This is a genomic window from Actinoallomurus sp. CA-150999 (genome assembly GCF_050942425.1).
Taxonomy (GTDB): Bacteria; Actinomycetota; Actinomycetes; order Streptosporangiales; family Streptosporangiaceae; genus Actinoallomurus.
The window spans coordinates 6739849-6967641 of sequence record NZ_CP192063.1; the positions used below are offsets into that span (position 1 = coordinate 6739849).

The 227793-nt window shown below is 68.5% G+C and carries 210 protein-coding genes and 3 pseudogenes (2 of these 213 cut by a window edge); 93 read left to right on the plus strand and 120 right to left on the minus strand.

Annotation, left to right across the window (positions count from 1 at the left end; all coding sequences use genetic code 11):
- Positions 1-302, plus strand: the end of a protein-coding gene (locus tag ACQP2O_RS31210; RefSeq protein ID WP_433171251.1) for a helix-turn-helix domain-containing protein. The gene continues 1594 nt to the left of window position 1, outside the view; only the last 302 of its 1896 coding nucleotides appear in the window; the start codon falls outside the window, past its left edge; the stop codon is at positions 300-302.
- A gap of 48 nt (positions 303-350) precedes the next feature.
- Here the strand turns inward: ACQP2O_RS31210 and ACQP2O_RS31215 are convergent, their stop codons facing one another.
- From ACQP2O_RS31215 to ACQP2O_RS31305, 19 genes are all read right to left on the minus strand, one after another.
- Positions 351-1352 (minus strand): lysylphosphatidylglycerol synthase transmembrane domain-containing protein, encoded by a 1002-nt coding sequence (locus ACQP2O_RS31215; RefSeq protein WP_433171253.1) that lies wholly within the window; start codon positions 1350-1352, stop codon positions 351-353.
- A gap of 232 nt (positions 1353-1584) precedes the next feature.
- Positions 1585-2298 carry a hypothetical protein gene (locus tag ACQP2O_RS31220; RefSeq protein ID WP_433171255.1) on the minus strand — a complete coding sequence of 238 codons (714 nt, stop codon included), beginning with the start codon at positions 2296-2298 and terminating at the stop codon, positions 1585-1587.
- An 11-nt stretch (positions 2299-2309) separates the two neighbouring features.
- A complete protein-coding gene (locus ACQP2O_RS31225; protein ID WP_433171257.1) occupies positions 2310-3503 on the minus strand; it encodes an SGNH/GDSL hydrolase family protein in 1194 nt (397 codons plus the stop codon).
- A gap of 108 nt (positions 3504-3611) precedes the next feature.
- Complete coding sequence (locus tag ACQP2O_RS31230; RefSeq protein WP_433171259.1) at positions 3612-4235, minus strand: prepilin peptidase; 624 nt, start codon at positions 4233-4235, stop codon at positions 3612-3614.
- Between the two features lie 22 nt (positions 4236-4257).
- Positions 4258-5196 (minus strand): pilus assembly protein TadG-related protein, encoded by a 939-nt coding sequence (locus ACQP2O_RS31235; protein ID WP_433171261.1) that lies wholly within the window; start codon positions 5194-5196, stop codon positions 4258-4260.
- A 110-nt stretch (positions 5197-5306) separates the two neighbouring features.
- Positions 5307-5867 (minus strand): hypothetical protein, encoded by a 561-nt coding sequence (locus tag ACQP2O_RS31240; protein WP_433171263.1) that lies wholly within the window; start codon positions 5865-5867, stop codon positions 5307-5309.
- Between the two features lie 91 nt (positions 5868-5958).
- Complete coding sequence (locus ACQP2O_RS31245; RefSeq protein WP_433171266.1) at positions 5959-7368, minus strand: OmpA family protein; 1410 nt, start codon at positions 7366-7368, stop codon at positions 5959-5961.
- A gap of 252 nt (positions 7369-7620) precedes the next feature.
- The gene (locus ACQP2O_RS31250) at positions 7621-7848 is read right to left on the minus strand and encodes a hypothetical protein (protein WP_360884395.1); all 228 of its coding nucleotides are present in this window, start codon (positions 7846-7848) and stop codon (positions 7621-7623) included.
- A gap of 147 nt (positions 7849-7995) precedes the next feature.
- Positions 7996-8652 carry a response regulator gene (locus tag ACQP2O_RS31255; RefSeq protein ID WP_433171269.1) on the minus strand — a complete coding sequence of 219 codons (657 nt, stop codon included), beginning with the start codon at positions 8650-8652 and terminating at the stop codon, positions 7996-7998.
- Positions 8653-9834: a sensor histidine kinase gene (locus tag ACQP2O_RS31260; protein ID WP_433171271.1), complete on the minus strand. Its 1182-nt coding sequence runs from the start codon at positions 9832-9834 to the stop codon at positions 8653-8655.
- Positions 9818-10705, minus strand: coding sequence for a type II secretion system F family protein (locus ACQP2O_RS31265; RefSeq protein ID WP_433171273.1), 888 nt, complete (start codon positions 10703-10705; stop codon positions 9818-9820). Before ACQP2O_RS31265 ends, ACQP2O_RS31260 begins: the two co-directional genes overlap by 17 nt.
- A gap of 9 nt (positions 10706-10714) precedes the next feature.
- Positions 10715-11647: a type II secretion system F family protein gene (locus ACQP2O_RS31270; protein ID WP_433171275.1), complete on the minus strand. Its 933-nt coding sequence runs from the start codon at positions 11645-11647 to the stop codon at positions 10715-10717.
- On the minus strand, positions 11644-12972 hold the full coding sequence (locus ACQP2O_RS31275; RefSeq protein ID WP_433171277.1) for a CpaF family protein: 1329 nt from the start codon (positions 12970-12972) through the stop codon (positions 11644-11646). Before ACQP2O_RS31275 ends, ACQP2O_RS31270 begins: the two co-directional genes overlap by 4 nt.
- A 3-nt stretch (positions 12973-12975) precedes the next feature.
- Entirely contained in the window at positions 12976-13329 is a 354-nt protein-coding gene (locus ACQP2O_RS31280) for a TadE/TadG family type IV pilus assembly protein (protein WP_433171279.1), read from the minus strand.
- A complete protein-coding gene (locus ACQP2O_RS31285) occupies positions 13326-14879 on the minus strand; it encodes an AAA family ATPase (protein ID WP_433171281.1) in 1554 nt (517 codons plus the stop codon). Before ACQP2O_RS31285 ends, ACQP2O_RS31280 begins: the two co-directional genes overlap by 4 nt.
- 6 nt (positions 14880-14885) lie before the next feature.
- Positions 14886-15590 carry a Flp pilus assembly protein CpaB gene (cpaB, locus tag ACQP2O_RS31290; RefSeq protein ID WP_433171283.1) on the minus strand — a complete coding sequence of 235 codons (705 nt, stop codon included), beginning with the start codon at positions 15588-15590 and terminating at the stop codon, positions 14886-14888.
- Between the two features lie 40 nt (positions 15591-15630).
- Positions 15631-16572 carry a hypothetical protein gene (locus tag ACQP2O_RS31295; protein WP_433171285.1) on the minus strand — a complete coding sequence of 314 codons (942 nt, stop codon included), beginning with the start codon at positions 16570-16572 and terminating at the stop codon, positions 15631-15633.
- A gap of 162 nt (positions 16573-16734) precedes the next feature.
- Positions 16735-17610, minus strand: coding sequence for a hypothetical protein (locus tag ACQP2O_RS31300; RefSeq protein WP_433171288.1), 876 nt, complete (start codon positions 17608-17610; stop codon positions 16735-16737).
- 37 nt (positions 17611-17647) lie between these two features.
- A complete protein-coding gene (locus ACQP2O_RS31305; RefSeq protein ID WP_433171290.1) occupies positions 17648-18538 on the minus strand; it encodes an SGNH/GDSL hydrolase family protein in 891 nt (296 codons plus the stop codon).
- Positions 18539-18655: 117 nt separating this feature from the next.
- Between ACQP2O_RS31305 and ACQP2O_RS31310 the strand changes: the two genes are divergently transcribed.
- On the plus strand, positions 18656-19885 hold the full coding sequence (locus ACQP2O_RS31310) for a PucR family transcriptional regulator (protein ID WP_433171293.1): 1230 nt from the start codon (positions 18656-18658) through the stop codon (positions 19883-19885).
- Between the two features lie 1497 nt (positions 19886-21382).
- Here the strand turns inward: ACQP2O_RS31310 and ACQP2O_RS31315 are convergent.
- On the minus strand, positions 21383-22999 hold the full coding sequence (locus ACQP2O_RS31315; protein ID WP_433171296.1) for a hypothetical protein: 1617 nt from the start codon (positions 22997-22999) through the stop codon (positions 21383-21385).
- A gap of 276 nt (positions 23000-23275) precedes the next feature.
- Here ACQP2O_RS31315 and ACQP2O_RS31320 point away from each other — a divergent pair, with 276 nt between their 5' ends.
- Both ACQP2O_RS31320 and ACQP2O_RS31325 read left to right on the plus strand, forming a co-directional pair.
- On the plus strand, positions 23276-24022 hold the full coding sequence (locus tag ACQP2O_RS31320) for a DUF6585 family protein (protein ID WP_433171298.1): 747 nt from the start codon (positions 23276-23278) through the stop codon (positions 24020-24022).
- A 485-nt stretch (positions 24023-24507) separates the two neighbouring features.
- On the plus strand, positions 24508-27933 hold the full coding sequence (locus ACQP2O_RS31325; protein ID WP_433171300.1) for a GH92 family glycosyl hydrolase: 3426 nt from the start codon (positions 24508-24510) through the stop codon (positions 27931-27933).
- Between the two features lie 246 nt (positions 27934-28179).
- Here ACQP2O_RS31325 and ACQP2O_RS31330 read toward each other — a convergent pair whose 3' ends face one another.
- Positions 28180-28389 (minus strand): TOBE domain-containing protein, encoded by a 210-nt coding sequence (locus ACQP2O_RS31330; protein ID WP_433171302.1) that lies wholly within the window; start codon positions 28387-28389, stop codon positions 28180-28182.
- Between the two features lie 513 nt (positions 28390-28902).
- Between ACQP2O_RS31330 and ACQP2O_RS31335 the strand changes: the two genes are divergently transcribed.
- The 3 genes from ACQP2O_RS31335 to ACQP2O_RS31345 all read left to right on the plus strand — a co-directional run bounded on the left by ACQP2O_RS31335 (position 28903) and on the right by ACQP2O_RS31345 (position 33185).
- Positions 28903-29589 carry an NADPH-dependent F420 reductase gene (locus ACQP2O_RS31335; RefSeq protein WP_433171305.1) on the plus strand — a complete coding sequence of 229 codons (687 nt, stop codon included), beginning with the start codon at positions 28903-28905 and terminating at the stop codon, positions 29587-29589.
- 314 nt (positions 29590-29903) lie between these two features.
- Positions 29904-31676 carry a tannase/feruloyl esterase family alpha/beta hydrolase gene (locus ACQP2O_RS31340; protein ID WP_433171307.1) on the plus strand — a complete coding sequence of 591 codons (1773 nt, stop codon included), beginning with the start codon at positions 29904-29906 and terminating at the stop codon, positions 31674-31676.
- A 327-nt stretch (positions 31677-32003) separates the two neighbouring features.
- Positions 32004-33185: a hypothetical protein gene (locus ACQP2O_RS31345; RefSeq protein ID WP_433171309.1), complete on the plus strand. Its 1182-nt coding sequence runs from the start codon at positions 32004-32006 to the stop codon at positions 33183-33185.
- A gap of 426 nt (positions 33186-33611) precedes the next feature.
- Here ACQP2O_RS31345 and ACQP2O_RS31350 read toward each other — a convergent pair whose 3' ends face one another.
- Positions 33612-36692: a glycosyl hydrolase family 28-related protein gene (locus ACQP2O_RS31350; RefSeq protein WP_433171311.1), complete on the minus strand. Its 3081-nt coding sequence runs from the start codon at positions 36690-36692 to the stop codon at positions 33612-33614.
- A gap of 610 nt (positions 36693-37302) precedes the next feature.
- Between ACQP2O_RS31350 and ACQP2O_RS31355 the strand changes: the two genes are divergently transcribed.
- On the plus strand, positions 37303-38223 hold the full coding sequence (locus ACQP2O_RS31355) for a DUF1963 domain-containing protein (RefSeq protein WP_433171313.1): 921 nt from the start codon (positions 37303-37305) through the stop codon (positions 38221-38223).
- A gap of 243 nt (positions 38224-38466) precedes the next feature.
- On the opposite strand, the gene ACQP2O_RS31360 is transcribed toward ACQP2O_RS31355, so the two are convergent.
- The 6 genes from ACQP2O_RS31360 to ACQP2O_RS31385 all read right to left on the minus strand — a co-directional run bounded on the left by ACQP2O_RS31360 (position 38467) and on the right by ACQP2O_RS31385 (position 42941).
- Entirely contained in the window at positions 38467-38763 is a 297-nt protein-coding gene (locus tag ACQP2O_RS31360) for a tyrosine-type recombinase/integrase (RefSeq protein ID WP_433171314.1), read from the minus strand.
- A 596-nt stretch (positions 38764-39359) separates the two neighbouring features.
- Positions 39360-39932, minus strand: a complete 573-nt coding sequence (locus ACQP2O_RS31365; RefSeq protein WP_433171316.1) for a GNAT family N-acetyltransferase — start codon at positions 39930-39932, stop codon at positions 39360-39362.
- A 472-nt stretch (positions 39933-40404) separates the two neighbouring features.
- Positions 40405-40782 carry a S26 family signal peptidase gene (locus tag ACQP2O_RS31370; protein WP_433171318.1) on the minus strand — a complete coding sequence of 126 codons (378 nt, stop codon included), beginning with the start codon at positions 40780-40782 and terminating at the stop codon, positions 40405-40407.
- A gap of 318 nt (positions 40783-41100) precedes the next feature.
- Positions 41101-41607 (minus strand): hypothetical protein, encoded by a 507-nt coding sequence (locus ACQP2O_RS31375; protein WP_433171321.1) that lies wholly within the window; start codon positions 41605-41607, stop codon positions 41101-41103.
- Between the two features lie 165 nt (positions 41608-41772).
- Positions 41773-42114, minus strand: coding sequence for an alpha/beta fold hydrolase (locus ACQP2O_RS31380; RefSeq protein ID WP_433191552.1), 342 nt, complete (start codon positions 42112-42114; stop codon positions 41773-41775).
- Positions 42027-42941 carry an MFS transporter gene (locus ACQP2O_RS31385; RefSeq protein ID WP_433171323.1) on the minus strand — a complete coding sequence of 305 codons (915 nt, stop codon included), beginning with the start codon at positions 42939-42941 and terminating at the stop codon, positions 42027-42029. The genes ACQP2O_RS31380 and ACQP2O_RS31385 overlap by 88 nt, the downstream gene beginning before the upstream one ends.
- 314 nt (positions 42942-43255) lie before the next feature.
- On the opposite strand from ACQP2O_RS31385, the gene ACQP2O_RS31390 reads away from it, so the two are divergent.
- The 3 genes from ACQP2O_RS31390 to ACQP2O_RS31400 all read left to right on the plus strand — a co-directional run bounded on the left by ACQP2O_RS31390 (position 43256) and on the right by ACQP2O_RS31400 (position 47414).
- Positions 43256-46081, plus strand: a complete 2826-nt coding sequence (locus ACQP2O_RS31390; RefSeq protein ID WP_433171325.1) for an AfsR/SARP family transcriptional regulator — start codon at positions 43256-43258, stop codon at positions 46079-46081.
- A gap of 641 nt (positions 46082-46722) precedes the next feature.
- Positions 46723-46902, plus strand: a complete 180-nt coding sequence (locus tag ACQP2O_RS31395; protein WP_433171328.1) for a hypothetical protein — start codon at positions 46723-46725, stop codon at positions 46900-46902.
- A gap of 11 nt (positions 46903-46913) precedes the next feature.
- Positions 46914-47414, plus strand: a complete 501-nt coding sequence (locus ACQP2O_RS31400; RefSeq protein WP_433171330.1) for a S26 family signal peptidase — start codon at positions 46914-46916, stop codon at positions 47412-47414.
- A gap of 119 nt (positions 47415-47533) precedes the next feature.
- On the opposite strand, the gene ACQP2O_RS31405 is transcribed toward ACQP2O_RS31400, so the two are convergent.
- Positions 47534-48544, minus strand: coding sequence for an ArsR/SmtB family transcription factor (locus tag ACQP2O_RS31405; protein WP_433171332.1), 1011 nt, complete (start codon positions 48542-48544; stop codon positions 47534-47536).
- A 168-nt stretch (positions 48545-48712) separates the two neighbouring features.
- On the opposite strand from ACQP2O_RS31405, the gene ACQP2O_RS31410 reads away from it, so the two are divergent.
- From ACQP2O_RS31410 to ACQP2O_RS31425, 4 genes are read left to right on the plus strand one after another with little or no spacing between them, the layout of a single operon-like run.
- Complete coding sequence (locus tag ACQP2O_RS31410) at positions 48713-48883, plus strand: hypothetical protein (protein WP_433171334.1); 171 nt, start codon at positions 48713-48715, stop codon at positions 48881-48883.
- Between the two features lie 24 nt (positions 48884-48907).
- Positions 48908-49453, plus strand: coding sequence for a MauE/DoxX family redox-associated membrane protein (locus tag ACQP2O_RS31415; RefSeq protein WP_433171336.1), 546 nt, complete (start codon positions 48908-48910; stop codon positions 49451-49453).
- Positions 49454-49471: 18 nt separating this feature from the next.
- On the plus strand, positions 49472-50002 hold the full coding sequence (locus tag ACQP2O_RS31420) for a TlpA family protein disulfide reductase (protein WP_433171338.1): 531 nt from the start codon (positions 49472-49474) through the stop codon (positions 50000-50002).
- Positions 49999-51888, plus strand: coding sequence for an ABC transporter ATP-binding protein (locus ACQP2O_RS31425; protein ID WP_433171340.1), 1890 nt, complete (start codon positions 49999-50001; stop codon positions 51886-51888). The genes ACQP2O_RS31420 and ACQP2O_RS31425 overlap by 4 nt, the downstream gene beginning before the upstream one ends.
- Here ACQP2O_RS31425 and ACQP2O_RS31430 read toward each other — a convergent pair.
- The 6 genes from ACQP2O_RS31430 to ACQP2O_RS31455 form a co-directional block, all read right to left on the minus strand.
- Positions 51813-52484, minus strand: a complete 672-nt coding sequence (locus ACQP2O_RS31430; protein ID WP_433171342.1) for a S26 family signal peptidase — start codon at positions 52482-52484, stop codon at positions 51813-51815. The two genes, ACQP2O_RS31425 and ACQP2O_RS31430, sit on opposite strands and share 76 nt — an antisense overlap.
- Before the next feature lie 3 nt (positions 52485-52487).
- Positions 52488-52892 (minus strand): hypothetical protein, encoded by a 405-nt coding sequence (locus tag ACQP2O_RS31435; protein WP_433171344.1) that lies wholly within the window; start codon positions 52890-52892, stop codon positions 52488-52490.
- A 369-nt stretch (positions 52893-53261) separates the two neighbouring features.
- Positions 53262-54017, minus strand: coding sequence for a hypothetical protein (locus ACQP2O_RS31440; RefSeq protein WP_433171346.1), 756 nt, complete (start codon positions 54015-54017; stop codon positions 53262-53264).
- A 108-nt stretch (positions 54018-54125) separates the two neighbouring features.
- Positions 54126-55619 carry an ISKra4 family transposase gene (locus ACQP2O_RS31445; protein ID WP_433191215.1) on the minus strand — a complete coding sequence of 498 codons (1494 nt, stop codon included), beginning with the start codon at positions 55617-55619 and terminating at the stop codon, positions 54126-54128.
- A gap of 104 nt (positions 55620-55723) precedes the next feature.
- Positions 55724-56149: a hypothetical protein gene (locus ACQP2O_RS31450; RefSeq protein ID WP_433171347.1), complete on the minus strand. Its 426-nt coding sequence runs from the start codon at positions 56147-56149 to the stop codon at positions 55724-55726.
- Positions 56134-56265 (minus strand): hypothetical protein, encoded by a 132-nt coding sequence (locus ACQP2O_RS31455; RefSeq protein WP_433171349.1) that lies wholly within the window; start codon positions 56263-56265, stop codon positions 56134-56136. Before ACQP2O_RS31455 ends, ACQP2O_RS31450 begins: the two co-directional genes overlap by 16 nt.
- A gap of 181 nt (positions 56266-56446) precedes the next feature.
- Between ACQP2O_RS31455 and ACQP2O_RS31460 the strand changes: the two genes are divergently transcribed.
- Complete coding sequence (locus tag ACQP2O_RS31460; protein ID WP_433171351.1) at positions 56447-56836, plus strand: hypothetical protein; 390 nt, start codon at positions 56447-56449, stop codon at positions 56834-56836.
- 206 nt (positions 56837-57042) lie between these two features.
- On the opposite strand, the gene ACQP2O_RS31465 is transcribed toward ACQP2O_RS31460, so the two are convergent.
- The gene (locus ACQP2O_RS31465) at positions 57043-57558 is read right to left on the minus strand and encodes an integrase core domain-containing protein (protein WP_433171353.1); all 516 of its coding nucleotides are present in this window, start codon (positions 57556-57558) and stop codon (positions 57043-57045) included.
- A gap of 733 nt (positions 57559-58291) precedes the next feature.
- Between ACQP2O_RS31465 and ACQP2O_RS31470 the strand changes: the two genes are divergently transcribed.
- Positions 58292-58513 (plus strand): hypothetical protein, encoded by a 222-nt coding sequence (locus ACQP2O_RS31470; protein WP_433171355.1) that lies wholly within the window; start codon positions 58292-58294, stop codon positions 58511-58513.
- Between the two features lie 123 nt (positions 58514-58636).
- Here ACQP2O_RS31470 and ACQP2O_RS31475 read toward each other — a convergent pair whose 3' ends face one another.
- From ACQP2O_RS31475 to ACQP2O_RS31505, 7 genes are all read right to left on the minus strand, one after another.
- On the minus strand, positions 58637-59326 hold the full coding sequence (locus tag ACQP2O_RS31475; RefSeq protein ID WP_433171357.1) for a PCRF domain-containing protein: 690 nt from the start codon (positions 59324-59326) through the stop codon (positions 58637-58639).
- Between the two features lie 81 nt (positions 59327-59407).
- Positions 59408-59536 (minus strand): hypothetical protein, encoded by a 129-nt coding sequence (locus tag ACQP2O_RS31480; protein ID WP_433171359.1) that lies wholly within the window; start codon positions 59534-59536, stop codon positions 59408-59410.
- Between the two features lie 196 nt (positions 59537-59732).
- Positions 59733-60506 (minus strand): recombinase family protein, encoded by a 774-nt coding sequence (locus ACQP2O_RS31485; RefSeq protein WP_433191217.1) that lies wholly within the window; start codon positions 60504-60506, stop codon positions 59733-59735.
- A 1314-nt stretch (positions 60507-61820) separates the two neighbouring features.
- Positions 61821-65390: a WD40 repeat domain-containing serine/threonine protein kinase gene (locus ACQP2O_RS31490; RefSeq protein WP_433171361.1), complete on the minus strand. Its 3570-nt coding sequence runs from the start codon at positions 65388-65390 to the stop codon at positions 61821-61823.
- 16 nt (positions 65391-65406) lie between these two features.
- Positions 65407-65838 carry a hypothetical protein gene (locus ACQP2O_RS31495; RefSeq protein ID WP_433171363.1) on the minus strand — a complete coding sequence of 144 codons (432 nt, stop codon included), beginning with the start codon at positions 65836-65838 and terminating at the stop codon, positions 65407-65409.
- 3 nt (positions 65839-65841) lie between these two features.
- Positions 65842-66231, minus strand: coding sequence for a hypothetical protein (locus tag ACQP2O_RS31500; protein WP_433171365.1), 390 nt, complete (start codon positions 66229-66231; stop codon positions 65842-65844).
- Between the two features lie 197 nt (positions 66232-66428).
- Positions 66429-66965: a hypothetical protein gene (locus ACQP2O_RS31505; protein ID WP_433171366.1), complete on the minus strand. Its 537-nt coding sequence runs from the start codon at positions 66963-66965 to the stop codon at positions 66429-66431.
- A 278-nt stretch (positions 66966-67243) separates the two neighbouring features.
- Between ACQP2O_RS31505 and ACQP2O_RS31510 the strand changes: the two genes are divergently transcribed.
- The 3 genes from ACQP2O_RS31510 (at position 67244) to ACQP2O_RS31520 (ending at position 68559) form a co-directional block, all read left to right on the plus strand.
- Positions 67244-67627, plus strand: a complete 384-nt coding sequence (locus ACQP2O_RS31510) for a hypothetical protein (RefSeq protein WP_433171368.1) — start codon at positions 67244-67246, stop codon at positions 67625-67627.
- A 298-nt stretch (positions 67628-67925) separates the two neighbouring features.
- The gene (locus ACQP2O_RS31515; protein ID WP_433191554.1) at positions 67926-68417 is read left to right on the plus strand and encodes a hypothetical protein; all 492 of its coding nucleotides are present in this window, start codon (positions 67926-67928) and stop codon (positions 68415-68417) included.
- Positions 68332-68559 (plus strand): hypothetical protein, encoded by a 228-nt coding sequence (locus ACQP2O_RS31520; protein ID WP_433191219.1) that lies wholly within the window; start codon positions 68332-68334, stop codon positions 68557-68559. Before ACQP2O_RS31515 ends, ACQP2O_RS31520 begins: the two co-directional genes overlap by 86 nt.
- Positions 68560-68730: 171 nt before the next feature.
- Here the strand turns inward: ACQP2O_RS31520 and ACQP2O_RS31525 are convergent.
- Positions 68731-68910 (minus strand): annotated as a pseudogene (locus ACQP2O_RS31525) (snapalysin family zinc-dependent metalloprotease); the annotation flags it as partial.
- A gap of 444 nt (positions 68911-69354) precedes the next feature.
- On the opposite strand from ACQP2O_RS31525, the gene ACQP2O_RS31530 reads away from it, so the two are divergent.
- From ACQP2O_RS31530 to ACQP2O_RS31545, 4 genes are all read left to right on the plus strand, one after another.
- Entirely contained in the window at positions 69355-70314 is a 960-nt protein-coding gene (locus ACQP2O_RS31530) for a hypothetical protein (protein WP_433171370.1), read from the plus strand.
- Between the two features lie 263 nt (positions 70315-70577).
- Complete coding sequence (locus ACQP2O_RS31535) at positions 70578-71267, plus strand: SMI1/KNR4 family protein (RefSeq protein ID WP_433171372.1); 690 nt, start codon at positions 70578-70580, stop codon at positions 71265-71267.
- Positions 71268-71564: 297 nt separating this feature from the next.
- Positions 71565-72641, plus strand: a complete 1077-nt coding sequence (locus ACQP2O_RS31540) for an integrase core domain-containing protein (RefSeq protein WP_433171374.1) — start codon at positions 71565-71567, stop codon at positions 72639-72641.
- Between the two features lie 213 nt (positions 72642-72854).
- The gene (locus ACQP2O_RS31545; protein WP_433171376.1) at positions 72855-73913 is read left to right on the plus strand and encodes an RNA ligase (ATP); all 1059 of its coding nucleotides are present in this window, start codon (positions 72855-72857) and stop codon (positions 73911-73913) included.
- Positions 73914-74287: 374 nt separating this feature from the next.
- On the opposite strand, the gene ACQP2O_RS31550 is transcribed toward ACQP2O_RS31545, so the two are convergent.
- From ACQP2O_RS31550 to ACQP2O_RS31560, 3 genes are all read right to left on the minus strand, one after another.
- A complete protein-coding gene (locus ACQP2O_RS31550; protein WP_433171378.1) occupies positions 74288-74812 on the minus strand; it encodes an integrase core domain-containing protein in 525 nt (174 codons plus the stop codon).
- An 83-nt stretch (positions 74813-74895) separates the two neighbouring features.
- Positions 74896-75162 (minus strand): hypothetical protein, encoded by a 267-nt coding sequence (locus tag ACQP2O_RS31555; RefSeq protein WP_433171380.1) that lies wholly within the window; start codon positions 75160-75162, stop codon positions 74896-74898.
- A gap of 1022 nt (positions 75163-76184) precedes the next feature.
- Complete coding sequence (locus ACQP2O_RS31560) at positions 76185-77102, minus strand: hypothetical protein (protein ID WP_433171381.1); 918 nt, start codon at positions 77100-77102, stop codon at positions 76185-76187.
- A gap of 246 nt (positions 77103-77348) precedes the next feature.
- Here ACQP2O_RS31560 and ACQP2O_RS31565 point away from each other — a divergent pair.
- Positions 77349-77519, plus strand: a pseudogene (locus tag ACQP2O_RS31565) (transposase); the annotation flags it as partial.
- A 319-nt stretch (positions 77520-77838) separates the two neighbouring features.
- On the opposite strand, the gene ACQP2O_RS31570 reads toward ACQP2O_RS31565, so the two are convergent.
- From ACQP2O_RS31570 to ACQP2O_RS31585, 4 genes are read right to left on the minus strand one after another with little or no spacing between them, the layout of a single operon-like run.
- Positions 77839-78000: a hypothetical protein gene (locus ACQP2O_RS31570; RefSeq protein ID WP_433171382.1), complete on the minus strand. Its 162-nt coding sequence runs from the start codon at positions 77998-78000 to the stop codon at positions 77839-77841.
- A gap of 32 nt (positions 78001-78032) precedes the next feature.
- Positions 78033-78956, minus strand: a complete 924-nt coding sequence (locus ACQP2O_RS31575; RefSeq protein ID WP_433171384.1) for an ABC transporter ATP-binding protein — start codon at positions 78954-78956, stop codon at positions 78033-78035.
- The gene (locus ACQP2O_RS31580; protein ID WP_433171386.1) at positions 78953-79765 is read right to left on the minus strand and encodes a hypothetical protein; all 813 of its coding nucleotides are present in this window, start codon (positions 79763-79765) and stop codon (positions 78953-78955) included. The genes ACQP2O_RS31575 and ACQP2O_RS31580 overlap by 4 nt, the downstream gene beginning before the upstream one ends.
- On the minus strand, positions 79762-80466 hold the full coding sequence (locus ACQP2O_RS31585) for a hypothetical protein (RefSeq protein WP_433171388.1): 705 nt from the start codon (positions 80464-80466) through the stop codon (positions 79762-79764). Before ACQP2O_RS31585 ends, ACQP2O_RS31580 begins: the two co-directional genes overlap by 4 nt.
- A gap of 184 nt (positions 80467-80650) precedes the next feature.
- Between ACQP2O_RS31585 and ACQP2O_RS31590 the strand changes: the two genes are divergently transcribed.
- The 3 genes from ACQP2O_RS31590 to ACQP2O_RS31600 all read left to right on the plus strand — a co-directional run bounded on the left by ACQP2O_RS31590 (position 80651) and on the right by ACQP2O_RS31600 (position 83993).
- On the plus strand, positions 80651-81790 hold the full coding sequence (locus ACQP2O_RS31590; RefSeq protein WP_433191221.1) for a sensor histidine kinase: 1140 nt from the start codon (positions 80651-80653) through the stop codon (positions 81788-81790).
- Positions 81787-82464 carry a response regulator gene (locus ACQP2O_RS31595; RefSeq protein WP_433171390.1) on the plus strand — a complete coding sequence of 226 codons (678 nt, stop codon included), beginning with the start codon at positions 81787-81789 and terminating at the stop codon, positions 82462-82464. Before ACQP2O_RS31590 ends, ACQP2O_RS31595 begins: the two co-directional genes overlap by 4 nt.
- 716 nt (positions 82465-83180) lie before the next feature.
- Positions 83181-83993, plus strand: coding sequence for a tyrosine-type recombinase/integrase (locus ACQP2O_RS31600; protein ID WP_433191223.1), 813 nt, complete (start codon positions 83181-83183; stop codon positions 83991-83993).
- 524 nt (positions 83994-84517) lie between these two features.
- On the opposite strand, the gene ACQP2O_RS31605 is transcribed toward ACQP2O_RS31600, so the two are convergent.
- Complete coding sequence (locus tag ACQP2O_RS31605) at positions 84518-85015, minus strand: MarR family winged helix-turn-helix transcriptional regulator (protein ID WP_433171392.1); 498 nt, start codon at positions 85013-85015, stop codon at positions 84518-84520.
- A 228-nt stretch (positions 85016-85243) separates the two neighbouring features.
- Here ACQP2O_RS31605 and ACQP2O_RS31610 point away from each other — a divergent pair, with 228 nt between their 5' ends.
- Positions 85244-85747, plus strand: a complete 504-nt coding sequence (locus tag ACQP2O_RS31610; RefSeq protein WP_433171394.1) for a hypothetical protein — start codon at positions 85244-85246, stop codon at positions 85745-85747.
- 96 nt (positions 85748-85843) lie between these two features.
- Complete coding sequence (locus ACQP2O_RS31615; protein ID WP_433171396.1) at positions 85844-86305, plus strand: nitroreductase/quinone reductase family protein; 462 nt, start codon at positions 85844-85846, stop codon at positions 86303-86305.
- Between the two features lie 61 nt (positions 86306-86366).
- Here ACQP2O_RS31615 and ACQP2O_RS31620 read toward each other — a convergent pair whose 3' ends face one another.
- The 7 genes from ACQP2O_RS31620 to ACQP2O_RS31650 all read right to left on the minus strand — a co-directional run bounded on the left by ACQP2O_RS31620 (position 86367) and on the right by ACQP2O_RS31650 (position 93490).
- A complete protein-coding gene (locus ACQP2O_RS31620) occupies positions 86367-87341 on the minus strand; it encodes an amidohydrolase family protein (RefSeq protein WP_433171398.1) in 975 nt (324 codons plus the stop codon).
- Positions 87342-87359: 18 nt separating this feature from the next.
- Positions 87360-88175 (minus strand): 3-keto-5-aminohexanoate cleavage protein, encoded by an 816-nt coding sequence (locus ACQP2O_RS31625; protein WP_433171400.1) that lies wholly within the window; start codon positions 88173-88175, stop codon positions 87360-87362.
- A 28-nt stretch (positions 88176-88203) separates the two neighbouring features.
- Positions 88204-89034 (minus strand): cyclase family protein, encoded by an 831-nt coding sequence (locus tag ACQP2O_RS31630; RefSeq protein ID WP_433171403.1) that lies wholly within the window; start codon positions 89032-89034, stop codon positions 88204-88206.
- Entirely contained in the window at positions 89031-89972 is a 942-nt protein-coding gene (locus ACQP2O_RS31635; protein ID WP_433171405.1) for a 3-hydroxyacyl-CoA dehydrogenase family protein, read from the minus strand. The genes ACQP2O_RS31630 and ACQP2O_RS31635 overlap by 4 nt, the downstream gene beginning before the upstream one ends.
- A gap of 177 nt (positions 89973-90149) precedes the next feature.
- Positions 90150-91184 carry an amidohydrolase family protein gene (locus tag ACQP2O_RS31640; RefSeq protein WP_433171407.1) on the minus strand — a complete coding sequence of 345 codons (1035 nt, stop codon included), beginning with the start codon at positions 91182-91184 and terminating at the stop codon, positions 90150-90152.
- A 155-nt stretch (positions 91185-91339) separates the two neighbouring features.
- Positions 91340-92476: an FAD-dependent oxidoreductase gene (locus tag ACQP2O_RS31645; RefSeq protein ID WP_433171409.1), complete on the minus strand. Its 1137-nt coding sequence runs from the start codon at positions 92474-92476 to the stop codon at positions 91340-91342.
- A gap of 75 nt (positions 92477-92551) precedes the next feature.
- Positions 92552-93490 (minus strand): VOC family protein, encoded by a 939-nt coding sequence (locus ACQP2O_RS31650; protein WP_433171411.1) that lies wholly within the window; start codon positions 93488-93490, stop codon positions 92552-92554.
- Between the two features lie 158 nt (positions 93491-93648).
- Between ACQP2O_RS31650 and ACQP2O_RS31655 the strand changes: the two genes are divergently transcribed.
- From ACQP2O_RS31655 to ACQP2O_RS31675, 5 genes are all read left to right on the plus strand, one after another.
- Positions 93649-94365, plus strand: a complete 717-nt coding sequence (locus tag ACQP2O_RS31655) for a GntR family transcriptional regulator (RefSeq protein WP_433171413.1) — start codon at positions 93649-93651, stop codon at positions 94363-94365.
- Between the two features lie 631 nt (positions 94366-94996).
- Positions 94997-96109 (plus strand): sugar ABC transporter substrate-binding protein, encoded by a 1113-nt coding sequence (locus ACQP2O_RS31660; RefSeq protein WP_433171415.1) that lies wholly within the window; start codon positions 94997-94999, stop codon positions 96107-96109.
- 88 nt (positions 96110-96197) lie between these two features.
- Positions 96198-97694 (plus strand): sugar ABC transporter ATP-binding protein, encoded by a 1497-nt coding sequence (locus ACQP2O_RS31665; protein ID WP_433171417.1) that lies wholly within the window; start codon positions 96198-96200, stop codon positions 97692-97694.
- Between the two features lie 13 nt (positions 97695-97707).
- A complete protein-coding gene (locus ACQP2O_RS31670; protein WP_433171419.1) occupies positions 97708-98820 on the plus strand; it encodes an ABC transporter permease in 1113 nt (370 codons plus the stop codon).
- A 214-nt stretch (positions 98821-99034) separates the two neighbouring features.
- Positions 99035-99490 carry a nitroreductase/quinone reductase family protein gene (locus ACQP2O_RS31675; RefSeq protein ID WP_433171421.1) on the plus strand — a complete coding sequence of 152 codons (456 nt, stop codon included), beginning with the start codon at positions 99035-99037 and terminating at the stop codon, positions 99488-99490.
- A 71-nt stretch (positions 99491-99561) separates the two neighbouring features.
- On the opposite strand, the gene ACQP2O_RS31680 is transcribed toward ACQP2O_RS31675, so the two are convergent.
- Entirely contained in the window at positions 99562-99930 is a 369-nt protein-coding gene (locus ACQP2O_RS31680) for a PPOX class F420-dependent oxidoreductase (RefSeq protein ID WP_433171423.1), read from the minus strand.
- A 98-nt stretch (positions 99931-100028) separates the two neighbouring features.
- Positions 100029-101087, minus strand: a complete 1059-nt coding sequence (locus ACQP2O_RS31685; RefSeq protein ID WP_433171425.1) for an alkene reductase — start codon at positions 101085-101087, stop codon at positions 100029-100031.
- A gap of 243 nt (positions 101088-101330) precedes the next feature.
- On the opposite strand from ACQP2O_RS31685, the gene ACQP2O_RS31690 reads away from it, so the two are divergent.
- Together ACQP2O_RS31690 and ACQP2O_RS31695 are read left to right on the plus strand one after the other, a co-directional pair.
- Positions 101331-101852 carry a MarR family winged helix-turn-helix transcriptional regulator gene (locus ACQP2O_RS31690; RefSeq protein WP_433171427.1) on the plus strand — a complete coding sequence of 174 codons (522 nt, stop codon included), beginning with the start codon at positions 101331-101333 and terminating at the stop codon, positions 101850-101852.
- Positions 101853-101977: 125 nt separating this feature from the next.
- Complete coding sequence (locus ACQP2O_RS31695) at positions 101978-102853, plus strand: NmrA/HSCARG family protein (RefSeq protein ID WP_433171429.1); 876 nt, start codon at positions 101978-101980, stop codon at positions 102851-102853.
- A gap of 178 nt (positions 102854-103031) precedes the next feature.
- On the opposite strand, the gene ACQP2O_RS31700 is transcribed toward ACQP2O_RS31695, so the two are convergent.
- Both ACQP2O_RS31700 and ACQP2O_RS31705 read right to left on the minus strand, forming a co-directional pair.
- Positions 103032-103673 (minus strand): FMN reductase, encoded by a 642-nt coding sequence (locus ACQP2O_RS31700; RefSeq protein ID WP_433171431.1) that lies wholly within the window; start codon positions 103671-103673, stop codon positions 103032-103034.
- On the minus strand, positions 103670-104779 hold the full coding sequence (locus tag ACQP2O_RS31705; RefSeq protein WP_433171433.1) for a CE1758 family FMN-dependent luciferase-like monooxygenase: 1110 nt from the start codon (positions 104777-104779) through the stop codon (positions 103670-103672). The genes ACQP2O_RS31700 and ACQP2O_RS31705 overlap by 4 nt, the downstream gene beginning before the upstream one ends.
- A gap of 333 nt (positions 104780-105112) precedes the next feature.
- Here ACQP2O_RS31705 and ACQP2O_RS31710 point away from each other — a divergent pair, with 333 nt between their 5' ends.
- Positions 105113-105625: a MarR family winged helix-turn-helix transcriptional regulator gene (locus tag ACQP2O_RS31710; RefSeq protein ID WP_433171435.1), complete on the plus strand. Its 513-nt coding sequence runs from the start codon at positions 105113-105115 to the stop codon at positions 105623-105625.
- Between the two features lie 137 nt (positions 105626-105762).
- Here the strand turns inward: ACQP2O_RS31710 and ACQP2O_RS31715 are convergent, their stop codons facing one another.
- Complete coding sequence (locus ACQP2O_RS31715; RefSeq protein WP_433171437.1) at positions 105763-107187, minus strand: MFS transporter; 1425 nt, start codon at positions 107185-107187, stop codon at positions 105763-105765.
- 187 nt (positions 107188-107374) lie between these two features.
- Here ACQP2O_RS31715 and ACQP2O_RS31720 point away from each other — a divergent pair, with 187 nt between their 5' ends.
- The 4 genes from ACQP2O_RS31720 (at position 107375) to ACQP2O_RS31735 (ending at position 112566) form a co-directional block, all read left to right on the plus strand.
- Complete coding sequence (locus tag ACQP2O_RS31720; protein WP_433171439.1) at positions 107375-108259, plus strand: LysR family transcriptional regulator; 885 nt, start codon at positions 107375-107377, stop codon at positions 108257-108259.
- Positions 108260-108364: 105 nt separating this feature from the next.
- Positions 108365-108685, plus strand: coding sequence for a hypothetical protein (locus ACQP2O_RS31725; protein ID WP_433171441.1), 321 nt, complete (start codon positions 108365-108367; stop codon positions 108683-108685).
- A 30-nt stretch (positions 108686-108715) separates the two neighbouring features.
- A complete protein-coding gene (locus ACQP2O_RS31730; RefSeq protein ID WP_433171443.1) occupies positions 108716-110773 on the plus strand; it encodes a hydantoinase/oxoprolinase family protein in 2058 nt (685 codons plus the stop codon).
- On the plus strand, positions 110770-112566 hold the full coding sequence (locus ACQP2O_RS31735) for a hydantoinase B/oxoprolinase family protein (RefSeq protein ID WP_433171445.1): 1797 nt from the start codon (positions 110770-110772) through the stop codon (positions 112564-112566). The genes ACQP2O_RS31730 and ACQP2O_RS31735 overlap by 4 nt, the downstream gene beginning before the upstream one ends.
- A gap of 70 nt (positions 112567-112636) precedes the next feature.
- On the opposite strand, the gene ACQP2O_RS31740 is transcribed toward ACQP2O_RS31735, so the two are convergent.
- Positions 112637-113215, minus strand: coding sequence for a carboxymuconolactone decarboxylase family protein (locus tag ACQP2O_RS31740; RefSeq protein ID WP_433171447.1), 579 nt, complete (start codon positions 113213-113215; stop codon positions 112637-112639).
- Complete coding sequence (locus ACQP2O_RS31745; protein ID WP_433171449.1) at positions 113212-113910, minus strand: GntR family transcriptional regulator; 699 nt, start codon at positions 113908-113910, stop codon at positions 113212-113214. Before ACQP2O_RS31745 ends, ACQP2O_RS31740 begins: the two co-directional genes overlap by 4 nt.
- A gap of 171 nt (positions 113911-114081) precedes the next feature.
- On the opposite strand from ACQP2O_RS31745, the gene ACQP2O_RS31750 reads away from it, so the two are divergent.
- The 4 genes from ACQP2O_RS31750 to ACQP2O_RS31765 all read left to right on the plus strand — a co-directional run bounded on the left by ACQP2O_RS31750 (position 114082) and on the right by ACQP2O_RS31765 (position 119268).
- The gene (locus ACQP2O_RS31750) at positions 114082-115428 is read left to right on the plus strand and encodes an MFS transporter (RefSeq protein WP_433171451.1); all 1347 of its coding nucleotides are present in this window, start codon (positions 114082-114084) and stop codon (positions 115426-115428) included.
- Between the two features lie 125 nt (positions 115429-115553).
- Positions 115554-117086 carry an FAD-dependent oxidoreductase gene (locus tag ACQP2O_RS31755; protein WP_433171453.1) on the plus strand — a complete coding sequence of 511 codons (1533 nt, stop codon included), beginning with the start codon at positions 115554-115556 and terminating at the stop codon, positions 117084-117086.
- Positions 117083-118432, plus strand: coding sequence for an amidohydrolase family protein (locus tag ACQP2O_RS31760; RefSeq protein ID WP_433171455.1), 1350 nt, complete (start codon positions 117083-117085; stop codon positions 118430-118432). The genes ACQP2O_RS31755 and ACQP2O_RS31760 overlap by 4 nt, the downstream gene beginning before the upstream one ends.
- Positions 118429-119268, plus strand: coding sequence for an alpha/beta hydrolase (locus tag ACQP2O_RS31765; RefSeq protein WP_433171457.1), 840 nt, complete (start codon positions 118429-118431; stop codon positions 119266-119268). Before ACQP2O_RS31760 ends, ACQP2O_RS31765 begins: the two co-directional genes overlap by 4 nt.
- A gap of 56 nt (positions 119269-119324) precedes the next feature.
- Here the strand turns inward: ACQP2O_RS31765 and ACQP2O_RS31770 are convergent, their stop codons facing one another.
- From ACQP2O_RS31770 to ACQP2O_RS31785, 4 genes are all read right to left on the minus strand, one after another.
- On the minus strand, positions 119325-119987 hold the full coding sequence (locus ACQP2O_RS31770; protein ID WP_433171459.1) for a CoA transferase subunit B: 663 nt from the start codon (positions 119985-119987) through the stop codon (positions 119325-119327).
- Complete coding sequence (locus ACQP2O_RS31775; protein WP_433171461.1) at positions 119987-120742, minus strand: CoA transferase subunit A; 756 nt, start codon at positions 120740-120742, stop codon at positions 119987-119989. Before ACQP2O_RS31775 ends, ACQP2O_RS31770 begins: the two co-directional genes overlap by 1 nt.
- 136 nt (positions 120743-120878) lie before the next feature.
- Positions 120879-121805, minus strand: coding sequence for a VOC family protein (locus ACQP2O_RS31780; protein ID WP_433171463.1), 927 nt, complete (start codon positions 121803-121805; stop codon positions 120879-120881).
- 36 nt (positions 121806-121841) lie between these two features.
- Positions 121842-122684 (minus strand): fumarylacetoacetate hydrolase family protein, encoded by an 843-nt coding sequence (locus ACQP2O_RS31785; RefSeq protein ID WP_433171464.1) that lies wholly within the window; start codon positions 122682-122684, stop codon positions 121842-121844.
- A 309-nt stretch (positions 122685-122993) separates the two neighbouring features.
- Here ACQP2O_RS31785 and ACQP2O_RS31790 point away from each other — a divergent pair, with 309 nt between their 5' ends.
- On the plus strand, positions 122994-123719 hold the full coding sequence (locus ACQP2O_RS31790) for a FadR/GntR family transcriptional regulator (protein ID WP_433191225.1): 726 nt from the start codon (positions 122994-122996) through the stop codon (positions 123717-123719).
- A gap of 23 nt (positions 123720-123742) precedes the next feature.
- On the opposite strand, the gene ACQP2O_RS31795 is transcribed toward ACQP2O_RS31790, so the two are convergent.
- The 3 genes from ACQP2O_RS31795 to ACQP2O_RS31805 form a co-directional block, all read right to left on the minus strand.
- Positions 123743-124231: a MarR family winged helix-turn-helix transcriptional regulator gene (locus tag ACQP2O_RS31795; RefSeq protein ID WP_433171465.1), complete on the minus strand. Its 489-nt coding sequence runs from the start codon at positions 124229-124231 to the stop codon at positions 123743-123745.
- A 205-nt stretch (positions 124232-124436) separates the two neighbouring features.
- Positions 124437-125387 carry a VOC family protein gene (locus tag ACQP2O_RS31800; RefSeq protein ID WP_433171467.1) on the minus strand — a complete coding sequence of 317 codons (951 nt, stop codon included), beginning with the start codon at positions 125385-125387 and terminating at the stop codon, positions 124437-124439.
- Positions 125388-125419: 32 nt separating this feature from the next.
- The gene (locus ACQP2O_RS31805; protein WP_433171469.1) at positions 125420-126100 is read right to left on the minus strand and encodes a class II aldolase/adducin family protein; all 681 of its coding nucleotides are present in this window, start codon (positions 126098-126100) and stop codon (positions 125420-125422) included.
- Positions 126101-126521: 421 nt separating this feature from the next.
- Between ACQP2O_RS31805 and ACQP2O_RS31810 the strand changes: the two genes are divergently transcribed.
- The 7 genes from ACQP2O_RS31810 to ACQP2O_RS31840 all read left to right on the plus strand — a co-directional run bounded on the left by ACQP2O_RS31810 (position 126522) and on the right by ACQP2O_RS31840 (position 130653).
- Positions 126522-127262 (plus strand): SDR family NAD(P)-dependent oxidoreductase, encoded by a 741-nt coding sequence (locus ACQP2O_RS31810; protein ID WP_433171471.1) that lies wholly within the window; start codon positions 126522-126524, stop codon positions 127260-127262.
- A gap of 75 nt (positions 127263-127337) precedes the next feature.
- Positions 127338-127805: an SRPBCC family protein gene (locus ACQP2O_RS31815; RefSeq protein ID WP_433171473.1), complete on the plus strand. Its 468-nt coding sequence runs from the start codon at positions 127338-127340 to the stop codon at positions 127803-127805.
- The gene (locus ACQP2O_RS31820) at positions 127802-128191 is read left to right on the plus strand and encodes a nuclear transport factor 2 family protein (RefSeq protein ID WP_433171474.1); all 390 of its coding nucleotides are present in this window, start codon (positions 127802-127804) and stop codon (positions 128189-128191) included. The genes ACQP2O_RS31815 and ACQP2O_RS31820 overlap by 4 nt, the downstream gene beginning before the upstream one ends.
- Positions 128192-128341: 150 nt before the next feature.
- Positions 128342-128731, plus strand: coding sequence for a nuclear transport factor 2 family protein (locus ACQP2O_RS31825; RefSeq protein WP_433171475.1), 390 nt, complete (start codon positions 128342-128344; stop codon positions 128729-128731).
- A 46-nt stretch (positions 128732-128777) separates the two neighbouring features.
- Complete coding sequence (locus ACQP2O_RS31830; protein ID WP_433171477.1) at positions 128778-129221, plus strand: nuclear transport factor 2 family protein; 444 nt, start codon at positions 128778-128780, stop codon at positions 129219-129221.
- A 49-nt stretch (positions 129222-129270) separates the two neighbouring features.
- Positions 129271-129843, plus strand: a complete 573-nt coding sequence (locus ACQP2O_RS31835; RefSeq protein ID WP_433171479.1) for an SRPBCC domain-containing protein — start codon at positions 129271-129273, stop codon at positions 129841-129843.
- A gap of 57 nt (positions 129844-129900) precedes the next feature.
- Complete coding sequence (locus ACQP2O_RS31840; protein WP_433171481.1) at positions 129901-130653, plus strand: SDR family NAD(P)-dependent oxidoreductase; 753 nt, start codon at positions 129901-129903, stop codon at positions 130651-130653.
- A 154-nt stretch (positions 130654-130807) separates the two neighbouring features.
- Here the strand turns inward: ACQP2O_RS31840 and ACQP2O_RS31845 are convergent, their stop codons facing one another.
- The 7 genes from ACQP2O_RS31845 to ACQP2O_RS31875 all read right to left on the minus strand — a co-directional run bounded on the left by ACQP2O_RS31845 (position 130808) and on the right by ACQP2O_RS31875 (position 136869).
- Positions 130808-131593 (minus strand): SDR family NAD(P)-dependent oxidoreductase, encoded by a 786-nt coding sequence (locus ACQP2O_RS31845; RefSeq protein ID WP_433171483.1) that lies wholly within the window; start codon positions 131591-131593, stop codon positions 130808-130810.
- Between the two features lie 104 nt (positions 131594-131697).
- Positions 131698-133137 (minus strand): aldehyde dehydrogenase, encoded by a 1440-nt coding sequence (locus ACQP2O_RS31850; RefSeq protein WP_433171485.1) that lies wholly within the window; start codon positions 133135-133137, stop codon positions 131698-131700.
- Positions 133137-133346, minus strand: coding sequence for a tautomerase family protein (locus ACQP2O_RS31855; RefSeq protein WP_433171487.1), 210 nt, complete (start codon positions 133344-133346; stop codon positions 133137-133139). The genes ACQP2O_RS31850 and ACQP2O_RS31855 overlap by 1 nt, the downstream gene beginning before the upstream one ends.
- A 1-nt stretch (position 133347) precedes the next feature.
- On the minus strand, positions 133348-134127 hold the full coding sequence (locus ACQP2O_RS31860; RefSeq protein WP_433171488.1) for a 2-keto-4-pentenoate hydratase: 780 nt from the start codon (positions 134125-134127) through the stop codon (positions 133348-133350).
- Positions 134124-135176 (minus strand): 4-hydroxy-2-oxovalerate aldolase, encoded by a 1053-nt coding sequence (gene dmpG, locus ACQP2O_RS31865; RefSeq protein ID WP_433171490.1) that lies wholly within the window; start codon positions 135174-135176, stop codon positions 134124-134126. The genes ACQP2O_RS31860 and dmpG overlap by 4 nt, the downstream gene beginning before the upstream one ends.
- A complete protein-coding gene (locus ACQP2O_RS31870; RefSeq protein WP_433171491.1) occupies positions 135173-136078 on the minus strand; it encodes an acetaldehyde dehydrogenase (acetylating) in 906 nt (301 codons plus the stop codon). The genes dmpG and ACQP2O_RS31870 overlap by 4 nt, the downstream gene beginning before the upstream one ends.
- A complete protein-coding gene (locus tag ACQP2O_RS31875; protein ID WP_433171493.1) occupies positions 136078-136869 on the minus strand; it encodes a 2-keto-4-pentenoate hydratase in 792 nt (263 codons plus the stop codon). The genes ACQP2O_RS31870 and ACQP2O_RS31875 overlap by 1 nt, the downstream gene beginning before the upstream one ends.
- Positions 136870-137144: 275 nt before the next feature.
- Here ACQP2O_RS31875 and ACQP2O_RS31880 point away from each other — a divergent pair, with 275 nt between their 5' ends.
- Genes ACQP2O_RS31880 through ACQP2O_RS31890 form a run of 3 tightly spaced genes read left to right on the plus strand, consistent with a single transcriptional unit; the run spans position 137145 to position 140175 of the window.
- Positions 137145-138095, plus strand: coding sequence for a fumarylacetoacetate hydrolase family protein (locus ACQP2O_RS31880; RefSeq protein WP_433171495.1), 951 nt, complete (start codon positions 137145-137147; stop codon positions 138093-138095).
- Positions 138092-139282, plus strand: coding sequence for a hypothetical protein (locus ACQP2O_RS31885; protein ID WP_433171497.1), 1191 nt, complete (start codon positions 138092-138094; stop codon positions 139280-139282). The genes ACQP2O_RS31880 and ACQP2O_RS31885 overlap by 4 nt, the downstream gene beginning before the upstream one ends.
- The gene (locus ACQP2O_RS31890) at positions 139279-140175 is read left to right on the plus strand and encodes a VOC family protein (protein ID WP_433171499.1); all 897 of its coding nucleotides are present in this window, start codon (positions 139279-139281) and stop codon (positions 140173-140175) included. The genes ACQP2O_RS31885 and ACQP2O_RS31890 overlap by 4 nt, the downstream gene beginning before the upstream one ends.
- Here ACQP2O_RS31890 and ACQP2O_RS31895 read toward each other — a convergent pair.
- The 6 genes from ACQP2O_RS31895 to ACQP2O_RS31920 all read right to left on the minus strand — a co-directional run bounded on the left by ACQP2O_RS31895 (position 140142) and on the right by ACQP2O_RS31920 (position 145472).
- Positions 140142-140948, minus strand: a complete 807-nt coding sequence (locus ACQP2O_RS31895) for a GntR family transcriptional regulator (protein ID WP_433171501.1) — start codon at positions 140946-140948, stop codon at positions 140142-140144. The two genes, ACQP2O_RS31890 and ACQP2O_RS31895, sit on opposite strands and share 34 nt — an antisense overlap.
- Positions 140949-141138: 190 nt before the next feature.
- Positions 141139-141576, minus strand: a complete 438-nt coding sequence (locus ACQP2O_RS31900; RefSeq protein ID WP_433171503.1) for a PPOX class F420-dependent oxidoreductase — start codon at positions 141574-141576, stop codon at positions 141139-141141.
- 113 nt (positions 141577-141689) lie between these two features.
- On the minus strand, positions 141690-142109 hold the full coding sequence (locus tag ACQP2O_RS31905; protein WP_433171505.1) for a MarR family winged helix-turn-helix transcriptional regulator: 420 nt from the start codon (positions 142107-142109) through the stop codon (positions 141690-141692).
- A 254-nt stretch (positions 142110-142363) separates the two neighbouring features.
- A complete protein-coding gene (locus ACQP2O_RS31910) occupies positions 142364-143251 on the minus strand; it encodes a carbohydrate ABC transporter permease (RefSeq protein WP_433171507.1) in 888 nt (295 codons plus the stop codon).
- The gene (locus ACQP2O_RS31915; protein ID WP_433171509.1) at positions 143251-144153 is read right to left on the minus strand and encodes a carbohydrate ABC transporter permease; all 903 of its coding nucleotides are present in this window, start codon (positions 144151-144153) and stop codon (positions 143251-143253) included. The genes ACQP2O_RS31910 and ACQP2O_RS31915 overlap by 1 nt, the downstream gene beginning before the upstream one ends.
- Positions 144153-145472: an extracellular solute-binding protein gene (locus ACQP2O_RS31920; RefSeq protein WP_433171511.1), complete on the minus strand. Its 1320-nt coding sequence runs from the start codon at positions 145470-145472 to the stop codon at positions 144153-144155. Before ACQP2O_RS31920 ends, ACQP2O_RS31915 begins: the two co-directional genes overlap by 1 nt.
- A gap of 180 nt (positions 145473-145652) precedes the next feature.
- On the opposite strand from ACQP2O_RS31920, the gene ACQP2O_RS31925 reads away from it, so the two are divergent.
- Both ACQP2O_RS31925 and ACQP2O_RS31930 read left to right on the plus strand, forming a co-directional pair.
- The gene (locus tag ACQP2O_RS31925) at positions 145653-146690 is read left to right on the plus strand and encodes a LacI family DNA-binding transcriptional regulator (protein WP_433171513.1); all 1038 of its coding nucleotides are present in this window, start codon (positions 145653-145655) and stop codon (positions 146688-146690) included.
- 41 nt (positions 146691-146731) lie between these two features.
- A complete protein-coding gene (locus tag ACQP2O_RS31930; protein ID WP_433171515.1) occupies positions 146732-149071 on the plus strand; it encodes a glycoside hydrolase family 3 N-terminal domain-containing protein in 2340 nt (779 codons plus the stop codon).
- Here the strand turns inward: ACQP2O_RS31930 and ACQP2O_RS31935 are convergent.
- The 7 genes from ACQP2O_RS31935 to ACQP2O_RS31965 all read right to left on the minus strand — a co-directional run bounded on the left by ACQP2O_RS31935 (position 149068) and on the right by ACQP2O_RS31965 (position 157021).
- Entirely contained in the window at positions 149068-149475 is a 408-nt protein-coding gene (locus ACQP2O_RS31935) for a nuclear transport factor 2 family protein (protein ID WP_433171517.1), read from the minus strand. The genes ACQP2O_RS31930 and ACQP2O_RS31935 overlap by 4 nt on opposite strands.
- Before the next feature lie 48 nt (positions 149476-149523).
- On the minus strand, positions 149524-150228 hold the full coding sequence (locus tag ACQP2O_RS31940; RefSeq protein WP_433171519.1) for an ABC transporter ATP-binding protein: 705 nt from the start codon (positions 150226-150228) through the stop codon (positions 149524-149526).
- Positions 150212-152035 carry a branched-chain amino acid ABC transporter ATP-binding protein/permease gene (locus tag ACQP2O_RS31945; protein WP_433171521.1) on the minus strand — a complete coding sequence of 608 codons (1824 nt, stop codon included), beginning with the start codon at positions 152033-152035 and terminating at the stop codon, positions 150212-150214. Before ACQP2O_RS31945 ends, ACQP2O_RS31940 begins: the two co-directional genes overlap by 17 nt.
- Positions 152032-152901, minus strand: a complete 870-nt coding sequence (locus ACQP2O_RS31950; protein WP_433171525.1) for a branched-chain amino acid ABC transporter permease — start codon at positions 152899-152901, stop codon at positions 152032-152034. Before ACQP2O_RS31950 ends, ACQP2O_RS31945 begins: the two co-directional genes overlap by 4 nt.
- Before the next feature lie 42 nt (positions 152902-152943).
- Complete coding sequence (locus ACQP2O_RS31955; RefSeq protein ID WP_433171527.1) at positions 152944-154179, minus strand: ABC transporter substrate-binding protein; 1236 nt, start codon at positions 154177-154179, stop codon at positions 152944-152946.
- A gap of 21 nt (positions 154180-154200) precedes the next feature.
- Entirely contained in the window at positions 154201-155643 is a 1443-nt protein-coding gene (locus ACQP2O_RS31960) for an aminobutyraldehyde dehydrogenase (protein WP_433171529.1), read from the minus strand.
- Positions 155644-155860: 217 nt separating this feature from the next.
- Positions 155861-157021, minus strand: coding sequence for a PucR family transcriptional regulator (locus ACQP2O_RS31965; RefSeq protein WP_433171531.1), 1161 nt, complete (start codon positions 157019-157021; stop codon positions 155861-155863).
- Between the two features lie 211 nt (positions 157022-157232).
- Here ACQP2O_RS31965 and ureA point away from each other — a divergent pair, with 211 nt between their 5' ends.
- On the plus strand, positions 157233-157844 hold the full coding sequence (ureA, locus tag ACQP2O_RS31970; protein WP_433171533.1) for an urease subunit gamma: 612 nt from the start codon (positions 157233-157235) through the stop codon (positions 157842-157844).
- Complete coding sequence (locus tag ACQP2O_RS31975; RefSeq protein WP_433171535.1) at positions 157841-159520, plus strand: urease subunit alpha; 1680 nt, start codon at positions 157841-157843, stop codon at positions 159518-159520. Before ureA ends, ACQP2O_RS31975 begins: the two co-directional genes overlap by 4 nt.
- A gap of 510 nt (positions 159521-160030) precedes the next feature.
- On the opposite strand, the gene ACQP2O_RS31980 is transcribed toward ACQP2O_RS31975, so the two are convergent.
- On the minus strand, positions 160031-161485 hold the full coding sequence (locus ACQP2O_RS31980) for an MFS transporter (RefSeq protein ID WP_433171537.1): 1455 nt from the start codon (positions 161483-161485) through the stop codon (positions 160031-160033).
- A 123-nt stretch (positions 161486-161608) separates the two neighbouring features.
- Here ACQP2O_RS31980 and ACQP2O_RS31985 point away from each other — a divergent pair, with 123 nt between their 5' ends.
- The gene (locus tag ACQP2O_RS31985; protein ID WP_433171539.1) at positions 161609-162241 is read left to right on the plus strand and encodes a TetR/AcrR family transcriptional regulator; all 633 of its coding nucleotides are present in this window, start codon (positions 161609-161611) and stop codon (positions 162239-162241) included.
- Between the two features lie 30 nt (positions 162242-162271).
- On the opposite strand, the gene ACQP2O_RS31990 is transcribed toward ACQP2O_RS31985, so the two are convergent.
- Complete coding sequence (locus tag ACQP2O_RS31990) at positions 162272-163030, minus strand: DUF2637 domain-containing protein (protein ID WP_433171541.1); 759 nt, start codon at positions 163028-163030, stop codon at positions 162272-162274.
- A 551-nt stretch (positions 163031-163581) separates the two neighbouring features.
- Complete coding sequence (locus ACQP2O_RS31995; protein WP_433171543.1) at positions 163582-163932, minus strand: hypothetical protein; 351 nt, start codon at positions 163930-163932, stop codon at positions 163582-163584.
- 103 nt (positions 163933-164035) lie between these two features.
- On the opposite strand from ACQP2O_RS31995, the gene ACQP2O_RS32000 reads away from it, so the two are divergent.
- A complete protein-coding gene (locus ACQP2O_RS32000) occupies positions 164036-164611 on the plus strand; it encodes a TetR family transcriptional regulator (protein ID WP_433171545.1) in 576 nt (191 codons plus the stop codon).
- Position 164612: 1 nt separating this feature from the next.
- Here the strand turns inward: ACQP2O_RS32000 and ACQP2O_RS32005 are convergent, their stop codons facing one another.
- The gene (locus tag ACQP2O_RS32005) at positions 164613-165398 is read right to left on the minus strand and encodes an enoyl-CoA hydratase/isomerase family protein (protein ID WP_433171547.1); all 786 of its coding nucleotides are present in this window, start codon (positions 165396-165398) and stop codon (positions 164613-164615) included.
- Between the two features lie 106 nt (positions 165399-165504).
- On the minus strand, positions 165505-166233 hold the full coding sequence (locus tag ACQP2O_RS32010; protein WP_433171549.1) for a gamma-glutamyl-gamma-aminobutyrate hydrolase family protein: 729 nt from the start codon (positions 166231-166233) through the stop codon (positions 165505-165507).
- Positions 166234-166651: 418 nt separating this feature from the next.
- On the opposite strand from ACQP2O_RS32010, the gene ACQP2O_RS32015 reads away from it, so the two are divergent.
- Positions 166652-167803, plus strand: coding sequence for a globin domain-containing protein (locus tag ACQP2O_RS32015; protein ID WP_433171551.1), 1152 nt, complete (start codon positions 166652-166654; stop codon positions 167801-167803).
- A 226-nt stretch (positions 167804-168029) separates the two neighbouring features.
- On the opposite strand, the gene ACQP2O_RS32020 is transcribed toward ACQP2O_RS32015, so the two are convergent.
- The gene (locus ACQP2O_RS32020) at positions 168030-168833 is read right to left on the minus strand and encodes a helix-turn-helix domain-containing protein (RefSeq protein WP_433171553.1); all 804 of its coding nucleotides are present in this window, start codon (positions 168831-168833) and stop codon (positions 168030-168032) included.
- Between the two features lie 189 nt (positions 168834-169022).
- Here ACQP2O_RS32020 and ACQP2O_RS32025 point away from each other — a divergent pair, with 189 nt between their 5' ends.
- The 4 genes from ACQP2O_RS32025 (at position 169023) to ACQP2O_RS32040 (ending at position 172869) form a co-directional block, all read left to right on the plus strand.
- Positions 169023-170210, plus strand: a complete 1188-nt coding sequence (locus ACQP2O_RS32025; protein ID WP_433171555.1) for an ROK family transcriptional regulator — start codon at positions 169023-169025, stop codon at positions 170208-170210.
- Positions 170211-170425: 215 nt separating this feature from the next.
- Positions 170426-171754: a glucosylglycerate hydrolase gene (gene ggh / locus ACQP2O_RS32030; protein ID WP_433171557.1), complete on the plus strand. Its 1329-nt coding sequence runs from the start codon at positions 170426-170428 to the stop codon at positions 171752-171754.
- A 56-nt stretch (positions 171755-171810) separates the two neighbouring features.
- Positions 171811-172206, plus strand: coding sequence for a PaaI family thioesterase (locus ACQP2O_RS32035; protein ID WP_433171559.1), 396 nt, complete (start codon positions 171811-171813; stop codon positions 172204-172206).
- Positions 172207-172350: 144 nt separating this feature from the next.
- Positions 172351-172869, plus strand: a complete 519-nt coding sequence (locus ACQP2O_RS32040; RefSeq protein ID WP_433171561.1) for a hypothetical protein — start codon at positions 172351-172353, stop codon at positions 172867-172869.
- Here ACQP2O_RS32040 and ACQP2O_RS32045 read toward each other — a convergent pair.
- Positions 172852-174135 (minus strand): RNA-guided endonuclease InsQ/TnpB family protein, encoded by a 1284-nt coding sequence (locus tag ACQP2O_RS32045; RefSeq protein WP_433171563.1) that lies wholly within the window; start codon positions 174133-174135, stop codon positions 172852-172854. The two genes, ACQP2O_RS32040 and ACQP2O_RS32045, sit on opposite strands and share 18 nt — an antisense overlap.
- Positions 174136-174202: 67 nt before the next feature.
- On the opposite strand from ACQP2O_RS32045, the pseudogene tnpA reads away from it, so the two are divergent.
- Positions 174203-174421, plus strand: a pseudogene (tnpA, locus tag ACQP2O_RS32050) (IS200/IS605 family transposase); the annotation flags it as partial.
- A gap of 184 nt (positions 174422-174605) precedes the next feature.
- Entirely contained in the window at positions 174606-176633 is a 2028-nt protein-coding gene (locus ACQP2O_RS32055; RefSeq protein ID WP_433171565.1) for a molybdopterin-containing oxidoreductase family protein, read from the plus strand.
- Positions 176634-176690: 57 nt separating this feature from the next.
- Here ACQP2O_RS32055 and ACQP2O_RS32060 read toward each other — a convergent pair whose 3' ends face one another.
- Complete coding sequence (locus ACQP2O_RS32060) at positions 176691-177059, minus strand: winged helix-turn-helix transcriptional regulator (RefSeq protein WP_433171567.1); 369 nt, start codon at positions 177057-177059, stop codon at positions 176691-176693.
- Between the two features lie 76 nt (positions 177060-177135).
- Between ACQP2O_RS32060 and ACQP2O_RS32065 the strand changes: the two genes are divergently transcribed.
- Positions 177136-177705, plus strand: a complete 570-nt coding sequence (locus ACQP2O_RS32065; protein WP_433171569.1) for a carboxymuconolactone decarboxylase family protein — start codon at positions 177136-177138, stop codon at positions 177703-177705.
- Here ACQP2O_RS32065 and ACQP2O_RS32070 read toward each other — a convergent pair.
- Positions 177702-178499: an alpha/beta fold hydrolase gene (locus ACQP2O_RS32070; RefSeq protein ID WP_433171571.1), complete on the minus strand. Its 798-nt coding sequence runs from the start codon at positions 178497-178499 to the stop codon at positions 177702-177704. The two genes, ACQP2O_RS32065 and ACQP2O_RS32070, sit on opposite strands and share 4 nt — an antisense overlap.
- A 161-nt stretch (positions 178500-178660) precedes the next feature.
- Here ACQP2O_RS32070 and ACQP2O_RS32075 point away from each other — a divergent pair, with 161 nt between their 5' ends.
- Positions 178661-179242 carry a TetR/AcrR family transcriptional regulator gene (locus ACQP2O_RS32075; protein ID WP_433171572.1) on the plus strand — a complete coding sequence of 194 codons (582 nt, stop codon included), beginning with the start codon at positions 178661-178663 and terminating at the stop codon, positions 179240-179242.
- Here ACQP2O_RS32075 and ACQP2O_RS32080 read toward each other — a convergent pair.
- The 3 genes from ACQP2O_RS32080 to ACQP2O_RS32090 form a co-directional block, all read right to left on the minus strand.
- The gene (locus ACQP2O_RS32080) at positions 179239-180363 is read right to left on the minus strand and encodes an amidohydrolase family protein (RefSeq protein WP_433171574.1); all 1125 of its coding nucleotides are present in this window, start codon (positions 180361-180363) and stop codon (positions 179239-179241) included. The genes ACQP2O_RS32075 and ACQP2O_RS32080 overlap by 4 nt on opposite strands.
- On the minus strand, positions 180360-181613 hold the full coding sequence (locus ACQP2O_RS32085; RefSeq protein ID WP_433171576.1) for an RNA-guided endonuclease InsQ/TnpB family protein: 1254 nt from the start codon (positions 181611-181613) through the stop codon (positions 180360-180362). The genes ACQP2O_RS32080 and ACQP2O_RS32085 overlap by 4 nt, the downstream gene beginning before the upstream one ends.
- A 490-nt stretch (positions 181614-182103) precedes the next feature.
- Positions 182104-184182, minus strand: a complete 2079-nt coding sequence (locus tag ACQP2O_RS32090; protein WP_433191227.1) for an anthranilate synthase component I — start codon at positions 184180-184182, stop codon at positions 182104-182106.
- Between the two features lie 416 nt (positions 184183-184598).
- On the opposite strand from ACQP2O_RS32090, the gene ACQP2O_RS32095 reads away from it, so the two are divergent.
- Together ACQP2O_RS32095 and mctP are read left to right on the plus strand one after the other, a co-directional pair.
- Positions 184599-184832 carry a DUF3311 domain-containing protein gene (locus ACQP2O_RS32095; RefSeq protein ID WP_360895742.1) on the plus strand — a complete coding sequence of 78 codons (234 nt, stop codon included), beginning with the start codon at positions 184599-184601 and terminating at the stop codon, positions 184830-184832.
- Between the two features lie 4 nt (positions 184833-184836).
- Positions 184837-186456 (plus strand): monocarboxylate uptake permease MctP, encoded by a 1620-nt coding sequence (gene mctP / locus ACQP2O_RS32100; protein ID WP_433171579.1) that lies wholly within the window; start codon positions 184837-184839, stop codon positions 186454-186456.
- 110 nt (positions 186457-186566) lie between these two features.
- Here mctP and map read toward each other — a convergent pair whose 3' ends face one another.
- On the minus strand, positions 186567-187334 hold the full coding sequence (map, locus tag ACQP2O_RS32105; protein WP_433171581.1) for a type I methionyl aminopeptidase: 768 nt from the start codon (positions 187332-187334) through the stop codon (positions 186567-186569).
- A 51-nt stretch (positions 187335-187385) separates the two neighbouring features.
- Between map and ACQP2O_RS32110 the strand changes: the two genes are divergently transcribed.
- Both ACQP2O_RS32110 and ACQP2O_RS32115 read left to right on the plus strand, forming a co-directional pair.
- Positions 187386-187703: a helix-turn-helix domain-containing protein gene (locus ACQP2O_RS32110; protein WP_433171583.1), complete on the plus strand. Its 318-nt coding sequence runs from the start codon at positions 187386-187388 to the stop codon at positions 187701-187703.
- 209 nt (positions 187704-187912) lie between these two features.
- Positions 187913-190918 (plus strand): NACHT domain-containing protein, encoded by a 3006-nt coding sequence (locus ACQP2O_RS32115; protein ID WP_433171584.1) that lies wholly within the window; start codon positions 187913-187915, stop codon positions 190916-190918.
- A gap of 15 nt (positions 190919-190933) precedes the next feature.
- On the opposite strand, the gene ACQP2O_RS32120 is transcribed toward ACQP2O_RS32115, so the two are convergent.
- Positions 190934-191668, minus strand: a complete 735-nt coding sequence (locus tag ACQP2O_RS32120; protein WP_433171586.1) for a TetR family transcriptional regulator — start codon at positions 191666-191668, stop codon at positions 190934-190936.
- A 248-nt stretch (positions 191669-191916) separates the two neighbouring features.
- Between ACQP2O_RS32120 and ACQP2O_RS32125 the strand changes: the two genes are divergently transcribed.
- The 5 genes from ACQP2O_RS32125 to ACQP2O_RS32145 all read left to right on the plus strand — a co-directional run bounded on the left by ACQP2O_RS32125 (position 191917) and on the right by ACQP2O_RS32145 (position 198378).
- Positions 191917-194730: a family 20 glycosylhydrolase gene (locus tag ACQP2O_RS32125; protein WP_433171588.1), complete on the plus strand. Its 2814-nt coding sequence runs from the start codon at positions 191917-191919 to the stop codon at positions 194728-194730.
- A 214-nt stretch (positions 194731-194944) separates the two neighbouring features.
- Positions 194945-195931 (plus strand): alpha/beta hydrolase, encoded by a 987-nt coding sequence (locus ACQP2O_RS32130; RefSeq protein ID WP_433171590.1) that lies wholly within the window; start codon positions 194945-194947, stop codon positions 195929-195931.
- Between the two features lie 154 nt (positions 195932-196085).
- Complete coding sequence (locus ACQP2O_RS32135; RefSeq protein ID WP_433171592.1) at positions 196086-196904, plus strand: SGNH/GDSL hydrolase family protein; 819 nt, start codon at positions 196086-196088, stop codon at positions 196902-196904.
- Positions 196905-197109: 205 nt separating this feature from the next.
- Positions 197110-197910 carry a DUF4253 domain-containing protein gene (locus ACQP2O_RS32140; RefSeq protein ID WP_433171594.1) on the plus strand — a complete coding sequence of 267 codons (801 nt, stop codon included), beginning with the start codon at positions 197110-197112 and terminating at the stop codon, positions 197908-197910.
- A 69-nt stretch (positions 197911-197979) separates the two neighbouring features.
- On the plus strand, positions 197980-198378 hold the full coding sequence (locus ACQP2O_RS32145; RefSeq protein ID WP_433171596.1) for a PPOX class F420-dependent oxidoreductase: 399 nt from the start codon (positions 197980-197982) through the stop codon (positions 198376-198378).
- An 87-nt stretch (positions 198379-198465) separates the two neighbouring features.
- On the opposite strand, the gene ACQP2O_RS32150 is transcribed toward ACQP2O_RS32145, so the two are convergent.
- Positions 198466-199419, minus strand: a complete 954-nt coding sequence (locus tag ACQP2O_RS32150; RefSeq protein WP_433171598.1) for a ricin-type beta-trefoil lectin domain protein — start codon at positions 199417-199419, stop codon at positions 198466-198468.
- Between the two features lie 332 nt (positions 199420-199751).
- On the opposite strand from ACQP2O_RS32150, the gene ACQP2O_RS32155 reads away from it, so the two are divergent.
- Positions 199752-202235 (plus strand): discoidin domain-containing protein, encoded by a 2484-nt coding sequence (locus tag ACQP2O_RS32155; protein ID WP_433171600.1) that lies wholly within the window; start codon positions 199752-199754, stop codon positions 202233-202235.
- Between the two features lie 60 nt (positions 202236-202295).
- Here the strand turns inward: ACQP2O_RS32155 and ACQP2O_RS32160 are convergent, their stop codons facing one another.
- On the minus strand, positions 202296-202568 hold the full coding sequence (locus ACQP2O_RS32160) for a winged helix-turn-helix domain-containing protein (protein WP_433171602.1): 273 nt from the start codon (positions 202566-202568) through the stop codon (positions 202296-202298).
- Between the two features lie 230 nt (positions 202569-202798).
- Between ACQP2O_RS32160 and ACQP2O_RS32165 the strand changes: the two genes are divergently transcribed.
- Both ACQP2O_RS32165 and ACQP2O_RS32170 read left to right on the plus strand, forming a co-directional pair.
- The gene (locus ACQP2O_RS32165) at positions 202799-202987 is read left to right on the plus strand and encodes a hypothetical protein (RefSeq protein ID WP_433171604.1); all 189 of its coding nucleotides are present in this window, start codon (positions 202799-202801) and stop codon (positions 202985-202987) included.
- A 120-nt stretch (positions 202988-203107) separates the two neighbouring features.
- A complete protein-coding gene (locus tag ACQP2O_RS32170; protein ID WP_433171606.1) occupies positions 203108-205270 on the plus strand; it encodes a tetratricopeptide repeat protein in 2163 nt (720 codons plus the stop codon).
- Positions 205271-205720: 450 nt separating this feature from the next.
- Here the strand turns inward: ACQP2O_RS32170 and ACQP2O_RS32175 are convergent, their stop codons facing one another.
- Entirely contained in the window at positions 205721-206929 is a 1209-nt protein-coding gene (locus ACQP2O_RS32175) for a hypothetical protein (protein ID WP_433171608.1), read from the minus strand.
- A gap of 503 nt (positions 206930-207432) precedes the next feature.
- On the opposite strand from ACQP2O_RS32175, the gene ACQP2O_RS32180 reads away from it, so the two are divergent.
- Positions 207433-210522 (plus strand): tetratricopeptide repeat protein, encoded by a 3090-nt coding sequence (locus tag ACQP2O_RS32180; RefSeq protein ID WP_433171610.1) that lies wholly within the window; start codon positions 207433-207435, stop codon positions 210520-210522.
- A gap of 169 nt (positions 210523-210691) precedes the next feature.
- Positions 210692-212020 carry an alginate lyase family protein gene (locus ACQP2O_RS32185; protein ID WP_433171612.1) on the plus strand — a complete coding sequence of 443 codons (1329 nt, stop codon included), beginning with the start codon at positions 210692-210694 and terminating at the stop codon, positions 212018-212020.
- Positions 212021-212093: 73 nt separating this feature from the next.
- Here the strand turns inward: ACQP2O_RS32185 and ACQP2O_RS32190 are convergent, their stop codons facing one another.
- Entirely contained in the window at positions 212094-212714 is a 621-nt protein-coding gene (locus tag ACQP2O_RS32190) for a hypothetical protein (protein ID WP_433171613.1), read from the minus strand.
- A complete protein-coding gene (locus ACQP2O_RS32195; protein ID WP_433171615.1) occupies positions 212711-212986 on the minus strand; it encodes a hypothetical protein in 276 nt (91 codons plus the stop codon). The genes ACQP2O_RS32190 and ACQP2O_RS32195 overlap by 4 nt, the downstream gene beginning before the upstream one ends.
- Before the next feature lie 151 nt (positions 212987-213137).
- Here ACQP2O_RS32195 and nhaA point away from each other — a divergent pair, with 151 nt between their 5' ends.
- The 4 genes from nhaA (at position 213138) to ACQP2O_RS32215 (ending at position 217811) form a co-directional block, all read left to right on the plus strand.
- Entirely contained in the window at positions 213138-215024 is a 1887-nt protein-coding gene (gene nhaA / locus ACQP2O_RS32200) for a Na+/H+ antiporter NhaA (protein WP_433171617.1), read from the plus strand.
- 95 nt (positions 215025-215119) lie between these two features.
- Positions 215120-215386 carry a hypothetical protein gene (locus ACQP2O_RS32205; RefSeq protein WP_433171619.1) on the plus strand — a complete coding sequence of 89 codons (267 nt, stop codon included), beginning with the start codon at positions 215120-215122 and terminating at the stop codon, positions 215384-215386.
- Between the two features lie 153 nt (positions 215387-215539).
- A complete protein-coding gene (locus tag ACQP2O_RS32210) occupies positions 215540-216175 on the plus strand; it encodes a TetR family transcriptional regulator (protein WP_433171621.1) in 636 nt (211 codons plus the stop codon).
- A 169-nt stretch (positions 216176-216344) separates the two neighbouring features.
- Positions 216345-217811, plus strand: a complete 1467-nt coding sequence (locus ACQP2O_RS32215) for an AMP-binding protein (protein ID WP_433171623.1) — start codon at positions 216345-216347, stop codon at positions 217809-217811.
- A gap of 20 nt (positions 217812-217831) precedes the next feature.
- Here ACQP2O_RS32215 and ACQP2O_RS32220 read toward each other — a convergent pair whose 3' ends face one another.
- The 8 genes from ACQP2O_RS32220 to ACQP2O_RS32255 form a co-directional block, all read right to left on the minus strand.
- Positions 217832-218707 (minus strand): ABC transporter permease, encoded by an 876-nt coding sequence (locus ACQP2O_RS32220; RefSeq protein ID WP_433171625.1) that lies wholly within the window; start codon positions 218705-218707, stop codon positions 217832-217834.
- Entirely contained in the window at positions 218707-219636 is a 930-nt protein-coding gene (locus tag ACQP2O_RS32225) for an ABC transporter ATP-binding protein (protein ID WP_433171627.1), read from the minus strand. Before ACQP2O_RS32225 ends, ACQP2O_RS32220 begins: the two co-directional genes overlap by 1 nt.
- A 10-nt stretch (positions 219637-219646) precedes the next feature.
- Entirely contained in the window at positions 219647-220129 is a 483-nt protein-coding gene (locus ACQP2O_RS32230) for a Clp protease N-terminal domain-containing protein (RefSeq protein WP_433171629.1), read from the minus strand.
- Positions 220129-220362 carry an RNA polymerase subunit sigma-70 gene (locus ACQP2O_RS32235; RefSeq protein ID WP_360895818.1) on the minus strand — a complete coding sequence of 78 codons (234 nt, stop codon included), beginning with the start codon at positions 220360-220362 and terminating at the stop codon, positions 220129-220131. Before ACQP2O_RS32235 ends, ACQP2O_RS32230 begins: the two co-directional genes overlap by 1 nt.
- A gap of 347 nt (positions 220363-220709) precedes the next feature.
- Complete coding sequence (locus tag ACQP2O_RS32240) at positions 220710-223778, minus strand: hypothetical protein (protein WP_433171631.1); 3069 nt, start codon at positions 223776-223778, stop codon at positions 220710-220712.
- Positions 223775-224416 carry a hypothetical protein gene (locus tag ACQP2O_RS32245; protein WP_433171633.1) on the minus strand — a complete coding sequence of 214 codons (642 nt, stop codon included), beginning with the start codon at positions 224414-224416 and terminating at the stop codon, positions 223775-223777. The genes ACQP2O_RS32240 and ACQP2O_RS32245 overlap by 4 nt, the downstream gene beginning before the upstream one ends.
- Positions 224409-225050: a hypothetical protein gene (locus ACQP2O_RS32250; protein ID WP_433171635.1), complete on the minus strand. Its 642-nt coding sequence runs from the start codon at positions 225048-225050 to the stop codon at positions 224409-224411. The genes ACQP2O_RS32245 and ACQP2O_RS32250 overlap by 8 nt, the downstream gene beginning before the upstream one ends.
- Positions 225043-226305, minus strand: a complete 1263-nt coding sequence (locus tag ACQP2O_RS32255; protein WP_433171637.1) for a hypothetical protein — start codon at positions 226303-226305, stop codon at positions 225043-225045. Before ACQP2O_RS32255 ends, ACQP2O_RS32250 begins: the two co-directional genes overlap by 8 nt.
- A gap of 223 nt (positions 226306-226528) precedes the next feature.
- Between ACQP2O_RS32255 and ACQP2O_RS32260 the strand changes: the two genes are divergently transcribed.
- The 3 genes in view from ACQP2O_RS32260 to ACQP2O_RS32270 are tightly spaced (at most 36 nt apart) and all read left to right on the plus strand, a layout consistent with a single transcriptional unit that may run on beyond the window.
- Complete coding sequence (locus ACQP2O_RS32260) at positions 226529-227311, plus strand: AfsR/SARP family transcriptional regulator (RefSeq protein ID WP_433171639.1); 783 nt, start codon at positions 226529-226531, stop codon at positions 227309-227311.
- Between the two features lie 26 nt (positions 227312-227337).
- Positions 227338-227721: a DurN family substrate-assisted peptide maturase gene (locus tag ACQP2O_RS32265; RefSeq protein WP_433171641.1), complete on the plus strand. Its 384-nt coding sequence runs from the start codon at positions 227338-227340 to the stop codon at positions 227719-227721.
- A 36-nt stretch (positions 227722-227757) separates the two neighbouring features.
- Positions 227758-227793 carry the start of a cinnamycin family lantibiotic gene (locus tag ACQP2O_RS32270; RefSeq protein WP_433171643.1) on the plus strand. 201 nt of this gene lie beyond the right edge of the window, so the window shows 36 of its 237 coding nt (coding positions 1-36); its start codon is at positions 227758-227760; its stop codon lies beyond the right edge, outside the window.

Below are 227793 nucleotides of genomic sequence, written 5' to 3' on the forward strand. Positions count from 1 at the left end.
TCGGCGACGGCCGGGACGTGGAGAGCTTCCTGGCCACCGCGCTCGGCCCGGTGATCGACTACGACGAACGGCGGGGAACCAAACTGGTGCGGACGTTGGAGGCCTACTTCGAGGCCGGCGGCAGCCTGTCCAGGGCCGCAGAGCGGCTGCACATCCACGTCAACACCGTTACGCAGCGGCTCGACCGCGTCGGCAAGCTGCTGGGCGAGCGCTGGCAGTCGCCCGAGCACGCCCTGGAGATCCAGCTCGCCCTGCGCCTGTATCGACTCAGCGTCCCCGGCGGCCCGGCCGGCGACCGCTGAGCGCGGGGATCTGATCGCCGGAAGCACCCGGGACCTTGTTCCCCGATATCAGATGATCTGGCGGCGCAGCAGCAGGGCGAACATGCCGGCGGCGGGAAGCAGCGGCAGCCACACGGTGATCACCCGGTAGCCGAGCACCGCTCCAACGGCCACGGTGGATGATGCGCCTGTGGCGGCCAGCCCCGCGACCAGCGCCACGTCCAGCCCGCCGATCCCACCGGGCGAGGGGATGAGAGCCGCCACGGACGACACGCCCAGGTAGATCACCAAGACGCTGCCGAGCGCGATGGGCACTCGCAGGCTCCGGAGTGTCGAGAACAGCACGAGCGTGTGGAAGAACGGCAGGGTCAGCGAGCCCAGCCACAGCGCCGCAGCACGACCCGGGTGCCGGAGAACCGCCTTCAGCTCCTCCATCTCACGCACCATCTGCCGGGCGGCCGACGCCGCCCGCGCGGTGAGCCGGCCGAGCCACCGTCTCGGCCGCTTCAGCGTCAGCGCGAACGCGGCCGCCGCCGCGACCGTGCCGATCGCCAGCGCCGCGCCCGGCCCGGGATGTGTCAGCGGCCCGGTGGGCAGCGGCACGCGGACGCCCAGCCGGCCCACCGTGGACGGGGCGATCAGGACAACGCCCGCCAACAGGGTGAGGTGCGTGATGCCGGTCGCCAGGGAGTTCAACCCGACGGCGCCCACGGCCGAGCCACGGCTGATGCCGTGCCGCTGCATGAATCGCACGTTGACCGCGATGCCGCCCGAGCCTGCGGGCAGCAGATGGTTCACGAAGGACGCGGCGACCTGCACCGCGAACACCCGCGCCACCGGGAGGCGTACCGGCATCGACCCGAGCAGCGACGCCGTGCACGCCGCCCACAGCGCCACGGTGCCGAGCACGGCGAGCAGCAGCCACTCCCCGTCGGCACCGGCCAGACTGTCGCCGCCCGCGTCGACGGCCGAGCGGTGCATGACTCCCAGCACGACGACGGCGCCGGCGACACCGGCACCCAGCAGCACCTTGGTAAGCGACGAGCCCGATCGCCGGGAGTGTTCGGTCACGCCAGCCCCATTCCCTACCGCCGTTCAGCTCCGGAAGTGCCACCGACTACTACTGAAATAGTAGCCCGACCCAGCCGAATCCCCGAGATCGACTCGGTCGCCGCCAGCCTCAACGCCACCGCCGAACGCCTCGGCGCCCTGCTCGCCCGCGAACGCGCCTTCTCCGCCGACGCCTCCCACCAGCTGCCCGATCACGGTCAGCGCATTCGGCACCCACACCAAGCTGGTGCGGTCAACCCAGTTTCTGGCGGGCCTTGTTGTAGGCGGCGGTGGCGAAGGCATCCATCTGGGCCTTGGTCACCTCCCCCTGCATGAAGACCACGCCGACGTAGCCGTTGCCGACGAACGTCACGACCCATGTACGCCGGCTGTTCGGCGACGACGGTGTGAGTACGGCACCGCGGGAACCGTTGCCGAGCAACGGCGGCGGCTTCTCCTCGAAGGTCAGGGTGTTCCCCTGATGACTCACCCGGACCGTGCGGCAGCCGGGCTGCGGGCCGGTGCCCAGCGCCGCCTGCCGGGACTGACCGGCCGACGAGACCAGTTCCTCCCACGCCTGTACGCCGCCGGGCGAGGTGTCCCCTGGCTTGCGGAATGCCACTACGGACGCGGCCGCCGTGCCGAACTGTTTCCCGTCGGGGCCGGCCCAGAGCGCGCAGTTCATGGGCTTGACGGTCGCGCCCGGTGGCGTCTGCTGTACGCCGGCGGCCATGGTGGCAGCCGGAAGCGATGAGTACGGCCCGCTCTTCGGTGCCATGATCGGGATCAGCTGCTGAAAGCTCGGCAGCAGCGCGTCTTCGAACGGGTCCCGTGCCACGGCCGGCTGTGCCGTCCGTGCCGTCCGGCGCGAAGGCCGATCTTCTTTCACCGCCGGAGAGCCCGCACAGCCCCCGACGGCCGCGACGATCAGCGTCGTAGCCGACCACCGCAGCAGTGCCCTACCCATTGTCTCTCCGATCACGGGTCATAGAGGGTCCGGTTCGGGCCATTCTCGAGTTGTCTTCGTACGGCCCGTTCAAAGGATTTCTGGCCATCGGCCGTCGGGTGAAACGTCCCCGTATCCGCGGAAGGAAGTAGCTTACCCGCCTTGCAGTTCTCGTTCGAGGTCGACAGGCCAAGGCCGATGCACATGCCGATCCCGTTCACCCACGGATCCTGGGAGGTGATCTCGTGTCCCTTCAGCCCATCCGAGTTGTCGACATACTCAACACTGCCCATTTTCTGCTGGCCGTTCCCATAGAACTTCTGGTCTGCGGCGTTGACCGCTTGAATGATCCGGCGGTTCAGCTCATCGGCCATCCGGTTCAGGAACGCCTGATCACCTTTAGTGATGGTGGCGTAGCCCTTTTCCGGTGGAATGGGGAACAGGTGCGGGTATCCCACGACAAGGATCCGGGCGTTCGGTGCTCTTTGGTGGATGGCCTCGAGGAACTGCTCATACTTTGAGGGGTCGCCACCGAACAGGGCGTTGACATCATTTTCGATCTGCGCCCGCTGTGCCTGGCATCGGTCGGGCTGGGGGGCGCTTCCCGGCCAGAGGTCACCGGGAGAGAAGTGAGCGTCGAGGACGCAGTTCTTCATCACGTCCGCGAAGTGAACGTCGTTGCCTCCGACACTCAGCGTCACCAGCGTCGTACGTGGGTTGAGCGCACCGATTTGCGACCCTTCTCCGTGCCACCCGTTGAGGATGCCATCGGTCGTGGCGCCGCTGCACGCGACGAAATTCGAGCCGTCACGGAACGTGAAGTCGTGCTGAAGGCCCTGCGAATACGCTCCGGCCGCTCGGTGACAGCCGGTGTTCCCGCTGGTTCCCAGGTACTGCTCGGCGGCGCCTTCCCCGGAGGAGTAGGAGTCGCCCAGCGCGACGTATCCGCCCTTGGTGGCGGCGGTCACCGGGTCCGAAGGGTGGATCGGGTTGTTCGCCGTGGGACAGAATGCCTGGCAATGATTCGAACCGTGGCCGGACGCAACGCGCGGCTGCTTGCCGCAGTCTCCGGATGAGAATATCTTGCAGATCGCCGACTTGCCGCCCGATTCCGCCCTGCCGGGAAGGCCGGCCGCGAACACGCCTGCCACCACGACCGCGAGAACCAGCAGAAGCGCGGCGTACTCGAGTGTCGCTATCCCTTTTTCGCTGTCCCGTAGTCGCACAACACCTCCCCATCACATTGATGGGGACACGATAAGAAATCGCGCCCGCCGACGCCTGGGCCCACTGACCCAAATTTGGGCCTAAACTCGTGGGCCGCCCTGCGACATTCAGCCGGCGAGAATGCCGACAAGAGCTCCGGCGAGCATGAACGGGCCGAACGGGATCTCGGACTTTCGCGATGCGCGACGAGTGATCAGTGCACCAGCGGCGTACAGGCCGCCGAGGCCGAATCCGGCGAGTGTGCCGAGCCACCATGCCTGCGCCCCGAGCCAGCCGAGATAGAGGCCGAGCAATCCGGACAACTTGACGTCGCCCCAGCCGATCGCGCCAGGCGCGAAGAAGTGCTGCAGGGCATAGAGCGCCCACAACGCGGCCAGCCCGGTGAGGGCGTGCGCGAGCCGCATCGGATGGCCGCCGAGGAGCGCCGCGCCGCTCAGCAGTGCGAGGCCGACGAGGTACGACGGGAGGGTGAACGGGTCCGGTAGACGTTTCACCGCGACGTCGATGAAGGCGAGCAGCGCGCCCACGACCGCCAGGTAGAGATAGGCGGGCAGGTCGGCTCGCCCGGAGAACCGCCAGGCGAGCGCGCCGAACGCGACGGCCGTGGTCACCGCGATGCCGGGCCGGGTCGCGCGGATCGGCCGCTCGAAGTAGCTCGACGCCAGTGGTGCGCAGAGCCAGCCGGCGACCGCGCCGCCGACGGTGCACAGTGGTACCAGCCAGCTGAGCAAGGGCTCGCCTTCCCCGGTCAGATCAGTACCAATGCGGCCAGTGACTGAGCCAGAAGGCGTAGGCGGCGCATGGGTTTCCGTAGACGCTGGAAATGTAATCGAAGCCCCAGCGGATCTGGGTGACCGGGTTGGTCAGATAGTCGCCGCCGTACTTGGCCATCTTCACCGCCGGCAGCGCCTGCGGGATTCCGTACGCGCCGCTGGTGGGATTGAGCGCGAGATGGTTCCAGCCGCTCTCGCCCGTCCAGAGCTTGTCGAGGCAGACCCAGTTCGCGCCGGTCCAGCCGTACATGTCGGCGAGTTGCCGCCCGGTCTCACGATCGCGCGTCGTGTAGTCCGGATCGAACGCGGTCGGGTCCTCCTCGTCCACCAGACGCACGGCGAACATCCGTCGGGCAGCGTCAAAGCCCCGCGTCTGGAGACCGTTACAGAAGATCCCGATGGTCGGCGGGATGAAGCCCTTTCCGTGCTTCTTGCCGTCGTGGAAGCCCCGTGGCCCGCACGCGGGGAATGCGACGCGGGCGATCGCCGTCGCCATCCCGTGCAGACCCCGTTCGCCGTGTTCGCAGGTGAAATGCATCGGCGCCTGATCAGTGCCCGGCTTGGGCTGGCACGCCCGCGTGTGCAGCGTGACCTTCACGGTGAGGCCGAAGTATCCGGACGCGTGCACCTCGTCGACGACCGCGCCATTCCTGGCGGCGTAGTCACGTGCGGCCCCCGCCGAACTGCCGAGGTAGATCTCCCCGTCCGGGATGAGCCCCCGGGCGATGTCGGTGGCGCCTCTGTCGCGGATCTCCGCCGCGGCGGCCAGCGCGGAGGCGTCCGCCGCCGTCTGGGCCCTGGTCCGCAGGCCGTTGGCACGGGCGATTTTGCTGAGGAGCAATGTGGCCGCGACCAGCACCAATGCCATTGTGACCACGAGAATCGTCGTGGCCGCGCCTTTGTCCGCGCGTCGCCTCATGTAAAACCCTCGCCTTGCCGAGTACGGGCTTCCTCGGATCAAGAACCTAGAGGTCGGGGTGACCGGTGAACAGGGCCCGCGGGCCCAAAAGCGAGTGGGCCCGCAGCGCCTTAATCGAGTGCCAGCGAACGGCCGATCGAAGTGACGATCGAGAAGTCATAATGCTCGGTGAGAAATCCGATCCGCACATCGACTACGGTGCCGTTCTTCAACTGCGCGAACCAGTCCACGGTGTGCAGCCGCTGCGACGATGTGCCGATACAGCCGTTGCACTCCTTGCGCACCCGATAGCCGGTGCTGCCGTCCACGTCGATGCGTTCCTGCCCGATCAGCTGGAAGCCGCGCTGGGTCCGGCTGATCCGCAGGAAGTCCGACACCACATCGTCGAGCAGTTGCGCGCGGCCCCAGTACGTCAGGATGTCGAACGATCCGGCCGCCGTCGACACCTCGAACAATGATCCGGGAACGGCTCGCCGGTCCGAAGCCGACCGTGCCCACGCTTTCGGATATCCGACTGAGAATCCCTCTCCGCGGTACCGCCTCAACGACGCGTCGAGCTTCGGGTCGTCCTTCAGGCCGAGACACCCGGATGTCGTGAGGATGGCCGGCACGAACGTGACGGCCGCCAGGAACCGGCGGCCATTTCCACGTCCCCCTCTTCGCCTGCGCATGAGACAAAGGATCGCGTCAGGAACGAAATTCTCGCCAGGGCCCGGGGACCCTTTGTCGCTGGGCCCCCGGGCGAAACTCGGACGAGTCCGATCACCTGACCGGCACGCTGCCCACATCGATCTTCTCGGCGAACCAGCTGATCTGCACGTCCATCGTGCTCAGGGCCGCCGGCGGCTTGTAGACGCCGGAGTAGGTGACGCTGCCGTTCGGGTGGAGGACCTGCGTGGCATAGACGGCCTCGCTCGTCGAGCTGCACACGCACACGCCCTGACCGTCGCGCGACGGCCAGTAGCGCATCTGCCCGGCCCTGTCGACGAGACTGGCCCCGGACGTCGTGGTGGCACCCGGGTACTCCAGTGAGAGCCACTTGTCGAACGACCCGCCGATCATCTGATCCTGGGCGCCGACATCGGTGACCGTCCAGACGAGTGTCACGAGGCCGCTCGGCTCGCGATGCAGACTGTTGACGTCGAACCGGAGGTTGTCGGCCCCTTCGATGGTGGTGTTCCCATCCGCGTGGAAGTTCGGGCGCGCGGTGGCGAGCACGGGGAGCCTCCCCTCGCCGCTCCACCGGAACGCCGGACCCGCGGACGCCGCGGTGGTCTGCGGCTCCGGGGGCTTGGCGAACGCCACGGTCACCCGGCGGTTCCGCTTCCGTCCCGATTCGTCGTCGTTCTTGGCCACCGGGTTCTGTGATCCGTGGCCGGCCGGCCGGAAGGTGATGCCCTGCCTGGTCACCAGGCTCTTCAGCGCGTCCTGCACGGCCTGGGCCCGCTGTTCGGACAGCGGCTGGTTCACGGCGTCGGTACCGGTGTTGTCGGTGTAGCCGTCGATCTTGACGGTGTCGCCCCTGGACCTGTCGATCTGCTGGGCCACTCCCTGCAGTACGCCTCTGGCCTTCGACGTCAGAACGGCTTTGTCGTAGGCGAACAGCACATCGGCGGAGAGCCGCATCGTCCGATCGTTGTCGTCGTCATCGACGTCCTGTACGGCCGATTCGCTGCTGTTCACCAGTGAGCGGACGTTCGGCTGCCCCAATGAGACCTTCGCCGGATCCACGCTCTGCCCGGGAGCCGGGGGTGCCTGCCCCACACCGATCGGCACGTCGGCGAACTGCACAGTGTCGGGGACCGACAACGTCACCCGGGTCGTTCGAGGATCCGCGTAGACGGCGTACAACTCCTGCGGCTTGCCCGGGGCCACCTCCACATTGGTGACATCACTGCAGAGGCAGGAGCCGGTGCTGGTCGTCATGGGGTAATAGACCTTGTCGCCGACACCGTCCACGAGGGCGATGCCGTTCGCGAGTTCCGAGCCCGGCGAGTTGGGCGCCATGTCCTTCAGCGCCGTGAGCAGCCGGAGTCTCCGCTGGCCGTCATTGACGATGCGCAGGCGGACCGTGACGGTGTTCCGCGCGGTCCGGCCGACGGCGAGCAGGTCGACGTGAGCCGGGCCGTCCTCGTGCTCCATCGGCTCGGACGCGATCGGCTTCTCGCTCACAGGCCCGCCACCGGCCGGTTTTCGACCGTCCGGCTTCTCGCCGTCGCCGCTGCACCCGGGAACCGTCAGCATCAGCGCCGATGCAGCGGCGGTGAAACGCATGAACGCCGCTCTGCCGGAAAGCCTGTCCGCCTTGAACGCACGCATTTCTTCTGAAGCCCGCATTATTTCCTCTCTGGTCACCGGGAACAGCAATGCGGCGGAGGAGACCACCGGGAGTGGTCTCCTCCGCCGCACGAGGAAGGGGTTCTGTCATCCGCCGGCCGAGCTGAACACCTTGTTGACGGCCGAGACCGCCTTGGACTTGATGGTCTGGTCGATACCAGACCCGTGAACAGCGGCGACAATGAGCGCGACGATGAACAGGAGGGCAATGTACTCGACGATGCTGGCGCCACGATCATCGCCGACATAACGCTTCTTAATACGCTTTGCATTGTCCTCGACGAGAGTCGAAAGAATTACGAAGAACGGAATCATCTGGTCCTCCCGGGTGCGTTCCCGATTCGTCTTTGACAGCAAAGACGTTACGGACCCGCAAGCAAGGTTCCCAGGGCCTTCCGGCCCGGTTTCCGTTAGGGCGGGGGCCCATTTTCTCCTGGGTCCCGAGTCCCACGACCCGGCCGGTCACGACCAGCCCTTCCGGGCCGTTCCCGATCCCAGCCACAGGGCGATCGCCGCCGCCCTCGTGGTCACCCCGAGCTTGGCGTAGATGTGATTGACGTGATTCTTGATCGTCTTGTCCGCGAGGAACAGCCGGGCCGCGATGGCGCCATTGGGATAGCCCTGGGCGACGAGTTCCATGACCTCCATCTCGCGAGCGGACAGACCGAAGCGGCTGCGCGGAGACTCCGGTGGCGCTTTCGCCTGGTTCTGCACCGCGCCGACGAGGACCGCGGCAGCTACCGGAGAAAGCGGATTGGCACCGCTCACCGTCTCGCGTACGGCATCGAGGAGTTCCGCAGGCGTGAAGGTGCCGTGCACGAGATAACCGGCCGCGCCGTTGCCGATGGCCGCACGGATGATCTCCGGCGTGGCGGTGTACGTCAGCATGAGCACCCGCGTCGTCGCCGCGAGCCGCTGCGCCGCCGTCACGCCGTCGATCAGCGGCATCCGCACGTCGAGCAGCACCAGGTCGGGACGGTGTCGCTCGGCGAGGACGATGGCCTTCTCCCCGTCAGCCGCCTCGCCAAGCACCTCCACACCGCCCGCCTCCAGCAACGAGACCAGGCCGGACCGGACGACGACGTTGTCGTCCGCGACGATTACTCTGGGAGATCCCACTCAGATCACCTCCGCGACGCGCAGACCACCAGGCGATGCTCCGGCCACCGGGAACGTCACGGTGACCGTGGTGCCCGCCTTCGGCTCGGACCTCAGCGAGACGGCGCCACCGGCCCGTTCGGCACGTTCCCGCAGACCGAGCAGCCCGTAGTGCCCGTCTCTCGCCAGATCCTCGAGACTCCTCAACTCGAAGCCCTCTCCGTCGTCCCGGATCGTCAGGACCACGCCGCCGCGCTCCGCGGCGAGCCGTACGTCGACCGAGGTCGCGGCCGCGTGCCGTACGACGTTCGTGAGCGCCTCCGAGCAGATGGCCACCGCCTCATAGCGGGCACGCAGCGGCAGGTCGGCCCCGGAGTCGATGTCGCATCGGACGCTGATCCCATGGGCGTCACGCCAGCTCTCCGCGATCGCGCGTACGGCCATCGGCAACGGCATGGTGATCCTCTCGTCCCGTAGCCCGTTGATGAGATTGCGCGCCTCACGGGAGGCGACCTCGACATCGGCGGCGATGCGGACCGACTCCTTGACCGCCCGGTCGGGATCCTGGTGTGCCCACATCGGCAGCGCCGCCGTGGCCATCGCGATGCCGCGCAGTGTCTTGGCGAGTGAGTCGTGCATCTCACGCGCCAGCCACGTCCGTTCCTCGGCGGCGGCCGCCGTGGACTCGGCCTCGGCCTGGTCGTCGATGAGCTTGCGGAGCGCCACTCCCGCGAAGCCGATCAGTGGGTAGTACAACGGCTGACCCGCGAGGGCCTGGAACGTCTGGTCGGCGGCCGGCACGTGACCGCCGGCCAGGGTCAGGTAGTACCAGAACACCTGGATCGCGGAGATGGCCAGCATGCCCGGCCAGCGGAAGAGCAGCCCGGCGACCCCGGCGGTGATCACGGTCGAGAGGAAGAACGGTCCCGTGGGCCCGCCGAGCCTGAGCGCGGTGAACGACGCGGCCACGTCCGCCGCCACCAGCAGCGGGTGCAGCAGCAGACGCGGCACGATCAACTGCCAGTGGCGGGCGGCGATCCAGGAAAGCGCCGCGAAGGAGAGCAGCAGCACCACGGCCGTCGGTGGGTGCGCCGGCAGGATCAGGACCAGCGTGACCATTGCCGTGAGGGTTCGCAGCTGCATGAGCAACCGGAACGCCGCCCCGACCCGGGCCGGCACCATCGGATCAGCGAAGGAGGCCACCGAGATCAGCTCCTGAGGAGTAGAATATCCCGCCCACGACGATCGCCATGATCGCCGGGAGAGTCAGGGCCGCCGAGACGGCCGTGATCCGTGGGGTGATGCGCTGTGCCTTGCGTTTGGCCCACTGCGCCGACTCCCGGCGCATGTCCGTGCTGAGCTCCATGAGCGCCGTGGCCAGCGGAGCGCCGAGCTCCTCCGCCTGCAGGATGGCCGTGACGAACTGACCGAGCATCTCCGCCCGGTTGCGCCGGCGCAGGTCCTCGAACGCCTCGCGGCGCGGGGTGCCCAGCTCCATCTGCTGCAGCGAGATGGTGAACTCCTCGGCCAGCGCGCCGGGCATGCTCTCGGCGACCCGGCTCAGCGCGTGCCGGAAACCCAGCCCGGCCGTGACCGTGACCGCGAGCACATCGAGGAAGTCGGGCAGCATGCGCTCGATCTCGTCCTGACGCTGCCGCGTACGCACGGCGAGCAGCAGTTCGTTCTGCCCGACCCCGAACATGAGCAGGATGCCGAAGAACGTCTGTCCCTGCAGCACGAACAGGATCCCCGGCAGCACGAAGAGGATGATGAGCCCGGCGGTCTGGCGGGCGTACGACTCGACGGTCATGTCGCCGGGCCGGCCGGCCGCGTCGATCCGGCGCCGGATCTGCCGGCGCCTCGGTCCGAGGAACTCCAGCATGGGACGCGTGAACGGGCGCCCCAGCACGTCGGCGAGCTGGTTCAGGATCGTTCCGTCGCTCCGCGCCTTCTGTTTCTCCGGCGGCGTGAGGATGTCGTGCGCCACTCGCTCACCGGACCTCATGAGCGCGAATCCCCAGACTCCGAGCACGAAGCAGAGCGCCGCGGCCGCGGCCATCAACAGGATCTCCATCAGGCGACCTCAGACGTCGATTCGGGTGATGCGCCGGATGATGATCAGGCTGAGGATGAAGACCGCGGAGCTCACGCCGAGAATGACCTGACCGGGGAGGTGCTCGCTCATCGTGCGCAGCACCCCCGGCGAGACCAGGTTGACGACGAAGAGGATGCCGACGCCCATCGCCGCGATCGCCCAGTTGGTCACGACCGCTTCGCCCATGATCGTCTTGACCTCGCGCCGGATCTCCTTCCGGTCCTCGAGCGTGCCGGCGATACTGCGCAGCGCCGTGACGAGCGAGCCTCCGGACCGGGAAGCGACGATCAGCGTACTGACGAGAACGGCGAGCTCCCGTGACGGCAGCCGCTCGCCGAGCTCGTGCAGCGCCTGGTCGGTGTGCTGTCCCAGCCGCAGCGCGTCGGCGGTCCGGCGCAACTCCAGGCTGGCGGGGTCCTCGAGCTCCTCGGCGGCCATCTCGATCGCGGTACGCATCACCAGCCCCGCCGCGGACGCGTTCGACAGCACCCGGGCCAGTTCCGGCAACTGGGCGATGAACTCCTCACGCCGCCGGGCCTCCTGGCGGCGGAGGAAGGCGAAGAAGAGAAAGACCACTCCCACGCCGGCAGCGACGCCGAACACCGGCGCCAGGTAACTGCCGATGAGGTAAAGCGCGGCGACGAAACCGATCACCATCAGCACCAGGAAGGTGGAGACGCGCATCCGCACATTGGCCGCACTGAGGCGTTTGGCGACGAGACGGCCGAGCTCGGTACGGCGCAACCGGGAGTCGAGCCGGCCGAGGACGCTGTTCGCGCGTCGTTGCGCGTCGTCCAGCGCGGTCCGGCCCCGCAGCCTGCGGAGCTGCTCCCAGCCGAGGACCAGGTCGTACACCGCCAACGTCAGCACGGCGAGGGTCACGCCCATGACGGTGAGGATCGCCGGGTACGGGAGCGTCATGAGACCTCCCTCAACTGAGAGTCGTCGTCACTCACGCCGAACACGGCGGGCACGGTCTCCCCGGCGGTGAAGAGGCGCCTGGCCAGACTCGTCGGGAGGGGATGGTGGCGGTATTCGCCGCGCAGCACCCGGTCCGGGCCGACCGGCTCGGGCTCGAACCGCATCACGGTCTGCAGCCGGAACCTCTCCCGGCGGTTGGAACCGACCACCGCGATCTCCACGATCCGCCGAGAGCCGTCGGCCCCGCGGCCGAGGTGGACCATGACGTCGATCGCGCTGTTGATCTGGTCCCGTACGGTCTCGAAGGGCAGCTTGACGTCGCTCATGCTGGCCATGGTCTGCAACCGGTAGATCGCGTCATCGGCCGAGTTCGAGTGCACGGTCACCATCGAGCCCTCGTGACCGGTGTTCATGGCCTGCAGCATGTCGAGCGTCTCCGCCCCACGGACCTCTCCGACGATGATGCGGTCGGGCCGCATCCGCAGCGAATTCCGGACCAGGTCGCGGATCGTCACCTGACCTTCGCCCTCGATGTTCGGCGGACGGGTCTCCAGCCGGATGATGTGCTCCTGATCGAGCTGGAGCTCGGCGGAGTCCTCGATCGTGACGATGCGCTCCTCATTGGGCACGAACGCCGACAGCGCGTTGAGCATCGTGGTCTTGCCGGTGCCGGTCCCCCCGGAGATGACCACGTTCAACCGCGCCCGAATGAACGAGGCGAGGAGCACGGCGCTGTGCTCGTCCAGGCCGCCCGTCCGCACCAGCTCGTCGATGGAGTACGCCCGGGGGAACCGCCGGATGGTCAACACCGGGCCGACCAATGAGAGCGGCGGAATGATGACGTTGACCCGCTCACCGGTCGGCAGGCGCGCGTCCACCATCGGGCTGGACTCGTCGACCCGGCGGTTCACCTGGGCGACGATGCGGTCGATGGTCTGGTAGAGCTGGTCCTCGCTGGCGAACGTCGTCTCGATCCGCTGCAGTCGGCCGGACCGCTCGATGTAGACGTCGTTCGGCCCGTTGACCATGATCTCCGTGACGCTCTGGTCGGCCAGCAGGGGTTCGAGCACGCCGAGCCCGAGGGCCTCGTCCACGATCCGACGGATCAGCGCACCGCGCTCGCCGGGTGAGAGGACGGGTCCCTCGCGGCTGATGATGTGGCCGGCGACCTTCTCAAGCCGCGCCCGCCGCTGGGCGAGGTCCAGTTTCGTCAGCTCGTCGAGGTTGATCTCTTCGAGCAGCCTTCTCCGCCATAGGGACACTCCGGCAGCGCTGGTCCTGCCGGTGACGGTACGGCTGTCGTCAATGCGGTCTTTTAGTGCCATCGCTCACCCAACCGGCATCTGGACCGTACGGTCGATCGTGAAGTCGAGGTGCGCGCCGGGGAACAGCACCGGGACCTCCGCGCGGACGTGGCAGTAGAGGCCGTTGCCCCGCCAGCCGCCGTCCGCCTGAATTCGATCGAGCCAACTCGGCGCCGCGTTCATCGCCGAGTCCGCGCATGTGCCGGCGTTCTGCTCCTGGCTCGCCAGCCGGGCACCGGTGCGGGCGGCGTTCTCCACGCGCTCGACCGTCGTCTCCGCCAGCAGCGCCTCGAAGGCGACCAGGATGATGACCAGGCCGATCGGCAGGATCGCCACGAACTCGGTGATGGCGGCGCCGCCGTCTCCGGTTCCTCTCACGGCATGTCCTCCCCGCCCTCATAAACGATCTTCGATCTGGTGCTGATCCCCCAAGGGCTGTGCATGCCCGGCAGTACCGCCGGGGTGTCGACGGTGACCTTCACGTAGCCGTCGGTCACGCTCAGATGGAAGTGGTCCTTGTCGCCCCACTGGTCGGACACTCGGGCGACCGCCCTGCGCTCCACCTCCGCCCGCGCCTGCGGCGTGTCGTACCCGAGTACGGCCACGGCGCGCGCCCCCTCGCCGGCGGCGTGACTGGAGTACATCGAGGTGAGACCCACCAGGATGGCCTGCCAGACCAGCAGCAGGAGCAGTCCGAGGAACGGGATGAGCACGACGAACTCGGTGATCGCCACGCCGCGATCGCCGCGCCCGCGCCGCCCGCCGCCACCGTCGCCGCTGACGATGCCGATCTCACGCACCACACCGGAGATCGCCTTGCGGTAGTCGCCGCTCTCGACGGACTTCGGTGTTCCAGTGTTGGCCGCCTCTTCCACGGAACGGAAGCAGGCCGGGACCGTCGTCTTCAGCATCGGCAGGCCGAGGATCTTGCGTGCGAAGTCCGGCTGAACCTCGTTCTTCCGGTCGGCGCGGACCAGCACGACCGACAGGTCGTCTCCCTTGCGGACCTGCAGGCGTTCCCACATCTTGCTGAGGCGTTGCACCGCCCGCAGGCACGGCAGGTCGGGCGTCGCGGTCACCAGCACGGTGTCGGCGAGTTCGATCGCGACGGCGCCGGCCTCGGTCATGTAGGCCCCACAGTCGACGATCACCACGTCGTACCGGCCGCGCAGGCCGCTCAGGATCTGGCGGGCGGCGCGGGCGGGGACGTCTTCGGCCTGTTCGCCCTCGGCCGGGGCCATGAGCACGTGCGGTCCGTCGCGGTGCACGTAGAGCGCCTCTCCCAGGATCACGCCGTCGAGTTCGGAGGCCGTGGCGACCAGGTCGACGATGCTGCGTCGATGGGTGATGTCCAGGTAGCTGGGGACGTCGCCCTTCTGCAGATCCATGTCGACGATGCAGACCTGCTTTTTGTCCGCGACCGCCGCGAGCGCCGCCTGTACCGCGAGCGTGGTGGTGCCGGTGCCTCCCTTGGCTCCGCACAAGGCCACGATCGTGCCCATTCGCGTGGGCATCACGCCGGTGCTGGCCGGGTCGAAATGCCGCCGCATCGTACGGGACCACTCCGCCGCCGAACCGATACGGCTCTGGAGCTCGGCCTGGGTGGGCTCTCCGGAGACCACGCCTCGCGCCCCGGCCTCCATGGCCGAGCGGTAGATCTCCGCCGAGGCGTCCTCGGCGATGACGATCATGGCCAGATGGGGATGCCGCATCGCGAGTTCGCGGATGAGGTCCATCGCGGACAGGCCATCGATGTCCTGGTGCACCAGGACGACGTCGAGCAGGTGATCCTGGCTCGCGGCGGTCACCACGTCGGCCGAGGAGGTCTCGACCCCGACGATCTCGACGTCGGTCAGTTCGTCCACCTGTGTGCGCAGTGAGGCGGCCAGGCCACCGCCACTTACGCCCATGAGAACGCGTACGCTCATCCGGCATCACCTCGCCACCGGCGCGGCGCACACCGGAGCCATTTTCGGGACGGCCTCGTCGCCCCGTCCGCCGATGAGAGCCAGCCGGACCTTGGCCGCGAAGCTCTCCGCGTAGGTGAGATTGAGGCTCTCCCGGACGCTCAGCGCGAACGTGATCGGCACCACCTGGGTGACGTCATTGGGGTTCTGACCGGCCTGCTTGCGCAACTGTCCAACATTGATCACGCGCGCCTTGCTGATGACGCGCATCGAACACGACTTCTGGGTCGTGCCGTTCTGCTGCTGGAAGGACGCGTAGATGTCGACGAGCATGCCCGGCTGCACCTTGCCGGCCACGCCGGTCTCGGCGTCGATCATGATTGCGATCTCACGCTGTCCGGGCTGCAGTGTCGGGGCGTTGACGAACATGCCCTTCTCCAGGAGGGCGCCCTCCGGCACGTCCGTTGCCGCGACCTTCCCGGTCAGGTCCTGAAGATCGGTGAGGAGCGCCTCTCGAGGCATCCCCTGTGCGGTCACCCGCACCCGCTTCACCGCGCTTTCGTCGACCTGGCTGTACGCGGTCACGGGCCTGGTGAGCTGGAGAACCGAGATCTTGTCACGGACCTCGGCCCGCACCGATCCCACGTACCCGATAACACTGGTAAAGACAACAATCGCGCCGATCATTGCCAGAATTAGCAACACTGCTCCACGCCGCTGGCGGGGGTTCATGCGGCATCCTTTCGAGGGCTCGGCACCGAGCGCCCAGGGATCAGGTTTCTACGGACTCTGCCGCGTGGACTTCGCCTTTCCGCCCGACCGGGCCCTGGTCGTCGGGGGCGGACGCGGCCTGCGCGGACACCGCCTCGGGCGTGCTCTCCTGGAACATCCCGCAGATGGCGCAGACCTCCAGCGATGTCGGCTGCCGGCACCACCGGCACATCCAGTACGGCGTGGACCGTAGAATTCGAGAGAGGGTCTTTGGATGCTCGCTGAACGCGACGAACTCAACGTGTTTTCGGGTACCCCAGAAGGTCGTTCCAAGGGGTTGGGCGGCAACCGTTTTGACCACCTGGGGTCGCAGGCTCTCCGTCAGATCCTTTTCGAAGTCGGCGAAATCCGAACCGTGCGGAGCGATGAGCAGGTGCACCGGATCGGTGGGGCGAAAGTCGCCCGAGTCGAGCCGCCTTCGCTTGGAGATCCGATCGATTCGGGCGCGTGGTGCGGCCCACGCGAGAAATCCTGATCCTGGATGATAGGAGGCCATATGGTGCGTCATTCTGGTCTCGATGTGCTCAAGCCTGGCCACGGTCCCCAGCCGGGCGCCGGACAGGATCTCGCGTTGCATGCGCCGGCCCAGGCCGGCGAGGTGACCGATCCGGAGCTGCGATGCCGAGCGGGTCAGCAGGTCCGCGACCAGTGAGCACGCCAGCGGCGGCAGGTCCAAGCCGACGCTCGCGACCTGGTCGCTGTCAAGCATTCCCCTGGCCAGCCTCATCAGCCGCTTCGCCGGCTCCGCCTGCCATTCGGGATAAACGACGAGGATGCCCTCCGACGCGGCGGCGAGGCTCCGGGCGATGAGATCAAGGAAGATCGGCGCCGCGTCCTCTGGTGAGGTCAGGTCCGGCCCTCTCAGGGCCTCGGTGTTCGCGAAATGGCCGCTCGCCGGGATATCCCCGAGGACGACAATGACCCTCGCCGATCTTCCAGCCACAGTACCCCTTCCTTCGCCCTATTCGCCGCGAACAGTCGACGGACGGCGTAGTAGAACTCCGGCATCCGACAGGTTTCCCATACGACCTTTTGTCTGCCCAGCTACCACCTTTTATCCGCCCGGCTCGGCCGGTCGGTGGCGTCGCCGTATGTCGTTGGCGGGTCAGCCGGTCTTCGCGTAATGCTGGAGGTACAGGAAGATCCGCTTCAGACCCGATCCGACATGGACGATGTGCAGCTGGCCGCCGGTCGGGCCGAGGTCCCAGGCGGCGATTCCCTCGACCTCGTCACCAGCCTCGGTGTCCTGGTGGAACTCGTAGGCGACCTGGCCGGACGCCGGGTCGATCGTGTAGACGGACTTGTCGGTGTCGACCGAGGCGTAGAGCTTGCCCTCCCACGCGGCCGCGCCCTGGATTCTGCTCAGCGGCTGCGACAGGGGCACGGTGTTCACCACCGGAAGCGTGGCGCCGGCCGGAAGGGTCAGCAGGTCGTTCAGGCGGTAGACGACCAGTTTGTTCGTCCCCTGCGCGGCGTCCTGGGTCCAGGGGGCGGTGTAGACGAGGCCCGCGGTCGCGTCGACCGCGACCCACGGCACCCCACCCGGCATCTGCTCGAGCGGGAGCTGCACGTATCGCCCGGTGTAGGACAGGTCGCTCGCGTTGTAGAGCGCCAGCAGCGGATGCTGGTAGCCATTGCCGCCGTCCTCGATCGGCGCGATCACGTATCCGCCGTAGTACTCCACGTCACCGATGTGGTCGGATTGGTACGTCCCGCTCAGGGACGATGGGATCGGGAACCTCGTCGAGGCGACCTCGCTGTCGTTGGAAATGGTCGCCTTCACCATCCCGCCGGGGCCCGCGTAGTAGAAGTACGTGCCGTCCGTCGCCACGCCCTGACCGCGCTCGAGGGCGTTCATCCCGGTCCACCGGTAGTACTGCGCGGTCCGGGTCCACGTCGCGGCCGACGCGGGCGTCGCCGTCACGCCCGCCGCCAGCCCGACCGCGACCAGGCACCCACCGAGCCTGCTGCACAGCTTCATCTCCGCCTACCTCCTTTTTCCGACCCCACGGCCGGCGTCAGCTCCCGGCGATCTGGTTGCCGATGATGTCGGCGTAGGCGGCCTCGCCCTGAGTGTTGGGATGCAGCGGCGCGGCCGGGTGGGAAGAGACGATGCCTTCGACCCAGCGTGCGGAGACGGACCGGCAAGCGTCGTGGCCGACGCTGGGACCCGCGACGTCGACGTATTCGGCGCCGTGGGCGGCCGCCTGGGTGGAGATCACCTGGTTGAGCTGGTCGACCTTGCTCTGCAGGTAGTCCGCGTCCGGTGCCAGCCACGGCTGGGTCGGCCAGCAGCCGCCGGGCTTGATGTACAGGCCGTATCCGGTCACGAGCACGCGGGCATGGGGCGAGCGGGCCCGGATGCCGTCCACCGCCGCGGCGATCTTGGGTGCGAAGGCCTCGATCCGCTGGCCGATCTGGTCCACACCGCCGGCGGTGTACTTGTCCTTGCACGGAGTCGCGAACGGGTTGAGTTTGACGCAGTCCTGGGCGACGCCGACCAGGCCGACATCGTTGCCGCCCATGGTGAGGGTGACCAGAGTAGTGCCGGAGGTCAGCGCGTCGAACTGGGCGGGGACGGTCCCGGCGGCCACTCCTCCGATGGACAGGTCCATGGGGTTGGTCAGGTGCTCGGTGGCCGCGCCGCTACAGGTCACGTCCTTGAACTGGGTAGCGGCGAGCCGAGTGGCCAGGAGGTGGGCGTAGTTGCGGGTGGAGCGCCCACACGCGATCGGTCCGGTGACGTCCGGGACGAGCGGGCCGGAGGCCATCGAGTCTCCGAGCGCGACGTAATCGGGGCCGGAGGCCGACGCCGGTGCGGCGGTGAGGAATCCGGTGCCCGCCAGGCCTGCCGCGACGAGCGCGGCCACACCCGAACGGAGCCAGACGGAGCGGTGTTCGACTCTCATGGGGACTCCTGGAACTGGAGAGGGGGTTGATGCGGGGCATTCCAGTCGTGACACAGGATGCAAAGTCGGACATCATTGGTTCACTGTCATGGCAGTTAGAGTTCGGCGGCGAGGTTTGTGACCGGGAACAAGAAGCGGGAAGAACAGCACTTGGTCGTTGCCGAACGGCCGGCCGCCGCTCGGCTGCGCGCCGCGGCGCCGGAACTATCGCGTCGCGTGGTCGAGAGAATGCTGGCGGAGATCCCGGCCTACTCCGAATTGCCGCAAGAGGAGATCGCCGGAGATATCGCCGGCATCGTCCAGTACTGCCTGCGAATGGCCGCCGATGTCGTCGAGCGCCGCCGACCGATCGAGGCCGAGGCGTTCGGGCCGCTGCGTGATTCGGCAGCGCAACGCGCCGATGAGGGGGTGCCGCTGGAGGCGATCGTATCGGCCTATCAGTTGGGAATGGCGATGTGCTGGGAGCGGCTGTCGGCCGATGCCGGCCCGGACGACCTCGCGGCACTGCAAGAGGCCATCGGGCACATCTTCGAGGTGCAGCGGCAGATGGTGGTGGCCGCGACCAGCGCCTATATGGAAGCCCGCAAGCTCCTAGACGGCCAGGACCAGGAAGACCGGCACGCCGCGATGGTGGCGTTGCTGGCCGGTGAACCTGCCGATCCGACCAGGCCGGGGTCGGCGCCGCTGTACGTCGCGTTGACCGTGGTGCTCGCGCGGCACCCCGACGAGTCCGGAACGGGGACGAAGGCGAGGATCGCGGCCCGCCGCAAGATCCGGCGGGCGCGATCCGTGCTGGACCGCTTCGGTACGGGCCCGGCGCTGGCAAAACTGGACGGTTCGAACGGCACGGTGCTTCTGCCGGTGGAAACCCGGCCGGACTGGAGGGACCTGTGCCGGCTCATCCAGCGGACGGCGAAGTCGGCCGACGTCGCAATCACGGCGGCGGCCGAGGTGGCCGAACCATCCGCGATCCCCGCTGTGGTCAGACAGAACACGGAGATCACCGAGCTGGTGCTACGGACCGGACGCCCCGCGGGCCTGTACCGGCTCCAGGACGTGCTACTCGACTATCAGCTCAGCCGGCCGAGCGCCGCGCTTCCCGGTCTCGCGGACGTCCTCTCGCCGCTTGACCACAAGCCCGAGCTGCTGCGCACGCTGGAGACCTATCTGGGGCACGGACTCGACCGGCGTGCCACCGCAGCCGCGCTGCACGTCCATCCCAATACCGTCGACTATCGAGTGCGGCGCATCGACGAGCTGACCGGGCTGTCTCCGGCCAGGCATATGGACGTTCCGCATCTATCCGCGGCTCTGATCGCCCGCGCACTACAACGCCCAGGTGAATAGCCCTCGGTGGACTATGTACCGCGCCGGACGGTGCGCAATTGCGATCGTTATGGTGCGCTGTATTCGGCGAGAATCGTGGACAGATTCCTGTGGGTGCCAGAAACTCGGCCGTAGGTTCTGAGCTGGGATGACGTGTCCACCAGACACGGTCACAGTGGGCCGTTCACCATCAGGTGTACGGCTCTTCTGTGTCGCAGCGAGGAACAAATGCCACCTGCGCAACGTCCTCGCCGAGTACGAGGCCACACGGACGCGCGGCGAAGCGACGGGCGATCCGGTGGTACTTCGGCCTGCGCGAACAGGTCCTGACGGTCCATGCGGGCAGGCTCTGGGAACACGCGGAGCCGATGCGAGACGCGACATGTCAAAAGGACATGACCGTTTGTATGATGATCGGGTCAGCCCACCTGAGTTGACCGGTGGCCGCGACGTGCTGATGGCTCTGGGAGGAGAGGGTGTGATGGATACGGTTCCCAAGCGCCGGCCTGATCCAGGGTCGACGACCACGCCGACCGAGTTCCTCCAAGCGCTCCAGGAACTTCGCGCCTGGGCCGGTCAGCCGTCCCTACGAACCCTGACCGCACTCGCCGGCACGGTCACGGCCCCCGGCCGGCCACCCACAGACGTGCTACCCGTGAGCACACTGTCGGACAACCTTGCGGGCAAGCGCCTGCCCAACCTCCCCCGCCTCTCGTTCGTCGTCGCTTTCGTCGCCGCATGCCTAAAGGCACGCGGCGACCACGACGAACAGGAGACCGCGGCAGAGACAGACCGATGGGGGCGGGCATGGCAGGCGATGTCGACAGCTGGACAACCGCCCGACCGGCCCACCCAGGCCGACTCGCGGCCCGCACCCGCACCGCCCGTTGCGGATCTGTCCCCCACCCTCGCCCGGCCCGACCCCTTCCAACGCCGAAGGCGCAGGGCCGCACGGCAGTCCCTTCCTGCCCTCACCATCCAGGCCATCACCGGGTTCCTCGGCGTCGCGATCGGCGCGCTCATCGTCTGGCTGGCCATGCCGGCCAACAGGCCGCAACCGAACGCGCCCCATGCCGCCATGCCCGGCATGGATAGCTCCGCTCCGCCAAGTTCCAGCCGGCCCCCGACCACGCTCCCCACCCGGCACACACCGAGATCACCAGCAGCCCCACAGACCAGGAGCACGCCAACACTCGGGCCCCGAGCCCGACCCGCAACGCAGCGCCTACCTGAGCCGACCCGGCCCGCTCCAACCCCGCGTGCCCGCACCCGGTCCGCCCCGCTCCAACCCAGCCGGCAACCGAACCCCTACCAATTCGACCCGCGAAAGTATCAGCCCACGTTCGACCCGCGAAAGTACCAACCCACGTTCTCTCCATGGCCGATGCCGACCTGGTAACCCGAGCCGCGATGATCCCGCGCCGGGGTGACCGGATCTGGTGCCTTCTCGGCCTTGCCGACCTCGGCCCCTCTGCCTCCAACCCTCGCAAGGGTTGGAGGCACTCTCTTCAGCAGGGGTCAGTCCAGGCCCGGCGACGCGGTTGGGCCAGGAGAGCTGGGAGCACTCGGGTCCGGGCCAGGGTCGGGGATGCGGTTGGCCCAGCCTCCAGGGGGACCGGGCTGGCCTCCTCCGCCCCCATCTCCGGAGCCGCCATCGGTGGCGCTGCCGTCACCGCCGCTGCCGGAGGATCCTCCGTCGCCTCCAGCGGATCCGATGCCGCCGCCTGTCCCCGGGGAACCGGGGTGGCTGCCCTCGCCGAGCCGGTTACCGCTCTGGTTGCCTGCGCTGTCGCCGCAGCCGCCGGCGGAAGCGGCCCCGGCCGAGCAACTGGGGGCGGGGCGGTACGGCTCGGGTGTGGGGCGTTGCTGAACAGGTCCCGGCGCGGGTGCAGGGTTCTTGGCCGGTGGGCTTGCTGCGGCGAGCCCAGGTAGCACCAATCCCGGGAACAACTCCGGCACCTCGGGTTCTGGTACGCCGTTCGGTCCGACCGGCGGGACGATCCCCGGGTACGGGCTGCCGCCACCGCAGCCGTGGGGGCCGCCGGCCATGCAGTCGTTCGGCACAAGAGGCGACGGTTTCTCCTGCTTCGGCGGATCCACGACGACGGGAGGTTCAGGCGCCGGCTCGAGTTGCTTGAACCCCCAGTCCCCCGGCATCCACCCCGGAGGCGTCCCCGGGTAGGCCGGATCCCCCGGGTAGGCCGGTCTGGTCGGGACCGGCGCGGCCGGGACGCTCGGGTCGGCCGGCGCCACGGGAGCAAGGCCAGGCGATGGATCCGCGAGTACGGGGGCTGCCGGCTGCGGGGCCACGCCCGGCACCAACGGCACCGGGGCCGGGACGGGTTTGGACGGATCGGCGAGTGATGGGCCGACCGGGTGGCTGCCTTCTCCAAGCCGGTTGCTGGACGCCGGGACGCCCGGCGTCTCCGGCTGGACGGCCCGGCCGGCCTGGGGGGACACGAACGCGTTCGACTGACCGGCGTTGCCCGGCTGGTTCCGAGTGCCGGGCTTGGGCTCGGGCTCGATGCCGGCCAGCCGGCCTTCTTCCCTGGCCCTTGCTCTGGCCGCCCGGTCAGCTGCCTTGGCCGCCTCCACCTTCTTGTCTGCCTTCGCCAGGTTCTTGTCTGCTTTGTCCCGCAGCTTCTGCGTCTTCCGAGACCCGATGCGCTTGTTCCGAGCTCTGGCGTAGATCGCGTCGCGATTGGCCTTCCTGACTTTCGCCCGGGCCGCCTCCACCGCCTCCTTGGTGTCCGCGGCCGTTGGGGCCGAATGGTCGCCCTGCTTCTTGATCAGCCACATCACCGACTTCCTGGTGTGGTGGGTCCAGAAATTGGGATAACGTGGGTCAAGAGGCGGAGGGTCGCCCGGGGCACCGGCCTCAGGCAATTTCCACGACCCGATCGTGTACTCGGCCTTGGCTCGATTCCACGCCTTTGACCACCAGCCGCCGCCAGGCGGCTGGTGGCTCTGCGGGGGATTCCCGCTCGGATTCCCGTTCGGAGGTCCGCCTGCCGGCGCGGCGTACGCGGCACCTGCGGTCAGCGCGTCGATGGCCACGACACCGAGCACGCCGAAGAACAACACCCCCACCAGCGTGAGACCCACGCGGCCGAACCGGATCACGAATCTGCCCATGACCCACCACCACAACCGTCCGGGACGGTGTCCGGCAACCCTTTCTGGGTGTCCGGACGCCCCCGGACCGAATACCGCCTGGCGGTGGCCGGCCGACCGCCAGGCGTGCGAGGCCGGCCAGTCCGGTGCCGGACGCGTCATGCGACATCACGCTGACCAGAGGAGCCCCTGTGGTACCAGTCGGGCGTCTTCGGCGACGCGTGTCGTGTCTCAATCACCTCGCCTATCGCACGAAACGGAGATCGTCCCCGGCCGCAAGCCTTAGAATCGCTTTCCGTGAAAATCGTTTCAGTAACCGACATATCCCCCGAGGCGCGTGAGGCTGCCGAGCGCAACGAACTCGGTAAGCTCGAGCAGGCGTTCGCCGAGATACCGATCAAAATCAAATGGTCCACCCTGATCAAAGGGGGCGGGGCGCAGGACGTCGGGAACCGGCTGTGCGTGTTCAGTGGCGGGCTGATCCGCCACGATGCCGGGGAAAGCACGGCACCGCAGGTCTTCCGATGGGACCAGATCGAGACCACCTACCAGTTCCGGGAGATCGGATACCACAGGGGCAGGTACGAGCGGGACTACAGGTACACGGGGACCAGATACCAGTACCGGTTCATCAGGGCCGACGGAGCCGAGCTGCTTATGGGAGAAGGACTCTTTTACGACCGGGCGAAGTACCGTCACGTGGAGCAGACAGCAAAGTTGTTCAACTCCCATGACGAGCAGCCGTACGCGGACGCCGGGCAGGCCGCGTGCGAACGAGTCGCGGAGGCCAAGCTTCCCGCGGCGCTGCGCGCGCTCGAGGCGGGGACGCCCATGTCATTCGGCAAGGCCTCGATCTCGCTTGTCGGCGTGAACACCGGGAATGGGATGGTGCCGTGGCAGGACCTGGATGAGATGCAGGTACGGGAGGGGCGTTTGGTGATCAAGAAGAAGGGCAAATCGCTATTCGACGAGTCGGCGGCTGCCATCCCGAACTACCTGCTGTTCGTCACCCTCGCCGAGATGATGAGCCGGATGAACGCCTGAGGGCGCACATCGCCGACGGGCCCCATTGTTTGGTCGTATGTCGCGGCACGGCCCGACAGCACCCGCTTTTAATCCATAGGTCCGGGTTCGAGCCTCGGGCGCCCTGCCACTCCTGACCCGCCGTTTCGCCGGCCCGGGCGGAGCCTCGATCGTCGTGATGCCGCCACGGTGGGGCCGGGTTCGGGTGCGCGTTTCACCGGCGGTTCGGGGCTGGTGTCGTGGGCCCGCTGATTCGACTCAGGTGGTCTGATGGGGATGCGCCCTGCCCGACCGGGCGGGTTCTGTGGCCTGCCGTTATGCCTCATATATCCCACCTTCCGCCCTAGTGAGGCGGTTCAAGGGGCGCGATCTGGGATCGACGCAAGTCTTGTAAGACGGCGGCTTGAGGCGTACAACCCTCCTGGACAGACAACGTTGTCATAAGGGAGAGGTACCCCCCTATGCCCTCTCGTCATGACCCTTCGCGAAGCCGGTTGCGTGCCCTCGTGGCCGTCGTCGCCACCGCGGGGACGCTCGCGGCCGGTAGCGGCGCGGCGGCCGGGGCCCTGCCCCTCTCCCCACCGGACGGCTCAGCCGGAGACGCGCTCGTGAGCAAACCCGCGTCGCTGGTCGATCCCCTGATCGGTACGGGATCCGGCGGTGCCACGGTCGGACAGGTGGACACCTATCCGGGAGCGACCGCGCCGTTCGGCATGGTCTCCTTCAGCCCTGACACCCCCTCGCGGCCCGACGGCGGTGGCTACAACTACGACGACTCCGCCACCACCGGCTTCAGCCTCACCCACATGTCCGGCCCGGGCTGCGGCGCGTTCGGTGACTTCCCGATCCTGCCGACCGTGGGCGCACTGGACGACAACCCGGCGAACTCGACCGCGGCGTTCCAGCACAGTGACGAGCACGCCGAGCCGGGCTCGTACGCCGTCGGACTCAACCCGGGTAAGCCCACAGCGGTGCGGGCCGAACTGGCCGCCACGACCCGTACCGGCATCGGGCGGTTCACCTATCCCAGCAGCACCGCGGCGAACATGCTGTTCAAGATGGGTGCCGCGCAATCCGGCAACCAGTCGGCGAGCGTTCAGGTGGTGGGCGACGACGAGGTGACCGGCACGGAGACAGCCGGGCAGTTCTGCGGTTCGCCGGGCACATATCCCGTGCACTTCGTCGCCAAATTCTCCCGCCCGTTCTCCTCGTACGGCACGTGGCACACCGCGCCCACCGGAGCGAACGTCTTCACCCAGCCCACCGGCGACCTGTCGTGGAGCTACCACGAGGTGGCGAGCGGCGGAACCGCAGCGAGCATCACCCCCGCGAAGACGCCCGACGGGAGCAGCGCGGTCGCCTGGAAGCAGAGCAACGCCCTGGCCAACACCTGGATCGAGACCACGCCCCCGGCTCTGGCCCAGGGCGACACCTACCAGGCCAGCGTCACCCTGCAGGGCAGTGGCGACGTCTACCTCAACTTCTACAACGGCCGCCAGGACGTCGGCGGAAAGGCCGTCAACCTCACCTCCACCCCGGTCACCCTGACCGTGGACGCCGCGATCCCGACCGGTTCCATCGGCAGGCCGCAGTTCCAGGTGCGCACCGCGGGCGCCGGCCCGGTCGACCTGCTGGCCTCGGCGGCGTCGATCCGCCAGGAGACCATCGTGAAGGCACCCGGCAGCGCGAAGATGAGCGCGCACGGCACCGGTCTCCCGCGAGTGCCCGCCGGGCGCGACGGCAGGCCGGCCGGGCCCGGCAACAGGACCCCGGTCGCCCCACGCGGAGTCGAGGCGAAGGGCGCGCAGTCGCGCACCCAGGTGGCGGGCACCGAGGGGCTGCAGTCGGGTGCCTGGGTCAGCTTCGACACCACGACGCGCCGGCAGGTGACGATGAAGGTCGCGCTCTCGTACGTGAGCGAGCGCGACGCCGCCGCGAACCTGGCCACCGAGAATCCCGGCTGGAGCGTTCCCGCGGTCGCCAAGCGGACCTTTGCGGAGTGGAACGGCCTGCTCTCCCGCATCCGCATCGGCGGCGGCACCGCCGCCCAGCGCAAGGAGTTCTACACCGCGCTCTACCACACGCTGCTCGAGCCGAGCGTCTTCTCCGACGCCAACGGGGACTACCTCGGCTTCGACGACAAGGTCCACCGGACCGCCCGCAGCACGGCGCAGTACGCGAACTTCTCCGGTTGGGACATCTACCGCTCCGAGATCCCCCTGCTCGCCGTCATCGCTCCCGAGCAGACGAGCCAGATGATGACCTCACTACTCAATGACCAGGCGCAGGGCGGCTGGCTGCCCAAGTGGGGATTCGCGAACGACTACACCGACGTCATGAACGGTGACGCCGCCGACGCGATGCTGGCCGAGGCGTACGCGATGGGCGCCCGGGACTTCGATGCCAAGGCCGCGCTGGCCGCCATGGTCAAGGGCGCCACGAAGGTGCCGTCCTCACCCGCCAAGATGGGCCAGGGCTGGTACGTCGAGCGGCCCCAGCTCTCCTCCTACGAGTCACTCGGATACGTCCCGAACACGACGAAGAGCTCTCTGTCCCCCGAGAACAACGGGGCCTCGGAGACCATCGAATACGCCACCGCCGACTTCGGCATCGCGCAGCTCGCCAAGGCGCTCGGGGAGAACTCGACGTACAGGACGTTCCTGCAGCGGTCGCAGAACTGGACCAACATCTTCAACACCGCCACCGGCTACATCCAGCCGCGTGACGGCGACGGGCAGTTCCCGAAGTTCGACCCGACCACGGACGGGATGGGCGGTTTCGGGCAGTCCGGTTTCCAGGAGGGCAACGCCGCCCAGTACACTTGGGCGATTCCCCAGGACATCCACGGCCTGACCGCCGCGATGGGCGGCAACGCGGCCGCAATCCAGCGCCTGGACACCTATTTCCAGCAGCTCAACGCCGGTCCCAACCTGCCGTACGAATGGGCCGGCAACGAGCCCGCCTTTCTCACTCCATGGGTGTACGGCTACGTCGGCGCGCCGTACAAGAGTGAGGAGATCGTGCACCGCCTGCTCACCTCGGTCTACTCGGACAGCCCCGGTGGTGAGCCCGGCAACGACGACCTCGGCGCCATGAGCTCCTGGTACATCTGGTCCAGTCTCGGCATGTACCCGGCGACCCCGGGCACACCGGTGCTCGCGCTGGGCGCGCCGATCTTCTCCCGGGCCGAGTTCGACCTGCCCGGCGGCCACCGGCTGAAGCTGACCGCGCCGGGCGCCTCGACGACCACCTACGTGCACAACGTGTCCGTCAACGGTAAGCGCTGGGCGCCGGCCTGGCTGTCCGCGTCGCTGCTCACCGGGACCGACGCCCCATCGCACCGACCGGCCGCCACCGAACTCGCGTTCACCCTCACGCCCACCGCCGACACGTCGTGGGCGGCCACGGCCGCCGACGCACCGCCGTCCTATCCGGCCGGACCGCTGAAGTTCCCGCCGGGACGCAAGCCGATCATTCTCACCCCGACCGGGCCCAACCTGCTCGGCAGTGCGCCCACCGGGCAACTGGCCTGGCACGGACCGGTGCAGAACGGCGTGGGCTCGGTACCCGGAACCGTCGACGCCGCCACCACACCGGAGGGGAAGAGCGCGGTGCACTGGACCGAGACGAACGCGGCGCCCAACACCTGGATCTGGGTCGATCCGGAGTCCCAGCTGCCCGCGGGCCAGAGCTATCAGGCTTCGGTCACCCTGGAAGGCACCGGCACGGTCTACCTGGACTTCTGGAACGGCCAGCAGGACCTGACCAGCCAGACCGTCCAGCTGACCGGCACGCCGCAGACACTGACCCTCCAAGGCGCGGTCCCGGCGGCGGCGGACACCCACCTCCAGGTCCGTACGGCGGACACCGGCCCGGTCAGCCTCTACGCGAGCGACGCGTCCGTCCAGCTCCTGACGCAGAAGCAGAGCTGACCACCCGCTGAGAGCGTGCCCGCTGCCTCTCCGCGCGGCGGCGGGGCACTGGTTCGGGGGTCAAGTCCCTGCCGGCGCACCTGTCCTGACCTGGGCGTTCTCGGTTCTACCGGGAGCGCCCACTTCACCTAGCCTGAGCTGCGGTTACGCGGCGAGCAGTATTCGCTGATCACCCCCGCAACAATGGGGCCTTCGCCGGATGGTCCGCGAGTCGGTGAGCTCGGCTGCGCGCCGGATGGTCGCGGCCTATCCGTCCACGGCGACGACCACGTCGGAGGCCTTGATCACCGCGGTGACCTCGCTGCCCTCGGCGAGTCCAAGCTCGCGGGCGGCCTCCACCGTGATCGAGGCGACCAGCCGTACCCCCCTTGCGTCCAGTTCCACGTTCGCGATGGCCTCCCCCGTGGTGACGGCCGTGACCCTGGCCGGAATCTGGTTTCGTGCACTCAGCCGCATCGGTGCCCCCTTCCCCTCGATACCGCTCGCACAAGAGGCAAGCCCTGCAGGATGTGCCCACCGGCCGCCGCCCTCATACCCGGGGCGGGACACCCAGCAGGCCTGGGTGTCCCCACCGCAGTTGGCGATCACCTCGGTTCTCCAGTCCCACCAGCCCGGATCGCAGCCTCGCCGACCGCGGCCGCGTAGGCGGGCATGTCGTCACCGAACTTGGCGTCCGCTGTTCTGGGGGTCTCTGCCAGTACCCCTCACAGCGGGGACTCCCACGTTCACGCCATCTGCCGTTCCATGGTCAGTGGGACTGGCAGGAGCGAACGACGATCTCACCTCCGGTGTCCGATTTGGGGCGTGCCACGGCGCAGGGCCGACACCGTGCGCCGAGTGTGTGAAGTGCCCAAGCTCCCCGACCGATGAGAGCTCAGCAGGACCCGTGCGCACGGGCCCGCATGGCTCTTTCTTCCGCGCTCCGCCCCACGCCATTGGGCCGAAGGCACCGAATTTGAAGGAAGCATCATGAAGATCGCAGTTCTGGGAACCGGCATGGTCGGACGAGCCGTCGCGGACCGGCTGAGCACGCTCGGCCACGACGTGGCGATCGGCACCCGCGGCGTCGAGCAGACCCTCGCGCGCACCGAGCCCGACTGGCTGGGCAACGTGCCTTTCGCCCAGTGGCAGCAGACGCACCCGGCGATGCCGCTCGTTTCGTTCGCCGATGCCGGTGCGCACGGCGAGGTCGTCGTCAACGCCACCCAGGGCGCGGCTTCTCTGGCCGCCATCGAGGCGACCGGCGCCGCAAACCTCGCCGGGAAGGTGCTTTTGGACGCCGCGCTTCCCCTCGACATTTCGGAAGGGATGCCGCCGCTGCTGTCGGTGGTGAACACCGACAGCCTGGGCGAGCAGATCCAGCGGGCCTTTCCCGAGGCGCGTGTTGTCAAGTCGCTGAACACCATGCTCGCCGACGTCATGGTCGACCCGGGCCGCATCCCCGGTCATCACAACGTCTTCGTCGCGGGCGAGGACGCCGAGGCCAAGGAGACCGTCAAGAGCCTGCTGCGCGAGATCGGCTGGCCCGACGACGCGATCCTGGATCTTGGCGGCATCCGCGGCACCCGCGCGACGGAAATGTACTCGGCGCTGCTCTTCTCGGTCTCGGCCGCGCTGGGAACGTACGACTTCAACGTCGCGATCGTCCGCAAGTAGCAGCCCTCCACTCGGCGTCCCAGGCGGCGCCGACCGCGGGCCCCACACGCCACGACCGGCCCCTCCTGGCCATCCGGACGGGAGGGCCGGCGCCCCTGCGACCCCGCCGGCCGCTGCGGCAGCAACTCGCGCCGCGGCCCGTATCTCGAGCCGCCGTGCAGCGCCCGCGGACGCGGCCTCGTTCCGTGTTCGCGAGCAGTCGGTATTGACACGTGCTCGCGGCACATTTAGCTTCCGGGTGCTCCTGTCGTGAGGTCGCAGGCGTCGCCGAGATCCCGCGATCACGCGTACGCCGCGAAACGGGGAGGACACGCATGCGTGCTCGTGTACGGGGCCGGACGCCGGGACGCGCCGGCCGCACCGCCGGAGTCCGGGCGCTACCGGTCGTCCTCGCCGTCCTCGCCGTCCTCGTGATGGCCGGCGGTGGCCAGGCCGCGCCCCGTACGGCCGTGGCCGGAGTGCCCGCCGAGGCGCGTGGTTCATCCTCCGGCCCTCCCGTGGTGCTGCCGAGGAGCGACTGCGCGGCCCTCGCCGGGCAGGACCTGTCGGGGACGCCCGGCGCTCCGGCGGTCATCGGGTCCGCGACCGCGACGACCTCACCGGACGGCTGGGCGGCCTGCGAAGTCAAGGGAACCGCGGCGCCGCAGATCCAGTTCGACGTGCTCCTCCCCACCAAGACGTGGCGGCAGCGGTATCTGCAGACCGGGTGCGGGGCGTTCTGCGGGAGCGTCGACATCTACGCCGACGCGACGGACGGGTGCGTGCCGCTGACCCGCGGCGACTTCGTCGTAGCCACCGACAACGAGGGGCACGTCGGCGTCTCCGGCTTCGACGGCACGTTCGGCGCCGACCCGCAGCTCCGGGTCGACTTCGGCTACCGGTCCGACCACGTCGTCGCGCTCGTCGCCAAGCGGCTCATCGCGCTCTACTACGGACAAGGCCCGCGCTATTCCTACTTCGACGGCTGCTCGCAGGGCGGCCACGAGGGGATGACCGAGGCGCAGCGCTACCCGCGTGACTTCGACGGCATCGTCGCCGGCGCCCCGGCGTCGTTGCTCACGTCGCTCATCGTGTGGTCCGCGGGCTGGCACGCCACGGCCAACACCGACGCGCGGGGCCGGCCCATCCTGACCGCCGCCAAGCTTCCCTCGCTGCACGCCGCCGTCATGCGCGAGTGCGACGCACGGGACGGCCTGGCCGACGGCCAGATCGACGACCCGCGTGCCTGCGCGTTCGATCCGCGGAGCCTGCGCTGCGCGACGGGAACCGACAGCGCGGGCTGCCTCACCGACGCGCAGATCGGTGCCGTGCGCAAGTTGTACGACGGGCCACGCGACGAGCGGGGCCGGCGGATGTACCCGGGGGGTGAGCCCGTGGGCTCGGAAGCGAACTGGGCCCGCTGGGTCACCCCGACCGCCACCGGCGACCCGGCCGTGGCCGAGGGCAACGCGACGAACGCGCTGAAGTACCTCGCCTACCCGTCCGCCCGGCCGTCGGCGACACTGCACGACCTGCACTATGACTCGGCGACGTTCCGCGAGATCTACCAGCGGGCCGGCGTCTACGACGCGAGCGACCCCGACCTGACGGCCTTCCGCGCCGCGGGCGGGAAGCTCCTCCTCTGGCACGGCTGGGCAGACCAGGCGATCTCGCCGTACGGAACGATCGCCTACTACCACGCCCTCACCGAGCGCATGGGTGGGACGGACGCCACGCAGCGGTTCGCCCGCCTGTTCATGCTGCCGGGCGTCGCCCACTGCGGTGACGGTCAGGGACCGGACGCGATCGACGCGCTCACCCCCACCCTCGCCTGGGTCGAGAACGGCGTCGCACCCGACCGGCTCGTCGCCACAAAGCGCCAGGACGACACCGTCGTACGGACCCGGCCGGTCTACCCCTATCCGACCGTCGCACGCTACGACGGGAGCGGCAGCATCGACGACGCGGCGAACTTCGCTCCGACACCGCCACCCACGCGCTACGAGGACGACATCCCCTGGCTCGGGTCATTCCGCTCCGGCTACGAGCAGACCTGCGGCTGGCACGACGGCCGCTGGTCCTGCACCCCGGCGCGACGGCCGAGCTGAGCTTGGGCGGCTTGGCGTCCTCCCCCCGAACCGCGACCAGGGCCACTTGGTCCGCGTCACCGCCCCGCCGCGCTCCACCGTGCCGTACTACAGCAAAGCAGCGCCCCCACGACCGCGCCCAGGAGCGTCACCGACTTCCGGGCGAGATCGAAGGGATCGACCTGACGCTGAGGTTCCTCGCCACCAAGCGCGACCAGACGAATCGGTTGGCGAAGGTCACCTGGCGGGTCGACCTGGGCATCCCTACGCGGCGGGCGGCCGGAGACCTGAGAAGTTCATCCACGGCGGCCGCGGGCCCGGCGTCCTGACGGCCGGTTCGAGCTGGACATGAACAACCGGCTCGGTCTCACCCTGCCCGGGCCGCGTCGCGCGGACGACGGCGCCGACCACCTCACGCCGGACATCACCAAGATCAAGGCCACAGGCAACTACCACGACCAGTCGCGCGTGCGGAAGCTGAAGGTCCAGCCCCAGGTCACTACCGGGTCCTTCCAGGTCACCGACCCGGCCGGCCACAGAATCCCTTTCGCCCCCGGTGACTACCTGGTGCTGAAACTGGAGGACGTTCCGGTCGCCGCAGCCGCCGGGCTGGCCGTGCTGAGGGTGACAGAGGCCGCCAGCAGAACACAGAACGCGAGCCCGAGCACCGCCGTCGCGGCGGTGCCGCTGGTGAAGACCGCCAAGCAAGCCCCGGCGCCCAGTAACTTCCACCCCGACAAGGCCATGGTGGACGACGGAGACAAAATCGTCCTGCGCTGGGACGGACCCGGCGACCTGGACTACAAGATCAGGTCGTCGGACGGCAACCCGGCACCCGGCGTCACCACCAAGGGCGAGTGGAAACCCGACCCCGGAACCGGCCCGAAACGCGACACCACCTACACCCTCATCGCCACCGACCCCAACACCGGGCGGCAACACTTCCTCACCACCACCGTCCAACTGCGCAACCCCACCTTCGAGAGCGGCATCCACGCCTCCCGGGTCCAGGGGACGGCGAACACCGGGGGCCTCACCTTCACCACCGACGGGGTGCATGTCTCCGCCAACTCCGGCGCCTGGGGAGCGGTCCACGCCGACAAGGTGGAAGCCGGCCAGGTGACTGCCGCCAAGATCCACGGGGGGAGGCCGAACGCCGGAGCGCTGCTCTTCACCACCTCGGGGGTGGAGGTTGTCTCCAACGCCCCTGGCGGCCAGGGAATCCTTCTCGCCGACAGGGTGAACGCCGGACGGGTCCAGGGAAAAAGCACCAACGACGGATGGATCAGCTTTCCTGGAGCTGGCATACAGGTATCCAGTGGCACGTACCTCGACACCCCAAAAAACGGCTGTGTGTTCGCCGAGGTGGGTATATTTCAGAACCAATCCTTCTCTGGAGGAAAGGAGAATCGATGGATCGCCATGTCAGATGGCGCAGAGGTATGCGTGATACATATGCATGAGGACGGGACGAGGAGCTACGGGGACATGAAGGTGTCCAGTGTGAAGAACGATTTTGCCCGCTGGTAGTGGATGATCGGCAGCCTGCTGCTGCAGCGGGGCAGGGTGTCCCCGTTCCCTCCGGGGGGCACACCAGCGTGATCATCGCCTCGAACAGCACCGGCCGCACGTTCTAGATCCCGCGCGTACGCAACTCCAGGCCCTGGGACTACAGAGACCACGGAGGGCCAAGGAACTCTGCGGTTGTTGCGTACTCGACAGGGCCAACTCGACAAACGCCCGAGGCTCTCCCCCCGGGCGTTCTCATTGCGCGGGAGGCTCCAACGTACTGGCGGGGTAACAGCCAGCATGATTCCCCAACTGGTACGGATCGGCGAGGAATTCGGCATCGCCTGCTTCTCCAGCGGCGGGTTCGATGGCCTGGCAGGCAAGCGCGACGCGGCCGCATTGTGACACCGCACACGCCCTTCTGGGTCCGTACCGGCCGCCGACGCTCTAACCTGGCCGGATGACATTTTCGGCAAGCGCAGGGTAGGCCGACTCGCCCGACACCGTCACATTCGAAAGGTCCTGGAGGGGCGTCAGCTTGTTGCCCCAGACCCGGTCGTAGAACGCCGAGCCGTGAATGCTCACGTTGGCCGAGTCCTTCAGCTGGACCACGCTGGGGTTGTTCGCCCCACGCACCATGGTCACCCCGTCGAGATCGGCGTCCTTGACGTCGTCCAGCACGAACGCATACCGGTCGTCGTTGCTCTCGAAATTCGTGGTGACGTTCTTGAACGTCAGACCCTGGACATGCCTGGCCCAGAAGCCGTATGAAGGCTGCACCCCGAAGTCGGCGACGTTGTACTTGCCCACCCCGAGCTCCGGCGGGCTGATCTGCGAGTCCTCGTACGGGTTGCCGCCCTTGACCAGCAGGCCCACGTCCTCGAACGAGACGTTCTCGACGTAGCCGACCGAGCGGCCGTCCGGAAGCGTCGGCCCACCGTCCCCGACCTTGTACCCGGCGATGATCGGAGTCGCCTTGTCCTGGTTGGTATACGGGACCCAGCGCTTGGACGGGTCGCTGTACTGGCTGCCGCCGTAGACCTGCTCGATGTTCACGTCCTTGATGTGCACATTGCGGACATGGCCGATGTTGACGTTGGTGCTGAGCAGCTCATCTCGCTGAACGCCGTTCTCCATGAACTTCGTCCGCTGCGCCTGTCCACCGATCACCCGACCGCGGTTCGAGATCGAGACGAAGAACGGTGCCCGCGTCCGGCGCATCTGCGACTGGTGGTGGACCGGGCCGGTCCGCCCCGAGTTGAGGTTTACGTTCTCGACCGTCCCGCCGTCGTTCGTGGAGATCGAGAAGCCGGCCTTGTTGCCTGCCAGCACATAGATGTTGTCGACGTAGGCGTTCTTGATGTCGTCGGCGGTCTCGCTCCCGATCTGGAAGAGGTTGCAGTTCGTGTCGCCGATGATGTTGCGGACGTAGTAGTCCGTTGCCGGTCTGGTGAACCCGAGGGAGGAGTCGCTGCCCGGCTTCACGATGTCATCGGACGTCCCCTTGGCATAGATGTTCTTGACGTTGACGTAGCTGCTCTCCATGAAGTCGAAGACGTCCCGGGCCTGACCGCCCTTCCCCTTGTCGTAGTAGACGTCGTGGATGTTGCTGTGGTCCGTGCCGGTGGACAGCAGGACGAAGTGGCCTCCGTTGTCCACCTTCAGCATGTTGCTGATGTCGGTCTGCTTCGACGCCGTGGTGCCGTTCGCCGACAGGCTCTTGACGTAGTACGGCTCGTCAGTGGTGGGCGAGTCGCTCTCGTCGTACCAGAGGTCCAGACCGTTGTCGATGCCACCGAACTCGACGTTCGTGCTGAGCTTCAGCGTCAGCATCTTGTCGGCCCGAAGGTCCGGGGCGTTGTTCATGACGCCGTCGCTGGTCACGACGTTGCCGTCGCCGGTGATCCGGCCGTTCCCGATGATCTTGACGTTGTCGACCCGCTCCCCGAAGAACATGCTGTTGTGGAAGTAGGTGTGGCCGACGTCCTGCTTGGTCATGTAGTTCTCGGGATCGCGGTAGGGCCCGGTGTCGGTCGCCGAGGTGCCCGACCGGTATGCCTTGTCGGAGAAGTACGCCGTCTCGGGCGCGTCCGCCCCCTTGATCGCCGAGATCGCCGCGTCCTTGCCGACGTAGAGGTAGACGTTGCTGAGCAGGTGGACCGTCCGGACCTTGAAGGTGCCGCCCCGGAACAGCAGAGTCCCGCCGCCGATCTCGTTGAGGTGCGTGATGGCCCGGTTGATCGCATCCGTGTCGTCGGCGACCCCGTCGCCCTTCGCGCCCATCTGCTTCGCGTCGAGCATGCCCGTGTACATCGTGGCGACGTTCGACTGACCGTGGTTCGCGCCCCCCTTGATGTCCAGCCTGAACCGGTACTCAGTGTCCGGCGTGAGGCCGGGGACGACCGCCTCGGAGCTGTCGGTGTCGACGCGGACGCTGCTCGGCGTCCAGGTGGCGCCTCTGTCCATGGACTCCAGCAGCCGGACGGACACCGCGCGCTGCGGCCTCGTCCACCGCAGCCTCGCCGTGGTGTACGTGCCCGGCGTCTCGTGATAGGTCAGGCTCTTGTCCAGCACCCGGCGAAGGTCACTGACCGTCTTGACCGCCGTGAGCGTCGCGGAGGCGACCGGGCTGGTCAGCTCCTCGGGCTCGGAGGTCCGGTAGGACGCACCGAACGCGTAGCTGCCCTGGCTGACCGACACGTTCTTGAAGCGGAGCTGCAGGTCGACGCCGTTGGACGGCCTGAGGTCCAGCCCGCGGAAGGTGATGACCTGGCTCCCGTCGGGGAGGTTCTGGATGGCCGCGGCGCCCACCCGCGGGAACCGGTACCCCGCGCCCACCCGGCCGACCGACTGGGTCGCGAGCCCGGCCAGGGTGACCTCACCCCGGCCGATGACGTTGACCGTCGTGCTGTCCTTGGTCGCGTGGATCCCCGGGGGCACCGTGACCCGAACCACCGTGGCTGGGCTGCGCATACCGGACGTGAAGTCGACGACCACATCGGACGGCGTATGCGCCGTGATCGTGTCGTCCGGCAGGGCGAGGGTGCCGCGCACGGCGCCCTTGACGATTTTGATCGTGTACCGGTTCGACTTCTTGCCGGAGGTCACGACGAGCACGTCGCCCGCGACAATGGTGTCGGTCGTCTGCTTCGCGGCGCCCTGTGCGTCCTCGACCGTGTAGGTCTGCGGGGAGCCGTCCCGGGCTGTGACCTCATCCAGCAGCTCGGCCACGGTCTTGACCTCGAGGGTCGTGCGACCCTGCCCCTCAGGCGTGTCCACCGAGTAAAGGAAGGTGTCGCCGGAGGTCAGGGTGATCGTGCTGGGCGAGATCGCGAGGACGTGGATACCCCGTGGCGACGGGACGATCGCCACGGCGCCCGGGACACCGTCGAGGTTGGTCTGCGCGCCCCCTGCCGACGCAGTCGCCGGTCGCGGTGGGCCACTGCTGGCGACGGCCGGCGACGTGATGGTGAGGACGAGGGCCGTCAGAACGGCTCCCAGGAAGGTCGAGCGAGGGGCGTTCGTCATGTTGCGCGGCCTCTCCATTTGATCTCACCAGCGCTACGACCCCAGAGGCGCCGCACACCCGAGAATGTAGTTCCGGGTTCGGCCGGCAGACCACGTGTTGCCGCGAGTTGCCGTGAGTTGACGTGGGGGAAACCGGTTGAAACCTCGGCGATGCCGCCGGTTCTCGATGACGCTGCCCCGCCATCACGGGGCACCGCATGGCCGGTCTGCGGGGCTCCATCTCTTAATCCGCGGGCTCGGACCCGCAGGTACTGGTGGTGACCTCAACAAAACGCCAGGTCGCTGCGCCCTACACGGGTAAGGTGGCCCTCGCCTGGTCAGGCAACCGCGAAACGGCCATCAATCACGAGTTGGCCGTCGTAGACACGCAGGTCGTCCCCGTTCCCAGCTGCTCCGGGGATCCGTCATCGTCGCCCAAGCGAGTGGCGGCCTGGCGCCGATCGCTGGTGACCCACTGGCGGCTCACGGCGGCCGGGGAAGCACGCTTCGCGGCATGAGAGTGCGCCGGTCGAGTTCCATCCTTAATGGGGATCGGGGTGAAACGCGAGACGTTCCCGGCGGGGTGAGTTCCACGGCCCGCCATTTGCCGTGATCTGGCATCATGCCCGCCATGGACTATCACCGGCAATTCCATCGCGCGGCGATCGAACGGGGAATCCCGGAAGATGAGGTCAGCAAGTTCGCCGAGTTCCTGCGATTCGCGATCTGGACAAGTGGGCGCCCCAACGGCGTTCCGGTCGGGCGAAGCGGCGGGTTGCCCCGGCTGCCGGTGGGCATGGGGTGGCCGTCCTCCGAGTACGGGCCGCTGCCGTTCGTCGCCTCCTTCGACTGTGCGGCGCTTCCCAGAGTCGACGGCCTCGCCCTGCCGGCGGACGGCTCGCTGCTCTTCTTCTTGCACCACGAGTGGGCCGACGACACCTGTTCCATCGCCGACGAGCAGAAGTTCGCGCGGGTCGTGTATGTGCCGGCCGGCACCAACACCGCAACAGCGGAGGAGCCCGACCACGACGAGGAGATGTTCTGCAATATGACGCTCGACTTCGTCGGCCGGGAGTACGACCTCTTCGCCACGGTCAACGCGGAACTGCCCAGCTGGTTCGAGGACGACGATGAGGACACGGGTTCGCGGTCCGACAACCAGGAGCACCTGGCTCGCAACCTGCCACACATAAAGGAACTCTGCGCTCTGGCCGGAGAGCTCTGGCCGGAAAGCAACGGCGCCACCTTCCACCTCGGCGGGTACTCCATGGGCATCGGCGAGCTTTCCACCGACTACATGTACACCACCCCGGAGACCAGGATGGCGGAGGACATTCTTGAGGCACGCGAAAAAGCCGGCGAACTCATCATCCCGCCGGACGAGCGGGATCTGCGCCTGGAGGAGGAGGCTCTTCGGGTGATGCGCGAGTGGGTGCCACTTGCCCAGTTCGAGCCGGACGACGTCTACTGCGGGCGTTTCATGATCCGCCACGACGACCTCGCCGCCGGTCGATTCGACAAGGCACTCTCCTTCACCGCATTCACCGAATAGGCGGCGCGGCGTCGGCGTACGTCCCGCGACGCACACCGATCGCCGCACCATGGCGGAGTCCGGGCCGGTGCGACGCCAACATCACCGCGACGGCCTCCTCGGCGAGGCCCCGGGCCGAAATCACCGATCGACCAGACACCGTCGAGGCAGCGCAGATCATCGGGCTTCATGTCCCGGCGGGCGATATACCGAGGCCATCCGCTCATCGGCTAGACCAGAGCGTTTCAGCAGGGTGCCGCCCGCTCAGGTCCCGGATGTCACGACGGCGGCGAGGATGTAGTCGGGACGGCGGTCGAGGTTGTTGCGGGCCCGGGCATAACGCATGATCGTGCGCGGGTCGGCGTGCCGTGCGGCGATCTGCACATCGCGCAGGTCGACACCGGCGTCGAGCATGGTGGTGACGAAGGCGTGACGCAGCATGTGCGGGTGCATCCGCGGCAGTCGCACAACCGACAACGCCGCCAACCGCCGTAGTCGGCGGGTGGCGGCGTGCCGGTCCATTCGGACCTCGCGTGTGTTGAGCAGGATCGGCCGGCTCACCCGGTCGCTGATGGCGCGGGGTTGGCCGATCCGCGAGCCGCGGAGAGGAGCGCTTCGAACGGCAAGTGCGATAGCCCGAGCGTAGGCGATTCGGGCGGGACATTCGGGCGACGGACGTGGTCAGCGGGCGAGTGCTCCAGAACACCGTCGATGACGCAGGTCCGGTAGGAGCCGACCACCACCGACAGCCGACGTGACACCGTCGACGGCGGAACCGGCGCACCTCCTGGAGCCAGCGAACGTACAACTCGACCTGGTGACGCCGGGCAGTCAGCGGTTCCACGTCTCTCTCGGCGCACCAGGTCAGGTAGATGCGCAGATCGGATTCGGTGTGCAGACGTGTGATGCCCCTGTAACCGGGCGAGGTAGGCGGCTATTGCCACCCGCAACGGATCGACAGCGAACGCGGCAGACGGCGGCGGGATCGGCTCATTGAACGAGGTCATGGGCCTGACGCTGCGCCCACCCAGGACGCGGGACCAGACGCCAACCAGCCACGACTCGCTCAACGCGCGGTCTGAGAGTGTGCTGTGCGAGCCCATGAACGAGCCGCGATGAAGCCGGCGGCCGAGTGCTGTCTTGCGAGCGAGGAGGAGTCAGCGGGCGGGAACCGGCTCGGATGACGGCCGCCACTCTCGCCTGATCAGCCCGTAGACCCACGAGTCAGAGACCTCGCCGTTCACGATGCAATCTTCCCGCAACGTCCCTTCACGCACGAACCCCAGCTTCTCCAGTACGCGGGCAGATGCCACGTTGCGCGTATCGGTTTCAGCCTGGACGCGATTCAGGTCCAGCCTGTCGAATGCCCACCGCAGCAACACGCGCGCGGCCTCCGTCGCGTAGCCGTGGCCCCACGCGGCATCGTCGAAGCAGTAGCCCATCGACGCGCTGCGGTAGTCCGGATTCCACCCGTTCAGGCTGCACCAGCCGATGAACACCCCGTCGGAAGCACGCTCTACGGCCAGCCGTGCCCCGGTGCCCTCCTCTGCCATCTGCCGGCAAGCGTTGATGAACCGCTCGGAGCGCGCGCGGTCGCTCCACGGCGGCGCGTCCCAGTAGCGCAGCACGTAGGCGCTGCTGTGCAGCGCGAAGAGGTCGTCCGCATCCGCATCGTCGAAGGGACGCAGTCGAAGGCGAGCGGTGTGCAGCGTGGGGGTGGGCAGCGACATGAGCCTCATAATCCCTCCGTGATTGGTGGCCGATCAACCAGAATTTCGGTGCCAGGCCACTCGCAATGGGTTTCTCGGCGGGCGGGCAGAACGAAGTGCCCGCTCATCGGCAGAAGAGGACGTGCCGTCGCCCGCTTCTTCCGCGACCTAGAGTCATCACCCGACCATGAAGTGGCCATCGACCTTGCCCGTAGGCAGGTCTCCCGTCTCTTCCTGACTGGCGAACGCCCACTGCCATGTACGGCGCTGCGAACCCCGCTCCGCTGCCTCCCCTCGCCGGTGAGTCCTCTCGACTCGCGGCGCGCATGATCTCTCCTCCTCGGCCTACGGCTTCGGCCGCACCTACGGCCGGGCGTGCTGACGCTGCAGCGCTAGCCAGTAGCGTGACGCAGGTCCGGCTCGGGGCAGGGCCGTACCAGCCTGCTGATCTCACACCGGCTGGGTGCCGTACGAGACGCGGACGAGATCGTCGTCATCGCGGACGGCCAGATCGCCGAACGGGGTTCGCATGCCGAGCTGATCGGCCTGGACGGCGCGTACGCCCGGCTATTCGCCCTGCAGGCCCAAGGTTACGAGGCCGATCCGCTCGCCGCCGAGACGAGCCGGCAGACGACCACCCCAGCACCCGGCCGAAGCGGACATAACCCCAGACTCTGGAGTCCTCGCTGACCGGGCCATCCCCGAGCACGACCAGCCGCCCCTCCGGAACGACATCCCGGACGAGGCACCCACCCGCTCGGCCACCTACGCCCGGACGGGTTCGCCGGGTACCGCGGCCATGGCTTCTGCGATCTCCTCGACGGTGTGGGTGCCGTCGTCGCTCTCCCGACGCGGGTCTGGATGGGACCATCTGACATTAAGTCTGCGGACACCACTGTCAATTTCTGGCTCTGGCCCACGATTGTCAACGGTCCGCGCCACGAAGCGTCAGCCCCCAAACGTCGGTGACGATGACCCGTCAGGCCGTTCGCTTCCGCCACCGCAGGATCGTTGTCTTGCCGACACCGAGCAGCTCTGCCGCTACTCTGGACACCATGTGGCGCGTACCGTCTAACGCCTGTCGCAATCGCCAAGATGCGTAGCCTGCGGCACGCGCACGCCGGTCAAGGTCTTCGAGACGAGCAGCCTTCGAGCGTTGCACGCCTCTTACTGACAGCTCGTGTCGCTGTCAGGATGCGTAGAACAACTGGTAGGAGTTGTTGCTGTTGCAGCCGGTACTGGAGGGGTAGAGCAGGCCGCCTTGCCCGCTGTCGATGCAGGCGTGGTAGGCGAAGTTGAAGAACTGGTAGTTGCCCTGCCAGGTGGGACCGGTCATCGCGAACGCCTGAGTACTGTTGTTGCAGAGGCCGCCGGTGTAGACCATGGCGAGGGTGTGGGAGCTGATGGCGGTCAGGCAGTAACCGCCACCCCATGCGGCGTTGGTCATCGTCACGGTCGGGTAGGGGGCGCCGTTGATGTTCGACCCCACCTCGTGCCACTCCTGGTAGGGCGTGCGCGAACACGGCTCCATGAACACGCCGTTGCTCGTCGCCGAGATGCAGTCGCCCGAGTGCACCCCTTCACCTGACAGGTAGACCCAGCGGTTGACCGATGCCTGAGCCGAGCCCGCCATGCCGGTCACGGCAGTCGCGGCCAGCGCGGTCGTGGCGAACACCGATTTGAGCCTGATGCCCATGAGAAGCCCTCCGATGCTGTCATGGTGCCTGTCGGCGCTGGGGAATCGCGTCGACATGATCAGTCTCACAAGGCCCTGTGGCGTTTCGCTGGCGTGCCGCTGGCGTGCCGCTGGCGTCTGACGACACCTCGTCCCGGCTGGAGCAACTGGCGCGATCGGGGCGACTCAGCCGATGGCAGACCTCAGGTGGGTTAGCAGCGCCTCGCGGAACTCCGCGGGGTGGTCGAGGTGGGGGCCGTGACCGGAGCCGGGGATGGCCAGTTCGGTGTACTTGCCGCCCGCTTTCCGGTAGGCGTCGAGGACCGAGCGGGTCTGGCCGACCATCGGCTGCGGCGGGCAGGCATCCGGGCCCGGCCAGCCGGGGACCGCGCCGATCGAGCCCAGATAGGCCAGATCGTAGAGCGAGGTGTCGGAGACGATCACGTCGTCGGCGCCCCGGATCCACAGCACGGGCGGCTTCGGGGAGATCCGCTCGAACCCTTCGATGCGGAAGTACGTCGGGGCCATGCAGTTGAGCACGCCTGTAGTGCTTCAAGATTCGTCGCGGTGGGCTGACCTGGCCGTTCACAAGATCGTCTATGCCGCCCTGTGATACTCGTTGAGCGGCGAATCCGGCCGCTGTAGACGCGGTGCCGAGGCTCATCAAGAATCCCGGTCGGCGGCTTGGCCATCGGGCGGCGAGGATGCTGCCGATCGAGGTCGCGGCGGCGAGCGTACCGGCGATCGTTCCCCAGCTGAGGGCGCCGTGCAGATGCTCTCGCGCGTACAGCGGGCCGATCAGCATGCCGGCGGCGAACGCGCCACCGGTCACACAATCGGCGAGCGTCGTGGTCCACAGCCAGGTCCTGCTGGTGATCGCACGGATGCCGTCGCTGAGCTCCGCGAGACGTACGCTGACGGATCTGCCCGGGGTTTTGCTTCCCGGATGTTCGTACGGTCGGGAGGCGTGTGAACAGGACGGCGGCGGCGATGTAGGTGAGGCAGTCCCACAAGATCCCCCAGCCCGCGCCGATGGTGACGATGAGCGCACCGCCAGCCACAGGCCCGAGGGTCGCGATCCCGTGCTTGGTGGCCTGGGTGAGCGCGTTCGCGCGGGCGAGTGCTGCCCCGGACAGCAGTTGGGCGAGCAGACGCCGCCCAACCGGCGTGAAAAGCGCTGCCCCTGCAGCGCCTCCTCCGGAGACCGCGGCCAGCGACCACACCTTCGCCACGCCGGACAGGATCAAGGTGGCCTCCGCCAGCTGGAAGGAGGGCCTCTTAACGCCGGACCTGCCGCTCGACCTGTGGGTTAACCCATCCCATGGCACCCGCCCGGCGACAGCATGATCAAACACCGGGAACCGCGCAGAAGGTGAGTACGTCTCATACCGGAGACGACGCCGACGCGGAGGGGGATGCGATGGGCTAGCCGATCCGGCTGTCCGCCCCCGGTCAGCGGGTGGCCCTCCCCCGAGCGATGATCTCGGCGAACACTCCCGGTCAGAACCTGTGGACCCTCAAGCCAGGTCACCGCGCCACGTCGACCGTCGTACGGTCCCTCGTCACGAAGGCGAAGGAAGTGGAACTCATGGCCCTGCCAGCTTGACGCAACGCGGTGTCGTCTCGGCGGCGTGGGTACGGGCGAGGACGAAACGGAGTGATGCGAAGGATGAAGTTCGGACTGTTGGGGACGCTGCTGGTCCACGATGGAACGGCAGAACTCACGATCGCCGCGGGGAAGCAGCGCAGTGTCCTCGCCGCGCTGCTGCTTCACCCCGGCGAGATTGTCTCCATGGAAACCCTCATTTCGGTCGTCTGGAACGAGCGTCCGCCGCCGGGGGCCCGTCGGACCATTCAGAGCTACGTGATGCGGCTCCGCCAAGCCCTTGGGGAGTACGTGGCCCCACGCGTCGAAAGCCGCCCCCCAGGTTATGTGATGCACGTCAACGACGGCGAGTTGGACCTCCGGCTCTTCCAGGACCGCAGAATCGCCGCGGAGGCCGCCGCCCGCGATGGCGACTGGCCCCAGGTCTCCGCCGAGCTGACCGCGGCCCTCGCCCACTGGCGCGGCAAGCCCCTGGCCGACATACCCTCCGCCGTCCTCCAGCGCGACCACGGTCCCCGGCTGGTCGAGTTGGAACTCGCCGCGACCGAGCTGTGGATCGAGGCTGAGCTGCGGATGGCCCGCGGCGCCCGCATCGTCGCCGAACTGCGCCGCCTGACCGGCGAACACCCCCTCCGCGAACACTTCCACGCCCAGCTCATGCTGGCCCTCTACCAGGCGGGCCGCCAGGGCGAGGCGCTCGAAGCCTTCTCCCTCGCCCGCCGCGCGCTCGTCGACGAACTGGGCATCGAACCAGGACCCGACCTCCAACACATCCACCACCAGATCCTTACCGCCTCCCCCGACCTGACCCCCGAGACCAACGGGGTCGCGGAACCTCCCGTCGACGTCAACCCCGTCGCCACGGCGACCGCGCGGCCGGGGCAAACGGAGGTCATCCCGTTCCAGCTCCCCGCCGACCTTCTCGACTTCACCGGGCGGACCGCCGAGGTCAAGGCCCTGCTCCGCCACCTCGTCAACAACCTGCGGACCGGGGTGCCGATCGGAGCCGTGTTAGGGCAGGCCGGAGTCGGGAAGACCTCGCTGGCCGTGCACGCTGCCCACCTGCTGCGCCACACGTTCCCCGACGGCATCCTCTACGTCGATCTCCACGGCTCGGGTACGGAGCCGCTGGACCCCAGGGATGTACTGGCCAGGTTCATGCAGGCGCTGGGCGTGCCGGGGAACGCGGTGCCCGACACCCTGGAGGACCGGGCGGGGCTGCTGCGCAGCGCGCTGGCCACCCGGCAGATGCTAATGGTGCTGGACAACGCAGCCGACAGCGCCCAGGTTCGGCCGCTGCTGCCCGCCAGCGCGGGCAATGGGGTTATCATCACCAGCCGCTCGCGGATCGCGAGCGTGCCGGGCGCCCGGATGGTGGAGCTGGGCGCGCTCCCGCCGGGTGAGGCGACCGAGCTGCTGGCACGGGCGGCGGGCGGCGGGCAGGTCGAGGCCGACCGTGCCTCGGCCCTGGAGGTCGTACGGGCCTGCGGCGCGCTGCCCCTCGCGGTACGGATCGCGGGCACCAGGCTCGCGGCACGCCCTTACTGGACTGTCGCGGATCTCGCCGACCGGCTCCGCGAACGCCACCACGTGCTGGACGAGCTCCGAGTGGACGATCTCGACATACGGGCGAGCTTCGCCGTCAGCTACGCCTGCCTCACCGGCGAACAGGCGAGGGCGTTCCGGCTGCTGGCCCTGCTGCCCGTCCCGGACCTCGGGCTCGACAGCGCCGCCGCGCTCCTCGGCCTGCCAGAGAACACGGCCGAACGGATCCTCGAAGAGCTGGTCGACGCCAGCCTGCTCCTGGCCCGCCCCTGCGACCGCTACGGCTACCACGACCTCGTACGGACCTTCGCCCTGGAGCAGAGCGCCAAGCTCGACCGCCCCGAACAGCAGGCCGCCGCGCTGCGGGCGCTGCTTGAGCACCTGCTGGAAGGGATGAACACCGGCCTCCCCGGGCCCCGGCGCGCCCAGTCCTTCCGCGGCAGGGCGGCGGCGAACTGGCTGAGGGCCGAGCACCGGGTCATGATCGAGGCGATCTGCCACGTCGCGACCAGGGCGGACCTGCCCGCCTCCTACGCGGCGCAGCTCTCGCTGCGGCTGCACCGGGTGCTGGTCGCCACAGGCCAGTGGGACGACCTGCAACGCTGCGGCGCGGCCACGATGACGGCCGGGCTCCGCGACGGCGACACCCTGGCCGAGGCCACGGCCACCCGGATACTGGGCTCGGTCGCGATGCACCAGGGCGATCTCGACTCGGCCGAGGCCAGGTTCGAGCGCGCGCTCAAGCTCTCCATGGACGACGGAGATCGCCCCGGCGAGGCGTTCTCCTGGCTCTTCCTCGGCAACGTCGCCGGCGCGCGCGCCAACCCCTGGCCGGCCATCAACCACCTCACCACCGCACTGGAGATCTTCGAGGAGCGCGGCATCGACCTCGGCGTGACGCTCAGCGGGTGCTACCTGGGCGAGCAGCTCGTCGTGGCCGGCGACCCCCGGGCCGCGCTCCGCCATCTGAACCGCGGCCTGGACCTGGCCAGGCAAACCTCAGACATCGATCTGGAGTCGATGGCGCTGCAGAAGCTGAGTTCGGCGCACAGCTCCCTAGGCGAGCACGAGACCGCCGTGAAACTGGCCGCCGAAGGCATGCGCCTGGCCCGCGAACACCGCAGCCGCCACAGCCAGGCCATCGCCCTCATCCACCTGGGCACCTGCCTCCTCACGGCCGCCCGCCCCGCCGAGGCCCTGGACCACCTCATGCAGGCCGCCCGCCTGTGCACCGACATGAACGACGTCCAGCGCGCCATGGAGGCGGGCCGCCGGGTCCGGGACGCCCACCGGGCCCTGACCATCCTGGATACCCCGCCCACGACCTCCGCCGGAACCGGCTGACCCCGGAAAGAGGCGAACGTGCACAGCGCCTCCGCGCGTACCTCACGGCCGTACCCGGGAACGACATAGGCCACCAGGCGCCTTGATCAGACCGTCGAGGCCGCGACATGATGGCCGAGCCGGGCCAGCTCGCCCTGGTGTGAGCCGTCACGTTAATCCCCAGGTCAAGCGTCAAGTTTTTCCCCAGGGCCATCTTTGGATCTTCGCGCTCCCGCCGATGGCGCAGACGTGATCCGCCCGCCGGTCGGCCGGATCGAACGCCGCCGGATCCTCGGGGGCTTGATTAGCGAATACGAGAGAGCAGGCTGACCAAGGACGCGCTCGGCTGCGAAGCCGCACGTCAATGGTCAGGGCCGGATTTTGACACCCTTCACGCATTAGGCGACACGATATTCGGCACCCATAGGCCGAGTTACGGGCACCCACAGGCTTGCGCGCACTCATCCCGCCATCCCGGCATGCCCAAACCCATCTGACAGGCGTAACGCTATAGATTCACTCAATCACACTACGATATTGCCAGCGTCAACTCACGAACCGTCAGAGCGGAGTTAGGCGCTGGTCCTAATATGTGGACCGGATGGGCGGTCGCTGCGATCGTTGATTTCGAGATCGCGCGGCCCCCATCGAAGGAGTCTCTCGTGGTTCGGTTCATCAACAGGGCGAGTGACGCCCTGCTCTCCAAACTGGTTCCCAACGCCGTGGCCAAGGCCGACGATCCCGGCTGCTGGACTGAGCTGGGTGGCGGGTGCTGGTTCCGGGAGTGTTGCGACCACGGTCTGGGCACGTACTGCTACCCCTGGTACAACCCCTGCGGATAGCACGCAGCTCGATGCCGTACGTCGTCGGGTTCGGGCTGGCCGTGGCGACCGTCACCGCTGTTCTCGTGACGGTACGGACACGACTGGCGGTCGTCCGGATATGGGGCGTCAGTATGACGCCGACGCTCCAGCCGGGCGACCGAGTGCTGCTGATCCGGAGGAACGGGAGCCGGGTTCGCACCGGACAGATAGTCGTCTTCCAAGGCATCATACGGGACACCTGGAGCCGCGACGGACTACCGAGCCCGGCCCGGGAACTGTGGACCGTCAAAAGAGTCGCCGCCGTCGCCGGCGAACCGGTCCCGGCCGCGATGGCCGAGTCCTCAGGAGCTGTCGTCCCACCCGGTCAGCTGGTGGTGCTGGGAGATGGCTTGCTGAGCCGGGATTCGCGCGACTGGGGTTATCTGCCGGCGGACCGCGTGCTCGGCATCGTGGTGAGGAAACTCAAACCAGGCGACGAGACCGTTCCGGCTGGTGGTGGAGCGCCGTTCACGATCTCCCGCAACGTGTAACGGCCTCCTGGACACTCACCGGCTGATGCCGCGACTTCCACGTCGGCAGCACTGGACTGGTGCGAACCCAGTGTCGCCCGCCGCAGGTCAAGGCCAGGTTCCGATCATGGATCCTGGCCTTATTTGTTACTAAAGCGCCTCGACACCGGGTTGGCCGCTAGCAGGCTATCGCCCAGGAGGGTCAGCTCATGGCGGACGAAATGGCCCTCCCTGCGGGTCGAGATCAGGCCCGCCCGGCGGAGTGTCGCGGCGTGGGCTGAGGCGGTCGGGGCGCTCACCGAGAGCCGGAGGGCGAGGTCGCTGGTGGAGCCTCCGGTCGCCAGGGCTCGTAGTGCCCTGGCCCGGCCGGCGCCGATCAGAGCCGTCAGCGAGTCGGAGACGGCGGAGCCGGTGTCGGGCGGCTGAACCCGTGCCGAGTAGATGAGGATCGGCTGACTGCGGTCCAGGACGGGATGGACGCTGTCGCGACCGAACGCACACGGCATCAGCACGAACCCGCGCCCGCGTGTGTCACCCCGGATCGGGTCGGTGGGTGGGGCGAACAGCAGCGCCTGGTCCTGCCAGGTCACCGACGGGTGCAGCGTGGCGAACACTCCTCCGGGACCGGCCGTCATCATTGTCTGGGTCCGGAACGCGAGATCGTCGCGCAGTTGCCGGCGGAGATCAGGCCAGTCACCGGCCAGGCATGCCGTGAAGAGCGCATGCGCCGAGTCGACCACCAGGCGCAGCGGCCGTGAGCCTCCATCGCGCAGGTCCTGGACGAGCCGCGGAACCCGTACCTGACGCGGATCGCGGTCGAAACGTTCGAGGTCTGCGGTGATCTGCTCCTTGCTGGTGTCCCGTAGCCGCTCCAACTCCTCCTCGATGGCCGGTTCCACCACCGCCAGCGCCTCGGCCGAGGCAGGCAGCAGGAACGGAGGGGTCCATGACGGATCGGCGTTGATCAGTTCGAGGAGCGGTTCGGCCCTCGCGGGAATGTTACGGCGGACCGAACGCCACCAGCGTTCCCGCAACTGTGACCGGTGACTGCAAGGACCGTTGTGGAGGCCGTGCACGAGGTGCCCCAGAGGAGAGGTCGCGAAGCGTGTACGGGCCAGATCCTCGGCGCCGTAATGGAGAACTCGCACCACTCAGCCACCCCCGTGCCACCGTCGGCGATCATCACAGATGATCACATGGGCCTCCGCACCTGACAAGAGCGCGATGACCAGGGTGTTTAGGTGCCACCCCAAATAGCTGGCCTCGATGGAGACCCGATGCGATCGTGATGAGCACCAGCCGAATCCTTGGAGGTCAACGTGTTCCGTGTCGTCAGCAGGCTGGGCGACCGTCTCGTCGACAGACTGCTGCCCACCGCGGACGCCGCCACGTACTGGACCGGCTGGTGCTGCAATTACAGGTTCTGCCGGACCTGCTCCTACCACGACCCCATCGGCCAGACCAACTGCGGCAGCTTCGACTACTGCTGACCGATTCAACGAGCAGGGGTCATCATGCAGTATGTGGCACTGACCTGCCGGTGTGCCCTCGGGGTCGTCTTCCTGGCGGCGATGGTGGGCAAGCTGCACAGCAGGGCCGCGTTCAACCGGTTCCGAGCTTCCGTCACCGCCCTCACCAACTCCCACCGCAGGGTGTCGGCGGCACTGAGCGGCGCGACGGTCCTGGTCGAGGCGGGTGTCGTCGTACTGCTGGTGATCCCGCGTACGGTGTCGGCCGGACTCATTCTGGCCGGCCTCGCGCTGCTGGGCTTCTGCGCGGCCATCGCCTCGGCGATGCGTTCCGGAGCGGCGCCACCCTGCAGGTGTTTCGGCGCCGCCGGTGCCCCACTGGGCGGGCGGCATCTTGTCCGCAATGCCGGGCTACTCGTCCTGGTGACGGCTGGGTTGACGGCCGGAGTCGGCGCGGCGCACCACACCCTGCACCCGGCAGGGGCCGCGCTCGGACTTGCGGCAGCGGCGGTACTCGCCCTCGCAGTCCTCTTCTTCGACGATCTCGTTGACCTTCTCACCGAGCCTCGCCTCCCGGCTGGCTCACGGTGACCACCTTGGGAGACCTTCATGCCTGTCCTGGTCGTAGCCGTTGTCTTCGTCGGAATCCTCTGTGGCATCGACCTGCTGCTGACGCTGGCCGTGATCCGCCGGCTGCGTGAGCACACGCTCCGGCTGGCGGACATGCCACCGACGAGGCCGGATCTGGTACGCCCCGGTACGCCGCTCGGTGACTTCAAGGTGACCGCCGAGGACGGCTCGACCGTCTCCCGCGAGGCCTTCACCAGCCCGACCGTGGTCGGAGTGTTCTCTACCGACTGTTCTTCCTGTCATGAACGGCTACCTGAGTTCACCGCCTTTGTGGAGACGGCGCGACCCCAGCAGGTGCTGGCACTCGTCACCGGGCAAGCCTCGGACGCGGCAGAGTTCACCGCCGCGATGGGAGCGGCCGTGACCGTCGTGGTCGAGCCGCTGGGCGGTCCTTTCGGCAGGGCCCTACAGGTCTCGCAGTTCCCGAGCTTCTACCTGATCGGTGACGACGCGGTCATCGTGGCCGCGGAGAGCACTCCCGGCCAGCTCCCGGTAACCGCGCGCGCATGAGGCGGTCTCTGTTCAGACGGGTATCGGCCGTCGCCGAGCTCGCTTGGCGGGCACATCCGAAGGCCACGGCGGGATCGGCGGCGGCTGCTCTCCTCACGGGTCTGGTACCGCTGGCCGCCACCTGGTCCACCAAGCTGGTCCTGGACGGCCTCGGGCACCGAGCCGGTCCCGCCGCTCTCCTGCCCGCCGCCCTCGCGCTCGCGCTGACCGGCCTGTTCGGCGCCGTCCTCCCACCGACCGTGCAGTACGCCCAGGAACAGCTGCAGCGGGCCGTCCGGCTGCTGGTCCAGGACAGGCTCTTCCGTGCGGTGAACGCCCATCCCGGGCTCAGCCGGTTCGAGAACCCGGTCTTCCACGATCGCGTACGGGTGGCCCAGCAGGCCGGGCAGGAAGCCCCGCAGCGGCTGGTCCGGGCCTCGCTGTCGGTGGTTCAGCAGGTCATCACACTGGCCGGGTTCGTCGCGATGCTCGCCGTGCTCTCCCCGCTGATGGTCGTCCTCGTCCTGCTGGCCGCGGTGCCATCGGTCCGGGTACAGCTCGACCTGAGCAGGCGCCGGGCCGACATGATGTGGAACGTCAGCGCCGCCACCAGGTGGCAGATCTTCTTCGCGGGCCTGCTCACCAGTCCGAACGCGGCCAAGGAAATCAGGCTGTTCGGCCTGGGCGACCACCTGCGGGCCAGGATGCTGCGTGAACAGCGGTCGGTGGACGCGGCCGGGCAGGCGCTGGCCCGCCGTACGCTGCGAAGTCAGGGACTCCTGTCGCTGCTGGGCGCGGTCGTCTCCGCGGGCGGCCTGGTCTGGGCCGTGACGAGCGCCGCGTCTGGACGGCTCAGCATCGGGGATGTGTCGGTGTTCATCGCCGGATTGATCGGCGTTCAGGGGGCGCTGGGCACGATCGTCGGGCAGGCCGCGGATGTGCACAACAGCCTGCTGATGTTCGGGCACTACCACGATGTCGCGGCCGACACCCCTGACCTCCCCACCAGCTCGGCACCGCATGCCATGCCGGCCCTGCGCCAGGGCATCGAGCTGCGCGACGTGTGGTTCAGGTACGACGAGAGCCAGCCCTGGGTACTGCGGGGCGTGAACCTGATCATCCCGCAAGGACGTTGCGTCGCTCTCGTAGGCGTCAACGGGGCAGGCAAGAGCACGCTGGTGAAGCTGCTGTGCCGGTTGTACGACCCAGGACGCGGATCGATCCACTGGGATGGCGTCGATCTGCGCGACCTGCGGCCTGCCGAACTACGCGACCGGATCGGGGCCGTGTTCCAGGACTACATGTCGTACGACCTGACGGCCGCCGAGAACATCGGGCTCGGCGACCTGGCAGCCACCACCGACGAGGAACGCCCCGCCGGGCGGGAGCTCATCGAGGCCGCCGCACGGCAGGCGGGTATCCATGAGAAGTTGGCCGGCCTGCCTCTCGGCTACGACACCTTGCTGAGCCGAATCTTCTTCGCCCGCCCCGCCGACGGCGACGACCCGCAGCCGGGACTCGTACTCTCCGGCGGCCAGTGGCAGCGGCTCGCGCTCGCCCGAGCCTTGATGCGCGCCGACCGGGACCTGCTCATCCTTGACGAACCGAGCTCGGGTCTGGACGCACAGGCCGAGTACGCCGTGCACCAGAGCCTGCGACAGCTCCGGCAGGGCCGTACCAGCCTGTTGATCTCACACCGGCTGGGTGCCGTACGAGACGCGGACGAGATCGTCGTCATCGCGGACGGCCAGATCGCCGAACGGGGTTCGCATGCCGAGCTGATCGGCCTGGACGGCGCGTACGCCCGGCTATTCGCCCTGCAGGCCCAAGGTTACGAGGCCGAGCCGCTCGCCGCCGAGGCGAGCCGGCAGACGACCGCCCCCAGCACCCGGCCGAAGCGGACATAACCCCAGACTCTGGAGTCCTCGCTGACCGGGCCGTCTCCGAGCACGACCAGCCGCCCCTCCGGAACGACATCCCGGACGAGGCACCCACCCGCTCGGCCCCCTGCGCCCGGACGGTCCAACCCAGGGTCTGTTTGAACAGCCGGAAGGTGTGTTCCAGGTCGAATCTTCGCAGGAAGGACTGCTAGCAGCGATCGATGTAGGTGGCGGTGGCACCGGTGACCGAGGACCACAGCCACACCGGCTTGGGGTCGCGGTCGCCGGGCAAGTGGTCGACTTGCAGCCGGATGAGGGTTGCCCTCGATGACGGGCAGGTCGGCCAAGACGAACACCAGCCGGGTGACGTCGTAGCCGGCGTTCATGACGATCAGGATGTCCGGGTCGCCCTCACGCCAGTGTCCGGCTGCGATCAGGCGGCCCACCGGGTTGCGGCGGCTGCCGTCGACGTTCGGGGGGAGTTCGAGTTGATAGGACCAGGTGCCGTGGTGCGGGCTCCACTGGCCGCTGGCACGGCGGAGCTTGGGGCATTTACGGCCCAGGAGGCGGCCGGTTTCACCATCCCGGCAGCCACAGATCTTGAACGTTTTCCCGCTGGCCATTGATCACTCACCTTCTGATTCGGTGCGGCGCACGCCGTATTGATAGCCGAGCAGGGCGAGTAGCTCTGGGGTGGGCACCAGGTACTTCTTGCCGACGCGGATGATCCGGCAGGGGAACTCACCGGCCTGGGCGAGTTCATAGGTTTTGGTGCGGCCCAGCCCCAGGGCTTTGCCCGCGGTGACCAGGTCGACCACCGTGGGCAGCCCGCCCAGCTCCGCCAGCGACATCCCTGCCCTCACCTCGACCGCCTCCGGATCTGGGAGTCGCCGGGTGCGGATACGCTCGCCGCCGGCGTGCCCCAGACGGCAGCGGAACCGTACGGGCCCGGTGTGCCGGGTGACCGCCCATGGCGTGGGCGGCGGTGTGGGGCGCGGGATATCGACGCTCGCCTCCACGGCCGGGGTCAAGCCGAATCCGCTGGTCAACGCAGCTCACCACGGCGGGTCGCCGCTGGGTGCTCGCGGGGTGCGGGTCGCCGATCCCGGAACCGGGTTCAGCACCGTCCCGGCACGGCTGCCGTCGCCGAGTGGAAGGCAGGGCAACCCATAGGCGATGACCGCCGGACGGTTGATCTATCCGCGCTCGAAACCGACGGGAGAAGGGCCGTGACGGGGCTGCGTGGTCCGACCACAGACGGATTTCGGTGTAGCTCTTCTGCAGTGACTGGTTGAGCTGGGCGTTTGCCGTTGTGACTGTTTGATCGCGAGAGAGGAACGCCAGCGCCACTGCGTTTATTGCGGTGTCAACACCCGGCTGCTCTCACCTCATCGAGCGGTTCACAGGCTCTGGGCCCAGCAGCGAAGCTCGGTGGCGGCCTCGTCGGGTGTGAGGGAGCCGCGTTCCAGGTGAACTTCCTGGAGGTGCCGAATCGCGGCCCCCACCAATGGGGAGGGCGGGATGCCGAGTACTTTCATTACCGCCGTGCCGTCGAGTATGACGGGGACATCGTCACGCCTGACGTACCTGTCGCGTTCGGCGGCGGCGCGTGCATCGGCCTCTTCCTTGGCACGGCGCGCCGCCTCCCAGGCGTCGTAGTCGGCGGCGTCCAGGGCGCGCAGGCCCGCCCAGCGCCATCCCTCCATGTCGCGCTCCTGACCGAGGCCGACCGTGTCGAAGAGGTCGAACGCACCCGTTGCGACCACTCCGAGGCGCGCGAGCACGGCGTTGATCGGCCAGTTCTCGCACGGTTTTGCAGTCGCAGGGATCCAGGCGTGCTCGGGACCCCAGGTCTGACGGCCGTTCTCCCACAGGGCAGCGGTCTGACTGCCATCACCACCCCAGAAGTCGGCCTCCACATAAGCGACACGGCCGCCGCGTGACCAGTCCTTCAGCCTCTCGGCGAACGCCGGGGACATGAGCCTGAACGGCCAGTCTCCTCGCCACCCGTCGGTCAGCTCGTTGAAGATCTCGTTGGTCACCGGCAGCAGCCCCAAGCGTTGCCGGAGCGGCACCACCACAGCCCGCGGCACATCATCCGCCAGGAACCGGAGATGGTCGAAGTCACCGACGACACCGCGCAGCACGTACGACATGCCCGCACCCTAGATCGGGGCGGCATAGAATCAGCAAATTTCATGGGTCGGACGTCGCGCTGTCGACCACCTTCAACGGGCGTGCAGCTTGCCTTGAGTGACTGCGTTTCAAGCTGTGAAGGTGTACTTGTCCTGGTGGCGGGCTTGGTGGAGACGGCGTTGTTCACGGTCAAGGTGGTAGGCCCAGTACGCGTCCAGGTCACCGTTGGAGATCACGGCACGTAGCTTCAAGATCGCTTCGGCTCCGGCCAGACCCCATCGGGCGCCGGTGATCTCCAGCCGGTCGCCGATCAGATGACGAGCAGTTCCCTCGACCACGCCGGTGGCGATCGGCCAGCCCTGTTCCAGCGCGTGGCGGTAATGGAGGAACTCGCGGTGGCGGGTCAGGTAGCCGATGGCGGCTTGGAGCCCTTCGCGCCGGTCGGCGGGCAAAGCGGCGGCCTGGGTCGTCATGTCGTCGATGACCTGGTCGGTGTTTCCGGCCAGCAGGCCCAGTGCCCAGGCGGCGACGCGTTGTTCGGCCGCGGGGTCGTCGGCGGTGTGCAGGTTGCGCGCTGCTCGCCAGCAGTATTCGAGCACGTGGATCAGGTCACAGACGATATGGATCGTGGCGCCGCGGCGGGTGGCCTCGGCCTGGAGCAGCCGGATTTGGTGCGGGTCGCCGTCGACCAGCACCACCCAGGGACGGGCATGGGCGGCGTCGCGGGCGCCGGCCTGGTCGAACGCGCATGCGATCACCTGCTGGGCGGGTTCGATGACCGAGCCGTAGATCCATTTGCCGGTCGCGGTCGGTCCGGCCCGCACCGGCCGGTGGCCGCTGCGTCCGGTCAGGCTGATCACATCGTGGCTGCGGCGAGGTGCGGGGACGGCGTCGTGGACCACTACCAGGGTGGCCATGCGTTTGCGGTAGGGCTTCTCCCCGCTGGCCAGGCGGGTGCGGAATCGGTGCCGGTGGCGTGCGGCGGCCTTGCGGGTGTCCGGGCGTAACGCTTCGGGCCGCATGACCACGCCCTTGCCGTCGACCGACAGCACCAGCAGTTCCTCGGCGGTGCGCGGTACCGGCGTGCGGGCCGTGTAGAAACCGTCGATATCGGTTGCTGAGCTGACCACCAGGTCCTCGATCTGTCGTTTACCGATCACGCTTCCGCAGCGGGCGGTGATCGCTGCATGGGCGGCGTCGAACGACCCGCGCACCGCCTCCATCACGGCCAGTTTCGCCAGCCCGTGCGAGTGCCGCCCCGCCGGCAGCGCGAGTCCCTCGTCAGCCGGATAGTGGTTATGACGCCCCGGGGCGCGGATCGCGCACCGCCTCACGGTCACCGTGCCCACCACCGTGGCCAGCAGCCGGTGATGCCCCTTCTCCAGCCGTCCGGCCGGACGGCCGGCGGCCAGCCGGGCCTCCTCACCCAGCGCCCGCAGATCCAGGTGATCCTGCAGCAGTTGGCGCATTATCTCGCGCCCGCGCTCCTGGCACAGTTCTTCCAGCTCGGCATGGGTGAGCTCGCCCGTTATCGGTGCAGCCAGGTCGGCGATCAGCCGGTCGAATAAATTCCTCGAGGTTGCAAACTCGTCATCGGTGACGGCGTCGGCATACGGTTCCACCGGCTCTTCCTGCTGGTCGGGATCGATTCGGGTTGCCACCTACGAACCTCCAGCAAGGACGAGCCGCCGCCAACCACCATCACGGTGACGAGCCGCTGCCGCCATTACCCGGTGACCTGTCGGCGAACCGGCTCTGCCAACGCGAACATCCCTGGCGCGTCCTCGGTCAACCAGCCACGTTCCACCAGCCGCTTGAGCTTGCTCCGCAACCCCTCGACCTTGGCCGCCGACTCACCCCGCCCCAACGCTGATGAGATCTTGCCCGCCCGCATCGCCCCACCGGCATCGGCCAGCACTTCCAGCACGTCCCGATACGCCCGCGGCAGCACCGCAAGGCCCAGGTCCGGCTCCCACGGCGGTACCGTCACCACACCCCGCCGCTCGACCTCCCCCTCCCGCTCGCCCTCCGGCTCGGCCTCCCGCGTCCCCGTCTCAACGCCCCCGCTCGCCGACACGGGTTCAGCAACCGGCGTGGCCGACTCGCCCAGAATCTCCTCCACCGTCTCCTGGGTGATCACCAGCCGGGACAACCGATCTTCCTCAGCCTCCAGACCGACTGCACCTCAGCCAACTCCTCGCGAAGCTCGGCGATCCGCCGCCGGGACTCGGCCTGCCGCCGCGCCAACTCCTCCTGCAACGACCCCATCGCCACCACCGTCTCGCACGCTTGCACCCACGGTAGAAGCCAGTCTCACGACCGGATAGCCCAACCCACATCTGCCCAGCTCACGGACTCACTCAGTTGGAGCTACACCCATCGGCGATTGCTACCGGGACCCTGGAACCAGAGCGCATGGACTCCGCGTCGCATCCGGCGAGGAGGTTCTATGCGACATTGGAAGGCATTCACCGCTGTCATCGTCTGGGCACTGGCGCTCTCCCTGCTCGGCGTCATGTTTGACAACCGGTTGACCTGGGGGAACTGGATGCCGTACGCGGCGCCTCAGCGGTTCGACTACTGCGGTGGCCACTTCACCCGCACGGCGGAGTCGATGACGGTGCTGACGAGGGTCGTATCCCGCGCACAGGCGCTCAGCGACGAAGGTTCCGTCTCCGGCGACCGGTTCCGGCCCATGCTCCACACGGGTTTCCGCGGCCGGTGGACGGTGTACGGCTCCGGAACCTGGGACTGCGCACAGGAACAGGGCGACGTCGCGCACAAGTTGTTTGTCAAGGTCGGCGGCGACCGGTACATCGAGTTCGGCGATGCCCACTGATCCATAAGCGTGCTCACCACTGACATCAATTGGCTCTGGCCCACTCTCGGTGAGCCAGTGACGGAGTGTGGTGTCGTGTCTGTCAGTAGTGGAGTACGCGGGCGCGTAGGAGGTCGAAGTTGGCGCGTGTGGGGTGCGGATAATCGGTTTCAGCTGTTGAACTGGAGTTTGGTTGTCCCTCTACGCAGCGGCTCTGTACTCGTTGATCAGTCCATCGACCGGGCGGCGGCGCTGGAGTCGGATGTGTTCTGGGCCGTCGGGAACCGACCGTGCCGACGATGGGTCCGGTGGCCGCAGGTGTCCCGTGCTCGGTGTGCCCGGTGGCCGTTGTAATGCTGCTGGTACGCCCTCAACACGCGGCGCCGATGTTGTTCGTTGTAGATCAGGATCCGGTCGATGCACTCTCGCCGGGCGGTGCCGACCCAGCGTTCGGCGATAGCGTTCGCCCGTGGTGCGCGGACCGGTGTCCGGATCACCCGGGCACCGAGCGAGGTGAACACCTCATCGAGCACAGCGGTGAACTCCGCGTCGCGATCTCGGATGAGGAACTTCACCTGTTCGGCCTGCTCGCCCAGGTCCATGACCAGGTTACGGGCCTGCTGGGCGACCCACGCCCCGGTCGGGTTCGCCGTGGCGCCGGCGATGTGCACGACCCGGGTGGCGTGCTCGATGAAGAACAGCACGTAGATCCGTTTGAAGAACACCGTGTCGACGTGGAACAAGTCGCAGGCGATGATCCCCGCGGCCTGGGCCTTCAGAAACTGTGCCCAGGTCGGGCCGTCGCGCCGTGGGGCCGGGGTCCCAGACCGGCGAGTTTGAGGATGGCGCGTACGGTGCTGGGCGGAACACGAATGCCGACTCCGGCGAGCTCACCGCTGATCCGCGCATAACCCGAGGACGGGTTCTCCCGAGCCGGCCGCAGAACCGCCTCTCGGACATCCTTCCGGGTTGGGGGACGGCCGGGGCACCTGTGCGGGTAAGGTCCACTTGCGGGTCACCAGACGCCGGTGCCAGCGCAGCAATGTCGATGGGGAGACGAAGAAGCTGCGCCACGTCGACCGGGCCAGGAAGCGCCACAGCGCGGCCAACAGGATCCGATCCCCGTGCCAACAGCCCGGCCGGGAACGCCACCAGCGTCTACCGCGCCGACTTCGCCAACCCCGCCACGCATTGGCCAGGTGATGCCTTCATCCCCGGGAAGGCCAACGTGTCTTACGGCTATCTGCAGGGGAAATACCGCATGCAGGCGGCCGACGGCGACGAGGACGCCATGGTCGCCCCCTTCGATGGAACCTATCCCGAACACCAGCTCGTCTCCGCGGACATGAACATCGTCTCTGGACCGCCCTCCGCGCACTCTGGGGCCAGGGCAGCTCCTCCGACTCCCTCGACTCCGACAACACGGGTTACGCGTTCCTGGTCGGGCTCAACGGCACGAACACCCTCATCGGGTGGATGGACACCGAAAAGCGGTTCACGGTACTCACCCAGATCAACGGCGCCCCCGGATACAAGCCGCATGGTACGAACCGGATTCAGGCGCTGTGCGACATGAACGGCTCCAGGATCACGCTCAAACTCTGGATCAACGGCTTCCTCGCCGCCACCGCCGCCGACTCCACCGCTCGCATTGATCCGTATGGACCGGATGGGGCCCCCGATCCGGACTCCTCGTGACCTACCCGAACGATGGGAGCCACGATGAGGCCACCGTCGACTTCGAGGACTTCGAGATCGGCCGCGTGCACGGATAGGCGCGGGGCGCGAGCCGCGAGAGGAGGAGGTGGGCTGTGGCCCACCTTAGATAATCTCGGGAGAGCGCGAGTTATAGTGCCTGACCGGCGGCGGTGCCTTCTCAGCGGAGGCTCGCCGGAGGTGAAGCAGGCGCGCGTGGAGCCAGGTCCAGGCACCTGCCCGGTTACGATGCGTCGCCCCTTGCCCGCTGCACCACACGTTGGTTTCTGTGCTCAGATGCCTGAGCCGCACGGCAAGGACATGATCTGGGCGCGGCCCGCCGCACGAGAAACACTCGCGGTGCTCGATGATTTCCACCTCGTCTTCGTCGACGTAGATCTCGTCGTAGGACACGGCAACGGCGAGCACCTCGACCCGTGCGTCCATAGCCGGGCGGTCGCCCTCACGGTCGAGACGGTGCAAAGCCCGCTCACCCTTCAGCCATCCGAACGCGTTGAGTCCGCCGATCCGCATTGTTACCGACAGATCGAAGTCCACGGATTCCGACATGGAGTAGATCTGCACTCGCCGCCCATGGCGCTCGGCCTGCTTCATGTACCTGAACAGCAGGTCCCTTCCCCAGCACATGCCCTCGTAGGCCTTGGCTTCGATGGTCAGGATGGCCTCTCGTTCATCGAACTCGCCGGGGATCTGGCGGCGGAGGCCGTCAAGCCGGGCGGTCAACGCCTCCAGGTTCGCCCGGAACTCGGCTACCAGGGCGTAGTCGGCCAGCTCTTGCAACTCGCAAAGGAACACCAGCTCAGCGCGCGCGTCATCGAGGTCCTCCAGCAGGCGCGTGATCTTCTGCAGACGCAGACCGGCGACCTCGGCGGCGCTTCAATGCGCCGGATCTGCCAAGATCCCTTCGAGCCGCCCGGCCTCAACGCGCAGTACCCCGATTTCGGTCTCGGCGATCTGGAACGCGCGACGGCACTTCTCCAAGGGCGTCTGTTCATTCTTACGCATGAGCATCTCCACAAGATCGTTGCCGCCAGTGTAGGCCCAGGACTCAGCCGCACGTCCCGCCTACTGGCTCGTTACCGCCTGCGGTAGCGCCATCCTCGTTCTCACCCTGCTCACCACCACCAGACCAGGTCACAGGTGAGAAGGGGGCCAGCCGGATCGTCCAGTGGACGCGGGGTCACAACCGCGAGGCTATTTCTTACACCGCGGGCGTGACCTGGTCGAATCCGGCAGGGTCTGGATTCCGACCGCCGACGCTGAGATCTTCCAGCAACCTGCTGGAAGATCTCAGCGGCCACGCCAAACGGCCCGGGTCCATGCGATGAGCCCCAAAGTAGCCGTGTGTAGTCGTGTGGCTTCTGTGGTCACGTTGAGTGCAGGGCTCTACTGCTGGGCGGCCTGGATGCGGGTGGCGTACACCCGGTAGGCCTTGCGTTCGGCCAGCCCGGCGTCTGGGGCGGGCGCTCTGTTGCAGCGCTGCGTGGTGGAGTTCGAGTGGGGCGGTGAGGCGGATGGTGTGGCCTTGGCCGCAGCGGATGGTCCGCCCGGTGGCGAGGGCCTGGCGGATGGTGTCGTCGCCGGCGGTGTGCAGGTGGTCGGCGAGCAGGCCGGGTAGATCGAGTTTCACCGAGGTCTGGGTCGCGGGGGCGGGCTGCTCGTCGGGAACGGGGGGTGCGTCGAGCTGGTCGGCGAGTTGGCGGGCGTGGGCGGCGTCCAGGATGCGGCGGATGGTCTTGGGGGCGACCCAGTACTCGCGGGCGAGCGCCTTGACGGCGGTGCCTTCCTGGTAGGCGGTGACGACGTCGGCGGCCTTGCCGGGGCCGAGGGCGGCGGGGCGGCCGAGGGTCTTGCCGGAGGCCTCGGCAGCGGCGATGCCTTCGTGGGTGTTCTCGCTGATCATGTCGCGCTGGAACTCCAGCACGGCTGCCAGGACCGAGACCATCATCTTGGTTCCGGGGTCGTCTGAGGCCAGGTCGGCCTGTTCGAGACGAGCCCGCTCGTCATCATCCTCGTCTGTGCTGGTGGGGAGCGATCAGGGCAACGGCCCCAGCTGTGATCGCCGCCATCGGTAGCGCTCACCGCGCGCGTCGGCGGTCTGCCCACGCCAGGAACCGCACCGCAAACCAACGACGGAGACGCTGCAGGTGAAGGCCATCGCCCCGAGGCCGTCGGCTCCACTGGCACCCCGCTCCAAGAGTGGGCAAATCCAAAAACCAGGCGGTCGTGGCGACCCGCGAGGAACGCGTCCCAACGCCTGCCACGCCCGGCCGGCGCCGCTCAGAGGTCGCCAGGGTTGTAGGCCAGACGCTCCAGGACAGGTGCCCACACTGGGGCTGGCAAGCCCGCCGCTGGGAGTGGGGTTTGCTCACTCGGCCGTGTGACTCCGGGCCATCCCTGGACGAGGGCGCCGTGCCGGGATGATCAGCGGCGCGCAGTCGATCTTAGGATACGCATACGATCAATCCACCCAGCGCAATATGTACGCGTGCTGCCCCGGTAGGCGGCCCACGAACCGATAAACGAACCTCCGGTCCTCGGCTTCGACCCGCAGGACGTCACCCACCCTCACGCTTCCGCTGGCCTTGCCACTCGGGCGGAATATGTAGTCACCTATCGTCCAGAGGTCCAAGACGATCACTGGGTCCGCGCGCTCAATCGTTGTCCATGTGTCCATATGGTCAGCGTCGGGCTCGTGAAGTCGCAAAATGAGCTCACCAGGGTCACGACCGTCGATGGCGCCCTTGAAATCACAGGCACTTCCAACGTGAACGAGATCCGCATCGCCTGGTCTGTCACTACTGGCGAAAGGACCAAAGCCCCGGACAATCAGCTGATGCTCAGACGGGTCCATGTCATTCCTCCTGGATTCTTGCTGGCGGACCCGAAGCGATCTACATTCGCCACCCGACCGTGCTTGGGACACCCAACCCGCCGTCGGCTGGCTCACCAACCAAGGTCCAACCAACGCCGCACTCGCAGCAGTGGATTCGGGTGCGGCGGGCTTAGCCTGATCCCTCGTATGGGCAATTCCCTGCCACGAAGCGGCGAGACGAACTTCGGCCCACCTGCGCACCGCACGGCTCCAGGCGCTCATCTGGTCCTCGCCGACCACAGATGAACCGGATTCCAATGGCCGCGCGCCATGCGTGCCACGCCGAAGGAGTCTCATGCCGAACCCCACCCGCGCTGGTGCCTTCAGCGGCGAGAGCGTGCGAGCATCTCGGAGAATGCGGATAACCCCTGGACTCCGCAGATGAGCGTTGACCGAATGATCGGTGGTCAGCGGTCAGTGCGCGGGCGTGGCCAAGTCCCAGTCGAGCTCCCAGACCCGTGCGCCGTCGGTAATGCTCCAGGACAGTATCCGCCGCGCGTCTGTGGCGAGGACGATGTCTTCGATCGGGTGCAGGTGCGAGCCTATCGTCCCAAGACACGCGCCAGTGGCGATGTTCCAGGCCCGGAGCTTGAAGTCGCGGCCCGCGGTCAGTGCGAAGTGCCCGTCGGCGGTGAACCTGATGTGGGACGGGATGTGCCCCGGCACTGGCTCGAACGTGCGCAACTGTTCGCCCGTGGCGACGTCCCATAGTTGGATGGCGCTTTCGATGTTGCCGGTGAGGAGCAGGGCGCCGTTCGGGCTGAGGGCCACGGCGGTCCAGTCCACGCGCGGACGCTTCATGTCGCGCAGCAGGTTGAAGAACATTCCTTCCTGTCCTGGCTGGGCAGGCTCGGGTGGCGGGCCGGGGGCGTCGAGTCTGAGCACGGTCTCGCCGGTGGCCAGGTCCATCACCTGCACGGTGTGCAGCAGGCCGTCGGCCGTGGCGCCCAAAGGCACGGGGCCGGCCCAGGCGGCGCTGTCGAGGTGGATGTCGCACTCGGCGAGAAGGGTGCCATCGCGCAGGTCCCAGTGCTCGGTGCGTCCGTCGTAGCCGCCGATCAGTGCGTGGTCCGCGTCGATGGCGAAGCGGACTGAGCGCAGGCCGCGCTGCCTCTCGAGGACAAACCTTCGGCATTCGCCGCTGTGTACCGACCACAGCAGGATCCTGTCTTGCTCGGTGGCGAGCAGTCGAGTGCCGTCGTGGCACAGGCTCAGTAGCACCGGGTGGTTCCCGTACGGCCGCACGCTGAAGCTGCGCAGCGTGCTGCCGTTCTCCACGTCCTGGACAAGGACTGTTCCGTCCTGGCGAGCCACAGCCGCGGTTCGACCGTCAGCCGAGAGGTCGGCCGCCTGGATCCGTCCCTGGGCGAGGTCGGTCCCAGGCCAACTGGCGCGCAGGCCGGTGCGGGCCGTGTGCCGGGTAAGTGTGCGCCAGGCGGCCAGCAGCCGCGGATCGCGTTCGTGGCCCTCGATCGCCCGGGCGCGGCGGAGCAGGTCGTGTGCCTGCGCGAACCGGCCGTCGCCCAGAGCCGACTCCACCTCGCCGAGCAACTCCTCTGCCCGCGTAGCGAGCTTCGTCAGTTCGGCGTGTGGGCGCGGCTGGCTCAGCCAGGGCTGCGCGCGGCGAGTGACGCTGTCCGCAGCCGGGTCGGATGCGGCCGGCAGAGTCCAGTGACGTGCTGCGCCGTCATGGCTGATGGTCAAGGCGTGCAGTGCGTCGTTCCCGGCGTCGTCGGGCAGGCACTCGCCATCACCGTTGCCACGTTCGCGCTCTCGGTCGAACCGCGTTGCTGCCACGAATCCCGCGTCGTCGAACCCGGAGAAGGTGCGCAGGCAGCGGCCGTCGCGCGCGTCCCAGTAGCGCAGGGTCCCATCAGACCCGGCGGACAGCACGTGCCGCCCGTAGTTGCTCACCGCCAAGGCCCACGCACCGCCGCGGTGTCCCTCGAGGAGGCGTCCGCGGCGCGTCACCAGCAAGTCCCAGAGGTGGACTCGCCCGTTCACGTAGCCGGAGGTGACGGCGAACTGCCCGTTCCGGCTGAGCTGGACCACACCGGGCCCCATCCCGCCGGGCGCGGGCGGACTCACCCAGGAGCGGTCGGTGCCCGGCATCCACACCCGCAGCACGCCCTCGACGGCGAAGACGACGCGGTCCCCGTCGGGAGTCATGTCGAGCGCCGCACCGTGGCCCGAACCGGCGTCGCACAGCTCGGAGTGGCCGTGGAGCTCATCCCAGAGTTCTGCCTTACCGTCCAGCGCCCAGACCACGAACCGCAGGTCGGAGCTGATCCGCACCGTGCCGTAGTACAGCGGCGGGACGAGCAGCGCGCCGGAGAAACCGCGTTCGCGATAAGTGAGCTCGCGCACCATGCGGCAGTTCCCAAGGTCCCACAGGCGAATAGTGTCCCCGCATACCGACGCCCCGTAGCGCCCGTCCGGGGTGATGTCCACAGCGTGCACCGGCAACCGGCTGTCCGCGTGGATCGCTGTGCGGCACTCGCCGGTCTCCAGGTCCCAGACGCGCAGCACCCCGTCCTCACCGCCGGTGATGGCCGACTGCACATCAGCGGCGATGCGCACCGGCGGCCCGACCGAACTCGCCGCCCGCCAGCCGATTCCCGGCTTCGCGACGCACCCGGTCTCAGCTCCGGTACCGGCCTGCGCGGCACGAAGCAGCGCCTGGATATCCTCGACAGGCCGCTCGATGGACGGTTCCTGTGCTTGAGTCTGCGCCTGTCCCTGGGCTGAGTCCGCGAGCAGGGCGCGGGCCGAGGTCGTGTCGCCGCGTTCCATCTGCACCTGTGCGAGCAGGTACCTGGCCTCCCATGTATCGGCGCCGCTGCGGATCGTCTCCAGCGAATCGAGAAGTTCCTCGTCGGTCACCTCACCGCGCCGCCACCGGCGCAGACCGGCGTTGTAGGCGACCGCCAGATTCCGGGGGTCGGCCGCGGCCGCCTGCGCGAAGGCGGCGTCAGCCTCCTGATCCCGGCCGAGATCGAGCAGCGAGAGAGCCCGGTTGTTGAGCCCGTCCGCGCGCAGGTCGACGGCCACCGGCTCGGGCCGCCGATACCGGCGCCCGGTCGCCGCCAGGTACGCCTGCGCGAGCTCGGACGCCACCGCGGCCATCGAGTCCGGCCGCGCCGCGGGATCGGCGTGAAGGCAGCGCGCGAGCAGGTCGGCGACGGCCGGAGGCAGCGGCGGAAGAGCGGGATCGATGACGGGCCACGATCGCAGCAGGCCAAGCGCCTCGCCCACGGCCGACCCGGTCTGCCAGAACACGGCGCCGGCGAACAGTTCCAGCACCAGGACCGCGAAGCTGTACACGTCGCCGCGCCGACCCACCGGCTGGCCGGCGGCCTGCTCCGGCGAGGCGTACGCGGGCGTCAGACCGCCCCCGCCGGGCCTGAGCAGACTGGTGCCCGGCGCGGCATCCAGCGGGGCCTGCCGTGTCAGGTCTTTGACCCGGGCCAGGCCGAAGTCGGTCAGTTTCGCCGTGCCGTCCGCGTCCATCAGCACGTTGGCCGGCTTCACGTCCCGGTGCACCACGCCCTGCTGGTGCGCGTGCTCCAGACCCCACGCCACCTGGATCGCCACGTCGAGCACCCGGCCAAGCGCCTCGGGCGGACCGCCGGCATAGAGTCGGCGGCCGGATCCGGCGACCCACTCGAGCAGGCTGCCGCCGGAAACGAATTCGGCGAACACCCGCGGGACGCCGTCCACGGTCCGCACATAGTGGCAGGTGCACACGTGCGGATGCAGGCCAAGCGAAACCCAGGTCTCGGCCTCGGTCACGAACTGCGCCCGCAGCCGCTCTGCCTGGAACAGAGCGGGATGTGGGCTCTTGACCGCGAGATCGGTGCGCCAGTCCAAGTGCCGGACGCGGTGCACCACCCCCATCCCACCGCGCCCGAGCTCTTCCATGAGCTCATAGCGCCCCTCCACAACAGCGCCGACGCGCCACTCGGCTCCAGTCGCCTCGCTCACAAACCCCTCCACTCCACTACCTGCCGCGCACAACCGCGATGCCGAGCGTGCGGTCGAGTGGTTCGCGGTGGCATCCTCCGATCCAGCGCTCCATGATCGCGTTCATGCGCTGCGCACGCACGGCGCTGCGCACGGACTCGATCCCCGCGTCCGTGAGCGCCGCCTCGAACGTGCGCGAGCCAGTTGCGGTCGGAGCCCATACCTTTAGCGTCCGGGGTGGGAAGCAGCGCGCATCCGTTGGAGGAGAACGTGGAAGACGAAGTAGCTGGGGCGGGAATTCCGTGAGCGGCATGGTGTGGGGTGATATCCACACCCCCGTCAGCGGCCCGGCCGGCGCCGTGGCGCGCAACTGTGCCAGCTCCTCATAGCTGTAACTGCCGCGATCGTCGAGCCCGCGGAAGAGGCCGCAGGTGACATCGGAGGTGCTGGAGAATCCGAGCCTCAACATAGGTCAAGCCTGCTTTCGCAGGTCCTCAAGCATGACCGTCGCGGCCCTTGCGGTGAGGTCGCGGTATGTCATGCCCCTGCCCTTGAACGCGCCCAGCACGTTGAATCGGATCTTCGCGACGACCTCGCCGGACGCGTTCTCGAGACGGAAATTGATGGTCCTGCCCTCCGAACGGTCGATCTCCACGACGTATTCGGCGCGACGCGCCCGGAGACCGGTCACCGCGCGAATCCACCGCGTGAGCGGCCCGCCGCTGGCCACCGTGTACCGGCCCTCCCAGAGCGTGCCCATGTGCGGCGAGTCGGGCCGCTCGAGAAGGTGGGCCGGTTCCGCCTCGTCCAGCCGCCGTAGCATTTCCAGGTGCTCCCGCGAGTAGTGGTTGTAACCGGGCATCAGCCTGACCTGCAGCGTTTCCTCATGGCTGTTCCCCTTACTCCGGTTCCGTCGGTGTTGGGAATCTACGCGTCACGGTAGGGAGCGGCACCGATACTCTCGGGCTGGTTCGGTGCCGGCGGCTTCCGGATATGTCTGGTCGACGAGTCACGCCGCAGAAGGCTGGACGAGTTGGTCACTACGACGCTGGCGGCACATCACATGTGAACGTCTGCGACGCACCATGCGCGGGCGCTGCGGGGGGCGAGTTCGACGGTCCAGGTGCTGGTCTGTCCATCGTTCTCCAAGGACAGTTTCGCCTGGGCCTTCGTGCCGTTGACCGTTGGCGTGCCTTCGACGTTGGCGAGGTAGTACTGGTGCAAGACCCGCTGTTCGAAGTCCGTCACGTACGGATCAGCGTCGGGACAGGTGACGGCGTGCAGGGTGACGGCGTCCCGGGATTGGATCCCGTCCACGAGCGTGGTCGCGGTCGAGATCGCGCTGTCCTTTCCCGGGCCCGGGTTGCGGACAAGCCAGCCGGGCCAGACCAGCGCGGTCACCAGCACGACGGCGAGGAGTATCAGGGCAGCGCCGGCACCGCCGATCAGCAGCAGCGGGACGGGCCGGGGCGGGGCGGGCGGTCGCGGGCCGGGCGGTCGCGAGCCGGGCAGGTAACCGGGGCCGCCCGGACCGGGTGGCCCACCCGGGCCCGGATGCCATCCCCCGCCGTCCGGCTGTTCCGGTCCCCGCGGCACCGCAGGAGGCGGGCCCGTCGGGCCGGGTTCAGGGTGTTGAGGCGGGTATGTCACCGTACCGTCCTCTTGGCTGGTGGTGGATGGCCAGTGGGCTGGCGGTAGGTGGCCACTGAAGATGGAGGGTGTTGCTGTGCGACGCCTCCGCCGGTTCTGTCGCCGACGCGATCACCTGGCCGTGACGCTATCATCAGGGGCCTGTTAAATAGACAGCTATGTCTCAACCTTCGGCTTTCCCCCCGCCGCCCCAAGCCGCGACATCGGGCGGATCGCCCGGCCCTGTGGTCGCGGCCTTCCTCATCGGCGGCGCGATCACCACCGTCATGGCGTTCGCGCTCGGACTCGTGGCCCACGATGCGTTGATCACGAGACTCGGCCAGATCCTGGTGCTGGACATCATCAGGCTGGTCTCCGCCCTCCTGCTCGGGGCGGCTATGGCCCTCCCGTTCCTGATCGCCAAGGCACGTGGCCCCCTCGCCCCCGGCGCCGCCGCCATCGGCGCACTGGCCGCGGAACGCGTCGGCGCCCTTGCGATGGGCCTGGTCAGAGGCACCAGCACGCACGACATCCAGGCCGGGTTCGGAGCCTCGGTCAGCGAAACAGCCCTCTACTCCGCCCTGGACTGGGTGGCGATCTGCTCGTGCCCGTGGTCGCAGGAGGACTGACCGCGATCTTCGCGCTGCGCACGCCGAAGCCATCTCTGGCTGGCCCCGCCCCAGCCGGGCCCTACGGTCCAGGGCAGCCTGCCCCGCCCCAGTACCGACAGCCGGCGACGCCGTTTACCAATCCACCGGCCAACCCGGCAGTCCCGCCCGCCGCACCGAACCCTGGTGCCCCACCGCAGTCACCCTGTGGGGTGCGGAAACTGGGTCAGTGTCGCCGACCTGCAGGTTGATGGCGCGAGCACGGTGAGGTAGCGGCCATCTTGGATGCTTGTGTTCTGGTCCTTCCGCTACCTCCTCCTTGGCCACGTCCTTCGGCTCCTGCGCCGTCGCCGGCATCCGGGCGCCGCCAAGTACCGTGCGCGACATCCTCAACCGCGCCGATCTGGACCCAGCACCCCGAAGGGCCAGACCGAGTTGGGGCCAGTTCCTGAAGGCGCAAGCCGAGGGGATCCTCGCCTGCGACCTGTTCCATGTCGACACGGTGTTTCTCAAGCGGGTCTATGTGCCGTTCTTCATCGAACACGCCACCCGGGCCGTCCATGTCATGGGCGTGACGACCAACCCGACGGGGCCCTGGGTCGCTCAGCAAGCCAGGAATCTGCTCATGGACCTGGGGGAGCGGGCCGAGCACATCGGATTCCTCATCCGGGATACCGGTGTGGGCACCGCAGGCGAACGCGATCGCCGAACGGTGGATCGGAACCGTGCGGCGCGAATGCACCGACCGGCTCCTCATCTACAAGGAGCGTCACCTATGTCGCGTACTCGCAGAGTACGAACGGCACTATAACCATCACCGTCCTCATCGGGCACGAGACCGGCGGCCACCACAACCGATCTCAGCGGAAGCTCCCGCCGATCTTGACAGGGCTCGGCTCAGACGCGTGGAGGTCCTTGACGGCTTGATCAACGAGTACAGCCCCGCAGCGTAGATGCCGGAAGAAAGCGCTGGTCAGCAGCCGTAATCGAGTATCCGTACCCCACAGGGTGGCGACACCCGAGGCTCGTCGGGTACGGCAGGGTACCGCGATGCCGCCGTCCAGCGTCGCCTGTGGGCGGTCTCGGAAGACCTGACCGGAGTGACGTTCCCGGTCTGATCGCGATCAGGGGGCGTCGACGACGGGGCCACCGGTGAGCCGGGTCGCCGCCGAGCTCGCGTAGTTGGCCTCGACGGCGGCACGCTCGGAGGCGTTGGGCGTGGCGTTCGTGCACGAGACGCCGCCGGTCGAGCCGGACATCAGCGACGAGCAGGGGCCGGGCTTGTTGTCCGGGAGGCCGAGGCTGCCATCCCGTCAGGCTGGGAATGCGGATGGCCCTCGGAAGGGCCGACAGAGGTCGGCCCTTCCGACGAAGATCACTTGTACTGATGTCCTGGCCGTGCTGGCCTTCGCGAGGTCGACGATGGGATCAGGGGTGCTGGAAGGTGACCTCGGGGTCGGCTGGTGCCGACTCGTTGAGCCATCCAATGGAACCTGCCACGCTCCTGCCAAGGGCCTCGACCCACTTCTCAGTATTAGGACCTGCTGTCATGTGTCCTGGGATGGTGACGGTCACGGGGTGTTCCTCGGGGCCGGGCGGGCCGCTACGATGACTCAAACAAACATAATTGTCTACCAATAGAGTAGAGGGCGCCTCGACAGGGAGACCCGAGCGGCGTGCGATGACCGGTTCCTTACCGCCTGCCGCAGCGGCCCGGCATCCGTGTGAGGCCGCCTACGATCGCTCGCGTGCGCACGCTCCGGCGGACCGCTCGCTTCTTGGCGCTCACGGCGTACGGCGTGAAGGCGGAGCGTCAGGTCGTCCTTTGGGAGCCGCTGGCAGTGGACCGCGGTGGGTTCGGAGAGGGGCTGATGGCCAATATGTCGGAACACGACGCGCCGTATCCGGGCGGGCCACCGCAAGACGCGCCGTCGCACGGCAAACCGTCGCAAGGCGAGCATCCTCCTAGCGAACCGCGGCCGCAACGCAGCCGATCACGGTCGGCTAGGCTGGTGTGGCTGACCGTGGGATCGGTCGCCGTTCTTCTGCTGGGCGGGGTTGGCATCGCATTCGCTGCCGGCGGGTTTGGCCACTCGGCGAGCAAGCACCGCTCCGCGGCATTTTCGCGAACCTTCACCTCCGCTCCGCCGGCATGCGACATGGTCAAACCGGTGACGATCAAGCTGTACACGTCATCGAGGAAGGTCACACAAGACACATCTGGGGGGCCAGGTTCATCGAGGGCGCTGAAGTACGCACTTTGCATATCGGGGTCCCGGCGCGAAGAAGAGCTGTCGAGGCCCGATCATATATACCGTAGCGCGCTCTGGAAGTCGCCCGACATAAAGCCTGGTATCGGTTACATGGTCGTAATGGACGCCGAGCTCACGGTGTCATCGGCCGTGAGGCAGACTTATGGCCCGAACCGCAACGGCATGATCTCGGTATACCGCCACGACTACAACGTGACGGACGCGCGTCAAGTCAGCGGGCTCGGCGACGCCGCGTACATAATCTACGGCACCAATCGCGCCTCCGACCCCATGGGCACCGGATACGCGGCGCTGATCACCTACTGGGGCAACGCCGAAATGAAGGTCATCTACCAGGGCTTTCATCAAAGTCCCGGCACCAATGTAGCCGCCCAACAGCCCGCCGAGGCCGCCGTACTCGCCATCGCCCGCGATATCTATGCCTCACTCGGCTGAGGCCCCGACCTCACCTGACCGCCCGTCGGGACGGTTCAGCACGGCTGGAGCTGGTCGACGGCGTGGTCCATCAATATGTCTTACGTTCTTGATCGGGAGAGAACTGGCCGCTTGCCCCCCGCAAGCAGCGGCGGCGGCTCCTCAGGCCGAGCCGCATCGGAATCTCACTGGTCCCGTGGAGAAGAGCCGCCATCGGTTCGGTTCTGGACAGACCACCGTCATGGCATGATCCCTTTGTTCCTGGTAAGTATCTGGGAGGAACGATGCGCTCGGTCGAGTTGTTCTCGACATACGTATCCTGGCTGGCCCGTGAGGTTCCCGACGCGTACGCCAATCTGGCACCAGGCGCCACGGATGCCGATCTCGAGGTAGTGGAAGCCCGTATCGGGCGCGGGCTCCCCGCAGAGGTGAGCGAGATACTGCGGATTCACAACGGGCAACGCACCACAATGACCACGCTGGACCAGACCTACGCAATGCCTTGCCTGCCGACCTTGTCGTTCCTGTCGACTTGGCACATCGTGGCCCTCTGGGAAGAGTGGGAAGACCTCCGCAGGTCACGGGAACAAGAGGGCGATTTGGCCGCCCTACAGGAGATCGGCTCGGTGTTCTCGGCGGCCGAGGGCGTGGTCAGGCCGTTGTACACCTCCCCTGGCTGGATTCCCCTCTGGTCCGATCCGGTGCGCGCCGACTACGTGGGCCTGGACTTCGATCCCGCTGAACGAGGCACCCAGGGACAGATCATCAACTTCGGCCGCGACGAGGAGAAGCACTTCCTGTGCGCCGACAGCTTCACTGGCCTACTGGAGATCCTGCTGGATGAGGTGGCGCACGTCCGAGCCTGGCGGTCATCCATGATCCGAACCCAAACCGGACCACGTCCCTGGTTCGGTGACCCCGACGAGCACTTCTTCAACGCCCTGTACGCACGATTCTCCCGCTCTCGTAATTAACTCTGAGGCGGTGTAATCAAGAACCGGGAGAACCTCGGGTACCGGTCATTGGTGACAGCCACCTCTGGGACCTTGTTACAGATCTCGTTAGGAAACGGGGCCGTCGCCCTGTGCGGTGCCATAACTCGCCCACGACGTCTGACCTGGTTCTACGCTCGGCGCTCGTATTTCTTACGCCTCCTGTATCTGCTGATGAGCGTTCGGGCTTGTGGGTGCCCAGAATTCGGCCACTGCCTGTGACCTGGGACTTCTCGTTTGGCATACAAGCGTCACCCGGGCGCGGCAGGATCCGTGTTCGTGGCCTTGCGACTCGTCTATCTGATCTTCATCAAGCTCTTCGGCACCATCGCTCTGCTCCTGCGCTCGGCTGTCTCCAAGGAGGCCGAGATTCTGGTGCTGCGGCACCAGTTGGCAGTGTTACGCCGTCAGGTCGCCCGGCCCAGACCATCGTGGGCCGATCGTGCGCTGATCTCCGCACTGACCCGGCTGCTTCCGAAACCACGCCGGATCGGGCTGATGATCACGCCCGGTACGCTGCTGCGCCGGCATGCCGATCTGGTCAAGCGCCGCTGGACCTACAAGTGCAAGAAACCGGGCCGCCCGCCGACGCATCCGACGATCCGCTCGCTGGTGTTGCGTCTGGCCGCGGAGAATCCGACATGGGGGTACCGCCGGATCGCCGGGGAGATCGCTGGGCTGGGCCGGAACGTCGGCGCTGCCACGGTCTGGAGGATCCTGCACAAGGCCGGCATCGACCCGGCGCCACGACGTTCCGGGCCGAGCCGGGGCCAGTTCCTGCGTGCCCAGGCGTCCGGGATCCTGGCTTGTGATTTCCTCCACACCGACACGATCACCTTGACGCGGCTCTACTGCTTCGCCGTCATCGAGCACGCCACACGCCGCGTCCATGTCCTGGGCGTCACTGCCAATCCGACCGCCGACCGGGTCACCCAGCAGGCCAAGAACCTGATCCCCGACCTGGGTGACCGGGCAGGTGGCTTCAAATTCTTGATTCGTGACCGCGACACGAAGTTCACCGCGATGTTCGATGAGGTCTTCCGCGCCGAAGGGATCGATGTAGTGCTCACCGCTCCGCAGGCTCCACGGATGAACGCGATCACCGAACGCTGGATCGGCAACGTACGCCGCGAACTCCTCGACCGGATCCTCATCATCAACGCCCACCACCTGCGCAAGATCCTCGCCGAATACGAGTCCCACTACAACAGCCACCGGCCACACCGGGCGCTGAACCAAACCAGCCCACTCCGACCACTCCCCAACCCCACCAAAGCCGACGCCGACGCCGATATGGAGATCATCCGGCGAGACAGACTCGGTGGCCTCCTCCACGAGTACACCCAGGTCGCATAGGGGAAACCGAATTACGGGCACCCACAGGCTGCGAAGCGGTCGATAAGCAGGAATTGGACCGGAATAGGCAGCCCGACGAGGTCGGGCCCGTCGGTTAATCAACGGCATCTGCGTTAGGCCATCGCGAGCATGACGGCAACGGGGTACTAAACGTGTTGCCATACGCCGAGCATGCTGGGACTCTAATCCGACGATCGCTGAAAAGGAGTCTCAATGGCGACGCTACAGGTAACCGCCGAACGGCTGACCGTCCACGCTCATCCCAATGCCGACGCGCTGGAGCTGGCACAGGTCGGGCTCTACCGCGCCGTCGTGGCCAAGGGACAGTTCCGGACCGGTGACTGGGCGCTGTACATCCCGGAAGGCTCCCTACTACCAACCGAACTGATCGCCGAACTCGGGCTGACCGGCCGACTCGCGGGTCCGGAGCGCAGCCGGGTAAAGGCCATCCGGCTGCGGGGCGAGCTGTCACAGGGCATCGTCTGCGTGCCGAAACGCCTTGCCGGGGTCGACCTTTCCACGGTCGACGGACATGACTTCGCGGCCGAGCTCGGGGTGACGAAGTGGGTGCCCGCGGTGCCGGTGCACATGTCCGGCGACATGGTGGCCGCTCCCGACCTACTCCCCTGGATCGAGATCGAGGACATCAAGCGGTACCCGCGCATCTTCGAACCAGGCGAGCAGGTGACCGCGACCGAGAAGGTGCACGGCACCGCCTGCCTGTTCACACTGATCGGTGGCGAGTCCTTCGTGTCGTCCAAGGGATTCGGGGCGAAGCGGCTCGGCATCGCCCATAACCCGCACAACCTCTACTGGCGCGCCATCGAGGCGTACGGCGTGCCGGCCGAAGCCACACGTATCGCCGAGCATTTCGGCGCGGACCGGGTCGGGATCTTCGGCGAGGTCTTCGGCCGGCGTGTACAGGACCTCACGTACGGTGCGGACGCCACGGCCGAGCGGCCTGGTTACGCAATCTTTGACGCGGCGATCGAAGTCGGTGGAACGCTGCGCTGGCTCAGCTCCGGCGAGCTACGCGACCTGGTCACCCTGCCGACGGTGCCGCTGCTGTACGAGGGCCCGTACGACGAAACCGCATTGTTGGAGCTGGCGAACGGCCGCGAGACGGTCTCCGGTAAGGAGCTGCACATCCGTGAGGGGCTCGTCGTACGGCCCGCCCGTGAGCGGTACAGCGCCGTCGTCGGAGGTCGGGCGATCGCCAAGTTCGTTTCCGGTGCCTACCTCACCCGAAAGAACGGCACCGAATACGAGTGAACCCGGGATCCTGGCGGACGGCTCCGAAACGATCTACTACTCGTTCTATCCGCCGGCTCATGGGCCGGAGTAACCCCGCGTTGGTGGCATAGATGATGGCTCAACGGTTTTCCCACACTCGATTCCAATATTTCTTGTAGAGCGTCGGGTCGCGGCCTGGAGGTGGGCGGCGGCTACGGTTCGGGCCGCTCGGTAAGCCGATTAAGGATGTCGGTGCCGTGCTCGGCGAGGTACTGCCGGGCGCTGTCTCGGACGCGCTGGGCCTCGGTGACGCCGGCCTTGTCGGTCAGGTTGTCCGCGTGACGGTGGACGTCGTCAATGCAGGCGGCGAGCGTGTGCCGCTCGAATATTGGGTCACGTGGCCTGAGCTGCGGCTATGCGGCGTGGTGGTATTCGCTGATCACGCCCGTCACGACAGATCTTCGCCGGATGGTCTGCAGGTCGGTGAGGCTGGCCGCGTCCCGGGTCGGCAGCGTTTCAAGGTCCGGTGGCCGTTGTTGCCGGGATTGGGGCGGTCGGGAAGCGTTGTAATGGATCAGGTACTCGCCGAGCACCAGGGCCAGGTGGCGTTCGCCGAGGATCAAGATCCGGTCCAGGAGCTCACGGTGGAGGGTTCCGATGACGCGTTCGCAGATGGCGTTCATCCGCGGCGTCTGCGGCAGGGTGGTAATGATCCGCAGTCCTTCGGCTTTGAACACCTCCCCGAACGCGGTGGCGATGATGGCATGCGCCTGGGCGGCCAGGAACTGCTGCCAGGTCGGCCCCGCCCGGCGAGGCGCGGGGTCGATGCCGTTGGTGTGCAGGATCTCCCATACCGTGGAGGCGGCGATCGCATATCCCAGGCGTGCCAACTCGCCCTGGATCCGCCTATGCCCCCAGGTCGGATTCTCCCGCGCCATCCGGAGGATCAGGGTCTTGATCGACGCCTTGGTGGCTGGTCGCCCTGGCCGGCGCCGGTCGGTGTAGGTCCACTTGCGGGCGATCAGGCGCGGTGCCAGCGCAAGATCGCGGCCGGGGTGACCGGGAAGATCTCGGCCCAGCGGCGGCGCTTCACCAGCCGTGACAGCGCCGCAAGCCAGAGCCGGTCGGTATGACCCCACCGCGGTCGGCCTCCGGCCTGACGGCGCAGTACCTGGTTCTCATGGCGAAGCACGAGCAGCTCGACGTCCTTAGACAGATCAGACCGGACCAGCGCCGCCAGCAGGCCGAACAGGCACCCGAACAAGCGGTAGACGACCGACAGCAGCACCTCGAGATGGTCCCAGCATCGGCGGTGATCCCGCCGCGAAACACCAGGTCACCTCACGAAACCGAGTTTTCGAGCGGGACAGGAACACTCCGCATCTGGTTCAGCGCTCGTCCACCTGATCGCGATCGGGATCAGGCCGACCTTCGTACGTCCTTGATCTCAGTCGAGCCGACGTCGAATGGCGGCGCTGTGCCTGCGGCGAGGTCGTTGACTGGGCCTGCCGGCGCCTCGAGCTCGGTGAGGGTCTCGGCCCACGCGGGCGCCGAGCGGGCCGACAGATGATTTTCAAGGACTATGCGCAATTCGTCGCGATGCAGTACTCGGAACTCAGGTCACGTGACCCGATATTCAAGCGGCACAGGCACTGGCATGGCGGTGGGCCGGCACGGCCAGCGACCGTCATTCGATAGATGGGTTCTTTATATGAGTCGGGTGAGGCATCGGCATAGACAGATTGCGTTTGACCTGCAGCGTTGCCGTACACAGGCTCTACTGGCCTGGGCGGCGGCCAAGCTGGCATATCAGCGGTAGACGCACGGGCATATCCCCAGGCCCATTGCAGGAAACCGATTAGATGAGCAGTCGGCTCCATAGTTGAGCACTACATGAGCAGTGGCCGGTATATCTGAGCAGCCGTGCGTCTGACCAGGGCCGCCATCAGCCAAGCGGATGGCGCCGTGTGCGTTTCGCTGCTGAAGCACCACACCACAGAGCGTCGTAGGACTGCTCAACTAGCCGAATCATCCCAGCTGGGGCTGCTCATCTACGATCTCTACAGCCATTATAGGGAACGGGATCCGCTATCCAAACGCTGTCTGGTTTGTCCAAGCGGTGTCCGCTGGCGGGATTTCTGTCCAGGCCACGCACCCCTCCAGGCGGATGTCGCGGGGGTGTGTTCGCCAAGGGTCTTGATCACGTCTTGGTGGCTGGTGACGCCGACCGGGAGATTCCGGTCGTACGCAGGCATTCGTCGGCTCCAGGCGTCCCGGCCCGAGACCGATGACAGCCGACGGATTCGCGGGTCAGCCCGAGGTTGTGAGTGCCTCCGGCTGCCGGTCCTGGGCCAGGGCATCCTCCGGCTCGCCGAACCACGCGACAGCGACAGCACCTGCCACGGCCAGCACGAAGCCGAAGACCGCCACCCAGGCGTAGCCCGGGCGTGAGGCGTCGCCGAGCCACATGACGCCGAGGATGCCGGGAATCACGGTTTCACCCACGACCAGGGCCGCCGTGGCACCGTTGACCGAGCCGATCTGCAGGGCGACGGTATGGAGATACATGCCACCGACGCCGCCGACCAGGATGGCGTACAGAGCCGGGTCGGTCAGCAGCGCGCCGGCATCGAGCGGGTCGGCGCCGTCCAGCACCCGCACCCCGATGCCGACCACGCCGAAGCCCAGGCCGGACAGCAGGCCTGCCAGGATCGCGGCGTTCGATCCCATCCAGCGCACTGCCAGGGTGCCGCCGCCGATCAGCAGCACGGAGGCCGCCAGCAGCCACCAGTGGGTGGATATCGGGGTGCGGCCACCACCCTCGGGGCCCGCGGCGCCGGCCAGCATCACCAGCGCCGAGCAGACCACGGCGATGGAGGCCCACTCCCGCCGGTTCAGCCTGACCCCCAGCAGCTTGATGCCCAGCACCGCGGTAATCACCAGGTTGGCGCTGATCACGGTCTGGGACAGGAACAGCGGCAGCAGCCTGGCGGCCAGCGCGCCGAGCCCGAAGCCGACGATGTCGAGCACGGTTCCGACCATGAACTCCCAGGTCACGGCAGCCTTCGCAGTGGAGGAGAGGCTGGGACCGCCACGCTGGGTGGTGAGAGTCGCAGACGTCGCGGCGGCCTCCCGGCGGCCGGACCTGCGGGATCCCATGGCTTGCAGTACCGACCCGACGCCATAACAAGCCGATGCGGAGACGGCGGTCACGAGACCGATGATCAATCGATTGCTCCGTTCGCGTACCGCCGATGCGGGGACTTCGACCACAGCCGGCGTGTCACCGCCAGGAGCAGCCGAGGCCACCTCTCTCGTAAAGCTGGACGCACGATATGGGGTAGGAAGTTCCGAAAACGGGAGGTTGGTCTTAAGAGGGCGATTCGTGAGTTGATGCCCGAACTGCGTAGTGTGATCGTGTGAATTTGTAGCGTTACGCCTGCTTGGTGGGTTTGGGTGTGCGGGGATGGCGGGGTGAGTGAGCGCAAGCCGTACCCGAGCGATTTATCCGACGAGCGGTGGGCCTTGATCGAGCCGGTGATCACGGCGTGGAAGGCCGCGCACCCCTCGGTCAGCGGCCACCAGGGCAGCTACGAGATGAGGGAGATCGTCAATGCGATCCTCTACCAGGGCCGGACCGGCGTGTCTGCCCGCTCCGCGGGTGCACCTCGTGCTCCCCGCCATCCCGCGACCGGGCAGGACCAGAGTTGGCCAGGGTCCGCCAGAACGGGCCCGACGGGGCTCCGGCGGGTCGGCTGCGCCAAGCCGAGTACCTCATGCAGGTCGAGGAGGATCCCGGCAGCTCTCGTCGCCATGCCCTCATCGCTGGGGAGGTCATCCGAGCCGCGTACCGGGCGTTGGCCGCCTGACGTGCTCCTGGGAGCGCCTCCCCAGCACGGAGCGAGTGATCGATGTCCACCCGAGCGCCACGGGTGGCGCCAATCGTCGTGTGCTCAGGCAGTGTTCAACGACGGTTGCGGCGGTTGCGCAGTAGGCGGACGAGGTAGATGGGAGCGCCGATGACGGCGCCAATGACGAGGGCCCAGAACACGAAGTAGACGGGGCCGGGGTGGAAGCCGGTGGTGTCGGCGGCGGCCAGGACGGCGGCGAGTGGCTGGTGGGGCATCTTCTGGTCCTTGGGTGTTGGCGGGGCTGGGGTCAGATGACGCGGCGGTTGGCGCCGGGGTGCTGGGCCCGCTCCGGGGTGGTGTCGTGCATCAGGGCGATGTAGCCGTCCTCGACGGTGGCGCTGACGGGCTCCGCGTCGGGGGCGGGGGCGGTGGAACTGATGACCCGGTAGGTGGTGCCGGCCATGCTGGGGGTGACGTTGACGGTGGGCAGGTCGGGCGGCACGGCGGTGGCCGGCTGGGTGACGTGCCACACCATGCCCTCGGCGCGGGTGGCGAGGTCGCCGATGGCGCCCTGGAAGGCGACGTTGCCGTGCTCGATCACCACGACGTTCGGGCAGGTCTGCACGATGTCGTCGACGATGTGGGTGGAGAGCAGCACCGTCCGGTCGCCGGCCAGCCTGGCGAGCAGGCTGCGGAACCGCAGCCGCTCCTCGGGGTCCAGTCCCACGGTGGGTTCGTCGACGATCAGCAGCCGGGGGTCGTTCAGGATGGCCTGGGCGATGCCCACGCGGCGCTTCATGCCGCCCGAGTAGCCCTTCACCTTCCGGTTGGCGACATCGCTGAGCGAGACCAGTTCGAGGACCTCCTTGACGCGGGCGCGGCGGGCGCGCCGGTCGGTGATGCCCTTGAGCAGCGCCATGTAGTCGAGGAACTGGCGGGCCGTCAAGTCCGGGTACAGGCCGAGCTCCTGGGGGAGGTAGCCGGTGGTGGCCTTGACCTCTCGGCGTTGGCTGCGCGACGTGAGCTCGGTGCCGTCCACCGCGACGGTGCCCGAGGTCGGCAGCAGCACCCCGGTCAGGACCCGCATGAAGGTGGTCTTGCCGGCCCCGTTGGGGCCGAGCAGACCGACCATGCCGACGGGCAGGCGCAGGCTGACGCCGTCGAGGGCGCGGACCTCGCCGCGCCGGAAGGTGACGGTCAGATCGGTGATGGTCACGTTGGGCGCGGTCATGACGGGCTCCTCTTGGTGAGCACGAGCTGGGTAATCACGAGGGCGGCGAGCGCCATGAGCAGCAGGAAGGCGATGCTGAGGACGGCCTCGCCGCCGGTCGGGGTGATTCCCCGCTGCCTGGCGATGAACAGGGTGCCGTGGAACCAGGCACCGGCCGGGTACTCGCCGATGGCTTCGAAGGGCGTGCCGGCGGGGGTGGGGATCTTGAAGCGCGGGCCGACCATGTTGCCCCAGATCCAGTAGCCGAACACACCGAGCCGGTACAGCACGGGCCCGGTCAGGTACGGGATGGTGACGGAGCAGGCCGAGATGAAGACCAGCCCGGGCAGCAGAATGGTGGCGAACGCCGCGAGGCCGACCGGGATCACCCCGGCCCCGCGCTGGGCGGTCAGGTAGCCGAGCAGGCCCACCCAGGCGACGGCGACCGGTGTGATGGTCGCCGCGCCGGCGCCGATGGCCTTGCCCCACAGGCGCGGGCCGATGCCGGTGGGCGTCGAGGTCAGGAGGTCGTTCAGCCCCAGCCGGGCCTCCCGCCGGGCTCGGTCGGCGAGGACGGCGCCGACGCCGATCGGGCACAGCATGATGAAGTTGCCCGCCCAGTCCGCGACCAGAAAGGAGTTGTCCGTACTGCTGGTGAAACCCGGCGGGAAGGGCGATGCGCAGCGCAGCGCGATCAGCCCGATCACGACCAGCCAGACCGCCGGGCGGCGCACCTGCATCAGGTACTCGTAGCGGGCGGCCGCGACGGTCTTCGCCCACCAGCCACGAGCTGCCGTCGGCGGGGCGGTTCGCTGAAGGACGGTGGTCATGCGGTATCGCTCCCCAAGAATCGTTCGGGACGCCCCAGTAGCAGGCCGGCCGCGACGATGGCGGCGACGCCGACGGCGGGCAGGGCGATTCGGTTGACGGTCCATTCGTGCGCCGGGACCTTGTCGGCGACGCCCATGAACATGTACTGCGCCTGCAGCACCGTGTTGTCCTGGATGGCGCGCGTCATCAGGTACTGGGCCAGCCAGATGCCCCCGATCAGGCCGCTTGCGGCGGCCGGGCTGCGCAGGCCGATCGCGATGAGCATCGCCAGTGCGACGAGCCAGAGCATCGGCGGGGCCCACACCAGGACGTAACCGCCCGTGCCCTGCCCCGCGGGCCATGCGTTCAAGGCGCGGAACACGACGGCGTCCAACAGCGTGACCAGGGCCGCTGGGACCACTACCAGGCCGGCACGCAGGAACAGCACCCGGCGGTAGACCGTGGTGGTCATGACCAGCTCGGCGCCGGGGTCACGCCCCACGATCGAGGAGGCCGCGACGGCGGTGCCGAGCGGGGCGAAGCCCGCCAGGACCGCGCCGGCGGCGAGGTTGAGGTGCTCCGCGCTGGCCCCGGTGGCATGCATGACGATCACCAGGATCGCGCCGCCCAGCGTTGCCGCCAGTGCCGTCACCGGCGCGGCGATGCCGATGACCCGCAGCTCCAATCGGAGGCGGGCACAGATGGACCGGTTCACGTCCACCTGCCAACTCGTACGGGCCCGGCGTCGCCGCAGGGCGTCTCAAGGTCTCGTTGCATGCCACCAAGCCTGCTCACGCCGACCGGCGCTGGTACCGGCCATAAGTACTGATCAGGCGGGAAGGACCGGTCCTTTTGGCCGGTACGGCGGCCGCGACCGGTTCCGTAGCCTGAGCACCGTGGCTGTCATGGAACGGTTGGCCGCACTAGCCGCCAGACGAACCAACGTCCTGCTCGGGCTCGCCTTCGCGGCGGTGCTGGGAGGGAAGGCCTACTTGCACGTCGCCCACGCGGGCGGCCGGGGCTGGTTGCTCGACGGCGCCATCGGCGCGGTGGTGTGCGTCGCGGCGCTGCTCCGGGAGCGCGACCGGCTGGTCGCCGTGGCGGTCGGCCTGTCCGTCGCGGCTGCCGCCGTCCTCTTCGCCGCCACGGGGTACCTGACGGGCCAGCCCGGTCTCGCCGCGTCGCTGGCGCTGACCGTGCTGGCCGGTTCCGCCGTCCGGGCACTGCCGCCCCGGCGAGCGGCCGCCGTCGCCGCGGCCGGGCTTGCGGTCACCGGACTCGGCTGGCTGGTGACCACTTCGCAGGCCGCCACCCACCACTTCCACATGGGCGTCCAGGGCTGGTTGGCCGGCCTCGGCGCGGGGCTCGTCCTGCGGCTGTTGGAGCATCGCCGCCGGGCCGCCGTCGAGGCCGTGCGGCGTGAGGAGCGACTGGCCCTGGCACGGGAGTTGCATGATGTCGTCGCCCACCACGTGTCCGGCATCGTGATGCACACCCATGCCGCCCAGATCATGCTCCGCAAGCAGCCGGACCAGCTCGGCGACGCCCTGGCGGACATCAAACGCTCGGGCACCGACGCCATGGACGCCATGCGACGGGTGGTCGCCCTGCTCCGCGACGAGGAGGACGGCGCCGCCGTCACCGCGGGACAGGAGCAACTCGTCGACCTGGTCCGCCGCTTCGAGGAGCACGGACCGGCCGTCGACCTCCGGCTGCCCACCGCGGCGCCGACCTGGCCACCCATCGTCACCACCACCGTGTACCGGGTCGTCCAGGAATCCCTGACCAACATCGCCCGCCATGCCCGCGGCACCCGCGTGGCCACCGTCACCATCTCCCAGGACAGCACGGACATCACCGTCGAGATCGGCAACGATGCTCCGCCGCACCCCGCGATCCGCGCCTCCACGCGCGGCGGCTATGGCCTGGTCGGCATGCGCGAACGCGTCGAGGCACTGGGCGGTACGCTCAGCGCCGGTCCGCAGCCCGGCGCCGGCTGGTCGGTACGGGCCACCCTGCCCCTGCAAGCCGGAGACCGCCCGTGAGCATCAGCGTGCTGGTCGCCGACGACCAGGCCATGATCCGCACCAGCCTGCGCCTCATCCTGGCGGACGAGCCCGACATCACCGTCGTCGCGGAAGCGCGCGACGGCGCCGAGGCCGTCGCCCTCGCCCGCGAACTGCGGCCCGACGTCTGCCTCATCGACATCCGGATGCCCCGCCTCGACGGCATCGACGTCACCCGCGCACTCGCCGGCCCGGGCGTCGCCGACCCGCTCCGGGTGGTCATCGTCACCACCTTCGGACTCGACGAGTACGTCTATGGCGCCCTCCAAGCCGGAGCCCTCGGCTTCGTCCTCAAAGACGGCGACCCTGCCCTCTTCACCGCCGCCGTGCGGGCCGCCAGCACCGGGGACGCGCTGATCTCCCCGTCGATCACCCGGCGCCTGCTCCGCGACCTCGCCCTCGTCAAACCCTCCCCGGCCCACCAGCCCGACCCCGCGCTCACCGACCGGGAGACCGACGTCGTCCGCGCCGTCGCCCGGGGCCGCACCAACCAGGAGATCGCGGCCGCCCTCTTCATCTCCGTCAGCACCGTGAAGGGCCACCTCGCCGCGATCCAGAACAAACTTGGAGCCCGCAACCGCAGCGAGATCACCGCCTGGGCCTGGGAATCCCGCCTCATGCCGGACAGCGCAGATCAACGGAACAGCCGGTAGCACCAGCGCCGGTGGACCCAGTTCAAAGGCGCGTCGGCAGGCCCGGTCAATCGAGCCGGCAGCCTCGGGCCGAACCGACTTCCAGTAACGGAGACTCAGGGGGCCTTGCGCGGCCAGGCCGTACGACCGGATCAGGCGGGGGACCGGAATGATTCCTGGAGCAGCCCCTGAGAACCGCCGGCTCCCCCGACCATCGACAAGCCCGGGAATGACCTGACAGTGCTCCCGGAATGCTCCCCATCCCTGCTCCCGTGCTCCCTCCGGGAGCGGGGAGCATCGGGAGCACCCATGGTCGCTGAACTGTCCTGAACCGACGTCAAGGAGTGTCATTGATACCCACTGACCTGCTGTTTCTCGAAAAGCCGCAGGTCAGCGATTGATCGGGACGACATTGACACGGTAGAGGTCACTGGTTCAATCCCAGTATCGCCCACCACGTGAAAGTGCAGGTCAGAAGCCCTGCTTCTCCTCCGGAGAGGCGGGGCTTCAGGCTTGTCTGGGCGATATTGGGGCGATGATCTTGTCGCCCTCGCTCGCCTCTGCCTGTCCCGCTCGGAAACTCAGCTTGCTCGCTTGAGCTGGGATTTCGCTGCGGGAGCGGTGTCCTGGCTGGGACCATCTCGGGGTGTTGTTGTCGCTGGTCTACCGGTTGGTCAGGTCCTTGCTCGGCCTGCTGGCGGTGCTGGTCTGATCTGTCCAAGGACGTCGAGTTGCTGGTGCTCCGTCACGAGAACCAGGTGCTGCGCCGTCAGGTGGGCGGCCGGCCGCGGTGGGACCCCGTCGACCGCCTCTGGCTCGCGGCGCTGTCGCGGCTGGTGAACCGCCGACGGTGGTCGCAGATCTTCCCGGTCATCCCAGCCACGATCCTGCGTTGGCACCGTCACCTGGTTTCCCGCAAATGGACCTGCACCAACCGGCGCCGGCCAGGGCGGCCCGGCACCGGTGTGTCGCTCAAGGGGCTGATCTGCCGGATGGCGCGGGAGAACCCGATCTGGGGGCACCGCAGAATCCAGGGAGAGCTGGCCCGTCTGGGGTATGCGATCGGCGCCTCCACGGTCGAGCGCGAAAGCGCGACCGGCGGCGTCGAAGTCGTCGTCGACCGCGGCAAGTCCGACGCCGGCTTCCGCGACTCCCCCCTCCCCGCCCCCGACGACGACCCACTGATCACCATGCTGACCCGACGCACCCACGGCCGCGACTCCAGCGAATGGCTCTTCCTAACCCAGAATGGCCACCGGATCTACTACGGCATCATCCAAGAAGGACTCGCACAAGCACGGCGCCTCGCACGAGAACAAGACGCCTACTACGTTCACATCACCCCGCACGCCCTCCGGCGCGGCTTCGCCCAAGCCGTCCAAGACCGCAGCGCGACCACCGACCAGCTCAAACTCCTCCTCGGCCACGTCCGCCTGACCGGCGCCACCGCACGCTACGCACAAGAACGGCTGACCCCACCACAAATCACCGAACTACAGCCCCTCATCGCGGGCCTGACCTATCGCCGGCGCGACATCACCGCTGCGTAAACGGAAAGGCGCGCTTGGGAGCCAATGGCCTGAGCGCGAGCCGTCGAAGCAGTCAAAGTGGGGACCCGTAGATGTCATCTCCCCGGTTCTATCTGGGGTGTGGCCGCAGGCAAGGACTGCCGTACCCGCGCCGGGGCCCATTGGCTCCCGCATGCTCATCGGATCCTGCTGGCCGCGGATGACTTCTGACCCAGCTTGCCTCGTGTTCGACACCGAATCTGATTCTCGAAGGCCGCGCTAACGGACGCCCTCGCGCGGTCCGGCGCGAGCTAGGCCTGAGATTGGGGCCGCGTCCGGCGGGTGGCTAGCCTGCGAGGGGGGTGTGGCCGCAGTCGATGCGGTCCTGTCGCCGCCAGGTGTAGATCGACTGATCGCTAATCCCCAGGTCCCGGGGCCACGTCGACGACCTTCCGGCCCGACTCGATCAGATCCAGCACCTTGCGTTGGTACTCCGGCGGGTAGCCCTGTCTCCCATGCCACTCCTTAAGGGTCAGCCGTCCCGCCCGATGCGGCATTGGAAGGTCTCAGTTGGTGGCGGCGGCGCGGGCGAGACTGTTCTCGATCTGCTGGAGGACTTTGATGGCTTGGGCCTGCTGGTCGGGGGTGAGGCCGGCGGCCGTGGCGGTTTCGAGTTCGGCCCAGATTTCTTCGATCTGGCGGCGGACGGCCTGGCTCGCGGGGGTGGCCTCGATGATGGTGGCGCGTTTGTCGGTGAGGCTGGGTCTGCGGCGGACGAACCCGGCGTGCTCCAGTCGCTGGATGGTGCGGGTCATGGTGGCGGCGTCGGAGCCGAGCATCCGGACGAGGTCGACCTGACGCTGCGGGCCGTGGTCCCACAGCTGCATCATCACCAGCTCTTGGGCGGGGTGCAGGCCGACGCGTCGCAGGAGCTGGGCGGCGAGCATGCGGTGCAGGCGGGCGACCCGGACGATCGCGTGGTTCATCGGCCCCGCCTGCACCGAAGGCGGCAGCGGCGCGTTCGCCACGTCCGCAGCGTCGTCGGAGTTCTTCGGCCGGGCCACCCGGTCACCTCGCAAGAGTGATAGCTGGTCGAGCAGGTACGAGTCTACCGCCTGCCGCTCCAGGCACCCGTGATCCGCATACCCAAGTGCTGAATCGCAGCATCGCCGCATACCCACAGCCGATGCACGAGCGGTCTAGGAATGAGCTACGGTATTTACCTGCTCGGACAGGTAATTCCCGCCCGGCCGATGGCCGCCTAGACCGCGGCTCCCTCAAGGAATGTGATCATGTCTTCGGCTTTCGAGTCTTACGAGCCGGGTGGTAGGCGCCTGGCCAACCGCATCGTGATGGCTCCGATGACCCGCAGCCGCGCCTACGACCCCGGCGCCTCCCCGACGGATCTGATGGCCACCTACTACGCCCAGCGGGCGTCCGCAGGGCTGATCATCACCGAGGGCATGCAGCCGTCGGTGGTCGGGCAGGGCTACCCCGACACCCCAGGCCTGCATTCGGCGCAGCAGGTCGCGGCATGGCGGAAGGTCACCGACGCGGTCCACGCTGCGGGCGGTGTGGCCTTCGCGCAACCGATGCACACCGACCGGGTCGGCCACCCCGACCTGCCCGCCCGCCTGGCCGCCGGCGGCCCCTACAACGCCCCCGACCACGCCACCTCCTTCGGCGACGACCAACCACGGCTACACCGACTACCCCACCCTCACTTGAGCCGACCCGTATCGAGGGTGTGGCGGTGCCAGCACCGCCACACCTCCGATACACAACCGGACAACTAACCCCCGCATCACGTCATCAGCCAAGCGCATTCGACTCTCGGCCTTTGATCGTTATCCTGATCACTGTCCGAACATGTATTCAGGAACGGAAAGCAAATGAGCTTCAACACCCGCAAGGGCACTCACGGCACCCGCCAGCCCTCAGGGCCACTGTTCCGGCTGTTCAACAAGATCGCAGCCCGACGGATCCGCAAGGGCAGCGGCCAGATGATGGGCTTCAACGCCCTCATCCTGAAGACCGTGGGCGCCAAGAGTGGAGCCGAACGCACCAACCCGGTCGGCTGGTTCCCCGGCCCCGACGGCAGCTACCTCATCGTCGCCTCCGCCATGGGCGCCACCGGCAACCCCGGCTGGTACTACAACCTCGCCGCCCACCCCGACAAGGTCACCATCGAGGTCGACGGCCGCACCACCCCCGTCACCCCCGAACAACTCACAGGCCCCGAACGCGACCAGGCATGGGAGCAGATCATCGCCGCTTCCCCCCGATTCGCTTCCTACCAGGAGAAGACCGATCGGGAACTACCCATCATCCGCCTTCGGCCCCGGTCCGCCTGACCCAGAATTCCCCTTGCCGGCCCACGGCCCGGCGCCACCTCACGGGTCTGATGACGTCGAACTAGACGGCCCTCAACCGCAGGAGATTCTCGGCGTTTCGGTACGCGATCTTCTCGCGGTCACTAGACGCCAGCGGAGCCGTGTCCAGGAATGCCACCGCATCCGCTGTGGACTCGAATGGATAATCGACGGCGAACAGCACGTTATCGATGCCTACCGCCTGTATCGCTGCAAGGAGCGCGGGATGTGAATTTACGCCACTGGTGGTGATGACGAAGTTCTCAGCGAAATACTGCGACGGTAGCTTGGTCAGGTTCTCTTTTGTTTCCAGTCGTCTATGTGCCGCGTCAAGCCGAGCGAACCAGAAGGGAAGAAATTCGCCCATATGGCCCAGGATGACCGTGGTCTGAGGAAAACGCTCGAACACGCCGCCGTAGATGAGCCGCAGAGCATGTCCCGAGGTCGTGGCATTCCAGCTGAATGTCGGGCCATCGAGCTCAGGTCGCCCGTCGAGCACATGCCATCGGTCAGCCGACACATTTGACGGATGAAGGTAGAGCGGTACGCCAAGGTCCTGGAGTTCCCCCCAGACGATGTCGAAACGTCGCTCGTCCAGGTAGTGACCGAGCGTGTGGTCGTTGACCAGCGCACCATGCAGGCGGAGTTCCTTGACGGCGCGCCGAAGCTCCTGAGCGGCGGCCTCAGGATTTTGGAGCGGCAGCGCGGCTAGACCACCGAACCGTGGCGCGTGCTCGTTCACGATCTCGGCGAGTGCGTCGTTCGCTCGCCGAGCATCGTCGATCGCCAAATCCGTGTCCGCTTGCATCTGAATCCCGGGTGTGGCCAGCGAGAGTACCTGTATGTCCACTCCGTTGGCGTCCATCTCCGGAAGCCGGTACTCGGTGAAGTCGATCAGCCTGGCCGCCCACCTCGATCGATACTCTGGTTTGTACGGCGATGCGATCTTGCTAGCGTCGATTTGCCCAGTCGATAGATCGTCAAGCCAGAAGGCTTCTTCGATGGCAATGCGTCTCATGGATGACGTCCGTTGCGCTCAGTACGACTGCAGGCCAAGGGTCGCCTCGGCTTCCGCGACAGAGGCGACCGTCCGGTCAAGGGCTTCCACGAGCCGCACGGTACGCGCGACGAGTGGCTCGTTACCGCGAGTCGGTTCGCCCTTGCGCAGGTACAGCACGTCCTCCATACCCGCCCTCGCGTTGCCGCCGAGAGCGAGGCCCATCGCCGTGAGGTCGAGGTTGGCCTTGCCGATCGCGATGATCTGCCAGGCCGCATCCGCAGGCAGCCGCCGGACGATCGTCATGAGGTTGTCCGCTGTCGCGGCTGCGCCGCCGACGACACCGAGGACGATACTGAACTGCAGCGGTTCCTCGAGGAGTCCCGCATCCCGCAGCCGAAGGCACGCGTCAAGGTGGCCTGTGTCGTAGATCTCGAGTTCTGGTTTGACCCCGAGTTCCTGCATCCTCGCCGCGAGCCGCCGGACACCGTCCGGCGGGTTGCTGAACTCGCCCGCCCCGAAGCTCATGCTGCAGGGGTTGAGCGTCGCCATTCGTGGCCGGAGTTCGACGAGTTTCTCGCGCTCCTCGAAAGGAACGGACAGTCCTACCCCGGTCGACAGCTGGATGAGGATCGGGCAGCGCTGCGCGATGAGGTCGATCGTCCGCCGAGCGATATCCAGGTCGGCGGTCGGACGGTCCTGCTCGTCACGCAGATGGATGTGCGCGATGGATGCGCCAACGTGATAGGCGCTCTCTACTGCGGCGGCGATCTCGTCGGGCTGGGTGGGCAGGGTCGGGTTGTCGGACTTGGTCGCGATCGGCCCGGTGGGGGCGACGGTGATGATGGCGCTCATGGGATGACCTCCTGGGCGGGACCAGCCGTCAACGGCCCTGCTCGATTCGGTAACCACCCGTTGGGTCGGTGATCGCGACCAGGCGGACGATGCAACCGTCACCGCCCACCCAGCGCCACGGAAACGCGGCAAAGGTGACGCGCTTGCCCGTAACCGCGTCGAGATCGCCGCCGATGTTCTCGAAGCCGTAGATGCCGTGGGAGAGAATTGCGTTGTGGCAGGGTTCCCAATCAGGGAAGTCTTCCTTGACCGACCGGCCGGTGAGCTCTTCGTATTCGCGGCACGCCCAAGGAAGGAGTCCGCCGGCTTCCTCGGCGGGCCCGTGCGGGCCGATCGCGGTCCCGAGTGGATGGTCGAGCGCTTGGGTATCGGCGCCGACCGCCTTGACCCTTTTTGAAACGAACCACTCGCCGGCCTCCTTGTAGTAGCCCGGAGAGTAGGCGTAATACTCGGCGCTGTCCGCGTACTTCTTGTGCCAGCCGGTGTTGACGATGACGATGTCGCCCTCGCGTACTGGCGTGACCTGGCTGGCTCGCTCGAGGTCGTCGGCGGTGATGACCTCCCATTTTCCTTTCGGGATGTCGAGAACGACGCCGGTGCCGAAGAAATTACGCAGCGGGATTTCGTGGAGCAGGGGGGTGCCCTCGACGACGTGACCCGGGGCGTCGATGTGGGTACCCGAGTGCATCACCGTTGTGATCTTCTGGGTGAGGACGCGGCTTTTGGCCATGCCATGGAGGCGCTCGATCTTGACGTCCTCGAAGTAGGGCCACGCTGGAACCCCGTGCCCCCAGGGGTGGGACAGGTCGTAGAACTCCAGGCCGGCCTCGTTCGGGCCGGTCGCCCAGGTGTAGCTCATGCGGTCTCCTTTTCCTCGGCTCGAGGGGTGGCTCCCCTGGCGCGTTCGGACAGTTGAGTGCGGACATGCGCGGCGAGCCGCGACGCGGCGGCGTCTCGCTCGCCAGGCCCCCACTGGAGGAAGCCCTCTCCGGTCTTGGCTCCAAGGCGCCCTGCGGCTACAAGCCGTCGCAGCAAGGGAGACGGCCCGGGGTCGCGATTGATCGCGGGCAGCACTGCGTCGTGGATGGCGAGGGTGAGGTCGAGGCCCACGTAGTCGGCATTTTGGATCGGGCCCATCTCAGCCAGCCGCAGACCGATCGTGTTCCGGACAACGAGATCGACCGTCTGCGCATCACAGATGCCTTCGTGGACGAGTGCGATCGCTTCACGCCACAGCGCGTGTTGTATGCGGTTGCCGACGAAGCCAGGGACATCCTTCTCAACACGGACGGCGAGCTTCCCCAGCGCGGTCAGCCGTGCGACCGTCGCGTCCACGACCGCGTCCGCCGTCCGATCGCCGCGGACGACCTCGACGACCGGGATGAGGTCCGGCGGGTTCCACCAGTGCGTGCCGACGACCCTGTCGGGACGCGACGTGCGCTCGGCGATGCTCGTCACGGGAAGAACCGAGGTGTTCGTCGCGAGCACGGCGTGGGCGTCGGCGGCATCGAGCTGCGCGAAGACCGACTGTTTCACGGTCAGGTTCTCCGCGATCGCTTCGGTCACGAAGTCGGCTCCCCACGCGACCTCATCCAGGGAGCGCACGGCGCGGACCGGAAGGCCTTGCGCGGCAAGAGCATCCACCGCGGCGGCGAGGGCCGAGGCATCGATGTCGAAGAGCCGGACCTCGATCCCGTGCCGAGCCAGCACGGCGGCGATCCCGCGGCCCATCAGACCGGCACCCACCACGCCGGCGACAGTCAACCCGGGTTCGGCATGCCGAATGCTCGTTGACACGTTCCCATCAGAGGACATGATGGCGGGAACCCACGCACGCGGTAATGCGTGCCATCAGATGTGCTGTTCGGGTCATGTAATCGTCTTTCATCTGCGTCCCAGTCGAGCTCGGCGTACGTCTCGCGAGTGCGTCGTACATGAAATCCAAAAAGCTCATGAAGTTCGCGAGGGCGCCGGCTAGACGGTTGTTTTGAACAGCCGTGTTGCCGAGTTGAGCCCAAGAATCTTGTCTTTGGCGGTGTCACTGAGATCTGGCAGCTCCCGGATGAGCTGCCAGATCGGGGCGTTGTCCCAGCCCGGGTAGTTCGAGCCGAGGACGACGTTGTCCTCCCCCATCACGTCGATCAGCAGCCTCAGTCCTCGCGGGTCATGCACGACTGTGTCGAAGTAAAAGGCGGTCAGGTACTCTTCCACCGACTTTGGAAGTGCGCTCGCCCCACGAGCGAACACCCTCATGTGGTTTTCCAGGCGGCCCACTTGGTAGGGCAGCATGCCACCTCCGTGCGGAATCATTATCCGCAGTCGGGGATGCCGATCAAGCGCGCCGCTGAAGATGAATCCGATTACTGCTGCCGTCTCGACGAAGAGGTAGCCCCAGGCCCAGTCCACCTCATACTTCATGAGCCATTCGGCGCCGCCAGACTTCAGGTCGATGTCCTGGCCGAGCGCCACCGGATGAAGAAGGATAGGCACGTCGAGGTCTTCGACGACGGACAGGAACTCGTCACAGTCAGGATCGGCAAGGGTTCTGTTCTCGCTGAGAACGTAGCCCAGAGAACACGACTTCATGCCAAGGTCTTTGACGGCGCGCGTCAGCTCGGTGGCGGCAAGCTCAAGGTCTTGCATCGGCAGTTGCGCCGACCCCCAGAACCGTGCCGGCTGCTCCGCGATGTGGCGGGCGACCTCGTCATTGAAGGCACGGGAGAACGTGGCACCAACATCTGCCGGAAGGTGGTAACTGAAGATCATCGGACTGGGTTGGAGGACGTGGATGTCGATCCCGTGCGCCTCCATCTCGGCCACCTGGTCACCCAGGTCAGCGCCCCAGAATTTGCTGATACCGTCGGGCCCGGTCCCCGGCAGGTAGTACTCGATGTCACCCGAGCGGAAGTACCAGCTCTTGCCGTCCTCCCCTGCCGTCATCTCGATCCCGTACGGCTCGACGATCGGCAGCACCGACTCCGGCTGGAAGTGCGTATGGACATTGATCACTGGTGGCATGACACAGCCTTTCCTCCATGTTGACGTGCTGGAACGGCGTCGCGCGCTATCCGCTGCGGTCGGTGATCTACTCGACGACTCGGTTCGCGAGCAGGCCTACGCCTTCGACACAAGTCGCACGTGCGCCCGTTCCCATTCGTTGACTGTCAGATCTCTGCGGCGAGCGCGGCAAAGCTCTCGTTCTGAAGGCGTGCGGCGTCCGCGCCATGTTCCGCGGCGCTCTTCTCCCACTCGGATAGCTGCACGGAGTTCTCGACCACCATGCGGCAGCGGTCGAATCGCCGCCGCATGAACGTCGATAGCGCGGTTTCGAGGTCACTCTCCGAAGCGAGTAGCTCCGACAGCACGAGTGAGTCCTCAAGCGCGATCGCCCCTCCCATCGCAAGTTGCGGGGTGGTGGCGTGGGCCGCATCGCCGACGAGAAGAACGCGACCGCGGTACCACGGCGCGGGTAGCAGCACGGCGTACAGCGGCCGCACGTCGATTTGCTCGGGATCTGTGATCGTGTCCCTGATCTCGGCGACGACACCGCCGAACGGGGCGAGCAGCTCACGCATCCGCGCTGGACGCCGCGAAGGCTCGGGGCAGACCGGGCTTGCGTCAGGCTCAACGAGGAACATGTACATCCGGTCGGGCCCGAGCGGCGTGAAGCCGGCCTTCACCCCCGGGCCGTAGAACTGGAACTCGCCGGTCACCGCGGCGGGCCGGTCGAGGACGACCCGCCAAACGGCCTGTCCGAGAAAGTAGGGCTCCGGGTCCTGCGGCCCGAGCAGGAGCCGTCGCACTCGCGAACGCCAGCCATCGGCACCGACGACCAGGTCGTAGGAGTCCGAGGTGCCGTCCGTCAGGTCCACTTCCACGCAGCTCGCATGCTGGCGCAGGGCAGTGATGCTGGCACTCGTGCGGACCTTGACACCGCGGTCCAGCGCTGCCTCGGACACGATCCGATGCAGTGTCGGCCGCAGCATGCCGCCGATCGCGGGATAGTTCGGGCCCAGGAGCTGGTGAAGCTTCACCTTTTCGAGAAAGTCACCGTCGGCGGTGAACAGCGTCATCTCGGTGAACCCGGTACCTTCAGCCAGGCAGCGGTCGAGCAGGCCGAGCCGCTGAAGCGCGCGCAGTGCCGGACCCATCAAGGTGATGCCGGTACCCGTGGCGCCCCACACCGGCTGCTTCTCGAGAATCTCGGTTTCGATCCCGGCTCGTTGAAGTTGGAGGGCGAGCGAAGTGCCTGCGATGCCCCCACCGACGATGAGGACACGGCGCACAGCAGGGCTGGACACAAGTCTCTCCTTGGCTTGTTGATGCGGCCGTCCGTCCGAAGTCACCAGAGCTGGTGATTCCGTCGTGATCGGTGTTCAGGTCTTCGATGCGGCGCCGAAGCCCTCCATGCCCTGGGCGCTCTGCAGTGATTTCACGGGGACGTGCCCCCACATGCTGGCTCCGCCACGCCCGCCCTGCCGCACCTCAGTCCATCGCTTGGGATCGACCTGCAGCCCGCCGAAGCCGTACTCGATCTGGAACCCACTGGGAGTCTCCATGTAGAAGGAGATCATCTTGTCGTTCCAATGCCTGCCCAGTCCCACGGTCAGCTTCGCTGCACCGTCGTTGACCTTGTCGAGCGCGCGGCCGACGTCGTCGATCGAATCGACCTCGAGCATCACGTGGTGGTCGGCGTTCACGCCATTGCCATCGATCAGGGCGATCGAGTGCTGCCGGGAATTGCATCCGGCGAAGGTGGCACGGATGGCGAGGTCGATCGACTCCCTGACATGGAATCCCAGAATCCTGGTGTAAAAGTCGACGCTCTCCTCATAGTTGGCCACGACCTGGGTCACATGCCCCAGTCCTTGTTCGCCAGTGATGAACCGGGCACCGATCGGCGACACGAAGTGAGTGATGGGCTCGATGACCGGGGCATAGCAGAACTCCACCGCGTAGCCCGATGGGTCCGTGGCCGACGCGTACGCTGTGACACCTCGCTCTGCTGCGGCCTCTCCCGTCACGATCTCGACCGGCACGCTCGCCGCGTCGAGCCTGGACAGCAGCGCGTCCCATTCCCGGCGGCTTGCGACCTCCCAGCCGATCGCGGCGATTCCCTCTGGTGAGTCGCCGTCCTGAATGAGGAAGCGCGCGATCCGCTCATCCGCGCGCAGGGCAAACCCGTTCGGCACCTTCAGGGACGAAGGCGCAAGGCCCAACAGCTCGGTGCCGAAACGGAGCCACTCGTCCAGGCGGGAGGTCTGCACCGCCACATAGCTCAGGCCCACAACTGCGAGGTTCTCAGTTTCGCTCATTGCCCTGATCCCGTCCATTGACCGGCTCGCAGCTGAAGCGCGGGCCGGGACGACCACACTCGGTGGGTGGCTTGGCTCACGGCGGCACACTAACAGTCGGATAGTGGTCATTACAAGAAAAAATATTTTTTTTCGAAGATCCTGGTATGCTGCGTCCCATGCAACAGCAGCGTCGAGTGCGCCAGACGGCGACCGTGCTCGTCTATGAGCAACTGAAAGCGGAGATCCTCGCCGGCCGCTTCGTGCCCGGACAGCGGTTGAAGGTCCAGGAGCTGTGCGAGGGACGCAACGTCAACGTGAATGCGATGCGCGAAGCCCTGAGCCGCCTGGCCGGCGAGGGACTGGCCGAGGTACGACCACGTCAGGGGTTCGCTGTGATCTCGGTGTCCCCCGAACGCGTCACTGACCTCACCTCCGTCCGAGTCGAACTCGAACGGGTGCTCATCCGTTGGTCGATCGCCCGCGGCGACACCGCCTGGGAGGCCGGCGTCGTGGCCGCGCATCACACACTGGCCAGCACGCCCCTGATCGATCCCGCCGACTCCGAGCGCATCAACGACGAGTGGTTGAAGGCCCACGCCGCCTTTCACGCCGCGCTGCTGGCAGGTAGCGGGAGTCCGAAGGGGTGTGGAATCGCCGCCAACCTCACGGACATCGCCGACGTTTACCGGCGATGGTCGATGCTCCGTGGCCCGCAGGATCGAGACATCGCCGAGGAGCACCGCGAACTCATGGAGGCCGCAGTGACTCGAGACGCGGAGCTTGCGGCCTACCTGCTGTCTCGCCATTACAAACGTACGGCCGAGATTCTGCTCAAGGCCATGGAGTCGGCCGGTGATGCCGAGCAGGGGCGCGACGACCGGGGCGTCGCGTAGTTCGCCCTCGACCGCGCGGACAGCGGCCGACCGCTGTCCGCCCATGAGGAGTTCTGGCCGCGTGTTGGTGGGGTACCACAGGCGGTCGCCGAATCGGCCCTGACGGCCGGTTCCTCACCTCTGCTTTGTCGGTGCGGCCCGCGACGCAAAGGATCCTTGCCGCCGCTCCTTCTGGACTGACCGGCTGACCAGCAGCGATAGCGGTCATAGACGGTCTTGGTTGTCGTACTGCACGGCCGGAGCCCCCAGTACTGCCTGCCCGGTTCCCGCCACCACCCTCATTGATCACAGCCCGGCGATCGTCCCGCCGATGCCCCCTGCCGGAGTCGCACGGGCAATCGCGGAGCCGGCAACGCCACTCCTCGCGCAGATCAGGCGCTTCAGACGCTCATCGACATCCACCCCGGTCGGCAGCCCAAAGATCAAAATCCACGAGACACACTCGCGCCCTTAGGCATCGACGGCGATCTCATCGAAAAAAGATTTTTCTTGATTTTGTCCAACTTCAGTGGCTAGCATGCCCGCACCAGCGACCAGCCACAGTGACCACACGGACATGGGTTGCCCAGCGAAGAGACGATTTTTTAAGACCCACCGAGGAGCAAGGATGCGTTCAACGGCAAGACGCACTGTGCCCGCGCTGATCGCCAGCGTCGGGTTGGCACTTGGAATGGCCGCCTGCAGCAGCGGTGGTCCGAGTGGAGACGGTTCATCAACCGGTGCCGCGTCCGCGGGGGTCGACAAAGCGGCCGTGACGGCAGCCATCAAGTCCTACGTCGGCCAGCCCAGCGCGTTCCCGATAACCGACCCTCTGAAGCAGGTCAGGAAGGGTGCCACGATCGCGTGGGTCGACAACAGCACTCCGATTTCCGGTCTGCTCTGGTCTCTCCTGCAGCCGGCAGGCAAGGCCATGGGAGTCAACCTGGTGCGCTACAGCGTCGGCTCGGCGGCCGACAAGGTCTCCGCGGGATTCGACAGCGTCCTCGCCGCACGGCCGGCAGCCGTGATCGTCGGCGGAATCGACCCCCAGCTATGGCACAACCAGCTCACGCGCCTGCAGGCCGCGAGGATTCCGGTCGTGACGACCGGAATCCTCGGCACCCAAAGGTATGGGATCAAGAACCCGCAGGCGGCCGAGGCGGCCTCGCAACTCGAGGGCAAGCTGATGGCCGACTACGTGGCCGCGAAGATCGGCGGCAACTCGAAAGTGGCCTTCTACGACGTGCCGGAACTCTCGTTCACCAGCGAGGTGACTCGAGGATTCCAGGGAGAGCTGGCGCGCGTGTGCTCGAACTGTTCCGTACGCGTCGTCCACATCCCGATCGCGACCATCGGGAACACCGCACCGAACCACATCGTCAGCGACCTGCAGACGCACCCCGACACGACCATCGCGGTGTTCGCGAGCGATGAGACCGAGACGGGTCTGCCGGCCGCACTCCAGACCGCTGGAATCACGGTCAAGACGATGGGCGCGTCTCCAGGGCCGACCAACCTCGAGTACGTCAAGGAGGGCAAGGAGACCGCAGCACTCGCGGTCGATCTCCCGGTGCTCGCCTGGACGGTGGTCGATGCTGCCGCGCGCGAGATGGTCGGCCAGGATCTGACCGGCCTGGAGGCCAAGGGCATCGCGGACTACCAATTCCTCACTAAAACGGACATCAACTTCGACCCGAGCAAGGGCTGGACCGGCTACCCCGACTTCGCACAAAAATTCGCGAAGCTCTGGGGCACCGGCGCTTGATCGGCGAACACCGAGTTCGCAGCTTGAAGCCTCAAATGCTCCCTCCCCCAAACCGCCACTGACGCTGCGCGGGAAAGAGGCCTACCAGATGGGCAGTCCACTACTCGACATACGCCATCTCTCGATAACTTTTCCGGGGATACGGGCACTCGATGAGGTTGCCCTGAGTGTCCGCGCGGGCGAGATCGTCGCACTCGTAGGCCAGAACGGCTCGGGGAAATCAACGCTGGTCAAGGCCCTCGCGGGGCTGTATGCCCCCGACCCTGGCTCCGAAATCACTCTCGGCGAAGGCCCCGACGGCAACCACGTCAGCCTCCATTTCATTCACCAGGATCTCGGCCTCGTCGCCGATCTATCGACCATCGAGAACCTCGACCTCGGTCGCACCCATCGCCATCGCTCGCTCCTGCCTGCACCGCGCCGCGCGGAACGAAGGCACGCAGAGGAACTGATCGCGGGCTTCGGTGCGTCCTTCGATGTCACCCGGCCGATCTCCAAGCTCAGCCCGGCCGAGCGGACCATCATCGCGATCGCGCGCGCCCTCGATGGCTGGAACCATTCCGCCAACGTGCTGGTGCTGGACGAGCCCACGGTGTCGCTGCACGGCGATGAGGTCCAGAAACTGTTCGTCGCCGTGCGGGAGGTCGCAGATCGCGGTGCCGGGGTCATCTTCATCTCCCACCGGCTCGACGAGGTGATGGAACTCGCTGACCGCGTCGTCGCACTGCGCGACGGTCAGCTGATCGCAGACGTCGAGCGTGGCCAGTTCGATCACGAGGAACTCGTAGGGCTCATCGCTGGGGAGATGGCATCGGCACACACCGAGCACGACCGCCCCGAACGCGGCGACCCCGTCCTGCGGGCGCGCGCCATTCGGGGCACCACCATCCGCATGCTCGACCTTGACATCCACGCGGGCGAGGTTGTCGGTATAAGCGGCGTGCTGGGATCGGGGCGGGAAGAGCTCGCATCAATCCTCTTCGGCCATGGCACCGGGACCGTGGAGGACCTGCATGTTGGCGGCCGACGTCTTGCCACCCGCGGTCCACGCGAATCAATTGCCGCAGGCATGGCCTATGTCCCGGCCGATCGGCACCGGCACGGCGCAATCATGAGTATGAGCGTGCGGGAGAACATGACCCTTCCGCGACTGCGATCCCTCCGACGCCGGTTCAGCCGGCTCGACAAGCGCGGCGAGCGGGCCGAAGTCCAAAGCTGGCTTCGACGCGTCAACGTCCGGCCGCCAGAATCCGAACGGCAACTTGCCCTCTTCAGCGGCGGGAATCAGCAAAAGGTCGTCCTAGCGAAATGGCTGCGCAATCGGCCCAGAGTCCTACTCCTGGACGAGCCGACACAGGGTGTCGATGTCGCGGCCAAGGCCGGCATCTTCGATCTGATCGCAGACGCGGCCTCTGAGGGGGCAGGTGTCCTGATCTCTTCTTCGGATGCGAAGGAACTCGCACTCGTCTGCGATCGCGTGTTGGTCATGAGGGACGGCGAACTGGCCGTCGAAATCAGCGAGCCCGATCTGAGCGAGGCGCGGCTGGTCAGCGCCGCGCTCCGGCCGACACGAGCAGATCGATAAGGAGCAGAGGCGAGTGAGCGACACGAGCGAGGTAAAGGTGAAGCCGGTGGCCGATGAAGGAACTCTCACCAGCGCCCGGCCAGCCGTCAAGCGGGGCGGACGCCCTATTCTGGGCCGGATAGTCCGCAGTCTCTCATTCCGTAACATCAGTGCGGTCTACGTATTCGCTGTTACCTTCGCGATCTTCTCGTTGTGGGTGCCGGACACCTTCTTGTCCGCCAACACCTGGCGAGCGCTGATCACAAGCCAAGCCGTCACGGCGATGCTCGCCGTCGGACTCGTGGTCGCGCTGTCCGCAGGCGCCTTCGACCTCTCGTTCGGGTCTACGCTCGGGTTCGGAGCAATCCTCGTCGCCTGGCTCTTGGTCAAGGCCGGGGTCCCGGTCATCGCTGCTGTCGCCCTGTCGATCCTCGCGGGCGCGCTGATCGGGCTGGTGAACGGACTGCTCGTTGTGAAGGCGCGCATCGACTCCTTTATCGCCACACTCGGGATGAGCTCCGTCCTCCTGGCGCTGATCTCATGGGTGTCGTCGAGTCAACAGATCCTCGGCCTGTCCGGCTCCTTCCAGAAGCTGGGGACTTCGCGGATCTTCGGCCTCGGGCTGCCGGTCTATCTCATGCTCGGGGTGTCGACGGTCATCTGGTACGTCCTCGAGTGCACGCCGGTCGGCCGCCACGTGTACGCCACCGGTGGAAATGCTGAGGCCGCGCGGCTGGCAGGTGTCCGCACATCAACGGTCATCGTGCTGGCTCTCGTGTGCTGCGGTGCCGTCGCCGCTTTCTCCGGTCTGTTGGTCAGCTCATCGCTCGGCGTCGGAGATCCCACGATCGGCCCGGCCTACATGTTGCCGGCCTTCTCCGCAGCCTTCCTCGGCTCCACCCAGCTGCGCGGCGGACGCTTCAACGTCTGGGGGACCGTCATGGCCGTCTACGTGCTCGCCACCGGCGTAAAAGGCTTGCAGCTTGCGGGCGCGCCCATATGGATCCCCGACCTCTTCAACGGGATCGCCCTCCTACTCGCTGTCGGTCTCGCGAAATACCAAGGAACCGCCCACCGCGCCGGCGCGGTCAAGCGACTACTACGCTTTGACCGGAAGCGTAACCTGTCGGGTGCACGTTCTCGTTAGCGGGAACAGCTCAAAAGAGGACTTCACGCGCCGTTCTCACCGGCGGCCAGGTCGCCGGTGAGAGCGAGGTCGTCGGGGCCCAGTCCGGGCACGAAGATCGACCGATTAAGAAGGCCGGCGACTGCAGCAGATCGTGCGGCGCAGCGATCAAAGTCGACTTGTGATTCCGTACGACCGCCATGATGGGACACTGCACGGCATGGTACGGCCCCCAATGTCGACGACCAGCCGGGCGGACCGCCTGCGATGGCTCTGGCGTTTGTCCAACCGGCTGGAGACCGCCTCGCTGCGCCGACTCGGCTTCAGCTGGATCGCGCTGATCGGCCGTAGGCAAGTGCTCGTACTCGAGACCACGGGCCGCAAGACCGGTCGGCTTCGCCATACGCCGGTGGTGTACCGGCTCGACGCCGACGGAAGGCTGTACATCGGCGGCGGTGCCGGCGGAATGACCAGGGTCGACTGGGTCGCCAACCTGCGAGCGAAGCCGGTCGCGGCGGTCTGGATGCGACGACGTAGGCACCCGATGATCGCTCATGAGCTGACCGGCGAGGCGTACGAGCGGGAGAGACAAGAGTCGCTCGCCATCTCGCCCCAAGCCGCGAAGTACGAACAGATGTCAGGCCGCCGAGTCCCATACTTTCGTCTCGACCTGACGGACCAAGACGGCTAGTGCCCTGGTGACCCGCTCCGACGCGCCGGTCGCCGCGTCATCGCGCCTGTGTCGACCGCCTGACATGAGGTTCACTGATCAACCCCGAAGCTGAAGATCTTCTCAGGGTGGATGCGGATCACCTCGGAGCTGAAGCCCGCCCCGAGCACGGTGGTGCCTTCCAGGAGTTCGGCGGTGCCGCGGATCTCGACAAAGCGGGCCCGCCACGGCCTGAAGCTGACCACGTCGTCGACGACGAACGACAGCTTGGGATTGGCTTGCAGGTTGCGCCACTTCTTCGACGCCCCCATGTTGTGGCCACCGATCAGGATGGTTCCGTCGTCCTGAAGACTGAACATGACGGGGTTGTTCTGCGGCTGCCCGGTCGGGTCGACCGTGGCCAGCCGACCCAATCGCTGCTCGGATAGGTATACGCGTTGCGCAACGGAGAACTCGGCCATGAATGCACTCCCCATGCGGGTGCCGCCGACGGGCCGTGTGCCGCGCCCGACCGGATGACCGGTGGGCGCGGCACACGGCCGCGTCCTGCGGCCGGTTGTCAGTTGAGGGTGGGGTAGTCGGTGAAGCCGCGGTGGTCGCCTCCGAAGGAGGTGGCGCGGTCCGGGTTGTTGAAGGGACCGCCCTGCTTGAGACGAGTGGGCAGGTCCGGGTTGGCGAGGAAGAGGCCGCCGTAGGCGAGGAGATCGGCGGTGCCGTCCTCGATCAGCTTCAGTTCCTCCGGGCCGGTGGGTTCCATACCCGTGAAGGGATTGAGGATGAAGGTGGTGGGCCAGCCCTTGCGCAGGCGCAGGGTGAGGTCGCGAACGCCGGGGGCTTCCATCTGGTGCAGGTAGGCCAGGTTGAGCGGTGCGAGAGCGTCGACGAGGGCAGTGTAGGTGGCCTCGACGTCGGCGATGTCGTTGTAGGGGTTGGCCGGGGAGATGCGGAAGCCGGTCTTGTCGGCTCCGATGGCGTCGGCGACGGCCTTTGCGGTCTCGACGGCGAAGCGGATACGGGCCTGGGGGCTGCCGCCCCAGGCGTCGGTGCGCTGGTTGGCGTTGGGGGCGAGGAACTGGTGAATGAGGTAGCCGTTGGCTCCGTGCAATTCCACGCCGTCGAAGCCGGCCGCGACGGCGTTGCGGGCGGCCGTGACGTAGTCGGCGACGGTGTCCAGGATCTCGGCCTCGGTGAGCTCCTTCGGGGTGACGAAGTCCTGGAGGCCGTCGGGGGTGTAGACCTGGCCCTTGGCCGTGACCGGTGAGGGACCGACCGGGGTGAGGCCCATCAGGGAAGGGTGGCCGACCCGGCCGGTGTGCATCAGCTGAAGGAAGATCACACCGCCTTTGGCGTGCACGGCGTCGGTCACCTTCCGCCAGGCCGCGACCTGCTCAGCGGAGTGGATGCCTGGCGTGTCCGGGTAGCCCTGGCCGATCACCGACGGCTGCGTGCCCTCCGTCACGATCAGGCCGGCGCTCGCCCGCTGCGCGTAGTACTCGGCCATCAGCTCGGTCGCAGACTGGCCGGGACCGTAGGCACGACTGCGGGTCATCGGGGCCATCACGATGCGGTTCGACAGGTTCGTGCCGGAGAGGTCGTAGGACTCAAAGGCCGTCGACATGATCACATTCCTTGTTCCGGGAGCAGGCCGCCGCACGCACGGCGGCCCTGACAGGCCGGCGCTCATCACGCCATTGCCTGCCCGAACAGCTAAATCCCCCGAGCTCATTCCGGTTGATACTGTGATCCACGTCACCGGACGTTCGTCATGGTGAAAGCCAGCAGGCACTCCTCACACTGCCGCGCGCCCCGTCCACACGATACGATTTACCTGTTTAGGCAACTTCGATGCAGCGAGAAACAAATGAGTCCGCCGGAGACCCCAGACCCCACAGGGTCGGCGACAGCGGGCGGCACGTCGTCGGCGAGCGATCCGCGGCCGGCTTCGGCCGCGGCCTGCCCGATCAGCCATGCGATCTTCCGTGTAGCCCGTTTGCACCGGATGCTGGTCGGCCAACTTCTACGTCGCGTGGACCTCCATCCCAGCCAGGAGCTGGTCATGATGCATCTGTGGAAGCGCGGCCCCCAGCGCCAGACAGACCTCGTCCGCCTCTTGGGTTCCGACGCCGCCACCATGACACGCACTATCAAGCGACTGGAGAACGCAGGATTCGTCCGACGCCGTCCGTCCGACGTCGATCGGCGTGTCACGATCGTGGAGCCCACGCCCGCCGGCAACGCCCTGCGCCAAGAGGTCGAGCGCGTTTGGGTCGGCCTGGAGGACAGTGTCGCCGAGGGGCTCACGGCCGAGCAGCGGACCGAGGCCATCAAGATTCTGAGCCGCATCGAGAACAGCCTCGCCCGCGCGACGACCCAGCACGACTGATCCGCACAGGACCGAAGCGCTGTGGCACTCCAGCCCTAACCGTGTCCGATGCCTCCGTCGGCGATGTTCGTACATGCTAGCGTTTATTTGGTCGACCAATAAACGATCGAGAGGGACTACGTACCATGCCCATCAGCATTGACAGGGGAACCGTTCTGGTCCTGGGCGCTACCGGCAACCAGGGCGCAGCGGTCATACGCGAGTTGCTCCGCCGAGGCCGGCCCGTCCGCGCGCTGACACGTGATCCGCAGTCGGCCAAGGCCCAGGCCTTGGTCGCGGCGGGCGCGGAGGTGGTAGCGGGCGACCTGGACGACGCGCAGTCACTCGATGCCGCGCTCAACGGCGTGCACGGGGTGTACAGCGTGCAGACCTTCATGGGGCCGGACGGGATCGCAGGCGAGGAGCGACAGGGCCGCGCGGTCGCCGACGCAGCAGTACGAGCCAAGGTGGGACACTTCGTCTACGCCTCGGTCGGCGGCGCCGACCGCAACAGCGGAGTCCCGCACTTCGACAGCAAGGGCCGGATCGAGAAGTACATCGACGAACTCGGGCTGCCCGCGACCGTGCTGCGCCCTGCCTTCTTCATCAACAACTTCGCCTTCGTCGGACCACAGCGCGCCGGGGACGGACTGATCCTCGCGCTGGGGCTGAAGCCCGAGACCACGCTGCAGATGTTCGCCCCTGAGGACATCGGCCTGTTCGCCGCCGACGTCTTCGACAACCCGCAGACGTACGTTGGCCGCCGGCTGGAGGTCGCCTCGGACGAACTCACTGGTCCGCAGATGGCCGAGGTGTTCGAGAAGATCTCCGGCCTCCCGACCCGCTTCCAGGAACTGCCCATTGAGCAGGTGAAGCAGTTCAACCAGGAGATGGGCATCATGTTCGACTGGTTCAACCACGAGGGCTTCCGCGCCGACGTTCCGGCCCTGCGGACTCTGCATCCCGAGCTGACGACCCTGGAGACCTGGGCCCGCCGGGAGTGGACCGCCCCGGCCCAGTAACCAGTCCCTCCCCCGCTCCCGCCGACCCGGCCCACCCACGGAGTCGGGCCGTGCGCCTTTCTCGCTGTGCGGCTGCTTGCGTCACGCCGTCTCCTCGCCCGCCGGCCCACGGCGCAGGACCGGCGTCCACCAGGACCATCTACCTCGGCGCGACCCTGGGTTCTGTTGAGTGTCCGCACTACTCGAGACGCAGTGCGGCCAGTTGCTGCGCGAAGGGCACGACGTCCGTGTCGTCCTCTGCTCGCGCGGCGCCGTCCGGGATGTCGCGCAGGAGCCCGGCCAGTTCGCGGCCCGCGCGGGTGATCCGGATGGGCAGCGTGTCGGTCAGCGGGTCGCCGTTGCCACCCCAGTCCTCGGAGGCCGCGTATACCGCAGTAGGCACGACGACCGCGCGTAGGTAGGCGAAGAGCGGACGCAGCGCGTGGTCCAGGACGAGCGAGTGCCTCGCCGTGCCGCCGGTCGCCGCCACCAGGACCGGTTTGCCGGCGAGGGCGTCGCTGTCGATGACGTCGAAGAACGACTTGAACAGCCCACTGTAGGAGGCGGTGAAGACCGGGGTGACAGCAATGAGGGCGTCGGCCGAGGTGACCGACTCGATGGCGTCGGATAGGTCGGGCGAGGGGAATCCGGCCGCGAAATTCTTGGCGATATCGACGGCGACGTCGCGCAGTTCGATGACTTGCGCCTCGACTTCCCGTCCCGCCTCGGCCAGTTCTGCGCGAACCGCCTCCGCGAGCCGATCGGCGAGCAGCCGGGTGGACGAGGGAAGGCTCAGTCCAGCCGAGACGACGGCGAGCCGCAGCGACGGTCGAGCACTCACTTGGTTACTCCTTGGTCGAGCGACGTGCTCGTCGCATCACGTTCGGAAAGCCGGGAGGCGTGCGTCGGCGCCTCCGGGACATGGCTGGGGCGCAGGGCGTCGAACTCCTTGCGCAGGACTGGTATGACCTCTTCACCGAGCAGGTCGAGGGTCTCCAGCACGGTCTTCACCGGCAGACCGCCTGTGTCGAGGGCGAAGAGCTGGCGCTGGTAGTCGCCGTAGTGCTCACGGAAGGTCAGCGTCTTGTCGATGACCTGTTGTGGGCTGCCGACGATGAGCGGAGTCTGCTCCATGTACTCCTCCATCGTCGGACCGTGGCCGGACATGGGTGAGTTGTCGAAGTAGGGGCGGTACTCGCGTACGGCGTCCTGGGAGTTCCTACGTACGAAGACGAGTCCGCCGGCGCCGACGATCGCCTGTTCCGGAGTGCCGTGGCCGTAGTGCGCGTAGCGCTCACGGTAGATGCCGATCAGGCGGCGGAAGTGGTCCTTGGGCATGAAGAGGTTGTTGACGAAGAAGCCGTCTCCGTAATAGGCGGCCTGCTCGGCGATCTCGGGACTGCGGACCGAGCCGTGCCAGACGAACGGCGGGATTCCGTCGAGCGGCCGCGGGACGGAGGTGAAGCTCTGCAGCGGGGTGCGGAAGTGCCCCTCCCAGTCGACGTACTCCTGGCGCCACAGCTGGTGGAGCAGTGCGTAGTTCTCGATGGCCAGCGGAATGCCGTGGCGGACGTCCTTGCCGAACCAGGGGTACACCGGGCCGGTGTTACCGCGGCCCAGCATCAGGTCGACGCGGCCGTCGGCGAGGTGCTGGAGGACCGCGTAGTCCTCGGCGATCTTCACCGGGTCATTGGTGGTGATCAGCGTGGTCGAGGTGGAGAGGGTGATCCGGCTGGTTCGTGCGGCGATGTGGGAGAGCAAGGTGGTGGGCGAGGAGGAGACGAACGGTGGGTTGTGGTGCTCGCCGGTCGCGAAGACATTGAAGCCGGCTTCTTCGGCCTTGACCGCGATCTCGACCATCGCCTTCAGCCGCTCCTGCTCGGTCGGTGGCTTGCCGGTGATGGGGTCGGCGTTGACGTCGCCGATGGAGAAGGTACCGAACTGCATGGGGCGCTCCGGGGTGGGTGAGCTAGGGACGGGCCGATGCCAGGTCAGCCAGAACTCGCATGTTACTTGGTCGACCAACTGACCGTAGCGTCGGGCACCTCAGCCCTATTCCCAGGGGGAAGCCAGGCGGACACGCCCCTGGTCCACCCACCGCTCCACGATCCGGAGGACGTTCGATCGCCGGTGAATCCGTGGCTACGCAAGTGATCAGCGATCTGCAGCCACCAGCACTCCATTGGCCGACCATAGACTGAGGGTGAGATGATTTCCTGGCCCGCCTCAACCACCCGCCCGATCGGGTGCGGCACGACACCACACAGGAGGAGAAACAGCATGCCGCCAGCATCCGAGCCGGCGCCGGGAAAGGCCGACGCGGTCCCCACCGTTGCCGACGCCCCGATGAGCGAAGCCATCTTCCGCGCCGCTCGCGTCCACCGGATAACGGCCGGCAACCTCCTGCGCGAGACCGGACTCTACCCGGGCCAGGAACTGCTCATGATGCAGTTGTGGGAGCGCGGCGAACAGCGCCAGACGGACCTCATCAAGACCCTGGGCCTGGATCCGTCCACCGTCACCAAGATGCTGCGCCGCCTCGAGCAGTCCGGCTTCGTCACCCGCAGGCCCTCCTCGCACGACCGACGAGCTGTCGTCGTGAACACCACCCGGGCGGGCCGGGCGCTACGCGACCGGGTTCTGCAGGCCTGGCGCGAACTGGAAGAGATCACCGCACGTGGCCTCACCGACGAGGAATACGCCCAGGCGATGTATCTGCTGGCGCGCATCGAGGCGAATCTCACGGGCACGTCGCCCGCTCCCGATTCGGACGACTCCTTCCTCACCGACTGATCGCCGGACCGGCCCCACGACCGCCTCGGGCCCTGTCGACCGTCCAGTGCCGTGGCCACGGCGCTGCAGACTCCTGCCACCCGGCTACTCGCTGGTCAGACCGCGCCATCGGCACGGCCTGACCAGCGTTCGGTTCGTCAGCGGGCCAGCTCTTCCAGTGTGCGGTTGCGGGTCTCGATCCCCATGCCGGCCAGTACGACCAGCCCGAGCACGGCAGCGATCAGCATGATTCCGAAGACCAGGCTGACGCCGCCGCCGGCGGCCAGTACCTGGCTGATGACGATCGGGGAGATGACGCTCGCCGATCGGTTGAAGCCGCTGGCCGCAGACGAACCCCACGCGCGCATCCGGGTCGGGTACAGCTCGGCCGTGTAGACGTAGAGAATCGTCGCCGGCAGGCTGACGCCAGCGGCGATCACCAGACCGGCGGCGAAGAGCACAGGCCATGCGGTCAACTGGAGGACGGACACGCCGATCGTGCCGAAGCCGGTTCCCGCAGCCATGAGGGCGAAGCCGGCTACGAGCAGGGGCTTGCGGCCGATCCGGTCGATCAGGAACGCCCCGGCATAGACGCCGATGACCTGCACAGCGCTCGAGATCACGGTCAGCCCCAAGGACGCCGATGGGGCCAGTCCGCCCAGAGTCACGTACAAGGTCGGCAGCCAGACGTTGAAACCGTAGGTGACGAAGAAGGTGGCGAACCACGACACCCACAACATCACTGTGCGGCGCCGATACGCAGCCGAGAAAAGCTCCGCCAGGCGGAGTCGGCCGGCGTGTTGCGGAGACGTCGCCTCGGGCTCGGGAAGTACCGTACCGCGACGCGCGGCTGCCTTCTCCACGTTGGAGACGATCGCGTCGGCCTCGGTGATACGGCCATGCTCGGCGAGCCAGCGGGGTGACTCGGGCAGCCATCGCCAGGCCGCCACGGCCATCAGCAGCGGGAGCGCACCGACGGCGAAGAGCCACCGCCACCCGGCCTCATGGTCGAGCTTCCCGATGAGCAGTACGCCGGCGAGTGGTGCGATGAGGATTCCCCAGGCGAACGCTGATTGGTAGAGCAGGCCGATTCGGCCACGGTGTCGGCTGTCGAGGAACTCGTTCATCAGGGTCGCGGCGAGCGGTACCTCGGCGCCGAGCCCAAGCCCTTGGACCATGCGGAACACCAGCAGGCTGGTAGCACTCCAGGACAGGGCCGCCGCTATCGACACGCCCCCGAACACGACGAGTGAGATGATGAACGCCCTGCGCCGTCCTGCCTTTTCCGCCAGCGCACCGACGAAGAACGCGCCGACGAGCTGGCCCAGATAGCCCGCGCTGACGATCAAACCGGCCTCGGAGAAACCGATCTTGAAGTAGCCCTTGATCACGGTGAGTCCCACCGCGATGGAGACAGCGTCGAAGGCATCGAAGAACGTGCCGCCGGCCAAGAGTCCGGCGAGGCGACCGTGGAAGGCATTAGGGGGGATACGGTCAAGACGGGCCGCGATGAGGCATGCGTCTGAGCTGCGCACGGACAGGCCGCTGGTGCCGGACGCTGGGGTGGATGTCGTGTCGCCCATTGACTCTCCTCGGCGAGCGCGCCCCCGGGCGTCTCCATCCCGGGGGTCGGTGTCGAAGTGGACACGTCGACGGGCAGACGCTAAGTGAGTTTCGGACAATTGGTCGAATTGCTGTTGCCCATGCGTCGCATACACGCGATGAATGGTTGTCGGACCCGGAAGGCGACTTGTGACCAGCCTGAACCACGTGGATCTGAACCTGCTGCCGTTGCTCGCCGCCTTGCTCGAGCACCGGAGCGTCACCCGAGCGGCCAAGTCCGTCGGGTTGACCCAGCCGGCGATGAGCAACGCGCTCGCCCGGCTGCGGCGCAAACTCGATGACGAAATCCTGGTGCGCGTGGGTCGCGAATATGTGCTCACCGCCCGCGCCGCCGAGCTGGTCGGTCCCGTCAACCTGATCTTGGAGACGCTGACGACACGAGTATTGACCCCGCCCACCTTCGATCCGGCGACCTCCGACCGTGCTTTCCGGATCGCCGCGGGCAGCGCCGCCGCACTGACCGTGTTGCCGGCGCTGAGCACGACGATCGCGGAGGCCGCACCCGGCGTGCGGGTGCACCTTGACGAACTCGCGTCCGCAACAGACCTCACGCTCAGCGAATCCACAGTGGATGTGGCGCTGCTGCCGGACGTCGTCCCCACCACCCTGCCGCGCGAGCGGCTCTACCACGAGGACTGGGTGGTGGTCGCCGACGCGTGCAACGACCACATCGGTCCGACGCTGACCGTGGAGGATCTCGTCCACCTACCGCACGTGGTCTTCGAATGGGAGGGGAGCCGGGTCGGCGCCCAGCAGGTTCTTGAGCGGCTCATTCCCGAACTCGTCGTGCAGATGGTGGTCTTCGAGTTCTTGATGATTCCGCACCTGGTGCGGGGCACGCGCATGGTGGCGCTGCTGCAACGCCGACTGGCCCGGCGCCTCGCGGAGCCGAACGGCCTGCGCGTCATGGAACCGCCGATCCCCTTGCCGACGCTCACGATCGATCTGGTGTGGAACCCCCGTAACTCGGGCGATCCCGGCTGCGCCTGGCTACGTAAGCAGCTGATCTCGGCCGCTACATCATCAAAATGAATTCTCAGTATTTCCAACATTCATTGTACTAATAATTGCTGGCCCCATAGCGTTGGCACTGGCCGGGGAGGCGCCGCATCCCCGGAGGAAGGGGCAGCCCGGCCGATGAGCACGGAACCAAGCCGTACAGCGACGATGGTTCTTGCGGCCCTGGCCGGCTCCGCCGAGAACGCACTTTTCGCCGCCCAGGTCCGCGCCGCCGCGGGCCTCGACAACACACGGTTCGAGACAACCCTGGCCGATCTCGAGAAACAGGGCCGGATCGTCGTGACACACCACTCTGCGCCCGACCGCCATCTGGCCGGTGACTGGCGGACGGTCGGGCTTGTCCACACCGGCGCGAGCCCGGCACGGGCCGCCGAGGCCGCCCGGCGCTACTTCGACCGGTGGCTCCGACAGTTTCTCCAGCACCACCGCTGCACCTGAGCGGCGCACACCCCACGGAAGGATGGGCCGATGGCACGTCGCGTCGCCGTCGACATCGGTGGCACGTTCACCGACGTCGTCTCCTACGACTACCTCAGCAGGGAGATCACGGTCGGCAAGACCCTCAGCACCCCGGACGACCTTATTGAAGGGATTCTGTCCGGGCTCACGCTGTCGGGCACCGGTATCGACGACACCGAGATGATCATCCACGGCAGCACCGTGGTCATCAATGCGCTGATCGAACGGCACGGCGCCCAGACGGCTCTCGTGACCACCGAGGGATTCCGCGACGTCTACGAGATCGGGCGGATCAACCGGCCCGATGCGTTCAACCTGTCGTTTCGCAGGCACCGGCCGCTGGTTCCGCGAGAGCGCGTGTTCGAGGTACCCGAACGGATCGACGCGCGGGGCGAGGTCCTGACACCGTTCGACGAGGCTGCGGCCCATGCGATCGCTCGCCGGTTGCGCGAGTCCGGTGTGGAGGCGGTCGCCGTTGTCTTCCTGCACTCCTACCGGGAACCGGCGCACGAGCTGCGGATGGCGGAAATCCTGCGGGAAGAGTGCCCGGGCCTCTACATAAGCATCTCCAGCGACATCACCCGGGAGTACCGCGAGTTCGAGCGGACCTCGACCGTCGCGGCCAACGCCTTCGTCGGCCCACGGGTGAGCCGTTATCTCCGGCGTCTCGATGACGCCCTGCCGCGTCGGGACAGCGGCCTGCCCGTACTGACGATCATGCAGTCCAGCGGAGGCCTGTGCGACGTCGAGACGGCCAGACGGCAGCCGATCCAGATGATGGAATCCGGCCCGGCCGGCGGCGTCGTGGGCACCATCGACGTGTGTCGCACACTCGGCTACGAGCAGGCGATCGCCTTCGACATGGGCGGGACCACGGCCAAGGCCTCCGTCATCCGGAACCTCACCTTCCCGCAGGCGAGTGACTACTTCGTCGGTGGGTACGCCGAGGGGCTGCCGATCCGGGTGCCGGTCCTCGACATCGTGGAGGTCGGCACAGGCGGCGGGAGCATCGCCTGGCGTGACGAGGCCGGAGGGATCCATGTCGGTCCGCGCAGCGCCGGCGCCGTACCGGGGCCCGCCTGCTATGGCCGGGGCGGAAGTCGGCCCACAGTGACCGACGCCTCCGTCGTCCTCGGCTATCTGCCGGCGGCCGGCGAACTCTCTGGAGGGCTGCGGCTCAACGGCGCAGCCGCCGAGCAGGCCGTCGGGTCACTGTCTGCGGCTCTGGGTCTCGGCACAGTCGAGACCGCCACCGGGATCCTGGCCATCGCCGCCGCGAGCATGGCCAACGCGATCCGCGCCGTCACGACCGAGCGTGGCCTGGATCCTCGTGACTTCGCGCTGTTCGCCTACGGTGGCAACGGCCCCTTGCACATCTCTCTGATCGCCCGTGAACTCGGCATCACCCGCGTGGTGATCCCGCCCTGTCCAGCCGTCTTCTCCGCACTGGGCATGCTCATGGCCGACCTCCGCCACGACGTTGTCTCCACCGGGATCCGGCAACTGACCGGGCTCGACGAGGACCGGCTCGAATCGGACCTGCGGAGGCTCGAAAAGACCTGCCACGCCGCGTTGCTCGATGGCGGAGTCGAATTCCGGGAGGTGACCTTCGTGCGGGCCGCCGACATGCGCTACCTCGGGCAGGAGCACACGGTCACGGTCGCGCTTCCCCCGATGGCCGGTGGCGGGATCGCCGCGCTGAAGGAACGGTTCGACGCCGAGCATCGGGAGCGGTTCGGCCACAGCGCCCCCGGCGAGCCTGCCGAGATCGTCAGCCTTCGCGTTTCGGCGGTCGGCGCCCTGTCCCGGCCTGAGCTTGCCAAGATCTCGGTTGGCGGGCGGACTCCGGAGGACGCGGCCCGCACCGGGGAGCGCGACATCTTCTTCCCCGCCCACGGCATCCTTCGCACACCCGTGTTCCAGCGCTCTGGACTGCTGGCGGGCAATCAGTTCAGCGGTCCCGCCGTCGTGGAGGAAGGCACGGCCACCACGCTCCTGTGCCCAGGCGACTCCGCCGAGGTCGACGGTTACGCCAACCTGCTGCTCACCATCGGAGGAGGACAGTGACCGTCACCCCGGAAGTAGACCCGATCACCGCTGAGATCATCCGCGGCGCCCTGGTCTCCATCACGGACGAGATGAAGACCAATCTCATGCGGACCGCCTACAACCTGATCATCTACGAGGCCCAGGACTTCACGGTCGGCCTCTTCGACGCCACGGGAGAGACCATCTCCATCGGGCTCGGGCTGCCGATGTTCGTGGGCGGACTCTCCGAGGCCGTCAAGGCAAAACTGGCGTTCTACGGTCCAGGCGGGATCGAACCCGGTGACATCATCCTCACCAACGACCCTGAGATCATGGGCAGCCACCTGAACCACATGATCTTCACCATGCCCATCTTCGTGGATAGCGAGCTGATCGCGTTCGCGTCATCGATGGCGCACTGGGTGGACGTCGGTGGCGTGCTCGGCGGCACCACCACCGACATCTATTCCGAAGGCATCCAGGTGCCCATCGTGAAGATCTTCAAGCGCGGCGAGCAGAACGACGAACTCACCCGGCTGATCGCCGACAACGTCCGCTTCGCGGATCTCGCGATGGGTGACTTCCGCGCCCAGGTGGCGGCCATCCGCACCGGCGAGAGCCGGATGACGGCGCTGTGCGAGCGGTACGGCACGCAGGCCGTGCTGGCCAGCATCCGCGAGATGTTCGATCGAAGTGAGACACTCGCCCGCCAAGCTGTTGCGGAGATCCCGGACGGCACGTACACGGCCGAAGCGAGCATGGACGACGACGGTGTCGAGATCGGCAGGCCGGTGCCGATCAAGGTATCGGTGACGGTATCCGGGGACCAGATGACAATCGACCTGAGCGAAGTCAGCCCCCAGGTCGCCGGTTACTTCAACTCCGGCATCACCGCAGGTCGCTCGGCAGCGCAGGTGGCCTTCAAATGCCTGACCTCACCCGGGCTGTTCCCCGTCAACGCCGGATCCTTCCGGCCGGTCGCCGTGGAGCTACCCCCGGGTCGCGTGATCAGCGCGAGCAAACCGGCAGCGATGCGCTGGTGGATGACCTACCCCATGACCGTCGTCGACTGCGTCTTCCGGGCGCTGGCGGACGTGATCCGCGGCGGCGGAATCGCAGGGCATCATGCCGATCTCGCGATCACCAACCTCTACGGCGTGGACCACCGATCAGGCTCGTTCTTCATGATGTTCGGCGGGCCGCAGGGCGGCGGCTGGGGCGCCACGCCTGACAAGGACGGCGAATCCGCGACCGTCTGCATCAACGACGGCGACACCCACAACACACCGGTCGAGTCGCTGGAGATGAAGTTCCCCGCACAGCACGTCGAACGCTACGCCCTGCGTACCGACTCCGGCGGACCCGGTCGGCGACGGGGCGGCCTGGGCACCGACGTCGTTGTACGGACGCTGACTCCCGCTCGGCTGAACTCGTTCATCGAACGGTCACGGCAGGCACCGTGGGGACTCTCGGGCGGCGGCGACGCCGCGCCGAACGGAATCACCGTGCGGCGCAGGGACAGCACCGTCGAGACCTTCGCCAACGGCAAGCTCGACGGTCTCGCCCTCGACGAAGGCGATGCCTACATGGTGAGCACCGGTGGTGGCGGCGGCCATGGCGATCCGCTCGACCGCCCGGCAGACGAGGTACTCGCCGACGTCCGCGCCGGCTATGTCTCCATCGACGCGGCCGAGATCGACTACGGCGTCGTCATCCGTCCCGGTCCCCGGCCTGGTGAGTATCTGCTCGACGCGGAACTGTCGGACCAGCAACGGTCACGACGGCGCGCGGCGAAGACCGCGACCTGTCTGTCGAACGCCAGTGACTCATGACCCGAGTGACCGACCTCGACGGCGAAGCGGATCCGGCCGTCGGCCGAACCGTGTCCTCCCGCCCATGGCGTCACGCTTGCGTGGGCGCTCCAACGCCGAAGACGTCCATCAGCTGCGCGAGAGTGCGGTAGTAGCCGACCAGGACGGTCAGTTCGAGGACGCACTCGCGGCCCAGCGCATCCGCCGCAGCCCCGTACTCCGCGTCGCTCCATGGATGATGATCCCCCAGGAGACGCAGGCACAGGACATAGGCCGCCGTCTCCACCGGGTCCGCGGAGGTGAACGTGCCGTCGCGCAACGCCGCCAGTTCCGTCTCGCTCAGCCCTGCGGCGCGGCCGACCCGCTCGTGCGCATAGCGTTCGAACGCGCTTCCGGTGGCCGTGGCGACGGCGAGGATCGCGATCTCACGGGTGCGTGCGCTCATCCGGGTCCGGTACCGCACCGCGGAGCCCAGTTCCTGGAGCGGAGTTCCGAGCCCGGGCGCGTGCAGCATGACGCCGAACGGGCCGTGCAGCGCGCCCTGCCCATCCTGGATCGCGAAGTGCTGCGGCCCTGCGGCGCGCGGACCGGCGGTGATCAGCTGGTGCAGGGCAAGCTGTTCCTCGTCCAGCTCCGCCCTGGTCAGCCGTGGCAGCCTCGGCTCGGTCACGGGGTCTCCTGGGACACCGGCGCGTCGGTCGCGCAGCGGATCAGTAGTCGAGCGGTCAGCGCTATGTGTTCGCCGAGCCGTTCGGCGGCCAGGTCAGCGTCCCCCGCCAGGGCGGGCTCCAGTATCTCGCGGTGGTCGGTTGCGGCGGTGTCGTGCGGTCGCCCGCCGAGCGAGACGGACCACTGGCGGTAAAGGTCCGCCTCCTGACGGAGCGTACGGGTGACGGTCAGCAGCCGCCGGTTGCGGCAACCGGCGATCAGGGCCGCGTGGAAGGCATCGTGTGCCTGGTTCCAGGCCTCGGACGGGCGGTCGGGGTCGTCCGGGCCGATCAGCGGAGTGCGCTCCAGGATGTGATAAGCGGCTACCAGACCCGCCTCCCAGGCCATGCCACCGTCCTGGATCGATAGGCGTAGCACCTGCGTCTCGATCGGGATCCGGGCGGCGACGAGTTCGGCGAGATCCTGGTGCGACAGGGACACCACCCGGTAGCCCTGATGTGGCACGGCGGTCACCAGGCCGATGGCCGCCAGCCGTGCCAGGGCCTCGCGGGTGGCGGCCACGTTGGTGGTGTATCGGTCGCGCAACTCGGTGAACTTCAGGCGCTCTCCTGGGACGAGCCGGCCGCCGAGGATGTCGGCGCGCAGCCGCTCGTACATCTCGTCGACCCGGGTCGCCGTACGCTCATCCGACAACATGCGAATGATCGTATCAGAGTGTGAGATTGCCACGAAGTTTCGAAACTTCATTGACTTGTCGAACGGATTGGGTTCACGATGGCGCAACAAATCGGACATCCGACGCCGTCGACGTCGCCGACCTCACAGTGCGCGCCCATGTTCTGGCGCACCGTGAGACAGGAGAGCACTATGGTCCGCCCCAACGACGCCCCGCCGCGCCTGCGCCAGGCATGGCTCATGACCGTCCTGCTGATGCTCTTCATGGCACTCAACTTCTGGGACAAGGCCGTCCTCGGCCTCGCGGCCGTCCCCGTGATGAAGGAGTTGCGGCTCAGCAACTCCACCTACGGGCTCGCCAGCAGCAGCTTCTACCTCCTGTTCACCGTTGCATCGGTCCTCGTCGGGCTGATGGCCAACAGGGTCCGCAGTAAGTGGATCTTCGTGCTGCTCGCTCTGCTGTGGGCCGTCGCTCAGCTTCCGATGCTGGTCGGCGCCAGTGTGGCCGCGCTCTTCGCCAGCCGGATCTCCATGGGCGCCGCCGAGGGCCCGGCCAACCCGCTCACCGTGCACACCGCGCATGGCTGGTTCCCGCCGGAGCGCCGGAGCCTCCCCACCGCCCTGACGCAGATCGCCTCAGGTCTGGGCGCCATCACCGCCGCGATCTTCCTCACCGCAGTGATCACGGCACACGGTTGGCGCTGGGCCTTCGCGGTCACCGCACTCTTGAGTGCCGTCTGGGCACTGGTCTACGCGGTCTTCGGGAAGGATCGCCCGGCCGAAACCCACCCCGCCCCCGACGCCGAGCAGGCCGTCGAGGCCGGTCGGCATGTCCCCTACCGCCGCATCCTGCTCAGCCCGACCTTCCTGGGCTCACTCGCGATGACCTTCGCCGCCGCGTGGTGCCTGGCAGTCGTCCTCGCCTGGCTGGTCCCCTACTTCGTCAAGATCGTCGGCTACAAGCCGTCCGACGCGGGCAACATGGTCGTCCCGCCGAATGTCGTCAGCATCGCCGCCATCCTGATCCTCGGTGCCCTCTCCGGCCGCCTGATGGTCCGCGGCACCGCCGACCGCATCCCGCTCGGCGTGCTCACCGGTGTCACCGTCGCCGTCGGAGGTCTGTGCGCCGTGCTGATCCCCTACCTCGGCACCGGCTTCTGGCTCGTGTGCGGCGTCTCCCTGGCCGCCGGCCTGCCGATGGTCGCGATGACCTCGGCCTACAACGCGGTAGGCCGGATCTGCCCGCCCGGCCAGCGTGGCGCCGTGCTGGGCACGCTCTACGGCCTCTACTCCCTCGGCAGCGTCGGCGGCCCGTACGCCATGGGGCTGATCCTCGATCATGCCCCCGACCTGGCCACCGGCTACGACCGGGGGTTCACCGTGCTGGGTGTCATCGTCCTCGCCGGAGGTCTGTGCGCGGCACTGTGCGTCAACCCGGGCCGCGACCGTGGCCGGCTGGCCGGCGCGGCACCCGACCAGAATTCGGCCGGAGGCGGACAGGGACGCCGGGCGCGCCGGCCCAGGAACGCCGCCGTGTGACGCCCCTCCGGGGAACCGACAGTGGAGCGACCGCCGGCTCCCTGACCTCCCCGCCACCTGCACTACTTTCTGAAATGCCCGATATCGAACGATTTCGATGTCCATGCTGGAACAGGAGCTGGAGCATGACTCATACCGCCACGGACAGCGACGTCATCGTCGTGGGAGGCGGCCCATCGGGGCTCACCGTGGCGAGCGAACTGGCGCTCGCCGGGATCAGGGTGACCGTCCTGGAACGCCGCGTCCGGCCGGTCGAGTCCCGTGCGGGCACCATCCTGCCGCGCGTTCTGGAACTGCTCGACGCCCGCGGCCTCGCCGACCGCTTCATCGAACGCGCCCGCTCCATCAGGGAGAACCCGCTCATCCCCGTCCACATCTGGGCCGGGATGCAGCCGGTGCACTGGCACCACCTGAACTCCCGCTTCGGGTTCCGCCTGATCATGCCGCAGAACGTCACCGAGGAACTGCTCCTCGACCACGTCCGGGAGCAGGGCGTCACCGTCCGGCACGGGGTCCACGTCGACACGGTCGCGCAGGACGCGGATGGAGTACGCGTGACCGCCACCGCAGGCGGGGCCGACGGCGAGCAGGTCGAGCTGACCGCCCGGTACGTGGTCGGCGCCGACGGCGGCCGTTCCACCGTCCGACAGCAGGCCGGCATCGGCTTCGAAGGGCACGACGGCACTTTCACCGGCATCGTCGCCGACCTGCGCACCGAGAGCCTGGGCGGTTCGGCCTGGCGGGTGATGACCGACAACGAACACGGCTGGGTCACCTCCTTCCCGTTCGGACCGGACGGCGAGCGGCTCATCCGATGCAACATCGTGCACGCCGAGCGCCGGCACGCACCGCAGTCCGAGCCGGTGACCGAGGAGGAAGTGCGCCGTTGCCTGCGCGACATCCTGGAGCGCGAGGTCGCATTTGACGGGCTGCAGTGGGCCTCCCGCTTCTCCGACGCGCTGCGCCTGGCCACCGCGTTCCGGCGGGGTCGGATCCTGTTGGTCGGCGAATCGGCCCGCATCCACTACCCGGCCAGCGGCGTCGGCATGAACTTCTGCATCCAGGACGCCTTCAACCTCGGATGGAAACTCGCCGCCGTGATCAACGGGCACGCCGATGAGAGTCTGCTCGACACGTACGAGGAGGAACGCCGCCCGGTCACCGAGGAACTGCTGCGCAGCGTCCAGGCCCAATGCGCGGTGCAGTTCGACTTCACACCCGAGGGCGTCGCGTTCAAACGGATGTTCCAGGAGCACCTACTGCCGCTGCCCGATGTCAACAGCCGTCTCGCGCACGAACTGAACGGCCTCACGTTCCCGTACCCGTCGCCGCCTGGTAGCCATCCGCTGACCGGCCATCGCGCCCCGGACCTGGAACTCCTCACCCGCGACGGCATCCGGCGCGTCCACGAACTCCTGCGCGACCAGTGCTTCCTGCTCATCGACTGTAGGGGCGACGGCGCCTACGACGCCCTCGACACCGGTGGCCTTCCGCTGCGTACGGTCAGCGGCGCCGCCGTCATGACCCGGCCGGAACTCCGTGGCGTCCGGAGCCTGCTGATCCGGCCCGACGCCTATGTCACGTGGGCCGACGAGGAGCCGCCGCTGCCCGCGCGCGCCGACGACGAGATCAAGCGCTGGATCGGAGTGACCCGTTGAGCACCCTCATCACCGGCGGTCACCTGCTGTCCATGGACCCGGACATCGGCGACCTCCCGGTCGCCGACCTGCTGATCGAAGATGGCCGCATCCACGCCGTCGGGCCACACCTGCACGCCCCGGACGCCGAGGTCATCGACGCCTCCGGCATGATCGTCATGCCCGGGTTCACCGACACCCACCGGCACACCTGGCAGACCGCCGTCCGCCATGCCTACGCCGACATCGACCCGCTCCAGTACTTCGCCGAGATGCTCGGTCCGGTCGGCGCCGCCTACACCCCCGAGGACGTCCACGTCGGCACCCTCCTCGGTGCGCTGTCCGCCCTCGACTCCGGCATCACCACCCTGGTCGACTGGGCCCATGTCATGAACACCCCCGACCACGCCGACGCCGCCGTTCAGGCACTCGCCGAATCCGGTATCCGCGGCGTCTTCGCCCACGGCTGGCCCCTCGCTCCGGAGTGGACCCGCGACAGCGCCCTGCGCCACCCCGCCGACATCCGCCGGCTACGCGACCGCTGGTTCGCCTCCGACGAAGGGCTCCTGACCCTGGCCATGGCGGGCCGGGGCCCTGAGATGGCCCGCCCGCAGGTGTGGCTGGACGACCTGCGGCTGGCCCGCGATCTCGGCATCCGCACCACCGTGCACGTCGGCGCGTACGCCCACAACGCCGGGAATCGCGCGGTGGCCCGGATCGAAGAGGCGGGCGTGCTCGGCCCGGACCTGACTTTCGTGCACTGCTGCGGCTGCGACGACGACGAGATCGCCATGATGGCGGACGCCGGGGCGAGCGTCTCGCTCGGCGTGCACTGCGAACTTAACTCGACGGGCATGGGCGACATCCCCCTCGACCGGTTGCTGGCGGCGGGCATCCGGCCGAGCCTGAGCGGTGACACCGAGACCAAGTGCGCCGGTGACATGTTCACCCAGATGCGGCTGCTGCTGGCCTACTACCGCTCCTGGATCGGCGGTGGTCACTCCCGGCTTCCCGGCACCCCACCGAGCCTCGCCACCCGGGACGTGCTGGAATTCGCCACCCTGGCCGGAGCTCGCGCGGCCGGCCTCGGCGACCGGACCGGCTCGCTCACCCCTGGCAAGCAGGCCGACCTGATCCTGATCCGCACCACCGATCTCAACCTCGCACCCGTCACCGACCCCACCGCCGCCGTCGTACTGGCCGCGCACCCCGGCAACGTCGACACCGTGCTGGTCGGCGGCCAGACCGTCAAGCGCCACGGCAGGCTGCTGACCCCTGCCCTTCCCAGCGTCCTGGAGCAGGCCGAACGATCCCGACGCCGCGTCTCTGCCGTGATCGCCGCGCGTCGCGGACACTCAGCCGGATGACCGTCCGCCTGGTGGAGGGGTTGCGCTACACCGTGACCCCGGACGGCACCGCGCTCTCACTCGACCTGTATCTCCCTGTCCGGCCGCATCCGGTGCCCGTCGCCGTCTACCTGCATGGGGGCGGCTGGCTCACCGGCAGCCGCACCGACCACCGCGACCGCCTGACCGGACTCGCTCAGCACGGAGTCGCCGTGGCCTCCGCCGACTACCGCCTCGCGCACCAGGCACCCTTCCCCGCCCAGTTGGACGACGCCCGAGCCGCAGTCCGCTGGCTGCGCCGCGAAGGCCCGGCCCACCGCCTGGACATCCACCGGATCGGCGTCTGGGGCGCATCCGCCGGTGCTCATCTCGCCGCCCATCTCGCTCTCACTCCCGGATCGTCGACCTCGACCGTCCGCACCATGGTCGGCTACTTCGGCACCTACGACCTCACCTCGGCCGCCGCCCACCTGCGCCCGGCACCAGGGCTGCCGTTGCCCGACGAGATTCGCAACGCCGTCTGGCCCGCCGGAGTCCCCAGTCCTCCGAGTCCACGGCTGCGTCAGGCCCTACTGGCGGGGGTGCCCGAATCCGCCCTTACAGATGATCACCTGGCCCCGATCAGCCCCATCACTCACGTCCACCCGAACAGCCCGCCGATGCTGCTCCTCCACGGCACCCAGGACGCGGTCTCCACGCATGGCCAGAGCCTGCGGCTGGCCGAGGCGGTCCGTGCGGCGGGCGGCTCCGCCAAGACAGTGCTCATCGAGGGCGCCAACCACGAGGATCCGGCCTTCGACAGGCACACCACTCTGGCCACCGTCGCGCAGTTCTTCATCACCTGCCTATGCGTTTGACGTACCACATCTCCGATGCGGCATCCGGCCGCGGCCAGGCATGCGGTGATGGAGGATCACGGCGTCGCCGTCGATGATCCGGCCGATGCCGGGATGTACACCGGTGCCGCGGTGGCGGCGGCGACCTGCCGGCGAGTGACGCCCGGAGCCGTTTCGACCAGGAGAAGGCCACGGTCGGTGACGTCCAGGACGGCGAGGTCGGTGATGATGCGCTGGACGCAGGCCCTGCCGGTCAGCGGCATGGTGCACTCCGCGACGATCTTCGGGCTGCCGTCCTTGGCGGTGTGCTCCATGATGACGATGACACGCCGGGCACCGCGGACTAGGTCCATCGCACCGCCCATTCCCTTGATCATCTTGCCGGGGATCATCCAGTTGGCCAGGTCGCCGCGTGCGGAGACCTGCATGGCGCCGAGGATCGCGGTGTCGATGTGTCCGCCTCGGATCATCCCGAACGACAGAGCGGAGTCGAAGAACGAGGCGCCGGGCAGAGTCGTCACCGTCTCCTTGCCGGCGTTGATCAGATCCGGGTCCACGTCGTCATCGGAGGGATACGGGCCGGTTCCCAGGATGCCGTTCTCCGAATGCAGGACCACGTGCACGCCCTCGGGGACGAAGCCGGGTACGAGGGTGGGCAGCCCGATGCCGAGGTTGACGTAGTCTCCGTCGTTCAGTTCGGCTGCCGCACGTGCGGCCATCTCGCTTCGTGTCCAGGCCATCAGCCGGTCACCGTCCTCTTCTCGATGTGCTTGTCGGCTGCCTGCTGTGCGCTGAGCGGCACGACTCGCTGGACGAACACGCCGGGCAGGTGGATCTCGTCCGGGCTGAGGCTCCCGGGTTCGACCAGTTCCTCGACTTCGGCGATGGTCACGCGTCCGGCCATGGCGGCCAGGGGGTTGAAGTTTCGTGCGGACTTGTGGAAGGCGAGGTTGCCGTGCCGGTCGCCGCGTGCCGCCCGTACCAGCGCGAAGTCGCAAGTGATCGCTTCCTCCAGGACGAAGTCGCGGTCACCGAACGTACGGATCTCTTTCGCCGGTGAGGCGAGGGCGATGCTGCCGTCGGCGTGGTGGCGCCACGGGATGCCGCCCTCTGCGACCGGGGTGCCGACGCCGGCGGGCGTGTAGAAGGCGGGGATGCCGCAGCCTCCGGCGCGCAGGCGTTCGGCGAGGGTGCCTTGGGGCACGAGCTCTACTTCGAGTTCACCGGAGAGGTACTGGCGGGCGAACTCCTTGTTCTCACCCACGTAGGAGCCGGTGACACGGGCGATCCGGCCGGCGCTGAGGAGAATGCCGAGCCCGTGGTCGTCGGTTCCGCAGTTGTTCGACACCACCCGCAGCGAGCTCGCCCCTTGGGCGTACAGGGCGGAGATGAGTGCGGTCGGGATGCCGCACAAGCCGAATCCGCCGACAGCCAGGGAGGCGCCATCACTGACGTCGGCCACGGCGTCGGCCGCGGAAAGGGATGTCTTATCCATGGAAGTCCTAAATATCTTTTGCTGGGTCCACAGCGTCAGGGCCGTGCGGCACCGGCGATAGAACACAGGTCAGCCGCTGTCCGATGCCCTGGGCCCGAGGGCACAGAGCATGCCTCAAGCTCGGGTTGGCAAGGCTCTAGCTCGTCCCACTGTGGGTGCCGGTCATCAGGGCGGCGAGATCCTCCGGGGCGAGGAAGGAAGGTGGGGGCGGTGGGCCCCAATTGAACAGGCCTTTGGCACCTTCGAGGACCTCCGGTGTCCACAGCTGGTCGTCGACGATGTAATCCATATCGGAGTAGTACTCGCTGAAGTTGCCCGCCGGGTCCTTGAGGTACCAGAAGAAGTTCGAGCCGGCATGGTGGCGGCCCAGGCCCCAGATGTGCCGTTCGGGGTGGTCTTCGAGCATGGCGGCGGCCCCGCGGCCTACCTCGTCGATGTCGTCGACCTGCCAGGAAGAGTGGTGCAGGAACGTGACCGGGGCGGCCAGGACCAGGATGTTGTGGTGATCCGTGGAGCAACGCAGGAACGCTCCATGGTCCTTGATGTAGTCGGACGCCTTGAAGCCGAGACCGTCGCGGAAGAAGGCGGTGGTGGCGTCGAAGTCAGGGGTCCCGATGACGGCGTGACCGAGCTTGCGCGGCCGCACCCGACCGGTGCGCAGGACGCCAGGCGCACGGGAGCCGGTGCGCTCAGAACGGCCAGGACCGTTGTAAGCGGTGGCCGGCACGGACTCCTGGACCAGTCGAGGGGTCACCTCCAGCACGGCACGTACGGCGGTGGCCTGGTCGTAGGCGGTCAGCGTCGGCCCGTCGGTGTCACTGTCGACGCCGAGACGGCGCAGGCGGGAGGCGACCGCGGCCAGGTCATCGGGAGTGTCGGCGCCGACACGGACCTCGATGAGCCGCCGGACGGGCGCCGTCACGATACGGAGCTGGCGGCCGGCGTCACGGGTGGCGAACCAGCCGTCGCCTACGGGGGCGAGGCCGAAGTCGGTGTAGTAGGCGGTTGTCTCGGCGACGTTGGGGACCCCCACGGTGATGGAGGTCAGGCGGTGCAGTGCCATGGGGGCTCCTGTGTCCGTCGGGCCTTGGCCGGCTGCTCAAGCGACGAAGGTCTGGCGCAATTCGCCGATGCCTTCGATCGTGCTGACGAGCTCGTCCCCCGGAGCGAGCCAGCGTTGCGGGTCGCGTCCCATGCCCACACCGGCCGGGGTACCGGTGAAGATGACGTCTCCGGGGAGCAGCGGCAGCACTGCCGAAAGCCTGGCGATCAGGGTCGGCACGGAGAAGATCAGATCGCGCGTGTGCCCCTTCTGGACCTCTTCACCGTTGATCGCGCAACGCAGCTCAAGGTCGTCGGGATCGTCGAACTCCTCCGGCGTGACCAGCCATGGGCCGATGGGTGCGAAGCCGGGATACGACTTGCCCAGGCTGAACTGCGGTGCCGGGCCGGCCAGCTGCACGACACGCTCGGAGATGTCCTGCCCCACCGCCAGTCCGGCGACATGATGCCAGGCGTCGGCTTCCGCAACGTGCTCGGCACGGCGGCCGAGGACGGCCACCAGCTCGACCTCCCAGTCGGTATGACCATCGGCCGGCAGCGTCACCTGGGTGATGGGCCCGGTGATGCTGGTGGCGAACTTCGTAAAGACGGGCGGCAGTCCCTCGGGCGCCACGAAACCGGACTCGGCCGCGTGGTCCCGGTAGTTGAGTCCGATCGCAAGTGTCTGCCGGGGCGCCGGGGCGGGCGAGCCGAGCGCGATCGGCTCGAAGGCCTCCCCGGTCGGCAGGTCCGCACGTGCTGCCCAGGAACGGAACTCCTCCCACCGCTCGTAGACGGCTTGCGGTTCGGCCGAAAAGCGGCCGCCACTGGCCCGTTCGACATCGACGGCCCGGCCATCGCAGATCAGCACCAGGCGACCCGAGAGGTTGGCGATACGCACGGTATGACTCCCGAACTCAAGGGGCAGAAGGCAGGTGCGCGGGGGCCCACCGGCCGGCCGAACTTCGAACCGCCCGGCGGTGACAACCGGCTCTTGCCCGTCCGCCGATAATTCAGCATGATGATTACCCTGATGTTGGCCGACGTGATTCAGGGCGTCAAGAGGCCGGAGCGAAACGAGCATGATGAATATGTTGGGAGCGCCTTGACCGCCACACCCGAACGTTCCACGCACGTGAAGACCAGCACGTCGGCCTCCAGCGGCGAAATCCCCCAGCGGCGGAGCGGCTCTGTACCGACCGACTCCACCGTGTCTCGCGGCGGCCGCGGCGGCGAAAGCGCGGCTCGTTCCACGGCTTTGGGCCGCGCCGAACGAGCGGCGGAGCGGGTCGCCAAGCTCGTTGAGAGCGTGCCGCCCGGCTCACGTCTCGGCACGAAGGAAGAACTGCGGACGCTGTGTGACGTGTCCGTTGGCACGTTCAACGAGGCGCTGCGTCTGTTGCAGTCCCGCGGTCTGGTCACCGTCAAGCCGGGCCCCGGCGGGGGCCTGTTCAGTGCCGAGCAGTCTCCGATGGCCCGCCTCGGCAACGCCGTTCTGGCCTTGGACGCACAGCAGAACGATGTCGCCAACGCCGTACGCATTCGCGACGCTCTCGATCCGCTGCTGATCGAGGACGCTCTTTGGCACGCCTCGCCGGCCGACATCGCGGGGCTACGTGAGCACATCTCCGCCATGGAGTGGGCGGTCAGCGACGCCGACCCGGTCGGCTTCGTCCATGCCAACTGGCGCCTGCACGCAGCGATCGCCGCGATCAGCCCGAACGCCCTGCTCAGCTCGCTCTACACCAGTCTCCTCGACCTCATCGAGGAGCACACGCTGTCCGTGCTGCCTGCGAGTGATCAGCCCCTCGCCGAGTACATCGCTCAGCGACAGGAACTGCACCGTGCCCTCGTCGACGCCCTCGACCGACGCGACCGCGACGAAGCGCTGCGCCTGATCCACGAGCACAACACCAGCACCGCCGAACCCCACTGACCTTACGAGTCGAGCCGTTCCGGTCAGGGCGTACAGGTTGGCGGTTCGCCGCTCGCACCACATGGGAGCGCGTTGCATCCCGGTGCCGTAACCCCAACGACGCGGACGAGCAGACCGTGCAGCGTGGTGCGCTCCTCGGCGCTCAAGGTCTGCAGCACCTCGTCTTCGACCAGGCGAAGACGAGAGTTCGTGCGGGCCAGTTCGTCGGCACCCGCGCTGGACAGCTCGACGATGTGGCGACGGCGGTCCACTGGGTCGCGGCGGCGCGTGACCAGTCCGCGTTCCTCAAGCTCGTTGAGCAGTCCGACAACATTGCTGGGGTCCAGGCGCAGAGCCTCGCCGAGCGCCTGTTGCGAGGTGGGGCCGTGCTCGTCGAGCACCGTGAGCACGAGCAGCTGCCGGGGACGCAGAGAGTCTGGGATGCAGGTATCGACGACGCGCTGGCCGACGCGTGCCAGCTGGTTGATCAGCGGTAGAACCGGCTGGTCTGCGGTCGCCGCCGAATCTGCCACGGATCGTGAGTACCTCACCGACCACCGATGATCGGCACTGCACAAAGTGACCACATCCCAGGAGAAGTGCAGGACAACAGCCGGTTCGCCGAGCCGGTTCGGCAGTCGTACCGGCTCGGCGAACGGGCTGGAGTGTTAGGCCGGAGGCCCTGTCGCGGATGTGAGCGCCGCGCTCTGCCCGCTTCCCTGTGTTCTCGGCTACGCCTTATTCCGGCTTGGGCTCGTGGTTTTCCAGGAACTCCCCCGGCATCATCGGGCACCACACCGCCGGGGGTACTTCCCAGTCCTTGGCCTGCCAGTTCTCGCTGATCTGGTCGATATCGGCGAAGTATTCGATCCAGCTGCCCCACGGGTCGCGCATGTAGTGGAACAGATTGGAGCCCAGCGTGTGGCGGCCCAGTCCCCAGCCGATCCGGTGGCCCTTGTCGGCCATCACCTGCGCGCCGACCATCAGCTCATCGAGATTGTTGACCTCCCAGCTGGAGTGGTGCAGACCCGGGTGGCTGCTCTGGATGAAGCCGAACACGTGGTGATCGCCCGGCCCGGAGTTCATGAACACGGCCGTCCCCTTGATCCGGTCGGACAGCCGCAACCCGAGCGTGCGCTGGTAGAAGGCCGTCGAGCGGTCAACGTCGGAGGAAAAGATCAACATATGCCCCAACCGGCGGGGCCGTGGCGGCGTGTTCGCGGTCAGCCAGTGGGCCTCGTCGACTCGCTGATAGTCGCCGGGCAGATTCTGCTTCACCTGCTCCGGCTGCCGCGGCGAGGCCAAGTCCTGCTCGCGTACGTTCACCGCGTTGCCGTCGGGATCACGGAACCACAGGCCGTCGCCGAGGCCTCCCGGCGGCGCGTCCTGCAACACGATGTCCAGGCTCTCCAGGTGACGTTGCAGTTCGGCCAGCGAGCCAGGCGGTGCGGCGAAGGCCACGTGGTGCAGGCGCTTGTCCCGTCCCTCGACCAGCAGCGTCTGATCCTGGTCGCGACCGTCGCAGCGCACGACCAACTGGTCGGGGCGCTCGTCCACGGTCAGCCCGAAATCCGCGTAAAAGTCTCTCCCCTGTCCCAGGTTCGGTACTTGCAGCCCGTAGTGCATAAGGCCGCTGACGCGAAGGGCGTTTCCCTCCGTCCGGCCTGCCTCAAGGTCAAGATCGCTCACGGTTTCCTCCTCGGTGGTGACGGTTGTGGTAGTCACGCCGCGTCGGCCGACGATTCGACCGTCGCCCGTTGCAGGTACGTCCAGAGCCGGTCGAGCAGTGGCGGGGCGGCCGCCCGCCATGCGGCGATCTCATCGGCGGTGAGGGCTTTGCTCGTGCCGGCCTGTCGCGCCGCCAGATAGAGGCGGCAACTGGTGTCGAGCAGCCACATGCGCGCCACGGCATGACCGGGTGTTGTGCCGGTGGTGACAGCGCCGTTGCCGCGCAGCACGAGCGCGTCGGCCTGGCCAAGCGTACGCGCCGCCGTACGGGCGAGGTCGAGGGAGCGCATCAGGCGCGCGTCGTCGTGTACCGGGACTGCTTCGCCGAGCATGGCGCCCTGTCCGTGGACAGGTGGGATGCGAGAGGTGACGGCGCCGATGGCGAGCGCGGCTTCCGGCTGGGCGCGTGCGATCGCTGTGACGTCGGGGCGTGCCTGGTAGACCGCCAGATGCACCCACGCCTCGCCCGGCATTTCCGGTGGCAGCGTGGCCGTTCCCAGCGGGATCTGGAGGATCGTGTCCGTGGTCGCCAGCCTGAGGTCGATCGCGGGTGTGATCAGCATGTGATCGTCATGGCGTGCTGATACATGCCCGAACGCGGTCACCAGGCCGAGCGCCGCCATGGTATGCGCCGCGGTGACCAGGTCCGCGATCGCGGCCGTGCGGTCGGCCACCGCGTTCACCTCGTAACGTGTCATGACCGGCCGGGTCCGTCACCGCAGGCGACACCATGGGCGAACTGCCGACCGCGCGACACCGAATCCAGGTCCGCCCGGTCGCGCATCAAGGCCGTCACGTCGGGGTGGCGTGGGTTGTACCACCCTCCTCTCCCGGCGCCGGCGACACCGATGGGCGATCCCGATCCTCCGTCCCCGGCTCGGCAGGTCACCAGGCTCCACACGGACATCCGAACTCCCGACGTTCGACTGCTGATCCTCTGGACAGGGGCGATGCGCTGCGCACAGAGATGTGACGCCCAGATTGCATACAGTTTGCCGGGAAGTCAAGGGTTGACCTTCAGCGCCAAACTGCACACAGTTTGTGCTGTCGGCGTGAACGACACCGACGATGGAGACCGGTCACCAGGAGAAGCACATGGATAGCGAGTTCGACGGGAAGGTCGCTCTGATCACCGGCGCGGCGCGCGGAATCGGGCAGGCCAGCGCGCTGGCTTTCGCCGCCCGAGGCGCGTCGGTCGTCCTCTGCGATGTGCTCGACCTCGACGACACCGTCGCTCAAATCCAGGCAGTGGGGACCAAGGCGCTTCCGGTTCAGACGGACGTCGCGGACGCCACGTCCGTGCGAAACGCCGTCGATTCGGCGGTGGCGACGTTCGGCCGACTGGACTACGCCCACAACAACGCCGGAACCTTCGCCGTCGGCCCGCTGGCAGACCTCGACGATGCGGACTGGCACCGTGTCATCGGAGTGAACCTGACCGGGGTGTTCCTCTGTATGAAGTACGAGATCCCACACCTGATCGCGTCCGGTGGCGCCATCGTCAACACGGCGTCGGTCTGGTCTTTCCTCGGTACCGCCGGCCAGGCCGTCTATGCCGCCAGTAAGCACGGCGTGGCGGGACTCACCCGGACCGCCGCTGCGGACTATGGCCGGCAGGGCATCCGGATCAACGCCGTAGCGCCAGGACCGATCCGAACCGGGATGACCGCCGGCGTACCCGACGAGTTCATCGCACCGATCATCGCCCGCACCACGCTGAACCGCATCGGCGAGCCGGCCGAAATCGCGGAGACGGTCACCTGGCTCTGCTCCCCCGCGGCCTCCTACATCAACGGCGCGGTGCTGCCCGTCGACGGCGGATACCTCGCCACCTGAACCACACGCCATATCCGGTGGCCCGACCGTACCGATCGCACTCCGCTGCTCCCACCCGACACCGTGGAGAAAACAATGATCTTCAGTGAAATGAAACTGCCGGCGAACCCGCCTGGCCTGGCCCTGCTCACCCGAGACCAGATCTGGGAGGGCCTTGAGCAGAAAGCGCTCGACGCCGTGCCGTACGTGGCGGCCATCGCCGAGTGCCGCGAGATCGCCCGCCAGAGCGACACCGTCTTCGATCGCGAACTTCAGCTGGGCGGCGCCCGTTACGTCGAGCGCGTGTGGCTGGAGGCATCGAACCGGATCGTGTTCGCCAGGCTCGACGGGCCGGTGCTGGGCACCATCACCAACGAGATCCTGGAGGAGGGCGGCGAGTTGTCCCTGCGGTTCCAATTCGCCCTCGTCATCCGGCCTGGGGACACGCTCCCGGTCACCGAGCAGGAACTGTCCGCTCAGATGGTCTCGGCATACCAGGCCGCGGTCGAGTCGACCCTGGCCGCGGTTCGTACGCGGCTCGCGACCGCTGAGGCCACGCGATGAGCGCCCCGGAGACCGCGCACAGGGTCGAGGCTCCCCGCTGGCTGGTCGACTTCTATCGCAAGGTGGACGCACTCGAGGTCGAGGGCGTCCTCGCGGGTTTCGCGCCGGACGCGTCGATGCGTTTCGGCTCGACGGATCCGATGGTCGGGCACGACGCGATCCGAGCCGGCCTGAAGTGGATCTTCTCGAACTACCGGCGAATGCGTCACGACTTCCTGCATGTCTGGGCCTCCGGTGAAACGGTGCTTCTGGAGGCGACGGTGACCTATGAACTGCTGGACGGACGCGTGGTTCCCGTGCCGGCCCTGACCATCATCGAATACCGCGGTGATCTGGTCCACGACATGCGGATCTTCACCGACCCGACCCCGCTCCAGCCGGCGTAGGGCAATCGCGCGACGACACCTCCGCGCATCGTACGGAGCCGACAGCGACATCGCCGTGATCGGCGATTTGCATTTGGGGGACTGACGCGGGCTTAGCCCGTAACTGATCTACAGAAACCAACAGGCGTCCACAGCGCCGAGGGAGTCGACATGACGCAGCGGAACATACAGATCAGAACCGAGCTTCCCAGCTGGGCGGCCGGGTTGTACGCGGCCATGGACGCCGGAGACATCGACGGGGTTATTGCCCACTTCAGCGAAGACGTCCGCATGCGTTACGGGAACGCGGAAACGGTCGTCGGCCATGAGGCGGTTCGCGCCGCATCAATGCAGTTCTTCGGAGCGATCAGCGGTATGTCGCATGACTTCCACGACGTGTGGGAGTCCGGTGACGCGGCCATGCTGATCTGCGATGTCAATTACACCCGCAGCGACGGCAGCGTGGTATGCCTGCCCGCCGCGACCTTCATTCATCATCGATCCGACGGGATTATCGACGACATACAGGTCTTCATGGACATGGCACCTGCCGTGACATGAGCACGGCAGACCCCTGGGCCAGCCGTTATTAAGAAAGAAAGGTCACATGGTCGATTCCACGAACGTCGCGACGGCCAAGCGGTTCTATGAGATCGCCGACGGCCGGGCGACGGGCGACCTCACTGAGCTGTTCACCGAGGACGTCCAGATCTACGTTCCCAAATTCGGTGCCGGCACCGGACACGAGGCAATGATCGCCGCGGGCAAGGGCCGCGCGCAGTTCCGTCGCATGGCCCATCACGCCGACGAGTTCGAGATCGTCGAGCACGACGACCGCGTCATCGTCGAAGGCACCACCGAAGGCGAGACCGTCACGGGCCGAACGTGGGACGGGCGAGAGACCGTCCCAGGGCATTTCTGCGCCGTATTCGACTTCCGCGACGGCAGGATCTGCCGGATGCACGTGTACTTCGATCCCGACCTCGGCCACGAGGACACGGCCCGATACCCATGGTGGTACCAGCCGAGCGCCGAGACCGTGAACTCTTAGCGGGCCCGGACTGATCAGAAAATCCAAGATAGGAAAAAAGGAGAATAAATTGACCGAAAGCGCGGACGGAATAATCCGCCGGACTCCCGAGATGAACGAAGTGTACTTCGAGCGGCGTTTCGACGCGCCGGTGGAACGGTTGTGGCCCTTCATCGGCGAGCCTGAGCTGCTCGCGAAGTGGCTGGGCGGCCCGGTCGACAAACTCGAGCCTGTCGAAGGTGGGGATGTCGTCATCCAGATCGCACCCAAGATGGGCGCGACGGTCTACGGCAAGGTCCTCGAATTCGAGCCGATGCGTGTGCTGGCGTTGACGTGGGAGGTGCCCGCCTGGCATGTGACGCCCGACCTGTTCGGCACGACAATGCGATGGGAGGTCGCAACCGACGGCGACGGCTCGAAGATCATGCTCACGCACGCGCTGCCGCACTCGGTCGGTCGAGAGCACCTCCTCAGTGCCGCCTGGCACCTGCACCTCGATCAGCTGGGCCAGCTGCTCGCGGGCCACGATGACCACTACGTCATCCAACAGCCCCACATCCATGCGCTGGTCCTGCACTATCTCGAGAAGGATTTCGCCAGCAAACGCGAGTACTACGAAACGCTTCTCGGCATCACACAATAAGGTTTGCCACGGGCCGGTCCTCGCAGAAAATCGCGTCACCCGTTATGGAGGAATTCAGTGAAGGAAAAGAGGGCCAGGAAGGTCGCCGTCGTCACGGGGGGCGCCGCGGGGATCGGTCAGGGCTTTGCGCTGCGGCTGGCGCGAGATGGGCAGATCGTCGCGGTCGGTGATCTCGCCCCGGCCGATGAGACGGAGCAACTCATTCGCAAGGCAGGCGGCGAGATCTTCTGGGAGCAGTGCGACGTGTCGGACGCGGGCAGCGTTGCGCAATTCGTCGGCTCGGTCACCGACCGGTACGGAGGGGTCGATATTCTCGTCCACAACGCCGGCATCTATCCCATCTCTTCGTTCGAAGACACCGACTGGGCGACCTGGCGCCGAATCATGGACGTCAATCTGGACTCTGTCTTCCATCTCACAAAGGCCGTGCTTCCGGGCATGAAGGAGGCCGGCTGGGGGCGGATCGTCATCATGGCTTCGGCGACGTTTCAGCTCGGCTCAGCCGGGCTGGTCGCCTACACGGCGAGCAAAGGCGGAGTGATCGGTTTCGTGCGTTCGCTGGCCGCCGAGGTCGGGGTGTCCGGGATCACCATCAACGCGATCGCTCCCGGCATGGTGCGCACACCGGGCACGATCGCCGGGCCGCAGCAGCAGTTGGGCCTCTTCGACGCGATTCTCACGAGCCAGGCGGTCAAGCGCGTCGGTCTGCCGGAGGACCTGATGGGCGCGATCTCGTTCCTCACCTCGAACGACGCCGCGTTCATGACCGGGCAGACACTGCTCGTGGACGGCGGATTGGCACGGGCCTGATTCCGTACGGTATCGACGTGTCGGGGCGCGGCGCGGTCTGGTGCCAAGCAGTACGGCCGGTTCGGTGCCCCGTCCCCCACCGCCGCAGCACGCCGGTCACGCTCCGATGGGCGCGGCCGACTCGCAACCGATACCGTTCGGCGGGCCGCATGCGCTACCAGGCGGTTGTGCCGCCATCAACTTTGAGATCGATGCCGGTGATCCACGATGACTCGTCCGATGCGAGAAAGACCGCGGCCGCGGCGACGTCCTCGGGCTGACCCCATCGAGGCAGCATGAGCTTGGCCAACATCGGTTCGCGGAACCAGGCAGCCTTCATGGCCTCACTGGTCGCCGGCACCTCGACGAGCCCAGGAGACAGCGTGTTGGCACGGAGGTTATGCGGACCGCCCTCCATCGCCATCTGCCGCGTCATGCTGAGCACTGCGCCCTTCGCAGCCGAGTGGGCAAGCCCGGGAAGCACCTTGTACACGCGGCTGCCGGAAACCGATCCAGTGTTGATGATGGACGCACCTCCTCGACCGATCAGGTGAGACCATGCCGCGCTGACCAAGTGGAATATCAGGTTGACCTCGTGGTCGATCGTGAAGGAGAAGTCCTTCCAGGTCATTTCGCCGATCGCCGCCATCCGCGCCATCCCCGCGTTGTTGTACAACACTTCGAATCCGCCGAATGTGCTGATGGCCAGTTGCACGACCGCCGCGGCCTGCCCCGGGTCGGTGAGATCGCAGGGATGCAGCGAAACCATCTCGCCGCCTGCCCTGGTCACCATCTCCACCGTCTCCGCCGCCCCTTCGGGGTTGATGTCACAGCCGACGACACGCGCGCCCTCTCGCGCGAACAGGACGGCGGCCGCGCGACCTTGTCCGCTCGCGGTTCCGGTGATGACGGCGGTCTTGCCGGCCAGCCGGCCAGCCGGCCCATTGCTCGAACTGGACATCGAGGCTCCGTTTCTGGACGACGAACTCCATCTATTGATCCCGGCGACTTCCTGGCCTTCGCCGACCACAAGGACTCACCGAGATCACTTCATAGGACGCGGCATTACTCTTCGTTCCTTATCTGCATGACGACGGCCTTGGGTTCGGTGAAGAACTCGCGGCTGAAGTTGCCGCCCTCACGGCCGATGCCGGAGTCTCCGACGCCGCCGAAGGGTGCACGCAGGTCGCGGACGAAGAAGCAGTTCACCCAGACGGTGCCGGCCTGCAACGCGGCGGAGACTCGGTGCGCGCGGTGCAGGTTCTCGGTGAACAGCATGGCGTTCAGGCCGTAGCGGCTGTCGTTGGCGAGGCTGACGGCCTCGGCCTCGGTGTCGAACGGGATCACCACGACGAGTGGGCCGAAGATCTCTTCGCGACTGTGCGGCGCGTCCTGCCCGAGCCCCGTGACGACGGTGGGCTGCACCGTCCAGCCCTCGTCCAGCCCGCCGGTGACGATCGTGCCGCCTTCGTCGGCCACGGTTTCCACGTAGCTGCGCACTTTGTCGTAGTGCTGCCGCGAGGCGAGCGGGCCGATCTGGGTGTCTTCCTGTTTGGGGTCACCGATGACCATCTTGTCGGCGGCGGCGGCGAAGCGGCGGAGGAACTCGTCGTAGACGTCGTTCTGCACGTACAGTCGCGAACCGGCCAGGCACACCTGCCCGGTGTTGGTGAAGATCGCCTTGATGGACCATTCCACGGCGGTGTCCAGATCGGCGTCGGCGAAGACCAGGTTGGCGCCCTTACCGCCGAGTTCCAGGCTGACCGGGGTGAGGTTGCGCGCGGCAGCGGCGGCGATGATCCGGCCGGTGCCGGACTCGCCGGTGAAGGTGATGCGGTCCACGCCGAGGTGCTCGGTCAGCGCTTGGCCGGTCGAGTCGGGGCCGTAGCCGTGCACGACGTTGAGCACGCCGGGCGGCATGCCGGCCTCGGTGGCAAGCCGGGCCAGGATGGTCGCCGAGGCCGGGGTGTCCTCGGCCGGCTTGAGCACCACGGTGTTGCCCCATGCCAGAGCGGGTGCGATCTTCCAGGTCTCGAGCATGAGCGGGAAGTTCCAGGGCGCTATCGCCGCCACCACGCCGGCTGGTTCATAACGCGTGTAGGTGTGGTGCCCGGAGTCCATCGGCAGCAGTTCCGCCGTGGACAGTCGCGCGTGGTCGGCGAAGAACCGGAAGTTCGCCGCCGCACGGGGTACGTCGTTGCCGCGGGACTGGGTGATCGGTTTGCCCATGTCCCGGGTGTCGGCCATCCCGAGGTCTTCGACGTGCGCCTCGATGAGATCCGCCAGTCGGTGCAGGATGCGGCCGCGCTCGGCGGTGCCCATTCGCGGCCAGGGCCCGGAGTCGAAGGCGCGGCGGGCCGCCGTCACGGCCCGGTCGGCGTCGGCCTGGTCGCCGAGCGCGATCTCCGCCCAGGGCTCGCGGGTGTACGGGTCGGCCGAGGAGAAGGTGGCGCCTGAGCCAGAGGTCACCTCCTCGCCATCGATCACGTGGCCGAAGAACTCCATCAGCTCGTTTCCCCTCTGGCTGCTTCCCGCTCGGCGATGGTCACGTCACCGGCTGCCCAGTGCGTCGTCGGCAGTTCCCGCACGGCGACGCGGACGCTCTGCTGCGGCACGGTCAATGACCGCACCACTGCCGCGGTCACCTCGTGGATCAGCGTGCGGATCTGCTCCGGCGTGCGTCCGTCGACCAGCGTTACTTCGATCAGTGGCATGTCAGCCTCCTGCCAGGTGGAGCGAGCCAAGGTGGGTGAAGTGCACCGCGACGGTGGTACCGGGCGATACGGGTACGGCGTCGGTCATTCCGCCGGTGAGGACCACCCAGCCCGGTTTGATCGCCAGGTCCCGCTGCGCCAGTTCGTTGGCGGCCAGGGCCAGCGCCTCGGCCGGGTGGCCCTGTACGGCGGCGCCGGTGGCGCTGTCGACCACCTGGCCGTCGACCTCGACGAGGCATGCCTCCAGCGCCAAGTCCAGAGACTCCGGCGGCAGGCCTACGGGGCCGGTGACGAAGCGGCCGGAGGAGGCGTTGTCGGCCACCACATCGGGCAGCGTGAACCGGAAGTCGCGATACCGGCTGTCGATCAGCTCGATGCCGCCGTACACCGAATCGACCGCGGCGAGTGCGCCGGCCGCGGTGATTCCGGGGCCGGCCAACCAGTCCCGCATGACGAACACGATCTCTGGTTCCGCACGCGGGTGGATCATGCGGTCCTGCGGAGCCGGCGCGCCCGCCGGCAGCATCATGGCGTCGGTCAGCCAGGCGGTGAGCGGTGCGGCGATCCCCATCCGCTCCTGTTTCGCCCGTGAGGTCAGCCCGAGTTTGACACCGATGAGCCGTTCGCCGCGATCCAGCCTGCGGCGCAGCGCCTCGTCCTGCACCGCGTACGCGGTCGCCAGGTCGAGGCCGGGCCACTCGTCACTGATCGGACCGCGGTCGGTCCGGGTGTCCTCCGCCTCCAGCAGTGCCGTGGCGGCCCGTTCGACATCCCAGCTCATCGGCCCGCCCCGGCGGTGTCGCGCTCCTCGGCCAGCCGCAGGGCGATATCGATGATCATGTCCTCCTGGCCGCCGACGTATCCGGCCTCGCCGACCTGTTGCAGGATCTCGTGGGCCGGCACGCCGTAACGCTCGGCCGCCCGTTCGGCATGCAGCAGGAAGCTGGAATACACCCCCGCGTACCCCTGCACGATCGAGGACCGGTCCATCCACGGCAGCCGGGGAATGAACGGTTTCACCACGTCCTCGGCCGCGGCCAGGGCCAGGTCGACGTCGATGCCGGTGTTGACGCCCAGACGCTCGAACGTCGCCGCGAGCACCTCGGTCGGTGCGTTTCCCGCGCCAGCCCCGAGTGCGCACAGGGCGCCGTCGATCTGCTGCGCCCCGCTCTGATGGGCCAGCACCGAGTTGGCGATGCCGAGGCCGAGGTTCTGATGGCCGTGGAAGCCGACCTGCGCCTGGTGCCCGATCTCGTCGACGAGCGCACGCACCCTCGCCTGTGCCTCGGACAGGACCAAAGCCCCGGCCGAGTCGACGACGTACACACACTGGGCACCGGCATCGACCATGATCCGCGCTTGCCGGGCAAGTTCCTCCGGGCCGACCCGGTGCGCGAGCATCAGGAAGCCGACCGTCTCCATGCCCAGTTCCCGGGCGGCGGCGAAATGCTGGATGGAGGTGTCCGCCTCGGTACAGTGAGTGGCGATCCGGGCCACGCTCGCCCCGGCATCGTGGGCACGGCGTAGATCGGTCACGGTGCCCACACCGGGCAGCAGCAGCACGGCGATCCTCGCCCGTGCCGCCTCGTCCACGGCGGCCGCGATCAGCTCGATCTCGTTCACCCGGGAGAACCCGTAGTTGAAGCTCGAGCCGCCGAGGCCGTCGCCGTGGGCCACCTCGATCACCTGGACTCCCGCGGTGTCCAGCGCCCGCACCACCCCGCGCACCTGAGCCTCGGTGAACTGGTGCCGCATCGCGTGGGAACCGTCTCGCAGGGTCGAGTCGGTAATCCGCAGTTCGCGCAGCTGCTGGTCGTTGTCCAAGGTCATGACGTCACCGCCGTGGTCCGTGCGGCCGCGAGCAGCTCACCGACGCGAGCCGCCGCGGCCGTCATGATGTCCAGGTTTCCTGCCCAGGGCGGCAGGTAGTCGCCTCGGCCGCGCACCTCGAGAAAGACGGCCACCCTGCCCTGCCCATCCCATTCCGGGCGCGGGTCGTCGAATTGCGGGTCGGCGCGCAGCGTGTAACCCGGCACGTACTCGGCCACGTCGCCGACCATCCGGACGATGGACTCGCCGATGGCGTCGCGGTCGGCATCCGCCGGGATCGCGCAGAACACGGTGTCCCGCATGATCATCGGTGGCTCTACCGGGTTCATGATGATCACGGCCTTGCCTCGGCCGGCGCCACCGACCCGCTCGATTGCGTGCGCGGTGGTCTCGGTGAACTCATCGATGTTGGCGCGTGTGCCGGGTCCCGCCGACCGGGAGGCGATCGACGCGACGATTTCCGCGTAGTCCACCGGCACGACGCGGGAGACCGCGTGCACGATCGGGATGGTGGCCTGCCCGCCGCAGGTGATCATGTTGACGTTCGGCGCGTCCAGGTGCTCTCCCAGGTTGACCGGCGGGCAGATCAGCGGTCCCACGGCCGCCGGTGTCAGGTCGATCGCCTGGATGCCCGCCTCCGCGTACCTCGGCGCGTTCGCCAAGTGCGCCTTCGCTGAGGTCGCCTCGAATACCAGCTCCGGCAGGCTGTTACGAGATAGCAGCCAGTCCACCCCCGCCGCGGAAGTCTCGATGCCGAGCTTGTGCGCCCTGGCCAGCCCGTCCGAGGCCGGGTCGACGCCGACCATGTACCGCACCTCGACCGACGTGCTGTGCAGCAGCTTCGCCAGCAGGTCGGTGCCGATGTTTCCGGGGCCGACGATGGCCGCGGTCACCTTGCTCATCAGGTCTCCTCGGTGAATCGTGCGGTAACGCTGCCGAGCCCGGCGAAGGCCGCGGTGACGGTGTCGCCCGCACCGACCGGGACGGAAGCCGTGATGGAGCCGGGTAGCACGACATGCCCGGCTTCCAGGACCACGCCACGGGCACCGACGGTGTTGGCCAGCCACACCAGCGAGGTCAACGGCGAGCCGAGCACCGCGCCGGTCGCTCCGGTGCCGACCAGTTCGCCGTTGCGGTGCAGCGTGCACCCGGCGAGCCGGAGATCCACCTCGGCGAGCCGGGCCGGAGTGCTGCCCAGAACGACTCCGCCGGACGAAGCGTTGTCGGCGATGGTGTCGACGATCCCGATTCGCCAGTCGCGGATGCGCGAGTCGATGAGTTCGAGCGCCGGCAGCACGAAGTCCACTGCGGCGGCGGCGTCGGCCACGGTGACCCCTGGTCCGGCCAGTTGCCGCCTGAGCACGAAGGCGATCTCGGGCTCGACCCGCGGCTGCAGGAATCGTGACGCCGGGACGGGCTGGTTCTCCAGCCAGAACATGTCGTCCAGGAGGTGGCCGTAGTCCGGCTGGTTCACGCCCATCTGCCGCTGCATCGCCGGCGAGGAGAGCCCCACTTTGTGGCCCTTGATCCGAGCTCCGTGGGCCACCCGATGCCGGATCTGCAGCAACTGGATCTCGTAGGCGTCGGCGAGCGTCAGGCCCTCGAACTTGTCCACCAGCGGCTCGACCGGAGTTTTGGTGTCGTAGGCGGTGAACAGGAGGTCGGCCGCCTCGGCCAGCATCACGGCGGTCACGACGGCATCGCCTCGGCGGTCGACCCGATCGTGCTCGCGTTGTCCGGTTCCATGGTGATCTCCGATTGGGTCGGGTGTGTTGTACGGCCGCTCCCTGGCGCCGCTCAGCCGGGCAGGCTTGCCGACCACGTCGGCAGCCCAAACTGTATGCAGTTATCCCCCGATGTCAACTCTTGACTTCTGCCTGAAACTGTATGCAATCTGGGCGTCACAATCCTTGGGCGCGGCCCGTTGTCCCTGTCCAGAGGACCCGCAGTCGAGCATCGGGAGTTCGGATGTCCGTGTGGAACCTGGTGACCTGCCGCCCCGGAAACGGGGGGCCGGGATCGTTCGTCGGTGTCGCCGATACCGACGGACGCGTGTGGCGCGATCCCGTCTTGGCGCGCTATCCGGACGTGGGGGCGCTGATGCGCGACTGGGCGGAGTTGGAGCCGATGTTGCGGGGCTTGCAGCCTGCCGAGGGTGAACCGCTGGATTCGGTGCAGATACTGGCTCCGCTATCGGCTCCGAGCAAACTCGTCTGCGCCGGCGCGAACTACCGTGACCACTTGCAGGAGATGGGTATCGCGGAGATGCCGGCCGATTTCGAACCGTACTTCTTCCTGCTGCCTGCGACCACGATCATCGGCCCCGGCGGGACGGTGACGATCCCCGAGGACCCCGGCGCGCGGGTGGACTGGGAGGCCGAGCTCGGCGTGGTGATCGGCTCGCGCGCCCACCATGTGCCGGTCGAGCGGGCGTTGGAGATGGTCGCGGGGTACACGATCGTCAACGACATCTCGGCGCGCGGGCTCCATGCCCGGCCCAATCCGCTCGCACCGCCATTCGCCTACGACTGGCTGAGTTCCAAGGGACGCGACACGTTCACCCCGATCGGTCCCGGTGTGACACCGTCATGGTTCGTACCCGATCCGCAGTCGCTGTCGATCCGGCTGTGGCGCAACGGTGTGCTCGAGCAGGATGGCAACACCGGAGACATGATCTTCGGCGTGGCTCAGCTCGTGTCCGCGGCGAGCGCGCTGATGACCCTCGAACCGGGTGACGTCCTGGCCACCGGAACACCGGCCGGCGTCGGTGTCGCGAAAGGCGCAGCGCTGCAGGTCGGCGACGAAGTGCGCATCGAAATCGCGCCGCTGGGCGTTCTGCGCAACCACGTGAGGCGGGCAGACTCGGCACCGGCGGCATCGGCCCCGGCGGTGGCCGGGCACGGCCTGGAGCAACGATGACGACCGTGGCGACCTCCTCCGCTGTCAGCGGCGAATTCGCACCGCTGTTCACGCCCATGTCCCTGGGAACGCGCAGCGTTCGTAACCGGATCATGCTCGCTCCCATGTCGGTGTGCTACGGCGATGCCGACGGCACGGTGACCGAGCGGGAGATCGAGCATTACGCACGCCGTGCGCAGGGCGGCGTGGGTGTAGTGATCACCGAGAACTTCGCGATCAATATCGCGGGACGGCAGATGCCGTTGCAGACGCTGGCCGACGACGAACGGCGGCTGCCCGGGCTGCGGCGGCTCGCCGCCGAGATCCGCCAGCACGGTGCCCTGGCGATCGTCCAGCTCGTACATGCGGGCCGCTATGCGGGCCCCTGGCAAGAGTACGAGAGCCGACGTCGCCTGGCCCCCTCCCCCATGTCGTTCGAACTGACCCCCGGCAGGGTCGTCACCCCGCAGGAGATCACCGCCGAAGAAATCGAGGAGAGCATCACCGCGTTCGTCCGCGCGGCGCAACTGTGCGAGCGCGCCGGGTTCGACGGCGTGGACCTGCACGCCGCGCAGGGTTTCTTGATCTCCGGATTCCTCTCACCGCGCACCAACCGGCGAACCGATGAGTGGGGCGGTGACTTCACCGGGCGTACGCGGTTCGCCCTCGAGGTGGTACGCAGAGTCGTCGCGAACACCGGCCCGGATTTCGTGGTGGGTGTGCACCTGCTCAGCGATGAACTGGTGGAGGGCGGCTGGACGCTCGACGATGCCGTACGGCTGGCTCCACTGCTGGAGGCGGCGGGAGCGGCGTTCCTGTTCGCCATCCCGGCCACCTTCGAGACCATGCGGCTGCCGGGCAATGCCGGAATGCTCGACCGCCGCGGCTACTCGCTGGCCGACACGGCGGCACTGGCGCGCGCCGTACGAATCCCGGTCGTGGCCAACGGCGGACTCGCCGACCCCCGCGACGCCGCACGAGTCCTGGAGACGGACCAGGCCTCGGCGGTCGGCCTGGCCCGGCAGCTGTTCGTCGACCCCGACTGGCCCCGCAAACTGGCGGCCGGAGCGCTCGGCGCCTTCCGTACCTGCCCGTGCGACCCGCCTCGCTGCCTGCAGACCCAGCTGACCGGTGCCGTCTGCCACCACTGGCCCGCGGACGCGCAGGCACGCGGCTACCTCGGCTACGACGAGAGGACCGACTCGTGATCACTCTGACCGACATCGCCTACGTGCGTTCCGGTGTCGAGGACCTCACCGGCGCCGTCCGGTTCGCCAGCGAAATCGTCGGGCTCGAGGTGGTCGACGCCGACGAGCCCGGTGTGGTGCACCTGCGCGCCGACACCCGGCACCACTGCCTCACGTTCGTCGAAGGGCGCTCCGGGGTGATCGCCTCTGGCCTCGCGGTCGCCGACACCGACGCCCTCGCCGCAGCGGAGACCGAACTCGAGCAGCGTGGTCTGCGCGTCGAACGCGGCGACCGCGCGGCGGCGCGCTCGCGCCGGGTGGCCGAGTTCATCGCCTTCGACGACCCGTTCGGCAATCGCGTGGAGTTGGCCGCGGGCCAGCTCAGTTCCGCCGAGCCGGTGCGACTGACCCGCTCATCGGGAATCACCGAATTCGGCCACCTGTGCCTGGATGCGCCCGACGTGCGGGAGGCCTACCGTTTCTGGTCCACGACCTTCAATGCGCGCGTATCCGACTGGGTCGGCGATGCGGCGTGCCTGATGCGCATCGACCAGGTCCACCACAAACTCGCCGTGTTCCGCGGCGACGAAGCGGCGCTCTGCCATATCAACTTCCAGGTCGACTCGCTCGACGACCTGTTCCGCAACTGGCACTTCCTGGTCGACAACGGCGTCGAGATCGTGATGGGCCCGGGCCGGCATCCCACCTCCGGCGCGGTGTTCCTCTACTTCCGGGGCCCGGAGAACCTGACGTACGAATACGCCATCGGCGCCCGTCTGATCGAGGATGAGGCGGCGTGGAGACCGCGGATTTTCGACCCCGAGCAGCCGGCCTCCATCGACATGTGGCTTGGTCCGGTGGCCCCCACCACGCGGCAACGTCAATTGTCACCGTCGGTGCCCGCGACCGTGTGACCGTTCCCAGACGCTCGGGCCAGTGCTGCCGGCGCGGTGTCCATCAGGGCCACCGCCTTGGGCACCGCCTGCAGCACATAGTCGGACGCGCAGTCGGTCAACACCCTCACCGCAGTGTGCTCGAGGTGGCGAGCGGTCAGTGACACGGCGGCCCGTTCGTCGCCGGCCACCATCGCCTCCAGGATCGCCGGATGCTCCACGTCGCCGGCCTTCTGCCAATCGGTGGGATCCACATGCTGGGCGATGCGGATGTACCGGGCGCTCCGGTCGGCCAGTGATCGCAACTGCGTGCGCAACGGCTCATCCGCCGCAGCACTCAGCAGATGGTGATACTCGCCGTGTGCGATGAACCAGGCGGCCACATCACGGCTCCTGGCAGCCCGGCGCATCGCCGTCAGCGCCGCTTTGGCCTGCCGCCGCTGCTGCGCCTTGAAGCCGCCGATGGTCATCGCGACCGCCAGGCACTCCAGTACGATCCGGGAGCCATAAGTGACATCCAGTTCCGCTGGATTGAACCCGGCGACTCGCATGCGCTGATTGGGTTCGGACTCGATCAGGCCCTCTTCCTGCAGCATGCGCAGCACCTCCCGCAACGGGGTGCGGCTGACGCCCAACTGCTCGGCCAACGCGGCTTGCGACAGCTTCGTCTCCGGCGGGATCCGGCCGTCGAGGATGCACTCCCGCAGATAAGCGTGCAGGGGCACGATCGACTGGCGCGTCTGCGGCAGGTCCAGCCGCTCGATCCCCGGAAGGCGGAGAGTTCGCTGTGGCATGCCTTCATTGTGGCGCACCCCATACGACCAGGGTTGATGCGGCCTCGAATCTGCATACAGTTATGCGTATATCCGCAGATCAGCCGATCGGAGACGGCATCGTGTCACCACCTCACACGGCCAGCACCGATCCCCGCTGAAGGCAGCGGTGACCAGTGGGACCCGGCCACACAGCCCAGGTCCATGACCGTCAGCCGACCGTACGCTTGTTGATCGTGAACTCGCGGACATCGTTGGCGGTCTCGCCGATTCCGAAGCTGATGATCCGCTTCGGGTGGATCCGGATGATCGCCCCGTCGAACCCGGTCTGCGCGATGGCGGGCGCCCAGGCGGAGTCGGCGGGGTCGGCGATCGCTTCACCGTCGCCGCGGATTTCCAGGCAGCGCGGCCGCCACGGTTGCGTCGAGGCGAGGTCGTCGACCACGAACGCGACCCGACCGTTCTCCGCAACGTTGCGGAACTTGCGGCTGTACGCCATCCCGTGCCCGGCGATGTCGATCGTGCCGGTCTTGTCGTTGTAGCGGAACCCGACCGGATTGGCCTGGAGGGTTCCATCCGGCTGCGCAGTGGCCAGTCGGCCTAGCCGCTGCGTGGACAGGTAGACGAGTTCCTCATCGGTAAACGACATGACGGTCCTTTCCGTAGGTGATGGCTTCGTTCATCAGGAGTTCGGTGCTGCCGGCAGCCCTGGGCGGCGACGCCTAGACCGGGAACCTCGCCGCCTTCGCCGTACCGTCCACGTCACCCCTCACGACTCCAGACATCGGAGTAACCGGCCGCGTCCGTGATGCTGCCGGCGGCGGCGCGGAAGGCGTCTCGCGCTCCTGGTGCGAGGGCGCCGAAAAATCCCGCGAGTTCGCTGGTCACGTCGCGATGGAACGCGAGCGCCGAGCGGCGGCCGTCCTCGGTGAGGACAACCTGCACGGCGCGACGGTCTCCGGGTACCAGCGATCGCTTGACCAGTCCCCGTTGGGTCGCCCGGTCGATCAGGCCGGTCAGGTTCGCCTTGCCCACGCCGAACATGCGGGCGAGCTCGGCCATGCCGCGCGGCTGCTGGGCCAGGACGCACAGCAACCGGCCCTGCACGGAGGTGAGGTCGTGGCGGTCGGCCACGCGCGTGAACGTCGTCTGCACCAGCCCGGAGAGTCGAATCAACGCCATGGCGTCCTCATCCGCGGTCCCCTCTGGCACATCCGAGTCGGAGGGGGGCGCCGCGGTCTCCGCAGATTCCTCTGGCGGAGGAGGAGTGGCACGTGCTCCTGGCTTGAGTGGACGAGTCGAGGACACAGAAATAGAGTACACCTCATAGACAGTTAACGCCATGTACTATCCGTGATACGAACTACATTCGATCTCAGGGGACGTCGGCTGGTGATGTCGAAGATGGCGATGTGTCAATCAGCCCACCGACGCGCCTACTTACCGAAGCCGGCGGTGAGCCCGCCGATCAACTGGCGGCGGCCGACGACGTACAGCGCGAGGACGGGCAGCGTCGACAGGAGGACGGCGGCCAGTACGGCGGGGACGTTGACGGTGAACTGGCCCTGGAAGGTCCACAGCGCCAGGGGCAGGACGCGTTTGTCGGGGCTCTGGGTGAGGATCAGGGGGAAGAGGAAGCCGTTCCAGACGTTGAGGGCGTCGTAGATCGCGACCGTGGTGATGGCCGGTCTCGCGAGCGGCAGCGCGAGGCTCCAGAGCATCCGCCAGTCGCCCGCTCCGTCGACGCGCATCGACTCGAACAGTTCGTCGGGGATGTCCCGCAGGAAGTTGACCAGGATGATGACGGTCAGCGGGATGGCGAACGCGGCGGACGGGAGGATGATCGCCGGCAGGGTGTCGTACATTCGCGCCTTGGCGATCAGGTAGTACACCGGGATGATCGTTGCCTGCAGCGGGATGGCCAGCCCCAGCAGGAAGAGGTTGAACGTCAGGCGCAGTGAGCGGCGGTCGCCGCGGACGATGGCGTAGGCCGCCATGAGCGAGACGGCGAGGGTGAGCAGGGTCGTCGCGCCGGTCACGATGACGCTGTTGAGGAAGTAGTGGGCGAAGTCGTTGTCCAGGACGAGCCGGTAGTTGGCCAGGGTGGGGTGTGCGGGCGGGATGAGCGGGTCGGCGGTGAAGAACCCTTCCTGCGGGCGCAGGCTGGCGATGACGGCCCAGTAGATCGGCACGATCACGATCGCCAGCCAGGCGATCCCGCCGAGTGCGCCGAGGAGGTTGGTCCGGCGCACTCGGCGCCGGGACGGCAGGCGGCGAGGCAGGGAAGCCGTGGAGGTTTCGCGTATCACCGAAGGAGCTGCCATCACGCACCTGCCTGTCGGCTGCGCATGCGGGAGAACCCGGAGAAGCGGACGATGCCGAGGGACAGCACGAGTCCCGCGGCGACGAGGATCACGGACACGACGCTCGCCAGGCCCATCTGGTTGCTCTGGAATCCGGTGATGTACATGTCCAGGGGCAGCAGGCGGGTGGCGTAGCCGGGACCGCCTCCGGTCATGACGAACACCAGGTCGAAGTAGGTGAGTGAGCCGACCAGCATCAGCGTCGAGGAGGTGACGATGGTATACCGCAGCTGAGGCAGCGTGACGTACCGGAACTGGGCCACTCGGCCCGCGCCGTCGATCGCGGACGCCTCGTACAGGGACGCCGGGATCTGCCGTACGCCCGCCTGGTAGAGCAGCGTGTGGAACGGCACGAACTGCCAGGCGATGACGAAGACGATCGTGGCGAAGGCGAGGTCCGGGTTCCCGAGCCAGTCCTGACTGAGCCACGACAGGTGCAGCGCGGCGCCGAGGCCGAAGTTCGGGTCGAGGAGGTTCTTGAAGATGATCGCGACGGCGGCCGAGGAGATCAGCAGCGGGATGAAGTAGAGCACCGCCAGGACGGCCCGGTAGCGCTGCCGCCCGGCGACGAAGACGCCGAGCAGCAGGCTGACGGGGGTCTGCACCAGCCAGGAGATGGCCATGAACTTGAGCGTCAGCCACACGGCGTGCCGTGTTACGCCGCTGGTGAGGGCGGTCCGCCAGTTGTCCAGCCCGGTCCAGGCCGGAGTGGCCAGGCCGTCCCACTTCGTGAGGCCGAGGTAGACCACGATCGCCATCGGAGCGAGGGCGAAGAGCGCGAAAAGGGCGAGCGCGGGCGCCGCCATCACGAAGGACGGCCCGCGGCGGCCTCCCGCGCCTGGCGCCTTGGCGACGAGACTCATCACTTGGCCGCCTTGTCCATCGCGGCGCAGAACTGCGCCGGGCTCAGTTGCCCTCCGAACAACCGGTCGAGGTTGGTGAGCAGCGTGTCCGCCATGGCCGAGCTGAGCGCCTGGTCCCAGGAGAGCTGGAAGCTACCTGCGTTCTTCGTCATGCCGTAGACGTAGGTGAGCCAGCCGCTGTTCGGGGCGGAGGCGAGCCTGCCCTCGAGGCCGTTGACCGGCGGCACCTCCCCCGCCTTGACCAGGTCACCGATGTACGCGTCGTTCAGCACGCCCTTCTTCAGGTAGTTCACCGCGGTGGTCTTGGCCTCGGCGCTCGCCTGGGCGGAGACGGAGAAGAAGTTGGCGGGGTTGCCGACGAGGTCGGCCGGGGCGCCGTTGCCGCCGGCGACGGTGGGGAACGGGGCCCAGCCGAGCTTGCCGGACTTCACGAAGGTCGGGGCGTTGGTCAGGATGACCGGATACGCCCAGCTGCCCATGAGATCCATGGCGGCCTTGCCGGTGAACAGTTGCGCCTCGGCCTGGTTCGTGTCGGCGTTGACCGACTGGAAGCCCTTGGCGAAACCGCCGACGTCGACCAGTTGCCTGATCATGGTGGCGGCCTTGAGCACGGCCGGATCGGACCAGGCGCCGGGCTTTCGCGCCGCGATGTTCGCGAAGACCTGCGGGCCGCCGACGCGGTCGGTGAGGTACTCGAGCCACATCAGGTCGGGCCACTTCGACGCGCCCCCCATGGACAGAGGGGCGATGCCGGCGGCCTTGAACTTCCCCACCAGGGCCAGCAGGTCGTCCCAGGTCTTCGGGGGCTGGGCGCCGACCTTGGCGAACAGGTCCTTGTTGTAGAAGAGCACGACCGGCTGGACACCGTTGATCGGGATGGCGTAGTTCTTCCCGTCGACTTCGGCGACCTTGAGCACCGAGGGGAAGAACCTGCCCTTCCACGCGGGGTCCTTGGCGAGTTCCGGGGTGAGGTCGGCGACCTTGCCGGCGTCCACGTAGTCCTTAAGGGTGCCGCCGCCGAAGTTCTCGAAGATCACCGGGCCGTTGCCGGCACCGACGGCGGTGCGCAGTTTCTGCTTGTACGGATCGTTCTGGAAGAACTGGACGTTGATGGCGCTCTTCGGGTTTGCCTTGTTCCATGCCTGCTGGGAGGCCGTCAACGTCGTTTGGGTGCCCCCGGTGAGGGCCCACACCAGGGTGCCGCCACCGGGCCCGCCGCCCGCGACGGTACGGCCGCTGCTGCCGCAGGCCGTCATCGTCAGTGCCAGCGCCGCCGCACCGGTCGAGAACAACGCACGGTGAATGTTTCGCGGGGCCATCCTCAGCTCCCTTGATCGACAAGCTACGAAAATTTTCGTAACCTCTGGTTCGCTTGGCCGACAAATTAGGCACCCAATCCTGGCCGGTCAACCCCTAGCAGCAAGATATCCAGCCTCAATACCTCTAGACTGTTACGAAAGCTTGCGTTACATTCTCCGCAGCTCAGCGAAAGGATCCTCATGCCGAGGGCTTCTGGTCGCCCCGCGCGGGCGACTCTCACCGCGATCGCCGAGGAGGCCGGTGTCTCCGTCGCCACCGTGTCCAAGGTGGTGAACGGACGCCCCGACATCGGCGCCGCCACCCGTGCGCGAGTCGAACGCCTCCTGGTGGAGCATGGCTACATCGCCCGCACGCCGAGCGGCGGTGGTGCGCAGGCGCCGCCCGTACCCGCGATCAACCTGACCTTCGACGCCCTGCACAACCCGAACAACCTGGTGATCACCAACGGCGTGGTACGGGCAGCCGAGGAGGCCGGGGTCGACGTCGTCGTGGGAGTCGTCCCGGACGATCCGCTGGGAGCCGCGTGGGTGCGCAGGGTCGCCGCCGCCGGGCGCCTCGGGATGATTCTCGTTACCTCCGAGTTCACGCCGCAGCAGCGGGCCCACTTCGACCGGGCCGATGTCCCCGTGGTGCTCATCGACCCGATGAACGTGCCGGACGAGTCCGTGCCCAGCATCGGCGCCACCAACTTCGCCGGCGGGATGACCGCGACCGAACACCTGCTGAGCCTCGGCCACCGACGCATCGCCATGATCGAGGGACGCCCGGACGCGGTGTGCAGCAAGGCGCGCGTCCACGGCTACCGCGCCGCCCTCGGCAGTGCGGGGATCACGCCCGATCCCGCGCTGATCCGGCCGGGCGACTTCACCTTCAAATCCGGTCACCTAGCGGCCCAGGAGCTGTTCGCCCTGCCCGAACCGCCCACGGCGGTGTTCGCCGCCAACGACGCCCAGGCCTTCGGTGTCATCGAGGCCGCCCGGGTCCGTGGCCTACGGGTGCCGCAGGACGTGAGCGTCGTCGGGTTCGACGACAACGACGCCGCCGGCACCTCCGCCCCGCCGCTGACCACCGTGCGCCAGCCGTTCGCCGCGATCGGCCGGGCGGCCCTGCAGACTCTGCTTCAGCTCGTCGCCGGGAAGAGCATCACCAGCCACCGCGTCGAGCTGGCGACCCAGCTCGTCGTCCGCGAGTCCACCGCTCCGCCGCCCGGCGTCTGAATCCCCTGTTCACCGCTTCCGCATCACAAGGAACCCGCTTGATGAGCACTGTCTGGAACGATCCGTCCCGCCCCCGCGACGAGCGGGTCGAAGCCCTCCTCGCGGAGATGACCCTGGAGGAGAAACTCGCCCAGCTGGGCAGCGCCTGGGTCGGGGTCGAGCGGATCAGCGGCAACGTCGCCCCCATGCAGGACGTCTTCGCCCGGCACGCCGAGGACTACGCTCAGGCCGGCAAGAACGGGCTCGGCCACCTCACCCGCCCGTTCGGGACGCGGCCCGTCGAGCCGACCGAAGGCGTACGACGGCTACGGGAGCTCCAGCGCGCACTGATCGAGGACACTCGCCTCGGCATTCCGGCCATCGCCCACGAGGAGTGCCTCACCGGGTTCACCACCTACCGCGCCACGGTCTATCCGGCCGCCATCGCCTGGGCCGCCACCTTCGACCCCGCTCTCGTGGAGCAAATGGCGCGGGCGATCGGCCGCGACATGCGCCGGGTCGGTGTCCACCAGGGTCTGTCCCCTGTCCTCGACGTCGTGCGCGACTACCGCTGGGGCCGCGTGGAGGAGACCCTCGGCGAGGACCCGTACCTGGTCGGCATGGTCGGCACCTCCTATGTACGCGGTCTGGAGAGCGCCGGCATCATCGCGACCCTCAAGCACTTCGCCGGATACTCCGCATCCCGCGCCGCCCGCAACCATGCCCCCGTGTCGATGGGACGCCGTGAGTTCGCCGACGTCATCCTGCCGCCCTTCGAGATGGCACTGCGCGACGGCGGCGCCCGCTCGGTCATGAACTCCTACGCCGACGTGGACGGCGTCCCGGCCGGCGCCGACGCCTCGCTGCTGACCGGCGTGCTGCGCGACGAGTGGGGCTTCGCGGGCACCGTCGTCTCCGACTACTGGTCCATCGCCTTCCTGCAGACCATGCATCGCATCGCCGAGACGCCGGGCCAGGCCGGCGCCCGTGCCCTGCGGGCCGGGATCGACGTCGAGCTGCCCGACACGCTCTGCTTCGGCGAGCCGCTCGCCGAGCGTGTGCGCGACGGCGAGGTCCCCGAGGATCTGGTCGACCGCGCGGTGCGCCGCGTGCTGCGGCAGAAGGTCGAGCTCGGGCTCCTCGACGGAGACCCGGTGCCGGCGATGCCGGACGGGCCCATCGACCTGGACCCCGCCGAGAACCGGGAGATCGCCCGCCGACTCGCCGAGCACAGCATCACCCTGCTGGCCAACCGAGACGACGCGCTCCCGCTCACTGCCGGCACCAGGTCGATCGCCGTCATCGGTCCCTGCGCCGACGACCCGTACGCCTTCTTCGGCTGCTATGCCTTCCCCAACCACGTACTTCCCCACCACCCTGAGCTCGACCAGGACGGGCCCGGTATCCAGGCACCATCGCTCTTGGCCGCGCTGACGGCGGAGTTGCCCAACGCCGACGTGCGTCACGCGCCAGGATGCCCGGTGAAGGACGAGGACCGTTCCGGTATCGACGCGGCGGTGGCGGCCGCCCGCGACGCCGAGGTGTGCGTCGCCGTCGTCGGCGACCGCGCGGGCCTGTTCGGCCGCGGCACCTCCGGCGAGGGCTGCGACGCGCCCGACCTGTCCCTGCCCGGCGTCCAGGACGAACTCGTCGAGGCGCTCCTCGCCACCGGGACCCCGGTCATCCTGGTCGTCGTCTCCGGCCGGCCGTACGCCCTCGGCCCGTACGCTGACCGCGTCGTCGCCGCGGTCCAAGCGTTCTTCCCCGGCGAGGAGGGCGGCGCCGCCCTCGCCGGCGTGCTCAGCGGACGGATCAACCCATCCGGCAGGCTGCCGGTCCAGATCCCCGCGTCGCCGGGCGGCCAGCCCGGCACATACCTGCACCCGCCGCTCGGCGGCAACAGCGAGGGCGTCAGCAATCTCGACCCCACGCCCGCTTTCCCCTTCGGACACGGCCTGTCGTACACCACATTCGCCTACACCGACCTCGCGCTGAGCTCCGTCGAGATCGCCGCCGACGGCGAAGTCGAGATCGCCTGCACGGTGCGCAACACCGGCGACCGGCGGGGAGCGGAAGTGGTCCAGCTCTACCTCGGCGACCCGGTCGCCCAGGTCACCCGTCCCCTGCTCCAGCTGGCCGGCTTCGCACGCGTCGAACTGACCCCGGGTGAGCAGGCCCGCGTCACCTTCCGCCTGCACGCCGACCGCACCTCCTTCACCGGCCTGGACATGCGACGCGTCATCGAGCCCGGCGAGATGACCGTCATGGTCGGGGCCTCAAGTACCGACATCCACCTTCGCGGTGGATTCCGCCTCACCGGCCCGGCTCGTCACGCCGGCCACGACCGCGTCCTGCACACACCGGTCGACGTCGAGGTGGTACGACCTGATGGGCCCTTCTAGGGCTGTACCGCCGCCAGGCGTCGCTGAACGGACTCGATGTCCCAGAACGCCTTCTGCCGGGCGATGGCTCCGTGCTCGTCGACCTCGTAGGTGTTGATGCCCGTGAAGTCCGCGCTGCGCCCACCGGCCTCCACGTGGCAGGTCCATTTGACCGCCGCCTGATTTCCGCCGAAGTAGTGTTCGACCGGAGTGAGCACCATGACGGGGAACGCGTCGAAGATGCTCTGCTGGAAGGCGGCGAGCGCTTCTCTGCCCACCACCGGCTCTCTCCCGACCGGGTCCTCGCTGCGACCGTCGGGCGCGAAGTTGGCGGCCCAGGCGGCGGCATCGCGGGCGGCGATGGCCGTGAAGTACCGGGAGACGGCGGCCTCGACCAGGGACCGCGTGGGGTCCTGCGACATCATGTGGAATTCCCTCCTCGTGAACACGAACTGTGGTGATCGGACAGGACCTCAGACACCGAGGTATTTGTGCTGCAGGTCCGCGGTGGTCATCAGTTCGTCGACGGACACCTTGGCGACCAGCCGCCCCTTGTCGATCACATCGACATGGGTGCATACCCGCTGGACGAAGTCGAGGTTCTGTTCGGCGACGAGGACGGCGATGTCCCGTTCCCGGGCCACACCGACGAGCATCTCGGCGATCTCGGTGACGACGGAGGGCTGGATTCCCTCGGACGGTTCGTCGAGAAGCAAGGCTCGTGGATCGGTGATCAGCGCGCGGGCGATCGCGAGCACCTGTTGCTGGCCGCCGCTGAGGCTCCGGCCTGGAGCCCGCAGCTTGTCCTTGAGCTGCGGGAACTCCTCGAGGACCTGCTCCAGGCGCTCGTTCCAGTCGCGTCGCCGTACACCGAGGACCGCGACGCGGAGGTTTTCCCGTACGCTCAATCCGGGGAAGATGTCGCGTCCCTGCGGCACGTAGGCCAAGCCGAGGCGGGCACGCCGGTACGCGCGCAGGCCGCCGATGTCGTGGTCGGCCAGGGTGATCGACCCGCGCCGCAGGCTGAGCTGCCCGATGACCGTCCGCAGAAGTGTCGTCTTTCCGACCCCGTTGCGGCCCAGCAGGACGGTCACCTCGCCGGCGGCCACCTCGCGGGAGATGCCGTGCAGCACGGTCGTCGAGCCGTATCCGCTTTCCACGTCACGAAGCGTCAGCATGCGCCCGTCCCAGGTAGGTACTCAGCACGCGCTTGTCCGCGCGTATCTCCTCGATGGACCCGCGGGCCAGCACGGCACCCTTGTGCAGCACCGTCACCGGAGCGCCGAGCTCGCGGATGAACTCCATGTCATGCTCGACCACCACGACGGTGCAGTACGAGGACAGTGTCTTGATCAGCTCGGCAACGAGGTGGGATTCCTCGCGGGTCATGCCGGCGGTCGGCTCGTCCAGCAGGACGACCTTCGGGCGGGCCGCCAGCACCATGCCGATCTCGAGAAGCTGCCGGTGCCCGTGCGCCAGGTCTGAGGCGTTGTCGTCGGCGCGGGCTGACAGTCCGAGCCAGGTGACCATGTCACGGGCTCTTTCGTCCGCGGCGGCGGTGGAACGGCAGTCGGCGTACGCCGCCGTCCACAGGTTCTCCATGACGGTCGAGTCCAGGTAGACGCTCGAGACCTGACGTTTGATCCCGAGCCCGAGCCGGGCGCGGCGGGCCACCGGAAGGTGGGTGATGTCGACGTCGTCGACGTGGATGGTCCCGGCCGTGGGCCGGTGGCGCCCGACGAGCAGGGAGAACAGGGTGCTCTTGCCCGCGCCGTTGGGGCCGACGATCGAATGGATCCGCAGCGCCGTGAACTCGAGGGAGACGTCGTCGGTGGCCAAGAGCCCGCCGAAACGCTTGCTGAGGCCGTGAGTGGTCAGCGTGGCCGGCTCGCGGTCCTCACGCGGCAGTGGCGGATCGCCGGCGATGGCGAGGACGGTCCGGTCCGCGGACTCATCGCCTTCCCGCCGCGGCCGTCGGCGCAATAGCCGCTCCACCAGCGACACCAGGCCACCGGGAAGCGCCAGCACCACGACGATGAGGATGACGCCCAGGATGATCGGCCCGTAGTCGCCGCCCACCCCGCCGAGTGTGGAGGTGAGCGGCTCGACCAGCGCGACGCCGACGAGCCCGCCGAGCAGCGAGCCGCGGCCGCCGACCAGCGCCCAGACGACGACCAGGGCGGACTGTGCGAGCCCGAAGACGGACGGGTCGATGTACAGGGAACTCGCGGTGTACAGGGCGCCCGCGAGCCCGGCCACCATGCCTCCGAGGACGAACACCTGGAGGCGCACCCGCCGGGTGTCGTATCCGAGCAGTTCGGTCCGTTCCGGGTTGCTCGCCGTCGCCCGCACGACGCGTCCGAACGGCCTGCGCAGAAGCCATCGCAGGCCGACGGCGACCAGCGCGGTGACGGCCACGACGACGAGGAACAGGGCGGTGACGCCGAGTCCGTCCGGCGCGCCGGGCACGGTGAGGACGGGCGCGGTCAGTCCGTTGTACCCGCCCAGGGCGGCGGCGCCGATGTGGTACTTCGGGTCCGACAGGCTGCTCATCACGGTCAGCAGGAGCAGGGAGAAGGCCAAGGTCACCACGGCGACGGGAAGCTCACCGAGCCGTCCGTAGAAGACGAAGTAGCCGATCAGCGCCGCGGCGAGTGCCGCCGCGAACGCGGCGGCCAGGACGGCGGACAGCGATTCCCCGGTGACCGGGAGGAGGTCGGTCGCCGCCACGCCGTAGGCGTAGGCGCCGATCCCGAAGAGCGCGCCCTGGGCGAAGCTGAAGATTCCGGCCTTGCCCCAGACCAGCACGAGGCTGAGGGAAAGCAGGCCGTACACGGCCCAGGTCGTCAACTGCTGGACCCGGGCCTCCCCGGAGGCACCGGCGACCGACGCCGCGACCAGCGTGATCAGGAGCATGCCGGGTGAGCTCGCCAGGACGCGGCGAATCCGGCCGAAGAGCGGGACGGTCCCGCGAGTGAGGGTCACAGCGTGACCTTCCGGAAACGCCCGGAGATTCCTTCGGGCAGGAGACGAAGGATCACGGTGGCGGTCGCCAGGAGCGCGGCGGTGCCCAGCAGCGGCGTGGACACCAGGCTCACCCCCTGACGCACCGATCCGAGGAGGCCGGCGGACGCGGCCGTACCGGTGACGGCCGCCGGACCGCCGAGTACGACGGCGATGAAGGCGGCGGAGATGAGCGGAACGCCCATCGTGGGGACCACCGCGAGCACCGGCGCGAGCAGGGCGCCGGCGCCGCCGGCGATGGCGGAGCCGAGACCGAAGGTGAGCATGTTGATCCTCGCGGTGTCGATGCCGAGGCTGTCGGCCATGGCGCGGTTCTGCATGGTGGCGCGGGCGAGCAGGCCGTACCTGGTGCACAGGAACAGCACGAGCACGACGCCGATGAGCGCCGGCGCGGCGGCGATGACGATGAGGCTGTACCAGTCGATCGCGTAGCGTCCCACTGTGATGCTCCCGAAGGGAGTGGCGACGCCTCGGGGGCTGCTCCCGGCCAGCAGCGTCGCGCCCTGCTGCAGGACCAGGCTCAGCCCGAAGGTGGCCAGCAGCGTGCCCTCGATGCGCTTGCCGTAGAGCCGGCGGATCAACAGGCGCTCGGTCAGCACGCCGAGGACGCCGACGATGACGGGTGCCACCAGCATGCCCGCCCACAGCGGAAGGCCGTGCCGGGCGGCGATGATCACGGTGAACGAACCGATCATGATGAATTCGCCGTGCGCCATGTTGATGACGCCCATCATGCCGAACACGATCGAAAGGCCCAGCGAGACAATGATCAGGGTCGCTACGTCGTTGAGCACATTGACCCCGATGTTCGTCACATCACCGAGCATGCGCATTCCTTCCGGCCGGCGGGATTTCGCGTGGATGGTTCATCAGGGGGTGAAAGCGCGGTTGAGGGACGGGTTCTTGATCAGGTCGCAGACCGTCTTCTCGTAACTCGGCTGCTGCGCCGGGAACGTCTTGATCACGTCGAAGCCGCGCCGGGCGTTCACCTTCGCCAGCGAGACGTCCTCGACCACGTGGTGGGTGGGGCCGTCCGCGGTGACGCGCCCGGACGGTGAATCGATCGACACCTGGCCCGACTCGATCGCCTTGAGTACCTTCTTGCGATCCACGCTGCCGGCCTTGTTCACCGCGGCGGCCCACAGGTGCCAGCCGTTCCATTCGGAGATCGCGAGATCCGTGACGTACGGGTGCGTCTTCCCGTAGGCTCCGGTGAATTTCTGCAGGAACGCCGCGTTGCTCGGGTTGTCGAGCTCCTGGTAGTAGTTGTAGGAAGTGACGATGCCCTGTGCCTCGGCCGGGCTGAGGATCTCCTGTTCGTTTCCGAGGCCGAACGACGGCGAAACGATTTTGATCTTCTTGTTGAGTCCCTTGGCGGCGAACTCTCGGTAGAACGGGACATGGTTCGCCCCGACCAGCACCGAGACCACGACGTCCGGTGACGTCCGCTGAATGTTGTTCAAGGTCGCGCCGAAGTTCCCGCTGTCGAGTGAGATGAACTCCTTGCCCACGATCTGCGCACCGTACTTCTTGGCGTACTTCTCGATCCACTGCGCGGAGATGCGACCGTAGTTGTAGTCCGCGGCCACGATGTACATCCGCTTGCCGAGGCTGCCGGCGGCGTAGCTGATCAGCGGATCGAGGAACTGGGAGGCCGTCTCACCGGTGATCACCTCGTTGCCGTCGCAGACGCCGCCCTCGTACAGGCTGTTGTAGAAGTACAGGGTCTTGAGGCGCCGTAGCGCCGGGCGCATGGCCTCGCGGGAAGCGCTCGTGATGCCGCCCTGGACCACGGCGACCTTCTTCTTGGTGGCCAGCAGGTTGGCGTATTCGACGTTCTTCTGGGTCGACGACTGCGAGTCGTACTGCACCAGGCTCAGTTTCCGCCCGAGCACGCCGCCGTGGGCGTTGATGTCGTCGATCGCCAGCTTGGTGACCTTGGATTTCGGAACGCCGTAGATGCTCAGCGGGCCGGTCAGATCCAGGACGGATCCGACCGGGATGGGGCCGGAGGTCGAGGCGGCGCCGCCCGCGCCTCCGACACACGCGCTCAGGCACAGCGCCAGTGCGGCGGTGGCGGCGGTTTGTGGAAGTGATTTTCTCATTGTCGATATCCCGTACCGGAGTCAGCTGGCGTCGAAGGCGGTGTTGGTCATCACGTATTTGAGCCGCGTGTAGTCTTCGAGGCCGATGAGGGACAGATCCTTGCCATTGCCCGATTTCTTGAATCCGCCGTGCGGCATTTCGGCCAGGATGACCTGGTGGCAGTTCAGCCATACGGCGCCGAAGTCCAGCCGGGCGGAGACACGGGTCGCACGGCCGTGGTCGTTGGTCCAGACGCTCGAGGCCAGCCCGTACTCCACGCCGTTGGCCATCGCCACCGCCTCGTCCTCATCGCCGAACGACTGCACCGTGACGACGGGCCCGAAGACCTCCTGCTGAACGATCGCGTCGTCCTGCCGTACGCCCGCGACGACGGTCGGCGCGTAACAGAATCCGGCCGACCCGGTCCGCTTCCCGCCGGTGACCACTTCGGCGTGGGCGGGGAGCGAGTCGATGAACCGACTCACACGTTCGAGCTGCGCGGCATTGTTCAACGGACCGAGGAAGGCGTCGGCGTCGTCCGGGCCACCGACCCGCGTGGAGCGTGCCGCCTCGGCGAGTGCCTCGAGCAGGGGGTCGCGCACGGTGTCCTGGACGATGACGCGGGTGACGGCGGTGCAGTCCTGCCCGGCGTTGAAGAAGGCCGCGTCGGCCAGCGCGCGGGCGACCTTGGCCGGGTCGACGTCGTCGAAGACGATGGCGGGCGCCTTGCCGCCGAGTTCCAGATGAAGGTTCTTCAGTGTGGGGGCCGACGCGGCGGTGATCTCCATGCCCGCACGCGTGCTGCCGGTGAAGGCGACCATGTCCGGCCGTGGATGCTCGACGAGCAGCCGTCCCGTGTCGTGGTCGCCGCAGACGACGTTGACGACGCCTGGCGACAGGTGCTCCGCGCACAGCCTGCCGAGGATGGCGGCGGTCGCCGGTGTGGTGTCGGAGGGCTTGAGGACCACGGTGTTCCCGGCCGCGACCGCCGGCGCGATCTTCCAGGTCGCCATCATGAGCGGGTAGTTCCACGGCACGATCGCGGCGACGACACCGACGGGTTCACGGCGCACGTGGGAGGTGTGGTCCGCCGCGTACTCCGACGCGGCGGGTGCGCTCAGTACCCGGGCCGCGCCGGCGAAGAAACGGAACTGGTCGGCGGAGCGCAGCACCTCGATCGTGCGGGTGGGTTCGCGCGGCTTGCCGGTGTTCGTGACCTCGGCGTCCAGCAGTTCCTCAAGGTTGTCCTCGATCGCGTCGGCGATCCGGAGCAACGCCCGCTGGCGCTCCGCCGGCGGACACGTGGACCACTCCGGGAAGGCGGCCGCCGCCGCGGCGACCGCCTGGTCGACGTCCTCGGCGCCCGAACGCGGCGCATACCCGGCGACGGTGCCGGTACTGGGGTCGACGAGCTCCATTCGTTCACCGCCGGCGGCGCCCGTCAGCACGCCGCCGATCACGTTCCGTACATCACCGAGCCGCATCTTCGTCCTCCACCGGGTCGCCGACCATGCGTTGTCAGAGCAGCCGGGAGGCCCCCACGCACGGTCCTCATCGCGTGGTGCTGGGGAGGTTCGCCCAGGTGACCGGCGCTCTTGCCGTGAAAGACTGGACGACGACGTGGCGCGGACTCAATGTCCACGTGCCCGCGATGCGCACGCCACCGTTGGGCGAACGCACAAAGCAGCGGTCGGGAACCGGTCAGTCGATCATCTTGAGGGCGAGCACGAGCGTCGCCACGTCGCGCGGGCGGGTCAGCGAAAGCCCGGACAGCTCTTCGACGCGACGCAGATGATTGATCACGGTGTTGCGATGGCGATACAGGTGCCGGGCCACCTGCCCGGTCGTGCCATCCGTCTCCAGCCAGCCCTGCAGCGTCTCCAGCAACCTGGTGCGCTCGGCCGGAGAACCGTTCAGCAACGGCCCGAGCACCTCGCGGGCCAGTGAGCGCGCGGCGTCCATCTGACCGGACAGCACCGTCTCGATGACGAGATCGCGCGCTTCGTGGACGACCCCGCCGGGCGCGCCGAGCAGCGCCGCACGGGCCAGCCCCACGGTCGAGGGCAGGTCACGGAGACTCGGCGTCTCCGGCGCCACCACCGCGACCCGGTCGGCATGACCGGAGACCAGATGATCGAGCGCCTTTCGCGCCTGCCTGGACCAGACGGTGACACCGACCATGTCGAATCCCAGGAAACCGACGTGCGTGGCGGCGTTCACCGCGCGCCACTGCATCTCCAGCCGGGAGGCGACGTCCTCGGGGAGATGCGCGGCCACCACCAGAAGCCGCAGGTCGAGAGGGAGGCCGAGTGCCTCCGCCGCATCGGCGACGAGGCTGTCGGAGGGAGCCGTAGAAGAGGCCAGCGCCGTGAACGCCTTCGCGCGGCGGGCGGCCCGCTCACGATCCAGTGTGGTCTCCTCGTGGCGGTAGCCCTGCGTGGTCGCCGCCATCGCCTCGTCCAAGGCCGCCCACACGAGCGGCGCGCCGGCGGAGATGACGAGCGTCGACCGGTCGATCCGCGCCGCCTCGACCACCAACGCGTCCCACAACACCACGAAGTCCATCCGGATCGCCCGCAGCACGTCCTCCAACGGCATTCCCTGCCGGAGCCTTCTGCGGCCGGCCCCGACGGCACCGGCCATCGCCTTCTCGGATACCCCCTGGCCGCCGAGAACGCCGAGGACGATGTCCAGCACGTTGCGCCCGCTGGCCACCAGGTCCTCGCCGGGAACGAACCTGGCGTACGTCGGCACGGCGGTGACGATCTGCTCGGTGACGACGTCCACGAGTTCGTCACGACACGCCATCAGGCGTTCGCCCACCGTCCGCAGCAGGCGCTCGGTCTCCTCGTCCTCCACCACGCGAAGCTCCTCGCTCGATCCGGGGCGGTGAGCCTATCCACCGCCCGGTCGGCGTTTTCCTCTGTACGGCGCCGCTGTTAGGCAGACGCACATCTGCGACACGTCCACCGGTTGCGTCCGACCATGGTCCGGATCGTGCCCCCGGACCTAGCCTCTCAGCTCGGACGCGGCTCTCGGCGCGCGGCCGTGATCGTAGGGGGTCCTCAACGCAATGCATCTGACACCAGCGGAACAGGAACGGCTGACCATCTTCACGGTCGCCGAGCTCGCGCGGCGGCGGAAGGCGCGCGGCCGGCTTCTGTCCGCTCCCGAGGTGATCGCGTTGATCACAGACACGGTGCTCGAAGCCGCTTGGGACGGCTGCACCATCGACGAGGCGATTCAGGCCGGGCGCGCGGCCGTCCCCACTGAGGCGGCCCATCCCGGCGCGCGCGCACTGGTCCGCCACATCGAGGTCGAGGCACTCTTCCCCACCGGGACCGCGCTGGTCACCATCGACGATCCACTCGGGGAACCCGAACCGGACGATCCCGGGGCGATACGGGTCGCGGCCGACGACATCCACCTCAACGCGGGCCGGCGATCGATCGTGCTGGAGGTCGAGAACACCTCGCATGCCACGGTACGGGTGTCGTCCCATTATCCGTTCTGGCAGGTGAACCCCGTACTGCGCTTCGACAGAGCGGCCGCCGACGGGTTTCGTCTGGACGCCCCGGCCGGCAGCAGCATCGAATTCCCACCGAGACGCACCCGCCGGATACGCCTCGTCGCACTCGGCGGAAACGCGTCCGCCCCCCGCCTGACGCTCGAGGAATCCACATGAGCAGCATGAACCGCGGAACCTATGCCGCGCTCTACGGCCCGACGACCGGAGACCGGGTGCGGCTCGCCGACACCGGCCTGACCGTGGAGATCGAACGCGACGACACCGAGCCCGGGGACGAACTCCTCGGTGGCTGCGGCAAGACCGTTCGCGAAGGGCTGCTGGCCACCAGCCGGGCCGGCGACTCCCGGCTGGACCTGCTGGTGAGCAATGTCCTGCTGCTGGATCCGCTGGCCGGAGTCGTGAAGACCAACATCGGTGTCAAGGACGGCCGGGTCGTCGCGGTGGGCCGGGCGGGCAGCCCCGACGCCGTCGACGACCTGGACCTCATCGTCGGCCCGCACACCGCGATCATCCCCGGCGAGGGACTCATCGCCACCCCCGGGGCCGTCGACTCCCATGTGCACCTGTCCAGTACGGCGCTCCTGGAAGGCGCGCTCTCGGCGGGCGTCACCACGATCGTGGGAATGGGCATCGGCGGGGTGTGGGATGTCGGCGTGAACCCGGCCCGCCACCTGAGACTCATGGTCGAGGCGTGGCGCGACGTCCCGCTCAACGTCGCGTTCCTGGCCCGCGGATCGTCGACCGACCCGGCGTCGCTGAAGGCCGCGCTGCTCGCCGGCGCCGGTGGGTTCAAGGTGCACGAGGACTTCGGCGCCCAGCCCGCGGTGGTCGACACGTGTCTCGACGTCGCCGACGCCGGCGACGTGCCGGTGGCGTTGCACACGGACTCGCTGAACGAATCCGGCCTGCTCGCCGACACCCTGTCCGCGACCCGCGGCCGCACCGTGCACGCCTACCACGTCGAAGGCGGCGGCGGGCACCCCGACCTGCTCGAGATCCTCGGCCACGCGCATGTCCTGCCATCCTCCACGACCCCGACGATTCCGTACACGGTCAACACCGTCGAAGAGCTGTTCCCGATGACGATGACCGTGCACCGGCAGCAGGCGCTGTCACCCGGGGACGTCGACACCACCCGGAGCCGCATCCGCGCCCACGCGATCGCGGCGGAGAACGCGCTGCACGACCTCGGCGCGGTGAGCATCATCAACTCCGACTCCATGGGCATGGGCCGGATCGGCGAGACCCTACGGCGAACCTGGCAACTCGCGGCGCGGGCCAAGGTGGAAGCCGGTTCCTCCGGCGGCCACGACAACGAACGCGTCCTGCGCTTCCTGGCGAAGGTGACGATCAATCCGGCCATCGCGCACGGCATGGCGCACGAGATCGGCAGCATCGCCCCCGGCAAGCTCGCCGACCTCGTCCTCTGGCATCCGGCCTGGTTCGGCGCCAAACCCGACATGGTGATCAAATCCGGCTTCGTTGCCTGGGGAGTGAGCGGAGCAGGAACGGGCTCCACCAGGCTCGCCCAGCCCCGCCGCTACCGGGCCTTCTTCGGCGGCACCGGAGCCGCCCCCCGCACCCTGTCCACCGTCTTCGTCGCGAACGAAGCCCTCTCCGACTCCAAGGCACGCCGATCCCTGGTCCCCGGGGCGACGTACGCGGCCGTGTCCGGAGCACGCCACCTGACCCGCGCGGACATGGTCCGCAACCACACCGTCCCCCACGTACAGGTTCCCCGCGACGGCACCGCCGTCCTGGTCGACGGACGCCCCACGGGCTACTCTCCCTCCGCTGCGCTTCCCCTCACCCGGCTCCATCACTTCGCATGAGCGCGTGCGCTGCTTCTGCCGCCGACACCCCCGGTGACCTCCGTGCCAACCCTGTGCCGTGCGGGAATTTGTCGCTCTGTCTCACCCGAATGTTCCGACGACCATTTAGGCGGCTCTTCGAAACTCGTGGATTAGGCCGGCGGCGGTGCTACGGCGCTCGCGGATCATGCCCTCGCCGATCCGATATCCAAGGTTCCGGCTCAGCAGATCGCCGCGGCCAAGGGCAAGCACAGCGGTCGCCCCAAGGTGATCGATGAGGACATGCTGACTTCGCCCAGGCGCTGCGCGCCAAGGGGGTCCCGGTCCCCGAGATCGCCGGAAAACTCGCGATCACCTCGGGTAAGAACGCGGGCAAGCGCCCTCGGTCGCCACGCTGTACCGTGCGCCGGCCGAGGCGAAAGCGGCCGGCGGCCCCCAGATGGCGGTGAATGAGCGTGTTTGACCATCAAGTTGCCGAGGATGCCGAGGCCAGCGCTGCCCCCGCCGTCAGCAGGCCGAGATCGCCTGGGGCTACGGGTGTGACCGGCCCGGCCGGGACGCCTCTCGGGCGTGGTGGGGCTTCGGTTTGGGGGCCGGTCCGGACGCGGTGGCCGCGGTCGCGACGGTGGCCTCGCGGCGTTCGGGCAGGTGGATGAGACGCCAGGCGATCAGGGCCCCGGTGATGTAGGAGGCGCCGACCAGGAGGAACGACACGGCCGCTCCGGAGGTCCAGCCGGGGGTGACGGCCAGGACGGCGCCGATGGAGGCGATGCCGACCAGGGAGCCGAACTGCCTATTGGCGTTGAGGACCGAACCGGCGGTGTTGGCGTGCTGGGTGCCCGCCGCGTTCACCGTGGCCGCCGTTATGGCGGGGGAGATGAAGCCGCCCGCGATGCTGGTCAGGCCGAGGACGACGGCCAGCATCCAGTATGGGGTGGAGGGCGAAAGCGCGACCAGTGCCAGCGATGCGACCCCCGCGACCAGGAAGAAGACGGCCAGCAGCGGACCGGCCGCGACGCGCCCGGAGACGCGGGCGAAGCCGATGTTGCTGACCGGGATAAAGATCGTCAGAGGCAGGATCTCCAGCCCGGCCTGGAACGGGCTCGCGCCGCGGGCGTGCTGGAGATACAGGCCGATCATGAACAGCGAGCCGAAAAACGCGGCGTTGAACAGAAAACCCACGGCGTTGGCGCCGGCAAAGCGCGCGCCGCGGAACAGCGCCCAGGGCATCACCTGGTTGTCGGTGCCGCGCTCGCGGCCGATGAGCAGGATGGCGGCGAGCGTCGCGGCGGCGATAGCGCCGATCACCGGGACCGAGTTCCAGCCGAGTTGCGGCCCCTCGATCAGCGCGAAGCTGATGCCGGCCAGCCCGACGATGACGGCGGCGTGCCCGGGAGCCGCCAGCGGCCGGGCGTCGCCCTCCGTCCCGGTGATGTACCGGCGGGTTAGGAGCATGCCTGCGATACCGACCGGCAGGTTGATCAGGAAGATGCTCGGCCAGCCGAACGCGCCGACCATGATGCCGCCGACCGTGGGGCCCAGCGCCATGGACGGGGAGACGATCGCCGACCAGACGCCCAGCACCTTGGTGCGTTCGCGCGCGTCGGGGAAAGCCCGGACCAGCAGCGCGAGCGAACTCGGCATGAACAGCGCTGCCCCGGCCCCCTGCAGAAGCCGCGCCGCGATGAGGACCTCGATGCTCGGCGCCAGCGCGGAGGCCAGCGACGCGACGCCGAAGATCCCCATGCCCCACATGTAGACCCGTCTCGCGCCCACCCGGTTCGCCAGGCCACCGGCCAGCATCAGCAGGGCGGCGAAGGTAAGAACGTAGCCGTCCACGGCCCAGGTGAGCTGGGAGAGGGAGGCGTGCAGACGTTCCTGGATCGTGGCTCCGGCGACTTGCATCACCGTGGCGTCCAGGCTCGCCATGACGAACCCGGCGGCCAGCGCCGTGATCTTCATCGGGCCTGGCGGAATCTTGGGCATGACCGACCTCGCGTTTTCAGAAGCTAAGTGGACGGGGTGTGTCCGGATCACGCTAATGCAAGTGGACGCCTTGCGTCCACTTTAATCGGACTAGATCCGTCCACTTATTGCTAGACTGGTCACATGACGACAACAGCACCCGCGGTGGACCGGCTCCTGGACGACGGCTCGGGCCGACGCCCGCGCGCCGATGCCCGGCGCAACGTGGAACGCCTCGTCGTCGCCGCCCGTCAGGCCGCCGCCGAGGGCGGCGAGATCACTGCCCACGAGATCGCGCGCCGCGCCGGTGTGGGCATCGGCACGTTCTACCGCCGGACCGGCTCCCTCGAGGCCCTGCTCGAGGCGGTCCTCGGCGAGGTGCTGGGAGAGATCGTCGCCGAGGGTGACGAGGCACTGGCCGATCCGGACCCCTGGGCGGGCTTCACGAGGTTCGCCCTGTCCTACATCCACCTTCGTAACGAGCTGTGCGACGTCAACAAGCGCCTCGGCAACGTTCTGGACCACTCCCGAGCTGAGCTGCGCGACCGCATCCACCTCCTGGTGGAGCGAGCACAGCAGGCCGGAGCGATGCGCACGGACGTGACCTGGGAGGACGTGGCGTTCCTCATGGTCGCCGCGTCCTCAACCGGCTCCCATACCCTGGGCCTCCAGGCGGGCGCCGGCCAGTGGGACCGCAACCTCCAGGTCGTCCTGGACGGCCTGCGTACCCCAGGCCCCGGCATCCTCCCCGGCGAACCGCCCACCCTGGTGCCCTGACCGGAGGTCTCCTGACCACGGCCGGGCCATCTACGTCGACGTCACCTGATCCGGTGTCGCCCGCCCCTCACGTACCGACAGACGTGCTTGCGCTCCGCGCTGTTCCGGAGTCGTGTTGGTCAAGACAGGGCACACCATCGCATCGGGGTGCCCCGTATGAAACTCGTATGAGCCATCCGACAGATCGTCTCCGATGATATGAGCCTCATATGAGGCTATGCACTCCTCGAGCCCGTCCGTATGAGCCGGGTAACAAACACCTTCGGTCGGCGTCGCGGCTTTGTATGCGGGCCTGTCCGGACCGGCGCGATCGGTCACCAAGTCCATATGAGGCTCCTCTGAAGCACCCCACTGGCTCTGTGAGGTTGCATTCCTGACCTGGCGCATCAGCAGCTCATACGAGCCGATCAGAGCACAGGACGGCCAGGCGGCGATCAGCCGACCGACCACCGAACGTTCAGCCACCGCCACGTTCGCCGCCAAACTGGCGGCGCTACCGATGAGCAGTAGCGCCCAGGGCAGTGGCCCGCTCCGCCGATGGCAACGCGAGTCCATGAGCAGAGACATCGACGAGGTGACGATCATGCCATCGACCGAGATCGGAAGCAGGACAGCGGTCCACGGCGTCTCTCCATACCGCCGCACCAGCAGGTACATGTGCCGATACGGCACGATCGCCGCGATCACGGCCAGCACGACCACGCTGAGCGTTGTCGTCCAGCGGATCAGCTGGTCACCGCGTCGACCCTCGGAACCGGCGACCGACACCTCGAGGCTTCCAGAAACCATGATCGAACTCCCGACCAAGGGTTGGGCGATGAATGGGCGACGGCCACTTCCCGCAACGTCGCCGAACGTCGCTCAACTACCCCTTATCGAGGACCCTGACCTGCACTTTCACGCATCACCACAGGTCACCGGATACCCGGCGCTACCTTGACACGGTAGAGGTCAGGCGGGGGTCCGACCTCGGCAAGCCGACCGGGAATTCGCTTCTTCGAGCTACACGTCCGGCCCACCGGGAAAACTGGTCGACGCAGAGCTATACATATCGGAGCGTCGGTCTGGCGTTACCTAGGAGCAAAGCGCTATCCCACATGCGTCCACCAGGCCCTCGAAGCCCCATCCGCAACGTTGCGACCGTTACGCGTGACGCCCCGAACCATCCGTACCGCTTCTTCCGGGTGGACCGCTCTGACCTGCATCGATCGCCTCTTTAGACGATCAAGGCGGTGAACCGGGGATCTGCATGTTGACCTTGGGCGATGTTTTCGCAGGTCAGGGCCGCGCGGCCGGGGATCGGGGGGATGACCCCGGCCACGCGGCGGTCTGTGGGGCGCTCAGCGCCGGTCGGTGACCTTCATGATCTGCCACAGCTCCTCGCGGAGTCGGTCACGACAGACACGGTACTGCGCCCAGTCACCACCGAAGGCTTTCATTACGACATATTCCTCGTCATCGCTGGCCTTCCGTACCGGCCGGGAATGGTGCACGGCATCGTGCATCTCACTCCACAGGCGGTCCCTCCAGGCGCGATAGAGCTCCATGTCGCCGCCGAACTTGGTCTCCACCAGCAGCTTCTCGTCGCGGATGGCCCAGCCGGCGAGGTCGGATCCGTGGCGGCGCGGCTCATTCCGGCCGAGCGCGCGGGACGCCGGGCGGTCGTGCTTGCCCGGGGGCCACACCTTCATGACGTCTCTCTCCTCGTTCCTGCCGACGTTCAGAAGGACGCATCAGACCGCCGCCCGGATGACAAGGATGTTCCGGCGCTGTCGTCTCTGAGATTCTGGGGGTATGCAGCAACACCGCCGGCTCCGCGACGACCTCCTCGATGCCGCCGCAAGGTTGATCATCGAGCGTGGGTTCCGGCGGGTCCGGATGCAGGACGTCGCGGACGCGGTGGGGGTCAGCCGGCAGACGGTGTACAACGAGTTCGGCGACAAGTGGGGGCTGGCTCAGGCGCTGACCCTGCGGGAGAACGAGCGGTATCTCGACGGCGTCGACGCGGCGCTGTCCGACCACGACGACCTGTACTCGGCGGTCGCGGCCGCGGTGTCGTACACGCTGCGGACCGCCGCCGACGACCCGTTGAAGAAGACGACGCTGACCGGTGAGGGCAGCGAGGACCTGCTCCCCCTGATGACCACGCGCGCCGAGCCGGTGCTGTTCGCCGCGCGAGAGCGCATCGTCAGCCATGCCGTACGCCAGTGGCCGGAGCTCGACGCGACGGAGGTGACCGAGCTCGCCGACGCGGTCATCCGCCTGACGATGAGCCACGTCATGCTGCCGACGGATCCGGCCGAGGTCGTCGCCGAGCGCCTGGCGCGGCTCGTCGCCCGCTTCCTGGGCCTGTCCGCGCCGAGCGACTGACTCAGAAGCTCGGCGGGCGTTTCTCGCGCAGGGCGCGGACGCCCTCGCGCAGGTCGGGACCGGCGAAGCCGTAGAACTCCAGGGCCAGCGAGGCGTCGAATGCGGGCCCGGCCATGCGCAGCCAGTTGTTCAGGGCGTACTTCGTGAACCCGATCGCCTGGGCGGCCCCGTCGGCGAGCCGTCCGGCGATCTCCAGGGACTTCTCGTGGACGGCGTCGTCGTCGACGCAGAGGCTGACGAGGCCGATGCGCTCGGCCTCCTCGCCGGTGAGCGGCTCGCAGAGCAGGAGGTGGTACTTGGCCTTGGCCATGCCGCACAGCAGCGGCCAGACGATGGCGGCGTGGTCGCCGGCGGCCACGCCGAGGCGCGTGTGGCCATCGATGATCCGCGCGGTGCGGCCCGCGACCGAGATGTCGGCGAGCAGGGCGACGGCCAGGCCCGCGCCGACGGCGGGTCCCTGGATCGCGCTCACGATCGGCTTGCCGCAGTTGAGGACGTTGTAGACGATGTCGCGGGCCTCGCGCAGGACCCGGGAGCGGACGTCGAAGTCCGCCATCATGTCCTCGATCATGGCGAGGTCCCCGCCTGCGGAGAAGGCCGTGCCGGCTCCGCGTATGACGATGGCGCGCACCTCGTCGTCGGCGTCGGCGTCGCGCCAGATCTGGGCGAGTTCGCGATGGCCGGTCGCGTCGACGGCGTTGAGCCGCTCGGGGGCGCTGATCGTCACCCGGAGCACGCCCTCGCGCGCCCAGTCGATCCGCAGCCGCTCGTACGACTCATAGCTCATCGGTCCGACCTCCGCGTCCGGCTCGCTCGAGCCTATCGGGAAGATCGGGGGTCCATCGAAGCGACATCGGCCGGAGGGCTCACCGGGGCGGCGTCGGCCGGAGGGCTCAGAGGCGGCCTTCGGTCGCCGCGCGCACCAACGCCTCGAAGAGGCGGAGGTCATCGCTCTCCTCGGGATGCCACTGCACGCCGATGCCGAACCGGTGCCCCTGCAACTCCACCGCCTCGACGACCTGGTCCTCGGTCCAGGCGACGGCGACGAGTCCCTTGCCGAGGCGCTTGACGGCCTGGTGGTGCCGTGTCGGCACCTCCACCTGCTCGCCGAGGATCCGGCCCAGGGTGCTGGAGGCGCTGATCTGGACGCGGTGGGCGCCCACTCGGCCGGAGGCCGGGGAGTGGGCGTCCCCGCCGACGACGTCGGGCAGGTGCTGGACCAGGCTGCCTCCTTGGAGGACGTTGAGCACCTGCATGCCGCGCCCGATCGCGAGGAAGGGCACGTCGTTCTCGACGGCGGCGCGCAGCAGCGCGAGTTCGAACCGGTCGCGTTGCGGCTGCGGCGCGCCGGTCCGGTCGTGCCGCACCTCGCCGTACAGGCCGGGGTCGAGGTCGGCGCCGCCCGCGATGACGAGGCCGTCGAGGCGTTCGACGTGCACCGAGACGGCGGCGCGGATGGACGGCGGAATGAGCACGGGGACGGCCCGTGCGCGTTCGAGCGCGCGCAGGTACGACACGGGCAGCAGCGCCGCCTCGCGTACCCAGTCGCTCCAGCGCGCGGGCTCCAGGTCAGTGGTGATTCCGATGAGCGCGGGCCCCGTGCCGTACGTCGCCCCTGCCATCCCGGGGCCTCCTCCCGAACGCCTTCGGCGATGTCGTTGTTGCTCTGGGTCATCATGGCGCATGACGGAGCCGATGGGCGGCCGCTCGCGACGCGTGGCGCGCCCGGCCTGCCCGACTCCTCGGCACCCGACCGTACGGCCGGGGATGGGGAGTCGCGGGGAACATCCTTCCGTACTCGGGGGAGATCAGAAGTAGAGATTTCTTCAAACCCGTAGATATTTCTTCTATCGTTCCCCGTATGCAGCCAGGCGCACGGCCTAGTCGGTTTCATACCGATCGGTATGTGCGGTTCACTCGCAATGACTCTCTGATTACGCGTAATCCACATTCGATTACCGTTCGTACATCTCGGAATTAGCCCGCTCCAAGAGGTTGATGTTCTCCCTGGTGAGATGCGAAACTCGCTGGACGGGGACCATGTGGGGACGAGTGACAGGAACAGCCGTGAAATCCGTGGAGTCGCTGAAACCTGAGGTGATCAAGGAAATCTACGCTCTCATCGAGCCGTACGCAGAAAAGGGCATTTCATATTTCTACGGACGGCTCTTCGCAGAGAACCCACGACTTCGCACGCTTTTTCCGCCGGGCATGGCCGCGCAACGGGAACGCATGTTCCGCGCCCTCGCCCAGATCACCGGGAGCCTCGACAGCCCGGACACCTTCACCGACTTCCTGTCCCGGCTCGGGCGGGACCACCGCAAGTTCGGCATCGCCCCCGCGCACTACGACGCGATGGGACGGGCGATGCTGGCGACGTTCCGCGCGTACGCGGGCGAGGCGTGGACGGCGGAGATGGAGGCGGCCTGGACGGCGATGTTCACGACGGCGGCCGCGATCATGATCCAGGCTGCCGAGGAGGACGCCGAGCACACACCGCCCTGGTGGATCGGTGAGGTCGTCGAGCACGAGCGGCGCGCCTCGGACATCGCGGTGCTGACCGTACGGCCGAGCCAGCCGCTGCCGTACCGCGCGGGGCAGTACGTCACCGTTCAGGCCGCCCGGTGGCCCCGGGTCTGGCGGTCGTACTCGATCGCCAACGCCCCGGGCGAGGACGGGCTGCTGCGCTTCCACGTGCGGGCGCTCCCGGCCGGCTGGGTCAGCGGAGCACTCGTCCGCCACACCGCGGTGGGTGACGCGCTCCTGCTCGGGCGGGCGGCGGGCTCGATGGTGCTCGACGCCGAGTCCGGCCGCGACATCCTGTGCGTGGCGGGCGGCACCGGGCTCGGCCCGCTGAAGGCCCTCGCGGAGGAGGCGCTCCGGGCCGAGGGAGAACGCGAGGTCCGGCTGTTCGTCGGCGCCCGTACGCCGGCCGAGCTGTACGACCTGCCCGCTCTCCGGGCGCTTGCCGAACGGCACGCGCGGCTCGTGGTGGTGCCCGTCGTCTCGGAGGACCCCGACTTCGACGGCGTACGGGGGCTCGTGTCGGACGTCCTCGGCCGTTTCCAGGACTGGTCGGGCCGCGACGTGTACGTCGCCGGACCGGCCGGAATGGTCTCGCGCACCGTGACCAACCTGCAGGAGCGGGGTGTCCCGGCCGACCGGATCCACTACGACGCGCCGGACCGCTGACCGCGAGCCGACCAGCCACACCCTGACCCACGAGCCTCGACCGCGAGCCGACCGTCTACACCGCCGACCCACGAGCCTGCCGACGTCGACCGCGATCCGCCGGCTCCGGCGGTCCCACCCGCCCGACACCACCGACGCGCGAACCCGCCGACGCGGACCGCGAGCCGACAACGCCGCCGGGCCCCACTCGCCCGACGTCGCCGACCCGCGAGCCGACGCCGCCGGTCTACGCGCCCGACTCCGCGCGTTCGCGCAGCACCGCCGCCGTTTCGTCGTCCGCCGGGAAGAACGCCTCGATGGCGAGCTCGGCGAGGGTGACGTCGGCCGCCGCGCCGAACGTCGTCACCGTGCTGAAGAAGCTCAGCTCCCGGTCGCCGTACCGGAGGATCGTGGGCAGCGCGATGTCGTGCGCGGGCTCGTGGACGGCGTCCTCGTCGACGTCGGGACCGTAGGCCTTCGTCTCCTCGTGCAGCGCGGCGAGCTCCGGGTCGCCGGTGAGCGACACCTGGCGGGCCATCCGGCCGACCAGGTGCGCCCGCACCTCAGGCAGGTTGACCACGCGCGCCGACAGTCCCATCGGGTGCAGGGCGAGCCGGTGGATGTTGACGGGCGGCCGGACCAGCTCGTCGGGCACGTCCTCCAGGAACAGCATGGCGGCGTTGTTGGCCATCACCAGGTTCCAGAACCGGTCGACCACGATCGCGGGGTACGGCTCGTGCCCGTCGAGGACCCGGACGAGGGCCTGGCGCGCCGGGCCCATCTCCGGGGCGTCGATCGAGCGCTGCGCGTACACGGGTGCGTACCCCGCCGCGATGAGCAGGTCGTTGCGCTCGCGCAACGGCACGTCGAGCCGCTCGGCCAAACGCAGGACCATCTCGCGACTGGGATGCGAGCGGCCCGTCTCGACGAAACTGAGGTGGCGCGTGGAGACGTCGGCCTCGAGGGCGAGCTCCAGCTGACTGAGCCGGCGGCGGCGACGCCAGTCGCGCAGCAGATCGCCGACGGGTCGCGTGGTTGTGGCGGTGACCATGATGATCAGACGCTATCCGCCACGGCCGCCTTACGGCGATTACCTGTGAGGTAGTCGACACGATGACGCGGGACGCGACCGGCGCGGCGGGTTGGCGGGTCGTGGGAAAATCCGGGTACGGCGCATCTCGCCCGCGGCGACGTCACTCGCCCGGGCCCGGCGCGCGCCGCCGAGGGGAGGGTCGACGGCATGCCGAACGTCAGCGCGCTCTCGGCCGGGCACTTTCTGCGGTTCATCAGGTCCGGTGCGGCACGCACCCGGCGCGATCTGATGGAGCTGACCGGGCTGGCCCGCTCAACGGTCGCGCAGCGCGTGGACCAGTTGGTGAGCGCCGGTTACGTGCGCGAGGGCGGTGTCGACGCCTCGACCGGCGGCCGCCGCCCCAGTCTCCTGGAGATCGACGAAGGGTCCGCCGTGGTGCTCGCCGCGGATCTGGGGGCGACGCACGGCCGGGTCGCGGTGACAGACCTCGCCGGCCGGGCGCTCGGCGAGACCACCGGCCGCATGCTCAGCTCCGAAGGGCCGGAGAAGGCCTTCGCCTGGGTGATGGATCGGTTCCGGGAGCTCCTCGCCGACTGCGGCCGGTCCGTCGCCGAGGTGTGCGGCGTGGGCGTCGGCCTGCCGTGCCCGGTGGACGTGCGCACGGGCCGTACGGTCCAGACCCCGATCGCTCCGGGGTGGGAGCGGTACGACATTCCGGCCGCGATCGCCGCCGAGTTCCCCGGTCCGGTCATGCTGGACAACGATGCCAACGTCATGGCGCTCGGCGAGTACACCGCCGCGGGCCCCGACTCGCCGCCGGTCCTCCTCGTCAAGGTGGCGACCGGCATCGGCGCCGGGATCGTGGAGGACGGCCGCGTGCTGCGCGGCGTCGGCGGCGCGGCGGGCGAGATCGGACACGTCCGGGTGCCGGGCCGTGACGACGCGGTGTGCTCCTGCGGTCGCCGGGGCTGTCTCGCCGCGGTGGCGAGCGGGGCGGCGCTGGCGCGCGAGCTGGCCGCGTCCGACCCGTCGGTCCGCGACTCCTCCGACGTCGCCCGGCTGGCGCTGGCCGGCCATCCGGAGGCGGTACGGCTGACGCGGGAGGCCGGGCGCGCGCTCGGCGACGTCCTGGCGGTGGTCGTGAGCGTGGTGAACCCCGGCTCCCTGATCATCGCCGGGTCGCTGGCGGGCGCCGGGGAGCATCTGGTGGGAGAGATCCGCGAGACGGTGTTCCGGGGCGTGCAGTACCGCTCGACGCGCGGGCTGCACATCGGCGAGGGACGCCTGGATTCGCGCGCCGGCGTGGTGGGCGCGGCGTCCATGGTCATCGACCGGGCCTTCTCCCCCGAGGTCGTCGATGCCCGGATCGCCGCCGCGGAGCCGTTGCGCGCCTGACCGACCGAGACGTTTCCGGTCGATTACGAAAGTTACACAGCGGTTACAGGCGCGCCACTTGTCACGCCCGGAAGGACGGCGCAGGATCGGCATGGGCCTACTATGTCCATGATCACGGACGAAGTAGCCACAATGCCGGACAAAGTTCCCCGCGCGGAGAAATCGAGATGTCGGACAGCGAGAGACCGGGACACGAACGCCATCGGCTCTGGGTGGTGAACCGACTGAGCCGCGCCGAAGTCGCCGCACGGGCCGCGGAGGTCCTGCGCGGCAACGACCGGGGACTCCACACCGTCGCCGCACCCCGGCTCTACCCCCACATGTGGAGCTGGGACGCCGCCTTCATCGCCGTCGGCCTGGCACGGATGTCGGCGAGCCGTGCACTGACCGAGCTCGAGACGCTGTTCGCCGCGCAGTGGGGCAACGGCATGGTCCCGCACATCGTCTTCTCCGCCAACGCCCCACTGTACGAGCCGGGCCCCGACCGGTGGGCGTCGAAGGAGACCTCGCCCCACGCACCGGACCACGCCGCGACCAGCGGCCTGATCCAGCCACCGGTCCACGCGCTCGCCCTGCGCCGGATCCTCGACGCGGCGCGGAGCTCCGACGCCGCCGGGCGGCGCGACGTCATCGCCCGGATCCGCATCCTGTGGCCGAAGCTGCTCACCTGGCACCGCTACCTGGCGGAGCACCGCGACGCGGACGGCCGGGGGCTGCTGATGATCTACCACGGCTGGGAGAGCGGGATGGACAACTCCCCCCGCTGGGACACCCCCTACGCCGACGTCGTCCCCGAGCCGGGGTTCCGGCCGTTCCGCCGGTCCGACCTGGCGGCCCTGGGCGAGCAGTCGCAGCGTCCGACCGACGCGGACTACGTCAAGTACCAGTGGCTGATCGAGGAGCTCCGGCAGGCGCGCTACGACGACGAACTGGCCCGCAAATCCCTCAGCTTCCGGGTCGCCGACGTGTTCGCCAGCGCGATCTTCGCGGCCGCGAACGAGGATCTCGCGCGGGTCGCCGACGAGCTCGGCCTGGGCGCCACCGACGAGCTGCTCGGCTACGCCGAGCGGTTCCGGCGCGGCGTGCTCGGCACGACCGACGAGGACGGGTTCGCCGCCGACGTCGATCTGCGCACGGACACGGCCCTGCGCACCAAGACCATCGCCGGGTTCGCGGCGCTCCTGTCCGGCGGACTGGACGCGGAGCGCCGGCGCCGCCTGGTGGACCTGCTGCTGTCCCCCGCCTGGTGCGGAAACCCCGACCTCGCCTATCCCCTGCCTCCGAGCACGAGCCCGGAGGCGCCCGAGTTCGACGCCGCCCGCTACTGGCGCGGCCCGCAGTGGCCACCGATGAACCTGTTGATCATCTGGGGCCTGGAGCGCTCCGGGGAGCACGACGCGGCGGAACGGCTCCGCGAGGTCGCCCTCTACCAGCTCACCGACGGCGTCTTCGCGGAGTACTACGAGCCGTTCACCGCACACCCGCTGGGCAGCAGGCCCCAGTCCTGGAGCGCCGCGGTCGCCCTCGACCTCGTCGGCGGCTGACGGTCGATTACCCGGCGGGTAGTGGACATCGCGCCCTCTATCGGCACACTGTCGTCATGATCTCTCCTGACGACCTCCTGGCCGCCATGCCGTTCGCCGGGACCACCGGCCTGGTGATCGACTCGGCATCCGCCGAGGAGGTCACCGGCCGGCTCCCCTGGGCCCCGGAGCGCTGCACCGCCGGCGGCGTGATGCACGGCGGCGCCCTCATCACCCTCGCCGACAGCGTCGGCGCCGCCTGCGCCTTCCTCAACCTGCCACCGGGCGCGAACACCACCACGGTCGAGACGAGCACGCGGTTCTTCCGGGGCGTACGGAACGGCGAGGTACGCGCCGTGGCCCGGCCGCTGCACACCGGCCGGACGACCATCGTCGTACAGACCGACCTGTACGACGCCGAGGGCCGCCGCGTCGCCCAGACCACCCAGACCCAGGCCGTCCTGACCGGCTGACCTACCGGCTCAGACCTTGCGCCACCGGGGGACCCAGGCGCTCTTCATGAGGGCTTAGCGTAATGCTCGACGCGGTAATGGGCGTCTACTCTGAACACTCCTGACAGGTATAACTGATGTCGAGCACCTGCCCCAGGAGGAGCCGTGACCGAGACCACGATCACCAGGACCGGCGCCTATCGACCCCGGCCGATCAGCTTCCTGAAGCTGGACGAGTCGGCCGGCTGGCGGCTGAAGTTCTACGGCATCGCCGCAGAGGGCGAGCGTCCCCGGCCCGAGCTGGTGAAGACCGCAGAGTTGCTGATCCCCACGGCGCTGCCGAGCCCGGCGGCGCACAGCGGCGGCGACGATCCGTACGATATCGACCGGTACGGCGTCGGCTTCGTCATCGTGCATGACGCCCCGGACTACGCGTTCGTCCTCTACCACTGGTGGGCCGGGGAGAACGAGGTCCACCAGCGCATCTTCTCCACGCTGCCGAACCGCCTCGGCGCCATGCGGCCGCACCCCACCCCCGCGATCGGGTGCGTATGGGAACTGGCCGTGACCGACTTCGAGCGGCGTGCCTGGCTCCGACACGTCCTCACCAACACCGACGGCCCCGACCTCGAGGCCTACCTGGCCGAGCACTTCGAGGGGGAGGTGTCACCTTCTCGGCCGTGAACGATCGGGCTTGGAGGCCCGGTGGTCACGCCTTGTCGCGCTCCCCGTCGCGGCTGGCTGTCGTGTCGGGGGCGCATCACCTCGGTCCCGGCTGGAAGGCTTGGGATCGGGGTCGGGCATGGTGACGAATGCCCACGCCGTGCGCGCCCGCTGGCGGACGTTCACGGCGGCGATGTCGTCGGCCAGGCCAGCGAGCCCGCACGCGACGCACAGGAATCGGCCCCGGGTGGGGCGGTTTTTGCGGGAGACGTGCCCGCACCACGGGTTAGGGCACGTCTGGGAGGTGTAGTGCGCGTCCACCTCGAGGTACGGCACCCCGGCCCGGCGGGCCTTGTAGTGCAGGAAGGTGCCGAGCTGGTGGAACGGCCAGGACGAGAGCGTGGCCCGCTGGTGCCGCTTGAGCCGGACCCGGTCGCGGATCCCGTCGAGTTGCTCGACGGCGATGCCGCGTCCGGTGCGTTGGGCATCGGCCACGATCTGCTTGCTGATCTTGTGGTTCTCGTTGGTAGCGTGCCGGGTCTCCCGCTGCCGGCGTTTGGCCAGCCGCCGTGCGGCCGACCTGGATCCGGCGGCCTTCTTGGCCTGGAGTTCGGCCCTTCGGCGCGCTTGGGCCCGCCGGTACCGCTTCAGCGCCTGGCCCTGATGGTTGTCCCCATCACTGGTGGTGGCCAGGTTCTCGATCCCCCGGTCCACGCCGATCCAATCGGCCGGTTCATACTGGGTGGCCTGTGCGATCTCGCACGTGGCGTGCAGGAACCAGGTGCCGTCCCGGAGCACCAGGTCGGTTTCGCCCTTGCGGTGCTCGGCCAGTGTCTTCAGGTGAGACGGTTTGCCGGTGAAGCAGATGCCCTGCAGCCGGCCCGCCGTGGTCCAGATCGACACCGTCCGGGCGTCGTATTGCCAGCTGAGGCAGCGGTCGTCGAACGGCTGAGCGGCGCTTGGGCGGAACTCGATCGGCTTACAGGTGGCCTTGCGCCGCCGTTTGGACCCTTCGGGGCCGAGCAGCCCGGCGTCGATCAGGGCGTGCAGCGCGGTGTAGGCGTCGGCGGTCTTACGGATCACATGCAACGCTGGCTGTGCGGACAACCCCCACGATTTCACCTCGGCGTACAGGAGTTTCTGCAGCCGGACCCGGGAGAACACCCTCTGCTCGAACGCCGTGACCGACACCCGATTCGCAGCCGCGTTGCAGGCATGCAGCGTCGCCGCCAGCGCCGCCGCCTGCTCGGGCGTCGGCAGCAGCTTCACCCGCACCACCAACTTCACGGTCAGTGACCCTACAAGTGCATGCCGACGTCGGTGCGCGACTCCACGAATTCAACAGCGAACCCGACTGCTCGCGCACTACCCGCCCAAGGTTGCCCTGTCCAACCTGGTCAACTCACTGAAGGGCGTCTCCGCCCGCCGCCTCCGCCAGGAGTTCCCCGCCCACATCCGCAAGCACCTGTGGGGCGATCACTTCTGGTCCCCGTCCTGCTTCGCCGCCTCCTGCGCCGGCACCCCACTATCGATCATCAAGGAGTACATCGACCAGCAGAAACACCCCGACTAGCGCCGACCCCTACCTGGCGGCGCTAGCACGCCGTGATACACCAGAAACGATCGATTCGACGCATCACTCACCGGGACCCCCGCTCTGCAAGGCCAGAACCTCCCACCTGGCTAACCTCAATCTGGCCGTATGATCCGACCAAGATGCCTATAACACACATTTCCCAACAAAGTCCTGAAGGACCGTGTTGAACAAGGTCTTGGGCGCGTGCCCGCTGGACTGCCCGGACGCGTGCTCCTGGGTGGTGAACGTCGAGGACGGCGAGGCCGTGAGCATGCGCGGCAACCCGGCCCACCCGGTGACCCGCGGGGCGCTCTGTGTGAAGGTCAACCGCTACCTCGAGCAGACCCGCGCCGAGGACCGGATCCTGCATCCGCTGCGCCGTGTCGGGCGCAAGGGCGAGGGCCGGTTCGAGCGGATCAGCTGGGACGAGGCCCTCGACGAGATCGCCTCGCGGCTCGGTGAGATCCGGGAGACGTACGGCGGGCAGGCGATCTGGCCGTTCCACGGCACCGGGTCCCTCGGCTACATCCAGGGCCTCGAGGGGTTCGCCGGCCGCCGGTTCTTCAACGTGCTCGGCGCGTCGATCCACGACCCGACCATCTGCTCCATCGCCGGCAGCAGGGGCGTGAAGTACACCCTGGGCACGGCCGGCGGCATGGACCCGGAGGACTTCGCCCGCTCGAAGCTGATCCTGCTGTGGGGCAGCAACCCGCTGACCAGCGGCCACCACGTGTGGAAGTTCATCCAGGACGCCCGGCGCGACGGCGCGTACGTCGTCGCGATCGACCCGGTGCGCACCCGCTCGGCGGCGCAGGCCGACGAGCACCTGGCCCCGCTGCCCGGCACGGACGCGGCCCTGGCCCTCGGGCTGATGCACGTGATCGTACGGATGGGCGCGCACGACCAGGCGTACATCGACCGGCACACGTTCGGGTGGGCGGAGTTCCGGGCGCGGATAGAAGAGTTCCCGCCGGACCGCGTCGCGCGGATCACCGGCCTGCCGGAGGAGCGGATCGTCTCGCTCGCCGAGCGGATCGCCCGGACCCGTCCCACCGCGATCCGCGCCACGCAGGGCATGCAGCGGCACGCGGGCGGCGGCATGGCGCTGCGCGCGCTCGCCTGCCTGCCGGGCGTGACCGGTGACTGGGCGCTGCCCGGCGGCGGCCTGTGCTACTCGACGAGCGGGCATTTCAAGCTGAACCTGCCGGGGCTGGTGCGGATCGACCTGCTGCCGCACCCGGTCCGGGCCCTGTCGATGACGCGGCTCGGCGAGGGTCTGCTCGACGTGGACGACCCGCCGGTCAAGGCGCTGTTCGTCATCGCGGCGAACCCGGTCGGCAGCAACCCGCACCAGACCAAGGTGCGCCGGGGTCTCGCCCGCGAGGACCTGTTCACCGTCGTGCTGGAGCACTTCCCGACCGACACGACCGACTACGCCGACATCGTGCTGCCCGCCACGATGCAGACCGAGCACCTCGACGTCATCGCCGGGTACGGCCACCTGTACCTGGTCTGGAACGAGCCCGCGGTCGCACCGCCCGGCGAGTGCCTGTCCACGTCGGAGACGTTCCGCCGCCTCGCCCGCCGGATGGGCCTGACCGAGCCGAGCCTGTACGACTCCGACGAGGACCTCGCGCGGCAGCTCATCGACTTCCCGCACCCGTCGCTCGCCGGGATCACCGTGGAGGCGCTGCGCAAGCAGGGGTTCGCCCGGCTGAACGTCGCCCGGCCGTTCCTGCCGTTCGCCGACGGGTTCCCGACGACGTCGGGCCGGCTGGAGTTCTACTCGAAGCCGGCGACCCGCGTCGGGCTCGACCCGCTGCCCGGCTACACCCCGCCCGCCGACCCCGGTGACGGTTTGGTCCTCATCTCCGCGGCGTCGCACCACTTCCTCAACACGACGTTCGGCAACAACCCGGAGCTGCGCCGGCGGACGGGCGCCCCGACGGTCAACGTGCACCCGGATGACGCCGCCGCGCGCGGTGTCACCGACGGGGCGCGCATCCGGGTGTCGAACTCCCGAGGGTCGTTCGAGGCCGTCGCCCAGGTGTCCGACCGCGTACGGCCCGGGGTGGCGGCGACGACGAAGGGGCACTGGGCGAAGTTCAACGGCGGCGCGACGGTCAACGCGACCGTCGACGAGCGCGACTCCGACATGGGCGGCGGCGCCGTCTTCCACGACAACCGCGTCGAGATCAGTCCGCTTTAGGCGACCCCCGCAGACACGCCCGCAGACGCGCCCGCACGATGGTGACCGGCGAACCGTTCACGGGGCGGGCCGCTGCCGCATGCGGGTCGCCCAGCGGTCGGCCCAGTGGTGGAGTCGCGTCAGGTCGGTGGCGAGATCCTGGCCATCGGCGGTCAGGGCGTAGCCGCGTTCCGTGCGGTGGACGATTCCCGCCTCACCGAGTTCGGCGAGGCGCTGGGCGAGCACGCTGGAGGAGACCCCGTCGCATCGCTGCTGGAGCTCGCGGAACGTGGGCCCAGGGGGCTGCGCGAGCTCCCAGATGACGCGCAGGGTCCACCGACGGCCGAGCAGATCGAGCAGGGCCATGATCGGCCGGCCCGTCGCAGAGCCACGGACCGGCCGGCCTGGCAGCGGTGTCCCCGAGCGGTCGTTTGAATCGCGGGCCATCCCTGTCCTTGTCAACGAGGAGCGCTTGATCGGCTACGTGCTTCTATTTTCGAAGCACTCATGTTAGCGTCCCCGCGTGCCTCGTTTTTCGAAGCAGACGCCGGTGCCGCGTCTCACGCCTGTCGAGCCTCCCTACGACCCCGAAACCGCCGAAGCCCTCCAAGCGCTGGGCCCGCCCCTCACCCTGTTCCGGATCTTCGCCCGCCGGCCGGAGCGAGCCGCGGGCATCCACCAGTGGGGGCGGTACTACATGTCACGCCGATCGGCGCTGTCGTTGCGCCATCGGGAGCTGGTGATCGACCGGACGACCGCCCGCTGCGGGGCCGAGTACGAGTGGGGCGTCCACATCGCGGTCTTCGCGGACAAGGTCGGCCTCGACGCCGAGCAGGTCCATTCCCTCGCCACGGGGACTCCGGACGACACCTGCTGGACCGACCCGGCCGACCGCGCGGTGCTCCACGCCGTGGACGCGCTGCATGACGTCGGTGACCTTGGGGACGACCGATGGCAGGAGCTGATCGCCGCGGTCGGCGACGAGGCTGCCATCGACCTCCTGCTGGTGTGCGGGTGGTACCACGCGATCTCGTTCGTCGCGCGCGCCCTACGCCTGCCGCCCGAACCCGGCACCCCGGCCTTCTCCGGCTAGATCATGGTGCGGAGTCGCTCGGCGAACTCGGCGGGGTGAGTGGCGAAGCCGACGTGGCCGCCGGGCAGTTCGATCGGCTTCCGGTCGAGCAGGGTGCCGAGTGCCGCGGTGGCCTGATGGCAGGGGCGTCCTTGCGATTGGTGTCCGGCGGCGGGAGTGACCTGGTCGGCGTGGCGGGTGACGGTGTTCAGGTCGAGGGCGATGGCGGGGTACTGCCGTAGCTCGTGTTCGAACCAGTAGGTGGCGTTGGCGCGGACCTGTGGGTTGCCGAGGTCCATGGCGCGGGCCATGGCGTGGCCATCGGAGGCGACGAAGGTACGTTCGCGGAACAGTGTCATCGCCGGTGCGATGCCTGAGGTGCGGTACAGGTCGTAGACCTGGTGGAAGAAGTCGATCCAGTGCCGGCCGTCGCGCAACAGCCGAAGTGCCGGCGGCTCGTACGGGATGAGATGGCCGACCGCCTCGGGGTGCCGTGCCAGCAGGTGCAAGGCGACGAGAGCGCCGGAGCTGGTGCCGAACACGGTCGCGGTCCGGTGGCCGGTGTGTTCGATGAGACGGCGTGCGTCGTCGGCGTCGGTGTCGAGGCGGTGGGAGTAGTCCTGGGGACCGTCGAGTGCGCTGCGGGAGAATCCGCGCCGGTCGTAGGTGACCACGGTGAAGTGGGCCGTCAGGTGCTCGGCGAGTGCCGTGAACGGGCGGGCGTCGCCGTTGGCTCCGGGGATCAGGAGGAGCAGCGGGCCGCTGCCCCGGATGTCGTAGTGAAGCTTTGCGCCGGGCACGTCAACGATGCTCATGGGTACCTCGCAAGGTGCGGTAGCGGCGAGCCATGGCGGCTGCCTCGGTGGCGACGTGGGGGCGGGGCCGGTGGCCGCCGCCGGTGGCCGCATTTTTACAATACAAGATGTCGTGATCAATACAACTGTCTCACATGAAGCCAGAGCGTATGATCAGTGACATGCCGCGACTCTGGAGCCAGACCATCGCCACACACCGCGATGCGGTCCGCGAGGCCGTCCTGGACGCCACCGCGGCCCTGGTCGCCGCGCATGGGCTGACCGGCGTGACGATGTCCCAGATCGCCAAGGACGTCGGCATCGGGCGGGCGACGCTGTACAAGTACTTCCCGGACGTCGAAGCCATCCTGCGCGCCTGGCACGAACGCCAGATCGACGAACACCTGAAGCAACTGCTCCGGATTCGCGACCAGACCGAATCCGCCCCACGGCGGCTGGAGGTCGTGCTGGCCGCCTACGTGGAGGCGACGTCGCATCACGGACGTCATGACGGTGACCTCGCCGACATGCTGCACAGCGGTGAGCACGTCGCCGCGGCCCACACGCGCCTGCGCGAATTCGTCCAGGAGCTGGTCGTCGACGCGGCGGCGGCCGGAGCCGTACGCCGGGATGTCCCCACCGACGAGCTGACTCTCTACTGCCTGCACGCTTTGGCCGCAGCCAGGGACCTGCACGATCCGGCAGCGCGTGACCGCCTCGTTCAGACCGTCCTGACCGGGCTACGGCCAAGCGACCCCGACTAAGCCGAATCGAGAAAGTACAGGCGGCGGGCGTTGTCGGCGCCGATGAGGCGGGCGATGCGGGCGGCGTCGGCCACCGACCACTCCCCTGCGCGCTCGGTGAGCACGGCGGTCAGGCCCTGCCGGTGGTAGTGCGCGCCGAGGTGGCACAGCTCGGCGAGGCCGTAGCAGTCGGTGCTGAACAGGATCTTGTGGAACGGGGCCAGCTCCAGGACCTCGGCGATCACTCGCTCCGACGACGCGGCGGTGTGGGTGACCGTCAGCCCGACGTCGGCGTACACGTGCGGGAACACCGCGGCCAGGTACGCGGCCTCCCGGATGTACGGGTAGCAGTGCAGGAGGACGATCGGCGCGGGCACCGCCCGGATGAAGTCGGTCAGCAGCGCGGGGTTCGCCCGGTGCAGCGACAGGTCCGGGTCACCGAACCCGGTGTGGACCTGCAGCGGCAGCCCGTAGTCGCCCGCGATCTCGGCCGCGGTCCACAGAGCGTGCCGCAGCAGCACCGGGTCGGTGAGCCGTCCCGGCCCGGCGGGCCGACGCGCGGCCGCCTCCGCCACCTCCCGGGGGCTCGGCGGGCGCGGGTCGAAGTCCAGGCCGATCCGGTAGGCGACGACCGTCTTCAGCCCGACGGCCCGGTCCGCGCGCCATGCGAGCTCCTCGGCGAACTCGGCGGCGTACGCTGTCGCCGGTCGCCCGCGACCGGCCACCTCCTCCGCCACCGACTCGATCCGGACGATCTCATGTGACCGAGCGTCGCCGAGAAGGCCCATCTCCTCCGGCGTCAGCAGCGCCTCGTCGGCCAGGCCGGTGTCGACGCAGAAGTCGGCGATGCGGGCGGCGCGGAGCAGCCGCCGGTTCGCCTCCTCGGCCCCCAGCTCCGCCCGCCGGTCGAGGTAGGCGGCCGGGGGTGCGTATGGTTCGAGGCCGAGGACGGGCGCGCACCAGCACCGGATCGCCAGGCCGACGGGGGTGTCGAAGTGCGTGGTGCCGGCCGGCGACGGGCCGCCTTCGGTCATGAGCCCTTCGAAGGCGGCGCGAGTCAGGTCGTCGCGGCGCACGCCATGGCAGTGGTGGTCGACGAGCGGCATCGCCAGGGCCTCGATGAGCGCGTCGCCTGCCGTCACTCGTCAGCTTCTCGGTCTTCAAAGGACCGGGCTTGCAGCTGGAGCCTCACTGGCTGTGAGGTGCTCTGCCGCGTCTTGGCCATCAGGTTGGGTGGGCTGGTGGCTGGGACGTGTGACTTCCGCCCCGCGTCCCACGCCTCTTGGCCTCTTCGGGCCAGGACGCGGGAAGCGTTCCGGTCCGCGTGCGCAACGACGCCGCAGCCCCGGCAGGTGAACAATGCTTGAGAGATCCGGTTGAGCCGGTCGACATGCCCGCACTCGGCGCACTGTTGGGAAGAGTAGGCCGGGTCGATGAACACGACGGGGACCCCGGCGCGTCGTGCTTTGTAAACGATGAAGTCTGCGAGTTGGGCGAAGGCCCAGGAGTGGAGTGCGACCCGTTGGGGCTTACGGAGCCGTACCCGGTCACGGATCCCCGTCAACTCTTCGAGGGAGATCCCGCGTCCGGTGCGTTCAGCCTCGGTCACGATCGTCTTGGAAACACAATGGTTGACGTCCTTGGCCCGCCGTGATTCCTTCCGGCGCTGCTTCCTCAACAGCCGCTTGGCGGACTTGGTGCCCTTCTTCTGCAGCTTGGCCCGAAACGCGAGCTGCCGCTTGCGGTAACGGTTCAGCTTGCGCCCGGCGGCCCGGAAACCGGTGGAGGTGGTCGCGATGTTGACGATTCCCAAATCCACCCCGACGAACCCGCCCGGCTCACAAGTCTCGGCCTCGGGCACCTCACACGTGGCGACCAGATAGAAAACACCGTCGCGTTCGACCAGATCACTCTCGCCCTTACGGTGGGCGATCAGCTGCTTGAGCGCGTTCGGTGAACACGCGAACCGCACGCCCTTCAACCGGCCCGCCATCGTCCAGATCGACACGGTCTGCGCGTCGTACTGCCAGCTGAGACACCGATCATCAAACGGCTGCGCGGCCTGAGGCCGGAAGGCGATCGGCTTGGAGACGGCCCTGACCCAGCGTTTGGAACCCTTCTTGCCCAGGTTCCCCGCCCGCAGGTTGGCGTGCAGGCTGGTGTAGGCGTCCCGCACCTTCTTGATCACATGCTGCGCAACCTGCGCACCCAGACCACGCTCCCTCAGCTCGGCATAAGTGTGCCTGCGCAGCTCATACTCACGCGGCACCCCGCACTCGAACGCCACACCAGACACCCAGCACGCGGCCTCGTTGACCGTGCGCAGGGTCTGCTTCAGCCCCGCCGCCTGCACAAGCGTCGGCATCAGCTTCACCTGCACCACGACCTTCACGATCCGTAACGATACCATCGCTTTATGTCACTGCACCGGGAAATCGAACTCATATTCACAAGAGAAACACGGACTTCCGGACGCATTCCACATACCTGCAGGGCGGCCGCTTCCAGGTCCCTTCCCACTTCGCCGCCTCAGGCGAGCGTGTCCCACCGGCGATCGCCAAGGACCCTGGCGATCAGGAGTGCCCAACCTGAGCGGAGCGGGCCGCACTCCAGAACACTGCTGCGGCGCTTCGCACCGCAAAGATCAGGATGCGATTCCTCCCGGGCCTGAAGTGAAGACCCGGGGGTTCCTCGCAAGCCGCCGGGGCACTGTCAGCCTACCCACGTGACGGGTTGGGATTTCCGGCCAGAAAATGCTGAACAAGGCCCCGGCACGGGTTCGGCCATGCCGGGGAGTGTTCATGGCCCGCGCATCGGCCCGCGGGTCGGGTCTCGCGGCCCGGTGCGCGCCCCATCCGGCCGCTCCGCATGCCCTGGTGGCGTCAGCGCGGGGTCTTGCGGCAGAGCCGCAGCAGGTTGGTGATGATCCGGTGCCCGGTCTCGCCGGTCGCGGTCAGGATGGACTCCGGGTGGAACTGCACCGCCCACCGGCGGCGCGCCGGGTCCTCGATGGCCATGACAACGTCGTCGAGCATCGCCGTGGCCGTGAAGTCGCCGCGGACCTGGCCGGCCTTGGCATGGAGCGAGTGGTAGCGGGCCGCGGTGAACTCGGCGGGCAGTCCGGCGAACAGCTCACCGCCGGTGACCGCCACGCGGCCCGGCTTGCCGTGCGCCGGCTCGGGCAGCAGGGCGAGCTCCCCGCCGGCGTGTTCCACCATGGCCTGCAGCCCGAGGCAGACGCCGAAGGACGGGATGTCCCTGGCGTAGACGGCGTCGAGCAGGGCGGCGGTGTCGAAGTCCGACGGCCGGCCGGGACCCGGGGACAGCACGACCAGGTCGGGCCGGATCTCGTCGAGCATCTTGTCGGGGAATCCGAACCGCAGCGTCGTCACGTCCGCGCCCTGCTGCCGGAAGTAGTCGGCGAGGGTGTTGACGAAGGAGTCCTGGTGGTCGACGAGCAGGACGGTCAGCCCCTCACCGACGCGCTCGCGCGCGGCGGCGCCGGCGGAATCCTCCCCCGTCGGCGACAGCGCCTCGAGCAGCGCCCTCGCTTTCAAGTAGGTCTCGCGCTCCTCGGCGTCCGGGTCGGAGTCGTACAGCAGGGTCGCCCCGGCCCGTACGGCGGCGACGCCGTCGCGGATCTGGGCGGTGCGCAGCGTCAGGCCGGTGTTCATCGAGCCGTCGAAGCCGATGCAGCCGACGGCGCCGCCGTACCAGCGCCGCGGGGTGTCCTCGTGGTCCTCGATGAACTGCATCGCCCAGGTCTTCGGCGCGCCGGTCACGGTGACCGCCCACATGTGGGTGAGGAACGCGTCGAGCGCGTCGTAGCCCGGGCGCAGCCGGCCCTCGATGTGGTCGACGGTGTGGATCAGCCGGGAGTACATCTCGATCTGCCGCCGGCCGATCACCTTGACGCTGCCAGGGACGCAGACCCGCGACTTGTCGTTGCGGTCGACGTCGGTGCACATGGTGAGCTCGGACTCGTCCTTGGCCGAGTTGAGCAGTTCGCGGATGTTGTCGGCGTCCTCGAGCGGGTCGCCGCCGCGCCGGATCGTCCCGGAGATCGGGCAGGTCTCGACCCGGTCGCCGGTGACGCGCACGAACATCTCCGGGGACGCGCCGACGAGGAACTCCCCCTCGCCGAGGTTGAAGAAGAACTCGTAGGGGGCCGGGTTCGTGACCCGTAGTCGTTCGAAGAAGGCCGCCGGGGAGTCGCACGGCCCGTACATGACGTGGCCCGGCACGACCTCGAACAGGTCGCCGCGGATGAACTTCTCCTTGGCCTCGCGGACGACCTCGGCGTACGCGCCGGGCCTCGGCTGCGGCGGCAGCTCGCGGGGCCGCGCCGCCGGGGTCGGTTCGGTGGTCCTCGGCAGGCCGCGCGTGCTGACACCGCCGATCTCGAAGTCGTACGACATGCGGGCCGAGGTCTCGCGCTTACGGTCGACCACGATCATCTGGTCGGCGAGGTGGAGGACGAGGTCGCGCTGGTCGGAGGGTCGGTCGATGGTCAGCCGGATCGGCTCGAACTGGAACGCCAGGTCGTAGCCGAAGGCGCCGTACAGGCCGAGGTGCGGGTCGTCGCCGCGGAACAGGTCGGTGACGGCGCGCAGGGCGGTGAAGACGGTGGGCCGGCGGCTGCGCTCCTCCTCGGTGAAGACCTCGTCGGTGGAGGGGACGAAGACCTCGACGCCGTCGGGGATGTCCGCGGGTTCGCCGGTGGCGGCGACGGCCTCGGAGACGGCGGGCAGGAGGACGCGGCCGCGGTCGTTCAGCGCGCGGACCGTGAGCCGGCGGCCCCGTGCGACGATCTCCAGGCAGGGGTCGATGTACGCCATGTGCCACCGGCTGTAGCGGCCGGGGTACTCCATGCCCGAGCTCAGCACGCCGCCCCGGCGGTCTCCCACGGCCTGGACGAGCGCGTCGAGCGCGTCGCTCTTGCGCGCGGAGTCCACCGGCATATCGGTACGTGTGACGTGTATGCCGCCGGCCGTCACATATTCGGTCGTCGTCTCCACGATCGGCCCCTTGATATCGGGCCTTCTCCCGGCGGAGAGGGTGACACGACCGCCGGACGAAGGCGGTCGCTGCGGTGTCAGAGAATGCGTAACCCGCGCCGCCTAGCGGCGCCACCACCACTGGGTTGTCCGGGTTCGCATAGGTCGAAGGCTACCCGGTCGCGACCGGCCACGCCACCGGATGCCGCGCGGCGCCGCACCCGTCGTGACCAGGACGGCAGGCAGAGGCCGAAGCCGTACAGCGCTGAGACCGAACCGAGACTTGGCGCTGGTGAAATTTGTGTTAAGAAATCCCATTAACGCTGTCCGGAATGTCCTCCGGGCAGCGTTCCCGCGTGTTTCATCAACGAGGAGGACCGTTGGCCGAGACCAACCCCGGGCCGCGCCGCCGCGACCGCAGCCCCTGGAACTGGCTGCTCGTCCTTCCGGTCGTCGTGCCGCTGCTGACATTCCTGTTCAACAAGAACGAGCCACGGCTGGCCGGATTCCCCTTCTTCTACTGGGTCCAGTTCGCGTTCATCATCCTCGGCGTCGGCTGCACGACCGTGGTGTACCTGATGACGCGCGGCGGCTCCGGCTCGAAGGAGGGCTGACCCGATGACCGGTCGGCACCTCACCGAGATCATCGTTTTCGGGTTCCTGTTCCTCCTCGTCAGCGTGATGGGCTTCGTGGCCGCCCGCTGGCGCCGCCCGAACACCATGCACTCCCTCGACGAGTGGGGTCTGGGCGGGCGCAGCTTCGGCTCGTGGATCACCTGGTTCCTCATCGGCGGCGACCTCTACACCGCGTACACCTTCGTCGCGGTGCCCGCGCTCGTCTTCGGCGCGGGCGCGGCCGGCTTCTACGCCGTCCCGTACACGATCGTCGTCTACCCGCTGGTCTTCCTCGTGCTGATCCGCCTGTGGTCGGTGTCGCACGTGCACGGCTTCGTCACGCCCGCCGACTTCGTCCGCGCGCGGTTCGGGTCGCCGCTGCTCGCACTCCTGATCGCCATCACCGGCATCGTCGCGACCATGCCGTACATCGCGCTGCAGCTCGTCGGCATCGAGGCGACGCTCAAGGCGATGGGCGTGACCGGCCATCTGCCGATCATCATCGCGTTCGCGATCCTGGCGGCCTACACCTATCAGTCCGGCCTCCGCGCCCCGGCGCTGATCGCGTTCATCAAGGACGCGCTGATCTACCTCGTGATCATCGTCGCGGTGTTCTACATCCCGCACAAGCTGGGCGGCTGGAGCCACATCTTCGGCGCGGCGCAGGCGAAGTTCGACAAGACGCCCGCCCCCGCCGACGGCACCCTGCTCAACGCGAACAACCAGCTCAACTACGCGATGCTCGCGCTCGGCTCGGCGCTGGCGCTGTTCCTGTACCCGCACAGCGTCACCGGCGTGCTGGCCAGCAAGAACCGCAACGTCATCAAGCGGAACATGGCCGCGCTGCCGGCCTACAGCTTCGTGCTCGGCCTCATCGCGCTGCTCGGCTTCATGGCCATCGCCGCCGGCATCAAGCCGATCACCACCAAGGGCAAGGTGGACGGCAACACCATCGTCCCGCTGCTGTTCGACCACATGTTCCCGAGCTGGTTCACCGGCGTCGCGTACGCAGCGATCGGCATCGGCGCGCTCGTGCCCGCCGCGATCATGTCGATCGCCGCCGCCAACCTGTTCACCCGCAACATCTACCGGGAGTACTTCCGCCGGGACGCGACCGAGGCCCAGGAGGCGAAGGTCAGCAAGCTCGTCTCGCTGGTCGTCAAGGTCGGCGCGGTCGCCTGCATCCTGCTGCTCGACCCGCAGTTCTCCATCGACCTGCAGCTGATCGGCGGCGTCATCATCCTGCAGACGCTCCCGGCGGTCGGGCTCGGCCTGATCACCCGCTGGTTCCACCGCGGCGGGCTGGTGGCCGGTCTGATCGCGGGCCTCGTCGCGGGCCTGTGGATGCTGTACCGCATCCCGAACCCGGCGACGAAGAAGGTGCACTTCGGCGGTTCGGCGTACCCGCTGAGCGACCTCGGGTTCGACACCAAGCTGACGGTGTACGTGGGCATGCTCGCCCTCCTCGTGAACCTGGTCGTCGCCATCGTCGCGACGCTCGTCCTCAAGGCGCTCAAGACCGCCGACGGCGTCGACGCCACCCGCGCGGACGACTACTACGCCGACGAAGGCGACCCCAAGGTCTCGGCCGGCAGCCGCGAGATCGAAGCCGAGCTCACCTGACGGTTCCGGAGTGAGGCCGCGGCGGCCGTTCCCGTGCGGGGACGGCCGCCGTCGGCGTCTTCCGGCCGCGGGAAGTACTCCGAACCCGCCCCCGCCCATCTCATCGGGCGTCAGGGGAGGGTCAGGACGACCGGCCCGTCGTCGGTGACGGCCACCGAGTGCTCGACGTGGACCGTACGGCTGCCGTCGCCGCTGCGCAGGGACCAGCCGTCCTCGGCCATCGCGTAGTCGTCCCCGCCTCCGGCCATCAGGCTCGGCTCGATGGCGATGACCAGGCCGGGGCGGAGCCGCATGCCGTGCCCCGGGCGGCCCTCGTTGGGCACGAACGGGCCCTCGTGCATGGCCCGCCCGATGCCGTGGCCGGCGAAGTCGTTCTGGATGCCGTAGCCGGCCATGCGGCCGATGCGGGACATGACCTGGCCGATGTCGCCCAGCCGCGCGCCCGGCACGGCCTCCTTGATCCCGGCGGCCAGCATACGCTCGGCCGTCCCGATCAGGTCGCCGTCGCCCGGGCGGCCCTGGCCGACGCAGAAGCTGACAGCCCCGTCGGCGTGCCAGCCATCGATGTGGGCGCCACAGTCGATGCTCAACAGGTCACCGTCACGGAGGCGGTAGCCGGTGGGCAGGCCGTGCAGCATGACCTCGTTCACCGAGGTGCAGATCACGCCGGGGTAGGGCATCGCGCCGAACGACGGATGGTAGCCGAGGAAGGACGATCCGGCCCCCGCCTCATGCATGATCTGGCGGGCCAGCTCGTCGAGCTCGCGCAGGGACACCCCGGCGGCCGCGTGCGACCGGACCTGCGCGTGCACCGCCGCGACCACCCGGCCGGCCTCGCGCATCACCTCGATCTCGCCGGCGGTCTTGAGCTCGATCAACTTCTGCCTCCTCTGCGTTCCAATAACTATACCGGTATTAGTATTGGGCCCATGGTACGAGAACCGCTGTCGATCGCCGACCGCCTGCGCGGGGAACGGCTCGGCGACCTGCTGCGCGAGGCCAGGGGTTCACGCAGCATCACCGACGTGGCACTCCGGGCCGGGATCTCCCCCGAGACTCTGCGGAAGATCGAGAGGGGCCGTATCCCCACACCGGCCTTCTTCACGGTCGTCGCCGTCGCCGGGGTTCTGGAACTGTCACTCGACGGACTGCTGGCTCAGGTCAGCCCGCCCGACACGGCCGCCGAAGCCACGGGCGAAGCCGTCGCGGACACCCTGGCCGACGGCGTGCGCAGAGCCGCAGGGTAACGGTTCGGCGGGGCCGGGCCAGGCGGCGGCGAGGGCCCGGGTCGAGCCGTCCCGGGGACACGAGGGCAGCCTCGAGCAGGAGGACGCAGCAGGCGCTTCACACTGGCGGGACGCCCGGCAAGGTCACTGTGCGGCTTCCCCAAAGGTCAAGGTCAACATGGCCGGTCTTTTGAAACGATGGGGCTCCCCCGACACCCGCTGGAGCGCGCATGGCCCGATCGCTGTCCTACTCCGACGCCGTCAAGCTGCTCGGCGGCGACGGCAGGATCGTGACCACCATCGACAACGTACTGGGCGGCGCGCTCCTCGCGGCGACGACCGTGAGCCCGAACTTCATCCTGGCCCTGTTCGACGCCAAGGGGGAGCTGGCACGGGTCAGCGGTGAGCTGGTCAAGAACCTGCGCGACAAGGTCAACGGGCTCGGCCGGTTCGACCGCACCCAACGGCTCGAGGCGGCGCACACGATCATCGCCCTGACGGCTTTCTTCGAAGCGGTCGCCGATGCGGGCCTACCCGATCTCGGACTCGACCGATCGGAGCAGCTCGCCTTGGCTGCCGGAGAGGCCGCCGGCTCCAACATCCTCAAGGCGGCCACCCGCGGCATTCTGCACCTCGATGTGCCGGGAGTCGCCCCGCATCGGCCTTACGAGGAATCCATCCGGCGGCTCCGGGACTATTACGGCGGCCTCTCCGGGTACCTGGCCGACTTCCTGCCCGGGCTGGCGCTCTGGGACTCGGTCGACGAGACCGGCCGCGTCCGGCTCATCCGAATCCTGAGCCATGACGTTCCCGATCGGGCGGTCCGGGGCTATGAGGAGTCGCTCCGGCGCCTGGCGGCGGAATTCCCCGAGGTCGCCTTCTGGATCAACCTCACCGATCACCAGGCGACCCGGAACGAGCTGCGGTCGGGCCTCGCCGGGCTGGAACGCCTGATCGCCGACATCCGCACCGGACGCGTGCCGGACGAGCGGCGGACCGCGCTGGCGCGCGAGTACCGGGCCGAACTCAAGAGAAGCGTGCTCCGATCCGGGGACGTCCCGGACGGCCTGCGCATCCCGTCCCTCGGTGAGGCGTACATCGACCATCGCTTCCGGGTGTCGGGGCTCGGCCAGACCGCTCGGCCTGATCACGAGGGATGGTGGGGCGACCGGCCGGTGAGAGTCGATCTGTACGAGTATCTCGCGGGCCACCTGACCTCCCCGGACGCCGTACAGCGGCCGTTGCTGCTGCTCGGCCAGCCCGGGTCCGGCAAGTCGGTGCTCACCAAGATCCTCGCGGCCCGGCTGCCGGCCTCCGACTTCCTGGTCGTACGGGTGGTGCTCCGGGAGGTCCCGGCGGATACGGACGTCCAGACGCAGATCGAGCACGCCGTCCGGGCCGCCACCGGAGAGCGGCTGACGTGGACCGACCTGGCTCGCAGTGCCGACGGCGCGTTGCCGGTCGTCCTGCTGGACGGCTTCGACGAGCTGCTCCAGGCGACGGGGGTGAGCCAATCCGACTATCTCGAGAAGCTCGTACGGTTCCAGGAGCGTGAGGCCGATCAGGGACGGCCGGTTGCCGTGCTGGTCACCAGCCGGACGGCCGTCGCCGACCGCGTGCGCGTACCGGCCGAGGGCGCGGTCGCGGTACGCCTGGAGCCGTTCGACGGGGAGCAGGTCGGCCGCTGGCTGGAGGTATGGAACGACACGAACGCGGCCTACTTCGCCGAGCGTGGGCTGCGCCCGCTTCCGCCCGCCGTCGCCCCTCGGGAGTTGGCCGAACAGCCGCTCCTGCTGATGATGCTCGCCCTGTACGACGCCGACGGCAACGCGCTGCAGCGGGAGTCCGGACGGCTCGACCGGGCAGAGCTGTACGAGCGGCTGCTGACCCGTTTCGCGGAGCGGGAGGTCGCCAAGTCGGGGGCTTCGCTCGACGAGAGGCAGCAGCGCCGGGCCGTCGAGGAGGAGTTTCTGCGGCTGTCCGTCACGGCGTTCGCCATGTTCAACCGGGGCCGCCAGTGGGTGACCGAGGATGAGCTCAACGCAGACCTGAAGGCGCTGCTCGGTGACGACGGCGGGACGACCGGCACGTACGCGCCCTTGACCTCGGCCCAGACGGTCGTCGGCCGGTTCTTCTTCGTCCACCAGGCCCAGGCGCTGCGCGGCCAGGTACGCCTGACCACCTGCGAGTTCCTGCACGCGACCTTCGGCGAATACCTGATCGCGCGCCTGACCGCCGATGAGTTGGCCCGCCTTGCGGACGACGCCGCACGCGGGTCCGGCCGAGCCCGGCAGGCGACGCCGGATGACGGATTCCTGCATGCCCTGCTGTCCTTCGCGCCGCTCACGATCCGCCGTCCGACCGTGGACTTCCTGCAGTCGATGGTGAAACCACACCGCGACTCGGTGTCAGAGCTGCTTCTCACCTACTTCCGCACGGCACTCGACTCCCGCGCCCACGACCGCCACACCGAGTACGCTCCGATCCGCCTGAGCGTGCCGGCCCGGCACGCCACGTACGCGGCCAACCTGGTCACCCTGCTGGCGGTCGCCGGAGACCCGATCACGGCGAGCGCGCTGTTCCCCGCCGCCGCGTTCCCCCTCAAGGACTGGCACGCCCTGGCCCTGCTCTGGCGTTCGCAGCTGACCGACGAGGCCTTCTTCAGCCTGGCCGAAACGCTCCGTCTGGAGCGGGTGTGGCATCAGAACGAGGAACGAGACCTCCACGTCACCATCGGCACCCCGGTGCTGTACTCCGCCGACCCGGCATGGCTCAGCGGCGGACCGGCGGGGTTCATGAACTTTGAGGAGATCCAGCTCGAGACCCTCTTCACGTGCGGCGTCCCCAGCGCCACCCTGCTCCATGCCGCCGAGGACCTGGGCCCCCTTGTCGGCATGTTCACCGTCCTGCCGGAGACCGGCGCAAGCCCCTCCGCCGCGCATCTCCTCACGCGACTGCTGGCTCTGACCGCTTCACCGGAGACGCCGGACGCGGATCTCGTCGGCTGCTACGTCGATTGCCTGAAGGCCGCCGCCGCCTGGAAGAACGTGTCCGTGTTCAGGATGATCTTTCGCCAGCTCGCGCTCGACGCGGAGCGCCTGCCGCGTGAGTGGCTGATGCAGGTCGCCACGCATTTCGGGGAGACGGTCCGGTCGGATCAGCAGCTGACGGCGTACGCCAAGCGGGCGTTCACCGGGCTGGGCCTGCCGCTGGCCTCACTCGCCGACGGGCCCTGAGCCGGGCGCGTCTCCTCAGCGGCGGGTGATGTCGGGGAGGCCGTCGAGGAGGAGGGCGACGATGCTGTCGGTGACGGTCTCGCGGGGGACGTCGGGGTTGTCCAGCCACCACTCTCCCGCGGCCTGGACCATGCCGACGGTGGCGTGGCTCCAGATGTGGACGCGGACCGGGTCGGGCAGGAGGCCCTCGCGGAGGATGATCTCGGCGATCTCGCCGCCGAGGCCGCGGATGACCGTGCCCATCGCGCTGTGCGTGGCGGTGTCCTCGGCGCTGGCCCGGTGCACGAGGAAGCGGTAGACGTGCCTGTTGGCGGCGATGGCGGCGAGGTAGGTGTCGATGGCCGCGCGGGATCGGGTGCGGATGTCGCCGGGGCGTAGGAAGGCGGTGCGGATGGCGTCCATCAGCACGCGTGTGTGCCGCTCGGCGAGGGCCTGGTAAAGGCCGGACTTGTCGCCGAAGTGGCGGTAGAGGATTGGCTTGCTGATGCCCGCCTCGGCGGCGATGGCGGCCATCGAGGCCTCCGGTCCCTCGCGGAGGATGATCCGGTCGGCGGCCTCCAGCAGGGCCCGGCGGCGGCGCGGGTCGCGGCCCGCCCGCGTGTTCGACGCACCGGCGGCCGGAGCGGGCGCGCTCGCCTGCGTGTTCGACGCACCGGCGGCCGGGGCGGGCACGCTCGCTCGCACGGCGGCCGTGGGTGGGGGGTCGTCGCCGCGCGGAGCGGTCTCCTCGTCTCGTGCGCCCTTGATCACATCTCTGAGACTAGTCGGCCCCCGCTGACCCTCCTCGTCAGAGGCCCTGACGCGAATCTTCATGGCCGAACGAGGTCAGCGGACTCCCTACACGCCAAGAAATGAACAGGTTAGTTTCCTATCCATGTCTCGGCCCTGGCCGCGTGACGGTCCCTGACCACGTCCTCGCCCCGCTGCGTCCTCCGCACGTTCCCACCATCGCCGACGATGGCCCTTACCGAACTCCCAGGAGAGCGGCACTTCCCACCATGAGCACCCCGATCAGATCGGCAGCGCTCCGCCTGCTGGCGGCTACGGCGCTGACCTCATCCTTCGTCTTCACCACGGCACCCGCGCACGCGGTGACCAGCGCCTGCCATCCCCGCGGGCGCGACCTGTCGGTCACCTTCCAGCCGATCGACCACACCGTCACCGACGCGCAGTACTTCCTCGCCCGGATCACACTGGCCAACCGGGGCGGCCGGTGTGCCCTCGGGACGGACTGGGCGCTGTACTTCAACTCCGTGCGCCAGCCGGAGGCCGTCCTGCCGGGCGCGGCGGGCGACACCGCGCGCGCCCAGCTGGCCGGCCAGGGGCTGTCCGTGGCGCGGGCGGACACCGCGCAGAGCGGCGACCTGTACGCCCTGAAGCCCACGAGCGGGTTCAAGCCCCTCGGTCCGGGCGAGCGCCGCCCGATCGACATCGACTTCGAGCTCTGGGCGATCCAGAAGACCGACGCGCCCGCGGGCTGGAGCATCTCGTTCGGCGGCGGGCCCGCGCAGTGGGTGCCCGCCAAGGTCCTGCTCGATCCGGCGGATCCGAAGCAGACCAAGGCGTTCTCCGGCGACAACCGGCCGGAACAGACGGCGGCGACGCGCTTCGCCGACAACACCGCGCAGCGGGCGAACCTCACCCTCCAGCAGCGGCTCCTCCCGCAGCCTCTGTCGGCCACCGCCGGCCGAGGCACGGTGACGCTCGGCGGAGGAACGGAGATCCGCAATTCGGCCGCGCTGTCCGGCGAGGCGGGCTACCTGCGTTCGGCGCTCGGCGACGTGCTCAAGGGCGGCGGCAAGGGCGGGGCCGCCGTACGGCTGTCGGTCGACCCGAAGCTGGACGTCGACCACGACGGCAAGGCGGACGCCGAGGGCTACACGCTGCGCTCGACCGCCGGCGGCGTCGACATCGTCGGCGCGGATCCGGCGGGCGTGCTGTACGGCGTGCAGACGCTGCGCCAGCTCATCCCCGCCTCGGCCTACGAGGCCGCGGCCCGCGGCGCCAAGCCGTCGACGGTGGACGTGCCCCAGGCGACGATCGCGGACGCCCCGCTCTTCGGCTACCGCGGCCTCGGCATCGACGTGGCGCGGCACTTCGAGAGCAAGCAGACGATCGAGAAGTTCCTCGATCTGATGTCGTACCTGAAGTTGAACCGGCTGCACTTCCACCTCAGCGACGACGAGGGCTGGCGGCTGCAGATCCCCGGGCTTCCCGACCTGACCGGCTTCGGAGCGCACCGCGGCCTGGACCCCGCCCAGAAGACGCAGCTGCACCAGGGTATGGGATCGGGCAACGACCTGGGAGGCGGCGACGGCGTCACGGGCAAGGCCCGCAGTGAGACCGAGGCCAACCTCGGCCGCACGCCGGCGTACCAGGGCTTCGAGCAGGACACCCTGAACTTCGTCGGGAAGGGCAGCGGCTACTACACCACCGCGGACTTCACCGAGATCCTCAAGTACGCCACCCGGCGGCACATCCAGGTCGTCCCGGAGTTCGACTTCCCGGCGCACGCGCGGGCCGCGGTGCAGTCGATGGAACACCGCTACCAGCGGACCGGGGACGCGACGTACCGGCTGCTGGACCCGAACGACACGTCTCAGCACAAGAGCGTTCAGGGCTACACCGACAACCTCGTCAACCCGTGCCTGCCGAGCACGTACGCGTTCCTCTCCAAGGTCGTGACCGAAGTGAAGGGCCTGTACGCCAGAGCGGGGGCGACGCTCGGCACCTTCAACCTGGGCGGTGACGAGCCGCCGGGCCCGAACCGCTGGCAGGGTTCACCGGCGTGCAAGAGCAACCCGGATACCACCGGCAAGGACGACGCCGCGCTGATGAACTACTTCTTCACGAAGTGGAACCGGATCGCGCTGACGGCCGCGCCGACGACCGCTGGATGGGAGGACGTCGTCCGCGACGACCCGCGGACGCTGAAACTCGACCACTTCATCGCGCTGCCCTGGCAGAACGTGTGGGGTTGGGGCCGGGAGGCCTGGGCGTACCACTTCGCCAACAACGGGCAGCCGGTGATCCTGGCGCACGCGACCAACCTCTACCTGGACATGCCGTACAACAAGGACCCGAACGAGCCGGGCTACTACTGGGCCAACTTCGTCGACGAGAAGAACACCTTCACGTACCAGCCGTACGACGTGTACGCGAGCGCGACCGAGGACCGGTGGGGCAACCCGATCAAGCCCGACCCGAGCTGGGAGAAGCTCACGCCCGCGGGACGCAAGAACATCCTCGGGATGGAGGCCCAGCTGTGGGCCGAGAACGGCAAGGCGCAGGGGATCCGGGAGTACCAGGCGTTCCCGAAGCTCCTCGGCGTGGCCGAGCGCGCCTGGAACCGCGACACGCCGAACACCGCGCAGATGCCGGCGGCGTGGAGCGTGTTCGAGAACACGCTCGGACAGGCGACCTTCCCGCTGCTGTCCTTCTACAAGCCCGTCGGGCTGCCGGGTGTCGGGGTGAACTACCGCATCCCGCTGCCGGGCGGGCAGGTGCAGGGCGGGACGCTGACCGCCAACGTCCGTAACCCGGGCCTGGCGATCGAGTACTCCGCCGACGGCGTCTCCTGGAAGCGGTACGGCGGCCCGGTGAAGGCCGGACCGACCGTGCTGCTGCGCACCCGCGCCGCCGACGGGCGGAGCAGCCGGATCTCGCCGGTCGGCCTGCCGGTCTGGAAGACCGGCACTGCCTTCCCGGCGGGTGCCCTGGTGGACTATCAGGGTGAGATCTACCGGGCGGCCCACGCCAACACGTCGGCCGCCCCGGACACGTCCCCCACCTCCTGGACGCTCGTCCAATAAGATCGGTCGGGCGGCCGGGCGAACAAAAGTCCCCGGTCGCCCGTCTCACTTTCCGGCGGCACCACCACGGTATTCGTCCCGGTCAACGTGGCCTATGCTGTGGCGCGGTGCCGCGTGGGGGCTCTCCCAGAGACCGGTCGGCGGGGTGGAAACCCGGCTTCGCCGGTATCCGGTCCCCGCTCCGCCGTACGCGCTTCCCTGGAGGATCCCCCATATGATCACACCTCGACTGCCTCGTACCCGCGGTCTGAGCAGGTGCCTGGCGGCCGTCGCGGTGGTCATCGCGATCTGGGTGACGACCCTGGGCGCGGGGCGCGTCAACATGTACGCCAAACCGGACGCGCTGCCGGCGCTGTCGGTGTCCACCCTCGCCGCCCGCTACAAGGCGAACCGCCGCGCGATCGGTGGAGCGCTGAAGACGGCCCGCCGGATCCAGGACTTCGCGATGGCCCGGTCGCTGAGCCGTCTACTCACGCCGGGCCGGCAGTTCCTCTCCTTCGACGCGCGCGGCACCGGCCGTGCCGTCGAGGTCCTCGGCGACCTGGCCCATGCCCGCCGGGTGGCGATCCTGGTGCCGGGCGCCGACACGACGCTGACGACGTTCGACGTGCGCGGGCACCGGCCGTACTCCACGCCCGGCGGCGGGGCGCGGGCCCTGTTCGACCAGGCCCGGCAGGACGAGCCGGATCCGCACCTGGCCGTCGTCGCCTGGCTGGGCTACAGCCCGCCCAAGGTCACGAGCGCCGGGGTCATCACCGACTTCCGGGCGGACACCGGGGCGTCGCGGCTGCGCCGTTTCGTCGCCGAACTGCACCGCCTGAACCCCGCGGCCCGTACGACCCTGCTGTGCCACAGCTACGGGTCCGTGGTGTGCGGGGAGGCCGTCAAGGGCCTGCCCGTGAGCGACGTGGCGGCCTTCGGCAGCCCTGGGATGTCGACGTCCAGCGCGGCCGGGCTCGGCACGCGGGCGCGCGTGTGGGCGGCGCGCGGCACGAATGACTGGATCGGGCTGGTCCCGCACGTGCGGATGTTCGGCCTGGGGTTCGGCACCGACCCGGTGTCGTCCGCTTTCGGCGCGCGGGTCTTCGCGGCCGGGACGGCCGAGCACAGCGAGTACCTGCGGCCGGGCTCGGTGTCGCTGCGGAACCTCGCGCTGATAGCGCTGGGCCGCGGCGCGCAGGTAACCCCTGCCATTACCTAACCCACATTAGGTAATAAGTTACAAATCTGACAGTCGTTTCGTCAGCTGTCAACGACTGAATCGGTCATGAAATTGGCCGATTTCGGCTCCTCCTCAAATCGGGATTTCGGTGCTTGAGTAAGTCGAGCCTCCGTCCCCCGTTTCAGGAGAGTCGATGAAACTCCCCCGCCTCGTCGTCTCCGCGGCATGCGCGATGACCGTCTCGGCCGCGATGGTCGGCGCCGCCTCCTCCGCGTCGGCCGCCACCGTCAACTACGTCGCCCTGGGCGACTCCTACTCGTCGGGTACCGGCACCGGCTCGTACGACCTGGACAGCACCTGCCAGCGCAGCAGCAGGGCCTACCCCGCCAAGTGGGCCGCCGCGCACTCGACCTCCTCCTTCAAGTTCGTCGCCTGCTCCGGCGCCAAGACCACCGACGTGCTGAACAACCAGCTCAGTTCGCTCGGCTCGAGCACCTCGCTGGTGAGCATCAGCATCGGCGGCAACGACGCCGGCTTCAGCGGCGTCATGCAGACCTGCGTGCTGGGCTCCGACTCGAGCTGCACGAGCGCGGTCAACACCGCGAAGAACTACGCCGACACCCAGCTCCCGGGCCGGCTGAGCACCCTGTTCTCCGCGATCAAGTCCAAGGCGCCGAACGCGCACGTCGTCGTGCTCGACTACCCGCACCTGTACATCACCAACGACGCCGGCTGCATCGGGATGAGCCACACCAAGCACGCCGCCCTCAACGCCGGCGCCGACGAGATCGACACCGTGATCGGCAAGGGCGCGGCCAACGCCGGGTTCAGCTTCGCCGACGTGCGCAGCACGTTCGCCGGGCACGAACTGTGCTCGGGCGACGGCTGGCTCAACTCGGTCACCATCCCGATCGGCAACTCCTACCACCCCACGGCGACCGGCCACGCGAGCGGATACCTGCCGGTGTTCACCAGCGCGGCCGCGGCCCTCACGGCGGCCAAGAAGAGCTGACGCCCGCCCGGCCCGGCCGGTGAGCACCTCGCCCGACCGGTAAAGGCTTCGCGGCGATCTCGCCGCGGCGGCTCCGTACGACCGACGTCCCGTCAGGCCGTACGGAGCCGTCGGCGTCGAGAGGCCGGGCCGCCCGCGCGCCGCAGGCCCGATCGCACTACGATCTCCGCAGCGCCGGGACCCGCTCGGCGCCGGAGCGACTGCGATGGACTATCACGAACGGCTGCCGCCAGAAGTGGCTGAACTCTTCCCCGACGGCGGTGCCGGACGGACACTGTCCGTGATGGTTCCGTCCGGATACGTAGTGTGGCCGGACCCGGGGTACCCCCAGCACCAGCCGGCCAAGGAACCGGCGTTCTGGATCAGCGACGACCCGGTGCCGTGCGCGCTGTGGTCTCGGCTGCGTGCCGAACACCACGCGTCGGGCCTGTGGCCGATCATGCTGGAGGACACCACCCAGCCATGGTCGATGGGTCAGATCGCGCCCGAACCGGTCGAGGACATCGGCACGTACGACGCCGCCGCCTTCATGGCCGAGGTCTGGGCCGAATGGGAGGAGCCCGCCGCGGACGTCACCCCCTTCGGCCGCTACTCCCCCGGCCTGGCTCCGCCGGGAGAGCTGCAGGAGGATCCGGACGCCCTCGCCGGCCGATGCGCGGAGGTCCTCGGCGAGCGTTCCCTCGGCCTGGTGCCCGTCGCCCGCGGCGCCGACACGCTGACCGTCATGGGCTGGCAGGGCGCCCGGCACCACAACCCCTGGACCGCCCCCCTGTCCGCGGTGGTGCGCAGCTGGGAGGACCGATTCGGGGCGCGGCTCATCGGGGTCGGGTTCAACACGCTCGAACTGAGCGTCGCCGCCCCGCCGACGACCTTCCGGCACGCACTGCACGTCGCCGCCGAACACTGGACGTTCTGCCCGGAGATCATCCTCCAGGGCGCCGGCACCCTGGAGGGCCACGCGGAGCAGATCTGCGGCAGCAATATATGGTCCTTTTGGTGGGAGTGATCCGGGCGACCGGAAATCCCCGGATCGCAGCCTGCGCCAAGCCACGGGACGACAGACTGGAGGCGGGACATGTCCAGACTGAGTGACAACGCCAAGGAACTGCTCCGCAAGCCGTACTTCGCCTGGGCGACGACGATCCGTGCCGACGGCTCGCCGCACAGCACCGTCGTCTGGGCCGACGTCGACGGCGACGACGTCATCTTCAACACCGCGATCGGCCGGGCGAAGGAGCGGCACCTCCGCCGGAATCCCCGGGTCTCGATCAGCGTCCTCGACCCGAACGACGCCTTCCACGCCGTAAGCGTCTCCGGCGAGGCGCACCTGGAGGAGGACGGCGCCGACGACGTCATCGACGGCCTCGCCAAGAAGTACCTCGGCGTCGACACGTATCCGTACCGTCAGCCCGGCGAGCAGCGCATCACCGTGCGCATCCAGCCCGAAAAGGTCATCTACTCCGCCGGCGGGTGACCGTATCCACCCGGGCCGCCTGAGCGTGCCCGGCGTCCCGGGGCGGCTGCCATCTCCCGCCCCGGGACGCCGAGTCGATCGATCAGGTCATCGTCTCGTAGCCGGGACTGTCCGCTCTCCGGTCGTCGCCGATGGGGTGAACGTCCACTGGCTCGCCGAACCCGAGCAGCCGCCCGCGACCACGTTGCCGCCCGACGCGCGGAAGCACTTCTCTCCCGTCTGGATATCCGAGATCGTGCCGTTCGGATTGATCGACCATTGTTGCGACGGTCCGCCGGTGCACGTCTTGAGCGCGATCTTGCCGCTGGAGTTGGCCGCGCACAGGTTGTTGATCACCAGGAACGCACCGTGGAAGGTGAACTGCTGGTCGGCGGCACCGTTGCAGGACGCGGTCTTGAGCACGGTTCCCGACTTGGAGCTGTTGCCCGGATCGTCGATGCACTGGCTCGATGAGCCGTTCTTGTACTGGCCGACCGTCGTATGGGGCTTGGCTCCGCCGTAGCATTCGCCGGTGCCGGTGTTGAACAGCGGTGTCGAATCGTACGGCTCGTTGGACGGAGGGTCGACGACGACCGGTTCCATGGTCGGGGTGTTGTCGCTGTTGTAGTGCGTCAGCGCGTCCTCGCAGTCGATCGCGTCCATCGCGCTGCCGCCCTTGCCCCCCAGCCACAGGTCGATATGGCGCAGCTTCGGCCCGCCGTTGGGACCGTGGCCGCTCCAGTCCTGACCGCACTCCTCGCAGCTGTCCTCCATGATGAAGTACTTGCGTACGCGCGGGACCCACACGACCGTGCCCGCGGGCAGTTCGGCCGTTGACGTGGCGAACGTGATCGGATCCGAGTAGGTGCCCTTGCCACCGGCCGTGTCGTGAATCTGGGGGTACGAGATGTCGCCGCCGGGCGGCGTGTTGTCCCACCAGCCGTAGAACGTCAGGAACGTCTGCTGGGTCTTCGAGGCCGCGGATGCCTGCGAGGCACCCGGCAAGCCGAGGAACGCCAGACAGACGACGATCAGAGCCGCGCCGAACGCGCGCCGAACCATGATGCCTCCGTAAGCGGCGAGTCGTCACAGGGTTGACCCGTGCGCCCGCGCTCCCGCCGCACCCGAGCCCAGCGCACGAGGTTAGTTAGGAAGTCTTCCTTACTATCGTTGGACGGACCGTACTCCCCGTCAAAAGACCCGTCAACGGTGAATACCGAAAAGGCTGCCAGGGCCCCGCGATGCGCACCGGCGTTCGAGGCGACCCCGTGTTCGCGCAATGACGCCGGGCGGGCCCGACCAACCGGCGATTGCCACTACTGGACAGATACGTTGACGCGGCGGTCAGCTCGTGAAAATGCGTGGTGCGGGAGCGACGTCTGCGAGGAGACGACATGCGCGCGCACCGCTGGTGGATTCCCGCACTTCTCGGAGTCTGGATGGTCGTCGCGGCCGTGTGGACGGGCCCGCCCGCCGGCGCGAGACGTACGGCGGCGCCGCAGCGGATCGTCATCGACGCGGCGTCCGGCGGGCGTACGTTCGACGGGATCGGCGCGCTCAGCGCCGGGGCGTCCTCACGGCTGCTCGTCGACTATCCCGAGCCGCAGCGCCGCCAGATCCTCGACTACCTGTTCAAGCCGGGCTACGGAGCGGCCCTGCAGATCCTCAAGGTCGAGATCGGCGGGGACACCAACTCCACCGACGGGGCCGAGCCCAGCCATATGCGCACACTCGGCGACCTGAACTGCAACCGTGGGTACGAGTGGTGGCTCATGGAACAGGCCAAGGCGCGCAACCCGGGGATCAAGCTGTCCGCGCTGCAGTGGGGCGCGCCGGGCTGGACCGGCAGCGGGGACGCCCGGCCCACGGTCTGGACGGACCGCGACATCGACTACCTGCTGGCCTGGCTCGGCTGCGCCACCCGCCACCACCTGCGCATCGACTACCTCGGCGGGTGGAACGAGGCGTGGTTCGACACGGCCTGGTACCCGCGGCTGCACGCCGCCCTGGCCGAGCACGGCTATGGCGGCGTCAAGGTCGTCGCGGACGACAGCTTCAACTGGGACGTGATCAAGCCGCTCACCGAGGACCCGGCGTTCCGGTCCGCCGTCGACGTCGTCGGCCAGCACTACGTCTGCGGGTACCTCAGCGACTACCTGCGGTGCCCCAGCCCGCAGGCGGCCCGGGACCTCGGCATTCCGCTGCACGCCAGCGAGCAGGGGTCGCTGCCGTACGACTCCGGCGCCGCGCCGCTCGCACGCGCCCTCAACCGCCCGTACATCGACGGGGCGATGACCTCGACGATCAACTGGTCGCTGATCGCCTCCTGGTACGACAGCATGCCCTTCCAGGCGGCCGGGCTGATGGGCGCGAACGAACCGTGGTCCGGAGCGTACGTCGCCGGGGCGAGCGTCTGGGCGGTCGCGCACACGACGCAGTTCACCCGACCGGGCTGGCGGTACGTCGACTCCGCCTCGGGCTATCTCGACGGCGGCGGCAGCCACGTCGCCCTGCGATCCCCCGACTCCCGCGACTACAGCACGGTCATCGAGACGATCGACGCGACCGCCCCGCAGGACGTCGAGGTCGCCGTCACGGGCGGGCTGCCGACCGGGCCGCTGCGCGTCTGGACGTCGGACCTGTCGTCGGCCGACCCCGGGCGCTGGTTCACCCGCGCCGGGACCGTACGGCCCGGCGACACGCTGACCCTGGAGCCCGGCCACGTGTACACGCTCACGACGACGACCGGGCAGGGCAGGGGCCGCGCGGTCTCGCCGCCGTCCCGGCCACTGCGGCTTCCCTACCGTGACGGCTTCGGCTCGTACGCGGTCGGAGCGACACCTCGCTACCTGTCCGACCTGGACGGGGCGTTCGAGGTGGCGCCGTGCTCGGGTCGATCCGGCCGCTGCCTGCGGCAGGCGATCAGCGAGCAGCCGGTGTGGTGGAACGGCTGGCTCAAGCGGCCCGTGACGGTCGTCGGTGATCTCAAGTCCTGGCGGGACTACACCGCCGGCGTCGACGTACGGCTCGACGAGGACGGCTGGACGGAGCTCCTGGGACGCGTCGACGGCCAGTGGGCCGACGCCGTGTCAGGGATCCACCTGCGGCTGTCGAGCGACGGGCAGTGGCAGCTGTACGACGAGAGCCTCCAGGGCCAGGACACCGCCCTGTGCGTGCCCAGCGATCCGTCGTGCGCCGGGGTCGCGGCGCCCCGGCCGCGCCCGGTGCAGCGCCGGACCCTCGCGGCGGGCCGGGTCAGCCGCGCGGCCGGCGGATGGCACCGGCTCGGGCTCCGTTTCGCGGGCGATCACATCACCGCCCTCCTCGACGGAGCGCGGATCGCCGAGGTCGACAGCGCGGTGCACGCCTCGGGCCAGGTGGGTCTCGGCGTGTCGCCGTGGCGGCACGCGGAGTTCGACGACCTCGCGGTGACACCCGTCCGCGACACCGGGAGCGTGCGCTACCTGCCCGCGCAGTCGCTCACCGCGACCGGCACGAGCTTCCATCACGGGTACGAGCCGCGTAAGGCCGTGGACGGCAGCGTCCAGTCGATGTGGCACAACGAGTGGTCGCCGCGCACGTCGCTGCCCCAGTCGATCACCGTGGACACCGGCCGGGCGCGCCCGATCGCGAAGGTGACCTATCAGCCGCGCGCGGACGGCAACGGCAACGGGGTGATCACCCGCTACGAGCTCGCCACGAGCGTCGACGGCGTGACCTTCACTCCGGCGGCGAGCGGCTCATGGCCGCAGGACACGACGCGCAAGGAGATCGACCTGCCCGGCATCACGGCGCGCTTCGTCCGGCTCACCGCGCTGGAGGCCGGGGGCGGGTATGCGTCCGCCGCCGAGATCCAGATCGCGGTTCCCGCCGGGTGAGCCTCGTGGCCGGCCCGCGCCGGGGTGGCCGTCAGATCGGAGACCGTGCGTCGGCAGCCGTCATCCGGTGGCGCCGTCGTCCTTCTTCGGCGCGCGGATGTAGGTGCCCTTCGCCGGCAGCGTGATGACGAGCTGACGCTCGCGAAGGTCGCGGATGGCTCGCCGGGCGGTGCCGAGTGCCACGCCGTACTCCGTGGCGAGGTCGCGCTCCCCGGGCAGTCGCGTGGCGGGCCGCAGATCACCCCGCTCGATGCGCCCGGCGATATGGTCCGCGACCTGCTTGTAGCGGTATTCCGGGTCAGATCCGTCGAAAACCGGCTTCTCGTCGCTCACGTGGATCACGTTAGAGCACCGCTCAGCTGCACAAATACACAGGTAGCGGCATGCCGCTCTACACCGCGTCAGGTAGCTGATAAGTTACCCATCGTGAGGAGGGCAGCTCCCTACTGGCCGGTTCGGTGGATTCGCCGGCCGCGGGAGCGAGCTCCGGGCGGGTGGGGCGGCGGCGAGCGGGGAAGGCTTCGGCCACGCCGCCGCCCCAAGGGGGACGACGGGGGGGTTCCATGAGCCATCACGACACCGACCGGGCCCGCCGGATCCAGGCGGCACTCGACGACTTCCGCGCGACACTCGCGAGCGTCCCGGTCGTCGGCGTGGCGCACTGGTCCGAGATCGACCAGCTCACCGACCTGATCCGACGCCACCCGCAGACCGCTCGCCGGATCCTCGGCGATCTCGAAGACGACCCGTGACGCCCGCCAACGGTATTGGACTCATGAAGCAGGCCACGCCGATAGGGCTTCCCGACTTGTCATCACTCCCGATCCGTTTTAGGTTTGCAATAACTGCAATCAATCTATGGGGTTTTCTTCGTGGCCGACCGCGCCGACCATAATCAGAAGCCTGAGCCCGAAATCCTCGCGGGGATCAATACCATCCAAGACGCGACCGTGGGCGCGAGCGTCCAAGCGCGATCCATTCAGGGAAACATCGTTTTCAACGCCGCGCCGCCGGCCGCCCGACCGACACCGGCGCAATTACCGATATGCCCTTCGCATTTCACCAACCGCGAGCGGGAGATCGCGACGCTCGAACGCCTGGCGCGGGATGCCGCCGAACGTAGCCGGACGATGCTCGCCGTGATCACCGGTCAGGGCGGGATAGGAAAGACGACTCTCGGCCTCTGCTGGCTCCAGCATGTCAGCGACCGGTACCCCGACGGCCAACTCTATGTCGACCTTCAAGGCTTTTCCGGAATATCCCATCTGACGCCCGAAGAAGGGCTGACGAGTCTTCTTCGATCGCTCGGTATGGCCGCCGCCGATATCCCGATTTCAACGGAGGATCAGTCGGCGTTGTTCAGATCCCTGACCGCCGGGCGCCGATTCATCATCGTGCTCGACAATGCGGTGTCGGCCGCACAGGTCCGCCCGTTGCTCCCCGGCAATGGGCCGAGTGTCGTGATCGTCACGGCCCGGCGGCAACTGTCAGGGCTGGCGATGCACGGAGCGTCCTTCCTGGAGCTCGAGCCTTTGGACCGTTCCGACGCGTCGAGCCTCCTTACCCGCATGTTGGGCAGAGAGCGCACCGCTGCCGAGCCGGACGAGGTTCTTCACGAACTCGCCGATCTGTGCGGGCGACTGCCGCTGGCACTGTGCACCTCCGCGGCACGCCTGACGACACGCCGCCGGTGGCGTATCTCGCGCCTGGTCGACGAACTCAACGACGAAAGGCGCCGACTGGCCGCGCTCCACATCGACGACGACCTGTCCGTACGAGCGGTCTTCGACGCGTCGTACAGTGCGCTGTCGGCGGACGCGGCGGCGGCGTACCGGCTGCTCGGCCTGCACCCCGGCCCGGATTTCGCGCTGTCCCTCGCCGCCGCGGTCACCGGTTTCGGTGACGAGCGGACCGCCCGTGTCCTGGACGTCCTCCTCGACGCGAATCTGATCCAGGAGCATGCCGACCACCGCTTCCGATTCCACGATCTGGTGCGCCTGCACGCCCAGTCGACCGTCGAGCGGGAGGAGTCCCCAGCGGCTCGCGAGGCCGCACGACGCCGGATCATTCGTCACTATCTGCGATCGGCCGCAGCCGCGGATGTGAGCGTGATACCGGGGCGCTGGCGGCTGGGAGGACACCACGCCGACGATGTGGATCTCCCCCGGATGGACAGGGAGCGCGCCCTCACCTGGCTCGAGTCGGAGCGGCCCAACCTCACCGCGGCGCTCCGGCTGGCCCACGACACCGGTCAACACCGGGAGACCTGGGAGTTCTGCGAGGCGCTCTGGCCGTTGTTCGTCCACCGGAAGCACTATGGCGACTGGCTCAGTACGCACGAGCTCGGCCTGAGCTCGGCCCGCGCCTGCGGAGATCGCCTCGCCGAAGCGCGGATGCTGGAGCAGCTCGGCTCCGCGCATCTCAACCTCAAGGACTTCACGACCGCGCTCACCTGTGCCGCACAGGCCGTCGAGTTGGAACGCGCGGCCGATCACACGGTCGGCGAGGCGACCGCCCTCGAGATCCGCGGCGTCGCCGAACTGGCCCTCGGGCGACCGGGCGACGCGATCGAGACGTTCACCCGATCTCGAGAGCTCAATGAGCGGATCGACGTTCCCCGAGCCGTGGCGATCATGACGCGCCATCTCGGTGACGCTCTCCGTGCCGCCGACCGCGCCGAGGAAAGCGTCCGTCATCTCCTTCAGGCCCAGGAATTCTTCCGCGACAACGGAGACGGGTACAACGAGGCCCGGTCACTGAACGGCCTCGCCCGTTCCTACCTCGAGCTGGAACGGATCGACGAGGCCGAGCAGGCGCTGCGAGCCGTCGTGGGCGTCACCGAGTCGATCGGCGCGCCGCACGAGGCCGCCAACGCCCACGTGGGCCTCGCGGACGTGGCGGCCCGACGCGGCCGGCCCGGCGAGGAACGGGCGCATCTCGAGTCGGCGCTGGCGGTGTACGAGCGCCACGGCGCGCCCGAGGCGGATGAGGTCAGGAGGCGACTCGACCGAATCCCACCGCCCGGCTCATCATGATCCGACAGGAGCCGTCCTCCGTGAGCAGAGACGCGCGCGCCAAGGACGCCACGGATCTCCCGGTCACCAGCCAGGTGTGCACGAACGATGCGAAGACCCCCGGCGAGTCGAAAACCGGAGCGTCGATCATCCACCCGCTCCCCGGTGCTGTGATCCGCTCTCGCGATCCTTCGACGACGGCCACGAGCGCGCAGCCCGGATCGCACCGGCCGCTCGCATCGGTCCGTACGATCACGTCGGCCACGGCAAGCCATTCCGGATCCCTCTCGTCGCCCTCCGCTCGTAGGTGCTCGTCGGTCACGCGGCCAGATCCGTGAGGGCCGCGAAGGGACACGGACGTCGACACCACGGCGACAACGGCGCCATCGGCCTGGACGGCCACGCATCGGCCCGGCGGCCCGACGAGCGGGCGAGAAACGACGTGGAGTTCGTTGCGCACCAGTCTCACGGTCACTTGTCCGCCTCCATCGGGCACGGCGGCGCGACCGGATCGACATGCACGGCCGAGGGCGGTTCGGACAGCCGCAGAAGTTCGTACATCTTTTGCCGCAGGATCGCGCCGGACCGCGATGGGCGTGAGGTGAGCCGGGAGAACAGAGCGGCCGGCCGGCCACCCGAGCAGGCGGCTATCTGCGGCTCGAGGGGCCGGGTCGGATCGAGCCGTGGCGCCGATCGTCCCATCAGCGCGACGGCGGACCCGGGCAGCACGTCCTCGTCCGGGAACGCCGCGAGGAGGGTCGGAACGCCCAGGGCCGCTCCGTAGCAGGTCACCGAGCCGTGGTCGCCCACGAGGCGATCGGCGGCCACGAGAGCCGCCTGCCAGCCGTGCTCGGGAGGAAGGATCCGTACGCCGAGGCGGCAGCAGTCGTTGAACCAGGCACGGATCTGGCGCCGGCCGTGCCAGCTCCAGATGTTGGGATGGAGGGCGACGACGATCCGGTATCGGTCGGGCGGGAGGGTACGGGCGAGACGGATCAGGATGTCGTCATGACGGCCGAGAAGGGATCGTGGCCCCCACGTGGAAGAGACGAACACGAGCGTCTGGTCCGGTTCCACTCCGAGCGCCCGCCGATAGGCCGCCCGCCGGCCGACGCTCGCCGCCGTCCGGTCGAGGGCGAGATCGCCGGCCACGAAGGTTACGGGCAGGGCCTCCGGGCACACCTCGCCCACTTGGAGCACCTGGCTCTCGTGGGCGACGGCGAGGGCGGACGGGATGACTCTGCCACCCGCCGCGATCGCGTCGGCCCGTAGGCCTGCGAGGGGACGCCGGCCCGCCGGACCCTGGCCCGCCCAGCGGTGTGAGAGCACAGCGGGCGGCACCCCGTGCGGCAGCGTCAGGATCGGCGCGTGCAGCTCTTGCAGCATTCCGTCGCCCGCCGCCAGCGCGAGATCGAAGGACGTCCGGATCGCCTGCGGATAGGGGATCACCAACCCGTCCAGGCCGCGCAGGTAGTCCCCCACGCCGACCCGCAAGACCGAGGCGGGTGACTCCGTGTAGACCACCTGGACACGCCGGTCGCTCTCCAGGAGCGGCACGACGTCGGCGAGTCGCGTCGCGGCCGCGAGGTGGTGCACCACCACGAGGACGGTCCGCCGCCCGGTGAGTGTCGTGCCCTTCGCCGCGTCGAGCCCGTACGGCCCGAGTCTCCATTCGTCCATCGCCGACCTCCCGGCTCAGGTCCTCCTCGTGGACCGATCGAGCCAACTCTGCGGTGGGAGGTCGGATATGCGGCTTGCACCGAACGGGATGTCCGCCTTGCACGTCTACGCGAAACAAGGAGAGCGAGCCGGTCCCGCCGTTGGGAGGGACCGGCACCGAACGCCTTACGGCGTCCAGAACATCCACGTGGATGGATCCATAACTTTACTTTCTAACTCAATGACGTCACAGTTGACGTCCGCCACACACGCCCAATCGGCCGGTATGAGGCACTCCGATGCTAGTACACCTCAGCCGCAGCCGTCGCGTCGGATAAGGGGCATCACGGAAACTCTCTCACACTCCTCACGTCGGCGTTGTCCATAGCCAAGGAAGGGACGATCTGGTCCTTGAGCTCTCCACCAGAGAGTTACTAATCGGTATTAGTCGCACATCTGGCCTTTCCGGACAAACGGTGGGACGATCCTCCCGGAAGTGCGGGGATGAACTTCCGGGGGAAGCCATGGAGATGGCGATAGAGCTCCTCGGGCCGATCGCGGTGTGGGCCGACGGACGGCACCACCGACTCGGCTCGCTGAAAGAACAGGTCCTGCTGGCCCTGCTCGCCGTCGAATGCGATCGGCCGGTCCGGACGGACACGCTAATTTCCCGAATCTGGGACGACCGACCGCCGGCTCACGCTCGCGACAACTTGTCCAGCTACGCCTCCCGCTTACGCCGCCGCCTCAAGGACGCCTTGGGCAGACCGAGCTGCGTCGCCTCTACGCCGGACGCGTACCGCCTCGCCCTCGACCCGGAGCAGGTCGACCTGCACCGGTTCCGGCGGCTGCGTGAGCAGGCCGACGCCCTGGTCGACAGTGGTGACGACGAAGGGGCGATCCAACTGCGCCGGGAGGCCGAGGGCCTCTGGCAGGGCGATGCGCTGGGCGGCCTGCCGGGTACCTGGATCAGCCGCCTGCGCACCGGCCTGGACGAAGAGCTCCGGGCCCTGACGCTCGACCGGATCGACGCGGAACTCCGAGCCGGCAGGGCCCCGCGGCTGCTCGCCGAACTCCACCAGATGGCGACGCGGCATCCGCTGGACGAAGGGATCGGCGCCCAGCTGATGACCGCGCTGTACCGGTGTGACCGGCAGGCCGACGCACTCCGCGTGTACCAGGACATCCGGCGGCGTCTCGTTGAGTCTCTGGGCGCCGAACCGGGAACACGCCTTCAGGAAGTGCACCGGCGCGTCCTGGACCAGGATCTGGAGTTCGCCGTCACTCCTCAGTACCGGCGGGCGGATCGGCACGGTCAGCCGAGGACCCTGCCTCCCGGGCCGGCCGACTTCGAGGGCCGAGACGACGAGGTGGCGGCGCTCGAAGAGCCGAAAGCGGATGCCACCGAGATCATCGTGGGAATGCCCGGCATCGGGAAGACAACGCTGGCCGTTCATATGGCCCACCGCCTCGCGCCTCGCTATCCAGACGCGCAGCTCTTCTTGAACCTCGCGGCGCACGACACCACCCGGCCGCCTCTCACCGTCGGCCAGGCGCTGAACGGCCTGCTCCGGATGATCGGAGTTCCGCCCCGGCGGATGCCCGCCACACCCGGCGAGCTGTCCGCCCTCTGGCGTGCGGAGATGGCGAATCGGCGCGCGATCATCGTGCTGGACGACGCGACCGATGAGCAACAGGTGGAGGCTCTCCTTCCCAGGGCGGAAGGTTGTCGCGTGCTGATCACGGCGCGCCGGAATCTGTCGGGGCTCGCCGGCAGACACCTCCGGCTGGGGACGCTTCCGGTGGCGGCTGCCGTGTCGCTGTTCGCCCGGTCGGCAGGGTGCGCCGCGACCGAGCGTGTCGAGAACGTCGTGCGCCTGTGCGGCAGACTCCCGCTGGCGATCCGGCTCACCGCGGCCCGCGTGCGGAGCGGGGAGAGCATCGACGACCTCCTGGACGAACTTGCCCTCGACGGCCTGGAACTCGACGGGAGTTCCGCCGAGATGGGGGCTGCGCTCGAGGTCTCCTACAGCGAGCTGCCGGAGGTCCCACGGCAGGTCTTCCGGCGCCTATGCCTGCACCCGGGCGACCAGATCACCGAAGAGGCGGCGGCCGCACTCGCCGGCTTACCGGTCTCCGGGGTACGCCCCGTCCTGAGCACCCTGCTCGACCATCACCTCCTCGAAGCGGCAGCCGGGGACCTCTACCGGTTCCATCAGCTCCTTCGCGCCTTCGGACGCGAGCAAGCCCGCGCGGAGGACACTCCGTTGGAGATCCGCCGCACTGTCGGACGGCTGCTGGACTACTACCTCTCAACCGCCCACCAGGCCGATCGGATCCTTCATCCTCATCGCGCACGCCCGGCGGCGCCCACCTCGCGCACGGTGGCCATCGGCTCGCCGGCCGAGGCACAGCGGTGGCTCGACCACGAATGGGGCGGGATCACCGCCACGATCGAATACTGCACCACGCATGAGTGGCTGCGGGAGGGTGCCGACCTCGCCTATCTGGTCTCGAAGTTCCTCGAGGATCGAGGCCTCTGGGAAGAGGAGATCGCCGCATTGAACCTCGCGCTGCGCTCCGTGAGAGACACCGGCGATCAGCGGGGGACCGTGCGGACGGAGCTCGAATTGGCGTTCGTCTCGTTCCTTCGGGGAGACGACATCACCGCCCTGGACCATGCCCAGGGCGCGCTGGCCATGGCCCGGCAGTTGGGCGACGACAAGAGCGGCGCGGACGCGCTGGACCGGATCGGCCTCGCCCACTGGTTACGCGGGCACTACCGCGAGACGCTGGCATACTGCCAAGAGGCGCTGGGCGCCTACCGGGACATCGACGACCCGACCGGTCAGGCCGCCGCGTTGAACCACATCGGCATCGCCTACTGGCACATGGGGCGGCATCATCAGTCCTTCATGAGTCTCGACGCGGCACTGCAGATCTACCGGGAGACCGGCGACGGGCTGGGAGCGGCGCGCGTTCTGAACAACCTGGGCGACCTGCAACAGAGCCGCGGCTATCACCGTGACGCGATCCGGTTCTACCAGGCCTCGCGCGAGATCCTCGACCAGATCCCTGATCATCACCACCACGCGATCCTCCACAGCAACGTCGGTACCGTGCAGCGCTACAAAGGAGATCACCGGCAGGCCCTGGCCTCCTACCGCAAGGCGTTGGCGATCTACCGCGCCGCCGACGATCGCCGGAACATGGCGGACACCTTCAACAACATCGGCGTGACGTACTGCCACCTGGAACGGCACAACGAAGCCCTGATCCACCATCAGCGCGCCCATGACATCGCCACGGCGATCACGCATCCGTACGAACAGTGCCGCGCGCTGCTCGGCATGGCCACGGCGTACCGAGGGCTCTGCCGCTACGCACAGTCGCTCGAGAGATACGACGCCGCGCTCGCCCGCGCCCGAGAGATCGGCGACCTGTACCAGGAGGCGAAGGTCCATGAAGGGGTGGGTGGTGTGCTCGCGCATACCGACGATCCCGAGGCCGCGCGGATCCGCTGGAGGCAGGCGCTGAACATCTTCCGGGACCTGAACGTGCCGGAGGCTTGGGAGGTCGAGATACTTCTCGACGCGTTGGGCATGGCCTCATAGCCATCCGGGCGACCGTCGGCTAGACGTCCGATGGGTCTGCCTTAGGTGACCTATCCGTGCGGGAATTACGCGACTTCACAGCCGAATACATCGGATGAATCCTTGACCTAGCGGCAGGCCGGGAGTAAATCTCGTGTGCGGACGTTCCCCCTCAGCCCCGGGAGACCCCATGCGACGACGCCTCTGGACGCGCCGGCTGATCGCTCTCAGCGCCACCCTCGGATTGACGCTCGCGGCAGCGCCCGTCGCATCGGCGTCCCCGCCAGGCATCGGCGCGAGCACGGGACACGGAGGTGCCGGTCGTGTGCCCGCCACCGTCGTCCTCGACGGCGCACGGCTCGTGCGCATCCGGCGGCAACTCGCCACCCGGCCCGACCCGCGGCTTCGGACGGCCCTCGCCGAGCTCACGCGCGCCGCCGACGCCGAACTGCGGACCGGCCCCTGGTCGGTGATGGACAAGGCGACCACGGTCAGCGCCGACAAGCACGACTACTACAGCCTGGCCACCTACTGGTGGCCCAGTCAGCCGAAGACGCCGGACAACCCGTACGGCTGCCCGTTCGTGCAGAAGGACGGGCACTGGGCGCCGGACGTCGCCACGACCGGTGACCTGCCGACGCTGCACGCGTCGTGGACCGCGATCTCCGATCTGTCCCTCGCGTGGTTCTACACCCGGCGGCCGGCGTACGCCCGGCGCGCCGCGCTCGACATCCGCACGTGGTTCCTCGATCCGGCGACCCGGATGAACCCGAACATGGACTACGCCCAGGCCATCCCGTGCGGCGCGAACCCGCAGGGCCGCAACTACGGCATCATCGAGTCCGCGCAGGCGATCACGCAGGTGATCGATGCGCTCGCCCTCCTGGACTCCGGAGCGCCCGGCTGGACCGCCCGCGACCGCGCGGGCATCCGCGACTGGCTCGGCGGCTTCCTGGACTGGATGCTGACCAGCCCGTTCGGCCAGGCGGAGAGCGCCACCAAGAACAACCACGGCACCTTCAAGGATCTGCAGGACGCCACGATCGCGCTCTACCTCGGGCGCACCGATCTCGCGAAGCAGCTGATCGTCGGCGCGGAGACGAAGCGGATCGACCCGCAGATCGCCGCGGACGGCGGTCAGCCGGGCGAGGTGAGCCGCACCCGGCCCTGGCACTACGCGAACTTCAACGCGCAGGCGTTCTGCCGCCTGGCCGACGCGGGCCGGCACGTCGGGGTCGACCTGTGGTCCTACACGACGCCGAGCGGCGGGAGCATCGCGAAGGCGATCGACTTCCTCATCCCGGCCGCGGAGAAGGGCGCGGACGCCTGGCCCTACCCGGATCTCGACGTGTTCGATCGGAGCCTGGCGCTGGACAAGCTGCACGCCGCCGCGACGGAGGCGAACGACGGCCAGGCGCGGGCCGCGCTCGCCCAGGTGCCCGCCCCTGCGGGCGGCGACCTGTGGCCCGTCGAGCCCACCTGCTGGCAGGACCTGTCGCAGCCGCCGTTGCAGAAGTGAGCGGCGGCCCTCACCTCGGCGAGGCCCGTTCCGATCCCCGCGTCGGCGGGATCGGAACGCGCCGCCGGGGGTGCTACGAGCGCGGCCCGACCGACTCGCCACGCTCGGCGGGTTCGTCGAGGCGGCGCTTGTAGTAGGCCCAGGGCGAGTCGAAGTCGGACGGGACGATGAGCTCCCACCCTTGCTCCTCCAGGAGGCGGCGGCGACGGCGCGACGGCCACCACAGCCGCCGGTGCTCCCACTTGTGGGGTGAGGCCTCGACGAGGTGGAAGAGGTAGCCGTAGTCGACGGCGTGCCATCCGCGGAGGCCCTCCCTCGCCAACGCCTCCATCTCGTTGAAGGCGTGCAGCGGCTTGAGCACCCTCTGGGCGGGGCCGTCGCCCGCGACGGCCCCGTCGCGGGCGACGGCCGCGCCGCCGAAGCGCTGCTGGGCGGCCTGGCGGCTGATGCCCAGCAGCCGTCCGAGGGCCTCCCAGCTGTGCCCGGCCGTACGGGCTCCGGTGATCGACTGGCGCAGCAGCCTGCTGGTCTCCTCGGCGGCGACGCTGGACGCGGCGACCATGAGCAGGTGGGCGTCCGGGTCGTCGTCGAGACCCTCGCGCCCCTGCTCGCACGCGGTCAGCACGGCTTCGGCCACGGCCTCCCTGATCGCACCGGCCTGATCGTCGGTGAGACGGCTCCCGATCGCGCTCACCGCTGCTCCCCCTCGTCACCGGCGATGGGAGGAAGCGGCTCCAGCTCGTCCAGGCGGGCGGCGTCGGCGGTGGGCGCGGTCCCATCGCGCAAGGCGGAAGCGGCCGTCACCACCAGCGCGACGAAGACCGCGAGCGCGACGACGACGAAGAGGACCCACAGCACCAGGTTGTCGAAAGCGGCCTGCGCCACGAGCAGGATGCCCGTCAGCGGCAGCAGGACGGAGATGGCCAGGGCTCCGTGGGACGGGCCACGAAAGGCGCGACGAGTCATGATGTCAAGGATGTGTTGACATCGTCATCATGTCAAGTATTCATTGACATGCGCCGGCAGCCGGGCGGGGTCTGGGCCGCCGCAGGGGTCCGCGTGGCCAGGCGGCGACCGCCGTGCTCAGCCACCTCCTCACCTGCGTGAGAATTCGTGTATGACCGAATCACGGGAGGCCGCCCCGTTCTCGGGCCGGACGGTGTGGGCGTGGAACCTCAAGACGCCGCTGCGGGAGTTTCTGCGGACCGAGACCGGCAGCGCGGTCGTGCTGCTGTCCGCCACGCTCCTCGCGCTGCTGTGGGCGAACGTCGACCCGTCCTCGTACGAACACGCCTGGCACACGGTGCTGTCCGTCCGCCTCGGCGACTCGAAGGTGTCGCTGGACCTGCGGACGTGGGTGAACAGCGGCCTGATGACGTTCTTCTTCCTCGTCGTCGGCCTGGAGGCGCGGCGAGAGTTCGACCTGGGCGAGCTGCGCGACCGCCGGCGGGTGGTCCTCCCGCTGATCGCCGGCGTCGGCGGCATGGTCGTCCCGATCGCGATCTACCTGGCGGCCAATGGCGGCGGCCCGGCGGCGCACGGCTGGGGCACCGCGATGTCGACCGACACGGCGTTCGCGCTCGGCATGCTCAGCCTGGCCGCCGCGAAACTCCCCGCGCGCATGCACGCCTACCTGCTCACGGTCACGGTCGTCGACGACCTCGTCGCGCTCGCGGTCATCGGCGTGGCCTACAGCAAGGAGGTCAGCTTCACGCCGCTGCTGATCGCGATCCTCATCTTCGCGCTGATCCTGGTCATCCGTGTACTGGGCGTGCGGTACGGCCTGGTGTACGCGCTGCTGGGTGTCGCGGCGTGGGTCGCGATGCTCAAGTCCGGGGTGGAGCCCGTCGTCATCGGCCTGGCGATGGGCCTGATCACGTACGCGTCGCCGGCCGCCCGCACCGATCTGGAGCGGGCGAGCGACCTGTTCCGGCTGTTCCGTGAGCAGCCGACGGCCGAGCTGGCGCGGACCGCCACCACCGGCCTGACCTCGGCGATCTCCCCGAACGAGCGCCTTCAGCTGCTCTACCACCCCTGGACGAGTTACGTGATCGTCCCGTTGTTCGCCCTCGCCAACGCGGGCATCACCATCAGCGGCGACCTGCTGATCCGGGCGTTCACCTCCCCGATCACGCTGGGCATCCTGATCGCCTACGTCGTCGGCAAGCCGCTCGGCATCGCCGGCTCCACGTGGCTGGTCACCCGGCTGACCCGCGGCCGCATCCGTCCTCCGGTCGGCTGGGTCGCGGTGACGGGCGGCGGGATGATCGCCGGCATCGGCTTCACGGTGTCCCTGCTGATCGCCACGCTCGCCTTCACGGGTACCGAACTGGAGGAGGCGAAGCTCGGCATCCTCGGATCCGCGCTCGCGGCGTCGATCCTGACCTGGATCCTGTTCCGCGCCACTCAGATGCTCCCGACGCGGACCCGGCTGCGGGCGCTCATGGGCACCGCCGAGGGCATCGTCGACCTCGCCGTGCCGGTCGACCCCGACCGCGACCACATCCGGGGCCCGGAGGAGTCCCTGGTGACGGTGGTGGAGTACGGCGACTTCGAGTGCCCGTTCTGCGGCCAGGCCGAGCCGGTCGTCCGGGAGCTGCTCGCCGGGTACGGCGACGTGCGGTACGTCTGGCGGCATCTTCCGCTGCACGACGTCCACCCGCACGCCCAGCTCGCCGCCGAGGCGAGCGAGGCGGCCGCCGAGCAGGACGCCTTCTGGGAGATGCACGACATCCTCCTCGACCACCAGGGCGACCTGACCGTCCGTGACCTGATCCGCTACGCCGAGCAGCTGGAGCTCGACCTGGAGCGCTTCCGGCGGGATCTGCGCGAGCACTCCGGCGCGTCTCGGGTCGCCGAGGACCTCGACTCGGCCGACCTCAGCAGCGTCTCCGGCACCCCGACCTTCTTCATCAACGGCCGGCGGCACCACGGCGCGTACGACATCGAGACGCTCACCGCGGCCGTACGGGCGGCCAAGGCGCGCGCGGTGATCAGCGCCTGACGCGGATCGGCCCGCCGACCGAATCATCGGATATCGGGCGTGTCGGACCGCGTCAAAGCTCGCCATTCGAACGCATGTTCGAATAGAATAAGGGCATGAGACGGCGTGTGTACGACGAACCGGTCCAGGTAGAGGTCCTCGCCGATCGACCGACCCGCTTCACCTGGGACGGGCGCGGCTATGAAGTGATCACATTCGTCAAGATGCTCGGGCTGCTGCGGCCCCGGGACGACGTCGACACCCAGCTCTGGCAGGTCCGGGCCCAGGCGCCCGGAAGCCAGACGCCCGCGACGTACGAGCTGCGCCGCGACCACGGGGTGTGGCAGCTGGCCGCGGTCTGGGAGCCGAGCGTCCGGAACTGATCGGGCGGACTCGGCCGGAGCGCGGTCGCGGCCGCGCTCCGGCGGCGGTCACGATACGGGGCATCCCGGGACGGCGAGCGGCGCGGGCTCCGGGCGTTGCGTACTCTTGGCCCCTGAGCGGCTCTTGGCCCCTGGCGGGAAGGCGGTGCCGCGATGGAACCGGCGACGGTCGGCGACGACCCACCGGCCCCCAAACGCCTGCCCTGGGCCCAGCGGCGTGACCAGTTGCTGGCCGCCGCCGGGCGGGTGATCGCCCGCGACGGGCCTCAGGTCTCGATGGACGCCGTCGCCGCCGAGGCCGGTGTTTCCAAGCCGATCGTCTACCGGCACTTCGGCGACAAGAACGGCCTGGCCCACGCGGTCGGCGAGCGCTTCGCGGTCGCGTTGCTGACCGAACTGCACGCGGCGCTGGCCGCCCACGCGGACCCGCGCGAGCGCACCCACGCCGCCATCGAGGTGATCCTCCGGCGCATCGACGAGGCGCCGCAGACGTACCGCTTCCTGACCCGGGGCAGCGCCGAGGGCGCGCCGGCCCTCGGCGACGCGCTGGACGCCTTCATGCGCCTGATCGGGGACGACCTGGCCGACTTCATGTCGTCGGTGAACAACGACAAGAGCCCCGAACGCCAGGTTCTGCTGCTGACGTGGGGCCATGCCATGGTGGGGCTGGTGCGCAGCAGCGCCGACCTGTGGCTCGACCGCCGCCACGTCAGCCGGGAGGAGCTCGTCGACCAGCTGACGGACCTGTTGTGGAACGGTTTCCGGGATGCCGACTGGACGACGGATTGATGACATGATCTTTCCCGAGCAGCATTCGGGAACCGCTTGACAGGCCCGTACGAGAGAACCCTATGTTACGTGACGTAACTTACTGTTTCACCAGCCTGACCCGCCGAACGCCCCGCGACGAACCGGCCGCCGCGCGGTGATCTCCAGAGCCGCAGAGGAAGAGAAGACCATGTCCGCAGTCTCCGGAACCCCGCTTGGTGTCGCCCTGACGCGGCTCGCGGTGGAGGATCCCGCGACACCGGCGTTGACCTGCGGCACGACCACTCTGTCCCGGCTGGAGCTGGACGAGCGCGCGAACCGCTTCGCGTGGGAGCTGCGCGACCACGGCGTCCGCGTCGGCGACCGCGTCGCGATCGTCCTGCCGAACGGCGTCGACTTCGTCGTCGCCCTCCTGGGCGTCTGGAAGGCCGGCGGCACCCCGGTCCCGGTCTCCGATCGGCTGCCGGCCGCCGAGCGCGAGCCGATCCTCGAGCTGGCCCGGCCCAAGGTCGTGGTCGCCGCGAGCGGGGCCGGCACCCTCCCGCCCTCGACCGGTTCGAGCCAGCCGGAGTCCGCGCCGCCGGGCGTCATCCCGCAGCCCTGGAAGATCCTCAGCTCGGGCGGCAGCACCGGACGGCCGAAGCTGATCGCCACCGTCGATCCGGGCGTGGCCGAGCGTGTCGGCCTGTTCGGCCTGGCGGTGCAGATGCCGGAGAGCGGGGCCGCGCTGGTCACCGCGCCGCTCACCCACAACGGTCCCTTCATGTCCCTGACCGCGGCGCTGCTGTTCGGCAAGCACGTCGTGCTGATGGAGCGGTTCGACGCGGCAGAGACGCTTCGGCTCGCCGAGCGGCACCGCGCGGACTGGATGTACGCCGTGCCGACGATGATGCACCGGATCTGGCGGCTGCCGGAGGCCGAGCGCGCGGCCGCGGATCTGTCGTCGCTGCGCGTGGTGTTCCACCTCGGCGCGCCGATCGCGCAGTGGCTCAAGCAGGCGTGGATCGACTGGCTGGGCCCAGAGCGGATCTGGGAGCTGTACGCCGGGACGGAGGCCCAGGCCGTCACCCGCATCAGCGGCACCGAGTGGCTCGCGCACCGCGGCTCGGTCGGCCGCCCGCTGACCGGCGACATCCAGGTGCGCGACGAATCCGGCCGGCCCCTCGGGCCGGGCCAGGTCGGCCAGGTGTGGATGCGGCCGGACGCCGGCCCGACCTACACCTACATCGGCGCGACGGCGCGCAGCGACGGCCGCTGGGAGTGCCTGGGCGACCTGGGCTACATCGACGCCGACGGCTACCTCTACCTCACCGACCGCGACACCGACATGATCCTGGTCGGCGGCTCCAACGTGTACCCGGCCGAGATCGAGGGCGTCCTGGAGGAGCATCCGGCCGTGCGCTCCGCCGCCGTCATCGGACTGCCCGACGACGACCTCGGCTCCGCGCCGCACGCCATCGTCCAGGCCGACGGCGACGTGGACGAGACGGCCCTGCTCGCCCACCTGCGCGACCGGATCGCCGGCTACAAGGTCCCTCGGACGTTCGAGTTCGTCACCGAGCCGCTGCGCGACGACGCCGGCAAGATCCGCCGGTCCGCCCTCCGCGCCGCCCGCCTCCCCGCCGAGCCCTGCGCCGCGGCCGGAAGCACTCCATGATCGCGCGAGGTGTGGGGATCTCAGCCGACCCGCTGGAGGGCCTTCTCGCGGTACGCGGCCAGGCGGGAGCCCGATTCGCGCCGCGCCATCCGGCGTAGCACGATCGGCGCGAGGGCCAGGCCGATCACGGCCCACGCTCCCAGCACGCCCAGGGTCTCCAGGTGCCGCCAGGAATGGCCGAGTTCGACGCCGGCCATGTCGTCCGGCAGCAGGGCCGAACGCATGCCCAGGCCGAGCCAGTAGACCGGGAAGATCTCGGCGATCCACCGCAGCCAGTCCGGCATGGCGCTGATCGGGTAGAAGATGCCGGAGATCGAGATCAGTGCCATGACCGGCAGCGAAGCCACACCCGCGCCGCGCGGGCTGGAGATCAGCGAGCCGAGTACGGCTCCGATGGACTGCGTCGCCATCAGCCCCAGGACCAGCACCCAGGCCAGCGTCAGCCAGGAGCCGATGGTGCCGAGTTCGATGCCGTCGACGATGAAGAGTCCCGGAATGAGGAGGATCGCCAGGTAGGCCAGGATCGTCCCTGAGGTGGTGACGAGCTTGCCGATGAAATAGGCGCGTATGCCGTGCGGGGTGGCCTTGGCACGGAGAAGGGTGCCGTCTTCGCGCTCCGCCGTGAGGTACTGGATGACCAAGAGCATGCCGAACGCGACGAACATCCCCAGAACGCTCGGCAGGATGAGGGTCCCCAGCCGGAATCCGCTGTGCCTGAACCGCATGTTCCGCAGAAAGAAGACGGCGACCAGCGTCACCACGGGCCAGAAGAGCTGGGCGAGCAGGTCGGAGCCGCTAAAGGACTGGCGGAGTTCGATCAGGCCACGGGTGAGGCCCGCGCGGAGCGCCGTCGTGGTGGAGTTCATCGTGGTCGAGGTCATCGTGGTGGAGGTCATCACACCGCCTCTTTCCGGGCGCTCGCGTCCACCGCGTCGCCGAGGCCGGATTCGGCCCGGTGCACGAGGGACAGGTAGGTGTCCTCCAGCGACGAGGGGCGGACCTCGAGGCTGGAGATGGCCTCGCCGTGCGTCTCGAACAGGTCGAACACGAACCTGGTGGGGTCCTGAACCGATCGCACGTGACGCCGTCCGTCCAGGGTCCAGCGCACCTCGCCCTCGCCCACGATCTGCTCGGCGAGTTCTTCGGCGCTTCCGTCGGCGACGATCCGCCCCTGGTCGAGGATCAGGATGCGATCGGCGAGTTTCTCCGCCTCGGGCAGGTCGTGGGTCGTGAGCAGGATCGTGGTCTCGCCCGCCGCGGCGAGGCCGAGGATGAGCTCGTGGAACTCGCGCCGGGCCTGCGGATCGAAGCCGGCGGTCGGCTCGTCGAGGAAGAGCATCTCGGGGCGGCCGACCATGCCGATCGCCACGTCCAGTCGCCGCCGCTGCCCACCGGAGAGCATCCTGACCTGCTTGTTCGCGTGTTCGGTCAGCCCGACCGCCGCGATCAGCTCGTCGCCGTCCCAGGGCCGCGCGACCCGTTCGGTGGAATGGCCGGCGTAGTAGGAACCCTGATGCGCGAGCAGTTCACGCACCCGCCACTTGCCGTGGTCGCGCCAGGACTGCAGGACGATGCCCAGCCGGGCGCGCCAGTGCTCGTCGCCGTGCGCCGGATCGGTGCCGAGCACCTCGACGCGGCCGGCCGAACGCATCCGGAAACCTTCCAGGATCTCGATCGTGGTGGTCTTGCCCGCCCCGTTGGGGCCCAGCAGGGCCAGCACCTCCCCGCGACGCGCCTGGAACGTCACGTCGCGCAGGACCTCGGCGGTGCCGTAACGCATGCGCAGCCCGTCGACTTCGATCACGGCTTCCTCGCTGATCCGCATCGGCTCCCCTTCACTCGCCGCCGGGCAGCGCCTGCCGTACGCGCGCCGCGAGGTCGGATCGATCGACACCCGCCAGGGCGAGTGCGCGCGGCACGGTGCCGACATGGAGCTCCAGCACGCCCAGCAGCAGGTGTGCCGGCCGGAGGTCCTTCTTGTTGCCGGCCGTCGCCATGCCGCGTTCGAACACCAGCTTTCCCGAGGCCCCGATTCGGGACGGGCGCTTGGGGGACCTGCTCGGCTGCGGGAGGTCACGGGCGTTCACGGACACTCCGGCGGCGCTCAGACTCTGTGTGAACTCCTGGTCCAGGGCGTCGCGGATCGCCCGGTGATCGAGTCCGACCGAGCTCAGGTGCCGATGTGTGGTGTTCTCCTGCTCGGCGGCGATCGCGAGGAGCAGATGTTCCGCCTCGATCGTCGCCGATCCGTCCTCTTGGGCCTCGTCCGCCGCGCGTTCCATGACCGTATGGACGTACGTTCCGAACTCCTGCAGCATCAGCGTCTCCTCGGCAGCTTGACGCCGGCGGCGATGAGCCGCTTGGCGTGCTTCTTGTGGACGGCCTGACGCGTGACCCCGAGGGCCTCGGCAACGTCCGACCAGGTCCAGCCCGCTCGCATGGCCTTCTCGACCGCGGAGTCCTCGAGCCGGTCGGCCAGGCGCCGCAGTGCCACCACGGCGGCCAGCGCGTCAGCGGAATCCTGCGAAGCGGGGATCTCGATACCCGACATGTAAGCAACTTAGGTTGACAAGAGGGAAGCTGTCAACCGAAGTTGCTTAGCGGCGTTCGGCATGCGGCCAGGACACGCCGTCGGTCCGACCGGGACGCATGAACGGGCCGACCCGGACGCGTCGGCGGACCGACCAGGAGGCGTGAGCAGGCCGGGACGCGTCGGTAGACCGGCCAGGAGGCGTGAGCTGGCCGAGGGGAAGCGTCCGCGGACCGGCCAGGACGCATGAGCAGGCCGCGACGTGTCGGCGGACCGGCCAGGAGGCGTGGGCAGGCCGGTCACGTGGTCCTACGCCGAGCGCCGCGGACCGCGGCCGTCGCCTGACCGCGTGGATCAGACGTGTTCGGTCAGCCGGCGGCGCCTCGGGTGATCCAGTCGTGAGTGAGCTCGACGCGCTCGCCGTTGTCGTCGAATCCCCATACGCGGGTGGGGTCGTTGAACGGTGACGTGACGGCGTGCCTGCTGAACCACAGGATCTCGCCGGTGTAGCTCGCCGCGTGCGGGAAGACGGCGTCCTGGCAGGTGCCGAAGACCGTGACGCGCTGGGAGTTGGCGGCGCGCTGCAGCGCGGCGAGGATGTCGGAGCGGTTCTGGTCTCCGAGGCTGTTGCCGAGCTCGTCCAGGACGAGGACGCGGCCCTCGGCGTTCTCGTCGCTGAGCAGGGCCGCGAGCACCAGCTGGATCGCCTGGATCTTCTTCTGCGCGCTGTTGCCCGTCTCCTTGTACGGGATCGCCTCCCCGCCGAGGTCGCGAACCCAGGCCGGGGTGACGGCCCACCGGCGGGGCTGTTCGGGTTTGGCGGGCTCGCGGGCCTGGATGATGAGCCGGGCGCCGAACCCGCCACGGGCGCGATCGAGCCGGTCGTAGGTCGCGCTGACCGCCTCGAGACGGCCCTTGACGACCTCCCTCACCAGCTTCTGCACCGTCTGCAGCTCCTCCTCGCGCTCCTCGCGTACGGTGTCGAGCTCGCTGAGCGCCAACTGCCGGCGGCGGCGCTCCTCCTCGATCTGCACGCGGGTACGCCGGTCGTGCTCGGCCATGCCGGTCAGCACGTCGTCGAGGGCCTCGGTGAGAGCCTGGAGCCGGCGGAGCCGGTCGGCGAGCGACTCCGTGGACAGCGAGTCGCGGAACCGGTCGACGAGGTCCTGGACGTCCGACGGCGCGGGCGTCCGGGCGTACAGGGCGTGCACCGCCTCGTTCAGCGCGTCCCGAGCGTGGTTCAGCAGGGCGTCCGGGCCGGCGGACCGCAGCTTCGCCTCCTGAGACCCGAGCAGCTCTTCGGCCGCGGCGGCGTCGCCGCCCCATTGGTCCGTCCAGTACCGCAGGGGCAGGTCCCCGCGCCGGGAGGTGAACTTGGCGAGCTCGCGTTCGACCTCGGTGAGCTGCTGTCGCGTCTGGGTCGTCTTCTGGGCGAGGAACCGCCGCTGCTGCTCCAAGGTGTCCACCTTGGTCCGGGCGTGCATCCAGACGGTGCGCGCCTCGTCGACCCGCTCCCTGAGGGCCGTACGGCGGTGGCGTACGTCGGCGAGGCGGTTCTTCAGCTCGGCGAGTCTCTCGTCCAGCTCGGCGAGCTGCTCGGCCGCCGTGGCGTGCTTCAAGGCATTCTCCAGATGAGCCCGGCGGCTCGCGACGGCCGCGCGGGACTCCTGAGCGGCCTCGGCGCGGGCCTCCGCCTCCTTTAGGCGGGCCTGTGCCTGGCGAATGCGGGCGTCGCGGCCCGCGATCGGCTCGGGGAACCCGCCGATCACCGTGACGCCGGAGTCGCCGTCGTGGGCGCTCGCCGGGTCGGCCACCGCCTCGGTCCGGTGTTCCACGGACGCGAGGAACCCCCGGATCGGGATCCGGCTGGTCACACCGGTGGGCAGCGGGGCGTCGGCCGCGCCGTCGAGCGGGCCGTCGGCGGTCACGAGAACGGAGCCGGGCAGCGATCGCAGTGCGTCCATGGCGGCGGAACGGTCGCCCGGGGCCACCACCACGGCGTGCCGGTACGGCCACAGCCGCGGCTCCCATGCGGCGCGGACGTCATCGTCGAGGGTCACGGCGTCGAGCAGCCCGGCGGCGGGCAGCCCGGCCGCGTCGAGCCGCGCGAGGCTCGCGGCGGTGTCGGGGTCGTGGCCCGCCTGGATGCGTTCCAGTGCCGTACGCGCGTCCCCGACCTGCCCGGCGGCCTGGCGCACGGCCCACTCGGCCTCCATCAGCTCGGGGGCCGACGCCTCGAGGTCGGCGCGCAGCGTCTCCGCCGGAGTGCCGTCCCACAGCTCGGCGAGCCGGGCGAGCGCCGACCGGGACCCGCCCAGGCGCTCGAGCTCCCCTTCGTTCCGTCCCTCCTCACCGATCAGGCCGCTCAGGTCCTCCTGGAGTGACTGGTGGACGCCCTCGAGCTCGGCGACGCGCTGCTGCAGTTCTTCGGGGACGGCGAGCTCGTCGAGCTCCTCCTGGGCCTGCCGTACGCCCTCGCGGCGCTCCTCCACCCGCACGCCGAGCCCCTCGATCTGCTCGGCCAGCGCGGCGTCGTCGGCACGGACGTCGAGAAAACGACGGGCGGCATGCAGCCGCCGCAGCACGGTGACCCGGGCGACGTGATCCCGCGCGCGATCGCGGTCCGCGACGGCCGCCAGGTCGCTCTCCTCCTCGAGGCGGCGCTGCTCGTCGCGGCTGCGCTCCTCGGCATAGCGGGACTCGATCTCGACGCGCTTGGCCCGCGCGTCGCTCTCCTTGTCGACCAGGTCGGTCAGCCCGGCCAGGGCGATGAGGGAGTCGCCGATCTCCTCCGGCTTGAGGTGGGACAGCTCCTCCGACACCAGCGACGGCGCCTCCGGCCGGGTGCCGTCGGTGTGAAGGTAGGACATGCAGCGCGGCGACGAGCCGTACAGCACGTCGCCGATCCGCGTCACCGGCACCCGGTTGCGCAGCGTCGCCCAGGTGCGGTGCGCGGCGTCCAGGCGCTCGGCGTCGTCCTTACCGCGCGCGAGGACCAGGCCGTCGCTCCAGCGCACCTCGGCGTACGGGCTGCCGCCGGACTGCAGGCGGATCCACACCGACAGGGCCGACCGCTCGTCGGCGTCGCGCTCGCCGAACACCCCGACGATGTAGCCGACCGTCGCGGGCGCGTGCTCCTTGGCGGACAGGCCCACGGGCTCGGGGCGGAACAGCAACCGCGCGGCGTACTTCCCGCTCTCGTGCAGCCGCCACTGCGGATCGGCGAGGATCAGCGTGATGGCGGACAGGAACGTCGTCTTGCCCGAGCCGTTGCTGTCCACCGGTCCGCGCCCGGCGATGGTGATGAACTGCCCGGGGACGATCGGGATCGGGTGCGACGTGAGCGTGCCGATCTCGACCGTCTGCAGCGCGATGAGGTCGCGTCGGCCGACCACTCCGCCGAGGCCCGCCGCCTCGATGTCGATCTCGCTCGTCACCGTTTCTCCCCCTCGATGGCCTGGGATCGCGCCTGCGCCCGCCGGCGGCGGATGGCGTCGGCGAGCGCGCCGTCCGGATCCGCCAGCAGGATGAGGTTCTCCTCGATGAGGTTCGACGCCTGCGGCGTCAGTCGCTGGAACTGCGGACCCGGCCGGATCGGCGCACTGTCGCCGGGCTGCAGCAGGCCCCGGTCGCGCAGCCGCTGCAGCGACTGCCGGATCTGCTCACGGGAGCGGATGCGCGAGTTGACGAGCGTCTCGAAGCTCACCCGGCGGGCCTGGTACGCCCGCGCGGTGCGCGGCAGCTCCCCTTGGGCCTTCGGGATCACGAACCCGTGCAGCAGGACCAGCGCGAGGACGGCCGCGTCGATCGGTTCCAGGGCGCCGAAGCCCTCGCGGGTCAGCTCGCGCGCGACGGCGTCGTCGTACCCGGAGGTGAAGCCCTCGCGCAGCTCGATGAGGACCCGCCCGGCCGCGGCCAGCATCGCCTCGACGTACGGCCGCAGGTCCGGCCCCAGACCGCGGTACAGCGCCATGGGCACCGGCTGGTCCGCCTCCTCGACCGCCGCGACCGCCCGCCGCACGGCGAGCCTCAGCTCATGCGGCAGCGTCTCCAGGGCCGGGACACCGTCACTCATCCTCCGTCTCCTCGTCCTGAGGACCCACCGTCTCGTCGTCCTCACGACCCGGCACCGCCGCGCCCTCAGGAAGCGCCGTCTCCTCGGAAACCGCCGCCTCTTCGTCCTGGGGGCCTGGCATCGCCTCGTACACGCGGCGGAGCGCGGCCACCTCGTCGTCGGCCAGCGCCGCCAGCCGTACGCCGAACCGGACGCCCGCCTCGTCCTGGTCGATCCACTCCGCGCGCCGCAGCCACGCCAGGGACCGCTTCGGTGCGTTGTCGAAGATCGGGATCGCCTCGTCCGGGCGGGCGTTGACGCGGGCGAGCAGCGCGAACACGCGTTCCGGAGCGACGACGCGTCCCGGGTAGGGGTGCACGTGCGGGTCCTCCCAGCAGAGCCGCACGCAGGCGGCGAAGGTCAGCTGCAGGGCGGTCGACGGCGTCGTCCACAGCGAGTGGTCCGCCTGCTCGGCCAGGTCGATGTCGGCCGGCCAGGTCAGCAGCGCGACCTGGCCGCCTGCGGCGGACGCCAGAACGATCTCACGCCCGGCCGCGCGGGCGGCCGTCGCCACGGCCGCCGACGTCTGCGCGGGGGCGGCGCCCAGCGCCCGAAGCCGGGCCAGCGCCACGGCGGAGGGAGCCGGCTCAGGCATCGCGATCGCCCTGCGTCGTCGTGGCCCGCTCGGGCTCGGCCGCGCGTACGCCGAGCTCGCTGACGTACGTCGTCGACGCGTCGGCCGCGACGTGCAGCCGGTCGCCCAGCACCGGCTCGAACGGAAGGTCCGGGTCGGTCGCGGAGACGAGGACGTCCGCGATGACGCGCGCCGCCTGCCGCCACGGCGTGCCGCGCAGCCGTTCGGTGAGGTCGACGCCGTCCTCCGCCCCGAGGTGCGCCTCGATCGCCGCGCGCCGGGCCGCCTGGTATTCACGGAGGCGCTCGGCGGCCTCCTCGACCGGGTCGCCTTCGGGCAGCGGGTCCTCGCGCCGCGGCCGGCGCTGCCGGGGACGCGGGCGCGGCTGGTGGGTCTCGATCGTTCGCAGGATCTCGTGCGGCGACAGGTGGAGGCGCGGCGGGTCGAAGACGATGCCGTCGAACACGGCGGCGAGGGCCTCGGGGCTGCCGGTGATCGCGGCGGTGAGGTAGGCCTCGGCGTCCAGGAGAGTGAAGTCGCGGCGCTGCGCGGCCTGGTCGAGGAGGCGCGCCATGTACTCCTGCACGGCGTTGACGTACTGCAGCGCGGCCTCGGCCATCCGCTCGGCGGCCCGGCGATGCTCGCCGAAGTCGCGGTTGACCCGCTCGACGATGCGCTCGGCCTGGGTGAACAGCCTCTTCGCGTCGCCGTGGTGACGCTGCTCGGCGATCAGCTCCTCCAGCGGACGGTGACGTACGAGCCGCCGCAGGTGCCCGGACCGGATCGTGAACTCCCGGCGCGCCTGCACGAGCGCCTCGGCCACCGCGCGGCTCGTCGCGCTGCCCAGCTCCAGCTCGCGGTAGGTGGCGTCGAGCAGCGTGACCAGCTCCTGCAGCCCGCCGCTGGCCTCCAGCCGGCCGAACACCAGCAGCGCCGCCGAGGACGCAGGGTTCAGGACGTAGCGCCACTCGTAGTCGCGCTGGGTGAACGGCTCGATCAGCTCCATCTTCAGGAACAGCTCGAAGTAGCGGTCGAACTGCGGTCGGCCGCAGATGTGGGCGCAGGACTGGGCCAGCTCCGCGCGCGTGAGACCGCCGTACGCCTCGTGGTCGCCGAACGCGGCGTGGATCGCGCGCGCGACCTCCAGCTGGTCGAGGTCCTCGGTGACCGCCCCGCGGTCACCGGCGACCGGCGCGGCGAACGCCTTCAGCCGCCGGTGGAACGCCTCGCGCACGGCGATCACGTCATCGTGCTCGAAGCGCATCTGCCCGGTCATCGTCACCCCCTGTCGTCCGAGGCACGACCGTAGCCCAGTCGTACGACACCTCGGGTCTTCCAGGCGCGCACTCGACGGCGTCAACTACTAAGCGTAAAGGATCTGCTACGATACGTCATCGCCATTGGAAAGCCGCCGTCCGCCCCGCGGATCGCCCGACGCACCTCCGCTTCGACGCGCCACCCAGCCGGATCGCCTGCGAGACACCAGCGGGAGTTCAGCCGTGCACGGTCCAGTGTTCCGAGTCCTCGGGCCCCTCGAGGCCACCGTCAACGGATGCCGGGTGACCGTCCCGGCGGGAAAGCAGCGCACCCTGCTCGCCACGCTTCTACTCGGCGCGAACCAGGTCGTGTCACTCGACGAGCTCACCGAACGGCTGTGGGACGACGAGCCGCCGCGCCGTCCGCGCGGCGCGCTGCACACGTACGTGACGCGGCTCCGGCAGATGCTCGACCGTCACGGATCCGGGACGGGCGACCTGATCCACACCTCCGCCGCCGGCTACCTCATCGAGGTTTCCGACCTGGACCTCACGCGGTTCCGCCGCCTCGTCTCCGAGGCCAGGACCGCGAGCGAACGCGGTGACCTCGCCTCGGAGTCGGACGCGCTGACCGAGGGGCTCGCGCTGTGGCGTGGACCGGTCCTGCACGATGTGCGCTCCGACTCGCTGCACCGCGACGTCGTCCCCAGTCTCACCGAGGAGCACCTGCGGGCCCTCGACCGGCGACAGGAGGTCGATCTCGCGCTGGGACGCCATGCGCGGCTCGTCGGCGAGTTGCGGGCGTTGACCGCGAGGTATCCACTCCACGAGCGATTCTGGCGGCACCTGATGCTCGCGCTGCACGGATGCGGCCGGTCCGCCGAGGCACTGGAGGCGTACGGCATGGCGAGCGCCTGCCTCCGCGATCGGCTCGGCGTATGTCCGGGTCCCGAGACGCGCGACCTGCACACGGCGATCCTGCGCGGCGCGCCGCCGATGTCCGCCCGCCCCGAAAGAAAAGTGTAAGCGCACTGAAAGCAGCCATCCCTAACGTGGCATTCGCCGAACAAGGAAAGGCGACGATGAGCGTAAAAGGCCCCACCATCTACCCGGGCGTGGACATAATCCGGCGAATTCAAGAGCTGGTGATCGTGTGTTCGCTGCTACCCCCGGACGGAAAGTTGCGCGAGGTCCTCGAACTCGCACTCTCGCTGCACGAAGAGCCCGTTCTCTCCCGGATCAAGCCGATCGAGGATCTCCATCCGCACGCCGTCAAGGCGTGGCTCGAGGCCATCTGGTCACCGGAAGGCATTACTCCCGAGGCGAAGGAGCTGGTCGACTGGCAGATCGACAGTGACAACATGGCGGCCGCCATTCAGGAGCTCACGAACATCGAGCGACAGATCGGCGTGAAACTGACCGCCGAGAAGGCTTGACCGACGTCCATCACCACGCTTCACAGGAGGTACTTCATGTCTGCAGAATTGGCCCTTCGGGCCGTGGTCGAC

Excerpts from the sequence above, each read along its gene's own strand:
- ACQP2O_RS31570 (WP_433171382.1), bottom strand. The coding sequence starts at position 78,000 with ATGCCCCACCAGCCACTCGCCGCCGTCCTGGCCGCCGCCGACACCACC.
- ACQP2O_RS31275 (WP_433171277.1), bottom strand. The coding sequence starts at position 12,972 with ATGGCACTAAAAGACCGCATTGACGACAGCCGTACCGTCACCGGCAGG.
- ACQP2O_RS32210 (WP_433171621.1), top strand. The coding sequence starts at position 215,540 with ATGGAACCGGCGACGGTCGGCGACGACCCACCGGCCCCCAAACGCCTG.
- dmpG (WP_433171490.1), bottom strand. The coding sequence starts at position 135,176 with ATGACCTTGGACAACGACCAGCAGCTGCGCGAACTGCGGATTACCGAC.
- ACQP2O_RS31930 (WP_433171515.1), top strand. The coding sequence starts at position 146,732 with ATGAGCACTGTCTGGAACGATCCGTCCCGCCCCCGCGACGAGCGGGTC.
- ACQP2O_RS31580 (WP_433171386.1), bottom strand. The coding sequence starts at position 79,765 with ATGACCACCGTCCTTCAGCGAACCGCCCCGCCGACGGCAGCTCGTGGC.
- ACQP2O_RS32070 (WP_433171571.1), bottom strand. The coding sequence starts at position 178,499 with ATGAGCATCGTTGACGTGCCCGGCGCAAAGCTTCACTACGACATCCGG.
- ACQP2O_RS31285 (WP_433171281.1), bottom strand. The coding sequence starts at position 14,879 with ATGAGCGTACGCGTTCTCATGGGCGTAAGTGGCGGTGGCCTGGCCGCC.
- ACQP2O_RS31685 (WP_433171425.1), bottom strand. The coding sequence starts at position 101,087 with ATGTCGACGGCCTTTGAGTCCTACGACCTCTCCGGCACGAACCTGTCG.
- ACQP2O_RS31695 (WP_433171429.1), top strand. The coding sequence starts at position 101,978 with ATGCCCATCAGCATTGACAGGGGAACCGTTCTGGTCCTGGGCGCTACC.
- ACQP2O_RS32145 (WP_433171596.1), top strand. The coding sequence starts at position 197,980 with ATGTCCAGACTGAGTGACAACGCCAAGGAACTGCTCCGCAAGCCGTAC.
- ACQP2O_RS32225 (WP_433171627.1), bottom strand. The coding sequence starts at position 219,636 with ATGCGGATCAGCGAGGAAGCCGTGATCGAAGTCGACGGGCTGCGCATG.
- ACQP2O_RS31725 (WP_433171441.1), top strand. The coding sequence starts at position 108,365 with ATGAGCACGGAACCAAGCCGTACAGCGACGATGGTTCTTGCGGCCCTG.
- ACQP2O_RS31380 (WP_433191552.1), bottom strand. The coding sequence starts at position 42,114 with ATGGCCCCGACGTACTTCCGCATCGAAGGGTTCGAGCGGATCTCCCCG.
- ACQP2O_RS32215 (WP_433171623.1), top strand. The coding sequence starts at position 216,345 with ATGTCCGCAGTCTCCGGAACCCCGCTTGGTGTCGCCCTGACGCGGCTC.
- ACQP2O_RS31885 (WP_433171497.1), top strand. The coding sequence starts at position 138,092 with ATGACGACCGTGGCGACCTCCTCCGCTGTCAGCGGCGAATTCGCACCG.
- ACQP2O_RS31905 (WP_433171505.1), bottom strand. The coding sequence starts at position 142,109 with ATGGCGTTGATTCGACTCTCCGGGCTGGTGCAGACGACGTTCACGCGC.
- ACQP2O_RS31265 (WP_433171273.1), bottom strand. The coding sequence starts at position 10,705 with ATGGAGATCCTGTTGATGGCCGCGGCCGCGGCGCTCTGCTTCGTGCTC.
- ACQP2O_RS31690 (WP_433171427.1), top strand. The coding sequence starts at position 101,331 with ATGAGTCCGCCGGAGACCCCAGACCCCACAGGGTCGGCGACAGCGGGC.
- ACQP2O_RS32115 (WP_433171584.1), top strand. The coding sequence starts at position 187,913 with ATGGCCCGATCGCTGTCCTACTCCGACGCCGTCAAGCTGCTCGGCGGC.
- ACQP2O_RS32245 (WP_433171633.1), bottom strand. The coding sequence starts at position 224,416 with ATGAGTGACGGTGTCCCGGCCCTGGAGACGCTGCCGCATGAGCTGAGG.
- ACQP2O_RS31375 (WP_433171321.1), bottom strand. The coding sequence starts at position 41,607 with ATGGGCATCAGGCTCAAATCGGTGTTCGCCACGACCGCGCTGGCCGCG.
- ACQP2O_RS31470 (WP_433171355.1), top strand. The coding sequence starts at position 58,292 with ATGGACACCGAAAAGCGGTTCACGGTACTCACCCAGATCAACGGCGCC.
- ACQP2O_RS31830 (WP_433171477.1), top strand. The coding sequence starts at position 128,778 with ATGGTCGATTCCACGAACGTCGCGACGGCCAAGCGGTTCTATGAGATC.
- ACQP2O_RS31980 (WP_433171537.1), bottom strand. The coding sequence starts at position 161,485 with ATGCCCAAGATTCCGCCAGGCCCGATGAAGATCACGGCGCTGGCCGCC.
- ACQP2O_RS31400 (WP_433171330.1), top strand. The coding sequence starts at position 46,914 with ATGCCGTACGTCGTCGGGTTCGGGCTGGCCGTGGCGACCGTCACCGCT.
- ACQP2O_RS31705 (WP_433171433.1), bottom strand. The coding sequence starts at position 104,779 with ATGCAGTTCGGTACCTTCTCCATCGGCGACGTCAACGCCGACCCCATC.
- ACQP2O_RS31620 (WP_433171398.1), bottom strand. The coding sequence starts at position 87,341 with ATGAGACGCATTGCCATCGAAGAAGCCTTCTGGCTTGACGATCTATCG.
- ACQP2O_RS31745 (WP_433171449.1), bottom strand. The coding sequence starts at position 113,910 with ATGTTGTCGGATGAGCGTACGGCGACCCGGGTCGACGAGATGTACGAG.
- ACQP2O_RS31915 (WP_433171509.1), bottom strand. The coding sequence starts at position 144,153 with ATGAGTCTCGTCGCCAAGGCGCCAGGCGCGGGAGGCCGCCGCGGGCCG.
- ACQP2O_RS31220 (WP_433171255.1), bottom strand. The coding sequence starts at position 2,298 with ATGGGTAGGGCACTGCTGCGGTGGTCGGCTACGACGCTGATCGTCGCG.
- ACQP2O_RS31480 (WP_433171359.1), bottom strand. The coding sequence starts at position 59,536 with ATGCGTAAGAATGAACAGACGCCCTTGGAGAAGTGCCGTCGCGCGTTC.
- ACQP2O_RS32150 (WP_433171598.1), bottom strand. The coding sequence starts at position 199,419 with ATGGTTCGGCGCGCGTTCGGCGCGGCTCTGATCGTCGTCTGTCTGGCG.
- ACQP2O_RS31990 (WP_433171541.1), bottom strand. The coding sequence starts at position 163,030 with ATGGTTTCTGGAAGCCTCGAGGTGTCGGTCGCCGGTTCCGAGGGTCGA.
- ACQP2O_RS31250 (WP_360884395.1), bottom strand. The coding sequence starts at position 7,848 with ATGATTCCGTTCTTCGTAATTCTTTCGACTCTCGTCGAGGACAATGCA.
- ACQP2O_RS32230 (WP_433171629.1), bottom strand. The coding sequence starts at position 220,129 with ATGCTGCAGGAGTTCGGAACGTACGTCCATACGGTCATGGAACGCGCG.
- nhaA (WP_433171617.1), top strand. The coding sequence starts at position 213,138 with ATGACCGAATCACGGGAGGCCGCCCCGTTCTCGGGCCGGACGGTGTGG.
- ACQP2O_RS32205 (WP_433171619.1), top strand. The coding sequence starts at position 215,120 with ATGAGACGGCGTGTGTACGACGAACCGGTCCAGGTAGAGGTCCTCGCC.
- ACQP2O_RS31615 (WP_433171396.1), top strand. The coding sequence starts at position 85,844 with ATGAGCTTCAACACCCGCAAGGGCACTCACGGCACCCGCCAGCCCTCA.
- ACQP2O_RS31300 (WP_433171288.1), bottom strand. The coding sequence starts at position 17,610 with ATGAAGCTGTGCAGCAGGCTCGGTGGGTGCCTGGTCGCGGTCGGGCTG.
- ACQP2O_RS31715 (WP_433171437.1), bottom strand. The coding sequence starts at position 107,187 with ATGGGCGACACGACATCCACCCCAGCGTCCGGCACCAGCGGCCTGTCC.
- ACQP2O_RS31925 (WP_433171513.1), top strand. The coding sequence starts at position 145,653 with ATGCCGAGGGCTTCTGGTCGCCCCGCGCGGGCGACTCTCACCGCGATC.
- ACQP2O_RS31650 (WP_433171411.1), bottom strand. The coding sequence starts at position 93,490 with ATGAGCGAAACTGAGAACCTCGCAGTTGTGGGCCTGAGCTATGTGGCG.
- ACQP2O_RS31415 (WP_433171336.1), top strand. The coding sequence starts at position 48,908 with ATGCAGTATGTGGCACTGACCTGCCGGTGTGCCCTCGGGGTCGTCTTC.
- ACQP2O_RS31270 (WP_433171275.1), bottom strand. The coding sequence starts at position 11,647 with ATGACGCTCCCGTACCCGGCGATCCTCACCGTCATGGGCGTGACCCTC.
- ACQP2O_RS31870 (WP_433171491.1), bottom strand. The coding sequence starts at position 136,078 with ATGAGCAAGGTGACCGCGGCCATCGTCGGCCCCGGAAACATCGGCACC.
- ACQP2O_RS31355 (WP_433171313.1), top strand. The coding sequence starts at position 37,303 with ATGGACTATCACCGGCAATTCCATCGCGCGGCGATCGAACGGGGAATC.
- ACQP2O_RS31340 (WP_433171307.1), top strand. The coding sequence starts at position 29,904 with ATGCGTGCTCGTGTACGGGGCCGGACGCCGGGACGCGCCGGCCGCACC.
- ACQP2O_RS32165 (WP_433171604.1), top strand. The coding sequence starts at position 202,799 with ATGAGCCATCACGACACCGACCGGGCCCGCCGGATCCAGGCGGCACTC.
- ACQP2O_RS31765 (WP_433171457.1), top strand. The coding sequence starts at position 118,429 with ATGACCGTCCGCCTGGTGGAGGGGTTGCGCTACACCGTGACCCCGGAC.
- ACQP2O_RS31845 (WP_433171483.1), bottom strand. The coding sequence starts at position 131,593 with ATGTCCAGTTCGAGCAATGGGCCGGCTGGCCGGCTGGCCGGCAAGACC.
- ACQP2O_RS31455 (WP_433171349.1), bottom strand. The coding sequence starts at position 56,265 with ATGGGGTCGTTGCAGGAGGAGTTGGCGCGGCGGCAGGCCGAGTCCCGG.
- ACQP2O_RS32185 (WP_433171612.1), top strand. The coding sequence starts at position 210,692 with ATGCGACGACGCCTCTGGACGCGCCGGCTGATCGCTCTCAGCGCCACC.
- ACQP2O_RS32235 (WP_360895818.1), bottom strand. The coding sequence starts at position 220,362 with ATGTCGGGTATCGAGATCCCCGCTTCGCAGGATTCCGCTGACGCGCTG.
- ACQP2O_RS31675 (WP_433171421.1), top strand. The coding sequence starts at position 99,035 with ATGTCGACGACCAGCCGGGCGGACCGCCTGCGATGGCTCTGGCGTTTG.
- ACQP2O_RS31315 (WP_433171296.1), bottom strand. The coding sequence starts at position 22,999 with ATGGGCAGATTCGTGATCCGGTTCGGCCGCGTGGGTCTCACGCTGGTG.
- ACQP2O_RS32180 (WP_433171610.1), top strand. The coding sequence starts at position 207,433 with ATGGAGATGGCGATAGAGCTCCTCGGGCCGATCGCGGTGTGGGCCGAC.
- ACQP2O_RS31780 (WP_433171463.1), bottom strand. The coding sequence starts at position 121,805 with ATGGCACTGCACCGCCTGACCTCCATCACCGTGGGGGTCCCCAACGTC.
- ACQP2O_RS31710 (WP_433171435.1), top strand. The coding sequence starts at position 105,113 with ATGCCGCCAGCATCCGAGCCGGCGCCGGGAAAGGCCGACGCGGTCCCC.
- ACQP2O_RS31335 (WP_433171305.1), top strand. The coding sequence starts at position 28,903 with ATGAAGATCGCAGTTCTGGGAACCGGCATGGTCGGACGAGCCGTCGCG.
- ACQP2O_RS31960 (WP_433171529.1), bottom strand. The coding sequence starts at position 155,643 with ATGCGGCTCGGTGATGTACGGAACGTGATCGGCGGCGTGCTGACGGGC.
- ACQP2O_RS31535 (WP_433171372.1), top strand. The coding sequence starts at position 70,578 with ATGCGCTCGGTCGAGTTGTTCTCGACATACGTATCCTGGCTGGCCCGT.
- ACQP2O_RS31950 (WP_433171525.1), bottom strand. The coding sequence starts at position 152,901 with ATGCTCGGTGATGTGACGAACATCGGGGTCAATGTGCTCAACGACGTA.
- ACQP2O_RS31855 (WP_433171487.1), bottom strand. The coding sequence starts at position 133,346 with ATGCCACTGATCGAAGTAACGCTGGTCGACGGACGCACGCCGGAGCAG.
- ACQP2O_RS31820 (WP_433171474.1), top strand. The coding sequence starts at position 127,802 with ATGAGCGCCCCGGAGACCGCGCACAGGGTCGAGGCTCCCCGCTGGCTG.
- ACQP2O_RS31500 (WP_433171365.1), bottom strand. The coding sequence starts at position 66,231 with ATGCCCGGTTACAACCACTACTCGCGGGAGCACCTGGAAATGCTACGG.
- ACQP2O_RS31430 (WP_433171342.1), bottom strand. The coding sequence starts at position 52,484 with ATGGCCAGCGGGAAAACGTTCAAGATCTGTGGCTGCCGGGATGGTGAA.
- ACQP2O_RS31770 (WP_433171459.1), bottom strand. The coding sequence starts at position 119,987 with ATGGCCTGGACACGAAGCGAGATGGCCGCACGTGCGGCAGCCGAACTG.
- ACQP2O_RS32135 (WP_433171592.1), top strand. The coding sequence starts at position 196,086 with ATGAAACTCCCCCGCCTCGTCGTCTCCGCGGCATGCGCGATGACCGTC.
- ACQP2O_RS31880 (WP_433171495.1), top strand. The coding sequence starts at position 137,145 with ATGTCCGTGTGGAACCTGGTGACCTGCCGCCCCGGAAACGGGGGGCCG.
- ACQP2O_RS32110 (WP_433171583.1), top strand. The coding sequence starts at position 187,386 with ATGGTACGAGAACCGCTGTCGATCGCCGACCGCCTGCGCGGGGAACGG.
- ACQP2O_RS31590 (WP_433191221.1), top strand. The coding sequence starts at position 80,651 with ATGGAACGGTTGGCCGCACTAGCCGCCAGACGAACCAACGTCCTGCTC.
- ACQP2O_RS31420 (WP_433171338.1), top strand. The coding sequence starts at position 49,472 with ATGCCTGTCCTGGTCGTAGCCGTTGTCTTCGTCGGAATCCTCTGTGGC.
- ACQP2O_RS31440 (WP_433171346.1), bottom strand. The coding sequence starts at position 54,017 with ATGTCGTACGTGCTGCGCGGTGTCGTCGGTGACTTCGACCATCTCCGG.
- ACQP2O_RS31815 (WP_433171473.1), top strand. The coding sequence starts at position 127,338 with ATGATCTTCAGTGAAATGAAACTGCCGGCGAACCCGCCTGGCCTGGCC.
- ACQP2O_RS31810 (WP_433171471.1), top strand. The coding sequence starts at position 126,522 with ATGGATAGCGAGTTCGACGGGAAGGTCGCTCTGATCACCGGCGCGGCG.
- ACQP2O_RS31755 (WP_433171453.1), top strand. The coding sequence starts at position 115,554 with ATGACTCATACCGCCACGGACAGCGACGTCATCGTCGTGGGAGGCGGC.
- ACQP2O_RS31985 (WP_433171539.1), top strand. The coding sequence starts at position 161,609 with ATGACGACAACAGCACCCGCGGTGGACCGGCTCCTGGACGACGGCTCG.
- ACQP2O_RS31610 (WP_433171394.1), top strand. The coding sequence starts at position 85,244 with ATGTCTTCGGCTTTCGAGTCTTACGAGCCGGGTGGTAGGCGCCTGGCC.
- ACQP2O_RS31330 (WP_433171302.1), bottom strand. The coding sequence starts at position 28,389 with ATGCGGCTGAGTGCACGAAACCAGATTCCGGCCAGGGTCACGGCCGTC.
- ACQP2O_RS32125 (WP_433171588.1), top strand. The coding sequence starts at position 191,917 with ATGAGCACCCCGATCAGATCGGCAGCGCTCCGCCTGCTGGCGGCTACG.
- ACQP2O_RS31775 (WP_433171461.1), bottom strand. The coding sequence starts at position 120,742 with ATGGATAAGACATCCCTTTCCGCGGCCGACGCCGTGGCCGACGTCAGT.
- ACQP2O_RS31665 (WP_433171417.1), top strand. The coding sequence starts at position 96,198 with ATGGGCAGTCCACTACTCGACATACGCCATCTCTCGATAACTTTTCCG.
- ureA (WP_433171533.1), top strand. The coding sequence starts at position 157,233 with ATGCATCTGACACCAGCGGAACAGGAACGGCTGACCATCTTCACGGTC.
- ACQP2O_RS31655 (WP_433171413.1), top strand. The coding sequence starts at position 93,649 with ATGCAACAGCAGCGTCGAGTGCGCCAGACGGCGACCGTGCTCGTCTAT.
- ACQP2O_RS31240 (WP_433171263.1), bottom strand. The coding sequence starts at position 5,867 with ATGCGCAGGCGAAGAGGGGGACGTGGAAATGGCCGCCGGTTCCTGGCG.
- ACQP2O_RS31680 (WP_433171423.1), bottom strand. The coding sequence starts at position 99,930 with ATGGCCGAGTTCTCCGTTGCGCAACGCGTATACCTATCCGAGCAGCGA.
- ACQP2O_RS32060 (WP_433171567.1), bottom strand. The coding sequence starts at position 177,059 with ATGGCCCGCGATTCAAACGACCGCTCGGGGACACCGCTGCCAGGCCGG.
- ACQP2O_RS31900 (WP_433171503.1), bottom strand. The coding sequence starts at position 141,576 with ATGTCGTTTACCGATGAGGAACTCGTCTACCTGTCCACGCAGCGGCTA.
- ACQP2O_RS31575 (WP_433171384.1), bottom strand. The coding sequence starts at position 78,956 with ATGACCGCGCCCAACGTGACCATCACCGATCTGACCGTCACCTTCCGG.
- ACQP2O_RS31550 (WP_433171378.1), bottom strand. The coding sequence starts at position 74,812 with ATGGCGCGGGAGAATCCGACCTGGGGGCATAGGCGGATCCAGGGCGAG.
- ACQP2O_RS31860 (WP_433171488.1), bottom strand. The coding sequence starts at position 134,127 with ATGAGCTGGGATGTCGAACGGGCCGCCACGGCACTGCTGGAGGCGGAG.
- ACQP2O_RS32015 (WP_433171551.1), top strand. The coding sequence starts at position 166,652 with ATGTGGGGACGAGTGACAGGAACAGCCGTGAAATCCGTGGAGTCGCTG.
- ACQP2O_RS32025 (WP_433171555.1), top strand. The coding sequence starts at position 169,023 with ATGCCGAACGTCAGCGCGCTCTCGGCCGGGCACTTTCTGCGGTTCATC.
- ACQP2O_RS32255 (WP_433171637.1), bottom strand. The coding sequence starts at position 226,305 with ATGACCGGGCAGATGCGCTTCGAGCACGATGACGTGATCGCCGTGCGC.
- ACQP2O_RS32175 (WP_433171608.1), bottom strand. The coding sequence starts at position 206,929 with ATGGACGAATGGAGACTCGGGCCGTACGGGCTCGACGCGGCGAAGGGC.
- ACQP2O_RS31935 (WP_433171517.1), bottom strand. The coding sequence starts at position 149,475 with ATGATGTCGCAGGACCCCACGCGGTCCCTGGTCGAGGCCGCCGTCTCC.
- ACQP2O_RS31235 (WP_433171261.1), bottom strand. The coding sequence starts at position 5,196 with ATGAGGCGACGCGCGGACAAAGGCGCGGCCACGACGATTCTCGTGGTC.
- ACQP2O_RS31975 (WP_433171535.1), top strand. The coding sequence starts at position 157,841 with ATGAGCAGCATGAACCGCGGAACCTATGCCGCGCTCTACGGCCCGACG.
- ACQP2O_RS32090 (WP_433191227.1), bottom strand. The coding sequence starts at position 184,182 with ATGCCGGTGGACTCCGCGCGCAAGAGCGACGCGCTCGACGCGCTCGTC.
- cpaB (WP_433171283.1), bottom strand. The coding sequence starts at position 15,590 with ATGAACCCCCGCCAGCGGCGTGGAGCAGTGTTGCTAATTCTGGCAATG.
- ACQP2O_RS31625 (WP_433171400.1), bottom strand. The coding sequence starts at position 88,175 with ATGAGCGCCATCATCACCGTCGCCCCCACCGGGCCGATCGCGACCAAG.
- ACQP2O_RS32005 (WP_433171547.1), bottom strand. The coding sequence starts at position 165,398 with ATGAGCTATGAGTCGTACGAGCGGCTGCGGATCGACTGGGCGCGCGAG.
- ACQP2O_RS31910 (WP_433171507.1), bottom strand. The coding sequence starts at position 143,251 with ATGGCAGCTCCTTCGGTGATACGCGAAACCTCCACGGCTTCCCTGCCT.
- ACQP2O_RS31365 (WP_433171316.1), bottom strand. The coding sequence starts at position 39,932 with ATGTCGCTGCCCACCCCCACGCTGCACACCGCTCGCCTTCGACTGCGT.
- ACQP2O_RS32250 (WP_433171635.1), bottom strand. The coding sequence starts at position 225,050 with ATGCCTGAGCCGGCTCCCTCCGCCGTGGCGCTGGCCCGGCTTCGGGCG.
- ACQP2O_RS31825 (WP_433171475.1), top strand. The coding sequence starts at position 128,342 with ATGACGCAGCGGAACATACAGATCAGAACCGAGCTTCCCAGCTGGGCG.
- ACQP2O_RS32075 (WP_433171572.1), top strand. The coding sequence starts at position 178,661 with ATGCCGCGACTCTGGAGCCAGACCATCGCCACACACCGCGATGCGGTC.
- ACQP2O_RS31750 (WP_433171451.1), top strand. The coding sequence starts at position 114,082 with ATGGTCCGCCCCAACGACGCCCCGCCGCGCCTGCGCCAGGCATGGCTC.
- ACQP2O_RS32000 (WP_433171545.1), top strand. The coding sequence starts at position 164,036 with ATGCAGCAACACCGCCGGCTCCGCGACGACCTCCTCGATGCCGCCGCA.
- ACQP2O_RS31895 (WP_433171501.1), bottom strand. The coding sequence starts at position 140,948 with ATGCCACAGCGAACTCTCCGCCTTCCGGGGATCGAGCGGCTGGACCTG.
- ACQP2O_RS32010 (WP_433171549.1), bottom strand. The coding sequence starts at position 166,233 with ATGGCAGGGGCGACGTACGGCACGGGGCCCGCGCTCATCGGAATCACC.
- ACQP2O_RS31425 (WP_433171340.1), top strand. The coding sequence starts at position 49,999 with ATGAGGCGGTCTCTGTTCAGACGGGTATCGGCCGTCGCCGAGCTCGCT.
- ACQP2O_RS31370 (WP_433171318.1), bottom strand. The coding sequence starts at position 40,782 with ATGGTCCCATCCAGACCCGCGTCGGGAGAGCGACGACGGCACCCACAC.
- ACQP2O_RS32020 (WP_433171553.1), bottom strand. The coding sequence starts at position 168,833 with ATGGTCACCGCCACAACCACGCGACCCGTCGGCGATCTGCTGCGCGAC.
- ACQP2O_RS31850 (WP_433171485.1), bottom strand. The coding sequence starts at position 133,137 with ATGGAGTTCTTCGGCCACGTGATCGATGGCGAGGAGGTGACCTCTGGC.
- ACQP2O_RS31390 (WP_433171325.1), top strand. The coding sequence starts at position 43,256 with ATGAAGTTCGGACTGTTGGGGACGCTGCTGGTCCACGATGGAACGGCA.
- ACQP2O_RS31730 (WP_433171443.1), top strand. The coding sequence starts at position 108,716 with ATGGCACGTCGCGTCGCCGTCGACATCGGTGGCACGTTCACCGACGTC.
- ACQP2O_RS31545 (WP_433171376.1), top strand. The coding sequence starts at position 72,855 with ATGGCGACGCTACAGGTAACCGCCGAACGGCTGACCGTCCACGCTCAT.
- ACQP2O_RS31920 (WP_433171511.1), bottom strand. The coding sequence starts at position 145,472 with ATGGCCCCGCGAAACATTCACCGTGCGTTGTTCTCGACCGGTGCGGCG.
- ACQP2O_RS31350 (WP_433171311.1), bottom strand. The coding sequence starts at position 36,692 with ATGACGAACGCCCCTCGCTCGACCTTCCTGGGAGCCGTTCTGACGGCC.
- ACQP2O_RS31630 (WP_433171403.1), bottom strand. The coding sequence starts at position 89,034 with ATGAGCTACACCTGGGCGACCGGCCCGAACGAGGCCGGCCTGGAGTTC.
- ACQP2O_RS32130 (WP_433171590.1), top strand. The coding sequence starts at position 194,945 with ATGATCACACCTCGACTGCCTCGTACCCGCGGTCTGAGCAGGTGCCTG.
- ACQP2O_RS32035 (WP_433171559.1), top strand. The coding sequence starts at position 171,811 with ATGATCTCTCCTGACGACCTCCTGGCCGCCATGCCGTTCGCCGGGACC.
- ACQP2O_RS31460 (WP_433171351.1), top strand. The coding sequence starts at position 56,447 with ATGCGACATTGGAAGGCATTCACCGCTGTCATCGTCTGGGCACTGGCG.
- mctP (WP_433171579.1), top strand. The coding sequence starts at position 184,837 with ATGACCGGTCGGCACCTCACCGAGATCATCGTTTTCGGGTTCCTGTTC.
- ACQP2O_RS31495 (WP_433171363.1), bottom strand. The coding sequence starts at position 65,838 with ATGTTGAGGCTCGGATTCTCCAGCACCTCCGATGTCACCTGCGGCCTC.
- ACQP2O_RS31955 (WP_433171527.1), bottom strand. The coding sequence starts at position 154,179 with ATGAGAAAATCACTTCCACAAACCGCCGCCACCGCCGCACTGGCGCTG.
- ACQP2O_RS31940 (WP_433171519.1), bottom strand. The coding sequence starts at position 150,228 with ATGCTGACGCTTCGTGACGTGGAAAGCGGATACGGCTCGACGACCGTG.
- ACQP2O_RS32195 (WP_433171615.1), bottom strand. The coding sequence starts at position 212,986 with ATGACTCGTCGCGCCTTTCGTGGCCCGTCCCACGGAGCCCTGGCCATC.
- ACQP2O_RS31995 (WP_433171543.1), bottom strand. The coding sequence starts at position 163,932 with ATGAAGGTGTGGCCCCCGGGCAAGCACGACCGCCCGGCGTCCCGCGCG.
- ACQP2O_RS31345 (WP_433171309.1), top strand. The coding sequence starts at position 32,004 with ATGAACAACCGGCTCGGTCTCACCCTGCCCGGGCCGCGTCGCGCGGAC.
- ACQP2O_RS32155 (WP_433171600.1), top strand. The coding sequence starts at position 199,752 with ATGCGCGCGCACCGCTGGTGGATTCCCGCACTTCTCGGAGTCTGGATG.
- ACQP2O_RS32220 (WP_433171625.1), bottom strand. The coding sequence starts at position 218,707 with ATGACCTCCACCACGATGACCTCGACCACGATGAACTCCACCACGACG.
- ACQP2O_RS31305 (WP_433171290.1), bottom strand. The coding sequence starts at position 18,538 with ATGAGAGTCGAACACCGCTCCGTCTGGCTCCGTTCGGGTGTGGCCGCG.
- ACQP2O_RS32140 (WP_433171594.1), top strand. The coding sequence starts at position 197,110 with ATGGACTATCACGAACGGCTGCCGCCAGAAGTGGCTGAACTCTTCCCC.